This window comes from Vibrio crassostreae, from assembly GCF_024347415.1.
GTDB classification, from domain to species: Bacteria; Pseudomonadota; Gammaproteobacteria; order Enterobacterales; family Vibrionaceae; genus Vibrio; species Vibrio crassostreae.
The window spans coordinates 807,400-1,038,085 of record NZ_AP025477.1; the positions used below are offsets into that span (position 1 = coordinate 807,400).

Annotated in this window: 216 protein-coding genes and 2 tRNA genes (2 of these 218 running past the window's edge); 101 read left to right on the forward strand and 117 right to left on the reverse strand. The window is 44.0% G+C overall.

From position 1 onward, the window contains the following. The 4 genes from OC193_RS19355 to OC193_RS19370 form a co-directional block, all read left to right on the forward strand. Window positions 1-107: the 3' portion of an endonuclease/exonuclease/phosphatase family protein gene (locus OC193_RS19355; protein ID WP_048662629.1), read on the forward strand. Its footprint begins 1,264 nt before the window's first position; only the last 107 of its 1,371 coding nucleotides appear in the window; its start codon lies beyond the left edge, outside the window; the stop codon is at window positions 105-107. Window positions 108-308: 201 nt separating this feature from the next. Then, a complete protein-coding gene (locus OC193_RS19360; RefSeq protein WP_048662628.1) occupies window positions 309-599 on the forward strand; it encodes a putative quinol monooxygenase in 291 nt (96 codons plus the stop codon). Window positions 600-874: 275 nt separating this feature from the next. Next, window positions 875-1,771: a hypothetical protein gene (locus OC193_RS19365; protein ID WP_048662627.1), complete on the forward strand. Its 897-nt coding sequence runs from the start codon at window positions 875-877 to the stop codon at window positions 1,769-1,771. A 191-nt stretch (window positions 1,772-1,962) separates the two neighbouring features. Next, complete coding sequence (locus OC193_RS19370) at window positions 1,963-2,727, forward strand: DUF481 domain-containing protein (protein ID WP_048662626.1); 765 nt, start codon at window positions 1,963-1,965, stop codon at window positions 2,725-2,727. A gap of 85 nt (window positions 2,728-2,812) precedes the next feature. Here the strand turns inward: OC193_RS19370 and OC193_RS19375 are convergent, their stop codons facing one another. The 4 genes from OC193_RS19375 to OC193_RS19390 form a co-directional block, all read right to left on the reverse strand. Then, window positions 2,813-5,890 carry an efflux RND transporter permease subunit gene (locus tag OC193_RS19375; protein WP_048666271.1) on the reverse strand — a complete coding sequence of 1,026 codons (3,078 nt, stop codon included), beginning with the start codon at window positions 5,888-5,890 and terminating at the stop codon, window positions 2,813-2,815. Beyond that, window positions 5,877-7,199, reverse strand: coding sequence for an efflux RND transporter periplasmic adaptor subunit (locus OC193_RS19380; RefSeq protein WP_048662625.1), 1,323 nt, complete (start codon window positions 7,197-7,199; stop codon window positions 5,877-5,879). The genes OC193_RS19375 and OC193_RS19380 overlap by 14 nt, the downstream gene beginning before the upstream one ends. A gap of 194 nt (window positions 7,200-7,393) precedes the next feature. After that, entirely contained in the window at window positions 7,394-8,587 is a 1,194-nt protein-coding gene (locus tag OC193_RS19385) for an outer membrane protein transport protein (protein ID WP_048662624.1), read from the reverse strand. Then, window positions 8,577-10,784, reverse strand: coding sequence for an alpha/beta fold hydrolase (locus OC193_RS19390; RefSeq protein WP_048660082.1), 2,208 nt, complete (start codon window positions 10,782-10,784; stop codon window positions 8,577-8,579). Before OC193_RS19390 ends, OC193_RS19385 begins: the two co-directional genes overlap by 11 nt. Window positions 10,785-11,141: 357 nt before the next feature. On the opposite strand from OC193_RS19390, the gene OC193_RS19395 reads away from it, so the two are divergent. From OC193_RS19395 to dcuC, 3 genes are all read left to right on the forward strand, one after another. Continuing rightward, complete coding sequence (locus OC193_RS19395) at window positions 11,142-11,846, forward strand: winged helix-turn-helix domain-containing protein (protein ID WP_048662623.1); 705 nt, start codon at window positions 11,142-11,144, stop codon at window positions 11,844-11,846. Next, complete coding sequence (locus OC193_RS19400; RefSeq protein WP_048662622.1) at window positions 11,839-12,345, forward strand: hypothetical protein; 507 nt, start codon at window positions 11,839-11,841, stop codon at window positions 12,343-12,345. Before OC193_RS19395 ends, OC193_RS19400 begins: the two co-directional genes overlap by 8 nt. 439 nt (window positions 12,346-12,784) lie before the next feature. Next, on the forward strand, window positions 12,785-14,152 hold the full coding sequence (dcuC, locus tag OC193_RS19405) for an anaerobic C4-dicarboxylate transporter DcuC (RefSeq protein WP_009845449.1): 1,368 nt from the start codon (window positions 12,785-12,787) through the stop codon (window positions 14,150-14,152). Between the two features lie 193 nt (window positions 14,153-14,345). Here the strand turns inward: dcuC and OC193_RS19410 are convergent, their stop codons facing one another. Both OC193_RS19410 and narQ read right to left on the reverse strand, forming a co-directional pair. Continuing rightward, the gene (locus tag OC193_RS19410; protein ID WP_008219279.1) at window positions 14,346-14,978 is read right to left on the reverse strand and encodes a response regulator; all 633 of its coding nucleotides are present in this window, start codon (window positions 14,976-14,978) and stop codon (window positions 14,346-14,348) included. Continuing rightward, window positions 14,965-16,695, reverse strand: a complete 1,731-nt coding sequence (narQ, locus tag OC193_RS19415) for a nitrate/nitrite two-component system sensor histidine kinase NarQ (protein ID WP_048660079.1) — start codon at window positions 16,693-16,695, stop codon at window positions 14,965-14,967. The genes OC193_RS19410 and narQ overlap by 14 nt, the downstream gene beginning before the upstream one ends. Before the next feature lie 253 nt (window positions 16,696-16,948). Here narQ and napF point away from each other — a divergent pair, with 253 nt between their 5' ends. The 6 genes from napF to OC193_RS19445 all read left to right on the forward strand — a co-directional run bounded on the left by napF (window position 16,949) and on the right by OC193_RS19445 (window position 21,570). Then, on the forward strand, window positions 16,949-17,428 hold the full coding sequence (gene napF, locus OC193_RS19420; protein ID WP_048660078.1) for a ferredoxin-type protein NapF: 480 nt from the start codon (window positions 16,949-16,951) through the stop codon (window positions 17,426-17,428). A gap of 22 nt (window positions 17,429-17,450) precedes the next feature. Next, window positions 17,451-17,756, forward strand: coding sequence for a chaperone NapD (locus tag OC193_RS19425; protein ID WP_017058194.1), 306 nt, complete (start codon window positions 17,451-17,453; stop codon window positions 17,754-17,756). Next, window positions 17,753-20,242: a periplasmic nitrate reductase subunit alpha gene (gene napA, locus OC193_RS19430; protein ID WP_048660077.1), complete on the forward strand. Its 2,490-nt coding sequence runs from the start codon at window positions 17,753-17,755 to the stop codon at window positions 20,240-20,242. The genes OC193_RS19425 and napA overlap by 4 nt, the downstream gene beginning before the upstream one ends. A 112-nt stretch (window positions 20,243-20,354) precedes the next feature. Next, window positions 20,355-20,810: a nitrate reductase cytochrome c-type subunit gene (locus OC193_RS19435; protein WP_010430099.1), complete on the forward strand. Its 456-nt coding sequence runs from the start codon at window positions 20,355-20,357 to the stop codon at window positions 20,808-20,810. A gap of 29 nt (window positions 20,811-20,839) precedes the next feature. Continuing rightward, window positions 20,840-21,421: a NapC/NirT family cytochrome c gene (locus tag OC193_RS19440; protein WP_009845456.1), complete on the forward strand. Its 582-nt coding sequence runs from the start codon at window positions 20,840-20,842 to the stop codon at window positions 21,419-21,421. A gap of 11 nt (window positions 21,422-21,432) precedes the next feature. Next, window positions 21,433-21,570: a TIGR02808 family protein gene (locus tag OC193_RS19445; RefSeq protein ID WP_010430103.1), complete on the forward strand. Its 138-nt coding sequence runs from the start codon at window positions 21,433-21,435 to the stop codon at window positions 21,568-21,570. 127 nt (window positions 21,571-21,697) lie between these two features. Here the strand turns inward: OC193_RS19445 and phaC are convergent, their stop codons facing one another. The 5 genes from phaC to OC193_RS19470 all read right to left on the reverse strand — a co-directional run bounded on the left by phaC (window position 21,698) and on the right by OC193_RS19470 (window position 27,269). After that, the gene (gene phaC, locus OC193_RS19450) at window positions 21,698-23,524 is read right to left on the reverse strand and encodes a class I poly(R)-hydroxyalkanoic acid synthase (protein WP_048662621.1); all 1,827 of its coding nucleotides are present in this window, start codon (window positions 23,522-23,524) and stop codon (window positions 21,698-21,700) included. A gap of 75 nt (window positions 23,525-23,599) precedes the next feature. Next, entirely contained in the window at window positions 23,600-23,947 is a 348-nt protein-coding gene (locus OC193_RS19455; RefSeq protein ID WP_048660075.1) for a phasin family protein, read from the reverse strand. Between the two features lie 132 nt (window positions 23,948-24,079). Further along, a complete protein-coding gene (locus OC193_RS19460; RefSeq protein WP_048662620.1) occupies window positions 24,080-25,291 on the reverse strand; it encodes an acetyl-CoA C-acetyltransferase in 1,212 nt (403 codons plus the stop codon). A gap of 25 nt (window positions 25,292-25,316) precedes the next feature. Further along, window positions 25,317-26,057, reverse strand: a complete 741-nt coding sequence (locus tag OC193_RS19465) for an SDR family oxidoreductase (protein ID WP_048613548.1) — start codon at window positions 26,055-26,057, stop codon at window positions 25,317-25,319. Window positions 26,058-26,588: 531 nt separating this feature from the next. Next, window positions 26,589-27,269, reverse strand: a complete 681-nt coding sequence (locus tag OC193_RS19470; RefSeq protein ID WP_048662619.1) for an SH3 domain-containing protein — start codon at window positions 27,267-27,269, stop codon at window positions 26,589-26,591. Window positions 27,270-27,365: 96 nt separating this feature from the next. On the opposite strand from OC193_RS19470, the gene OC193_RS19475 reads away from it, so the two are divergent. After that, window positions 27,366-27,941, forward strand: coding sequence for a hypothetical protein (locus OC193_RS19475; RefSeq protein ID WP_048662618.1), 576 nt, complete (start codon window positions 27,366-27,368; stop codon window positions 27,939-27,941). Between the two features lie 268 nt (window positions 27,942-28,209). Further along, a complete protein-coding gene (locus OC193_RS19480) occupies window positions 28,210-28,452 on the forward strand; it encodes a hypothetical protein (RefSeq protein WP_048662617.1) in 243 nt (80 codons plus the stop codon). A gap of 168 nt (window positions 28,453-28,620) precedes the next feature. On the opposite strand, the gene OC193_RS19485 is transcribed toward OC193_RS19480, so the two are convergent. Then, entirely contained in the window at window positions 28,621-29,079 is a 459-nt protein-coding gene (locus OC193_RS19485; protein ID WP_048660071.1) for an Lrp/AsnC family transcriptional regulator, read from the reverse strand. 149 nt (window positions 29,080-29,228) lie between these two features. Between OC193_RS19485 and OC193_RS19490 the strand changes: the two genes are divergently transcribed. Both OC193_RS19490 and OC193_RS19495 read left to right on the forward strand, forming a co-directional pair. Further along, window positions 29,229-30,158 carry a DMT family transporter gene (locus OC193_RS19490; protein ID WP_048666318.1) on the forward strand — a complete coding sequence of 310 codons (930 nt, stop codon included), beginning with the start codon at window positions 29,229-29,231 and terminating at the stop codon, window positions 30,156-30,158. Between the two features lie 146 nt (window positions 30,159-30,304). Further along, window positions 30,305-30,760 carry a hypothetical protein gene (locus OC193_RS19495; RefSeq protein ID WP_048662616.1) on the forward strand — a complete coding sequence of 152 codons (456 nt, stop codon included), beginning with the start codon at window positions 30,305-30,307 and terminating at the stop codon, window positions 30,758-30,760. Window positions 30,761-30,809: 49 nt separating this feature from the next. On the opposite strand, the gene OC193_RS19500 is transcribed toward OC193_RS19495, so the two are convergent. The 6 genes from OC193_RS19500 to OC193_RS19525 form a co-directional block, all read right to left on the reverse strand. Next, entirely contained in the window at window positions 30,810-32,183 is a 1,374-nt protein-coding gene (locus tag OC193_RS19500) for a sensor histidine kinase (protein WP_048660068.1), read from the reverse strand. Between the two features lie 45 nt (window positions 32,184-32,228). Beyond that, a complete protein-coding gene (locus OC193_RS19505) occupies window positions 32,229-32,960 on the reverse strand; it encodes a response regulator transcription factor (protein WP_048662615.1) in 732 nt (243 codons plus the stop codon). An 82-nt stretch (window positions 32,961-33,042) separates the two neighbouring features. Continuing rightward, the gene (locus tag OC193_RS19510; protein ID WP_048662614.1) at window positions 33,043-33,723 is read right to left on the reverse strand and encodes a spondin domain-containing protein; all 681 of its coding nucleotides are present in this window, start codon (window positions 33,721-33,723) and stop codon (window positions 33,043-33,045) included. A gap of 9 nt (window positions 33,724-33,732) precedes the next feature. Further along, window positions 33,733-34,416 (reverse strand): spondin domain-containing protein, encoded by a 684-nt coding sequence (locus OC193_RS19515; protein ID WP_048660065.1) that lies wholly within the window; start codon window positions 34,414-34,416, stop codon window positions 33,733-33,735. Further along, on the reverse strand, window positions 34,409-34,549 hold the full coding sequence (locus OC193_RS19520; protein WP_165887205.1) for a hypothetical protein: 141 nt from the start codon (window positions 34,547-34,549) through the stop codon (window positions 34,409-34,411). Before OC193_RS19520 ends, OC193_RS19515 begins: the two co-directional genes overlap by 8 nt. A 265-nt stretch (window positions 34,550-34,814) precedes the next feature. Continuing rightward, window positions 34,815-35,156: a YggL 50S ribosome-binding family protein gene (locus OC193_RS19525; RefSeq protein WP_008219317.1), complete on the reverse strand. Its 342-nt coding sequence runs from the start codon at window positions 35,154-35,156 to the stop codon at window positions 34,815-34,817. Between the two features lie 254 nt (window positions 35,157-35,410). On the opposite strand from OC193_RS19525, the gene OC193_RS19530 reads away from it, so the two are divergent. Further along, window positions 35,411-37,438, forward strand: coding sequence for a PhoX family protein (locus tag OC193_RS19530; protein ID WP_048662613.1), 2,028 nt, complete (start codon window positions 35,411-35,413; stop codon window positions 37,436-37,438). A gap of 223 nt (window positions 37,439-37,661) precedes the next feature. Here OC193_RS19530 and OC193_RS19535 read toward each other — a convergent pair whose 3' ends face one another. The 3 genes from OC193_RS19535 to OC193_RS19545 form a co-directional block, all read right to left on the reverse strand. Continuing rightward, window positions 37,662-38,282, reverse strand: coding sequence for a LysE family translocator (locus OC193_RS19535; protein WP_048662612.1), 621 nt, complete (start codon window positions 38,280-38,282; stop codon window positions 37,662-37,664). A gap of 136 nt (window positions 38,283-38,418) precedes the next feature. Beyond that, window positions 38,419-39,705 (reverse strand): DEAD/DEAH box helicase, encoded by a 1,287-nt coding sequence (locus OC193_RS19540; protein WP_019821956.1) that lies wholly within the window; start codon window positions 39,703-39,705, stop codon window positions 38,419-38,421. A 182-nt stretch (window positions 39,706-39,887) separates the two neighbouring features. Beyond that, a complete protein-coding gene (locus OC193_RS19545) occupies window positions 39,888-40,871 on the reverse strand; it encodes a CobW family GTP-binding protein (protein ID WP_048660059.1) in 984 nt (327 codons plus the stop codon). Window positions 40,872-41,480: 609 nt separating this feature from the next. Between OC193_RS19545 and clcA the strand changes: the two genes are divergently transcribed. Both clcA and OC193_RS19555 read left to right on the forward strand, forming a co-directional pair. Further along, window positions 41,481-42,887: a H(+)/Cl(-) exchange transporter ClcA gene (gene clcA, locus OC193_RS19550; RefSeq protein ID WP_048662611.1), complete on the forward strand. Its 1,407-nt coding sequence runs from the start codon at window positions 41,481-41,483 to the stop codon at window positions 42,885-42,887. Window positions 42,888-43,092: 205 nt separating this feature from the next. Further along, window positions 43,093-44,073 carry a TDT family transporter gene (locus OC193_RS19555; RefSeq protein ID WP_171350016.1) on the forward strand — a complete coding sequence of 327 codons (981 nt, stop codon included), beginning with the start codon at window positions 43,093-43,095 and terminating at the stop codon, window positions 44,071-44,073. Between the two features lie 137 nt (window positions 44,074-44,210). On the opposite strand, the gene hmpA is transcribed toward OC193_RS19555, so the two are convergent. Further along, on the reverse strand, window positions 44,211-45,407 hold the full coding sequence (hmpA, locus tag OC193_RS19560; protein WP_048662609.1) for an NO-inducible flavohemoprotein: 1,197 nt from the start codon (window positions 45,405-45,407) through the stop codon (window positions 44,211-44,213). 370 nt (window positions 45,408-45,777) lie between these two features. On the opposite strand from hmpA, the gene norR reads away from it, so the two are divergent. Together norR and OC193_RS19570 are read left to right on the forward strand one after the other, a co-directional pair. Further along, window positions 45,778-47,370 carry a nitric oxide reductase transcriptional regulator NorR gene (norR, locus tag OC193_RS19565; RefSeq protein ID WP_048660055.1) on the forward strand — a complete coding sequence of 531 codons (1,593 nt, stop codon included), beginning with the start codon at window positions 45,778-45,780 and terminating at the stop codon, window positions 47,368-47,370. 89 nt (window positions 47,371-47,459) lie between these two features. Beyond that, a complete protein-coding gene (locus OC193_RS19570; RefSeq protein WP_017062638.1) occupies window positions 47,460-47,819 on the forward strand; it encodes a glutaredoxin family protein in 360 nt (119 codons plus the stop codon). 109 nt (window positions 47,820-47,928) lie between these two features. On the opposite strand, the gene OC193_RS19575 is transcribed toward OC193_RS19570, so the two are convergent. Continuing rightward, window positions 47,929-48,564 carry an OmpA family protein gene (locus OC193_RS19575; protein WP_048662608.1) on the reverse strand — a complete coding sequence of 212 codons (636 nt, stop codon included), beginning with the start codon at window positions 48,562-48,564 and terminating at the stop codon, window positions 47,929-47,931. Between the two features lie 269 nt (window positions 48,565-48,833). On the opposite strand from OC193_RS19575, the gene OC193_RS19580 reads away from it, so the two are divergent. The 6 genes from OC193_RS19580 to OC193_RS19605 all read left to right on the forward strand — a co-directional run bounded on the left by OC193_RS19580 (window position 48,834) and on the right by OC193_RS19605 (window position 54,443). Then, entirely contained in the window at window positions 48,834-49,460 is a 627-nt protein-coding gene (locus OC193_RS19580; RefSeq protein WP_048662607.1) for a thioredoxin domain-containing protein, read from the forward strand. Window positions 49,461-49,536: 76 nt separating this feature from the next. Further along, window positions 49,537-50,010, forward strand: a complete 474-nt coding sequence (locus OC193_RS19585; RefSeq protein ID WP_019821974.1) for an FKBP-type peptidyl-prolyl cis-trans isomerase — start codon at window positions 49,537-49,539, stop codon at window positions 50,008-50,010. Window positions 50,011-50,189: 179 nt separating this feature from the next. Continuing rightward, window positions 50,190-50,780: a TetR/AcrR family transcriptional regulator gene (locus OC193_RS19590; RefSeq protein ID WP_048662606.1), complete on the forward strand. Its 591-nt coding sequence runs from the start codon at window positions 50,190-50,192 to the stop codon at window positions 50,778-50,780. 141 nt (window positions 50,781-50,921) lie between these two features. Beyond that, window positions 50,922-51,953 (forward strand): NADP-dependent oxidoreductase, encoded by a 1,032-nt coding sequence (locus tag OC193_RS19595; RefSeq protein WP_048662605.1) that lies wholly within the window; start codon window positions 50,922-50,924, stop codon window positions 51,951-51,953. Window positions 51,954-51,987: 34 nt separating this feature from the next. Continuing rightward, a complete protein-coding gene (locus OC193_RS19600) occupies window positions 51,988-52,608 on the forward strand; it encodes a glutathione S-transferase family protein (RefSeq protein ID WP_048662604.1) in 621 nt (206 codons plus the stop codon). A 152-nt stretch (window positions 52,609-52,760) separates the two neighbouring features. Next, window positions 52,761-54,443 carry an RluA family pseudouridine synthase gene (locus OC193_RS19605; protein WP_048662603.1) on the forward strand — a complete coding sequence of 561 codons (1,683 nt, stop codon included), beginning with the start codon at window positions 52,761-52,763 and terminating at the stop codon, window positions 54,441-54,443. Window positions 54,444-54,609: 166 nt separating this feature from the next. Here OC193_RS19605 and OC193_RS19610 read toward each other — a convergent pair whose 3' ends face one another. The 3 genes from OC193_RS19610 to OC193_RS19620 form a co-directional block, all read right to left on the reverse strand. Continuing rightward, complete coding sequence (locus tag OC193_RS19610) at window positions 54,610-54,903, reverse strand: YkgJ family cysteine cluster protein (protein WP_080967419.1); 294 nt, start codon at window positions 54,901-54,903, stop codon at window positions 54,610-54,612. A gap of 173 nt (window positions 54,904-55,076) precedes the next feature. After that, the gene (locus OC193_RS19615; protein WP_048606313.1) at window positions 55,077-56,261 is read right to left on the reverse strand and encodes a D-alanyl-D-alanine carboxypeptidase family protein; all 1,185 of its coding nucleotides are present in this window, start codon (window positions 56,259-56,261) and stop codon (window positions 55,077-55,079) included. 178 nt (window positions 56,262-56,439) lie between these two features. Beyond that, on the reverse strand, window positions 56,440-57,027 hold the full coding sequence (locus OC193_RS19620) for a DUF4136 domain-containing protein (protein WP_048662602.1): 588 nt from the start codon (window positions 57,025-57,027) through the stop codon (window positions 56,440-56,442). 268 nt (window positions 57,028-57,295) lie between these two features. On the opposite strand from OC193_RS19620, the gene OC193_RS19625 reads away from it, so the two are divergent. Next, a complete protein-coding gene (locus OC193_RS19625; protein ID WP_019821983.1) occupies window positions 57,296-57,550 on the forward strand; it encodes a YgjV family protein in 255 nt (84 codons plus the stop codon). Between the two features lie 134 nt (window positions 57,551-57,684). Here the strand turns inward: OC193_RS19625 and OC193_RS19630 are convergent, their stop codons facing one another. Both OC193_RS19630 and OC193_RS19635 read right to left on the reverse strand, forming a co-directional pair. Continuing rightward, window positions 57,685-59,148, reverse strand: coding sequence for a sensor domain-containing diguanylate cyclase (locus OC193_RS19630; RefSeq protein ID WP_048660045.1), 1,464 nt, complete (start codon window positions 59,146-59,148; stop codon window positions 57,685-57,687). 275 nt (window positions 59,149-59,423) lie between these two features. Then, window positions 59,424-62,591 (reverse strand): chitinase C-terminal domain-containing protein, encoded by a 3,168-nt coding sequence (locus OC193_RS19635; protein WP_048662601.1) that lies wholly within the window; start codon window positions 62,589-62,591, stop codon window positions 59,424-59,426. A gap of 451 nt (window positions 62,592-63,042) precedes the next feature. On the opposite strand from OC193_RS19635, the gene OC193_RS19640 reads away from it, so the two are divergent. Further along, window positions 63,043-64,629: a BCCT family transporter gene (locus tag OC193_RS19640; RefSeq protein ID WP_048662600.1), complete on the forward strand. Its 1,587-nt coding sequence runs from the start codon at window positions 63,043-63,045 to the stop codon at window positions 64,627-64,629. Window positions 64,630-64,757: 128 nt separating this feature from the next. On the opposite strand, the gene OC193_RS19645 is transcribed toward OC193_RS19640, so the two are convergent. After that, on the reverse strand, window positions 64,758-65,120 hold the full coding sequence (locus OC193_RS19645; protein WP_048660042.1) for a RidA family protein: 363 nt from the start codon (window positions 65,118-65,120) through the stop codon (window positions 64,758-64,760). 111 nt (window positions 65,121-65,231) lie between these two features. Beyond that, entirely contained in the window at window positions 65,232-65,996 is a 765-nt protein-coding gene (locus OC193_RS19650; RefSeq protein WP_196299418.1) for a PhzF family phenazine biosynthesis protein, read from the reverse strand. 191 nt (window positions 65,997-66,187) lie between these two features. Here OC193_RS19650 and OC193_RS19655 point away from each other — a divergent pair, with 191 nt between their 5' ends. Next, window positions 66,188-66,634, forward strand: coding sequence for a DUF417 family protein (locus OC193_RS19655; protein WP_048662598.1), 447 nt, complete (start codon window positions 66,188-66,190; stop codon window positions 66,632-66,634). A gap of 118 nt (window positions 66,635-66,752) precedes the next feature. Here OC193_RS19655 and OC193_RS19660 read toward each other — a convergent pair whose 3' ends face one another. The 10 genes from OC193_RS19660 to OC193_RS19705 all read right to left on the reverse strand — a co-directional run bounded on the left by OC193_RS19660 (window position 66,753) and on the right by OC193_RS19705 (window position 73,848). Then, window positions 66,753-67,229, reverse strand: a complete 477-nt coding sequence (locus OC193_RS19660) for a GNAT family N-acetyltransferase (protein ID WP_048660039.1) — start codon at window positions 67,227-67,229, stop codon at window positions 66,753-66,755. 105 nt (window positions 67,230-67,334) lie between these two features. After that, window positions 67,335-67,853 (reverse strand): GNAT family N-acetyltransferase, encoded by a 519-nt coding sequence (locus OC193_RS19665; RefSeq protein WP_048662597.1) that lies wholly within the window; start codon window positions 67,851-67,853, stop codon window positions 67,335-67,337. Window positions 67,854-67,923: 70 nt separating this feature from the next. Further along, entirely contained in the window at window positions 67,924-68,388 is a 465-nt protein-coding gene (locus tag OC193_RS19670) for an acyltransferase (RefSeq protein WP_017082069.1), read from the reverse strand. 113 nt (window positions 68,389-68,501) lie between these two features. Beyond that, window positions 68,502-68,651, reverse strand: a complete 150-nt coding sequence (locus OC193_RS19675; RefSeq protein ID WP_017108090.1) for a hypothetical protein — start codon at window positions 68,649-68,651, stop codon at window positions 68,502-68,504. Between the two features lie 93 nt (window positions 68,652-68,744). Further along, complete coding sequence (locus OC193_RS19680) at window positions 68,745-69,101, reverse strand: hypothetical protein (RefSeq protein ID WP_048660037.1); 357 nt, start codon at window positions 69,099-69,101, stop codon at window positions 68,745-68,747. A gap of 56 nt (window positions 69,102-69,157) precedes the next feature. Continuing rightward, window positions 69,158-69,811 carry a DJ-1/PfpI family protein gene (locus tag OC193_RS19685; RefSeq protein ID WP_048662596.1) on the reverse strand — a complete coding sequence of 218 codons (654 nt, stop codon included), beginning with the start codon at window positions 69,809-69,811 and terminating at the stop codon, window positions 69,158-69,160. Window positions 69,812-69,926: 115 nt separating this feature from the next. Then, a complete protein-coding gene (locus tag OC193_RS19690) occupies window positions 69,927-70,391 on the reverse strand; it encodes a GNAT family N-acetyltransferase (protein ID WP_048662595.1) in 465 nt (154 codons plus the stop codon). A gap of 19 nt (window positions 70,392-70,410) precedes the next feature. Then, a complete protein-coding gene (locus OC193_RS19695; protein ID WP_048662594.1) occupies window positions 70,411-70,761 on the reverse strand; it encodes a hypothetical protein in 351 nt (116 codons plus the stop codon). A 325-nt stretch (window positions 70,762-71,086) separates the two neighbouring features. Then, window positions 71,087-72,334, reverse strand: a complete 1,248-nt coding sequence (locus OC193_RS19700) for a RidA family protein (protein WP_048662593.1) — start codon at window positions 72,332-72,334, stop codon at window positions 71,087-71,089. Window positions 72,335-72,963: 629 nt separating this feature from the next. After that, on the reverse strand, window positions 72,964-73,848 hold the full coding sequence (locus OC193_RS19705) for an AraC family transcriptional regulator (RefSeq protein WP_048662592.1): 885 nt from the start codon (window positions 73,846-73,848) through the stop codon (window positions 72,964-72,966). A gap of 193 nt (window positions 73,849-74,041) precedes the next feature. Here OC193_RS19705 and OC193_RS19710 point away from each other — a divergent pair, with 193 nt between their 5' ends. From OC193_RS19710 to OC193_RS19735, 6 genes are all read left to right on the forward strand, one after another. After that, window positions 74,042-75,190, forward strand: a complete 1,149-nt coding sequence (locus OC193_RS19710) for an iron-containing alcohol dehydrogenase (RefSeq protein WP_048662591.1) — start codon at window positions 74,042-74,044, stop codon at window positions 75,188-75,190. 235 nt (window positions 75,191-75,425) lie between these two features. Beyond that, on the forward strand, window positions 75,426-76,172 hold the full coding sequence (locus OC193_RS19715) for an amino acid ABC transporter ATP-binding protein (protein WP_048662590.1): 747 nt from the start codon (window positions 75,426-75,428) through the stop codon (window positions 76,170-76,172). Beyond that, window positions 76,172-76,969: an amino acid ABC transporter permease gene (locus OC193_RS19720; protein WP_048662589.1), complete on the forward strand. Its 798-nt coding sequence runs from the start codon at window positions 76,172-76,174 to the stop codon at window positions 76,967-76,969. Before OC193_RS19715 ends, OC193_RS19720 begins: the two co-directional genes overlap by 1 nt. A gap of 12 nt (window positions 76,970-76,981) precedes the next feature. Further along, complete coding sequence (locus tag OC193_RS19725) at window positions 76,982-77,791, forward strand: transporter substrate-binding domain-containing protein (protein ID WP_017093706.1); 810 nt, start codon at window positions 76,982-76,984, stop codon at window positions 77,789-77,791. Between the two features lie 177 nt (window positions 77,792-77,968). Then, window positions 77,969-78,895, forward strand: coding sequence for an amino acid ABC transporter permease (locus OC193_RS19730; protein WP_048662588.1), 927 nt, complete (start codon window positions 77,969-77,971; stop codon window positions 78,893-78,895). Between the two features lie 192 nt (window positions 78,896-79,087). After that, entirely contained in the window at window positions 79,088-80,032 is a 945-nt protein-coding gene (locus OC193_RS19735) for an ADP-ribosylglycohydrolase family protein (RefSeq protein WP_048662587.1), read from the forward strand. Window positions 80,033-80,098: 66 nt separating this feature from the next. Here OC193_RS19735 and OC193_RS19740 read toward each other — a convergent pair whose 3' ends face one another. Beyond that, window positions 80,099-80,983 carry a LysR family transcriptional regulator gene (locus OC193_RS19740; RefSeq protein ID WP_048660026.1) on the reverse strand — a complete coding sequence of 295 codons (885 nt, stop codon included), beginning with the start codon at window positions 80,981-80,983 and terminating at the stop codon, window positions 80,099-80,101. A gap of 102 nt (window positions 80,984-81,085) precedes the next feature. Here OC193_RS19740 and OC193_RS19745 point away from each other — a divergent pair, with 102 nt between their 5' ends. After that, window positions 81,086-81,697 carry a LysE family translocator gene (locus tag OC193_RS19745; RefSeq protein ID WP_048660025.1) on the forward strand — a complete coding sequence of 204 codons (612 nt, stop codon included), beginning with the start codon at window positions 81,086-81,088 and terminating at the stop codon, window positions 81,695-81,697. Window positions 81,698-81,810: 113 nt separating this feature from the next. On the opposite strand, the gene OC193_RS19750 is transcribed toward OC193_RS19745, so the two are convergent. From OC193_RS19750 to OC193_RS19775, 6 genes are all read right to left on the reverse strand, one after another. Next, the gene (locus tag OC193_RS19750) at window positions 81,811-82,371 is read right to left on the reverse strand and encodes a hypothetical protein (protein ID WP_048662586.1); all 561 of its coding nucleotides are present in this window, start codon (window positions 82,369-82,371) and stop codon (window positions 81,811-81,813) included. 215 nt (window positions 82,372-82,586) lie between these two features. Further along, window positions 82,587-83,018 carry a GNAT family N-acetyltransferase gene (locus OC193_RS19755; RefSeq protein WP_048662585.1) on the reverse strand — a complete coding sequence of 144 codons (432 nt, stop codon included), beginning with the start codon at window positions 83,016-83,018 and terminating at the stop codon, window positions 82,587-82,589. A gap of 120 nt (window positions 83,019-83,138) precedes the next feature. Then, the gene (locus OC193_RS19760; protein ID WP_048660021.1) at window positions 83,139-83,633 is read right to left on the reverse strand and encodes a GNAT family N-acetyltransferase; all 495 of its coding nucleotides are present in this window, start codon (window positions 83,631-83,633) and stop codon (window positions 83,139-83,141) included. Between the two features lie 47 nt (window positions 83,634-83,680). Continuing rightward, window positions 83,681-84,103, reverse strand: coding sequence for an N-acetyltransferase (locus tag OC193_RS19765; RefSeq protein WP_048662584.1), 423 nt, complete (start codon window positions 84,101-84,103; stop codon window positions 83,681-83,683). A 135-nt stretch (window positions 84,104-84,238) separates the two neighbouring features. Continuing rightward, a complete protein-coding gene (locus OC193_RS19770; RefSeq protein WP_004731484.1) occupies window positions 84,239-84,577 on the reverse strand; it encodes a zinc ribbon domain-containing protein YjdM in 339 nt (112 codons plus the stop codon). A gap of 197 nt (window positions 84,578-84,774) precedes the next feature. Continuing rightward, window positions 84,775-85,938, reverse strand: a complete 1,164-nt coding sequence (locus OC193_RS19775) for a threonine/serine exporter family protein (RefSeq protein WP_048662583.1) — start codon at window positions 85,936-85,938, stop codon at window positions 84,775-84,777. A 524-nt stretch (window positions 85,939-86,462) separates the two neighbouring features. Between OC193_RS19775 and OC193_RS19780 the strand changes: the two genes are divergently transcribed. From OC193_RS19780 to OC193_RS19790, 3 genes are all read left to right on the forward strand, one after another. Next, window positions 86,463-86,537, forward strand: a tRNA-Gly gene (locus tag OC193_RS19780). Window positions 86,538-86,574: 37 nt separating this feature from the next. Beyond that, a tRNA-Gly gene (locus tag OC193_RS19785) sits at window positions 86,575-86,649 on the forward strand. A gap of 243 nt (window positions 86,650-86,892) precedes the next feature. After that, entirely contained in the window at window positions 86,893-87,150 is a 258-nt protein-coding gene (locus OC193_RS19790) for a hypothetical protein (RefSeq protein WP_048660017.1), read from the forward strand. A 161-nt stretch (window positions 87,151-87,311) separates the two neighbouring features. Here OC193_RS19790 and OC193_RS19795 read toward each other — a convergent pair whose 3' ends face one another. The 6 genes from OC193_RS19795 to OC193_RS19820 all read right to left on the reverse strand — a co-directional run bounded on the left by OC193_RS19795 (window position 87,312) and on the right by OC193_RS19820 (window position 95,438). Continuing rightward, window positions 87,312-87,797 (reverse strand): hypothetical protein, encoded by a 486-nt coding sequence (locus tag OC193_RS19795; RefSeq protein WP_048660016.1) that lies wholly within the window; start codon window positions 87,795-87,797, stop codon window positions 87,312-87,314. A gap of 112 nt (window positions 87,798-87,909) precedes the next feature. Further along, window positions 87,910-88,449: a copper-resistant cuproprotein CopI gene (gene copI / locus OC193_RS19800; protein ID WP_048660015.1), complete on the reverse strand. Its 540-nt coding sequence runs from the start codon at window positions 88,447-88,449 to the stop codon at window positions 87,910-87,912. 106 nt (window positions 88,450-88,555) lie between these two features. Beyond that, window positions 88,556-91,699 (reverse strand): efflux RND transporter permease subunit, encoded by a 3,144-nt coding sequence (locus OC193_RS19805; protein ID WP_048662582.1) that lies wholly within the window; start codon window positions 91,697-91,699, stop codon window positions 88,556-88,558. Beyond that, the gene (locus OC193_RS19810) at window positions 91,696-93,435 is read right to left on the reverse strand and encodes an efflux RND transporter periplasmic adaptor subunit (protein WP_048662581.1); all 1,740 of its coding nucleotides are present in this window, start codon (window positions 93,433-93,435) and stop codon (window positions 91,696-91,698) included. Before OC193_RS19810 ends, OC193_RS19805 begins: the two co-directional genes overlap by 4 nt. Window positions 93,436-93,446: 11 nt before the next feature. Then, window positions 93,447-94,874, reverse strand: a complete 1,428-nt coding sequence (locus OC193_RS19815) for a TolC family protein (protein ID WP_048662643.1) — start codon at window positions 94,872-94,874, stop codon at window positions 93,447-93,449. 99 nt (window positions 94,875-94,973) lie between these two features. Continuing rightward, window positions 94,974-95,438 carry a hypothetical protein gene (locus OC193_RS19820; protein WP_048660012.1) on the reverse strand — a complete coding sequence of 155 codons (465 nt, stop codon included), beginning with the start codon at window positions 95,436-95,438 and terminating at the stop codon, window positions 94,974-94,976. Window positions 95,439-95,671: 233 nt separating this feature from the next. On the opposite strand from OC193_RS19820, the gene OC193_RS19825 reads away from it, so the two are divergent. Beyond that, complete coding sequence (locus tag OC193_RS19825) at window positions 95,672-107,032, forward strand: VCBS domain-containing protein (RefSeq protein ID WP_048662579.1); 11,361 nt, start codon at window positions 95,672-95,674, stop codon at window positions 107,030-107,032. Between the two features lie 167 nt (window positions 107,033-107,199). On the opposite strand, the gene OC193_RS19830 is transcribed toward OC193_RS19825, so the two are convergent. The 12 genes from OC193_RS19830 to OC193_RS19885 all read right to left on the reverse strand — a co-directional run bounded on the left by OC193_RS19830 (window position 107,200) and on the right by OC193_RS19885 (window position 124,157). Continuing rightward, window positions 107,200-108,513: an HlyD family type I secretion periplasmic adaptor subunit gene (locus OC193_RS19830; RefSeq protein ID WP_048662577.1), complete on the reverse strand. Its 1,314-nt coding sequence runs from the start codon at window positions 108,511-108,513 to the stop codon at window positions 107,200-107,202. Then, window positions 108,506-110,692, reverse strand: a complete 2,187-nt coding sequence (locus tag OC193_RS19835) for an ABC transporter transmembrane domain-containing protein (RefSeq protein WP_048662576.1) — start codon at window positions 110,690-110,692, stop codon at window positions 108,506-108,508. Before OC193_RS19835 ends, OC193_RS19830 begins: the two co-directional genes overlap by 8 nt. Then, on the reverse strand, window positions 110,689-112,335 hold the full coding sequence (locus tag OC193_RS19840; RefSeq protein ID WP_048662575.1) for an ABC transporter transmembrane domain-containing protein: 1,647 nt from the start codon (window positions 112,333-112,335) through the stop codon (window positions 110,689-110,691). Before OC193_RS19840 ends, OC193_RS19835 begins: the two co-directional genes overlap by 4 nt. Window positions 112,336-112,474: 139 nt before the next feature. Beyond that, window positions 112,475-113,110, reverse strand: a complete 636-nt coding sequence (locus tag OC193_RS19845; protein WP_048662574.1) for a CatB-related O-acetyltransferase — start codon at window positions 113,108-113,110, stop codon at window positions 112,475-112,477. 420 nt (window positions 113,111-113,530) lie between these two features. After that, on the reverse strand, window positions 113,531-114,643 hold the full coding sequence (locus OC193_RS19850; RefSeq protein ID WP_048659999.1) for an NADH:flavin oxidoreductase: 1,113 nt from the start codon (window positions 114,641-114,643) through the stop codon (window positions 113,531-113,533). A 241-nt stretch (window positions 114,644-114,884) separates the two neighbouring features. Continuing rightward, entirely contained in the window at window positions 114,885-115,574 is a 690-nt protein-coding gene (locus OC193_RS19855) for a hypothetical protein (RefSeq protein WP_048659997.1), read from the reverse strand. Then, window positions 115,574-116,752: an OmpP1/FadL family transporter gene (locus OC193_RS19860; RefSeq protein WP_048662573.1), complete on the reverse strand. Its 1,179-nt coding sequence runs from the start codon at window positions 116,750-116,752 to the stop codon at window positions 115,574-115,576. Before OC193_RS19860 ends, OC193_RS19855 begins: the two co-directional genes overlap by 1 nt. Before the next feature lie 93 nt (window positions 116,753-116,845). Then, window positions 116,846-117,658, reverse strand: coding sequence for a crotonase/enoyl-CoA hydratase family protein (locus OC193_RS19865; RefSeq protein ID WP_048662572.1), 813 nt, complete (start codon window positions 117,656-117,658; stop codon window positions 116,846-116,848). A 222-nt stretch (window positions 117,659-117,880) separates the two neighbouring features. Further along, complete coding sequence (fhuB, locus tag OC193_RS19870) at window positions 117,881-119,875, reverse strand: Fe(3+)-hydroxamate ABC transporter permease FhuB (RefSeq protein ID WP_048662571.1); 1,995 nt, start codon at window positions 119,873-119,875, stop codon at window positions 117,881-117,883. Next, window positions 119,875-120,813: an iron-siderophore ABC transporter substrate-binding protein gene (locus OC193_RS19875; RefSeq protein WP_048662570.1), complete on the reverse strand. Its 939-nt coding sequence runs from the start codon at window positions 120,811-120,813 to the stop codon at window positions 119,875-119,877. Before OC193_RS19875 ends, fhuB begins: the two co-directional genes overlap by 1 nt. Window positions 120,814-120,894: 81 nt before the next feature. Continuing rightward, window positions 120,895-123,042: a TonB-dependent siderophore receptor gene (locus tag OC193_RS19880; protein ID WP_048662569.1), complete on the reverse strand. Its 2,148-nt coding sequence runs from the start codon at window positions 123,040-123,042 to the stop codon at window positions 120,895-120,897. Between the two features lie 206 nt (window positions 123,043-123,248). Beyond that, window positions 123,249-124,157 (reverse strand): AraC family transcriptional regulator, encoded by a 909-nt coding sequence (locus OC193_RS19885; protein ID WP_048662568.1) that lies wholly within the window; start codon window positions 124,155-124,157, stop codon window positions 123,249-123,251. Window positions 124,158-124,376: 219 nt separating this feature from the next. Here OC193_RS19885 and OC193_RS19890 point away from each other — a divergent pair, with 219 nt between their 5' ends. The 6 genes from OC193_RS19890 (at window position 124,377) to OC193_RS19915 (ending at window position 129,141) form a co-directional block, all read left to right on the forward strand. Further along, on the forward strand, window positions 124,377-125,138 hold the full coding sequence (locus tag OC193_RS19890; protein ID WP_048662567.1) for a siderophore ferric iron reductase: 762 nt from the start codon (window positions 124,377-124,379) through the stop codon (window positions 125,136-125,138). Window positions 125,139-125,214: 76 nt separating this feature from the next. Continuing rightward, window positions 125,215-126,000: an ABC transporter ATP-binding protein gene (locus OC193_RS19895; RefSeq protein WP_048659988.1), complete on the forward strand. Its 786-nt coding sequence runs from the start codon at window positions 125,215-125,217 to the stop codon at window positions 125,998-126,000. A gap of 144 nt (window positions 126,001-126,144) precedes the next feature. Continuing rightward, window positions 126,145-127,236: a PQQ-dependent sugar dehydrogenase gene (locus OC193_RS19900; RefSeq protein WP_048662566.1), complete on the forward strand. Its 1,092-nt coding sequence runs from the start codon at window positions 126,145-126,147 to the stop codon at window positions 127,234-127,236. 446 nt (window positions 127,237-127,682) lie between these two features. Then, window positions 127,683-127,892, forward strand: a complete 210-nt coding sequence (locus OC193_RS19905; RefSeq protein WP_004737278.1) for a cold-shock protein — start codon at window positions 127,683-127,685, stop codon at window positions 127,890-127,892. A gap of 117 nt (window positions 127,893-128,009) precedes the next feature. Then, the gene (locus tag OC193_RS19910) at window positions 128,010-128,549 is read left to right on the forward strand and encodes a YaeQ family protein (RefSeq protein ID WP_017631131.1); all 540 of its coding nucleotides are present in this window, start codon (window positions 128,010-128,012) and stop codon (window positions 128,547-128,549) included. Further along, window positions 128,542-129,141 carry a hypothetical protein gene (locus tag OC193_RS19915; RefSeq protein ID WP_048659986.1) on the forward strand — a complete coding sequence of 200 codons (600 nt, stop codon included), beginning with the start codon at window positions 128,542-128,544 and terminating at the stop codon, window positions 129,139-129,141. Before OC193_RS19910 ends, OC193_RS19915 begins: the two co-directional genes overlap by 8 nt. 498 nt (window positions 129,142-129,639) lie before the next feature. On the opposite strand, the gene folE is transcribed toward OC193_RS19915, so the two are convergent. Then, window positions 129,640-130,293, reverse strand: coding sequence for a GTP cyclohydrolase I FolE (folE, locus tag OC193_RS19920; protein ID WP_048659985.1), 654 nt, complete (start codon window positions 130,291-130,293; stop codon window positions 129,640-129,642). A gap of 216 nt (window positions 130,294-130,509) precedes the next feature. Here folE and moeA point away from each other — a divergent pair, with 216 nt between their 5' ends. The 7 genes from moeA to OC193_RS19955 all read left to right on the forward strand — a co-directional run bounded on the left by moeA (window position 130,510) and on the right by OC193_RS19955 (window position 139,631). Further along, the gene (gene moeA / locus OC193_RS19925; RefSeq protein WP_048662565.1) at window positions 130,510-131,745 is read left to right on the forward strand and encodes a molybdopterin molybdotransferase MoeA; all 1,236 of its coding nucleotides are present in this window, start codon (window positions 130,510-130,512) and stop codon (window positions 131,743-131,745) included. A gap of 12 nt (window positions 131,746-131,757) precedes the next feature. Beyond that, the gene (gene moeB / locus OC193_RS19930; RefSeq protein WP_048662564.1) at window positions 131,758-132,507 is read left to right on the forward strand and encodes a molybdopterin-synthase adenylyltransferase MoeB; all 750 of its coding nucleotides are present in this window, start codon (window positions 131,758-131,760) and stop codon (window positions 132,505-132,507) included. A gap of 253 nt (window positions 132,508-132,760) precedes the next feature. Continuing rightward, window positions 132,761-134,944, forward strand: coding sequence for an LruC domain-containing protein (locus OC193_RS19935; RefSeq protein WP_048662563.1), 2,184 nt, complete (start codon window positions 132,761-132,763; stop codon window positions 134,942-134,944). An 11-nt stretch (window positions 134,945-134,955) separates the two neighbouring features. Beyond that, entirely contained in the window at window positions 134,956-135,561 is a 606-nt protein-coding gene (locus OC193_RS19940; protein ID WP_048662562.1) for a hypothetical protein, read from the forward strand. A gap of 184 nt (window positions 135,562-135,745) precedes the next feature. Beyond that, window positions 135,746-136,060, forward strand: a complete 315-nt coding sequence (locus OC193_RS19945; protein ID WP_048659980.1) for a hypothetical protein — start codon at window positions 135,746-135,748, stop codon at window positions 136,058-136,060. A gap of 35 nt (window positions 136,061-136,095) precedes the next feature. Continuing rightward, window positions 136,096-136,944: a sulfurtransferase gene (locus OC193_RS19950; protein WP_048662560.1), complete on the forward strand. Its 849-nt coding sequence runs from the start codon at window positions 136,096-136,098 to the stop codon at window positions 136,942-136,944. Between the two features lie 383 nt (window positions 136,945-137,327). Then, a complete protein-coding gene (locus OC193_RS19955) occupies window positions 137,328-139,631 on the forward strand; it encodes a putative bifunctional diguanylate cyclase/phosphodiesterase (protein WP_048662559.1) in 2,304 nt (767 codons plus the stop codon). Between the two features lie 135 nt (window positions 139,632-139,766). On the opposite strand, the gene OC193_RS19960 is transcribed toward OC193_RS19955, so the two are convergent. Genes OC193_RS19960 through OC193_RS20020 form a run of 13 tightly spaced genes read right to left on the reverse strand, consistent with a single transcriptional unit; the run spans window position 139,767 to window position 150,953 of the window. Beyond that, complete coding sequence (locus OC193_RS19960) at window positions 139,767-140,333, reverse strand: OmpA family protein (protein ID WP_048662558.1); 567 nt, start codon at window positions 140,331-140,333, stop codon at window positions 139,767-139,769. Window position 140,334: 1 nt separating this feature from the next. Beyond that, a complete protein-coding gene (locus OC193_RS19965; RefSeq protein ID WP_108021079.1) occupies window positions 140,335-141,651 on the reverse strand; it encodes a TadE/TadG family type IV pilus assembly protein in 1,317 nt (438 codons plus the stop codon). A 1-nt stretch (window position 141,652) separates the two neighbouring features. Beyond that, complete coding sequence (gene tadF / locus OC193_RS19970; protein WP_048659972.1) at window positions 141,653-142,237, reverse strand: tight adherence pilus pseudopilin TadF; 585 nt, start codon at window positions 142,235-142,237, stop codon at window positions 141,653-141,655. Beyond that, a complete protein-coding gene (locus tag OC193_RS19975) occupies window positions 142,227-142,763 on the reverse strand; it encodes a TadE/TadG family type IV pilus assembly protein (RefSeq protein ID WP_048662557.1) in 537 nt (178 codons plus the stop codon). The genes tadF and OC193_RS19975 overlap by 11 nt, the downstream gene beginning before the upstream one ends. Beyond that, on the reverse strand, window positions 142,760-143,890 hold the full coding sequence (locus tag OC193_RS19980) for a tetratricopeptide repeat protein (RefSeq protein WP_184957551.1): 1,131 nt from the start codon (window positions 143,888-143,890) through the stop codon (window positions 142,760-142,762). Before OC193_RS19980 ends, OC193_RS19975 begins: the two co-directional genes overlap by 4 nt. Next, the gene (locus OC193_RS19985; RefSeq protein WP_048662556.1) at window positions 143,887-144,753 is read right to left on the reverse strand and encodes a type II secretion system F family protein; all 867 of its coding nucleotides are present in this window, start codon (window positions 144,751-144,753) and stop codon (window positions 143,887-143,889) included. The genes OC193_RS19980 and OC193_RS19985 overlap by 4 nt, the downstream gene beginning before the upstream one ends. After that, window positions 144,753-145,667, reverse strand: a complete 915-nt coding sequence (locus tag OC193_RS19990; protein ID WP_048662555.1) for a type II secretion system F family protein — start codon at window positions 145,665-145,667, stop codon at window positions 144,753-144,755. Before OC193_RS19990 ends, OC193_RS19985 begins: the two co-directional genes overlap by 1 nt. Next, entirely contained in the window at window positions 145,664-146,929 is a 1,266-nt protein-coding gene (locus OC193_RS19995; protein ID WP_048659968.1) for a CpaF family protein, read from the reverse strand. Before OC193_RS19995 ends, OC193_RS19990 begins: the two co-directional genes overlap by 4 nt. After that, window positions 146,926-148,119 (reverse strand): AAA family ATPase, encoded by a 1,194-nt coding sequence (locus OC193_RS20000; protein ID WP_048662553.1) that lies wholly within the window; start codon window positions 148,117-148,119, stop codon window positions 146,926-146,928. The genes OC193_RS19995 and OC193_RS20000 overlap by 4 nt, the downstream gene beginning before the upstream one ends. Before the next feature lie 2 nt (window positions 148,120-148,121). Beyond that, window positions 148,122-148,583, reverse strand: a complete 462-nt coding sequence (locus OC193_RS20005) for a hypothetical protein (protein ID WP_048662552.1) — start codon at window positions 148,581-148,583, stop codon at window positions 148,122-148,124. Beyond that, the gene (locus tag OC193_RS20010) at window positions 148,583-149,908 is read right to left on the reverse strand and encodes a type II and III secretion system protein family protein (protein ID WP_048662550.1); all 1,326 of its coding nucleotides are present in this window, start codon (window positions 149,906-149,908) and stop codon (window positions 148,583-148,585) included. The genes OC193_RS20005 and OC193_RS20010 overlap by 1 nt, the downstream gene beginning before the upstream one ends. Window position 149,909: 1 nt before the next feature. Next, a complete protein-coding gene (locus OC193_RS20015) occupies window positions 149,910-150,686 on the reverse strand; it encodes a CpaB family protein (protein WP_048662549.1) in 777 nt (258 codons plus the stop codon). Window positions 150,687-150,740: 54 nt separating this feature from the next. Beyond that, the gene (locus OC193_RS20020; protein ID WP_048659963.1) at window positions 150,741-150,953 is read right to left on the reverse strand and encodes a Flp family type IVb pilin; all 213 of its coding nucleotides are present in this window, start codon (window positions 150,951-150,953) and stop codon (window positions 150,741-150,743) included. A gap of 208 nt (window positions 150,954-151,161) precedes the next feature. On the opposite strand from OC193_RS20020, the gene OC193_RS20025 reads away from it, so the two are divergent. Then, window positions 151,162-151,620 carry an A24 family peptidase gene (locus tag OC193_RS20025; RefSeq protein WP_048659962.1) on the forward strand — a complete coding sequence of 153 codons (459 nt, stop codon included), beginning with the start codon at window positions 151,162-151,164 and terminating at the stop codon, window positions 151,618-151,620. Here the strand turns inward: OC193_RS20025 and OC193_RS20030 are convergent, their stop codons facing one another. The 3 genes from OC193_RS20030 to OC193_RS20040 form a co-directional block, all read right to left on the reverse strand. Continuing rightward, window positions 151,621-152,505: a LysR family transcriptional regulator gene (locus OC193_RS20030; protein WP_048659961.1), complete on the reverse strand. Its 885-nt coding sequence runs from the start codon at window positions 152,503-152,505 to the stop codon at window positions 151,621-151,623. It lies immediately after the preceding gene. A 547-nt stretch (window positions 152,506-153,052) separates the two neighbouring features. After that, entirely contained in the window at window positions 153,053-156,070 is a 3,018-nt protein-coding gene (locus tag OC193_RS20035) for a M6 family metalloprotease domain-containing protein (protein WP_048659959.1), read from the reverse strand. Between the two features lie 289 nt (window positions 156,071-156,359). Beyond that, window positions 156,360-157,340 (reverse strand): sugar-binding transcriptional regulator, encoded by a 981-nt coding sequence (locus OC193_RS20040; RefSeq protein WP_048659958.1) that lies wholly within the window; start codon window positions 157,338-157,340, stop codon window positions 156,360-156,362. Window positions 157,341-157,799: 459 nt separating this feature from the next. Here OC193_RS20040 and tal point away from each other — a divergent pair, with 459 nt between their 5' ends. Both tal and tkt read left to right on the forward strand, forming a co-directional pair. Beyond that, window positions 157,800-158,750, forward strand: a complete 951-nt coding sequence (gene tal / locus OC193_RS20045) for a transaldolase (protein ID WP_046209277.1) — start codon at window positions 157,800-157,802, stop codon at window positions 158,748-158,750. Window positions 158,751-158,837: 87 nt separating this feature from the next. After that, a complete protein-coding gene (tkt, locus tag OC193_RS20050; RefSeq protein ID WP_048659955.1) occupies window positions 158,838-160,829 on the forward strand; it encodes a transketolase in 1,992 nt (663 codons plus the stop codon). Window positions 160,830-160,925: 96 nt separating this feature from the next. On the opposite strand, the gene OC193_RS20055 is transcribed toward tkt, so the two are convergent. From OC193_RS20055 to OC193_RS20065, 3 genes are all read right to left on the reverse strand, one after another. After that, complete coding sequence (locus OC193_RS20055; protein ID WP_048659954.1) at window positions 160,926-161,579, reverse strand: outer membrane beta-barrel protein; 654 nt, start codon at window positions 161,577-161,579, stop codon at window positions 160,926-160,928. A 170-nt stretch (window positions 161,580-161,749) separates the two neighbouring features. Next, the gene (locus OC193_RS20060) at window positions 161,750-163,312 is read right to left on the reverse strand and encodes a methyl-accepting chemotaxis protein (protein ID WP_048659953.1); all 1,563 of its coding nucleotides are present in this window, start codon (window positions 163,310-163,312) and stop codon (window positions 161,750-161,752) included. A gap of 164 nt (window positions 163,313-163,476) precedes the next feature. After that, window positions 163,477-163,944 carry an Lrp/AsnC family transcriptional regulator gene (locus OC193_RS20065; protein ID WP_048659952.1) on the reverse strand — a complete coding sequence of 156 codons (468 nt, stop codon included), beginning with the start codon at window positions 163,942-163,944 and terminating at the stop codon, window positions 163,477-163,479. 153 nt (window positions 163,945-164,097) lie between these two features. Here OC193_RS20065 and OC193_RS20070 point away from each other — a divergent pair, with 153 nt between their 5' ends. From OC193_RS20070 to OC193_RS20080, 3 genes are all read left to right on the forward strand, one after another. Then, entirely contained in the window at window positions 164,098-165,063 is a 966-nt protein-coding gene (locus OC193_RS20070; protein ID WP_048662225.1) for a hypothetical protein, read from the forward strand. Window positions 165,064-165,587: 524 nt separating this feature from the next. After that, window positions 165,588-165,887 (forward strand): hypothetical protein, encoded by a 300-nt coding sequence (locus OC193_RS20075; RefSeq protein ID WP_048662226.1) that lies wholly within the window; start codon window positions 165,588-165,590, stop codon window positions 165,885-165,887. Between the two features lie 37 nt (window positions 165,888-165,924). Then, a complete protein-coding gene (locus tag OC193_RS20080) occupies window positions 165,925-168,681 on the forward strand; it encodes an immune inhibitor A domain-containing protein (RefSeq protein ID WP_048662227.1) in 2,757 nt (918 codons plus the stop codon). 248 nt (window positions 168,682-168,929) lie between these two features. Here OC193_RS20080 and OC193_RS20085 read toward each other — a convergent pair whose 3' ends face one another. Continuing rightward, window positions 168,930-170,105, reverse strand: coding sequence for an MFS transporter (locus OC193_RS20085; RefSeq protein ID WP_048662228.1), 1,176 nt, complete (start codon window positions 170,103-170,105; stop codon window positions 168,930-168,932). Between the two features lie 244 nt (window positions 170,106-170,349). Between OC193_RS20085 and OC193_RS20090 the strand changes: the two genes are divergently transcribed. After that, window positions 170,350-171,240 carry a LysR family transcriptional regulator gene (locus OC193_RS20090; protein WP_048662229.1) on the forward strand — a complete coding sequence of 297 codons (891 nt, stop codon included), beginning with the start codon at window positions 170,350-170,352 and terminating at the stop codon, window positions 171,238-171,240. A 101-nt stretch (window positions 171,241-171,341) separates the two neighbouring features. Here OC193_RS20090 and OC193_RS20095 read toward each other — a convergent pair whose 3' ends face one another. From OC193_RS20095 to OC193_RS20110, 4 genes are all read right to left on the reverse strand, one after another. Further along, window positions 171,342-176,267: an ATP-binding protein gene (locus OC193_RS20095; RefSeq protein ID WP_048662230.1), complete on the reverse strand. Its 4,926-nt coding sequence runs from the start codon at window positions 176,265-176,267 to the stop codon at window positions 171,342-171,344. Beyond that, window positions 176,260-177,285, reverse strand: a complete 1,026-nt coding sequence (locus tag OC193_RS20100; RefSeq protein ID WP_048662231.1) for a response regulator — start codon at window positions 177,283-177,285, stop codon at window positions 176,260-176,262. The genes OC193_RS20095 and OC193_RS20100 overlap by 8 nt, the downstream gene beginning before the upstream one ends. A 202-nt stretch (window positions 177,286-177,487) precedes the next feature. Beyond that, window positions 177,488-178,462 carry a DHH family phosphoesterase gene (locus tag OC193_RS20105; RefSeq protein ID WP_048662232.1) on the reverse strand — a complete coding sequence of 325 codons (975 nt, stop codon included), beginning with the start codon at window positions 178,460-178,462 and terminating at the stop codon, window positions 177,488-177,490. Between the two features lie 8 nt (window positions 178,463-178,470). Beyond that, on the reverse strand, window positions 178,471-178,605 hold the full coding sequence (locus OC193_RS20110) for a hypothetical protein (protein WP_261978795.1): 135 nt from the start codon (window positions 178,603-178,605) through the stop codon (window positions 178,471-178,473). A gap of 249 nt (window positions 178,606-178,854) precedes the next feature. Here OC193_RS20110 and OC193_RS20115 point away from each other — a divergent pair, with 249 nt between their 5' ends. Continuing rightward, window positions 178,855-180,279 carry a caspase family protein gene (locus OC193_RS20115; RefSeq protein ID WP_243652133.1) on the forward strand — a complete coding sequence of 475 codons (1,425 nt, stop codon included), beginning with the start codon at window positions 178,855-178,857 and terminating at the stop codon, window positions 180,277-180,279. Window positions 180,280-180,432: 153 nt separating this feature from the next. Here the strand turns inward: OC193_RS20115 and OC193_RS20120 are convergent, their stop codons facing one another. Next, window positions 180,433-181,179: an XRE family transcriptional regulator gene (locus OC193_RS20120; protein ID WP_048666272.1), complete on the reverse strand. Its 747-nt coding sequence runs from the start codon at window positions 181,177-181,179 to the stop codon at window positions 180,433-180,435. 181 nt (window positions 181,180-181,360) lie between these two features. Between OC193_RS20120 and OC193_RS20125 the strand changes: the two genes are divergently transcribed. Genes OC193_RS20125 through OC193_RS20160 form a run of 8 tightly spaced genes read left to right on the forward strand, consistent with a single transcriptional unit; the run spans window position 181,361 to window position 186,315 of the window. After that, a complete protein-coding gene (locus tag OC193_RS20125; protein ID WP_048666273.1) occupies window positions 181,361-181,585 on the forward strand; it encodes a helix-turn-helix domain-containing protein in 225 nt (74 codons plus the stop codon). 2 nt (window positions 181,586-181,587) lie between these two features. Next, entirely contained in the window at window positions 181,588-183,636 is a 2,049-nt protein-coding gene (locus tag OC193_RS20130) for a transposase domain-containing protein (protein WP_048666274.1), read from the forward strand. Next, on the forward strand, window positions 183,633-184,565 hold the full coding sequence (locus OC193_RS20135) for an AAA family ATPase (RefSeq protein WP_048666276.1): 933 nt from the start codon (window positions 183,633-183,635) through the stop codon (window positions 184,563-184,565). The genes OC193_RS20130 and OC193_RS20135 overlap by 4 nt, the downstream gene beginning before the upstream one ends. Window positions 184,566-184,567: 2 nt before the next feature. After that, entirely contained in the window at window positions 184,568-184,972 is a 405-nt protein-coding gene (locus OC193_RS20140; RefSeq protein WP_048666277.1) for a BlaI/MecI/CopY family transcriptional regulator, read from the forward strand. Beyond that, window positions 184,969-185,187, forward strand: a complete 219-nt coding sequence (locus tag OC193_RS20145) for a hypothetical protein (RefSeq protein WP_048666278.1) — start codon at window positions 184,969-184,971, stop codon at window positions 185,185-185,187. The genes OC193_RS20140 and OC193_RS20145 overlap by 4 nt, the downstream gene beginning before the upstream one ends. Continuing rightward, window positions 185,187-185,438, forward strand: coding sequence for a hypothetical protein (locus tag OC193_RS20150; protein WP_048666279.1), 252 nt, complete (start codon window positions 185,187-185,189; stop codon window positions 185,436-185,438). The genes OC193_RS20145 and OC193_RS20150 overlap by 1 nt, the downstream gene beginning before the upstream one ends. After that, a complete protein-coding gene (locus OC193_RS20155; RefSeq protein ID WP_048666280.1) occupies window positions 185,435-186,076 on the forward strand; it encodes a DUF3164 family protein in 642 nt (213 codons plus the stop codon). Before OC193_RS20150 ends, OC193_RS20155 begins: the two co-directional genes overlap by 4 nt. Window positions 186,077-186,117: 41 nt before the next feature. Further along, entirely contained in the window at window positions 186,118-186,315 is a 198-nt protein-coding gene (locus tag OC193_RS20160; protein ID WP_132979875.1) for a hypothetical protein, read from the forward strand. 341 nt (window positions 186,316-186,656) lie between these two features. On the opposite strand, the gene OC193_RS20165 is transcribed toward OC193_RS20160, so the two are convergent. From OC193_RS20165 to OC193_RS20185, 5 genes are all read right to left on the reverse strand, one after another. Continuing rightward, window positions 186,657-186,992 carry a hypothetical protein gene (locus OC193_RS20165; protein ID WP_048666281.1) on the reverse strand — a complete coding sequence of 112 codons (336 nt, stop codon included), beginning with the start codon at window positions 186,990-186,992 and terminating at the stop codon, window positions 186,657-186,659. Beyond that, window positions 186,982-187,290: a hypothetical protein gene (locus tag OC193_RS20170; RefSeq protein ID WP_048666282.1), complete on the reverse strand. Its 309-nt coding sequence runs from the start codon at window positions 187,288-187,290 to the stop codon at window positions 186,982-186,984. Before OC193_RS20170 ends, OC193_RS20165 begins: the two co-directional genes overlap by 11 nt. A 159-nt stretch (window positions 187,291-187,449) precedes the next feature. Next, window positions 187,450-187,779 (reverse strand): hypothetical protein, encoded by a 330-nt coding sequence (locus OC193_RS20175; protein WP_048666283.1) that lies wholly within the window; start codon window positions 187,777-187,779, stop codon window positions 187,450-187,452. 129 nt (window positions 187,780-187,908) lie between these two features. Then, on the reverse strand, window positions 187,909-188,355 hold the full coding sequence (locus OC193_RS20180; RefSeq protein WP_048666284.1) for a hypothetical protein: 447 nt from the start codon (window positions 188,353-188,355) through the stop codon (window positions 187,909-187,911). Window positions 188,356-188,462: 107 nt separating this feature from the next. Beyond that, on the reverse strand, window positions 188,463-188,879 hold the full coding sequence (locus OC193_RS20185) for a DUF2513 domain-containing protein (RefSeq protein WP_048666285.1): 417 nt from the start codon (window positions 188,877-188,879) through the stop codon (window positions 188,463-188,465). 570 nt (window positions 188,880-189,449) lie between these two features. On the opposite strand from OC193_RS20185, the gene OC193_RS20190 reads away from it, so the two are divergent. From OC193_RS20190 to OC193_RS20200, 3 genes are read left to right on the forward strand one after another with little or no spacing between them, the layout of a single operon-like run. Continuing rightward, window positions 189,450-189,731 (forward strand): hypothetical protein, encoded by a 282-nt coding sequence (locus OC193_RS20190; protein ID WP_048666286.1) that lies wholly within the window; start codon window positions 189,450-189,452, stop codon window positions 189,729-189,731. Then, entirely contained in the window at window positions 189,728-190,177 is a 450-nt protein-coding gene (locus OC193_RS20195; protein WP_132941261.1) for a regulatory protein GemA, read from the forward strand. Before OC193_RS20190 ends, OC193_RS20195 begins: the two co-directional genes overlap by 4 nt. Continuing rightward, window positions 190,162-190,437 carry a hypothetical protein gene (locus tag OC193_RS20200; protein WP_048615421.1) on the forward strand — a complete coding sequence of 92 codons (276 nt, stop codon included), beginning with the start codon at window positions 190,162-190,164 and terminating at the stop codon, window positions 190,435-190,437. The genes OC193_RS20195 and OC193_RS20200 overlap by 16 nt, the downstream gene beginning before the upstream one ends. Window positions 190,438-190,571: 134 nt before the next feature. Here the strand turns inward: OC193_RS20200 and lysC are convergent, their stop codons facing one another. The 10 genes from lysC to OC193_RS20250 all read right to left on the reverse strand — a co-directional run bounded on the left by lysC (window position 190,572) and on the right by OC193_RS20250 (window position 196,056). Next, window positions 190,572-190,904: an Rz1-like lysis system protein LysC gene (gene lysC, locus OC193_RS20205; protein WP_196374167.1), complete on the reverse strand. Its 333-nt coding sequence runs from the start codon at window positions 190,902-190,904 to the stop codon at window positions 190,572-190,574. Next, entirely contained in the window at window positions 190,846-191,136 is a 291-nt protein-coding gene (locus OC193_RS20210; protein WP_230853858.1) for a hypothetical protein, read from the reverse strand. The genes lysC and OC193_RS20210 overlap by 59 nt, the downstream gene beginning before the upstream one ends. Before the next feature lie 73 nt (window positions 191,137-191,209). Continuing rightward, window positions 191,210-191,749 (reverse strand): lysozyme, encoded by a 540-nt coding sequence (locus OC193_RS20215; RefSeq protein WP_048666288.1) that lies wholly within the window; start codon window positions 191,747-191,749, stop codon window positions 191,210-191,212. Beyond that, window positions 191,746-192,006 carry a hypothetical protein gene (locus OC193_RS20220; protein ID WP_048666289.1) on the reverse strand — a complete coding sequence of 87 codons (261 nt, stop codon included), beginning with the start codon at window positions 192,004-192,006 and terminating at the stop codon, window positions 191,746-191,748. Before OC193_RS20220 ends, OC193_RS20215 begins: the two co-directional genes overlap by 4 nt. A 23-nt stretch (window positions 192,007-192,029) precedes the next feature. Continuing rightward, on the reverse strand, window positions 192,030-193,196 hold the full coding sequence (locus tag OC193_RS20225) for a baseplate J/gp47 family protein (RefSeq protein WP_048666290.1): 1,167 nt from the start codon (window positions 193,194-193,196) through the stop codon (window positions 192,030-192,032). Between the two features lies 1 nt (window position 193,197). Further along, window positions 193,198-194,229 (reverse strand): phage late control D family protein, encoded by a 1,032-nt coding sequence (locus OC193_RS20230; protein ID WP_048666291.1) that lies wholly within the window; start codon window positions 194,227-194,229, stop codon window positions 193,198-193,200. Further along, window positions 194,220-194,438 carry a tail protein X gene (locus tag OC193_RS20235; RefSeq protein ID WP_048666292.1) on the reverse strand — a complete coding sequence of 73 codons (219 nt, stop codon included), beginning with the start codon at window positions 194,436-194,438 and terminating at the stop codon, window positions 194,220-194,222. The genes OC193_RS20230 and OC193_RS20235 overlap by 10 nt, the downstream gene beginning before the upstream one ends. After that, complete coding sequence (locus tag OC193_RS20240) at window positions 194,435-194,833, reverse strand: phage tail protein (RefSeq protein ID WP_048666293.1); 399 nt, start codon at window positions 194,831-194,833, stop codon at window positions 194,435-194,437. Before OC193_RS20240 ends, OC193_RS20235 begins: the two co-directional genes overlap by 4 nt. Next, a complete protein-coding gene (locus tag OC193_RS20245; RefSeq protein WP_048666294.1) occupies window positions 194,834-195,421 on the reverse strand; it encodes a hypothetical protein in 588 nt (195 codons plus the stop codon). Beyond that, window positions 195,418-196,056 carry a phage virion morphogenesis protein gene (locus OC193_RS20250; protein WP_048666295.1) on the reverse strand — a complete coding sequence of 213 codons (639 nt, stop codon included), beginning with the start codon at window positions 196,054-196,056 and terminating at the stop codon, window positions 195,418-195,420. Before OC193_RS20250 ends, OC193_RS20245 begins: the two co-directional genes overlap by 4 nt. A 139-nt stretch (window positions 196,057-196,195) precedes the next feature. On the opposite strand from OC193_RS20250, the gene OC193_RS20255 reads away from it, so the two are divergent. From OC193_RS20255 to OC193_RS20330, 16 genes are all read left to right on the forward strand, one after another. Beyond that, window positions 196,196-196,747, forward strand: a complete 552-nt coding sequence (locus OC193_RS20255; protein WP_048666296.1) for a phage protein Gp27 family protein — start codon at window positions 196,196-196,198, stop codon at window positions 196,745-196,747. A gap of 203 nt (window positions 196,748-196,950) precedes the next feature. Further along, a complete protein-coding gene (terL, locus tag OC193_RS20260) occupies window positions 196,951-198,414 on the forward strand; it encodes a phage terminase large subunit (RefSeq protein WP_229647024.1) in 1,464 nt (487 codons plus the stop codon). Between the two features lie 8 nt (window positions 198,415-198,422). Beyond that, window positions 198,423-199,133, forward strand: coding sequence for a phage baseplate assembly protein V (locus tag OC193_RS20265; RefSeq protein ID WP_048666298.1), 711 nt, complete (start codon window positions 198,423-198,425; stop codon window positions 199,131-199,133). A gap of 120 nt (window positions 199,134-199,253) precedes the next feature. Then, window positions 199,254-199,595 carry a GPW/gp25 family protein gene (locus OC193_RS20270; protein WP_048615433.1) on the forward strand — a complete coding sequence of 114 codons (342 nt, stop codon included), beginning with the start codon at window positions 199,254-199,256 and terminating at the stop codon, window positions 199,593-199,595. Window positions 199,596-199,666: 71 nt separating this feature from the next. Continuing rightward, window positions 199,667-201,460 (forward strand): phage tail sheath family protein, encoded by a 1,794-nt coding sequence (locus OC193_RS20275; RefSeq protein ID WP_048666299.1) that lies wholly within the window; start codon window positions 199,667-199,669, stop codon window positions 201,458-201,460. A gap of 8 nt (window positions 201,461-201,468) precedes the next feature. Next, window positions 201,469-201,981, forward strand: coding sequence for a phage major tail tube protein (locus tag OC193_RS20280; RefSeq protein ID WP_048666300.1), 513 nt, complete (start codon window positions 201,469-201,471; stop codon window positions 201,979-201,981). A gap of 9 nt (window positions 201,982-201,990) precedes the next feature. Next, complete coding sequence (locus OC193_RS20285) at window positions 201,991-202,959, forward strand: hypothetical protein (RefSeq protein ID WP_048666301.1); 969 nt, start codon at window positions 201,991-201,993, stop codon at window positions 202,957-202,959. 11 nt (window positions 202,960-202,970) lie between these two features. After that, entirely contained in the window at window positions 202,971-203,354 is a 384-nt protein-coding gene (locus tag OC193_RS20290; RefSeq protein WP_048666320.1) for a hypothetical protein, read from the forward strand. Further along, a complete protein-coding gene (locus OC193_RS20295) occupies window positions 203,351-203,974 on the forward strand; it encodes an Ig-like domain-containing protein (protein ID WP_048666302.1) in 624 nt (207 codons plus the stop codon). Before OC193_RS20290 ends, OC193_RS20295 begins: the two co-directional genes overlap by 4 nt. 55 nt (window positions 203,975-204,029) lie before the next feature. After that, entirely contained in the window at window positions 204,030-205,031 is a 1,002-nt protein-coding gene (locus tag OC193_RS20300) for a major capsid protein (RefSeq protein WP_048666303.1), read from the forward strand. A 9-nt stretch (window positions 205,032-205,040) separates the two neighbouring features. Continuing rightward, a complete protein-coding gene (locus tag OC193_RS20305) occupies window positions 205,041-205,472 on the forward strand; it encodes a hypothetical protein (RefSeq protein ID WP_048666304.1) in 432 nt (143 codons plus the stop codon). Further along, window positions 205,411-206,511, forward strand: a complete 1,101-nt coding sequence (locus OC193_RS20310; protein ID WP_080968101.1) for a phage portal protein family protein — start codon at window positions 205,411-205,413, stop codon at window positions 206,509-206,511. The genes OC193_RS20305 and OC193_RS20310 overlap by 62 nt, the downstream gene beginning before the upstream one ends. Further along, window positions 206,499-207,836, forward strand: coding sequence for a phage head morphogenesis protein (locus tag OC193_RS20315; RefSeq protein WP_048666305.1), 1,338 nt, complete (start codon window positions 206,499-206,501; stop codon window positions 207,834-207,836). Before OC193_RS20310 ends, OC193_RS20315 begins: the two co-directional genes overlap by 13 nt. 90 nt (window positions 207,837-207,926) lie before the next feature. Continuing rightward, window positions 207,927-208,511, forward strand: a complete 585-nt coding sequence (locus OC193_RS20320) for a DUF2913 family protein (protein ID WP_048666306.1) — start codon at window positions 207,927-207,929, stop codon at window positions 208,509-208,511. An 89-nt stretch (window positions 208,512-208,600) separates the two neighbouring features. After that, window positions 208,601-208,792: a hypothetical protein gene (locus OC193_RS20325; protein ID WP_048666307.1), complete on the forward strand. Its 192-nt coding sequence runs from the start codon at window positions 208,601-208,603 to the stop codon at window positions 208,790-208,792. A 189-nt stretch (window positions 208,793-208,981) separates the two neighbouring features. Then, a complete protein-coding gene (locus tag OC193_RS20330) occupies window positions 208,982-210,037 on the forward strand; it encodes a DNA-methyltransferase (protein WP_048666308.1) in 1,056 nt (351 codons plus the stop codon). 40 nt (window positions 210,038-210,077) lie between these two features. Here OC193_RS20330 and OC193_RS20335 read toward each other — a convergent pair whose 3' ends face one another. From OC193_RS20335 to OC193_RS20345, 3 genes are all read right to left on the reverse strand, one after another. Continuing rightward, on the reverse strand, window positions 210,078-210,317 hold the full coding sequence (locus tag OC193_RS20335) for a DinI-like family protein (RefSeq protein WP_048615445.1): 240 nt from the start codon (window positions 210,315-210,317) through the stop codon (window positions 210,078-210,080). Window positions 210,318-210,367: 50 nt separating this feature from the next. After that, a complete protein-coding gene (locus tag OC193_RS20340; protein ID WP_230853859.1) occupies window positions 210,368-213,076 on the reverse strand; it encodes a phage tail tape measure protein in 2,709 nt (902 codons plus the stop codon). A gap of 138 nt (window positions 213,077-213,214) precedes the next feature. Further along, window positions 213,215-213,643: a hypothetical protein gene (locus OC193_RS20345; protein ID WP_048666309.1), complete on the reverse strand. Its 429-nt coding sequence runs from the start codon at window positions 213,641-213,643 to the stop codon at window positions 213,215-213,217. Between the two features lie 126 nt (window positions 213,644-213,769). Here OC193_RS20345 and OC193_RS20350 point away from each other — a divergent pair, with 126 nt between their 5' ends. From OC193_RS20350 to OC193_RS20390, 9 genes are all read left to right on the forward strand, one after another. Beyond that, on the forward strand, window positions 213,770-214,399 hold the full coding sequence (locus OC193_RS20350) for a phage tail protein I (RefSeq protein ID WP_230853860.1): 630 nt from the start codon (window positions 213,770-213,772) through the stop codon (window positions 214,397-214,399). Beyond that, window positions 214,396-215,490 carry a phage tail-collar fiber domain-containing protein gene (locus tag OC193_RS20355; protein ID WP_048666310.1) on the forward strand — a complete coding sequence of 365 codons (1,095 nt, stop codon included), beginning with the start codon at window positions 214,396-214,398 and terminating at the stop codon, window positions 215,488-215,490. The genes OC193_RS20350 and OC193_RS20355 overlap by 4 nt, the downstream gene beginning before the upstream one ends. After that, window positions 215,487-215,906 carry a hypothetical protein gene (locus tag OC193_RS20360; RefSeq protein WP_048666311.1) on the forward strand — a complete coding sequence of 140 codons (420 nt, stop codon included), beginning with the start codon at window positions 215,487-215,489 and terminating at the stop codon, window positions 215,904-215,906. The genes OC193_RS20355 and OC193_RS20360 overlap by 4 nt, the downstream gene beginning before the upstream one ends. Window positions 215,907-216,199: 293 nt before the next feature. Further along, window positions 216,200-216,532: a hypothetical protein gene (locus tag OC193_RS20365; protein WP_048666312.1), complete on the forward strand. Its 333-nt coding sequence runs from the start codon at window positions 216,200-216,202 to the stop codon at window positions 216,530-216,532. Between the two features lie 85 nt (window positions 216,533-216,617). Beyond that, entirely contained in the window at window positions 216,618-217,283 is a 666-nt protein-coding gene (locus OC193_RS20370; protein WP_048662234.1) for a hypothetical protein, read from the forward strand. Further along, window positions 217,283-218,257, forward strand: coding sequence for an LPP20 family lipoprotein (locus OC193_RS20375; protein WP_048662235.1), 975 nt, complete (start codon window positions 217,283-217,285; stop codon window positions 218,255-218,257). The genes OC193_RS20370 and OC193_RS20375 overlap by 1 nt, the downstream gene beginning before the upstream one ends. A 21-nt stretch (window positions 218,258-218,278) precedes the next feature. Then, window positions 218,279-219,502 carry a murein transglycosylase domain-containing protein gene (locus OC193_RS20380; protein WP_048662236.1) on the forward strand — a complete coding sequence of 408 codons (1,224 nt, stop codon included), beginning with the start codon at window positions 218,279-218,281 and terminating at the stop codon, window positions 219,500-219,502. 9 nt (window positions 219,503-219,511) lie between these two features. Continuing rightward, window positions 219,512-219,964 (forward strand): hypothetical protein, encoded by a 453-nt coding sequence (locus OC193_RS20385; protein ID WP_048662237.1) that lies wholly within the window; start codon window positions 219,512-219,514, stop codon window positions 219,962-219,964. Window positions 219,965-219,973: 9 nt separating this feature from the next. Then, a complete protein-coding gene (locus tag OC193_RS20390) occupies window positions 219,974-220,792 on the forward strand; it encodes an ETEC_3214 domain-containing protein (RefSeq protein WP_048662238.1) in 819 nt (272 codons plus the stop codon). Between the two features lie 200 nt (window positions 220,793-220,992). On the opposite strand, the gene OC193_RS20395 is transcribed toward OC193_RS20390, so the two are convergent. From OC193_RS20395 to OC193_RS20410, 4 genes are all read right to left on the reverse strand, one after another. Beyond that, a complete protein-coding gene (locus tag OC193_RS20395) occupies window positions 220,993-221,757 on the reverse strand; it encodes an iron ABC transporter ATP-binding protein (RefSeq protein ID WP_048662239.1) in 765 nt (254 codons plus the stop codon). A 12-nt stretch (window positions 221,758-221,769) separates the two neighbouring features. Beyond that, window positions 221,770-222,720 (reverse strand): iron chelate uptake ABC transporter family permease subunit, encoded by a 951-nt coding sequence (locus OC193_RS20400; protein WP_048662240.1) that lies wholly within the window; start codon window positions 222,718-222,720, stop codon window positions 221,770-221,772. After that, the gene (locus OC193_RS20405) at window positions 222,713-223,666 is read right to left on the reverse strand and encodes an ABC transporter permease (RefSeq protein ID WP_048662241.1); all 954 of its coding nucleotides are present in this window, start codon (window positions 223,664-223,666) and stop codon (window positions 222,713-222,715) included. Before OC193_RS20405 ends, OC193_RS20400 begins: the two co-directional genes overlap by 8 nt. Before the next feature lie 99 nt (window positions 223,667-223,765). After that, window positions 223,766-224,698 (reverse strand): siderophore ABC transporter substrate-binding protein, encoded by a 933-nt coding sequence (locus tag OC193_RS20410; protein ID WP_048662242.1) that lies wholly within the window; start codon window positions 224,696-224,698, stop codon window positions 223,766-223,768. Window positions 224,699-225,628: 930 nt separating this feature from the next. Here OC193_RS20410 and OC193_RS20415 point away from each other — a divergent pair. Next, window positions 225,629-225,838, forward strand: a complete 210-nt coding sequence (locus tag OC193_RS20415) for a hypothetical protein (RefSeq protein ID WP_004731601.1) — start codon at window positions 225,629-225,631, stop codon at window positions 225,836-225,838. A 231-nt stretch (window positions 225,839-226,069) separates the two neighbouring features. Here the strand turns inward: OC193_RS20415 and OC193_RS20420 are convergent, their stop codons facing one another. Next, a complete protein-coding gene (locus OC193_RS20420; RefSeq protein WP_048659943.1) occupies window positions 226,070-226,663 on the reverse strand; it encodes a hypothetical protein in 594 nt (197 codons plus the stop codon). Between the two features lie 664 nt (window positions 226,664-227,327). On the opposite strand from OC193_RS20420, the gene OC193_RS20425 reads away from it, so the two are divergent. Continuing rightward, a complete protein-coding gene (locus OC193_RS20425) occupies window positions 227,328-227,867 on the forward strand; it encodes a DUF3332 domain-containing protein (protein WP_029405412.1) in 540 nt (179 codons plus the stop codon). 112 nt (window positions 227,868-227,979) lie between these two features. On the opposite strand, the gene OC193_RS20430 is transcribed toward OC193_RS20425, so the two are convergent. The 3 genes in view from OC193_RS20430 to OC193_RS20440 are tightly spaced (at most 24 nt apart) and all read right to left on the reverse strand, a layout consistent with a single transcriptional unit that may run on beyond the window. Continuing rightward, a complete protein-coding gene (locus OC193_RS20430) occupies window positions 227,980-228,639 on the reverse strand; it encodes a potassium channel family protein (RefSeq protein ID WP_004731606.1) in 660 nt (219 codons plus the stop codon). After that, window positions 228,640-229,740 (reverse strand): AI-2E family transporter, encoded by a 1,101-nt coding sequence (locus tag OC193_RS20435; RefSeq protein ID WP_048659942.1) that lies wholly within the window; start codon window positions 229,738-229,740, stop codon window positions 228,640-228,642. Window positions 229,741-229,764: 24 nt separating this feature from the next. Next, on the reverse strand, window positions 229,765-230,686 hold the 3' portion of the coding sequence (locus OC193_RS20440; protein WP_048662243.1) for a DUF2955 domain-containing protein. 98 nt of this gene lie beyond the right edge of the window; the window shows 922 of its 1,020 coding nt (coding positions 99-1,020); its start codon lies off the right edge, out of view; its stop codon occupies window positions 229,765-229,767.

Below are 230,686 nucleotides of genomic sequence, written 5' to 3' on the forward strand. Positions count from 1 at the left end.
AAGGACGCAAGCTATTCAATGACTCACGAATTGGTGATTATGGTAACGGCAAAGATGTTTCATCTGACCACCGTATGATCTGGGTGAAAGCAGACTTCAGTAACTAACCTATTCAATTGAGAACCAAGAAGCCCTCCTATTGCTACGAGGGCTTTTTATTGAGCGAAACGATTGCTACCAGCTTTATGCTCTCAAACTCTAATTGTGGATGCTAGTAACCATAGTTATTGGATTCCAGAGCTCTTTCTTCAATCTAAAATATAACTATATTACTTGAACTTAACGAGTTTATAGCTAAGGAATTGAGAATGAGTAAACTGACTATTATTGCAACGATCGTCTCTAAAGAAGACAAAACTGAGCTAGTTAAATCAGAGATGATTAAACTGATCGATAAAACCCGTGTTGAAGACGGCTGTATTAACTACGATTTGCACCAAGATAACAGTAACCCTGCTCACTTTGTTTTTCATGAGAACTGGGATTCTGAAGCTCATCTAGAGAAACACTTAGCGAGCCAACACATCGCCGAGTACATGGCTGCGACTGAAAACTGTATTGAAACCTTTGTGCTCAACAAAATGACGCACATTGCCTAACCAGTCACTCAGTACTGATTCAATAAAAACCCTGATTTCAACGCAGGGTTTCGCTTTTCTTGCCTGTCATGTTGTTTCGAGTTCATTTTGTGCCAGGCTCGAGGTGCCGCTTCCTCCCTCATAAACAGAAGCTAATCTCTCCACAGTCGAAATATTCCTAAACCAATATCAAGTAACCTCACGAAAGATCATTCACATTCATTTAAATACTGTTCGCGCGCTTTGACCATAAACTAAGCGCCAAATTACAAGAACAACAGTCGACAGGAATGTAGATGAATACCAAACAACTTGAGGGCGCTGTAAGTGAAGTGAACTTATTCAATCAGCACATATACTTAATCCAATCCGTGCATACCATTCCGACCCCAAAAATGAATTGGGAGTCGATTGCGATGGAGCCTGCTCCGGTAATGCCAACAGTTCGATTCGATCATAAAGTCAAAGGCATGGAAGCACTCGATGAGTACAAGCCTAGCTGGCTAGATATGCTGCTAGGCAACAAGTCGAAATTGTACACCCTCACTAACAATATTGAGCGTGCCGCCGAACAGGACATCGAGCAATACAAGACAGAGTTTGTACATTGGGTTCAAAGCTACAGCTACTGGGCCAAGGGCAATCAATTATCGAAAGGTATTTTAAACAACGATAGCGAAGCAAAGCTTTCTGCCCTTTCCGAAGCTCAGCAGAACTCCATTAACGCCGCGGTAGCCGACACTAAGCTGATTAACCATAACTTCAATACTTATAAGAATGGTCACCTGCTAGAAATCAATATTCAGGTTAATAAGCACAACGTGATCCCTAAAGAAAAAAAGGTATTGTGCCAAGGTGAAGTGAAGCTTGAAACGATGTCTCTTTCTGAAAGCAATGCTTTATATCGAGAGTATGTCTGCAGCTGTATTCTCAAATGTGCGCAAGATGCTTTCAATGTCTTACCCGAGACGAGCGCTGTGATCAATGTTGAACAGATTTCAGCAGATCAATCAAGCGAGACCATAGTTTCATGCCATGTCGAACAAGGGCTACTCGAGTTCTTATTAATCGAAGACGATAAACCTTCTGAGATACTTGAATTCTTTGTCCACATTGAAGATTTCAATCCTCATCGAGGTAGCGGGTTCTCAGCGATAAAAACGATTTTTTCGCCTTTACCTATGGCGTCGTAACTCACTAGCTTTTTCGATTCAATCATTGGCGACTCTTCACGACTAACCTTGCGTTCGTCGTGTTCTATCATTTTATATACCAAACCATTATGTCGACACACGCTATCTCGCAAACAACGCGCCCATTAACAAACACAGTTTCATACACACGATACCTAGGAAAGCTACCTTTAGCTCTCATCGCGTTCTCTATGCCCATATTTGGAAAAGAGGCTGGAGAGGAGGTTGAAGAAGTGGAAGTCGAGGACCAAGTCGTATTAAGCGAAGGTGCTGAATTACAAGAAGAAGCTAAAGAATCCCCTTTTACGACCTTGACCAAGCTTGGGTTTATCTACTCACAAAACACCAGCTCATCTTTGTCGATCAACTCTGGAATCTCTATTGGATACAAAAAAGAGAACTGGGGCCAACGAGTTCAGTTTGATACCTACTATACCGATGCTGAAAATGATGAAGATGGTACTAATCGTTATACCACCAACTATGGCATCAGCTATGACTTAAACGAAGTCACCTATTTGGTTGCGACAACCCGTTTTGAACACGACCACTTTGGTACCTATCGTAAGCAGTTCATTGTTGCTACCGGATTAGGTCGTCATTTTTACGATACCGAAAGAATCAAGCTTCAAGGATCGGCGGGCCCGGGTTATCGAATCAGTAAACGACAATCCTCCGATGAAGAGTTCCCCAACAAAGAGAACTATGAGCTAATTGTTAATGCCAGTATTGATGGCTCGCTAACGCTCACAGAAACGTTTTCTATGGGCGCAACCGCTAACATGGCTTACGGTGAAGAAAACACCAACTACAACCTTAAGGGCTATCTAAAGAACATTCTGATGGGCAACTTGGCGCTTACGTTCGATACCGAATACATTTACAACACAACCGTCGCCTCAGACCAAAGCAACGCCGAAATCTACAGCTCGATGAATCTCAACTACGACTTTTAAAGATCCCTTCAATTCCTACCCCGTATACAAATAAGGCCCTCATATGAGGGCCTTGAAGTATCTAGCTTAAATTTGAACGATCTCGCTACGCTGTTTTCGTTCTAAATCGAGTCAACACATCCATTTGCTTTAGGTTCGCCATACCGACATACGCGACAGGCACTAAAAACAACGAGAAGAAGGTTCCGACAGACAAGCCGCCGACCAGCACCAAACCAATATTAATACGACCTAATGAACCTGGGCCATCAGCCAAAGCCAACGGTAATGAGCCAAGGATCATGGTGAGTGATGTCATCAAGATAGGACGCAGCCTTGAACGTGCGCTGCTGATTGCCGCTTCCTGAGCACTTGCACCCGATTTACGTTTCTCGTTCGCAAATTCCACCAGCAAAATACCGTGTTTAGTTACAAGGCCGACCAAAGTCAGCAAACCAATTTTTGAGTAGATATTGAGGCTTTGTCCAAATATCGATAGCGTCAAAATCGCGCCTACAATACACAATGGAACCGTCAGTAAGATGATCATTGGGTCAACAAAGCTTTCAAACTGAGCCGCTAAAATCAAGAAGATGAACACTAAGGCCAATACAAACAGCACTTGTGCACCCGCTGTTGAATCGACGAGGTCTTTTACAATTCCGTTGAACTCGTAACTCTGTGCGGATTTTAATAAACTCGGCACCGTGTCGTCGATATAAGTTTTGACATCACTCGCCGTGTATCCCGGCATTAAATCAGCTGTGATTTCTGCACTGTCTTTACCCATAAACGTCTTAAAGTTCGATTCCGATGTCACTTGTTTAATAGAAACAAACTGTGACAACGGAAGTCTTTGACCTGATTGAGAGTCAACGTACAACTTGTCCAACACTTTAAAATCACCAAGATCTTTACGGTTTACTTGTACTTGTATTGGGTAGGTATAACCGTCGTCTGCTTGTAAATCAGCCGCTTTAACAGATCCAAGAAACGTCGATAACGCATTGGTGACATTACTGTAATCCACGCCAGACAACACAATCGCATTGCGGTCAATCGACAAATCATAACGTAATTGGTCGCGCAACATTGAGTTCTTAATGTTTGTCACACCCTCGTAATCTTCAAGCGCTTGGACGACCTCACTTGCGGTTTCAGACAGCACCGTGGTATCACGATTAACAGTGGTCAGTTCAAGGATCATGTTAGTGGCAATGTTTAAGTTATCTGCTGAACGCACCTTGAAAGACATGCCATAAGCAGAGACTGAACTTTGCGCTTTAGCAATAAACTCATTCACCAACTCATCCGCTGATTGGTCACGCTCTCCCCATGGTTTTAATAGAACGTGATTGGTCGGAGTGCCTTCAATGTAAGACAAGTTCGCTTCCACCGAGTCATCACCTTTGAACACGCTGTTGAGTTGTCCATTATTATCGAGATGATACTGACGTCCAACTCCTGTGGGAGGCGTTGAAGTAACCTCAACAAAGCCAGTATCTTCCGTTGGAAGCAGCACTTGAGGCATCTTCCAAACAGCCAAAGCAGACAAAGCAATCAGCATCAAAGCGATACCACTCATCAGTGCTTTACGCTCAAACCACTTACCTAGCTCTTTGGTGTACACATCAGAAAGGACATTCAGTTTCGCATCGACCTTTTGGTACCACTTTGCGGGTGTTGAAACAGGCTTCATCAAATAAGCGCTCATCATGGGTGAGAGCGTTAACGCCACAAAACCAGAGATGATCACCGCCGCAGCAAGCGTGAAAGCAAACTGTCTAAACAGGTCAGCGGTTAAGCCCGCCATCAAACCAATTGGCAAATACACAACAGCCAAAGTAAGCGTCATCGCAATCACAGGGAAGACGATCTCTCGACACCCTTTGATTGCCGCATTAAATGGGGTTTCACCCTCTTCGATATGTCGGTAGCAGTTTTCAGCGACAACAATCGCATCATCGACCACCAAGCCAATCGCAAGAATGATCGCCAAAATAGTCAGTACGTTGATGCTAAAACCAAGCAAATGCATCACCGCAAACACACCTATCACACACACTGGAATGGTGACGATCGGAATCGAAGCCACGCGAACAGAACCTAGGAATAGAACAACCACTGCGGAAACGAGAACAATTGCCTCAACCAAGGTCATGAAGCCTTCATCGATCGCGGTTTTAATGAAATCTGCTTGGTTGTAGACCATCTTCATCTCAATGCCTTCTGGCAACTGAGGTTGAATCAGGTCGATTTGCTTCTTCACTTTATTGGCGACTGTAACTGGGTTTTCACTTTTCAGTGGCAATACCTGAATCGACATCGCTAGGTTATCACCTACACGTAGAATACTTGGCGTTAGGCTCTCTTCACCCATTTTGACTTCAGCAATATCGCCGATACGAATGATCTTGCCGTTATCGACACGCACCACCAAGTCTCTTACATCATCAACGCTCGTCACTTGATTGACTGGGTTGATAGAGAAATCTCGTACCTGACCTTTAATCGTACCCGCAGTAAATGTCGCATTGTATGAGCTTAATGTACCTACCACGTCTGACGCGCTCATGTTGAGCGCCATCATACGATCAGGCTGTAACCAAACACGCACCGCTTTCTCACTGCCGCCGTACGGCCCCCAAATACCACCGACACCTTGAATATGTTTAAACTGCGGCACGACTTGTTGGCTGATGTAGTCGTACATCTCTTGCTTAGACATCTTGCCAGTATTCACAAAAGTGATGATGTTACTCGGCATGCTGGTATCAGAAGAGTCATCCGTTACTGTTGGCTTATCCGTCATACTCGGTGGAAAATCACCAATCGCTTCGACACTGCTGCGCAAGTTGTTCATCAGGCTTGTGTATTCAACTTCATCAATGTCGTCTTCGAAGATGATTTTAAGATTACACGTCCCTTCCTGACAATCCGTAGTCATGGTTTTAACGCTATCAAGACCCGTTGCTGCAGTGATCAGTTTGTCTGCCACGTTACGTGACATAAACTCCGCACTCGCACCATTGATCGCAGCAGTTACCGTTGCTGACGGTGTTTTATGTTCTGGAAAGTATTGGATTGAGAGCTTTTGAAACGACAAAAGCCCAAGCAAAACAATGGTGATACTCAGAACAGACGCAAACACAGGGTGCTTAATACAAATCTCAGGAAGCTTCATTAAGATTCTCCTTCGTTACAGCTTCCTTGCTTAATGTTTCCTTGTTGTGAGTTTCGCTTGATGATTGCTCAACAGTCGCGCTTGTTTCTGCTTGCTCGCTATTTTCGTTGATCGCTTCGTCTACACCTTTTGATGCTTCCGTCCAATCAACCGAAGGTTCAATCGGATGTGGTTCATCCACCTTGGTTACAATCTTTTCTACTTTAGGCTCAGCGGTCTGCTGAGTGTTCTCTTTGTTTGTCGGCTCCGTTATTAGCTCAACGGTTTTCTGTTCAGCATTTGGGTTCATGACCTTAACTAACGACGCTTTCTTGAGGTTCTGTTGTCCCGTCACAACGACGTTATCGCCTAGCTTCAAGCCTTTCTCTACAACAACGTAACCATCGTTAGTATTCACGCCTAATTCGACAATACGCTGCTCGATTTTTTCTCCATTCACTACCCAAACAAAGCGCTCTGCATCTTTTGCTTGAACGGAGTTTTGAGAAACCACCATCTGCGTTGAGTCTTCGCTTGTCATCTGACTCACTTTGGCAAACATACCTGGAACCAATCGATGATCTGGGTTAGTCACGTGCGCGTGCACTTCTACACGGCCTGAACTCTCGTCCACTGCTGGTGCAATGTAATCCACCACGCCAGAAAAGGCTTCATCGACAAAGGCATCAACTTGAATGGAAACATTCTGCCCGAGCTTCGCATTGCCTAAATCCGACTGGCCAATGGAATATTGAACTTCGACAGGATCGAGTTTGATCAAACTCACCAACGCGGTTGCGCTATCAATCTTACTGCCCACAGAGTGGGTAAAGTTGGTTAACTGCCCATCAAATGGCGCAACCAATAAATAGTCATTCATCAGCGCTTCTTTTTGACGGAAATCAGCCGCAGCTAAATTCGCCTGCTCTCCCAGTTCTTCAACATCTTGTTGAGACATAGAGTCAGGCTGTTTCTTTAGTAATTCTTGTACTCGCTTTAATTTCGACTTTGCTAACGCTAGAGAGCTTCTTGCTTTGTCTAAATCGGCTTTCGCTTTGGTATTGTCCAATTGAGCGATCAGTTCGCCTTTTTCAACTGAGTCTCCATCTTTGAAATGGATATTGAGAATTTTGTCGGAGGCACTAAATGTCAATGCAGCAGAATCCGTCGCCCTGATTTTGCCAACCTCGTTGATTGAAGAAGTGAATGCTTGTTTGTGAGCTTTTTCGATAGTCACTGGAATCAAGTTTGAGTCTTGGGCAAACGATGGAGAGATGTGTAAGGCAAACAGTGCCAAACAGATTGTTTTACTAAGCTTTGTAAATTTCATTTTTAATAACCATAACCGTTGAATTCGTCTGAATTTAAACGTTTTTCTAAGCAGCTATTTCTTACTTAATGAGCTTCCAGCTATTTAAATAATGCCAAAACAGCTAATAATGAGAAAAGGGCTCAACTCACTGTCGAGCCCTGCAATTTTTATATGATTCCTAAATTTTTACGTTCTGAACTCCAAAGTAAAAGTTAAAAACGATGCTGATACTGAACACCGAGTAAGAGAGCATCGGCAGTCACATCAGCAGTTATATTGGAACTCGTTCCTGGGATCGTCGTCAGGCTTTCGTCAATATCTTGTGATTCTCCGATGATAAAGCCGACACCAATGTCCACAGAACTGGCGGCCGTGAAGTTATATGTCCCTCCGACCGTGAGCCAATGACGGTTAACATCGGGAATTGATAACGATGTGAGTTCGTCAGTTGGAGAAATGTCGTACATGTAACCCGCTCGTAGAACAATGTCTTTTGACATGATGTACGTGCCACCGACAGAAACATGTCCTGCATCTTTCCATTGATACTCTTTGATCGAGTCGTCATAAGAGTTAGACGTTAGCGAGTCAAATTCAGACCAGTTCACCCACTGCAGGCTGTAATGGAAAGCCCACTGTTCGTTGAGCTGGTGCCAACCGGAAAACTCTAGAGTGTCTGGTAGAGGTACATTCATGTTGTCGGCAGGGACACCGCCTTTGGTAATGTCACCTTCCACTTCGATATCTGGGCTGTAACGGTAAGTAATACCAAATTTATTGCGTTCATCAACTTGATACGTTGCACCCACATTTGCGCCTAAACCGAAGCCGTCTGCGTCTACATTCAACAAACCTTTGCGATATATTTCGCCCTCGCCGTAGATAACATCAATACCTGCACCTAAGTTGATTTTTTCATACAACTCGTAAGCCACAGCGAAGCCAACATTGATACTGGAAAGCGCCGTTTTGCCTCCAAACTCATCCGCTTCGAACGAGTTATCAAATTCGACGTCGGTACCAAAATTAGAGTGCACAGTGGCGCCCAAAGTAAATTTCGAATCTTGAATTGGGTGAACATAATGAATGTTCGGAACTAATGTCCCTGCGTCTAATGATTGGTCATCTAGCATTTCAGTATCACCAATCATTGGTGTGTAGCTAACACTAGACACATCAATACCACTATCGATATAGATAGCGCCGACAGAGAGTGTTGGTTGCTCGATGTAAGCCATCGCAGCGCTGTTCTTTGCAACAATCGCGGCGCTATCTGCCATCACAGCATCGCCCGCAAATGCACGGCCCAACCCTGTTGCTGATTGTGCGTTAAGTTGGAATCCTGCGGCGTTTGTTAAGCAAGGAATGAGAGCAGCTGCGGTGCCCAATAAGAGTTTATTCTTCATCTTGAGGCACCTCTGTTTCGATATGATCTTCGTTCACTATTTCGATTGATGCACCCGTTGTTGTTACCATCGATGCAACGGCAACCTGCTGAGTATTGGTCGCATCCCAAACAAAATTGAGCTCTTCAGAATCTGGGAATCCGGGTAATCCTGATTCGTCCATCGTTCCCTCATAAGGGAATAGGTAAGTACCATGCCCTCCCGTGGTCGTTCGAATAACCCCCCGGGTTTCTGTAGTAGTTAATGGCTGTCCTGTCGTACCCGTAATTGGAGCTAATCCCAAAGCCTTAATTAGTGGCTCAGTTCCCGTTCTTATGTTGTCTGGAGCTGAGTTGGGAACGACACTGTCTGGTACATAATCCACTCCAACATCACATGTTTCACCGCAGTCGCCCACTGCCGCCAGCAATAACGTTGGTTGTTTGTTGTTAGCTTGGCGGGATGTAAAACTCGCAGGGTCAGAGCTATCAATAGCAGCCTGAACACCCTGCTTTAAACCAGTCACAAGAAGGTCATAAATATCATTTTCTAACTGGTTAACCGTAAGAGCATTTTCGGAAGATAAACTGACAAACTCGTTTAATGACTCAATACACTCTTGGTTGTTATTCTCTGCATCGCAGCTTTCCGGAATCACAGTTTCAGCGATACTACGCTGTATATCCGGCGATTTTTTCACCCCATCGGACATTTCCGGCCCTAACGTCTGAGAAGACAAAACCAAATTGGTAAGCCCCTGACCCGGAACAACAAAGTTAACCGTTTTGAACTTAAACAATGGTGAGTCTTGGCTAAACTCACTAACCATCACCGACATGATCCCACCCAGAGAGTGACCGACTAGGTGAATATTGCTCTTATCAACCCATGGCTGATTATTCAGAGCAAAGCGTAGACCTAAGAAATCCGAAACCGACTGCTGTAAATTGGAGCGAAGCGCGAAAGGTGAGTCGATATTGATGAAAAATGATTTGTTCTCTTTAGCACTGATTTCAAGACCATTCACATCGTATCTCATACGTTCGCCGTGATAGGGCATGTCAATAGCTACAACTGCATAACCTTGTGTTGTGTAATCTTTAGCCATTAGAGACGCAGCAGATTTATCAGCCGTGACGCCATGAATAAAGACAACGGTCGGAAGTGTTGTCTTCCCATCCCAACGGGCTGGTGTGTAAACATCGGCATTGACAATCTGTGACTGGACAACAACTGGCAGTGGTTCATTTACTGTAGGAAAACCGCCTGTCGATGTTTTCATCCATTCGTATAGCGGCGGGCATGATGCCTTTGGTTCATATTGGTCGTAATCGCACTCAGATTCACGACTCTTCGTGAAAGGTAGATAAAATGGCAGTTTTAGTTTCTGAGTATAAAGGTCATATTTAGTCGTTTTATCTTCGACCAAGATGAGTTCGCCAGAAAAAGTCGTTCCTTCAACAATATGGTTATCCCTCATCGCATCCAGTGACGAATATGAACTCTGAGTTTTAAATTGAGCTGCATATACAGGAATACCCTTCTCAGGATACAGCGCATAATATGAATCTATCGCATTTAATACCTGCTCCTGAAGGCTTACTTCCTTATCGCTGTCTAGCGGAACACCTGAATAAATCAATTCATCAAAGCTAGCGTCTGCTTTTAAAGGTTCGTCAAATTCAGTTTTTACCCCATCAGTCACAACGATCGAGTAAGTCGTTCCTTCTTTTAATCCTGACTCGCACTGAATAATAATATTAGAACCATCGGCTGATATTTGAGTGCTAACTTCCTCACCAGTTGACTCATTAATTAACACCACGTTCCCCGAAAAAGTTTCATTATTCAGTGGAAAACGCTTATCAGAATTAATACTTTGTAGCGGAATTAAAATAGGCTCTGCACAAAGTCCCCAACCATCTAAAGCGGCGTATGAGTTGTTGTAGTCCTGATAATAGGCATCGTTCTTTGATGACAAAGTTACAGCGTGTTCACCGACTCCGGTAATGGTTCCGTCGTCGTCATACCCGTATCCATCGTTTGGTTTTGGCAGTTCATCAATGTTGTAGGGAACCAATACTGAAACAGGTTCTTGAGTCGAGTCTTCAGACTGACAGCCGAGTAAGGCAAGCGTAATTAGTCCACATATATATGGCTTATTGAAATCTTTCAAAACAGCTCCTTCGTAGCTTTCGCATTTAACTGGTGTGGTCATGCGATTTATCGTTATTTGAGTTGCCGATTGAGTCGGAAGTAAGCTCGACTTTTATTCGCAGAGAGCAAGGCAACACAGAGTTGGAATGACACGTTGATAAAACTACGTAAGAAATTTGAGCAATTAACCCACACCCACTAAATCAGCGTCACCCGTTAATGATCCAATAGCTACTAACGGCAAGCACCTGAAACCGCATTAAACAACCTCAAAAAGGTATATAAGGGAATCTAATTAGGTTAATAAATCAATTTAAATCAAAAGCTTAAATATAAAAGACACCAAAATCAGTAAGTTTATATTTGTAGCGACATTTGTTATATTTAGGTTAGAACGCTTATAACAATGAGAACCCAGATGTCTGCTGAATTTATTATCAATGATGATATACAGGTCAATTTAGAAGAGAGTGAAATCCATCACTTTAAGACGGGCCGTACGTACCCAATAGGTTCTAACGAATCAGAGCTACTTAAGTTTTTTATCTCTAGACCCAATGAGGTGATTACTCGCCAAGTTTTGATTGAGCAAGTGTGGGTATCGAAAGGTATCTATGTTGAAGATGGCAGCTTAATGCAAACCATCTCTATCTGCCGAAAAGCGCTTGAAGACAAGAGTGGAATGATCATTGTCACTGAACGCGGCAAAGGCTACCGATTTGCAGGGCAAGTAACACAAGATAAAGAACGCGTACTGCGCAAAATTCAAGCCCAGCCCACACAGCAAACTGAACAACTAACAGAGAGATCTGCTGAAGAAAGCGCGATAGCAGAAAAAGCAGCCCCAACAAAAAAGACAACTCATGTGTTAGCGCTAATTGCTTTATTTGTAGTAACCGCTGGTCTGTCCCATTATTTGTTTGCTTATTTAGACAGAAATAGCTTAGGTGAAGATCTTACAGGGCAACATTTTATCTCTTGTACAATCGAAACCGACGAGTTCACCTTTAAAGAACTCTACAACGTCACTCTTTATGAATATAAGGGTCGAAAAATAATCATAGATAATTCAGGAAAGTCTTTGAGCTTCCCTAGCGAATTTAAAGGAGTTACTTGTGAATAAAGAAAAGCAGATATTCGTTGTCGTCGCTCTATTGGGTATTTTAGTCGGCTGGTTAACAACCTTTATTCCGAAAGAACATCTTAAAGGTCATTATTTGGCCAACACAGCATCGGTGGTCAATCCGCCTGAGAAAATAATTTATAATCAAGCTTCCGTGAATATCGAATTTAAGAAGAACAATAGTTACGAGTTGTTATATGTTTCGACTAAAGAGGCTGGTTTCACATCGTCTGGCACTTACGTTGTCACTCAACACGATATTTCGTTGGATGAGACTCAACACGAACAGATCATCCCAGACAGAGAGCTCACGTTCTATGAAAAAGTCATGATCAGTGAAGGTTCGGTACTCTCTTCCGATGCGATGACTTACATTCCACTGAACGACAGAGAGCTGTTATTGGTGACGCAACGTGGAATGATTCATTTCTGTAAAAAAGTGGCATGTGCCGACCTGCCCGCTTATTCAAATTCGGAACCAGAAGTAAATATCAATTAAGCTTACCGTCACTAACAGAGAACACTCTGTAAATTCTATGTGACTTTCCTCTGGCGTCTGCTATTTACCAATTAAGTAGGCGTCAGACTCTAATCCTCGAATGCAAAAATACCTTCCTAAATGTAAGAAATAGCCCTTTCCTTTTGATTTCCACCACTAAGTTAGAAAAAGCGTAATTTTATAAATCAAAGCCTTAATATGCAACTTGGCACAACAAAAGTGATCCAAGCTATATTCTAGCAAACGATATAATTTGTTTATTAACATCTAAATAACAGTAGTTAATCACGATTTACAACCACAATTAACATCGAAAAAAATGTTTGTCTTAGATCATATCAACCTCAACTATGCCTCGTGCCACAGTGCAGTTTTCTGTACATTCATTGTCATATTCTGAAACACTTTCTTATATTTTTTAAACTTTGTGGAGATTTCTATGTTAGAGCTCTTGATCGGATTAGTGATTACTATTGCTGTTGGTTACTTTATTGTAAAAGGCTATAAAGCGGCGGGTGTATTACTAACTGCTGGCCTTGCCCTACTTCTTATTACTGGCCTTATTGGTCACACAGTCTTACCAGCTAAAGTCGCTTCAACAGGTAACATGGTTACCGACTCACTAGAATTTGTTAAATACATGCTTCAGTACCGCGGGGGCGGCCTAGGTATGCAAATCATGCTTCTTTGTGGTTTTGCTTCTTACATGACGCACATTGGCGCTAACAACGTGGTAGTGAAACAGTTCTCTAAACCACTTGCTGCGATCAAATCTCCCTATGTACTTCTTGTTGCGGCTTACATCGTAGCGTGTCTAATGTCTCTAGCAGTAAGTTCTGCAACGGGTCTTGGTGTGCTATTGATGGCAACCCTATTCCCAATGATGACGGCAATGGGTATTTCTCGCCCAGCGGCAGTTGCGGTTTGTGCGTCACCTGCAGCCATCATTCTTTCACCAACCTCTGGTGATGTGGTTATCGCGGCAGAAAAATCAGGCATGTCTCTTGATGTGTTTGCTGTTCAAACGGTACTGCCTGTTTCTATCTGTGCGATCATCGTGATGGCAGGTGCGGCTTTCTTCTGGAACAAATATCTAGATAAGAAAGAAAACACGCCAATGGAAAAAGTAGACGTTTCTGAAATCGAAACAACAGCGCCGGCTTTCTACGCTGCACTTCCATTCCTGCCTATCATCGGCGTTTTCCTATTCAACGGTCGTACGATTCCAGGGCTTTCACTTGATATCTACACTATTGTGGTCGGTTCTATCTTCGTGGGCGCGGTCATCGATTACGTTGTTAAGAAGTTTGACGGCGAAAAAACACTAGAGGATTTAGACTCTTGCTACCAAGGTATGGCTGACGCATTTAAAGGCGTGGTAATGCTGTTGGTTGCGGCAGGCGTATTTGCTCAAGGTCTAATGTCTATTGGTGCGATTGATAACTTAATTGGTCTTGCTGAATCGGCAGGCGCAGGCGGTATCGCGTTGATGCTTATCCTGACGGGTTTAACGGTTGCTGCAGCTATCGCAACAGGTTCTGGTAACGCGCCTTTCTATGCATTCGTAGAACTGGCTCCATCATTAGCGGCGAAAATGGGCTTGAACCCAGCGTTCCTAATCATCCCAATGCTTCAAGCATCTAACTTAGGCCGTACTATTTCACCAGTATCTGGTGTAATTGTAGCGACATCTGGTATGGGTAAAATCAGCCCATTTGAAGTAGTAAAACGTACTTCTGTACCAGTAATCTGTGGTCTTATTACCGTTATCTTCGGCACGCTTGTATTGGTTCCAATGGCAGCGTAAGCCTTAAGTTTCTAATCTCAAAGAACGAAGAACAAACGAACACCAATACTGATATAAAATGCGTAAACAAAAAGGCGCTGAACCTAATAAGTTCAGCGCCTTTTTTTAATCTTATTTTCTCAACATCGTTAAAACTATCGAGATATGTATAAACAGTAAGACTTGAAATAGTGTTATCTCAAAGGAACAAGCCCTACTTCATTTCACCATAGCGTTCTAGATACAAAACCGTTGCAGCAGTACGTGAAGGCACTTGTAGCTTTTTCAGCAAGCTTTTCATGTGTACCTTAACTGTCGATTCAGAAATAAACAGGTGATCTGCTATCTGCTTGTTACGGTAACCTTTCGCGACTTCTTGAAGGATTTGCATTTCGCGTTCAGTCAGTTGGTCGAAGATATCATTGCGACTACCAGCGTCATTTAAGTAACGAGCAACCACACTGCTGTAAGCTTTGTCACCGCTGTGTGCTTGCTTAAGCAATTCGATTAACTCATCGGGTTCTGTGTCTTTCAACAAGTAGCCGTCAGCGCCGGCCTTTACGATCGCTTCAATGTCTGCAGGGCTATCAGAAACCGTGAGAATAACGATGTTAGCGCTTGAACCATCAGTACGCAGTGCTTTCAGCGTATCAAGTCCAGACATGCCTTTCATATTAAGATCCAATAGGATCAAATCAGGTTCTTCTTCATGGGCAAGAGCGACTGCTTCAGTACCGTTACTTGCTTCTGCAATCACTTCGAATTCATCTTCAAAGCTCAGTAATTGGCTTATACCTCTGCGCATCAATGGATGATCATCAACCAGCATTACTTTACAAATCGTCAACTTTAACTTCCTTCAAACTTTTATATTTCAATATGACTGTACAGCCTTCACCTTGAGCCGCTTCAATCGTTAAGTCGCCATTCAGTCTTGCCGCACGCTCCTGCATAATACTCATCCCGTAGTGGTTCGTCTTGGAACTACTTGAGTCAAAGCCATCTCCATTATCTTTAATCACGACTAATACTTCACCGTCCTCATCGATACAGCATACATCTATCAAGTCGGCATTGGCGTGTTTTATTGCGTTTATTGTTGCTTCACGAATCAATTGAAGCAAGTGAACCTGACTGTGTGCATCAAGCTCTATGGATGAAAGATTATTGGTTAGGTTAATCTTTGCATCTGTTCTTTCACTGAGCTCTTCAAGCATGGTACTTAGAGCCTCGCCGAAGTTGCCCTCTTTTATTGTCAACCTAAAGGTTGTGAGCAACTCTCGTAATTGAGTATAGGCATCAGCTAAACCGTTGCCGATTTCCGACGCTATTTGTTCAGATTGCTCTCGATGCTGTTGTTCTGGCAATTTGCCAATCACGCGCTTCAACAACGTCACTTGGATTTTCAAATACGACAGTGATTGAGCCAATGAATCATGAAGTTCACGGGCAATCGTTGCACGCTCTTCCATTATAATAAGCTGTTCTGCTTTCTTCTGCGCACGATTATAATAGATCGCCCGTGATAACAGTTGGATAAAGCTCTCAATCAGAGTCTTGGTTGAATGGCCATGATGATATGAACAATATAAATAGCCTAAGATAAGCTCATTATCATCCAACTTCATTTCAAACTTTTCATAATCCAAGTTCGAATCATACCCTTCGTCCATAATCAATGAACGACCCGAACTATCAGCTATCTCAAGCCTTAACGACTCTATTCCTTCTAGACTGACTAGGTGCTGTAGAATAGCTCGGAAGTTTTCTGGTGCGATACGTGTAACCGTAAGTTCTTGTGACGAGTGATAAAGCGCCTGCAAAGATTGGTTGGCGTTTTGCAGCTCAACTGTCTTAGCGTCTACAACTGACTCAAGGTTTCGATAGAGCACGCCCAAATCTTTGGCCATCGAGTTAAACGTTTTAGTCAGAATACCCAGTTCGTTATTATTGGTGACCTTTAGCTCTACCTCAAAGTCACTGTTTTTGATCCGCTGACTGGCTCCAACGAGCGCATGCAATGGCTTAACAACTTGTTTACGTACAAAATGAACAACAAAAAGAGATATGACCAAAATTCCGCCTAAGCCAACACCACCGGCCCACGCCAATTTTATTAACTTATCTTCTGAGAATTCTTGAAGCTTGAAAACGAAGCCATCTATCTCAGTGACAAAGTTCTCAACCAACACGAGATAGTGCTTGCGATCTTCACTGTTTAATACTTGCTTCAGTTCATGCCACCGACCAATAATTAAATAGTAATCTTCTGTGATGTCTGTCGGAACATTCCAACTGACCAAATTGGTCATTGATGGAGAATAAAGAGAACTTTCGAATTCATGAATATGAGATTCGTAATCGACGGATTCTATTTGAATATCATGGGCTAAACGGTAGCTTTGCATTCGCATTGAACCAGCCACGTTGACCGCTTCCGCATCATTCAAGCTTGAAGCCAAAGTAAAGATGGCAAAGCCAGTCGTAGCAACCGACAACAGCAGTATAGATAGCAGTGACTTAGCTATCGTACTCGTTACAGATGAAACCGGTTTTATAAGCAAAAGAGCCTTCCTATTGATAAATGACTTGCCAGCAAGATCGTATTGTCACACATCAAAAATCATAGCTCCATTCAATATGTGATCACTCGCTTCGTAATTTATTGATCTGAGACAATATATGCCCCCAATTAGCCCTAAGGGGGTATTTATACAATTGTTTCTAAAACTACACTACTTGTGAGGACAAATTACAAGATATTAATGGAATAATGACCTACAATTACAACATCTTAGCAACATCTATGGGTATCTAGTGGTAGATCTATCAAAACGCCGTCTATTTTCTAGGCAAAAAGTTGATTCAAGCCAGATTCGTTTGCCTTGGATTAAAAACCTAGAAAGCTTTGCAGATGACTGCACTCGTTGCGGTAAATGCATCGAGAGTTGTGAGACTGAGATAATCATTGTAGGCGATGGTGGGTTTCCTACTGTCGATTTTTCAATTGATGAATGTACGTTCTGCTATCAATGCGCAGACGTTTGTCCTGAACCCATTTTTACGCCAAAGCAAGGAGAGCCTTGGCAAGCAAAAGCAAGTATCTCTGATAAGTGTTTAGCGCAACAAAATGTTGAATGCCGAAGCTGTGGTGACATGTGTGAACCTATGGCCATTCAATTTCAACTTAGAGCAGGCAGTGTTGCTCTACCAAAAATCGAGTTAAATGAGTGTAACGGTTGTGGAGCCTGCGTAGCAGTTTGCCCTACTTCAGCTATTCTTGTGAGTAATGCATAAATAAAAATAACGAGAGCAATTTATGGCACTAAATGAAGTGCATATATCAAGTTTAGTCGTGCATGTGAGCCCAGAGCATCTCAATGAGATCAAAGCAGAGATCGAGCAATTCGATAACGCAGAAATCTACGGAGATAGCCCTGAAGGCAAAATCATCGTGGTCCTAGAAACCGAAAACCAAGGTTTTGTAACGGACACCATCGAAGCAATAAACAACATTAAGAACGTTTTAGGGACAGCTTTGGTTTATCACCAAATCGAAACTGGACTAGAAGAAACGGATTTAGAAACTGGAAGCAACAATTCTCAACTTGAGGGTGAAGTATGAAAATGACAAGACGTGCGTTTGTGAAAGCAAACGCAGCTGCATCAGCGGCAGCCGTTGCAGGTGTGACACTACCGGCAACAGCAACCAACCTGATTGCTAGCTCTGATCAAACAAAAATCACGTGGGATAAAGCGCCTTGTCGTTTTTGTGGTACGGGCTGTTCGGTACTAGTAGGTACTCAAAACGGCAAAGTGGTTGCGACTCAAGGCGACCCAGAAGCACCGGTAAACAAAGGCCTTAACTGTATCAAAGGCTACTTCCTTTCAAAAATCATGTACGGCAAAGACCGTCTAGAACAGCCTCTTCTTCGTATGAAAGATGGCGAGTTCCATAAAGATGGTGATTTCGCACCAGTATCTTGGGACAAAGCGTTCGACGTGATGGCTGAGAAATGGAAAGCATCTCTTAAGAAGAACGGTCCAACAGGTGTTGGTATGTTCGGTTCTGGTCAGTGGACAGTAATGGAAGGCTACGCAGCCGTTAAGATGATGAAAGCGGGTTTCCGTTCAAACAACATCGATCCAAACGCTCGTCACTGTATGGCTTCTGCGGTAGGTGCATTCATGCGTACCTTCGGTATCGATGAGCCAATGGGTTGTTACGATGACTTTGAACACGCAGACGCATTTGTACTGTGGGGTTCAAACATGGCAGAAATGCACCCAGTATTATGGACTCGTATTACAGACCGTCGTCTAAGCCACCCACACGTTCAAGTAAACGTACTGTCTACTTACTACCACCGTTCTTTTGAGCTTGCAGACACTGGTTACATCTTCAACCCTCAGTCTGACCTTGCGATTGCAAACTTCATCGCAAACTACATCATCCAAAACGATGCAGTTAACTGGGACTTCGTGAACAAGCACACGAACTTCAAGCAAGCAACAACAGACATCGGTTACGGCCTTCGTGATGATGATCCTCTACAGAAAGCAGCAGCAAACCCTAACTCAGGCGCAATGACTGCAATCTCTTTCGAAGATTACAAAGCATCGGTTGCTGAGTACACAGTAGAAAAAGCATCTGAAATGTCAGGCGTATCTGAAGAGAACCTGATCAAGCTTGCTAAGCAATACGCGGATCCAAACATCAAAGTGATGTCTCTATGGACAATGGGTATGAACCAACATACTCGTGGTGTATGGATGAACAGCCTTGTGTACAACATCCACCTTCTAACAGGTAAGATTTCTACTCCAGGTAACAGCCCATTCTCACTAACTGGCCAGCCATCTGCGTGTGGTACAGCTCGTGAAGTAGGTACGTTCTCTCACCGTCTACCTGCAGATATGGTGGTTGCTAACCCTAAACACCGTAAGATTGCAGAAGACATCTGGAAACTTCCAGAAGGCACTATCCCAGCAAAACCGGGTAAACACGCTGTTGCTCAAGACCGAGCATTGAAAGACGGTACGATCAACGCTTACTGGGTAATGTGTAACAACAACATGCAAGCTGGTCCAAACATCAACACTGAGCGTCTACCTGGTTACCGTAACCCAGACAACTTCATTGTTTGTTCAGACCCGTACCCAACAGCAACAGCTCAAGCTGCTGACCTTATCCTTCCTACCGCAATGTGGATTGAGAAAGAAGGTGCTTACGGTAACGCTGAGCGTCGTACACAAGCTTGGTACCAACAAGTGAAAACAGTTGGTGAAGCTAAGTCTGACCTATGGCAAATCATGGAGTTCTCTAAGCGCTTCACTATTGAAGAAGTTTGGGGGGAAGAACTGGTTGCGAAAATGCCTGAGTACCGTGGCAAAACCATGTACGACGTGCTTTACAAAAACGGCAATGTTGATGCGTTCCCTCTGTCTGAAGCTCAAGAGCTTAACGACGATGCACAAGCACAAGGTTTCTACGTTCAAAAAGGTCTATTCGAAGAGTACGCTGCATTTGGTCGCGACCACGGTCACGATTTAGCACCATACGATACTTATCACAAAGTACGCGGCCTACGTTGGCCAGTTGTTGACGGTAAAGAAACACTATGGCGCTTTAAAGAAGGTTCAGATCCATACGCTAAGAAAGGCTCTGGCTGGGACTTCTACGGAAAACCAGATGGTAAAGCGCTGATCATCAATGCTCCATATGAAGCTCCACCAGAAGTACCAAACGAAGAATACGATATGTGGCTATGTACAGGCCGTGTTCTTGAACACTGGCATACAGGTACTATGACTCGTCGTGTACCAGAGCTTTACAAAGCAGTACCGGATGCACTTTGTTACATCCACCCTGCTGACGCTAAAGCTCGTGGTCTTCGCCGTGGTGATGAAGTTCTTATCGAAAACAAACGTGGTGAAGTTCGTGTGCGTGTTGAAACTCGCGGCCGTAACCGTCCACCACAAGGCTTGGTATTCGTACCATTCTTTGATGCAAGAATTCTGATCAACAAGTTGATCTTGGATGCAACGGATCCTCTGTCTAAACAGACGGACTACAAGAAGTGTCCAGTTAAGATCACTAAAGTCGCTTAAGCCCTAGGCTTAGAGAGACGATCTTAAGTATCTAATATTGCGGCTACTTTTTTCACGCTTTTGAAAAAAGTAGTCCTCTCAAAGAATTAGCCTTTAGGCGGAGAAATTAACCATGAAAAAACTGATTACTGCTCTACTATCAGCTGGTCTTTTGCTAGCTGGTGCAGCTCAAGCTGAACTGGATAACCCAGGCGGCATTGGTGGCGTAGAATCTCTACGTGGTGCAAGTGAACTTGAAGCAACTCGCGCAGCAGATGACTTCAAAAAGTTCCCTCGTGACCAAGTACTTGAGAGTGACTACGTATACCAACCACCTCTAGTGCCTCATACTATTCGTAGCTATGAAGTTTCTCTTAACGCTAACAAGTGTCTTTCTTGCCACAGCTGGAAAAACGCAAAAGAAATGGGTGCTACTAAAGTGAGTGTAACTCACTACATGAACCGTGAAGATGCGGTACTTGCAGACGTATCACCTCGTCGTTACTTCTGTCTACAGTGTCACGTACCTCAAGCTAATGCTAAGCCACTAGTTGAGAACGAGTTCAAACCTGTAGATTCACTGCGTTAATCGTAGCCGGACTGTAAGAGAGGCTATATATGATAAAATTACTTAAAGCGTTTTGGAAAAGACTCGCGACACCAAGTAAAGCAGCCGTAGGCGTTGTTTTGTTCTTGGGTTTCTCGGGTGGTCTTTTGTTCTGGGGTGCATTCAACACGGGTATGGAGGCAACTAACACGGAAGAGTTCTGTTCTGGCTGTCACGCACCTATCGTTGCTGAAATCCAAGAGACAATTCACTACTCTAACCGTTCTGGTGTTCGTGCTATCTGTTCAGACTGTCACGTACCTCATGAATGGACAGATAAAATTGTTCGTAAGGTTCAAGCATCTAAAGAGCTATACGCACACTTTATTGCGAAAACCATCAATACTGAAGAAAAGTTCAAAGCACGTCGTGCTCACCTAGCGGAACGCGAATGGGCTCGATTGAAAAAGAACGATTCACTTGAGTGTCGTAACTGTCACCAGTTCGATTACATGGACTTCTCAGAGCAGAGCCCTCGTAGCGCGAAACAACACTCGACTGCGCTAGCTTCTGGTGAAAAAACGTGTGTAGACTGTCACAAAGGTATTGCACACAAACTACCAGACATGCACGGCGTTGAAGGCTGGCAATAAGGAGCGATTGAATGAGTACTTTAGAAAGCGTAATTTGGCACATCCTAGGTTACAGCGCTATGCCAGTTATCATTCTTGGCGGCTTCGCAGGTGTTGCAGCCGTTTCTCTTTGGATTTTATCTATGGGTAAAGACAAAGAAATCGATTAATAATCGAGATTGCATCAACGTCTACCAGTTACTTCTGATAATGCGTTGATAGGAAAAGCCACTGATTTCAGTGGCTTTTTTATTATCTGACGCTCTGTACTTTTACTTTCAAATACGTATACGTACTCTAAGCTTCACTTTCCGGTACGTCTTTCTTAGCAACTTCTGTATCAACGTTTTCTTTATCGACGATAGGAAGTACCTGTTTTACATAGTTACCTGGAGCCTTGCCAATCACAGGATTAAGCTCTGAGCCTTGATTGAAAGGTTCGATTTTTTCTTCAGTTTCAAAACCTTGGAGCCACTGATTCCAGTGTGTCCACCATGAACCTTCATTGTGAGTCGCATTCGATAACCACTCGTCTGCAGAATCATCTAAGTTATCGTTAAGCCAGAATCCATACTTCTTCTTGTCTGGATGATTAACAATACCCGCAATATGACCAGACTCGCCCAGCACGAACGTCTTGTTGCCACCGGTATTCAAGGCACCACGGTAAGTCCCCTGCCAAAGAGCGATATGATCTTCTTTGGCTGAAATGAAGTAGCTTGGTATTTTTATCTTATTGAGATCAATCCAAACACCGCCCACTTTCACGCCTTTGTCTTGAACCAGTTTGTTTTCAAGATAAAGCTCCCGCAGCAAGAAATTATGGCATTTAGCGGCAACGTTAGTGCTATCACTGTTCCAATACAACAGGTCAAACTCCATTGGACTGCTACCCTTGAGATAGTTATCGATGTAGTAGTTCCAGTACAAGCTGTTTTCACGAAGCAAGCTGAATGTCACGCTTAATGAGCGACCATCCATGAAGCCTTTAGCGTCGTTCTGTTTCTCGATGGCGTTGATGATCGTTTCATTGATATACGCGCCCACCTCACCCGGCTGCGAGAAATCCAACAAAGTGGTAAAGAACGTCGCGGTTTTAATACGTTTCTTCATGCGTTTTGCAGCGTAGTAAGCCACCGTCGAAGCCAACACCGTACCGCCAATACAGTAACCTGCTGCATTAATCTGCTCTTTACCTGTGATGTCTTCAATCGCCGCAACCGCTTTCACTACACCTTCCGTGACATAGTCACCGAACTCTTGGTCTTTCTGCGCCTCGCTCGGATTACGCCAAGACATCATGAATACACTGTGTCCTTGCTCTAGCAACCAGCGCACCATCGAGTTCTTCTCACGAAGGTCAAGAATGTAGTACTTATTGATGAACGGTGGAACGATTAACAAAGGCGTCGCGTTAACCTGCGGTGTCTTTGGGTGGTACTGAATCAGCTCAAACAGCTCGTTTTGAAAGACAACATCACCTTCGGTGTTCGCAACATCCACACCCAATCGGAAAGCGTTGTTGTTGGTCATGCGGATCTTGAGTATATCGGCGCTTGCTTCAACGTCTGCTTGTAACTGCTCTAATCCATCAAGCAGGTTTTCACCATTTCGCTCGAGCGTTAGTTTCATCAACTCTGGGTTAGTCGCAATGAAGTTGCTTGGAGAGAGAGCATTGATTGCCTGACGTGAAAAGAACGCCACACGCTCTTTGGTTTTCTCGTCGATGCCTTCGATAGAATTGATGGTGTCAATGTAGCTTTTGCTGAATAGCAAATAAGATTGCTTGATAAAGCTGTAGAATGGGTCGTTTTTCCACGCTTCATCAATAAAGCGCTTGTCGCTGCGACCTTCTGAAATAACACTTTCGGTGTTGCCCATCAGCGCGGCATTCTGCCAGATCTTAAGTTGTTGTTCCCACCATTGAGATTGTAGCTGCAGTAGAACGGCGGGTTGGTTGGCGGCTTGCTCGAAGATTTTTGATGCATCATCAAAGTTCAATTCTTGCATCGCTTGATTGAGGGGAGATTGCGCGGCTTCCTTGTTTTGTTCAAAGTTTTCCCACCATTGCTGGTTCGTTTGTTGAAGTTTAACAAGGTAGTCCGAAAAGAAGTGTTGAAACATAACATGACTCCAATAATCGGAAAATCGCCACCGAGCCTCACAGTAAACACAGTGCTAACTCGATGGCGATTTTATTTATGCAGGTGTAACTGTTTTCAAGTTTTCAGTTGTTAGTGTTTCAACATCTTCTTTGAACTCTTTTGCCGCAGCTTGAAGCTTAGCACTGTCACTCATCATCTGTTGAGACAGCTGAGTTAGCGCTGCTAGTTGCTGGCTGTTGAAAGCCGTTAGGCTAGTCACGTCTTTGATTTCAGTCACTGCTTTCATTTGCGCAAGCCCCATGTCCGTGTAAGTCTGCATAGCATTCATTTGCAGCTCTGTCATCGTTTGGACGTTCTTTGCAACCAACTTGTTGAACTTTAAGTACGGTTCAAATTGCTTTTCAGTTTGGTCAGTAATTGTTTTGAAAATATCCGTGTACATAAATAACTCCTGATGAATACATAGTTTAATAAATTTGTGTCACTATCGATTCAGCCGACGCTTATCGACTAACTCACGATGCTTTGCAAAGCTGAATCGATCTTTTTAAGCTTGCCACCGATATGTCAGGTTCTAACCTTCCATACCTTTTAGCAAAACAGCGGTTCCCATTCCTCCACCCACACAGAGTGAAGCAACGCCATAAGTCGTTTTCTGTTCAAGCATTTCATGGATGAGTGAAACAATAATTCGATTGCCTGAAGCACCTAAAGGATGGCCAAGCGCGATTGCACCACCATTCACGTTGACCTTTGGTTTGAACGCATCAAGCGGTAAATCATGCTGCTCTGACAATTGGTACATCACGCCAAGAGCTTGAGCTGCAAACGCTTCATTCAATTCAAACAAATCTACTTCTTCTAGAGTTAGATTCGCCTTATCAAGCGTTTTCGAAACAGCTTCTACGGGTCCTAAACCCATGATCTTTGGGTCCAGACCAGACTGTGCGTAACTGGTCAGTTCCACTAAAGGTGTTAGACCATGTTTCGCTACCGCAGATTCAGACGCTAAGATGATTGCACTCGCGCCATCATTGATGCCCGAAGCGTTACCAGCCGTGACTGTTCCTTCACGGTCAAAGGCAGGACGAAGCTTTTGTAGACCTTCGAAGGTTGCATCTGACTTCGGGTACTCATCGGTATCAAAAGTGACAGTTTGTCGACGCTGCTTAACTGCTACAGGCACAATTTGATCGTTAAACTTACCTGCTTCAATCGCCGCGACTGCTTTCTGTTGGCTTTCTAGGGCATAGTTATCTTGAGCAAGGCGAGAAATATTCAACGTATTCGCGATATTTTCAGCGGTCATGCCCATGTGGTAGTGATTAAACGCATCGGTTAAGCCATCACCAACCAGTAAGTCTTTCATTGAGATGTCACCCATTTTGTGACCATTACGAACGCTCGCTGGAACCACAAAAGGAATTTGGGACATCACTTCAACGCCAGCAGCAATAACCACTTCAGCATCTTGTGCTTTGATGTGCGCCGCGGCGTCCATCACTGATTTCATGCCGCTGCCGCAAATCATGTTCACACCGTATGCTGGTGTTTCCTCAGGAAGCCCCGCATAGATGGAAGCCTGACGCGCAACGCCCATACCTTGACCAGCAGAAATCACGTTACCGACAATTACTTCATCAATGACATCTAGGGGAAGGTCTACTGAATCTAGAGCACCTTTGATCGCTACACCAGCCAATTCACCTGCGTTAACGTTTTTCAATGACCCCGTAAATGAACCAATTGGTGTGCGTTTCGCTGCAACAATAAATACTTTTTCCATTATTCAATTCCTGTCAGTTTCGCCATTAGTGCATGTACAAGCCGCCATTCACAGACAATGTCTCGCCTGTAATGTACGCGCCAGATTCACTCGCTAAAAAACCCACTGCATCTGCAATTTCAACAGGTGTTGCTAAGCGTTTCATCGGGATTTGGTTCTTGATTGAATCCAGTACTTCAGGTTTCATTTGCTCAACCATTGGCGTTGCAGTGTAACCAGGGGCAATCACGTTCACTGTCACACCGCTACGAGCACCTTCCGCTGCCAAAGCTTTAGAGAACCCAATCATTCCAGCTTTCGCTGCCGAGTAATTAGTTTGTCCGAATTGACCTTTAAGACCATTTACTGAAGATATATTGATGACTCGGCAGTTACCCTTTTCACACATAGGAGCGAACAGAGGTTGAGTCACGTTGAACAAACTGTTTAAGTTCGTTTCGATAACCTCTTTCCACGCTTCGGCATCCATCTTTTTAAATACGCTATCACGTGTAATACCTGCGTTATTGACTAGCACATCCACCGTGCCTTCTTCTTCTAACAACTTGCTTAAGCTCAGCGCACATTCCGCAGTATTAGTAACATCTAATTCAAACAATCTCACTTGGTCTTCGGTGAATTGTTTTTCATTAAACCAATCCAATGCACATTGGTAGTTTCCAGTAAAATAAGTCGCGATAACACGATAGCCGTCTGCAACTAATTTAGAGGAAATTGCTGAGCCGATACCGCCTTTTGACCCTGTAATTAAAGCAAGTTTTTTCATTAATGGTTCCATCCCTTACAAGCAATTAAATAACAATGATGTTAATAAGATAATGTCTTAGTTGATAATTAAACTTTACGTTTTGCTTTAATTAAACCCTACAACTCAAAATCAAAAAATATTATTACAAATGGGCAATATTTATATCTTATGATTAAAAACTTGACTTCCCTCTCAAAATCAATGAAATGTTGCGAACATGTAAATCAACACAAGGTACTGATATCATTAGGATTTATTTACTTTTAACTTTATCACCAAGTAGGTAAGTCATTGTTAATAGGAGATAAACCTATATTTTTTAGCTTGTTTCAAGAAGAATGCAAAGTGAGAATTTGAAACGATTGATCATGGAAATAATAACAAAAATCTTATTATCCATTAATAAATGGTTCATTATCATTCTATATAAACTTCAATATAATTAACGTTTTGAATTGGAAAACTGAACATTATGAATAGGCAAAAAAAAGCCCACTCAATCTATGAGTGGGCTTAATTAAAAATTATTAATAAATAGAGCCTGGGTTGCTACTTCGTAAATATTTCATTTGTATTTACATCAAGATAAATTTTGTTTTCAAGGGACAATCCGCCACAATAAATAAAATAAACATCTCGATTGCTATACTTAACCGATTTCACCCATCCGCCGAGTTCTTCAAAATCACTTGGGGCACACTCACCTTCAGAGATCAGTTTAGCCACCGAATTACGGAATTTCTCTTGATGGATCTTGAGGTCATCAGACTTAACCAAATAGGAATCTAATATCTCTTTGCTTTCTTTTTCTGAGATAATCACTTCATCATTAGATAGACCTGACATAGACACCCATTCAGCTGTCTGCAGGCCACCTTCTTTGAGAACAATATAATCAGAGATACGAGCCCATTCGCCTTGTTTCTCTAATACTTCGACTTTTTCACCTTTGTAGAGATAATCTGTTATCAACCCATCAATTTCAGGTTGCTCTACCACTTCAAGCTTTCTATCCAAAACGTAAAATTCCGTCTGTTCTGGTTCAGGCTGCAGATCCATGATGGGTGCCAGGTCGAATTCTGACTGCTGAGTAACTTCTACAGCTGGCTGTTCCATTTTCTCTGGTGGAATTGGGTCTTTATTCATGACCAAGAAGTAATACGCAGCTCCTCCTCCGCCCAATATTAACAACACAAGTAAAGCGATCAGCGCTTTTTTCATCAAATCCACCAGCTCTTCCGTTTTAGGTATCTTTCAAGTGTACATCAACTCATGCTGCTGCTCATCTATACTCTCTATAGAGAACGCGGTAAGTAGAGGAAAGTCATGAGTTTTTGGGTGAAGGTTATCATTGTGTGTGTACCTTTGAGTGCTAATGTCGTGCTAGCAAACCAATGTAGCAGTGAAAACTGGCAACTACTGCTGGATCGCCAGCTCTCATTTGAAGGACGTTACAACCAATACACCAAAGAATTCAACCAAGTTCTCTCAACCTACAAGTCACAAACGCTGTTATCCAAACATTTCACCAAAAAGCAGATCATTGAGCTTTGGGCAAAGTACGAGCAAAGGTTTAATGTACAGCTCAATAGTCATATGAATACCGCTTACGATGTCTCTGAGGTTCTATTAAAACAGGCATACGTTGTGTCTACCGAGTTAGATGGAGCTGAGTCTCTCACACACTCTTGGCAAGCCGTCGCTAAACATTGTGCTAGAGCAAAACTACCGAGACAAACAGAAAGTGCACAAGTGCACGTACAAAGCTCACAATCACTCTCCCGAGATCTCCATACACTCAGTGAAAAATTCCGGCAGCTGTCGTCAATATACCGTAGAGAAGCTACGATGATTGATGAAGCACGCCACACAAACCAACCAATAAGCGATGTATCAAACTGAAGAAGCCATTAGATCACCTCACTGTTTGACTGGACTTTTTCGATTAATATGCTTTACCCACTTCATACTATTCTAAGAGCTCGCTAATCAAAGATTTATCAATAAGTTGTAAAACTAATGTGCTAACTATCAACAATAAAGTTCAATTTCCGACCAATGCAAGCGAGTATGTGAGATATTCATCACAAAATAGATTTACAAACGCCAGAAAATTGTTATCATGAATCTTCATATAACTTAATAACAAGAAACATTTTGGCTAGGTAATATGCAAAAGACTATGGCTTTCAACTGCTTGAGTAACACGGAATGGACTGCAGAGATAAGAGGTAAACTTTTATCTGTAGCTAAACACATGGAAGAGTTCGGTTCAGTAAGTGAGCTAGAGCTATGTAAGATATTTGGAGAAACAATTTGGAATGATGGTGTGGATTACCATTCACATGCTTTTTCATTCAGAATTAATGAACAAACTGGGGATTGTTCAATCTCTAACTTTAAGTATCACTAAGTTTTGCACCTACATATACGGAGTACCTTTCACGAGGTGCTCCGTTTTTTATTGCCGTGAGTTTGTCATCCTTTGAGAGATGTTTGGTAACTTTCTCGCTCTTCTTTAAAGATCAAACCATTTCGTTTTCAGCTCACTTTACCGCCGCGTTACTGCTCTTATTTTGGTTTAATCGGTATAAATTGGCAGTGGCGCATTACCTTTTACTTGTCTTATCGCAAGGTGAGTATGAATGTCTTTCACGTTAGAGAGCCTTTGAAGTTTTCTTGTAAATGCCTCGTAGGCCATCAAGTTCGGGCTAACGACTTCTAAGAGATAATCATATGCCCCAGATACAACGTGGCAACTGATAACCTCCTCCATCTCTACAACAGCACCTTCAAACTTATCGATCGACACTTCTTGGTGGTTGTTTAGGCTCACCTCAACAAACACACTCATTGCGATGCCGACTTGTTCTCGAGACAAGCTCACACGATAACCGTCAATAATGCCCTTTTCTTCTAGCCTTTTGACTCGTCTTGCACAAGGCGAAGGCGATAAACCCACTTCATCAGCAAGTTCAGCAGTGGTTAACCTGCCATCTTTTTGTAGCAATTCGAGAAGGTGCCTATCAATTCTATCCATAGTGAAAGCCATTCATTAGTTAAATTCGTTAACAATTGAAAGAATGTTAGCAGAAATCCGCAATGATAGGTCAAGTTAGAACGAAACTTGCCAACTTAAGGCACGAGCTCTCCTCCATAATTAGTCATCATTCACTTTCATTGTTTATTATGAATCTTGGCTATCTATCAATTACCATCACTCTGCTAATTTGGGCGAGCTTTTTCCTTTCTCTTAAAGGCGGCGCAAATTCAGATTTAACACCTGCAGATATCGCTCTCACAAGATTTCTCATACCGGCTTTGGTTTTATTGCCTCTGATATGGAAAGCACGCAGCGTGATTGCTGAAGTCCCTAAACGGTATCTAACGGGTATGTTTGTCGGTAGCGGATTGCCTTATCTGCTTGTTGCAGGAACGGCCATGCAGTTTGTTCCGGTATCACATGGCAGTGCTCTTGTTCCGGGCACGCTCCCTCTTTTCGTAACAGGAATTGCCGTACTCTTTTTTAAGCAGCCGCTCAGCCGACACCGTGTTGTCGGTTTAGGTTTGGTCTTGCTCGGTATTGTGTTGTTTTTGGGAAGTAGCTTAAGCAGCTTCAACTTTGAGTACACCAAAGGCCATTTGTTGTTTTTATGCGGAAGCTTAATGTGGGCAACGTTTACCATATCTGCCCGTGTCGCTAATCTTAATGCGTTAGTCAGTGCCGGTTTTATTTCGCTCTGCTCTACTTTGCTGTTACTCGTCCTAATCCTAACCGGAACACTCCCAAGCCATCTAATGGATACACCTATCGCTAATTGGCCCTACACAGAGCTTGCCGTTCATTCAGCAGTGCAAGGCGTTGGGGCGGGTTTAATAGCGGCGTTCACTTACCTTTATGCGGTCAATACCTTAGGGGCTGAACGTTCTGCCGCCTTTGGCAGTGCAACCCCCGCAGTAGCGACCTTGTTAGCCATCCCGCTTTTTAACGAGATTCCCGATGCGATGACTTGGCTCGCCCTTGGTTCGATTTGCATTGGCAGTTTGGTTGCGAGCAACATTTTTATGAGAAACGACCAGTCCATGCAATACCAACCGCCAAGTCATAGTAAAGCGTAGCGCTTTTTATATTCACCATTTCCGCTAGTTTTCACGTATGCGGCATCCAGATAAGCCTACAAAGGTAGGCTTATCTAAAATCTGCTTTTTCTAAGCTCGCTTCTCCATTAAACTGTCCGACCTTTTTGCAGATTCAAGAGAACACCATGCAACGCGACTACACCTTAAATTGTTTAATCACCATGCCTCGCCATGAACTAGAAGAATTTAGTTTAAGAATGATCCATCGCCTTGTTCCTGAAGACGCAATGACAGAATTGTTCACGTTCGAACAAGAAGAAGTGACCAGCGAAGAGCGCATGCAGTCAGCAAAATTCGATGCGATGCTGCGAATGACGGCTATTGCGCTTGGCGAAGTAAACCTAGCGTTTTCTGAGTCGGACAATTCACAACAGAACATTGAGCGCATGACTCGCCTACTACTTTGGCACTTCTACTCAATCTCTTTCAACCTTGAAGAAGCTATTGCGATTGAAGTGCACTGCGAGAAAGTAGAGAATATCTTAAAGAACGCACCAAAAGATGCATTCGGTTGGGTTAAAGAGTTAACTGAGTTGCTTCACTTCTACGCAAAAGTAAATGAAGGCAGCAAAGACGCTTAACGTTACTTCTACGTAAATACACACCAAGCTAAACCAAAGGCAGACAGAACTATACCGAAGGCAAGTAAAAGCTTTGCTGAAATGAGTTCTCTGCCTTTGTTGTTTCTAGCACACTGTGATGCAACATCAGTATAGACTGCGCGATCTTGGTTCCTATTCCCAATGAACCATTCGGTGCTTCCTGCTCCACCTCATTTTGAATCACCACCTTCACCCGCTTCGAATCCGGTTCTAAATCAACACTCAGTGAAACTACTGTTCCAGTTGGGCTATGCCTCAACGCATTGTCTAGTAAGTTCAAAATCAACCTTTCAAGCAAGTCATTGTCACCAGCTGCTTTTACTCCATCAGGTATATCAACCTTAAGTTCGACATCTTTATGGCGGTACTGACTCTGAATCGTTTCTAAGCACTCGCTAAGCAACCCATTCAAATCTATCGATGCGTATCGATAGGTAGGGACAGGATTGTCATGTTTGGCACTGTCGAGCAGTGAATGCAATTGTTCAGACAGTTTATTACCATTGCGATACGCGACATCAATCAGTGGATCCGATTGAGGGTTTTGGATCTTCCATGTTTCTAAGTAACCCAACACACTTGATAACGGTGTTTTCAAATCATGGCTCAGTTGCAATAAACTTTGTCTACGATGTGAAGACTGATACTCAAGCTGTAAGAATTGCTGCTGAATGTGTTTCGCCATCAACTGATAAGAGCGTGCGATCGGCACCAACTCCGGTACTTGATGTATGAAGTTGGGGTCGAGGCGGAAATCTTGCTCTGCTTGCTGTTGTAGCTTATTGGTAACCTCTTCAATAGGGTTCAACAGGCTACGTTTTACCAGCAGGTAAGCGCCAATCGCAAAGCCTAAGATAGAGATCAGCATAAGCCCGGCTAGCGCCATATAAGGCGTATCGACTTGTGAATTGGCAATGACGGTATGGCGATTACTGCCAATCAAAACATACAGATACCCAACGGTAGAACCTAGTTCTTCAATCGCAGCCACAGAAAACACCTTGCGAGATCCCGGATTGATCGGATCTTCCCCCAGAATGGGATAAGGCTCGTCATTTAAAAACTGTTTAATGGGTGCTAAGTCTATCTGGTTTGCCAACACTGTGCCTTCTGGTGCGGCGTGTGTCGTGATATTGCCCTGACTGTCGAGAAAGTAGATATCGAAGTCTGGTCCTATCAGCATCAAGGTGTGGAATATGGATTTGAGCGCTTTCGGGTTGTAGTCTGTACCAATCATCAGAGGGTTATCATCGCGCATGTGAACGGCGAGCTCTTTGTGTAAGCTCTGTTTGGTTCTCTGTTCTATGGTCTCTTTTTGCCAATGATACGTGTAGGCGATAACCACACTCACGAGCAGAAACCACAAACTGGTAAATAGCACTAAACGCGATTTGAAACTCATGTTATCTCCTCGATGGCTCTTAAGCTTAGGAAGCGACACATAGGCCTAAACTTTCGATTCGAACTTATAGCCCACACCCCAAACAGTTTTGATGAAGTCATCGTCGCTATTCGGCATTGCCAACTTAGTTCTCAAACGGTTAACAGTGCTACACACCGTGTGGTGATACCCTGAATGATCTGTATTCCAAACATGGTTGAGCAGTTCGTCTTTGCTATACACACGTCCTGGACGGGTTGCTAAGAAATGAAGTAAGGTAAATTCGGTAGCAGTCAGCGGTACGTCTTGGTTATTGAGTGACACCTGATGGCGCTCAGGTTGGATAGTAAGCCCGCCAAAACTCATTATGGACTCTGTTGATAGTGTATCTTTCACTGCTGATTCAGAATGACTTAAACGACGCAGCACGTTCCTCACGCGAGCTTGAAACTCGAGCACACTGAATGGCTTAGTTATATAGTCATCAACGCCTGCTTCTAAGCCTGACACCTTGTCGAGCTCAGTATCCCTTGCCGTGAGCATTAGCACAGGCGTCCAGTCTTCTTGCTGACGTAACAATCGACAGAAATCGAGACCATCACCGTCAGGTAAGCCACGATCCAGTACGATCAGATCGAAAGGACCATCTTTATAAAGTGCCTGAGCCTTTTCGATCACATTGGTTCTTATTACGTCATGGCCTTGGAACTTAAGGTGCATCTGCACCAGTTCAGCCAAGTCGTCATCGTCTTCAACCAGCAATATGTTTGCCATCAAATTTACCGCAGCACTATTCATGATCCCTGCTCTATTCGGAGTCTACCCACCTTTCAATTGACCGGAACAGAGCAGGAATTCTTTCATTTCACGCTTAACCCAATCATTCAGTTCGTGTAATGGTGATTCTCGCACCGGGATTAAGGAAGCGATGATTAGCACTTAGAGCCGAGGTCGTTAAGCCATCATCTTGACTGATGACGCCAGAGTGGAAGCTCACCACATCATTGTCATTTCTTACGCTATTAAAGCCCTCACCACCGCCAGCAGGGCCTGGGATGGTTGCTGCAAGCTCATCATTCAACTCCGTTCCCGAATCCCATACATTCATGTTCATGGTGAAGGTGTCACCAACCGCTAATGACTTAAGCGATAAGCCAGATTCACCCACAAACGCATCATTGGTATTCACCAACATCGAAGCGACAGAAAGATACCCCTCTAAAGCGGGATCAACTCGGATGGAAAGCGTGTCATTTTCGCCCGACAAGATCAGCCCGTTTCCTGAGATACCTTGGTAAACATTATCGTCGCTATCACTCAAAGCAAGCAGTTGAGAGTTGCTTCCGCCTTCTGCTAAGTATTCAAGATCCACAGAGGCACTCTGGCCAACTTCAAATAGGTCAAAATTCGTATTATGGGTAAGTACCGCAAGTGGTGACATAGGTTGATTAGGCGTTAAGTTAGTAACAGTGACGTCGTAACGATAATAATCATCGTCATCATCCGGACAACCAGCCAACAGGGCGACAGAAGCCGCGATAAACAATATTCTAGCTTTCATACATCCCCCTTACTTCACAACGATGGTGATAGTTGCAACAGGGTTTAACCAGCGATGGCTGCTGCTATCGAGGTCACTTATACCGGCAACCGGATCACTGTCACCAAGGTTGCCAGGGTGAACATGAACCTTAGTATTTGAAAGCGCGGTTTCTACGCCCGTACCGCCAGCGCCAAAGGTTATAAACGGTGGATTAGGCATGCTAGCAGCTAACTCATCATTCGCTTCCGTACCTGCATCGTAGCTGTTTAGGTTTGCCTTATAGGTACCGGCTTGGGTTGGGATCTTCCAACTGTCTAGCCCAACAAAACCATCGTTAGTTGGCAGTAACATCGCACCTAATGACAAGTAAGCCAAATCACCAGTATCGATATCAAACGTGGTCGCCACTCCAGGATTTAGTATTCCGCTTGCTGGGTTTTCTACAACCACACCACCCGCATTGGCAATTAAACTCGACAGGCCAGAGATGTCTCCACCTTCCGCCATTGATTCCAACTCAGCTGAAGCAGTTTCACCCGTCCTAAACATGAACAAGTTAGAGTCATGCGCTGCGGCTAAAATAGGTGTGAAGTAGATTCCTTTCGTAGCATTCGTCACCGTCACCTCAAGCTGTGCAGCTTGAACCTGAGCGGTACCAAAGGCCAACATAGCAGAGCTAACCACTAAGCTGATTTGAGTTCGTTTATTCATTTTGATTCCATCCTTTATTGAGTCCTATCGTTGCCAACAAAACGAATAACAGCGATATACCGTTACCTTTGCCAGAACGAACTGTGGTGTTCTTGACTCTAAGAATGGCGATCAAATCTATCAGCAACTTCATTGAATTCTCATAAAAGTCTCACAAGTTTATCCAAACTTACTACAACCAAGAAAAGTAACAGTAAAGCGCTGATATTTATTCGAAAACCATAGTTTCACTAACTTCCTGTGAAGCTATAAAAGAACAAGAGTGAACAATAAAATGGAACATGACAAACGCAAAAAGGCCGAATCGATATACCGATTCGGCCTTTGTTCTGGCATGTTGTTACTCATTCTAAAAGCCGTAATAGGCTTCTACGTTAAGCTAACAGCACAGCGTCAATTTAGAACGCGTAGTTTGCGTCAATAAGCTCGCTTACTTCAACTTTCGTTACTTCCGCACGCGCTTCAAGCCATTGTGCAACTTGCAGTTGTTCTGCTTCAGTTACTGAGCGGTAACGCTCGATAGAACATAAGAAACCTTCAAACAGCTCTAGACCACCGCCACCAAAGCATAGACCGATGCTATCGATGAAATCGATGAACTCGTCAATGAACACATCGTATTGGTCAAAATCAGCAATCGATGTCTTGCAGCTTACTTCAAAACCCAGAATCGCGAATTCACCTAGATATAGCTTTTTGCGTAGGCGACGATTTTTGTTTTCGATTTTATCTAATTTCATAACTGTCTCTCTTTTCGTTTGATAAAGCATTTATACACAGTTCTAACCCAATCCCCAAGAGTTTTGTATTGCACAAGAGTGTTAATGTAAAAAATCGTGCTACAGAAACAAAAGCTTAATGAAAACTATTAAAATCTGTCACTTAACTGCTTCACGATTGGTCACACATTTACCCAACTTATTAACCAGTTCGTTAGTACGCGGGTAAGTCATAAATAACGAATAATAAAGTCAGCCAATAGGAAGCAGTCGCGATGAGCAAGGAAACATTTGATAGCACTCGTTTTAACAAGAGTAAAAACAAACCCTTCGAAGAAGTTCTAGATGCAAACCTTTCAAGAAGAAATGTATTAAAAGGCGGTTTAGGCATCAGTGCAATGACCGCTTTTGGCGCGTTTGGTTTAGCGGGTCACAGCACAGCTAACGCCGCAACAATGCAAGCAACAGGCGCGCAGAAAAGCACCGCGACTCTAGCGTTTGAATCGGTTAAAGGCTCATTGACTGACAGTGTTGTCGTACCGAAAGGTTACACAGCACAAGTGCTTGTTCCTTGGGGTACGCCACTTAACAAGCAAGGTAATGCTTGGTTAAAAGACGGTACAAACAACGCACAAGACCAAGCCAACGCACTGGGAATGCACCACGATGGCATGCACTTCTTCCCACTCGACGGCAACAGCAATGATGGTTTGTTGGTGATCAACCACGAATACATTGACCAAAAAGCCCTGCACGCTAATAGCCCTACATATAATGAAGGCGCTCGTCCTAACATTGATGAAGTACGCAAAGAGATCAACGCACACGGCGTGAGTGTTGTTCGCGTTAAGCTTGAGGGTAATCAATGGGTAATGGTCGATAACGACCCACTTAATCGCCGCTACACAGGCGCAACCGTAATGGATCTTTCTGGACCTGTCGCTCACAGTGAATTTGCCAAAACCAAATTCTCACAAGACGGTAGCCAAGCTCGTGGCACATTGAATAACTGTGGCAACGGCTACACACCTTGGGGCACTTACCTAACTTGTGAAGAGAACTGGCCGGGTTACTTCGTCAATAAAGGTACAACAACACCAGCTCAAGAGCGTATCGGCATCGCTACAGACAAAACTCGCTACGGTTGGGACACGCTTTCTGGTGACAAACAAGAACGCTTGGATGAGTTCGCACGTTTTGATGTAACACCAACCGCTGATTCACCAATGGACGATTACCGTAATGAAGCACACGGTCACGGCTACATTGTTGAAATCGACCCATACACAGCAAACTCTCGCGCTAAAAAACGTTCTGCACTGGGTTGTTTCCGTCACGAAGGCTGTACATTTGGTAAGTTGACCGAAGGAGAACCGATCGTATTCTACTCTGGCCACGATTCTCGTTTCGAATACCTCTACAAATTTGTTTCTGAAGCAAAATGGGACCCGCGTGACGCTGAGCCAAGCAACCGCCTAAGCGCGGGCGACAAATACATGGACAAAGGCACGCTTTACGTCGCTAAGTTCAACGACGACGGTTCAGGTACATGGTTACCATTAACACTCAGCAGCAAAACCACAAACGGCGGCAAGCTAGGTGATTCATATGACTCTCAAGCCGCACTTATCGTTAATACCGCAGGCGCAGCCGACCTTGTAGGCGCAACGCCAATGGATCGCCCTGAATGGTGCTCTGTAGACCCAATGACAGGTACGGCTTACTTAACGCTAACGAACAACAATAAGCGCAAAGAAGCCAATTCAGCGAACCCTCGCGTAAACAACAAGTTTGGTCATGTTATCCGCTGGGATGAAGGTAAAACGGCTGGCGAATTCGATTGGGATATCTTTGTATTCGGCTCTCCTGCAGTGGAAGATAAATCTATCAACCGCTCAGGACTAACAGACATGAACCAATTCGCGAGCCCTGACGGCTTAGCGTTTGATGCTCGTGGCATTTTGTGGATTCAGACAGATAACGGTGCAGATGAAGTTACTGGGTACACCAACGACCAAATGCTGGCAGTAGTTCCATCTCAGTTAACGGACGACAAAGGCAACAGCGCGGTGATTGATGCAAACAACCAGGCACAGCTTAAACGCTTCTTTGTGGGTCCAAACGGTTGTGAAGTGACTGGCTTTACCATCAGCCCAGATTTCAAATCACTGTTTGTGAACATTCAACACCCTGCAAACTGGCCATCATCAGACGATGCAACTGTACAAACTCAAGGCAATGTTCGCCCAAGAGCATCAACGGTTGTGATTCGTCGTGAAGACGGTGGGGAAATCGCGGTTTAATCGGTAGAACTGGCTAAGTTCAGAAGCATTTCTAACATCTAGCTAGGTAAAATCAAAAAGAGCGATAAGGTTAAATGCCCTATCGCTCTTTTTCTATTCTATCAATCTTCGGTTGAAACAAGAGTCCTAGCCCTTGAGCTCATCGTCATCCTCGAGAAGGAGGAACGACTGAGTCGGGGATCTCTCTACCCGTTCTCGTTAATCTCAATACCGTTAATCACAGTTAACTCACGAACAACCACACACCTACGCCCATCATCAAGGTGCCCGCAATGCGGTTCATTAACTTAACGTTATCGGCTTTGCCCAGCATATGTTTTAAGCTCTTTCCACCTGTCGCGTACAGAGTCATGCAAACAAATTCAGAAGCTAAGATAATAGAAACCAGAATCATCAACTGAGGTGCTAAATCTTTACTGCTGTTGATAAAAGGAGGCAGCAGAGAAATCATAAACGCCCAGCCTTTCGGGTTTGCAATCGCAGTAACAAAGCCTTGAACCACCAAGTCCCAATCATTGCTGACTTTGGTTGTTTGATTATCAGTACTGATCGCCAGTTTTCCTCTTGAACGCCACATCTGAACACCCAAGTAGAACAAGTACCCTGCACCCACAAACTTGAAGCCTGTAAATAGCCATGGGTAATTCAGCATAATAGACGCGATACCTAATACTGCGGCCACTGAAACTACCGCGACGCCAGCCAGCTCACCGACCATCATCCATAATGTACGCTTGTAACCGATGCTCATGCCCAGTGTTAACGCCAAGGTCATACACATGCCGGGCGTGATTGACACGAAGAAAAACGTGGGAATAAAAGCCCAAAGTAGCGCGCTATCCATATTATTACCTTATCGACTTATTTTTATTTAAGTGTTCAGCTTGTTGAGTTGTCTTTGTAAGGAGCGACCTTGTATTTAGCGACACAACGAAAAAGAGCCACAATACAGTGGCTCTTTTTCAGTACCAACCGTAATTTTACTTACGACGGTTTTTAATTCGCTTCATCATAGTCAAACGACGTTCAGCACTTGCTTGATCTTGTGGCTCTTCGTTCGCGTTGTTCTTACGGCCCTGACGGTTTTTGTAAGCCGATTTAGTGTTCAGCTTCTCAATGTAAGCATCACGTTTCTTCGGTTCATAACCCGGTTGTTCAACACGGCGAATACGCTGTTGAATCAATTTTTCAACTTGAACAACAGTCAGCTCTTCTTCGCGATTAACGAAAGAGATTGCGTGACCTTGTTTACCAGCACGACCTGTACGGCCAATACGGTGAACGTAATCTTCCGCTAGGAAAGGCATGTCGTAGTTAATTACGTGTGGTAAGTCTTCGATATCAAGACCACGAGCCGCAACGTCTGTTGCTACCATTACACGCGCTCTGCCTTCTTTAAAATCGTCTAAAGCACGACGACGAGCGCTTTGCGCTTTATCACCGTGACAAAGTACCGCTTTAATACCGTCTAGCTTAAGCTCTTTAACCACATCGTTCGCTGTTTCTTTGTAGTTCACGAACACAAGCACTTGGCGCCAGTTTTTACGGCCAATAAGCTCAGAAAGCAGTTCAGTTTTACGTTCTTGATCCACTGGGTAAACCACGTGACCAACAGTTGCAGCCGTTGAGTTTTCACGCTCAACACTGATACGTTTTGGTTTACGTAGAATATCAACAGACAATTGGTTTAACTGAGTTGAAGTCGTTGCAGAGAACATCATGATTTGTGGAGAGGTCTCAACATCCAACATGATCTTGCGAACGGCATTGATAAAGCCCATATCAAGGATACGGTCAGCTTCATCAAATACTAAGAATTCTAGGTTAGCAATAGACACGTTACCCGCTTCTAAGTGCTCTTCTAAACGGCCAGGCGTTGCAACCAGAATATCGACACCCAGTTCTAGTTGACGAACTTGTGAAGACATCTTGTTACCACCGTAAACCGCAGAAACGCTTAGATCCGTGTATTTAACGTAGTCTTTAATGTTTTGAGCGATCTGCGCAGCAAGCTCACGAGTTGGAGCAAGAATAAGGCCGCGAGCCGTTCCTCTAGACGCCTTTTTACCGCTGTTCAAAAGGTGTTGGATAACAGGCAATGAAAATGCCGCTGTTTTACCCGTACCGGTTTGAGCAGTAGCAAAAATATCATGGCCTTTACGAGCCATTGGAATCGCTTTTTGTTGAATTGGAGTGAGTTTTTCATAACCACACTCAGTCAACGCTTTGACTAATTCAGGAGCAAAACCTTGAGAGGAAAATGACATTGTTACGGGTTCCTTAAGCAGACAGCCTACATTCTTATTTCAGCCGAGCACTATAAAGTAATTAGAGTGATTTATCTCACATTTATCGTGATATAACGCAAACTTTCTCATTTAATCTGGTGTTTACCCCGCCTTAAACGAAGTAAACACCGAGTTCATTGGTTCAAACAGCAAAAATGAGGCTATTTGATGCCACACAGCTTGAGTAGAATCTGCTCGAGATCGCCCCACGGCATGAGTTGTGAGTCGATCACTTCCAATCGAGATTCAAAACCATCAAGCGTAATTTCGTTCACAGATACAACTTGATTCGCCACATTAAATGCGTAGCAACCTTGGTCGGTGTTCACTACGGCTTTTACACGCTCAGCCGTTAGATCCGACAACATTGAGAATAGCGCATCGAAGTCGAACTTATGCTCTGCTCCAAACAACCAACCACAACTAAAGTAGCCCTGCCCTTTATTCTCTTTACGGATGAAAGCTTCACCGGGAGGAAGTTGGAATTGAGGTTCTTGGTCAGCGTGATCGTGATGGTGCGCTTCAAGATGAGATGAAGCACTGCCATACACTCTTTCAATGTCCAACACTTCCAATGGCACTTCACCATCATGAATTAGCTTATGGAAGACTTTGGCCGGCGTTTGATCCGTCACCCAATCATTAAACACATCGATGTCTTCAGAATGAACAAGGTCAACCTTAGTACCAAGAATCACATCGGCACTGTCTAGTTGATCATTGAAATTCTGATTCGACGTGTACTTTTCATTGGATAGATTTCGTGGGTCAACTAAACCTAGTGTCGCTTTAAGGTCAACGTATGGCGTGTATTGCTCTGAAGTCAGCGTCGCAATCACTTGTTTAGGGTGACCAAGGCCTGTTGGCTCAATCAGCAAGCGGTCTGGCTTTTGGCGAAGTAAAGCATTAATACCTACAGACATAGGTACGCCCGCTGTGCAGCACATGCAGCCGCCCGGTACTTCTTTAATCAAAGCGCCTTGGTCTGTCATCAATGCGCCATCGATGCCGATCTCCCCGAACTCATTAACCAGAACAGCCCAGTTTTCATTCTCAGGTTTGTTTTTTAGCAGATTCAAAATAGCTGTCGTCTTACCAACACCTAAGAAACCCGTAATTATGTTTGTAGGAACTTTTTTGGTCATATCAGTTCTCCTTTTTTAGGGAGTATATACTCAATTACCAAAAAGTTGACCCCAGTCGCTTGTTTATACTCAGATTGGCGAGCAGAAGAGTGGGTTAACTAAATCGAGGGTTAGGCTGATTTAAAGAAATTTAGCGCTTTGCGCTGTGTGAAGAGTTGAGCAGGTAAATAGATAATAGAAGTGAAAAGCAGAATTTTGGATGCTCCAGACGGACTAAAGGCGTACTTGTCAGTACGCCTCACCCTCGTTACTCAATCGTGAGTTCGCGAATCAGGAAGCCTTAAATATCGACCTGAACATTTAACGAGGAACTAAAAACTTTGTTTCTGAATCCATCCAAATTGTGTGTAAAACCTCACTTCTCCTTGCGGTTCGTTATGTTGCTTTACGATTTAACTATGGTTCATTTTTGGCGTAATACAAGTTGCTACCTGAGAATCGATCAAAACTGTGACGGCGATTCCACTATATTGTCCATACATTCCATTTATGTAATACACTTCTTTCATAAATGAAATTCAACTTTGCATCTTTGCTGCTATAGGATATGCAAAGGAGGCGTATAATTTACTAAGACCCTCCCCGCATCAACTCAGGAACCAAACTTAAATGACCAATAGAGAGAGAATTAAGCAATCCCTTTTAGCAAAAATGCCAAGGGATGCTATCAACCAATTTCTCTCTAGAGACAAAACACCCGCTTCCGTTCTTGTCCTTTCTTGCATTGTCGGAATCCTCGCTGGCGTGGTGGGCACCTATTTCGAAGTTGCGGTTCATTTCATCACAGAAACTCGTACCGATTGGTTGAAAGATGAAATCGGTAGCTATTTACCTCTTTGGCTTGCAGCTTTCCTTATCAGTGCTGCATTCGCCTTTATTGGCTATTTCCTCGTTCACCGCTTTGCTCCTGAAGCTGCCGGTTCTGGCATCCCTGAAATAGAAGGCGCGATGGACGGTATGCGACCTGTTCGTTGGTGGAGAGTATTACCAGTAAAATTCTTTGGTGGTATGGGCGCGTTAGGTTCAGGCATGGTGTTAGGTCGTGAAGGGCCAACTGTGCAAATGGGCGGAAGCATCGGACGTATGGTCACTGACATATTCCGAGTGAAAGATGACGATACTCGACACTCATTACTTGCTTCAGGTGCGGCTGGTGGCTTGGCTGCGGCGTTCAATGCACCATTAGCTGGGATTATGTTCGTTGTTGAAGAGATGCGACCACAATTTCGCTACTCACTCATTTCAATCAAAGCCGTCATCATCTCTGCAATCTCAGCCAACATTGTATTTCGTTCGATCAATGGCCAATCTGCCGTTATCACAATGCCTCAATACCAACCGCCTGAACTGAGTGCACTGTGGTTGTTCCTATTACTTGGCGTGTTGTTCGGCGTATTTGGCGTGATCTTCAATAAGCTAATAACACTTTCGCAAGATATGTTTGTGGCAATACATAAGAACGACCGCAAACGCTACTTGATAACCGGAACCCTGCTTGGTGGCTGTTTTGGCTTGTTGCTGCTTTATATCCCTGAATTGACTGGCGGTGGTATTGGTATCATCCCGAATATCACTAATGGCAGCTACAGCACCAACATATTGCTACTGATCTTTCTAGGGCGTGTTATCACCACTTTGCTTTGTTTTGGCTCTGGTGCTCCGGGCGGTATCTTTGCGCCGATGCTTGCACTCGGCACACTCTTTGGTTACGCATTTGGGCTTATCGCCGCGGCATTCTTTCCTGAACTGAATATCGAGCCGGGCATGTTTGCGATTGCAGGTATGGGCGCTTTATTTGCTGCAACCGTGCGTGCACCAATTACGGGTATATTACTGGTTATCGAGATGACCAATAACTACTACCTTATCCTACCGTTGATCATCACCTGTCTAGGCGCGGTAATCATTGCGCAGATGTTAGGGGGTCAGCCAATTTACAGCCAACTGCTTAATCGTACGCTGAAAAATGAAAAACTAAGACAACAAGACCTACCTCAGCAAGAGGAAGTACGTTAATTACAAATGACTCATTAAACAAAGCACACATTCAACGTGCTTAATCTCCCGATTCCGTATCAAAATCAAAAAAGCAAACGTTAAACTTGGTATCATCCACTCAAAATTAGTTGAGTGTCCTCAAAATCTATTGATGAAATACTTACAGGCTCTAACTAAAGCAAATAATCCAATATTCTGTAATTAACTAAGTCGGAGCAAGTCGTTGAACTGGAGAAGATTAACCCAAGTAAAAAATGTGCCGCCATCTCAGGCGTCTTTAGCACTTGGCGTTATTGGGCTAGGACAAGCTTGGGCGCTATATATCCCGGGCATTGGTGAGATCATTCGTCCCTACCTCGCTTCATTCGGTGCGCTATTATTGCTGCCTGTTTTACTCCGTTATCTAACGAGCTTTAATACCTTCCTTAATGACATACGCCACCCATTAGTGGGTAGCTTAATGGCACCAATGAGCATGGCTTTACTGATTCTGTGCGACTACTTAGCCGAGATATCGCCAGTCATCGCCTACCCAGTTTGGTTCTGTGCGCTATTGCTGCACTTTACCATGATGGTATTGTTCTTTAGTTTTCAGATCATCAACTTCAAAATGTCAAACATTGTACCGAGTTGGTTTCTGTATCCGGTAGGTTTGATCAGCAGTTCTTTAGCGGGCACACAGTTTGGCCATACGGTATTTTCAGAAACACTTGCGGCCACTTGTATCGGTATCTATTTCCTTATGCTGCCAGTGGTATTGTACCGCTTGGTGTTCGAAGGAAACCTGCCACGCAGAGCAAGACCAACACTGGCAATCATGGCCGCACCAGTAAACTTGTCTTTAGCCGCTTACTTGGTCAACTTTGATAATCCAGATCCTATTCTGACTGGCGCTTTGGCTGGCATTGCCATCACCATGACACTGCTAATCTACTTGTGTTACATCCGCCTAATGCGTCTGAAGTTCCAACCTTCAATTGCTGCTGTCACCTTCCCATCAGTGATCAGCGCTATTGCCATGCATCGATTAACCACGTTTTTCGGCGCGGAATACCCACAATGGTATTGGCTACACAAGTTTGGTTTCTTTGAGCTAACCATCGCGACCATTCTAGTGATTTGGGTTGCAGGTGGTTACGTGAAAATGTACTGGCCTGAGTTTTTTGATTCTGCCTACATCTCTAAAAAGACGAAGCGCTCTTAATCAACTCAAGCCCTCTTTTCTAGAGACCTCTCGATTCAGCGCACCTCCAACCAAAAAAGGCCTCACAGTGTGAGGCCTTATGATTGGGCAAGTTTTTTAATAGATCAGGCGAGTGTTAACACAACTACCTTGAGATCTTAGAAGTTAGCGTGAGGACCGAATACTTCGTAATGTACGCGTGAACGATCAACGTTAAGTGCGTCTAGTTGTTCCACGATGTTCTTCATGAAGCCAACCGGGCCACAGATGTAGAAGTCACTCTCTTCAAAGCCTTTAGTGTCTGAGATAGACGCTAGATCCATTTGACCTTGATGCGTGTTTTCACATGCAGATTCGTCTTTGTTCATGTACCACGTTTTCGCTTCCCAACCTTTGTTGGCAACAATGTCTTTAACACGAGTCGTGAAAGAGTGCTGGCCTACGTTCTCACAAGCGTGAAGGTAAAGTACTGGCTCGTTTTTATCTTCCGTATTTAGGAACTCAAGCATAGACTGCATCGGCGTTACACCAACACCTGCAGAGATAAGTGTTACTGGCTTGCTGCGCTCTTGATACATGAAGTCACCCGCTGGTGCGTATAGGCTAACTTCATCACCAACAGCAACCGTATCGTGTAGGTGGTTAGATACAACGCCTTGTGTCTCTTGACCTTGTCCTTCACGTTTGACAGAAATACGGTATTGCTTGCCGTTTGGCTTATCAGACAGTGAGTATTGACGAATCTCGCTGTATTGAGAGCCTTCAGGTTTCACTTCAATACCGATGTATTGACCTGGTGTGTAATCCAGAACTTCACCGCCGTCTTTTGGCTGTAAGATGAAGCTTGTTACTAGCGCTGACTCTTCGACTTTGTCTGCAATAACGAACGTACGTGCTGCTTCCCAGCCGCCTACCGCTTGCTTACGCTGCAGGTAAAGCTCTGCTTCACGGTCGATGAATACTTGAGCTAAGAAAAGGTAAGCCGCTGTCCACGCCTCTTCTACTTCTGGAGTGAATGCTTCAGTTGCCAATTCGCGCAGTGTTTCGATCAGGTGTAAACCAACAATTTGGTAGTGCTCTGGTTGAATGTTAAAGCTTGTGTGTTTCTGAGCAATACGTTCAACGGCAGTTGTTAACGCTGCTAGGTTTTCAATGTTCTTTGCATAAGCCGCGATAGCTTCAAACAGTGCTACGCCTTGGCGACCTGTTCTTTGGTGAGTCATATTGAAGATATCTTTCAACTCAGGGTTATGCGTGAACATACGTTGATAAAAGTGCTGAGTTAAAGCCGGGCCTGCGCTCTCAAGTAGCGGGATAGTAGATTTGATGATTTCGATATGTGCGTTGTTAAGCATGAATTTACTCCGAACACTGAGTCTTATGACCTATATGTCATTTTGACTACTTGAAAAATTAAGAATGACTTATCGATTTTCTGAAACCTTAGTTATTTTTAGAAACTGAGTTATTTTGACTCGTTTTCGTTTCAAAAAATCGCAAAACCTGATTAATACCACTTGATTGATTGAGATCAAGAATACTCTTTTTAATCAGCGTTATAATCGGGCTTCGATGACTCTTTTGCACAATCGATGCCAAGTTTATCAATCCCCGTAATTACTGGTTTTATTCTCAATACCCATCTTATAAAAATGTCAAAAAGACCTTTTTTTTAGGTCAATAAGACTCTATTATGTATATAAACACACAGAGTTAGAGTTTTTTATGCAAGATATCTCCGCATCTACCCTCATGGAAATGACCATTGGCCTTGCAAGTGGTGTGAACGATCAAGATCGTTTTAATCGCCTCATCGATGCCATTCGTAAAACCATTACGTGTGATTGTGTCGCGCTTTTAAGCCTTCAAGGTGACACACTAGTACCTATCGCAATGCAAGGGCTCAGTAGAGACACGTTCGGTCGTCGCTTTATCATTTCAGAACACCCTCGTTTTGATGAGATTTGCGCATCACGCTCTCCTGTTCGTTTTGATGCTGATAGCTCGCTACCTGATCCTTTCGATGGCTTACTGATCGATCATGACGGCGATCTACCAATGCACGCCTGCATGGGTTTGCCTCTGCTGTTTGGTGACAAATTGTTAGGGGTGCTAACCCTGGACAGCCTAAAACCAGATGTATTTGCGAATATTCCTGCCCGCAACCTTGAGGTGCTGGCAGCTATTGCAGCGTCAACTATGCAGATGGCACTGACCTTCTCGCAACTTGAGCATCAAGCAAAACAGTCAAAGCAATTACTGGAAGAGTTGAACGTAGAAGCCTGGGAACGTGACGGCGGCGAGTTAATTGGTAACAGTGACACCATGGTCGCGCTTAAGAACGACATTGCCGTTGTAGCGCCGTCTGAATTTAATATCTTGATTCATGGTGACACTGGTGTTGGTAAAGAGCTTGTTGCTCGTACCCTGCACCATCAATCGCAACGTAAACGTAACCCGTTGGTCTACGTCAACTGTGCTGCTATTCCTGAGAACTTGGTAGAGAGTGAACTATTTGGTCACGTTCGTGGCGCGTTTACTGGCGCAGACAAAAACCGCTTAGGTAAGTTTGCGTTAGCCGATGGTGGCACACTGTTCTTAGATGAGATTGGTGAATTGCCTTTGGCCGCGCAAAGTAAACTACTACGTGCTCTACAAAACAACGAAATTCAACCTGTTGGCCAAGACAACATTCAAACCATTGATGTGCGAGTATTGGCAGCGACTAACCGAGATCTAAAGCAAGAAGTTGAAGACGGGCGATTCAGAGCCGATTTATATCACCGACTGAGTGTGTACCCTATCGCAGTACCTGCACTAAAAGATCGTGGTGACGACATCAGCCTATTAGCGGGTTTCTTCTTAGAACAAGCACGTCGTAAACTTGGTATCAACCAAGTTAAGTTCCGCTCTGACGTTCTTTCTTTCCTAAATCGTTATGGTTGGCCAGGTAACGTTCGTGAACTTGAGCACGTGATCAGTCGTTCAGCATTGAAAGCATTGGCGCGTAGCACGAATAAAAACCTGGTGACAATTACCAAGGAAGATTGTGGTCCACTCGACCAAGACCAGCCAATTGCGACGACACAGGTGAAGAACACACCATTATCGACACCAACGATCGATCTTTCTGCAGGGCTGCGCGGTGCAACAGATGATTTTCAACGTAGTATCATTACTGAGGTATTGGAAGATGCCAATTTTAACTGGGCACAAGCAGGCCGTATTTTGAAAACAGACCGAGCAAACCTGACTCGACTGTCTAAGCGTTTAGGGCTAAATGTGGCTAAGTCTCACACGATCGAACGGACAAAATAGATATTAGCGGTTTGTTGCGAGCATCTGGCAAAACTTGTGTATATAATGCTGCAAATTGTAACGCTAATTTTAAATATGTAGAGAGAGTTATGAAGTTTATCCGTTGGTTCTTAGGTCGTGTCATCTTGTTATTGAATTTTGTTTTCAGCCCACGTGGTGTTAAGCGTTCTCAAGAAGAGCAAAGCAAAGTAAACGAGCAAGCAAAAACGCACACGTTATACCAATTCGAAGCGTGCCCATTTTGTGTGAAAGTGCGCCGCGCGATGAAACGTCAGTCGGTTCAATTTGAACTTCGTGATGCAAAAAACAACGAGCAACACCGTGCAGAGCTTGAAGCTGGCGGCGGTCGTGTGAAAGTGCCTTGTCTACGTATCGAAAAAGACGGCAAAACTGAGTGGATGTACGAATCTTCAGATATCGTGACTTACTTAGAAAAGCAGTTTGCATAAGCAATAAAGCGACAAAATCTAGATACAAAAAATCCCTCAAATGTGAGGGATTTTTTATGTCTATTATTTGGCATAAGCCGTTTCAAATGAGGTGCGAAAGTTCAAACGACTACTTCGCTACGATCAGCATCAATTCTACACGGCGGTTACACGCCTTGCCTTGCGCAGAGGCGTTGGTACAAGCTGGAACATATTCGCCAAAGCCACGAGTATAAATGGAGCGACTCGACACATAGTTACTCTCTAATCGAGCCTTCACTTCTTTTGCGCGCTTCTCTGAAAGCGGATCGTTGATTCGATCTGTGCCCGTATTATCAGTATGCCCTTCTATGACCACATCAATATCTTGGCGTTGAGCAAGATAGCTGCCTAGCGTATCTAGCCATTGATTATAAGCAGGCTCAGGGAATGCAGAACCTGTTTTAAAGTTCACGTGCTGCTCAAGCTTTACCATTACATGATTGCCCGGTAAAACTTCAAAATCGATACGGTTTTGTCTGAGGAAAACTTCTAGCGGATCATTGGTTGATACGCCTCGACCATAGTTGGTGGTAATGGTTGTTTGCTGACGAGAGTTGCTCTGCATTGAATAGCCACGATTGCTTGCTACATGTGTAGTCTGAACCACGCCCCATTCAGGATGCATCAAGTCGTAATCGGTTTGCGGCGCAGTTTCTAGCATATCATCACCCAACATACCCGTTGGTAATGTCGTTTCACACCCTGCCAAAGCTATGCTTAACATTATTGCTAAATATCTCATTACTTCACCAACCACTCATGCAGATAAACCATTCACTAATGTCTATATCGGCACCGAGGGAAAAACTTTAGACGAAAACTTTCGACAAAAGAGCCTGCATCAAAAAAAGTGCTATTGATCACAGTTAACCGTCAACTAGACTGTCTTAACTCGCTAGTTCGAACTGTTTGCATTTATTTACCTTATAATTGTTTTCCAATTCGTACTAAATAGTTAGAATCTCACGACTTCTCAACGCTAGAGCAAACATTATGTTTAAACCATTTACTAAATTCATCATAGCACTCGCTGCCGTACTTATCATCGCGGGTTGTAGTGAAACAGACGAGCCACAAAACGGTGTTCAATACGAAGCGCTTCCTACTGCTCTAACCGAATTTAACTTGTCTCCGATCACTGAAATCTTCTCTCTTAACTGTGGTCACTGCCGTCAAATGGAAAGTGCAATTCCAGAGATTGAATCTCTAACAGACCAAACCATTGGCAAGATGCACGTGACGTTTAACGAAAGCGCTCAAATCAGCGCAATGATCTACTACACAGCAGTGATGCAGCTTGATGCGACGCCTGACCACGCGTTCATGGACGACCTATTTGGTGCTGTTCAAATGGGTGCAGATGCAACACCTGAGCAGCGTCAACAAGCGCTGGAGACAGCGTTTACTTCTCGTGGTTTGGTTAGCCCATACCAACTGAACAAAGAACAGCAAGTCGCTCTTTTCGACTACGTTAAAAAAGCAGAAGAGATCTCAGTAAAAGGTCAGATCAACTCAGTACCAACCTTTATCATCAACGGTAAATACCAAGTGCTGACAGCTGGCCACCAAGACGTTGCTGGTATCGCGAAAACGATCAACTACCTTTTGACTCAACCATAATCACGGCTTAAGCCGACTGATTAACACATTCAGTTTTAACTACGAAATTCAGCACTCAATATAAATAGGTTTTACTATGTCTAAATTTGTCATCCCGGTCATTGTCTTTCTTTTGGCGGGTTTCATGATTTACCGTACTTGGACGAATCATAAGTCTGGTGCAGAAAACTTCGAACAAGGTCAACAGTTCCTTATCGAGAATGGAGCTAAAGAAGGCGTAATTACGACTGAAAGCGGCCTACAGTACCTTGTACTTGAAGAAGGTACTGGCACAGAACACCCAACTAAGAACAGCAAAGTAACGGTTCACTACCACGGTACGCTGATCGACGGCACTGTTTTCGACAGCTCTGTTGAGCGTGGCGAGCCAATCTCATTTGCCCTTAAGCAAGTAATCAAAGGCTGGCAAGAAGGCTTAACTTACATGGTTGAAGGCCAAAAAGTTCGTCTATTCATTCCAAGCACTCTAGCTTACGGCAAAGGCGGTTCAGGCCCTATCCCACCATCATCGACTCTGATTTTTGATGTAGAACTCATCTCTATCAAATAATCGAAGAGACTGATTTAAGCCCCAACATACGCGCTATGTTGGGGCTTTTTTATATCTGAACATTTGAAAGCACCTTAGCTATTTAACTATTTAACTATTTAACTATTTTAACAACGACCAAATATACCCTCAAAACCCACCACTAGACGACTGGTCTAATTTAAACTATAGTACCGACCATGAACGAGAAAACGAATGACACACGCCTGCATATTTTAAATGTCGGCTATCAATTAATAGTGAACAACGGCTTCAATGGCGTTGGCTTATCACAGTTGCTTAAAGAAGCGGACGTACCGAAAGGTTCGTTTTACCACTACTTTAAATCGAAAGAGCAATTTGGTGAGGCGTTAATTCAGCACTATTTTGAAAACTACATCACTAAGATTGAAGCAATTTTAGTGCACGGTGAAGGTAATCATTATCAGCGAATCCTGAGCTATTTTTCGCTATGGGCGAAGACCGAAAACGGTATCTGTAATGCTCATAAATGCTTGGTCGTTAAGCTCAGTGCCGAAGTTTCTGATCTCTCTGATCCAATGCGCCAAGCGCTGTTAAAAGGTGCTGAGAAGGTGACGAATACCATCGAGCAGTGCATTGTCGGTGGTATTACAGATGGCTCTATAAAGGTTGAAGATAGCCAAGAAGCAGCTCAGAACCTTTATTCTATGTGGTTAGGCGCAAGCTTATTAAGCAAGCTGAGCCAGAGTTCACATAGCTTACAGTCAGCTTTGAGCCTTACCGAACGAATTTTAAAAGGTGAAAGCTAATAACGCGCAACGCGTTTTATTTGCTTTAACTTAAAACAAATCACCCGCCCTCTTATCAATTTGATGATGGCGGGATTTTTAGACAATAAGACTAGACGACTGGTCTAATTCTAAATATATAACATAAATTAAGGATATCCAATGACTCAACAAGACAATCGCCGCATCGTATTGGCTTCTCGCCCAGTTGGCGCACCAACTCAAGACAACTTCCGTTTAGAGTCAGCAGCCGCGCCAAGTATCAAAGACGGCGAGATGTTACTTCGCTCAGTTTACCTTTCTCTAGACCCATACATGCGTGGTCGTATGAGCGATGCTAAATCCTACGCAGACCCCGTTGCGATTGATGAAGTGATGGTAGGCGCAACCGTATGTCAGGTTGAAGAGTCAAACCACGCTGATTACGAAACTGGCGAATGGGTTCTCGCTTACACAGGTTGGCAAGATCTTGGTGTGTCTAGCGGTGAAGGCCTAATAAAACTAGGCAAAGAACCGACGCACCCTTCTTACGCACTGGGCATCATGGGTATGCCTGGTTTTACTGCTTACATGGGCTTGCTTGATATCGGCCAACCTAAAGAAGGCGACACGCTAGTCGTTGCGGCAGCAACAGGTGCTGTAGGCGCAACCGTTGGACAAATCGGCAAACTAAAAGGCTGTCGTGTTATCGGTGTTGCAGGCGGTCAAGAGAAGTGCCAGTACGCGAAAGACGTACTTGGCTTTGACGAATGTATCGACCACAAAGCTGACGACTTCGCGGAGCAACTGGCTAAAGCGTGTGACAACGGCATCGACGTTTATTTTGAAAACGTTGGCGGCAAGGTTTTCGATGCCGTAATGCCATTGCTTAACACCGGTGCTCGTATTCCTGTATGTGGCCTTATCTCTCAATACAATGCGACATCACTGCCTGAAGGCCCAGATCGCATGTCTAGCCTTATGGGGATGCTGCTGGTTAAACGAATCAAGATGCAAGGCTTCATCATCTTTGATGACTACGCACACCGTTACAACGAGTTTGCTGTTCAAATGACAGAGTGGCTATCTCAAGGCAAGATGCACTATCGTGAACACTTAGTTGAAGGCCTAAAAAACGCGCCACAAGCATTCATGGGCCTATTGGAAGGTCAGAACTTCGGCAAGCTTGTTATCAAAACGAACGAAGCTAAATAATTCAATAAACTGAACCCGTTAACTAGGTAAAATCATGATTACTTTACATCATCTGAATAAATCACGCTCAAAGCGCATCATCTGGCTGTTGGAAGAGCTTGGGGTAGATTACCAAATCAAACCATACCAACGAGACAGTGTCACTTTCCTTGCACCACCAGAGCTCAAGTCCGTTCATCCGTTGGGCAAATCTCCTGTCATTGAAGACGATGGTATCGTGATTACTGAATCTGGTGCTATCACGGAATATTTAATCGACAAATACGGTCAAGGTAAGTTCGCACCAGCACGCGGTACAGCAGAATACGTCGAATATTCACAATGGCTTCACTTCGCTGAAAGCTCAGGTATTTTACCAATGTTGCTTAAGATCTTTGTGATGAAAGACGGCTGCGAGACTAACTTCCTAGGCGGTTATGCAGACGATGAAAACCAAAAGATCTTAACTTACGTGAATAATGCACTTGAAGGTAAAACCTACCTGGTTGCAGACACACTAACAGGTGCAGATTTCATGATGTCGTTCATCGTAGAAATCGTTGGTAACTTCGGTGCAACTGCGCTTTACCCTAACATTGCTAAATACGGTAAGCTTTTGACTAACCACCCTGCTAACCAAAAAGCAGAGCAATTAGAGTTAGAACACTCTAACTAATCAAGATTTGTTCTATTCACTGCTTTCATAGCATGAACATGACAATCTAAATGAAGCCAAAGCCGATTTATCTTCTGCTTTGGCTTCTCATTTGTCTTTATTTCGACAACAATACCGAGATCTAAACTGAATACCCATAGAGTTTGATCTTCATGTCAGCAAACCTTGCTCAATACACGCCACTGCGCACGTTAAACCAAACAGCGAATCAAGACTTGTCGCTGCCAGAGCGTTTTACATTCCCGTATTACTATACTCCGCATCCTTTGTGTGAATTAGCGATGCAGCAGCTTCAACAGTCGCTGCTGGACCGTGGTTTAAACGAAACATCGCAAGGTAACCTCTACGCTGTTCTGCTTGTTCAGGATCCAACTACGCAAGAGTTAGGTTACCTTTCTGCGTTTTCAGGTTTGCAGTTAGATCGGGCTTTGGTCTCTCAGTTAAACAACATTCACTTTGTTCCACCAGCCTTCGATTCAGAACAGTTTCAATCTCAAAATAGTGCAAAGCTTGCTCGCCAGTTGCAACTAGCGGATGACATTGAAAAGCTACAACAGTCACACAACCTAGACGCATTATTAGCCGTGCTTGAAGGGTTAAAAATCGAATCAGCACAAGCTATCGAAGCCTTTCAGTTAGCAATGGCCGAGAACAAAGCTCACCGAAATGAACTCAGAGAGCAAGCAAACCAAGAAAAGGCATCGGGGAATCTAGAATCGGCGGCGAATTTGCTCAAACAATTGGGCAATCAAAGTAGCCAAGAGAAACGCGACCTAAAAGCACTTCGAATTGAGTGGAAACAGAAGATCGCAGAACGTCAATCACAAGTTGACTTGATTGAAAGCGAACTGAAAAGCCGTAAGCAAGATCACCAAACAATTTCAGACCAGTTAGAAACTCAACGTCTCTCTCACTATCGCTTTATCAATCAAACGAAGCAATCTAAAAATTTACTCGAATTGCTCGATGGTAAAGACGCGCTTGAAGGCTCTGGTGACTGCTGCCTGCCTAAGTTGCTTAACTTTGCGTTTGAACACGGGTTCAAGCCGTTAGCATTATCTGAATTTTGGTGGGGATTACCGCCTACAGATATCATTCGACAACACGCAAACCTCTACCCAGTTTGTCAAAGTAAAAGCTTTGAGATCCTCGACCACCAGCTAAGTAGCATTGAGTTAGAAGATAACCCACTTATCGTGAACCCTGCGGTTGGTAAGTCTTTTGATATTGTTTATGAAGACGACGAGATCGTGGTCGTCAATAAGCCTGAAGAGTTCTTGTCGGTTCCCGGTAAGTTCATCGAAGATTCAGTTTATACCCGCATAAAAGCGCGTTACCCGGATGCGACTGGTCCTTTGATTATCCATAGATTGGATATGTCAACGTCAGGTTTGTTGATCTTGGCGCTCACGGCAGAGTCAAACAAGCACATTCAGAAGCAGTTCATTGATAGAACCGTACAGAAGCGCTACACCGCTTTGTTAGATGGTGAAATAACGGGTGAGTCTGGCGATATCAGCCTTCCTTTGCGCGGCGACATCACGGACAGACCAAGACAACTGGTTTGCAATCAACACGGCCGAAATGCAGAGACCCATTGGCAAGCGGTGAGCACTCATAATGGCAAGACCAAGGTTCACCTGTACCCTAAAACAGGGCGAACCCACCAGCTGCGAGTACACTGCGCTCATCCATTGGGGCTTGGTGTACCTATTCGTGGTGACGACTTATACGGATACAAACGCGAGCGCTTACACCTGCACGCTGGCTACCTAAAGTTGATTCACCCGACAACCGGTGAATGGATGGAGTTTGAAGTGCCTTCTGAGTTCTAAGTTATTTTTATCGTACTAAAAATCTTATCTCACTAAATATTCGATCTCGTAAAACGCATCAAGGTTCTACATCTGCTTAAGATATAGAACCCTGATATTTAATTTTTAATGTGCTTATCACAGCTCAGTAGCGTATTTTCGTTACTAACTTCAATACTGCAGACGCCTAGCCCATTACATCTTTGCGCTGATCAACGCATTCAAAAGAGCCCATTTCGAACTCACGACAGATCCATGGTCGGTTTTCATAGATAGTACACATCAGTGTTTCTCTATCTACCGCAGAACACCAACCGTCATCTAAGCGCTTCATGGTTTCACCGCCCCACTCATCGTAAGCGATGTGCTCTTCAGGTACGCCCGTATCTGTGATGATCATAACCTCTAAACGACAACAGCATGCCTGACAATTAGCACAGGTTACTTCGGGTTCGGTTACGTTCTTTATCTCTATCGTCATAAGTGACTACACTGCTAAATTTTGCGTATAGTAATCGAAACCGCCCGCTACGGCTAATAAAGATGGTACGAAGCGGTGTTTTCATTGATGTAAAAAAACAATGGGCGCTGTGATTCACTCACAACACCCATATGTTTCCACTTTTGATTGCGGCTTATCGCTACAAGCTCTATTTAGAATAGGCTCGCGAAGAACAGCTTAACGTAGTCCATTAAACGTTTGAACAAACCGCCCTGCTCAACCGCTTCCAGCGCGATCAAAGGCTGAGTTTGAACATCTTCACCATCAACGGTGTAATGAACCACACCTAGAGTTTGACCTTCTGCAATTGGCGCTTTCAGTTCAGAGTTAAGCTCGATAGATGCAGTCAGCTTTTTACTGTCTGACTTAGGCAAGGTAATGAACGTGTCTTCTGCCACACCTAGTTTCAATGTGTCTTGCTCACCAAACCATACCTTCTCTTCAGCCACTTGATCGCCGCCTTTGTGCGGGTTTAGTGTATCGAAGAAACGGAAACCATAGCTCAACAGCTGTTTACTGTCTGATTCACGGCTCTTAACGCTTGATGCGCCCATCACAACCGCAATAAGTCTCATCTCACCTTGTGTCGCTGAACTCGCCAAACTGTAGCCAGCACCAGAGGTGTAGCCCGTTTTCATGCCATCAACGGTTAAGCTTCTATCACGCAACAAGCCATTACGGTTGTGCTGTGTGATGCCGTTGTAACTAAAAGAACGCTCACTGTATAAGCCATACACATCCGGTAAATCACGAATAATGGCACGACCGAGTAGCGCAATATCATAAGGAGTCGAATAGAGATCATCGGCGTCTAAGCCATGTGCATTGGCAAAATGGGTATTTTCTAGCTTCAGAGATGTAGCCCAAGAGTTCATAAGGTCGACGAATGCATCTTGTGAACCTGCAACGTGTTCTGCAATCGCAACACTCGCATCGTTACCTGATTGAATAATCAAGCCACGATAAAGGTCCATCATTGCAACATCAGTGTTTACTTCGATGAACATTTTTGAAGAGTCTGGAAAGTTCTTCGCCCACGCGTTTTCGCTGATTCGTACCTGATCATCAGCAGAAATGTTGCCTCGCTTCATCTCTTGTCCAGCCACATAACTGGTCATCAGTTTGGTCAAACTCGCTGGGTTTAACTTAGTGTGTGCATTTTTTTCTACCAGCACATCACCAGAATTAAAATCAATTAACACATACCCTTTTGCGCCTAGGCTAGGTGGGCTTGGTACTATAGAAGGTGCTGCGATAGCTGCATTACTTACCATCGCTGCGTTACTTACAATGAATATACTTAATAGAGGGAGAGAGTATTTGGAAAACAGTTTCATTGAATCAAACCTAAGTTAACGTTTTGAGCAGTATAGACAAATGCTAGCAAAAGAAGCGCGAACTTTACGTTGCTTTACGTATTTGTACCATTCGTTACAAATAAAAAAGTATAATCTGCGATCTGACCATATTTTCAACAACTAATATTGACTCAACGAATCTATCCAGCGCCTAATTCTATCGCTCAGGCATGCGTCTAAATAACATTTCAACAAAGCCAGTAGCGCGCTGTTTTCTTTCGCTTGGCTCTAAATCAGTTTGGATGCCAGATTGTGCTAATGCTTGCCATTGTACGACCTCAGAGTTAGGTACGAAAAACGCAATGTACAACGATCCTTTCTCCGCTACTTTACCTTCACCATCATAAAATGGCACACCAGTAGATAGCTTGATCGCATCAAAGATCGACTCATCGTTCAGTTCCGATTCTTCCGCCAACCCAAAACCGACAACAACATCGCCGACACCATCCTGTTTTAACTGGTAACCTTTATTAGAGAGTTGCTCTTGAATCGACTCACGCACTAAATCGGTAACCACAGTTTCATCGTATTTTTGAGAAAGGTAAACCTGCTCTGATTCAGGGTGCCACGAGTACGTCATCACTCCGTGTTTCATGAACTCAAAATCACCACTGGTGACCACACCATAATTGTGCGTTGGCGGCAATTCTTGAGTGGTACATGCTGTCAGTCCAATCGCTATCAAAGCCAACTGCGCTACTTTTCTTATGCTTTTTGTTGCACAAATGGATCGTTTTATCATTCGTGACTCCCTTACCCATATAAGAATAACTATCAATTCAACCTCCAACATAAATAGTAATTATGTTAATAGAAAGGTCATTAAACGTTTGCGTAATCGCTAACCTTCACTTCTGTCCATTTTGGGGGTTTTATCACAAAAACAGAGTTGGTATAGTTTACCCCGTTAAACAAAACCAGACCATTCGAGGCACGGAGCTTCCTCAATCATCTCATGAAGAGAAGAATTGGTACCGACAAAGTATCGGCAAATTTAAGAGGGTCAAACAATGGAATTCAATATGGTTGAAATTTTAGGTTACGCTGCGTCTATTATGGTCGCAATTTCATTAACAATGAAAGATATCGTTCGTCTGCGTGTCCTTAACTTTGTTGGCTGTACACTCTTTACAGCATACGGCGTTATGATTGACGCATGGCCAGTTGTCGCGACCAACGGTTTCATCGCTTGTGTAAACATCTACTTTCTTGCAAAAATGCAAAAGGAAAAAAAAACGGAAGCGATGAAAGCAGCGAAAGCTTAAATTAGCGATTAGCATTTCAAATAATTCTGAAAAAGCCCAAATAAAGCGATCTATTTGGGCTTTTTAGTATCTGTCGGTCTCAAAGCACGATTTGTGTGCATCAAATCTTCACTCGAATCGAAGGTTTCAACCACTCACATGTAAGCAACGCGATATTCACTCTCTCGATACGCTTGAGTGTTATTGCGTCCACTCTCTTTGGCTTGATAAAGCGCTTTATCGGCTTTATCGATAGCGGTTTCAATATCAGTCAGTGCCGGAGCATGGCAACAACCAGCGCTGATTGTCACCGGAGACACCAAGCCTTGAAGTTGCTCAACACATAGCCGTAACGCCTCTGATAACTCGAATAACTCATGTTCATCACAATCAAACGTCAACAAAATAAACTCTTCGCCGCCATAGCGTGCAATCAAACGACGACGGTTAACAAATCTCTTAAGTGACTTTGCGACCGCACAGATAACTCGATCGCCTTGAGCGTGACCATATTGATCGTTGACCCGTTTGAAATGGTCAATATCAAGCAAGATGACGCCGACATTCGTTATCGGATAAGGTGAATTCTGAGTAATTTTCAGTTTTAGCTGCTCGATAAAACTCCGTCGACTAGGAAGCCCAGTAAGGTAATCGAGGCTTGCCACATCCAAGATTTTAAGATGACGATGCCGCAGGTAAAGCACCAACACGACAATAATACTTAGCAAACTTACAACCAAAGCCATCAAACTAATAAACAACAGGCTATGATTTCGATTAAGCTCTTGCTCTAAGATACCTGCAGAAATGACCCAATTCAGATAAGGGTAAAACTTGTAGAAGATGTTTTTATTTGTCGTGCCACTGTCACTAGAAATCGAATAACTGAAGTGACCTTCGGGTTTGGTGGCGACTCGATCAATAAGCAGTTCAGACGAGTAGTCTATTAAGGATTTCAATGATTTATGTTCATAATCCGGATGAAGCACTAAGTTACCTTGCAGATCCACAATGTACACATATCCGCTCTCACCGAACGCGTACTTTCTTAGCTTGTCTTTTAAACCTTCAAGATCGACCAAATACATCAATTCTTCTTTATAGGTCGTCGCAACCAATGTATTGCCACTCGGAAGCCTCGTCGAATAAGCGACTTTGGCTCGGCGGTTTATTTCATGAGGATTGGCGTGAAAGTATTCGATCATACCAGAGCCAATACTGAGCTGTTTTTGGATATGAGTAAGGTGACCGCGCTTCTTACCTTGTAAGAATGGATGATAGAGGTGGACGCCTTGCGGAGACATCAAATAAATATAACCCGATTGTCCAATGTGCAATTCACTGGCAATTTGGCTTACCTGTTCAATTTCTTTCTCTGGCGTGGCATGCCATACATGAGACGCAACGGTATCCGTGATTCCTTTAAGATATGTCTTTATCGCCTCATTAACTGTGGTATCGACAATATCGTAGCTCGCATTCACAATCGTACGAAAAAACAGTTGGTTAGATTCTAATAATGACCTTTCAGTTCGATTAAATTGAACAGCGGAAAGAATCATCGACACGACGGCGAGCGCAATGGAAAAATTAAGAATGTACTTACGTCTGACCTTCAAGATTACCCCATAGATTTATAATTTCAGGTAACGCTGTGATTTCTTTTATATACAGATTGTTTTATATCATATTTTTATTTTTTACTGAACGAGTGTCGATATTTTGAGAGGTTTCTATACGCAATCTGTGACTTATAGCAAAAACGCCGAGCTGGATTCAGTTCGGCGTTTTAATTTTACGCTTCAGTTATGTATTTAAATCAAACTAAGATACTGATAAATAAACTTAAAATCATTCGCATTCGTTACCTATAAATACATGATCTAGCGTTAGATTAAGAACAAACCTGAGTCCAGCTACCGTCGCTACCCGGTTCAGAGCTTGTCCACCAGTTAGCTTGGTAAATACTGCCGTTGTGAACCACTTGGTCACCCGTGTTTGCATGGCTTGGATTACCAGCCCAATCTTTCTGAGGTAGATCTGGGTAAACCGTCAAACCTGCAGTGTCGCATGTACCAGGGTTTGTGCCACCATCGCCAGGGTTACCGCCACCTGAACTGATATCACCTAATGGTAGGTCTGGTTGCTCAAAGCTAAAGGCATAATCGACACCATTCACGCTCACTGCATAGTTTGCAGGGCCTGAAATTGGCAAATAATACACCATGTCTAGCTCATACACACCACCAGCAGGAAGATCTTCCCATGCAGGCAACGTGAACGCTACGCGGTGCATAGTACCGTCTAGTCCGCCGATGTTATCCGCACGAGTATGACCCGAAGCAATCACAGACAAACCACCGCCCGATTGATCTTTCGCGTTATCAGGAGCTGATACTGGGATATCGAACTGGAACTCAGTTCCGCCCGGAAGTGCTTGCCCTGTATTGTTCGTGAACGTGATCTTAGGGTTGATTGGGTAGTTTTGGTCACCGACTTTGAAGCCACCAACCGATACTGTGATATCTAGCGCTTCTGTTGGGATAGCGCCCGTCGCGACTTTGTTTCCATATGGTGTTGCAGACTTAAACTTATCGTAGATAGCTTTCGTCATTGTGTTACCCATGTGGAACTCACCGTTACCGCTGTTACATGCTTGCTCAGTGGTATCGATTGAAGTTCGGTTGCCGCTCGCATCGAGAACATAACAGTTATAATCCCCAGCTAGTTCCCAGAACATAATGCCGCCGATTTCTTTATCGATAACGTAGTCCGCTTTCACATCGATAGAATGCTTATCTTCTGTAGAAAGGAATACGCCCTTCTCTGCATTCCACAGCCAAGGTGCAACCGCCACACTGTCGTAGTTACGCGTATAAGTACCCGTTAGAACATCCGTTGGATCGTTGACAGGATCAAGTTTGTAAGCATCTGCATAAGAACCCCAAATACCTTTCTCTAGGTTCTTCGCATGCCACATTGGGTTTGAACCCGCACCCATTTCGTTGCCCTTCGGATCGGTATCGTGCCACATGTTGTCGATACCAATTGCGCCATGACCACAGTTGTTCTTCTCGCCTTCGCCTGTACCCGCTGCACATTCAGATTGATTTGGTAGCGCAGCTCGACCCCAAAGACCATTCTCACCACCCGTTACACCTTGCCAACCACGCGTGTAGTAAGGCACACCGATGTTAATACGACCTGCTGGCATAGAACCACGGAAGTAATGGTAAGCCCAATCCGTGTTCAGATAACCGATACCACCGTAAGCCGCAGTGCCGTAAACGTTCCACTGTGCTAACTCTGAATCTTTACCTGTATCAAACAAGGCAGCGTTATGACCAACGTGATCGTTCCATGCACCGTGAAGGTCGTAAGACATGATGTTTACGTAATCGAGATACTTGGTTACATCGAATGTTTCCATACCGCGCAATAGGTAACCAGAAGAAGGAGCCGCGATAGTTAACATGTAATGATTGCCATCTTCAGCAGACGCTACATCAAGCTTCTCACGCAGCACTTTCATCAATACTTGGTACGAAGCCCATAGGTACTGACGACGTGGTTCCATGAAGTCTTTGTCGTACGGGTTACCAGCACCCGCCATTGAGGTTGGGTATTCGTAATCGATATCCAAACCATCGAACTGGTATTTACGAAGCATTTCTACCGCGGAAGTCGCGAATGTTTCAATACCTTGGTGATTAATAGAACCATCAGCGTTGGTCGTCATGGTGTAGAAACCACCATCAGCCACTCGGCTTCCGTCAGTCGCGAAGTGGCCGCCTGTTTCAGCCCAACCACCGATTGAGATTAACGTTTTAACACCGTGTTTTTTCTTCGCGGTTGCGAGTGCACCAAAGTGACCTTTAAAACCTAATGCAGGATCAATTTCCACGCCCGGCCACTCTTTACCTACAGCAGCATTATTTGGGTCATTTACATCACCCACATTTACTTTGCCGTCTGAACCGATGCTCACGAAGGCATAGTTAATGTGTGTAAGTTGTTCCCAAGGGATGTCATTTACTAGGTAAGCGGCTTGTGGGTCATCCCCTGCACGCCAACTGGTGAAGTAACCAATCACACGACGTGGGTGATCCGCACCCATCTTCTCACGGCCTTCATCATCGTAAATCGTACAGTAAGGGACATCGATACCTTGCGTTTGATACAAGCCATCAGGTCGACAAGTGCTCACCGTTGGAGCGCCGTTAACTGTCAAAGAAGCAAGTGCTGAATCAGTCGTTGCGCCTTGGTTGTCTGTCGCTTTCGCGTAAACCGCTAGAGAGCCTGCTTGAGTGGTTGTGTAATCTAGCGTGTATGGGCTTGTTGCAGCTGTACCCACAAGAGCACCCGCTACGTAGAAATCAACCTTATCAACCGTACCATCGCTGTCTGCTGCCATTGCAGTTAGTGTGACTACACCACCAACATCAACAGATGTCGCTGAAAGGGCAACTGAAACTGTTGGCGCTTCATTACCTGGTTGTGCTGAATCAACAGAAACAGAAACCACACTTGCAACACTTGCTGCGCCTTCATTATCCGTTGCAACAACTGAAACTTGATGGTTACCAGACGTTGCAGCCCAAGCCGCCTCAAATGGTGCCGCTGTCACTACTGCAACCGACGAACCATCGACAAAGAATTCTACCGAAGCAACACTGCCATCAGAGTCGAGTGCTGTTGCGCTAAGTACCACATTATCACCTTCAACAATCACATCGGATGCCGTTGGCGCTGTTAACGAAGCGGTTGGCGCTTCATTTGGTGTACCGCCGCCTCCATTGCCACTACACACATCCAGTTTTTTCCACTGTGCGTAATCACCTTCAAATTGGCTCGGGTTGTTGTTTTGATTCCAGTAATTCGCTGAGTACGCGCTGCCGTCATGTGAAACCTGATCACCACCGGTGTATACCGTGGCTGAGTCCCACGTTTCTAACGTTGAACAATCAACAGCCGCATAACTGTTGAACGCCATTAAGCATGACGCGGTTAGAGTACTGAGTGTAAAAACCTTCTTGGCCACTCTTCCTTGGTTTAGGTGCATGTTAGCTATCCCTTAAGTTGTTGTTTCAAGATGTTTAATCTAAATGGCATTTTCCTCACCACTTAAATCTCTTCGCAAAACAACTGTAGGTAACAGCGCCAATTAAACACCTAAAATATTCAGTATTTATAAAATGACTCGCATTAATTTGTTTATAGCATGCAATGAGTCGACACTTATTTTGCACCAACAACTAATATTAATTTATTTCGGAAAGCTAAAAAATAATGTCTCAAAAATCGGAAATGTGATTTGGATTCGAGAAAAAAATCCGTATCAAAACTAGCCAAAAAGTAGTGATTTAAAGGCGATTTGGGATTCTTTTGGGAATTCGCCCACTTTTTGATAACAAATGTGTTAGTATCGGCGGCTTTTTTGACAAACCTCACATTTCCATGCAAGTGTGGGAGAAATACATAGGCTTGAAAGAGCCAAATATAGCGAAGAAATAATGTCCAACTTGACGCAAGTCGCCAACGAAAACATCAACGCAGAATCTACTTCTATCGATTTCAATAAAGCTCAATCTCTGGGTGAAAAACTGGAACTCGGAAACCCAGTCTTTTGGCTTAGTGGCAGTTTTTTAACCCTCTTTGTCATCCTCGCTTTCACCAACACCTCCGTGTTGTCCGAACTTGTTAACATCGGCTTCAGTTACTCAACTAAGTGGTTCGGTGCTTTCTGGCAAGTCCTACTACTTCTCAACTTCATTATCGGTTTAGTGCTTGCACTAGGTCGCACCGGCCACGTTCGCTTAGGAACGCTTGCCCTACCTGAAATGACCACCTTCAAATGGATGTCTATCGTCCTATGTACGCTGCTAGCTGGCGGCGGTGTGTTCTGGGCAGCCGCAGAGCCTATTGCTCACTTTGTTTCGGCTCCGCCACTTTATGGCAACGCTGATCCACAAGCGATGGCGTTTAACGCTCTATCACAATCTTTCATGCATTGGGGTTTCCTTGCATGGGCAATCTTAGGTGGCTTGTCTTCTATCGTGTTAATGCATCTGCATTACGACAAAGGCCTTCCTCTTAAGCCTCGCACTCTGCTTTACCCTGTACTTGGCGACAAGGCAATCAACAGCTGGGTGGGTAACGTAGTAGACGCATGCAGCATTGTTGCTGTAGCCGCAGGTACTATCGGCCCTATCGGTTTCCTTGGTCTACAAATCAGCTACGCATTGAGCGAACTGTTTGGTATTTCAGACAGCTTTGCAACTCAAAGTGTCATTATTATCTTTGCTATCGCTATGTACACATTGTCTGCATTAAGTGGCGTGAACAAAGGCATCCAACTGGTTAGCCGTTACAACATCATCTTGTCTGTGTGTCTAATCGGCTACATCCTTCTAGTAGGCCCAACAAGCTTCATCGTTGACGGTTACCTACAAGGCATGGGTGAAATGATTGATAACTTCATCCCAATGGCGCTTTACCGCCAAGATACAGCATGGCTAGGTGGCTGGACTGTGTTCTTCTGGGGGTGGTTCTTAGGTTACGGTCCAATGATGGCTATCTTCATTGCTCGCATCTCTCGTGGCCGCACTATTCGCCAAATGATCGTATCTATCAGCATCGTTGCACCGCTTGTAACGTGTTTCTGGTTCAGCATCGTTGGTGGTAGTGGTTTAGCGTTTGAATTAGAGAACCCAGGTGTGATTTCTAGCGCGTTCGAAGGGTTCAACCTTCCAGCAGTTCTTCTAGCAATTACTGCGCAACTGCCGTTCCCTACTCTGATTGCGATTCTGTTCCTTATCCTGACGACCACGTTTATCGTGACGACAGGTGACTCAATGACTTACACAATCAGTGTAGTAATGACGGGCACAACAGAGCCGAATGCAGCAGTACGTACCTTCTGGGGTATCATCATGGGTGCCGTAGCTATTGCACTTATCTCGATGGGCTCTGGCGGCATCTCTGCTCTACAGTCATTTATTGTGATCACAGCCGTTCCTGTATCGTTTATCTTGCTGCCGTGTTTATGGCACGCACCGAAGATCGCGAAGCAGATGGCAAGAGATCAAGGCATCGCTTAATTCCTAATCCGATTTAGTTTCGGTTAGCCTTTAAAACGAAAAAGCCACTCAAGTGATTCACCTGAGTGGCTTTGTTTTATCTGTTCGTTACTTGTATTGACGAAGCTTATTTCTACCGATAGTTCGGCTTATTGAAACTTTTCACCCGCAGCAACCATAAACGACATCTCAACCAATAGCTCTGGGTTTGCCAGTTCAGCTTTTACACACGCTCGGCTTGGTGCACTACCTTCAGGGAACCATGAATCCCACACTTCGTTCAGTGCATCGAAGTTCGCGAAATTTGTTAGGTAAATTGTCACCGACAATACGCGAGATTTATCGCTGTCGACCAAGCTCATCATTTCTTCAGCTTGATCAAAAATTTGCTGAACCTGGCTCTTAATTCCTGCCGATGTATCCGTCTCTGGTACTTCAACAAAGCTTGCGATGCCATTAAATACGGTTACATCTGACCAACGCTTGGTCGGGTTAATTCTATGGATTTTCACGTGCGATTCTCTTCTTATAATTAGGATTTACGTCAGCGTAATCTAATCCAAATTCCTAATATTGAGAACAAAAATTAGATCGCGCTATAGTTCTTAGACTCAATACCCTTGTCACTGACGGCATTCAACTCTAGCAGAGACTATGATCGATGAAGTTACTCCCTTCTCCACTTCAAAATACCCACCAGCACTAGAAAGCTGACGAACTGAGAGTTTGTCTTTTCCTAGCTTATCGAACCAATATGGGGCCAGTGAACATTGCGCAGATCCGGTTGCTAAATCCTCTAAAATGCCGATCTTCGGTGCAAAATAACGAAGTACATAACCGTCATCCGAGCTTTGAGCGGTCACCATGACAGCATGCAGGTCATTGATTTTTTTATACTGTTCAAAATCAGGAGTAAAATTCCTTACTGCTTCCTCTGAATCCAACACTAATACTAAATCTCTTGTCGAGAATACATCGACAACGGGCTGATTCAAAGCCGACAGATCAATTGGAGCATCGCTCCGCTCAACATAAGGTTTACCATTCCAGCTTGGCAGTTCCAATCGAGATAGGCCGTCTTTTCTAGAAATCACGACCTGTCCATAATCACTGTTTAAAGTAACCTCTTCAAACTTATACCGCTCGATCAAATCAGTACCAGCACCCAAACTACCATGACCACACAGGTTTATCTCACCATCTATTGCAAACCAACGGATGTCGAACTGACTTCCCGATTTCTTCACAAAAGCAGTAATAGGCTGTGCTAGTTGATGTGTTATTTCTAATAGTTCCGAATCTGCTAACCATTGCTCTAATTCAACAACCCCACAAGGATTCCCTTTCGCCGACTCTCCACTAAAAGCATCATATATAAGTGCGTTGATAACTTATCTCCTTGTTTCATCTTCTAAAGATTTTAATAAAAACTATCATTTCACTTTTTAAATAAATCATTGATATATATGACATTAAAATGCCAAGTGTAATAATTCATAAGAAGGAGTAATACTCTCATAGTGAAATTAATTTTGCACTAGTGCGGTCATGTTTTAGGACTTATTAATGGAGTACTTTTATGCATGTTCAAACCTATGATTTAAAACAGAGCAATGTGGGATATAACCTTGGTGTGATTGGCGTAGCATTAGTGCTCGCTTGGATTGGTATCTACAAGTTTACGCCAACTGAAGCGATGCTCATTGAACCACTAATCGCAAATCATCCTGCAATGAACTGGCTTTACAATTTATTCTCAGTCCAAGCCGTATCTAACATGGTTGGTGGTGCTGAAATCATTGTCGCGATCGGACTGATGATTGGATTTAAAAAGCCGAAAGTGGCGTTTTATTCTGGCATTGCGGCGGCGGCTATCTTTGTTGTGACGCTGAGCTTTCTAGTTACCACGCCAAACGCTTGGAAAGTATCGGATGGTATTTTGGTTACTAACTTCTTCTTAGTGAAAGATATCCTATTTTTAGCAATCGCGATCAGTATTATCGAACGCAATAAACCTCAAAAGTAACGATAAAGCAATAAGGTTACCCTAAATCTAGAAGACACTTTAAACCAAGAAGTAACCTTGAAACAAAAAGACTCGAAGCTGGCTAGAAGGATGCTGCCAGCTTCTGATGTTTAAAGTTTTACTCTGCACTAGCATCGTGATTGAAGCATTGTCTCGTTACCAAGCCCCATTTTTCGTCCTGATATTGATCTTCCACGTAGTTACCTGATGTGTAGTCATTAACGACCTCTCTCCAGAACTTAACTGCATGCTCTGCACCCAGTACTTGCTTGATCTCCCAACTGCCTTTTAGATGTTCAAACAGCTCACAGATAAACCGTTTCCCTACTTTGTTTTTTCGAAAATAAGGGACGACATAGAAATCGCATATCTCAAACTCATTTGGCGCTTTGGTTTCAATGGCTGTCAAAGCAGCAGGAACTCCATCAATGTAGAGTAAGTAACCTGTTACGGCATCACCAAGCGTCGGATAAATCTCAAACAAGCCATACTCGTCTGGTTTATCTCCGATGATCTTTGAAAACTCGGCGGCATAACCCTGATATAGATTCGCGTATACCTGTTGATTACCACTATAGACTGTCACGATGTTCATAAACTGATCTCTGTATTGTTTCGCACCACAACTGATGTGAGCTCATCTTGTCTAAATCTATTATCTCATTGATGATAGAACAAATAATACATCTCAAACATTCACTTAAGAAAGTATCGCCTTTCGGTAATAATGAGCATCTTGAGCCTTCCCTTTGAACACGGCGTAACTTTCAACGCGCTCAACTAAATCAAATCCTGTATTGGATAGGATTTTATTTGACCCTACATTACCCACTAGCGCATAGGCATCAACATATTTAAGGGAAGAGTGCTCGGCCAAGTAGATAAGTACCTTTCTCACCGCATTGGACGCAATACCTTTAGAACCAAATGCGTGACCTACTCGATAACCTAGTTCTCCACTTTCAGTGTTCTGGTCGATATCACGAACGTTGATTCGCCCACAAATAGTGCCATTAGCGTCTTTGATCAACATAGGAATCATATCGCCATTGTCATATTCTTTTAGAAAGCTTATAACTTGCTCGGCAACACCCGCATTTGAATAAAAACGGTCTTCTCTAGCTGGAACAAATTGCTCAAACCATTCTCTATTTTCGACTTCAAACTCCAATAAATTACTGACATCGCTTGGGTGAAGTAAGTGTAAAAATATATCCATAATCAATACTCTGATGCTTATCTAAAAAGCCGCACCTTACGATTCATACATCTCAGCTTGTCTTCTGAATCTAAGGTAAGTCTCTTAACTTCTTAGCAGGGTTACCTGCATAGATACCTTTCTCGGTGATGTCTTTGGTCACCACACTGCCCGCGCCGATTACCACCCCTTCGCAAATGCTGACAGACAACACTGTCGCATTGGAACCGATGGTAACGTTATTTGCGATAACAGTTCGTCCCCAACTGTCTGGGTTTGGATCTGGCTTGCCATCTTTAAACAAGTCATTCGCGAACATCACCCCGTGCCCAACAAAGCAGTCACTTCCGATCGTCACATACTCACAAATAAAGGTATGAGACTGAATCTTACTTCTGTCACCGATAACCGAGTTCTTTTGAATTTCTACAAAAGGGCCAACGAACACATCATCTTTAAGCTCACAGCCATAAACGTTGCTTGGTTCGATGATAGTGACATTTTCGCCACACGTAATATCAGTAATCTGCGCCTTTAAAACTCTAGGACTTGCCATACTTCCTCTCGACATTGGCGTCATAATTCAACCTAAGCGATTGTGCCTTATGCATTAAAGTGCATCAAATAGATGTATTGAGAGTTGGCAGTGGATCAAAGATTCTGCATAAGTTAAAACAAGCCAACCAACACGACTGACAACAGTATGCCTCCGATAAAACTTGGGACATGAAATGGGCGAGCTTTAGATTTTACGTACTCTTTCTGAAGTTCTTCTTGGTAAGTTTTGACAGCAAGTTCTTTTACGTAGTTATTTTGCATAATAAGCTCCTTTTAAATGAGTAAAAGAAGCTTAAGACTTGAAGTTAGGTTGAGGTAAAGTGAAAATTCAAATTAATCGGCATGTTTGTCTTGCTACTCAATAATGACTCTGAATACATCGTTATTCACACCACCAACATCCACTAACTCTCCGGGCTTCATAACAAGCGAGGCGTTTAGTTGTCGTGTTGAACGCGGCTCTTTCTTTTCTCGAATCACGAGTATATCGACGAAGTAGCCAGGGTCTTGCTTACGTATTGCCCCTGAAAAAGTCACGCTTTCAGCCCTATCAGCGAGCACTGAACTAAATGTTTTATCTTCTAAAACACCCGCAGAGATCGACGTATTACCATAAAAAAGAGTGACAGTTGTTGGGTCAGGAGCTAACTCTGGTTTGGATGAACAACCCATCAGGGCTAGGCACAACAGTAAAATAATTCGAAATTGCATAAACTGGTTTTCTTTCTCTCGTTAAACGCTTTTTGTAAAAATACCATAACGATGATTTAACTCACCGCGTCTGTAAGCTCAGCTTTGAATGACTTGTTGTGTAAGTTATCAGCCTCTGCAGACTGGATGGTTCTAGAGATAAGCTCTTCGAAGAGCTCTAACTGCCCTGCAGGGATGAGCTGATTTTGTATCGCCCTACGTTTGTTAGAATCAAATAACCGCTCGGCCACCCAACCAATTAAGTAGACCAGAGAAAGGCACCCACCAGCTGTAGCAATGTTGCCTTCGATGACTAGAGGTAGATCTTGAACATCTCCACCCATCGCTTCTAATGTTGGTTTTGCATGCGGATTTGTTGTTAGCCTCTTGCCTTTAAGTAAACCGAGTTCGTGCAACACAAAAGATCCAGCGCAAATCGACCCGATTAACTGCTCGCTCGGATCCAACTGTAATGAGTTCATGAACTCTGGTTCTCTCAATGCAGCCGGAATACCACGATAACCACTTGTGATCAGCACAACGTCTTGCTGCGCAACTTCACTCAAATGACCATCGATTTTCACGGTCATACCCAAATGTGAGCGATGCTCGAGCTTGGTTCCGAGAACCTTAACCTCCCAAGAGTCCGTCGTTCTTCCTAGTAAGTCATACATCAAGAAGAAGTCTACATCGGTGAAGTCATCAAATAATACGATTCCGACTTTGTACATAATACATGCCCTTGCTGATTACTCTCGAAAGATAAGAAGCGTTAATAGTGATGCGTTTGATAGAAAGGTGATATTAACCACCACACACTTGAGGTCAAACTCGATCCACAATTATTTATGACCCCAAGGTAACAGCGACGAAGTTAGCCCATTTTCTTTTTACTTCAGGAGTCAACGCTAGTGTAAATTCATAACCTAAGTGATTCTCACGTGTTATTTCAAACCCTAATCGCTTATGAAACTGCACCGACAGTTCATTTAGGCGTAAAACATTGCTTACTAATACCCTTGAATCGCGCTCTTTCAGTATATTTACAATGCCACGAAATAGAGCAAGAAAAGCGGCTTTACTTCTATAGTCTGGGTGTACCACAAACATAGGGACAAACCACTTTCCATCCCCTAAATCACTCAACGTTGTGTAGCCAATTAGCTTATTCTGTCGCCGATATTCGACAAGCAGTCCTTGTTCCATTGATTGAGTGCGCAATGCTAAATACACATCTCTATCTACTGGAAAGCCCGCTTCTTTTGAAATTGACTCTAATGTCATCAAGTCCAGCTCTAAATATTCTTCCATTACTGCCTCTTACCCGTACTTAAAAGAATTGCAGAACAAAGCACGCAATAAACGCCGGTAAGCCAGCAATGAATAACACTAAGCCCGTTTGATAATTCATTCGATAGTCTTCTTGTTGGTCTTTAGCAAAATCGTGCCCGTCGACCATTTTGTAGACTTTGTCTGTAATAGGATCATCTAAGCGCGTTGTTTTGCTATGAACGCCTCCCTCCCACAGAAGTTTTGCCAATATCCAAATGACAATAACGACAAAAAATAAGAAGTCGACGAGTCGAGTAGAAGCAAAGAAAGGAAAAAACTGCGACAGCACATAAACGACCATTGCAGCCATCAAATTGATAAGCACCACTTTCTTTAACAAATCGAGCAAATGAACCTCCTCCAGAATCTTAGTACCTCAATAACAGGTATTTATAAAATTTAGATTTCTCGGTCAATCAAAAATTATGCGCAAGATTGCACTATATGAAGTGCCGCATGTTTAACAACCTTTATTGCTGATAGGAAGCATTACACCGCTCGTGGGGATGTATTGAGGTGGCGCTTACATTCGCGCCCAACTTGTGATGAATTGGAGTCATTGATTCGGTATACACTGTCGCTTAATCGCAGGCCTTCAAACTGAATCAGCTCTAATTCCAAGTTAGGAAATAGAGCCGAAATTTCAACGCTGTTATCGATGTGTGTAACGATGTTTAAGCAACAATGTCTTGTGGAGGTGTACCTTCGCAGTTAGAAACGACGGCATCAATTTGAATTAAAGCGTTCATAGGAATCTCTGAAACCCCAACCACCGTTCTTGCCGGTAAATCAGCATTAAAGAACGTAGTGTAGATTTCGTTCACCGCATCAATATCTGAAACATCTTTAAGCTGAATATTAATTTTCACCGTATCGTCCATGCTGTGGTCAACACTTTCAATGATCGCCTTAATATTCTTAAGACATTGTTCAGTTTGCTCTTTTATACCACCAGCAACCACTTCATTGGTTTTCGGATCTACAGGCAGTTGACCTGAAATATGATTGTAGTGAGAGAAAGCGACTGTGTGCGAATAAGCCATAAATGGCGCATCAACCGTATTATTAGCTTCGATAACCAGTAAGCGAGTGTCTTCTGGCAGTTGTGGCGGTGTACCGTCGCCATGTGAAACGGATGTATCAATTTGAATTAAAGCGCCCATTGGTAGTTCAGCGGCATTAACAACCGTTCGCGCTGGAACATAACTTGGGAAGAACTTAGTACAAGCTTCGTTTACCTTTTCTGCATCTTCGATATCTTTTAGGTAAATAGTGGTTTTAACCACGTCATTCATGACATGACCGATGCTCTCTAGAATCGTTTTAATGTTTGCTAAACATTGTGTCGTTTGTTCTGTGATACCACCTGAAACCAACTCACCTGTATTTACATCGATAGGCAATTGAGCCGAAAGGTTGTTGTAGTGAGAAAAAGCCGCTGTTTGCGTAGAGACAACACTATGCGGAGCGTTATCTGTATTTCTTGATACCTTTACCAGCGCGCAAGGTGCTTGTGGTTTAGTGCCTTCGCCGTTTGAAATCAGCGCATCCATTTGCACTAGCGCGTCGCTATTCGGTAGCGCAGCTACGCCCACAACTGTGCGTGTAGGAAGACTATTGTTGAAGAAGCTTTTGTAAACTTCATCGATAGCATCGATATCAGAAATATTCTTAACGAAAACATTAATCTTTACGACATCATCCATAACATGGTCGATGCTTTCAACAATGGCCTTAATATTATTCAAGCATTGTACTGCTTGGTCTTTAATATCACCAATCACAACTTCACCTGTTTTAGGATCGACAGGTAATTGAGCTGAAAAGTTATTATAATGAGAAAAAGCGACCGTTTGTGTAGATACAGAATTAATTGGTGCATTTTCAGTATTTCTTGAAATTTTAATGATATCGCTACTCATCGGAATTATCCTTTTAATAATATAGTAATACGTGTTTATGTGGAACAATCGTATTGGAAAGAATGATTGAAGTAGCGCCATGTTAAGTGAATTATTTTAGGGTAAACGTGATACCTGTCAGACTCTAAGGTGACTATAAATCAGCAGGTTATAGAATAATTAGTCATCACACGACTAAATATCCGTCACATTTGGCTTTATCAACTGCTAAATTCTCTTTAATTTTTAAACTATTCAATAATATTGAATACTCTCTCAGATAATTCTATGAGTTATTCCAAAAATTTAGATGCTGTTTGATAGGTTGTTCACAATAAAACAGCCTTATTATCAGAACCATTGAACTACCACAGAAATATCCTGCATAAACTCTTAAGCAATTTAACTAATTATTTTAAAGAGGCTGTTTTATACAAGTACGTTAATAATATGTTCGATACTCAAATGCCAATAGTCTAACAACACCCATTATTAGATACATATCCTCATATAATTAAACAATTGAGAAGCCTAGGGTAACAGCAGAGAAAGGTGGTTGTGATACTAAGAAGTGGTGCTTTCTAAAATGAAGATGGCGTCAGACGAATTATCGACGCCATAGCTTTCGGGACATAAATATTGAGTAAAAACTAAACCGCTCTTGGGGTGGTATTGAAGTGGCGCTTAAATTCGCGGCTGAATTGGGATGGACTGGAGTAGCCGACTCGGCGCGCGGCATCGTTGATTCGTAGGCCTTCTAACTGGATCAGCTCTTTGGCTTTGTTGAGCCTTACCTTCTTCAAGTATTGAAGTGGCGATTCAAAGGTGACGTTACGGAAAGCATTATGGAAAGCAGACACACTCATGTTCGCTTCATCGGCTAGCGATTGAACGGTAATGGTTTGGTCATACTCTTCATGTACTTTAGACAGTGCTTTGGCAACACGTGCGTAATGGCCGTCGTGATGGGCGAGATCGAATAGCACACGCCCTTCTGAACCGGTTAGTGCGCGATAAACAATTTCGCTGACCATGGCATCACCCAATATGTTGGCTTCGATGTCGCAATGCAGCATTTTCACCAATCGAGTAAAACTTTCTAGCATTTGCTCTTCCATCGGCGTGGACTCTAAGCCGCTAGAATTCTGTTTGTGCTTATTGCAGTAGCTCTCAAGAAAGCCTTGGTCTTCTAACTTTTTTACCAAGCTGTGCAAACGTTGAGAGTCAATGTTGATAGATAAACCAAGTAATGGTTCGCCATTAACAGGCAAGGCCTCACACTCCAACGGCATTGGCACACCTACTACAAGGTAATCTCCTGCTGCGTAAGTTACTGGGCGTTCGCCAATATAGATGTTCTTTTTACCTTGCCCGAGCATTATGATGCCAGATTGGTAAGTAAAAGGCTGACGCTGATTGCCACCGCTGCTTCTATATAACCACACGCCGTCAATTTCTGTTTCTCTGATCCCTTCGAGATCATCCCAACCTTTGTGTTCTACATAAGACTGTAACAACTGCGCGAGTGTTTTCATAAGTGGCGACTTTCCATTCCAAGTGCTAAGAGTAAGTAAGCTAAAGCAGAGAAAGAATATCAATTTTGTAGAAATAGGCAATTTATTTGGAGGATCAGCTCTTCATCACCCTAGATTACTGTACTAATATGCAAATATAGAAATTGAGCAATCAAATAAAATAACAAATTGAGCTTTACACAAGGAATCTCTAATGCAATTCACTTATGTTAACCCTACAGTTATCCACTTCGGCCAAGGCCAAATCAACGCTATCAGCCAAGCGGTTGATACTTCGAAGAAAGTACTAGTCATCTACGGTGGCGGTTCAATCAAAAACAATGGTGTTTACGACCAAGTAGTCGCATCTCTTAAAGATCACGCTTGGATTGAATTTTCTGGTGTTGAAGCAAACCCAACCAAAGAAACGCTAGATAAAGCCGTCGCTCTTGTTAAACAAGAAAACGTAGAATTCATTATCGCTGTTGGCGGTGGTTCGGTAATCGATGGTTCTAAGTATGTTGCTGCAGCGGCTAAATACGACGGTGACGGTTGGGACATCCTAGCGGGCAAACACCAAGTAACAGAAGCGACGCCAATCGGCGCAGTGCTGACGCTTCCTGCTACAGGGTCTGAATCTAACATGGGTGCAGTAATCACTCGTAAAGCAACTCAAGAAAAACTGGCATTCATGAACCCTGCGGTGCAGCCTAAGTTTGCAGTAATGGACCCAGATGTAATGAAGTCTCTGCCTGAACGCCAACTAGTTAATGGTTTAGTTGATGCTTGGGTACACGTATGTGAGCAATACATCACAATGCCAACAGACGCGATGGTTCAAGACGGTTACGCAGAAACTCTGCTGAAAAACCTACTTGTACTGGGTAAGCAATACGACGAGCGTGACAACGACGCATGGCGTGCCAACCTAATGTGGACAGCAAACCAAGCGCTTAACGGCCTGATTGGTACGGGTGTTCCTCAAGATTGGGCAACACACATGATTGGCCACGAGTTCACAGCACTATGGCACGTAGACCACGCACGCTCACTTGCGATTGTTCAACCTTCACTACTTCGTAACCAAATCGAAGCGAAGCGTTGCAAGCTTGAGCAAATGGGTCGTAACGTATTTGGCCTAGAAGCGGGCGCAGATTTAGCCGAGCGCACTATCGATGCAATCGAAGCGTTCTACCACAGCCTAGACGTTGCAACTATGTTCGACGGCTACGAAACAAACAAAGAAACAGCGATCGACAATGTTGTCGCTCAACTTGAATCACATGGCTACCTGCAACTTGGCGAAAACCAAGCAATCACGCCAGAGAAGACTCGTGAAATTCTAGAGTCTGCGATTCAATAGCGTTCAAAATTAGAGCAAGGAAAACAAGGTTCTAAGGAAAATCGTCATAATCTAAAAATTTATGCCGTGAAACTGAACCAAATTCTTTGCCCTTGCGTATATCCTCAAGCAGCGTCCAAATCAGGCGCTGCTTTTTTATTTGCCCTACAAGATGCTATTAAATTCTCATAAGTCCCTAATTTTATGTGCAATCATATTTCTATATTGTTAAGGTAAACCTGTCTCTTTACTAGGTATGAACAACGATTTGAACAATCTCAAGGAAATGGTTAAGTTTAAGTCACTTAACAAGTGGTATGGTGATTTTCATGCCCTAAAGGATATCGATTTAAATATTGAACAAGGAGAGATAGTGGTGATTTGCGGGCCGTCAGGTTCGGGTAAATCAACCTTGATCCGTTGTATCAATCAGCTAGAACCTTTCGAGAGTGGCGAGCTTTCTGTGTTAGATCAAGCACTTCCGAGCAAATTTAACACCCCAGGCCAAGTTGGGATGGTGTTTCAGCACTTTCATTTATTCCCCCATCTTACTGTGCTTGAGAACTTAACTTTGTCCCCAATTCGTACGCTTAAAAAAAGTAAACACGAAGCCGAGAAGCTTGCAATGCACTATCTTGAGCGTGTACACATCGCAGAACAAGCCAACAAATACCCAGTGCAACTCTCTGGCGGTCAGCAACAACGCGTGGCTATCGCCCGTTCTCTATGTATGAAGCCGGAATTACTCTTGTTCGACGAACCAACTTCAGCGCTTGATCCGGAGATGATCAACGAAGTGCTCGATGTAATGGTTGAACTGGCGAGTGAAGGTATCACCATGGTGTGTGTGACCCATGAAATGGGCTTTGCGAAACAAGTGGCCGACCGTGTTATCTTCATGGATGAAGGACAAATTGTGGAATCGAATACGCCACAAGCGCTCTTTGAAAACCCTCAACATGAACGTACTCAAGCGTTCCTAAATCAGATCCTGACTTATTGATGTTGATTCGAATTATTAAACCCGCCCTATCCGCTTTGGTACAGATTGTTGTACTGGTGGCTGCTGTTGTATGGATTCTCGATTCTGGTGCACAAACCATGGGATACAGCTGGCAATGGGAGCGCGTGCCAGACTATATTGCTTTCTATGAAGATGGCGAATGGTGGCCTGCTGAATTAGTTGAAGGGCTACTGGTTACCATCAATATTTCTCTGATTTCTTTGGTCGCGACGCTGATTATTGGTTTAACGACAGCGCTATTGAGAAACTCAAATTCTGTGGTTGGACGTACCCTAGCCACCAGCTATGTTGAGTTGATTCGTAATACGCCGTTATTAGTACAAATTTATTTGCTCTATTTTGTATTTGGCCCCGTATTAGGGCTGGATCGCTTTAGCACTGCCATTTTAGCCTTGGCACTTTTCCAAGGTGCTTACACCGCCGAGATATTCCGTGCCGGTTTAAATGGTATTGCGAGAGGACAATTTGAAGCAGCTCAATCCTTGGGATTATCAAAGACCTATACTTACTGGGATGTGATTCTTCCTCAGGTGGTGCAACGCACCTTGCCACCTTTGACCAATGAAGTGATCTCTCTAATTAAAAACTCTTCGATTGTGAGTGTCATGGCTATTTTCGACCTGACAACCGAAGCCAGAAACATTGTTTCTGAAACCGCGATGCCATTCGAGATTTGGTTCTCTGTGGCGATCATTTATCTTGCTCTTACACTTTCACTTTCTGCCGTTGCTGCTTGGCTTGAGCATAAGCTCGGAGCTAACTGGCGAACACAATAAGGATTTATCAGCATGAAGCTATTTAAAACCGCGATTACAGCCCTACTTGCGCTTGCCGTAAGTTTGCCTGCACTTGCTTCTGAAACGCCTAACCTCGATAAAATCAACGAACGTGGCTCACTGCGCGTTGGTATGTCGACATTTGTTCCTTGGGCGATGCGTAACAAACAAGGCGATCTCGTTGGCTTTGAAATCGACGTGGCGAAACGCCTTGCCGAAGATTCAGGTTGGAAAGTCGAATTTGTACCTACGGCATGGGACGGCATTATCCCTTCTCTATTATCGAAGAAGTTTGATGTGATCATCGGCGGTATGTCTATTACTGAAGCGCGAGCTAAAAGCGTACTGTTCACTGAACCATACTCGCACTCTGGTGTTCAACTGGCTGCTAATAAAGAGCTAGCGGAAGGTTTTACTCAGATCTCTGATTTTGATTCTCGTCGCGTGAAAATTGCTGCTCGTCGTGGTGCGTTCACAGTTCAAGTGGCTCGTGAAACCTTCCCTAAAGCGAAAGTTCTACAGTTCGATGACGATGCTCAAGCATTCCAAGAAGTGTTAAACGGCAACGCGCACGCGGTTATCGCGTCTAGCCCGAAACCAGAACACGAAGCGATCAAAAACGCAGACACGCTATTTATTCCATTTGAAGAGCGTCTATCCAAAGGTAACGAAGCATTTGCAGTTCGCCTGGGTGAAACTGACAAGGCAGAGTTCTTCAACGAATGGATCAAAGCACGTACTGAAGACGGTTGGTTGAAAGAGCGTTACGAGTACTGGTTCTCTACTTTAGATTGGCAAGACCAGATTGCTCAAGGTCAGTAATCTGAAGTTGAGCTCACTTTTTAATATGAGCTAATCTGTCGAATCTAAATCAAGGCAGTGCACTGTTTGCACTGCCTTCTCATCGACGATTTAAGTAGCCTTTTTAAGTAGCTTTATTTGATTCGTCTTAGATCCAAGCAACAACCCAATAATAATTAATGTTTAAACAGGAATGACGTGAGTAGTACTAGCGCATTAACAACACCTAAGCCCAACGTTCATATGAAGCCTTGGTATCAACGCCTTACTCTTTTAGATGGTGTGTTACTCGCTGTCATTTGTGTGTTTGCAGGCTGGCTTTATTATCGCTCTGCTGTTGGTATTAACTACCAGTGGCGCTGGGAAGATGCGTTTACCCTGATTTTTATTCCGCCATCCGAAGGTAACGTCCCGTACTTTTTCCAAGGCTTGATCGCCACACTGCGCTTGAGTGTCTGGAGCATAGTGTTAGCACTCTCTTTTGGCACATTACTTGGCGTCGCAAGGCACTCCAAAATCGCTTTCTTCAGAACGCCTGCACTGATTTTTATCCAGTTGGTTCGAAATATTCCGCCACTGGTGTTTGTCTTCATCTTCTATTTCTTCGTTTCTAACCAACTGATTCCATTACTTGGTTTAGAAAGTATCTTACGTGAACATAATGGCGAGATTAACGCTGTTCAAGGTTTCCTGTTCGGCCCAGCTAACCTTTGGGAAAACTTAGCATCTGGTGTTATTTGTATTGGTTTGCTCTCTTCGGCTTATATTGCGGAAGTGATTCGAGCGGGTTTAGAAGGTATTCCTAAAGGCCAATGGGAAGCCGCCGATTCACTTGGCTTGTCTGCATTGTCTAAGTATCGATTTGTGGTTGGACCGCAAGTATTAACGGCCATCACACCGCCATTGGCTGGCCAAGCGATCTCCTTGGTTAAAGACACGTCGATTGTGTCTCTAATTTCCATCCAAGAGATGACTTTTGTTGGTACTGAGATGGCCAACTCTTCCGGTTTGATCTTCGAGATCTGGCTGATTGTTGGCTTCGTATATTTTACTTTGTGCTTTGCACTTTCGCGTCTATTCAAAGTGATTGAGCAGCGTTCTAGCGCCTACCTTAACCATCAGTAACACCATTAATCAAAAGTATCGACTCGCCCGACCATTCATTGCCCTTATCAATTTCACCTGATTGGTTTAAGCTATTGACTAATCAGGATTTATCTCTTCATATTTCTTCTTAGAAACACAGCAAAATACTCGCCTAATCACTATACTTAAAGTATCGAACTGCGTTGATTCTTCTCAAGGACATCACTCAACATGGACAATCATAAAGAAAGAGCTTTTTACGCTGTTGTTGGCGCCTTGGTTGGCGACGCCGCTTCAATGGGGCTGCACTGGCTGTATGACCAAGAGAGAATCTTACACGTAGCGGGTTTTGAGCCAGAGTTTCGCTCACCGAATCAGTTCGATTACCAAGACAAGGGCTACTTTGCGCACCAAGGTAAAACCGCAGGTGAACAATCGCAATACGGTGCTCAGCTCTTGGCGATGGTCGACAGCTTAGTCGACAATAAAGAATACGATGAAGCGAGTTACATCAAACACTTCCGCTTCTGGTTTGATTTTGGTGGCAGTTGGCGAGGTTACATTGATAAAGCCACTCGTATGAGCTTGCTGAACATCCATCAATTAGAACTAGAGAACGCCCCAATTACAGCTTGTGGCGCAGACGACACGCAGCTCCCCGCAGTGTCAAAGATCATTCCATTAGTGGCGTGTACTTATACCTCTCATACCTTACCAGCGATGGTAGAGAGCGCGGTACGAGTGACCAACAACAACGACAAAGCCGTGGAATGGGCGCAAGCCATCACCCTGTTGATTCAAGCTGCGATACAAGGTAATTCACCACTACAGTCGGTAGAAATAGTGCGACAAACTTGCAGCAGATTTATACATGATCAAATCGATGAAGCATTGGCTGAACCTGAGCTTTCAATAACAGATGCCGCGAAGAAGTTCGGATTGCATTGTGAATTGAGTGCCGCGTTTCCACTGTTGATTCGCATCATTGCGGGTGCTCAGAGCTTTAAACAAGCTATTCGAGATAACATCTTATGTGGCGGTGATAGCTGCGGTCGTGCGATCGTGATTGGCGCGGTATTAGCGACTTGCTTCTATGAAGAAGACGGAGCGATTCCAACAGAATGGCTAAACCAAGTCGAACTCAATGGTGGTGTTTTGTCTTTGCCGATTGAGTGATTCCCACAATAACGAACTAAAGTCTGACATAAGACAAGCACACTTCTAGGTCGGAGACTGTCGTTCCTATAAGGTTGGAACACACTGTGACAACTCATTCTTTAGCCAAACCACAAACGGGCTTTCTGGTTCATCGTGCTTGTCATCTTGTGTGAGCAATATGTACTGATGACCGGAAGGCACAAAGCCGAACGGTGCGATTAAGTTGCCTCTATTCAAATCATCAACCACCAATGGATAAGAGCCAAGAGCCGCTCCTAACCCATCAACGGCCGCTTGAAAGCAAAAATAGAAGTGTGCAAAGGTTTGGTTTGAAATAGCTTGCGGCACCATTCGGCTATCAAATTCACTATCTTTGGTGATGGATGCCCAGTGGCTCCAAGCGTTTGGTCGCGTGCTGCTGTGCAGTAATTTTACATCGGCTAACTTGTCTTTGACCTGTTGCCAGTAATCAGGCGAGAACACAGGGCCAACCCACTCTTCAACTAACGGAATCTGTTTATAATGCTCGATTACGTTGAAGTCGTCTCGGCGAATGGCCATATCTAATCCAGTTGCGCCTAATGTCACAGGTCCACCTGCGGTAGACAATCGGACATCAATTCCGGATTCGTTATAGAAATCACCGAGTCGAGGCATTAACCAACGCATGGTCAATGTGGGTTCGCATGAAACCTCCAACGCGTGATGATTCAGCTGATTAAGCTTGTGGACTCCAGTTTCCAAGGCTTGGAACGCTTGCTCTGTGTAACCTTTGAGTAGTTCCCCCTCTTTGGTGAGACACACATTCCTGCCCTGTTTATAGAACAAGGCGTGAGATAAGTGATTTTCCAATACCTTGATCTGCTTACTCACTGCGCCATGTGTGATATTGAGTTTATCCGCCGCATCACTGTAACTGCTCGAATGCGCTGCTATGTGGAAAGTATGAAATGCTTTCAAATGTCTCATGTGTGATTTTTTCTCACAGATAGATGGAGTTCATTTCGATTATAGGCAGCAATAAAAAACCATACAATGCTCGCTCATCAAATATAAAGAGTTGGAGTTATTATGGAGTGGTTAAGCCTAGCAGTATTGGGACTATTGATTGTTATTAGTCCAGGAGCTGATTTCGTTTTAGTTTTGAAAAACAGTGTCAATCAAGGAAGACAAGCAGGGATTTGGACTGCAATAGGTGTGAGTTTAGCGATTTGTGTTCACATCAGTTATTCAATGCTTGGGATCAGTTACTTAATCTCACAGAATGAGCAGCTGTTTGACATGATCAGATACGCAGGTGCAGCCTATCTTATTTATCTAGGGCTAAAAGGTATCTTGAGTGCGGACAACAAGCTTGCACCGATGGAAGATGCAAAACAAAGCACCAATGTTTGGCGCTATTTAGCCCAAGGCTTTTTATGTAACGTGCTCAACCCAAAAACCATGTTGTTCTTCTTGAGCATCTTCAGCCAAGTCATCTCACCTGATGCAGAAAACCAGCATGTCGCACTCGGCTATGGACTTTACATGATCGTTCTTCACGGCTTATGGTTTGGAATTGTCGCTATGCTGTTTACTTCGAATACATTGCAAAAGCATCTATTGAGAGCAAAGAAAAGGCTTAATCAAGCGTGTGGATTTGGCTTAGTGACGTTCGGAGCACTATTGGCGGTTAAGTCTTAAATAGAAGCTAAAACTAATAAACTCAATGATACAGTGTTCCATTGAGTTTATTTACAATTTCCAGCTAAGTTAACCAGTTTTAAGGCAGCTAATACTTTGGAGCCAACGAACGATTAGAGCTGCTGACTCTTGGGAGTTTCTATATTCCACCCTTCACCGATAGTATCTGATACCGCAAGCAGACCCTCAAGGTAAATGGAAACTTCTTCACTTGATTCAACTGTGAAATAAAAGTCCTTCTCAGTTTCCTGAGCAGCAAAGATTAGGTCATCAGTTAAAGTCAATGTGTTGGGTTTAACCATGTACTCACTCGACATTTCGATAGAGTGGTAACGTTTATATCCGTCTACAGCGATCCCTCTTGGAACATTGCAGCGTGCTTCTTTAACAACGTAACTACCTGGCTTGATATTATCAAACAATACGTACTCTAGATCTTCGTAGACTGTCATTCTCAACGTCTCCGGCTCTTGAGCGAGTTCATCACCAATCTTTTCGTACATTAGAATCGAAAAAGTATCACACGGATAAACACTACCAACCTTAATGATCTTCGTAGTAATACCAATAGCTCCATCTCCATGAGGAGCAGATAGAGTATTCGACGCATTATGAGGTAACGTCATACAACCCGTTAAGCCAGCTACCAAAGCCATTGGCAGAAAACGTTTCATATAAAGCCTTTATTCTTATCAATGTAATTATTCGGCGACCCTATCATTAAAAATACAGACCGAAAACACAGATTGATAAAATATTGATATGGTTAGCATTATTTTATAATTCAGCTGACAATTCTCATATTTACACGCCATCTGTTGGAAAGATTAAGGCAACTATCTGATGGAGGTACAGGCTAAAGGAATGAGTTAATCTCAATTATTACAAACTATTCACGCCACATATAAACAAACTGATCGTTTTGCGAGGTGATTTCGAAGCCAAACCTTAAATACAACTCCCCAACTCGATTACCTTGTAAATAACACAACGCCACAGGCTTATTGAGTTTGGCTGCTTGAGCTAAGCAATCCATTAAAACTTGGCTACCAATACCTTTGCCATGGTATTCGGGCAGTAGGAAGAACCGACAAAAATAGAAGTGCTCGCCTTTGTCTTGCAACAACACACTACCAATCGCTTTACCCTGATATTCAATGATTTCAGGCCGTTCTTCTGCCCACTCTTCGGCATGTATATCTCGTTGAATCTGCTCGTCCCAGCCAAAAACAGCTTTGATTGGCTCAAATTCAGCCGCCTTTTTTAGCTCGAACAGAAATTCATAATCTGATGACTGAGCGGGTCTTGTCGAATACTTCAAAATATCTCCAACAATAATCAATGAACTATAACTAATGAATCAGAATCACCAGCGGCTTCATTTCCAAAAAACTCGCTCACGATAAGCAAGTGAGAATTGGAAGGTGCCATGCTTCAGTGTTCATTTAGGGTTTAGTTGATAGCGTAGAACTTCGTGTTTATCTTGCTCTGAGTAAAAGGTATTTAAGAACTGCCCACCACACTTCTCAATCACTTTTTGCGAAGCAATATTGCCGTACTCACAGGTAATAATAGCGTTTTCGGTAAGTACGTGACGTTGAACCCAAGACAACATATGACTTGCGATACCTTGTCCTCTCGCTTGTGACAAAGTCTCGTAGCCTATATGGCCGATAACGTCATGAATGTATTCACTGGTGCCATGACGAACTCTTATGACACCAAGGATTTGACCAGAGTCGATACAAAAATACGTAGAAGCAGGCGTCCAACCTTCTGGCAGTTCCTCACCTTTTGAATAAGCGACTCGCCTTTTTAAATACGCATCACTACTGTCAGAAATACCTGTATAAATATCTAACCCATCCTCAGAGCAAGCATTCACATAGCGATGAAAGGCTCTTGAGTGCGAAATATTAGCTTTGACCATGTCCATATAGTTTCGATTCCTAGTTACTGCTCTTTCGGGTTTAGCTATCAAGCCTAAGCTAAGTGCATGGTGTATTCTTGATGCCCTGTATGTTCATCAACTTGTTCACTCACAATAGAGAATCCTTGGGACAAGTAGAACTCAATCGTCGCTTGGTTCTCTTTATACACATTCAATGACAAGTTCAGACATTCAAGCTTCGCGTGTTGGATAAGTTGCTTACCAATACCACTGCCTTGATGTTCTGTACTGACAAAGATCGCCGCTAAGATCCCTTCATAAAGCGAATAAAAGCCACGAACCTCACCGTCTACTTGATACACGTAAGTTGTTGATGCCGGAATATATAGGTCACGCATATTAGCTACTTGCGACTCCCAAAACTCAGGAGCCACAAAGTCATGGGCCTTTATCGAGGCGGTTAACCAAATATCTAAAACAGCTTCAATATCATTTGGGTTGTACTCTCTAATCATCTTAATTCTCAGGCAATTAATATTGTTTAATGGGCTAACCAGTATGCCAAGAAGCGACTTAAACCTATTGAAGATTTACGACAATGTCCCAGTCAGAATTATTGAACGGCAATGATAGATCAATACCATTGGCCGCTATTGCTTCTTAACGTACTTCGCCGTAACAAGCATTTCACCGCCACCATCCAGCTTGCAATCTAACTGGTGATCTTTGCCTTCATTGATTCGTCTGATTACTGCTTTAGTGCCGATTTTCAGTACAGAAGAACTGCCTTTGATTTTTAGATCTTTAATGAAGGTAACTTTATCGCCACTTTCCAATACAACGCCATTTACGTCCTTAACACGCGCGGCTTCTCTTTCTAAACGCTCTTCTTCTGGATTCCATTCATAGGCACACTCAGGGCAGATCAGGTTGTTTTGGTCTGGGTAGACATATTCAGATTGGCATTGCGGACAAGGAGGTAAAGACATACGTTAATACTTCATTTAAATAGAATTTGTTCTATTTTAATGACTCTTGTTAGGCTTAGCGAGCACAAATCGAACCAATTATCTCAAGATAATCCTAACGTCGGAAAAGAGCAGTCCTAAAACGAACAAACACAGCCGCTAAGCTGTGTTTGTTGAAGAAACGAAGTTGCCTGAGCGGCAGTAGTAACCTAGTGAGATTAACGCTCTACTTTTGGCGAGTAGATCGAGTACGCGGTGATTTGCCCTGCCACGATTGCCGAGAACATGAATAACGCCGATAAACCGATACTCGGGATCGGCAAGATAGATTGTTCAAACACCGATTGGCTCGCACTCACCAATACACGGCTACCCGGAACCAAGATGATGATACCCTGCACGATATAAATAGAGCCGGTGAGCTCCATCTTTTTAGCAATCCAAGTGCCGTACAAAGTAATAAGAACGGTGGTTACCCAAGTACCGACAACCCAACCACTATCAAAACCAAGATAGAATGGACCCCACATGCCCAGAACCGCAACTGGCAATCCGAGTAGGATGTCTTTAGGGCGAGCATTGAACATCACACCGATAGATACTGAGATCAACACTAAGCCTGATATGTGCATCCACATCGGTACCGCATTGGTATAGTCGATAGAAACCGCTTGTCCCCATATTGCTTCACCAATATTGAGACCCATGATAATCCCAACAAACAGCTTGATCAGCGTTAAGGCGCTCTGCCCTAGCAAGCTGGTACCAGAGACGAGATCATTAAACGCCAAACACTCTAATGCGTTGGCTATGGATAACCCGGGGACAAACAAGACGATCGAGGCGATACACAACGCCCACACCGGAATCGGTAACCCTGTACTCGCCAAAAACGCCACGAAGATACCCGTTAACAATGCAGAGATGAACTCAACCGCGATAGCGCGACGTGAATGAAGAACTTGCTGACATATCCAAACCATCAAACCCAATAACGCAGAAAAACCAACCGCTTCCAACGTACTACCCACCAGCATCAAATACGCAGGCGGAATCCCCATATTGGCAAGTGCAGTCACAAATTTAGAATAACCGACAGGTTCTGGTACAGGCTCACTGCTCGGTTGGTTAATACGAATGATCGTATTGGCCAACAAACTCAGGTTAATTGACGCAGGCTTTAGACGCTTAAGAATAACGGCGTTGTTATCGTCTGGAAATTGATAGTTAATCGCAGTTGGCGTTGCTTGGATCATCACGTCAACACCATGCTTTTTTGCATAGAATTGAGTGTATTTCTCTAGCTTGTAAGGAGCACAGCCACTGCGGTGAAGAGTGTCACCAATTTCAACAATTTTGTTAATTCGGAACTGAGAAGGCATGGGTATTTTAGGGGAGACAAAATGTGCGGCAAATGTACCAAACGATAGACGGAATGACGAGACTTTTGCGTAAATTATCAACTGAACTCGTTACTTTTTTCTGCAAAGGCTTAGAAGTGCCTATATCTCTACTCATTTGGGATTAGTTTACTGAATGTGTTGACCGGCTGATAAGTTAAATTTATGCATTCAGATTGTTATTAGTGAACGCCAAAATACAAATAAAAAGCAGTTTATGTTAACACTCCGAATCCCTCAATTTGCATGGATTTTATTACAAACTAGCACCGCCCAAGCAGGTTTATAAATCAGCCCAAATTTGTCTCAAAAATAGCGGAGCATGTTCTGCTATTTCTCGCCCTCTGTTTAACGAGAGTTTAGTCACACTTTATTCACTCTGAAAATGCCGAACATGATGGAAAAACTAGCGGAGTGGTGGTTATGCGAGCACTTAGAATAAAAATGAAAGAAAAAGGTTTCGTTTTCAGTTAGATGTGGCATTATCAAACTCGTTAAGACGATGTGCGTGCATCGTATAATGGCTATTACCTCAGCCTTCCAAGCTGATGATGCGGGTTCGATTCCCGCTGCACGCTCCAGTCTCTTAATGCCTCAGTCTTACTCATAAGACAGTGTGCGTGCATCGTATAATGGCTATTACCTCAGCCTTCCAAGCTGATGATGCGGGTTCGATTCCCGCTGCACGCTCCAATTTATTTAAGCTTTATACAGCCAAAGCTCTATCTACGCCTCTTCAAAATTATCTATTGCCCTAAAATTAAGCCCGTTAACTTCCTATATCGCTCCACATTTGACTCCTGCTGTCAGTCATCTTTACACTACTGATGCTTATATTAGATTTCAAAATTATTCTAATTTAATAACCTTGGTCAATATCCGAAAAAATAGTTATGTTAATGTGCGCCAATTATAAACAACCAAAAAACAATAAAAATGTTTAAAAGCAATGAGTTAATCATAAACATCGAAGCAATTAACACTGCTCTAGCAAAAGTTGAGAATGCCAATAAAATTCAGCTAGATACATTGAAAGGTTATGTGAACAGCGAACCTGAACAGGCTGTACTGGCTTTTCGATCGCTAAATGAAGCTGAATCAATCGACGACAAACTGAAAAAGATCATGTCAGAGTTACCGCACCTGAGCGGCGAAGCACACCACCTGCTTGAAACTTCTATCTTGCTACAGTGATTCTAGCTATAGATAAGCCTCAGCCAATACAAGTTAGTTCATGTATTCCTGGACAGGTTGAGACTTATCTTTAACTGAACACAGCATTTAATCAATGACTTAGCGGTCACACAAAGCTGTACTGATTGGTTGAAATGAATAGGTGATGTAAGGCCCTCGGATTACTCCCAAAAGTTCCACCACTTTTTGCTGTTTTCTTCACGCTGCTGTTGGCCTTTTTCTGACCCTTTTCCTTCTTCTTTACGCTCTTGTTCCGCTTTCTTGTCTTTCTGCTTTTCTAATCCCGACTTTTCTTCGTCATTATCCATATCATCTTTAAGCTTTTCTTTCTTATCTTTGAGCTTTTCTTTACTTTCTTCGAGTGCTTCTTTTTCGTCTTCTAAATCATCAAGCTCTTTATCTAACTTCTTCTTGTCTTTCTTATTCTTACTTTTCTTCGCTTTCTTCTTTTTCTCTTCGATCATCGAATCAAGCTGCTTCTCACGATCATCAATTTCACCTTCAACTTTTTTTGCCTCAGCGAATGTTTTTACTTCTTCTAAATCGGGCTTACCTTTGCCTGCCCATTCAGGTTTAGCAGCAACACTGTGAGTCGACCAAGCTAATAAAGCACTTGATACTGCAAGCACTAGAACTGTCTTATTCATCCTTAAACTCCTATTCCTTTAGTCTTTTAAACCTAATACCTAAATAACACTAAAACAAGGTAGCCATACCTAGCAGTCATCTCTTTGAGCTAGATATGGCATCTGTATCACCTTATAACGTTAACGCTTTGATCATACCCGCTTCCGCATGCCCTGGGATATTGCACGCAAACTCTACCTTATTGTCACCATGGAAATGCCACAGCAGCTGCTTCGCTTTACCAGGCTTAACCGTGACTGTACTGCCCGAGTCATGAGCGTGATTACCCATATTTTTCATCATTTCACGGTGCTCTAATTGCTCTGAGGCAGAACCAATCGAAAATTCGTGGTCAATCTTGCCTGTATTCATCACCACAAACTGAACTACGTCATTAGGCTCAATATCGACCTTGTTCTTAAAGGTGATTTTCATATCGTCACTTAGCAGAACATGAACCACTTTATCCGGCTTTGCGCCTGTCGCAGGCATACCCACTTCAGACATACCTTCCATATTCATCATCGAATGGTCCATCTTTCCATCCTTCATCATGCTGTGATCCATTTTTCCACTCTCCATCATCGAGTGATCCATATTTGAGTGGTCCATTTCAGCAAAAGCCGTTGCAGTAGTTAATGTCAGTGCAATCGCAATAAGTGTCTTTTTCATGATCGTTCCTTAGAATAATTCAGTTATTTATTTGTTAGTTTCACATGTTCATGTGGTACGCCCTTACTCACTCTGTTTTGATAAGTAAGGGCTAGTAATCAATACGTTATTTGTTTGTCTCGTTTTGGCTGTGCGTAATCTCACGCTGCTTCCAAAGTTTAAAGATCGCAGGTAGCACCAATAACGTGAGCAATAACGCAGACGCCATTCCGCCAATCATCGGCGCGGCAATTCGTTGCATCACTTCCGAACCAGTACCCTCGCCATACATGATTGGAATTAGGCCAATGATCACCGTAAGAACCGTCATCATTACTGGACGAACACGAAGCCCTGCCCCTTCACGAATGGCATCCGTTAGGTCAGCTTGTTGAAGTGTTTGTTGGTTCTCCTCTGCATCGAGCTTTTTGTAGTGCCACGCTTGATTGAGATAAACCAACATGATCACTCCGATTTCAACCGCAACCCCCGCAAGGGCAATAAAGCCAACGCCGACCGCGATAGAGAAGTTGTAATTGAGGTAATGCATCAACCACAAACCACCCACCATAGCCAAAGGAAGCGTTGCCATGATCATCATCACTTCACCGACCCGTCGGAAGCTCAGGTAAAGCAACAGCATGATGATGGCGATGGTGATAGGCACAACGACACTCAAACGCTCCTTCGCACGCTCCATGTATTCGTATTGACCAGACCAAGCGAGCGAGTAACCCGCCGGTAATACAACTTGTTCGGCAACGACTTTTTGCGCTTCAGCCACGTAAGAACCTAAGTCACGACCATCAATGTCCACGAACACCCAACCGTTAGGGCGTGCGTTCTCCGTTTTGATCATCGGTGGGCCATCTTCATAACGAATATCCGCGACATCAGACAGTGCAATACGAGCTCCGTTTGGTGTCACCAATGGCAAGTTCTGCAACTTAACGACAGAATCACGATAGCTTTGTGGGTAACGGACATTGATTGGATAACGCTCTAGCCCCTCAACGGTTTCACCCACGTTCATGCCACCAACCGCAGTCGAGATAACCTGTTGCACTTCTTTAATGCTCAAGCCATATCGCGCAGCCGAGCGACGTTTAATGTCTATCGTCACATAACGACCGCCCGCAACACGCTCGGCGTAGACAGAAGCCGTACCACTGACACCATTTAAGATAGGTTCAAGCTGAGAGCCAATTTTCTCGATAACGTTAAGATCAGGCCCCGCTATCTTTATTCCGATTGGCGTTTTGATACCGGTCGCTAGCATGTCGATACGAGTCTTGATTGGCATAACCCACGCGTTCGTTAAACCGGGAAACTGAATCAGATCATCGAACTCTTTTCGTAACGACTCAGTAGTGACACCGTCACGCCATTCATCTCTTGGTTTAAGCTGAATAACCGTTTCAATCATGGTCAGTGGCGCAGGATCGGTTGCTGTCTCTGCTCGGCCAATTTTGCCCCACGTGGTTTCGACTTCTGGAATGGTTTTGATGAGCTTGTTGGTTTGTTGCAACAACTCACGAGCCTTACCTATTGAGATACCCGGATACGTGGTTGGCATGTACATCAAATCCCCTTCGTCCAAAGGAGGGATGAATTCACTACCAAGCTTACTGGTTGGGTGATAAGCAGACGCCATTAAGCCAAGTGCGATAACAATCATCACCTTTGGATATTTTAGGCTGAGGTTTAGAAGCGGTTTGTACATCGCCACTAGGCTACGGTTTACTGGGTTTTTATGTTCAGGTAGCACGTTACCGCGAATGAAATAACCCATTAACACAGGTACCAGCGTTATTGCCAAACCGGCTGCAGCCGCCATTGCATACGTCTTCGTAAATGCAAGTGGCGAGAACATCTTGCCTTCTTGCCCTTCTAGCGCGAACACAGGCACAAAGCTCAAGGTAATGATAATCAGAGAGAAGAACAGCGGTGCACCAACTTCTTCTGCTGCCTTACCAATCACCTGCCAACGGTTTTTGTCAGTGAGCGGAGTCCGTTCAATGTGTTTATGAACGTTCTCAATCATCACGATGGCTCCATCTACCATGGCGCCAATCGCAATCGCTATTCCGCCAAGAGACATGATGTTGGCGTTAATACCCTGCCAATGCATCACAATGAATGCACCCAAGATACCGACAGGCAGACTTAGTGCGATAACCAACGACGAGCGGATATGGAACAAGAACAGCGCACACACGACGGCGACCACGATGAACTCTTCAGCCAGTTTCTTCCATAGGTTTTCAACGGCTGAATCAATCAAAGTAGAGCGGTCATAAGTCGCGACAATCTCGACACCATCAGGTAAGCCGGCTTGCAGCTCAGCGAGTTTGGATTTAACCGAGTCGATCACTTCACTGGCATTTTCACCAAAGCGCATCACGATAACGCCGCCAACAGCTTCGCCCTCACCATTGAGTTCAGAGATACCGCGACGCATCTGTGGGCCAAGGTTAATATCGGCAATATCACCCAATAACAGTGGAGTACCTTTGTCGGTCACTTTTAACGGCAGAGATTGAATGTCTTCGATGCTTGTGAGGTAGCCGGTCGTACGAACCATATGTTCGGCTTCGGCAATCTCGACAACAGACGCACCGGTTTCTTGATTACCATCCTGGATTGCCTTGTTGACTTGCTGAAGCGTTAGGTCGTAAGCACGTAACTTGGCAGGATCTATCTGAACCTGATACTGCTTCACCATGCCGCCAACAGTCGCCACTTCAGATACGCCCTCAACGGTTTGCAGCTCATACTTCAAGAACCAATCTTGCAGGCTACGAAGATCCGCTAAGTCATGCTGACCGGTTTTATCTTGCAACACATAGCTGTAAACCCAGCCCACACCAGTTGCATCTGGCCCTAATGTTGGCTTAGCACTTGATGGTAAGTTAGGGGCTACTTGGCTTAAGTACTCCAACACTCGTGAACGCGCCCAGTACATATCGGTATCGTCATTAAAGATGATATAGACATACGAATCGCCAAAGAACGAATAGCCACGAACCGTCTCTGCACCCGGAACGGCTAACATCGCCGTTGTGAGCGGGTAGGTCACCTGATCTTCAACTACTTGAGGTGCTTGCCCCGGATAACTGGTTTTGATGATCACCTGAACATCTGACAAATCAGGAATCGCATCTACCGGTGTGTTTTTAACGCTGTATAAGCCCCCAAATACGATGGCTACAGTGGCAACCAGCACCAAAAAGCGGTTACTGATGGACCAACGAATGATTGCATTGATCATAGTTCGCCCTCACCCATGCGATTCGTCGGTTCGAGAGACTTGAGCACATAATCCGACCCTTGCTTCACAATTAGAAACCGAACACTTTGACCCTCGGCAAACTCGGATAAATCGAGGTCATCACTGACTTGGAAGTTCATTTCGCCCGCTTTCCAATCCCATTCAGGCACTGGCTTGTGATTTACCGTGATCATTCCGAAGTCTGCCATCAGCATTGTGATGTCTCCCTTCACCCACACTTCGCCCGCCATTTGATGCTCGCTGACCTTATAATCAACGACTTCATACTGGCCTGAATCTGTTTTCATCATCTCAAAATCAACGACTTGCCCACGCTTCACGTCAGCCATATCTAAGCCTTCTGCGAAGGTAAAGTTCATCACCATGCCCGGCCAATCCCATTCAGGTACAGGTTGGTGATTGATGGTCGCCATACGACTGCCTTGCATCACATCTGCAATTTCACCTTTTGCCCAAACTGTTTCGGCTTGCTCTTCAACGCCATTGATTCGCGACAAATCAGCGGATTGGCTAGATTCAGAATCCAACATGAAGTGCGCAGAGGTGACAATATGTTCACCTTGTTCAAGCCCTTGCAACACCTCGATCTTCTCGCCAGCTTCACGCCCTACTTCAATGCGTGCTGAACGGTATTTTCCCTCACCTTCGGACAACACCACTCGAGTCATTCCACCTGAATGGATAACCGATGATCTTGGTATGGTAAGTACGGCATCATCACTGATTGGCTTCAACGCAATATTGGCGAACATGTTCGGTTTGAGTTCGCCATTAGGGTTCGAGAACTTCAAACGAACGCGTAAAGTTCGAGTTTTCGGGTCTAGGATTGGGTATACATAATCGACGTTGCCCTGCCACTCCTTACCGGGAATCGCATCCAGTGTCATCTCTGCATTACTGCCCGATGAGATCCAGTGTGCTTGGCGTTCAAACACTTCGGCATCAACCCAAACTTCGCCTAGAGGGCCAGCACTAATTACCGCTTGCGCAGGTGAAAGGTAGCCGCCCTCACGAATATTGAGACTCGCAATTACGCCATTAGCAGGTGCTTTGATTTCTATGGTTTGTGAGGATTTACCTCGGCGAGTGATCGAACGAATCTGAGCTTTATCGACACCCAAGGTGATCAAGCGCTCGGTGGAACCTTTTATCAATCCTTTGCGACCCGTTTTGTACGCACTAAGTAACTCTTCTTGTGCCTTAACCAACTCTGGAGAATAAAGTGTGAACAGCACATCGCCCTTATTTACCTTCTCACCGACAGCATTGATATAAAGCTTCTCAACCCAGCCAGCTGCTCTTACGTTGGTTTGCCACAATGTACTTTCATCAAACGCCACATAACCCACGGTTTCAATCCGAGGAGACAGCGGTTCGAAGTTAACTTTCGCTGTTTTGACACCCAGATTATTTTCTACCGACGGATCGATAAACACAGTTCCTGCTTTGTCTGAACCACCACTTAAGTCATCGGCATAAACAGGGATTAAATCCATCCCCATAGGTGACTGACCCGGTTTATCACGCTGATAGTTTGGGTCCATTGGCGCCACCCAATACAGAGGTTCGTCCTTGGCCTGTTTACTGACATCTGCGTCTGTACTCGTTGCCATTGCTGACATGTCGTGTGCTGGATTAATTAGAAAATGGTTCACACCAAAACCCAATGCACCACCTACCAATAAAGCGATAGTCGCTACTTTTACTGAACTCATTGTCTATTCCCTTATTGATTGGCTGTGTGTTTAGTTGCGCTTGAATTGAGTTGTGGTTGGTTTACTTGGTATTCAAAACCACTGACCAGTGACGCGAGCTTGCTGTTCACGATATTGAGATCGGTAATCAAACGCTGTTGCTCTAGTTTCAAAGCAAGCTCATCCGCCGTTGCAGAAATCACATCGTTAAATTGGGCGGTGTTGTTTTGATAACCTCTTTCCACCGCACTAATACGAGCGGCAGTTTGAGGTAACAAGGTTTTTTGGTAACGTTCTAATCGCTGGATCAGGTTTGATCTGTCCACCAGCAATGCGTTCACTTGTGCGTTCATTTGGGAAAGTAAGGTGTCTTTTTGAGATTTAGCTGCGCCAACTTGGTACTGAGCCGCAGACAAGTTCTTGTCTTGTCGGTTGCCCGTAAACAGAGGGATATCAACTGTGAGATAAGCACTAACAAGATCAGAGGCAGGTTCGCCAGCCATGTTGTTCGCTTGTCGATGGGCATACATCACTTCCACACCAAACTGAGGTGTATACGCTTGCTCAGCTAGCTCAACCTGAGTTTGATTGGAGGAGATACTGACATCGGAGATCTTAACCAAAGGATGGTCAGTCAGTAACTGGTAGTGCTTGGTTGAATCGATATTGGTCGCTAATTTGCTTTCCAACAACGACCAATCGATTTGGTTAGTTGCATTCAGTACGCCCTGAGAATCAAGAACCTGAGAGCCTAACCAATCAGAACCCAACCATTCAGACAACTGAGAGATGAGACGGTGTTGAACTTGCTGATTGGCTTGGAGTTTTTCATCAAGCTTACTGACTTGTAGCTGAGCATTAAGTAGGTCTTGTGCTTCACTTTTGCCTATCGAGTAATTGGTTTGCACATAGTTTTCTAACTCAACCAAGAGGCGTCGGTTTTCACGCATCACACCTTCAGCGACTTGCTGATAGCCCAGTTCAAGCCATAGCTGCGTCATGCTGTTAGCAACGGTAAGCTCGCGAGCCTGCACTTGAAGAGCTAACCCATCCGCTTGCTGACCAGCTTTTTTCTGCTGAAGATCGAGTGTATTACCACGCTCAAATTGCTGCATTAGACCAACCGAAATATTGGTCATTGGGTCTTCATCAAACTGGAAGCTATCGACGGGCAATCCACCAAATCCGACTTTCAATTTCGGATCCATTAAGGTCGCGCTCGCAATACCGGTTTCTCGCATCGCCTGCGACTGAGCAAAGTACTGCTTGCGATTGCTGTCTTGGCTCAATGCTATCTCAATCAATGTATTGAGTTGCTGTGTTGAGCTCTGTTGATCAGCTTGTGTTGAAGCAGACGCAGCAGCTAAAGCACTGGTTGAAAGAAAAGCAGCACTCGAAACAAAGGCAACAGCGACCACGACACTCGCGTTTATTCCAAACACGGAGGTTGTTGGTTTTATATTCACAATGAATGTCCATATCTTGCGTTAAATAACGCATATAAAAGATTGGCGTATCAGATTTGTAGCTCTGATATCGTTATGTTTTTAGATATAGATTTATGCGGCAGGTGGGCGTAACAAAGACTGAGCACGCGTGACTTTTTGGCCAATAGTGACCGATTGAAAACGAGCTAATGAAAAGGAAAATTGATTAACGGCTTGAACAGCCTGAATTGGATAGGGACTTGCAGAACACATTGAGGCACAGCAATCGGCACTCGAACAATGGTTACCCATCATCGAACTGCCGTCTTCGCTCATTGAAGACATATCGCATTGAGCCATCAAAGCATGGGCACTCATGTTAGAGTCTTCAGCGTGTACTTTTTCACTCATCACATGACACCCTGCCATTGAATCATTAACCGAAGTATCGCTGTGGTAACAAGCCGATTTGCTCGACCCCATTTCCATCATCATTACTTCAGTCATCAAGGCTGAGGAGCTTGAGGCATAGCTAGACATCAACATCGCAATGATGCTGAAAACAATAATCCAAGTTTTTCGGAATGTGTTTGTCATAGTTTACCTTTGAATTTACACCGCAACTATAAACGTTACCCTTAGGGTAAGGTCAAGTTCATTACTCAATATCTTTAACCAATAACCGAATGAATATTCAACACGCTTTACACTAAAGTGAGAGAGTCGTTTGATTTAAGGGAATTTTCTTTAAAAATTATCTCATTAGCTCGCTAAACCTCGATCTGTGTATTTTACTTAGATAAGAATAATAGAGATTCACGGATGAAAAGATGACTAAAAAAAACAGCGTCAAAAAAAGCGAAAAGCTCGATAAAAAAGAGCAAACTAAAACCCAGTCCGCAAATACTGTAAAACAGAAAAAACCTAAGAAAGTTCGATTGCATTCGAAACTTAAGGTCAATGTACCTCTGACTCAGTCTTTAATGCTCATTCTACCGTCGCTCGCTAAACACGCTTCAGCTGAAACGGTGAGCCCAACGGATAATTCCACATTGGCTCATCAAGATTCCACCAACAATCAAGAAAGTGCAGTTCATCAAAGCGCTGATATTTCTAAAGACGAAAATAAAAAAACCATAACAAGAAATATTCACGATTCAGATGCTATTGTTGGTCAAGAGTCCTCTTCGACGGGAGGTGAAACGACGCTAAGACCTTCACATCACCTTTCTAGCTCGTCACACCCTCAAGCTCATTACATCCCCGCAAGTTCGATTCCTTCTATCGAATCGGGAGGCATAACGGCACCTACTAACAATGTTCCGACAACACCGAGCCTACCAGTAACCTTTACTCCGGAAGTGATCAAAGGAATATATGGGGAACTGCACGTTGATTCGGGTGGTAAGTACACCTTTGTATTGAACCCTCTTTCACCTCAATACGTTTTGCTACACCAAAATCAACCCGGCACAGATAAGTTCGTGCTGCACTTATCAAATGGGTCTAGTGTTGTCGTTCAAATACCCGTTACTGGTAAGCAAGACGTTCCTACCATTTCTGGAGATTTGCACGGCATAGTGACCGAAGATAGCAACGTGGATTCTCACGGGTTACTGAATGCAGCAGGTAAGATTGATGTCGTCGACCCCGACCATGATCAAAGCTCTGTGCTTGCTGAAACGATTACCGGAAAATATGGCACGCTGACTATCGACTCTAACGGTGCATGGCACTATCAAGTCGACAATTCACTTCCCAATATCCAAGCGTTGACCTCACTCACTAGCCTCCATGAGTCGTTTACCATTCACACCAAAGATGGCACTCCTCAAGCGCTTGAAATGACAATTGGCGGCATTGACGACAACGCAGTGGTCACGGGGTTAGATACTGGGACTTTGATCGAAGACTCAACATTACACGCTCATGGACAATTAACGGTTTCTGATCTGGATTTAAACCAAGATCACTTTCAATCCGAACAACTTCAAGGCCATTGGGGCAGCCTATCCATTCAACCAGACGGTTCTTGGACTTACGATTTAGACAACACAAACCCGAAGGTACAATCGTTATCGAAAGGCTCCACAGTGACAGACATCATCACTGTTCACTCTGCTGACGGCACACCACACCAAATTACGTTAACGATCAATGGTACTAATGACAAAGCAGTTATAACTACAGGTTCGGGAGGCTCTCCTCATTCATATTTGATGGGCAGAGTTAAAACAATCGACGGCCAAGTTACCGAAGAAACCAACCTGACGGCTTCAGGTGTGCTTAACGTAACTGATGTCGATGCTAATCAAGCTCATTTTTCTAATACTGATATCAAAGGTGCACTAGGTACGCTTCATTTAACCGATAATGGTATTTGGACATACACCCTTGATAACAAGAATCCAACAGTTCAAGCTTTGGGTAAACGTCATTCCGCAACAGATACAATTACTATTCATTCTGCAGACGGTACGTCACATCATATTAATATATTCGTCAATGGTACCAACGACGGAGCCCTAATTAGCGGTACTGACACTGGTAAAGTAACTGAAGAAACGATGTTAACTACGTCGGGGCAATTAAAAATCACAGATGTCGATACCGGTGAAGCGCATTTTTCAAATACGGATATTGCGGGTGCTCTTGGTACGTTACATCTTACCGATACTGGTGGATGGACTTACGATCTTGATAATACAAACCCTACCGTTCAAGCGTTAGGAAAAGGTTCAACCGCAACTGACACGATTACCGTTCATTCTGCCGATGGCACGCCGCATCAAGTGACTATCACAGTAAATGGCACTAATGACAAAGCTACTGTCAGCAGTGCGACCGTTGCTATCAATGAAACCGACAAAGCGGTAACTACTTCAGGAACATTGACTAGTACCGATGTTGACAATCCAGATAACACATTTACGCCAGACTCCATTGTTGGATCTAATGGTGATCTCACCATTGATGCCAATGGCCAATGGACCTTCACCGCCAACAGCGCGTTTAATCAATTGAATGTCGGCGATAAGGTCGAAGAAACCTTCACTGTGTCGTCTGTTGATGGCACACCGTCGACCATCAAGGTCATGATTAACGGCACCAATGACAAAGCCACTGTTAGCAGTGCAACCGTCGCTATAGATGAAACTGATAAAGCAGTAACGACATCAGGCACGTTGACCAGTACCGACGTGGATAACCCAGATAATGCGTTTACTCCGGATTCGATTACTGGCACCAACGGTGACCTGACTATTGATGCCAATGGTCATTGGTTCTTCACCGCTAACAGCGCATTTAATCAATTAAACGTCAGCGATAAAGTCGAAGAAACCTTCACGGTGTCGTCTGTAGATGGCACACCGTCCACCATCAAAGTGACGATTAACGGCACTAACGATGCCGCTACTGTCAGCAGTGCGACCGTTGCTATCGATGAAACCGACAAAGCAGTAACGACTTCAGGAACATTAACTAGCACCGATGTCGATAATCCGGATAATGCGTTCACTCCAGACTCCATTGCAGGCACAAATGGCGACCTCAACATTGATGCCAATGGTCACTGGGTATTCACCGCTAACAGCGCGTTTAATCAATTGAATGTCGGCGACAAGATCGAAGAGACCTTCACTGTCTCGTCTATTGATGGCACAGCGTCAACGATCAAAGTGACAATTAATGGCACCAATGATAAAGCGACGGTCAGTACCGCAACGGTCAGTGTGGATGAAACTGACAAAGCGGTAACGACATCAGGCACGTTGACCAGTACTGACGTGGATAATCCAGATAATGCATTCACACCGGATATTATTTCAGGCACCAACGGTGACCTGACTATTGATGCTAATGGTCATTGGGTCTTCACCGCCAACAGCGCGTTTAATCAACTAAATGTTGGCGATAAAGTAGAAGAAACCTTTACGGTATCGTCGGTTGATGGCACAGCGTCAACCATCAAAGTGGCGATTAACGGCACTAACGACGCCGCTACTGTCAGCAGTGCGACCGTCGCCATTGATGAAACCGACAGAGCGGTAACCACCTCAGGCACCCTAACCAGTATCGACGTGGATAACCCAGACAATGCGTTCACACCCGATTCCATTTCCGGTACCAACGGTGATCTCACCATTGATGCCAATGGTCATTGGGTATTCACAGCTAACAGCGCGTTTAATCAATTGAATGTCGGCGATAAAGTCGAAGAGACCTTCACTGTCTCGTCTATTGATGGCACAGCGTCAACGATCAAAGTCACGATTAATGGCACTAACGATGCAGCGACAGTCAGTACCGCAACAGTCAGTGTGGATGAGACTGATAAAGCGGTAACTACCTCAGGCACGTTGACCAGTACCGATGTGGATAATCCAGATAATGCATTCACACCGGATTCGATTACTGGCACCAACGGTGACCTGACTATTGATGCTAATGGTCACTGGAGCTTCACCGCCAACAGTGCGTTTAATCAACTGAACGTTGGCGATAAAGTCGAAGAAACCTTCACGGTGTCGTCTGTAGATGGCACAACGTCCACCATCAAGGTGACGATCAACGGCACTAACGATGCCGCAACTGTCAGCAGTGCGACCGTTGCCATTGATGAGACCGACAAAGCAGTAACGACATCAGGAACGTTGACTAGTACCGATGTAGACAACCCAGACAACACGTTTACGCCAGACTCCATTGTTGGATCTAACGGCGACCTGACTATTGATGCTAATGGGCATTGGGTGTTCACCGCCAACAGCGCGTTTAACCAATTAAATGTCGGCGATAAGGTCGAAGAAACCTTCACCGTATCTTCCGTTGACGGCACACCTTCGACCATCAAAATTACGATCAATGGCACTAACGATACTCCCGTCATTAAAGCGCAATCTCACTCGGTTATTGAAGGGGGGAGCCTCTTAAATGGACAAATGGTTGGCCATGATATAGATGCAGGTGGAACATTGACTTACAGTGCACCGCAAGTCGATGGCTTAGTGATCAACCCAGACGGCAGTTACAGCTTCAACCCTAGTCACTCCACTTATCTGTCTTTAGCTTCGGGCATAACAAAAACACTCACTATTCCTGTAACAGTGACTGATGAACATAATGCGAGCAGCACACAAAACCTTTCAATCATAATCACCGGGGTAAACAACTCTGCAACGGTAAGCGGTGTCGACTCAGGAGATGTCACTGAAGGCAATGCAGGGCAAGACATGTCCCCAGATTATGCTCAACCTGGCATGGCATTCCTTGGCCGAAGTACCATACATACCACTGGCAAGCTCAATATTACCGATGTCGATACAGGCGAAGCGGAATTTGACACTCACGGCATTGGGTTTACTTATTCAGGTCAATACGGCGACCTTCTTCTGAACAAAGATGGTAGTTGGTCATATCATGCTGATACCGGTCAAATTCGCAGTACAGGAGGGCTAACCAGCACCCGTGGCACAACGATTGACCAACTGGGGGAAAATCAAACTCTCACAGATACGGTTACCGTATTTACCAAAGATGGAACCTCTCATGACATTGTTATTACCATCCATGGTAGCAACGACCGCCCTTATTGCGCTTCAGAAGTACAGTTAAACTCAGGGAAAGAAGACTTAGCTCAGACCATTACTTCCACTGAACTGTTAGCAAATACCGTAGATGTGGACGCTAATGACGCAGGTCAACTCTCCATTACAAATCTACACGCTGACCATGGTTCAATTCGCGATAACAATGATGGGACATTTACCTTCACTCCAAATTCGGATTACAACGGTAAAATTCAATTCAGTTATGACGTTAAAGATGCACATGGCGGTGTGACATCAACTTCAGCCTCTCTTGATCTTGCACCAGTTGACGATGCCGCTGTCATTACCGGACAACATGCCGGTGATATTACTGAAGACAATTTGCAATCGTACCAGAGCGCACTAACTGTAAAAGGTCATTTGCATGTTGTTGATCCCGATGGTGGTGAGGCTCAGTTTACCAGTGTTACCAAAATAGATGACCCTTACAATACAACTCAGAATGGCTTATCTATCTCGCCAAATGGAGCTTGGTCCTATGACGTGAACAACAACTTAAGCTCGGTCCAGAATATGGCAGAGGGCGAAACAAAAGATATTGTGTATGAAGTACAAACGGTTGACGGTACCAAACAACGTATCACGATTACGCTTCACGGCACAAACGATAGCCCAATCTTGCAGTTTACTAGCTATGGCAGTGCAAGTGCAGGTTCTAATCCTATAAGTACCGATGAAGACAAGGCCATTACCATTTCTATCGATCGATTTGTAGGAGCAGGAAAAGATATTGACCATGGAGATACCCTCCATATTGAGCAATTACAAGTTGATCATGGAAAAGCTGTTTTATCGGCCGATGGTCAAAGTGTCATCTATACACCAGAAAAAGATTTTAATGGTCACGCAACATTTACCTATCAAATTGCCGATAGTCATGGCGCTTTGGCAATAAACCCTGCAACAGGACACCCAGGGCTTTCAGGGATGATGATTGATGTGAATGCAATGCCAGACAATGCCGTTATTGGCGGTGATATCACTGGTGGCGTTACCGAAGACAAAATGATGGGAATGGCGCTTCTCCAGGCTCATGGAACCCTAACTATTACCGATCCCGATGCGGGAGAGGCACAATTCTTACCCAATGATGGCGTACACAATAATGGCTACGAAACAGCTATGGGTGGTCTTGTAACGATTAATCCTAAAACAGGTGATTGGTCCTATGTGGTTGATAATTTTAAAACCGAAGTGCAGTCTCTTGGAGCAACAGAAACAGCAGTGGACACGGTAACGATTCACTCAAAAGACGGTACTGCTCAACAAATTCAAATTACTATCCATGGCGTAAATGATAATCCTACAGTCTCATCAGTGGTTACACTCGCTTCTGGAACTGAAGATACTGATCAAACAATACAAGCATCAGACCTTCTTGCTCTTGCGACAGACGTCGACAAAAATGATGCGGGGCAATTAACGCTTGGAGCAATTTCTGTTGATCATGGAAGTATTACCGATAATCACGATGGAACCTATACACTCCATCAAGAAGCGAACTATAACGGACAGGTTTCTCTGTCCTATGATATCAAAGATATTCATGGCGGTTCAGTGGCCACTTCTGCTTCTCTTCAGCTAGCTGCTGTGAACGATAATCCCGATGTACAACCTTTAACAGACCGTGTTATTGAGGGAGCGACATCACCACACCACCTAGATCTGCTAGCAGGCGCAACAGATAAGGAAGGAGACGCTTTAAATATAGAGCAGCTATCTTTTTCAGTAGATGGCGGAAAAAGCTCTCAATTGCTTCCATCTGGACTATCAATCGCTAAAGATGGTCATACTTTACTGGTCGATGCAACCGACCCTGCATTTAACTACCTCAATGCTGGTCAGCCATTGAACATAGTGGCGTCTTACCTTGTGAGTGATGGTCATGGTGGCCAAACTCAGCAAACCGCTGTTCTTACAATTGAAGGGACAGATGACAAAGCGGTACTAGTCTCGAATGTCATACAAATGAGTGAAACAGATGCATTACAGAGTGAGTTTACTCGCTATCAAGGTAAGCTGCAGATAATCGACCCTGATACTGGCGACAATACTCAATTTCAATTTGGCGGTGTTTATATAGGGCAAGGGTTTCCCCCTGGTGAACTTGATATATGGCCTGATGGGTCATACTCATTCCATTTAGAGACAGCTCTTAATCGCCATGCTGATGACTTGGTCAGTAGCTTACACCAAGGGGAGTCAATGGAATTCCCTTATACTGTTAAAACCACTGATGGGCAAACAGTGACTATCATGGTGAAAGTCATTGGTGAAGACAGCCAAGCAAGAATCGAAGTCGGTCGTTATTCAAGCGTTGACAACCACGTAACTGAAGACCACTTTACTCCCGGAAGTACCCATAACCTAATAAGTAGCAGTGGTCATTTACATGTTATCGACCCCGATCATGATCAAGCTGGTTTTATAGCACAAAACATCAATACCCCGGAAGGTGGTCATTTTCATATAAATGCTCGTGGAAGTTGGGCTTACAATATAGATAACAGCAAGTTACAACACTTAGGTGCTGGTGAAAGCTACCAGAAAACATTCACCGTAGAATCCATTGATGGTAGTGCCCATCGAGATATTACTGTCACAGTGCATGGTACCAATGATAATCCCGTTATCTCCTCCGCAATATCTTTACCTGCTGGAGTAGAAGATACAAAGATCATTCTTACTTCACCTCAACTGCTTGCAAATACTACGGATATTGATGACAACGATGCAGGCCAGCTTTCAATAGCCAATTTGCAAACCGACCACGGATCCATTTTAGCCAATACCAATGGCACTTTCACCTTTACCCCAGAAGCTAACTACCACGGACAGGTAAAATTCACTTATGACGTTAAAGATGCACATGGTGGCATTACACACACAAGTGCGAGCACAACATTGGCAGCGGTTAATGACGCAGGTGTAATCACAGGAGATAAGTCAGGAACTATCACCGAAGATAGCCACGTACAAGGTGATGCTCAACATACGATTTATACCGTTGGAGTTCTTGATGTCACCGATCCCGATGCTGGGGAAAATCATTTCCATGAAAGCCATAATGTGCATGCTCTCCATGACCCATTTGGAGGATCTTTCACCATAGGAAAAGCTGGAGATTGGAGTTATTCCGTTCCTAATGCCAACGTCCAGCACCTTGCTAAGGATCAGGTAGAGACAGTGCAATACGAAGTGATCACACAAGGTGGCGATAAACAAATCGTTACAGTGAGCATCCACGGCACCAACGATGATCCAATACTTTCAATCACGCAGACTACGCCAGTTACAGGTACCTTGACTGAAACAGATGTCGATGTAAAAGACACGCATTCTTTCTCAGTGGTTAGCCCTACCGGACAGTTTGGTGACCTTTCGGTTGATCCAACCTCTGGCGCTTATGTTTACACTCCAAATTCTTCTGTTTCAGGCATGAGCTATAATTCAGCCACACACACCTACCATGGCGCTGATGTGTTTGAAGTTAAAGTTGCGGATAATCATGGTGGTGAGTCATCTAGATTCCTCACCTTTGATACCAATGGACAAGTCAATCTGATTACAGGGCAGCAACCAACTATCACCACAACAGTACCACAAAACCCCATCGTTACGACGGCGCAACCAAGCCTTCCAACTAGCAGTAACACGCCACCAAGTAATACGGTTACTGTAGATTTGGTGGCTTCAAGTGATAGCGGAAAATCGGATACAGACAACCTTACAAACAACAATACGCCAACAATAACGGGTCACACTGACGTCCCTTACTCACAAGTGACTATTTACGATGGTTTAACCCCGATTGGACATGCGGTATCTGATGGTTCAGGTCAATACAGTGCTGTGGTCACCAACTTAACGGATGGCGATCACAATCTATCCGCCAAAGCTCTGGCTCCTTCTTCATCGTTGCCTGCAACGTCGCCACTACTTTCAGTACATGTTGATACCACTATTGCTCCGCTGACTATCGAGTTAACTCATGACACCGGCAGTAACGCTTCTGACTCGATTACTAGTGGTGGCGCATTAACCATTACCGGGCAAGAAGCAGGCGCAACCGTTGAATATTCAACGGACAATGGTCAAACATGGACATCGAGTTTCACGCCACAGCAAGGTTCAAATACCGTAAGTGTGAGACAAACTGATACCGCAGGTAATGTGTCCACCAACACGTCATTGAGTTTCACCCTAGATAATTCGATTGCAGCACCAACGGTGTCATTGGTCCAGGACACTGGTCGACATCTAATCAATACACCAGACTTAATCACTCAAGACTCTCAGCTTTCCATTCAAACGGAAGCGGGCGCGAAAATAGAATATTCCAATGACGGTGGGCACAGTTGGACGGCTGTATTTAACCCAGCAGAAGGTGTAAACAACCTACAGGTAAGACAAACTGATATCGCAGGTAACGTATCGCCAGCGACTCATTTTAGCTTTACGCTAGATACAACCCCCGGCACAGTAACCGTAAATCCAATATCGCAAGATAATGCGTTAAATGCGGCTGAGAACAACCAACCACTGGTGATCACGGGAACAACTTCGAACGTCGATCCTGGTGATGTCGTGTATGTTATCGTCGGTAATAACCATTTCTATGACGCAACCGTAAAATCAGATGGTTCATGGTCATTGACCCTAAGTGCATCTGCTCACCAAAGTATTTTGGCGGCTGACCACGATTACCCAATACAAGTGGGATCCGTGGATGCAGCTGGCAATTCAACCCCTCGTATTTCGACTCATTTGTTAGTCGATACACAAAATCCAATTCCACATATCGCTGTTGATTCAGTTACGCAAGATAACGTGCTTAATGCCCTTGAGTCGGGGCAAAGTATACCGATAACAGGCACGGTGACGGGTGATTATCACACAGGTGATACTGTAAGCTTGAAAATAAACGGAGCGAATATTCCGTCTCTCACGGGCACCGTTGATGCGGCTGGGCATTTCTCAATTCCTGTTGCAGGTAACGTATTGGAACGTGCCAATATCCATACTAGCTATGCAAGTGGGCAGGCGGCACCCATACACTCTATTGAAGCCACAATACAAACGACCGATGCGGTAGGAAATACAGGAAGTGCTACCACTGGTTCGCAAGTGTTCACCGTTGATACACAAATACACATTGGCATTCATACCGACCCTGTCACTGTTGATAACGTGATTAACGATCAAGAGTCCTATTCATCCGTTGATATCACCGGTTCCGTTTCTGGTGATTTTAATACTGGAGATGTTGTCACTTTAAATGTAAATGGCATAAAACATACTGGCGCTGTCGATTCACATGGGCACTATTCAATTGCTGTTCCTGGTAGTGAATTAATTGCAGATGCTGACCAGAAAATTGAAGCCTCAATAGCCGTTACAGATAGCGCAGGTAATAGCGCACACGCCACCACCGATGTGGTTTACCAAGTCGACACTCAGGTAAGTCTCCCTACGATTACTTTTGAAAGCGCAGGCGCAGACAACTTATACAGCAAAGCTGAAATTGCCCGTGGTGATGCAAACACGATCACAGCAACCATTACGCCTCCTGGTGATGCAAAAATTGGCGAGCATATCAATATCAATGGTGTTGACCATGTGCTCGATGCCCACAGTCTACAGAATGGGTTACAAATAGAAGTTGCACCAGGCTCTCATGTACAAGTGACCATGACTGACGAACACGGTAATACCGCGGGTAGCCAAGGCTTTGCTGCCAGTGCCATACCTGATCCGATCATAGTCAAAGCGCCACCGGGAAGTCACCAAGTGTCCGGTTCACTGGGTACACCGCCACTACTCCCATCTTTAACGCCAGTGCCAACTGCACAACATGGTTGGCGGATTCATCTTCCAGATGGGAGTTATGTAACAAGCCATCACGGTCAATATGGAACATTAACCATTGACCCTCAGACTGGTGATTTACACTATCAAGAACAGGCAAATGTACACACAGGGCCACATGGCAGCGCTTCTGGTATTGGCCAACATGAAGACAAGTTCGAAGTTGCATTACAAGGGACAAATCAAGATGAAGTGGTTGCCCATGTGAACGTTCAAATACTCAGCCACGGCCCGGGAAATAGCGGTAAACTGAATATAGGTACCGAGGTGGTTGATATGACAATAACCCCTATTACCCATACCTCACACCCTGCTCCACCACCGCCTCCTCCGGTGTTACATGACGAGCCTGACATGTCTTCGCAAGCAGACTTTACCGTTACGCAAAGTGATGACAGCTATCTAGATTTGACTCAGCACGCTCACCAAGTACCAGACCAGAAAACCAGTCATCATGGTGCAGCAGCTTATCTGGATGCCTTGGGCATTAAACCCGATGCGACATCGACAACGGTTGACGATCAACCTGCTGATATGGACATCGTACTAGCACAAGTCGACCAACAAGATGCAGCAACACATGACCAAGCGCACTTAGATATGTCAGACGCGCTTGAACACCATGATGCAAATATCAACCATAACCAAGATGATGAGCATCACCATCACAACGACGTAGACGGGCTGCCGGACATAGACCCTAATCCATAACATCAACATCAAGTAAGTAAGATCGGGAGTGTTGTCTGCTCCCGAAATCTCCTCTAAAGAACATACAAAACAAAGAAAATGAAAACCAAAAAGGGAGCACATTATGTGCTCCCTTTATATTCTTTGTTGTTTTTTATTCGTTTACTCTCAGCAACTCTTTATAGCGATTACCTTTCTCCAAATGCAACGCTGATGTTGGTGTAGATCGGCTTCCAAAGGTATTGGAATACAGACTTCTCGCCTGTAGTAATGTCAACTTCGCCCGTCATACCCGGCAAAATAGAAAAGCTCTCAGGATTATCACGGAAGTACGGCGTTTCAACCGATACCACAACCTCATAGTAAATCTCGCCTCGCTCGCTTTGACTGGTGGTTGGTGAAATACTTTCCACCTCACCTTTCAGCGCCCCAAAGCGACTGTAATCAAACGCGTCAATCTTGATTCGAGTCGGCTGCCCTACACTCACAAAACCAATATCTCTTGGCGATAAACGAGCTTTAAAGTCAGCTTTCCCACCAACAGGAACGATTTCAACCACAATGCCACCTGGCTGAATAACACCACCGTTTTGTGTGCTTGGCAGGCTTTGCACCAAGCCTTGTAGCGGTGACACCAACATAGTGTTGGTCAGTTTCGCTTGGCTTGAACGAACTCTGGCATTCAATGCTGATAAGTCAGATACGGCTTTAGAACGATCGTCGCTGACCTTCGCCTTCGCCTCTGCTAAAAGCTGTTCAATTTTTTGCTCTGTACTGTCTGCTTGCTTGATTAACACAGCTTTCTTACCACGAGCTTCTTCGATTTTCTGTTCGATACTGGCCAGTTTTTGTCGCATTTCAAGCACACGTAAGCGTGAAATGTTGCCCGATTTATAACCCTTTTCTAGTATATTCAACTCTTGCTTAGTCGCATTTAGCTCTTTCTCATAACTCGGCAAGGCCTTTTCTACACTCCGAAGTTGCTCTGCAATTTGCTCGCTCTCTTTCTCAAGCACCACACGTTTTTGGAAGTAGAGGGCTTTCTGCGCGTTCAGTTGCGCTTTTTGTTGGCTAACAATCTCAGGATAATCGACCTCGAACTCAGCAAGGCTAGGCTCGCGTTGCTCAAGCAGCGCATTCATACGTTCCACACTGGCTAGAAGCGTCACTTGTTGAGACTTCAATTCTTCAAGAGCGGTACGTTGGAAAGTGGCATCAAACTCAACAAGTGGCTGACCTTTCTCAACCAACTGACCTTCTTTAACGAGAATTTGCTTTAATTTACCGCCAATCGCGCTTTGTAGTACCTGTTTTTCGCCTTCAGGAATCACAGCGCCTTTAGCTTTTGCAATTTCATCCACTTGAGTGACGACAGACCAAGTGGCAAAAGCGACAACACACAAAGCAACTGACCATGTCGCCAATGCCAATGTACGAGCCGTATTTTGTGATTCAACAAGTTCACCGTAGCGCTTGCCCTTCTCGATAGATTGTTTAGCCATTAGCGACTCCTTGCTTAGACTCTGATTGTTCTTGTTGGGCTGCATCTTGCTGAGCAGACGGGTCTTGTTCTTGGGAAGCTTGCGGCTCTGAATGCTGTTCCTGATCCAAAGGCTGCTCCGCCTCTAAAGGACCGGCATAAACAACAGCCCCCTCATTTAACACCACGACTTTGTCGGCAAGTTTGATTAAATCCGGATCGTGAGACGTGTAGATCAACGTTGCTTTTCCTTTTTTCAACTGCACAAACTCACCGAATATACGTTTAGCATTTGGGTGAGCATCAGGCACAGGGTTATCCATTAAGAACATTGGGTAGTCATAAACCAGTGCTTTCGCGTCAATAAGGATCTGAGCGACAGTGCCTGACAACATGTCAAACAGGCTATCCGGTTGGATGCTGCTGATAGAGGTATCCAACCCATCTGGTAACGTGGAGAACCATCGCTTGCCGCCAACCATATCAATGGCTGATATCATTTTCTGCTCTTCAACTTTATGCCCATCGCTCAACCACTCGCGAATACTCAATGTAAGTAAGTCGGGGTAAGCGGCGCGAATGAAACACCAGTGACGATAGAGCTGTGGGTCGTATTGAACGAGGTTAACGCCTTCAAGCTCGACCATACCGTTTTGGATAGGCTGTAAACCAGACAACACTTCAATTAATGTCGATTTACCACTACCTGAAGGGCCTGTAATCGCCACAATATCACCAGCTTCAACATCAAAACTTACCCCATTCAATGCAGGGCGACTCTGTTTAGGGTAACGGAGAGTCACTTGATCTAACTTCAAGTTCGGAGCAACCGTTGGCAATGGATGATGTTGGTAACTGAATTCACGTTCAGACGGCTGAGACAGAATACGATTTACCTGCAGCTTAGATTGATTAAAGCTATTAAAGCGCATCGCGCTGTTCGCCAACACCTGCGCAGGCCCAGTTACTTTGGAAATCAACATCATTGAAGCAATCAAGCCACCAGGGGTCATCACTTGTTCGAAAATAAGTCCAATACCTAAGCCCATGACAGCCAATGTTGAGCCCACTCCGATAAAGTAATAAATAGAGGTGTATCGACTTTGCAGAACCGATTGATTAAACGTCACCGTAGAGGCAAGCAGATTGGCCTTTTGGAAACGTTGGATCCAGTGCTCTGAAAACCCAGCACTACGAATAAAGGCAAGCTTGGATGACAACTCATTAGTCATATTTTGACGATTCGTGCCCGCTACCGTCGATTGCATTGAGCGTTTACTACTCGAACGTATCGAACGCTTAGCTAACAGGTAATACAGAACCAAAGAGACAATTGGAACCAATACCAGCCAGCCACCTAGCACACCTATCGCAAGAACAAAAATGGCAATGAAAGGCAAATCAAACAACGCATTACCGAGTGGTCCTGATAACACACCAGAAATACGCTCAGATAACATCACTTGGTTTTGTTGACTAGACGAAGCTGTTTGCTGGTTTTGAGCATAGCTATTTCTTAGTAGTCGTTGCACAAGAGATTGAGAGATCTCGCGGCTGACTCGGTTAGACACAGAGGCAAACACTCGGCTGCGCAATGTTCTTAACCAGCCCATCATCACAAACAACAAGGCTGCGCCAATGGCGATTCCTTGCAGTTCGTGTCCTGCGTCACCGCCAATCACATGGTCATAAATAGACATCGTGATGAAGGGGACGGCAAGTGCAAACAAGTTGGTGATAAAACTGACCAACAACAATTTAGGAATGATGGGACGAAACGCATGTAACCTTTCGCCAACCCAATCAGGAGATGCCTTCTCTAATGGTGGACCTTCGATAACGATGCAAAACTGCGGGACATCGGTGATATCGTCATTGGCGTTAAAAGAGACAAATTGTTTGGATTCCAAATGACCAGAGACCAACTCATGTTCGCCAAGCACCAGTAATACTAATTTGTGTTCACCAACTTCATCTAGGTTGGCAACCAAGCGATAGGGCAATGCAAGCCTGTCGAACAAGGCAAACATATCGTCTATTGATTCAATGCCATTCTCATCGACCCATTGATGTGCGAACAATTGGATATTCGCATTCACTTCCAACTGCTTGAGGACGGAAAGACTCTCGGTTTCTAAATGGTTCATCACCTCTTTTCGACCATTCGTATCTGCACGGTTGCTAGCATCTAAACGATTCATACAATAGCCTCCTGGTTGTTCTCGCTGTCGACCGCAATAGTTCGACTTTCCACTGTAATGATTCGATTAGCCAATTCGCGAAGTTTAGAATGATAGCTCACCATCAGTATCGTGCGTCCTGCCGTCACTTCTTCTTCCAACACCTTAGCTAGGTTTCCAAGGGCATCTAAATCAAGCGAGGAATCTGGCCTTTCTAGCATGATAATGGGTTTATCACTTGCCAGTTGAGTCGCGATATTGAGCATTTTCACGTTACCCATACTCAGCAGAGACGCACTCGTATGGCCAATTTGTGTCTCTAGTCCATCGGGTAACCGAGTAATTTCTTTGGTTAAGCCCAAGCGTTTAGCATAGTCATTGGCGCTTTGTGTTCTCTCGGGATCAAAGCCACATAAGTTGTCGAGAATAGTCCCCGACACCAATTGCCCTTTCACGCCACAGTAGGCAGCAATATTGTTTACTGATGCCATAGAAACGGCTTCGCCATTAATGAAGCACTCACCCGCATTTAGATCATCAATACCTGCAATCGACGACAATAAATGACTGTTGGTGTGGCGATCCTCACTCTCTAACAATACCAACTCACCTTTATTCAGTGTGACATCTGCATGAGAGAGTTCACCGTATCTTTCAGCGGTCGCTTGCTTAATTTCCAGCGTCTCAAAGTCAGATAAAGGGGTCTCAGGTTGCTCAGAATCTGAAAACTCAGATAGTGACAAGTCATTCAATTTTTCTATTGCCTGATTGGCACTGTGTATTGAATTAAGCTTGATTCGAACCCCAACCAGTGCACTCAAAGGCGCAACCGCTCTGCCCGATAAGATAGAACATGCCGCCAACCCACCTGTGGTTAACTGACCATCCAACACCCACAAGCTCCCCGTAATCACCAGTAAAACTGACGTCGCTAATGCAGCAAGCTGAATACATTCTTGGGCGAAGGCGTTCTGTTCTTCTTCTCTCGCTTTAGACTGAGAGCGAACATTATTGAGGGATTTGAACTGATTGAAGATTCGAGACTCAACGGCCTGACGTTTGATTCCCTGAATGGTTTGGCTTTGCAAAATTAAGAACGCTTTTCGATCCTGATCATCTCGGGAAGCTTCTTCACTTAGGCTTTTAACGCGAATAGAAGATAACCAAACGATTCCGAGAGTAATAAGCCAAACTGCCAAAGGTATCGCCACCAGCTCACCGCCAATGTAAGCCACCAACCCCAAGAAGATCAGTGCAAAAGGTAAGTCGATAAAGCCAGCTATTACCCCACCAGAATACCAGTCTTTGACTTTTGATACGGAGCCTAACCCTTCTTCCACGCCCCCAACTCCTAGGTGGCGAATATGACCGGATGAAGCATTAGTCACTCTTTCAACTAAGGTTTGGTAGGTCGCTTTCTCGGTATTACTGGCTGCCGCAGACAAAAGCCAAGTACGCACGAATCGAATCAATGCTTCCATCGCGACGGCCAATGTCGCACCAGCCAATAGTAGAGTGGCGGTACCGTAACTTTGGTTAGGTAAAATACGATCGTAAATTTGTAAAACCGTTAATGGAACGGCAAGAGAGAGAAGATTTATGAGTAAAGAAGGCAGTAGGACTTTCCCTACCACCCCTTTGTTTTTCATTGAACTTGCGGGCATACACAATCCTTATCCATGCTTATGAAATAAGATTGGTACACCATGTTGACTATTGCAAGGTAACGAACTGATTTAACGTGTTTTTCAATATAAATATGACACAGATCTTCCTACACAAATCTTCCGTTCTGTTCGTGCTCTACAATCTGTTGTCATAATCCTCAATCGCCTGCTTTAGCTTTGAGAAATCCGAGTTACATAAATACGGTTTCAGTGCTTCAAATTTATCTGAGGGCCACTCGTATATTTTGAATGAAATGAGCTCGTCAATGACGGATTCATCAAAGCGGTATTTGACGACTTTAGCTGGAGAGCCACCAACAATGCTGTAGGGTGCGACGTCTTTTGTCACAACGCTATTCGCTGCAACCACGGCGCCTTCGCCAATCGTAACGCCGGGCATCACCATCGCTCGCATGCCTAGCCACACCCCATCTTCAATGTGAGTATCACCTTTGCCAATGTAGGCGTCATCAATGACATCCATAAATGGGTAAAGTGAAAACCAATCGACTCTGTGTGTATGGTTACCGCCCATTAAAATCACAACCTCGGCCCCAATGCAGACATAATCACCGATATAGAGCTCGTCGATCTCCCATCGCGGCTCCCACTGGCGGCTGATCTCGTCGCCATGTAAATAGCGCACTACTGACTGTTCAAAGCCATTATCCCAGCAATCGCTGTAATAACTGTGTTGACCTTTTACGTGAATATTGGGGTTGGTTACGACTTCATGTAGCAACTCGAATTTGGACCAATGCTTCTTGTGCATTTTTACCTCTGAATGATCTATTTAGTTTTATCCGTTTAAATATCAAAATGTTCGACGATGCAAATCCAATGTGCACAAACTAACGCCCCATAAACACAGGGTTCGCTGGGATGAATAGTGAGTATCGCGCTTAAATCATAGCAATGTCGCTAAAACTAAAGAGTCGTCAGTGGATTCGAGGTTGCTTTAAGAGAGGAAGTAATTTCAAAGTTTGCTCAGTTTTTTACGATAACTTGGTTGGACAATTTACAGGCTTAGTGTATCTGTTTAACCGCGCCAATTTGACAGGAAGATGTGATTAATAAGGTTTCAAATTTCATTTCATATAATATGAAATAAATAAAAGCCTGCACGATTACACAGGCTCAAACTTAGACTCAGTTATAAACTCCGGCTCACGCTTGGAGCTGGGTTCAGCGACTACATACGAGCAAGCTGTACTTTTCTGTCTTTGTTGACCACGCAGAAGTTACCGCGCTTAGTGCGACACTTAGAGCATCGTTCGCATTCAACAGGACTTTTATCCCCTTCTTTCCAACGCTTCACTAAGTGCGGCTCAGAAAGCAGAGGTCGTGAAAGTGCGAAGTACTCAATGCCCGTGTTGTTCGCAATCGCTTCGATAGCATCAAAATCCGTCAGGCCGCCAACCGTGATAACTGGGATGTTAACGTCTTGGCTAATTGCGTGGCCGTATTCATGGAAGTAACCTTCAGCTTGGATAGTAAATCCGTCGTGTGACTCGCCAATCATGGTGTCGGCTTTACCATGAATGTTGCCAGAAACGACAATGCCATCAACGCCTACTTCTTCAAGCTTTTTACACACCAAACGCGTTTCATCGAAGGTCACACCGCCCTCAAAAAACTCAGAAGCGGTCAGCTTAACCAAGATTGGGAAATCGTCGCCAACTAGCTTGCGCGTTGCCGTGTAGATCTCTAGCAAAAATCTCATGCGATTTTCTAAGCTACCGCCGTATTCGTCCTCACGCTGGTTGTAATAAGGACTTAAGAACTGGTTAATCAGATAGGTATGAGCAGCATGAACCTCAACACCATCAAAACCCGCTTGCTTCGCTCTTAGTGACGCTTTGGCAAAGGCATCAACGATGTAATCAATATCCTCTTTGGTCATTGCTTTACCCAGTGTCTGTGTCCCTTTTTCTGGAACTTCACTCGGTGCATAGATCACTCGCTCGCCAAGGTTATACGTGGTTTTCGTGCCACCATAAGCCAATTGCATCACGATTTTAGAGTCGTTGTCGTGCACAAGTTGAGTCAGCTTCTGATACTCTTCAATGAATGAATCGTTATACATCCCCATCATGCCCGCATTCGGCTTTTCTTCTTCAACGATGTTCGCGTAACCCGTCACGATCAAGCCGACTTCACCTTGAGCCAACTCTTCATAGATAGCGTAAAGTTTATCTGTCATATGACCATCTTCGGTGGCCATATTTTCCCACGTCGCGCTTCTCATGAAACGGTTCTTTAGTGTCATCTTGCCAATGTGGGTTTCTGTAAACAATGTGCTCAAGTGTCTTCCTCTCAAAATCGTGTTAAGCGAGTTACCCATTACGCATGGGCACTGATTCTGGCGGATACTACAGAGAATATGGCAGGCAAAACTTAATCTAGATTAAGAGAGCGGCACTCTCATATAAGAAACAGGCAACTATTGCTCACAAAGATAGGATTAGGATAGATTCTAAGAATAGGCTCACCCAATCGGTAAGCCTACTCTCAGTTCTAACTATTTAAGACAATACGCAGAAAAGCTATTTAAACTCGTAGGTATAAGATGCGCCAACACTGTTATTTTCACCGAAATCATCCTCAGCAAAGATAGTGAAGAAGTTGAATGACTGGGCATCACTCAGCTTATAGCTAGCGCCAACGCCCGCCCAATAACCCGAATAGTCATCAGAGCCCATAGAGCCACCGCCAAAACCAATCAGTGACCACTCATCAGTGATCGTTTTTAAGCCAAACGCCCCAATGTAGCCACCGTGTGTTGAACTCGGCATCAATACATAGTCAGAACCAACATTATCATCATCGAACACGGCCACTTCGCCATCATTATAACTGTAACCAGCCATAGGGAAGATTTGCCATCCGAACGGCTCAATGTCGAAATAACTCAGTGGTATAAACGTCCCGATACTGTAGTTATTCTTATAAGCATCGTTGTCGTATTCAGAGCGGCTAAAGTTGAAATTGACGATGCCCAAAGGCAATAGCCATGAACCACCCACTCGCCACTCTTCGCCATCAGCATTGACACGAGCATTGATCATTCGCGCTTCATCAAGCCCGATCGAGCCCGAGAACTTAAGTTCTTCGTTATAAGCAACGCCCGCTTTGGTTACGATTTTAGTCGGATCATCAGGATGCTTCTCTTCAGCCAAAGCATCCGTTGAACCCAGTATTACCGAAGTAACAATTAATAAATTACGTAATGTCATTAGAATGTCGCGCTAACGCCAACAAAGTGAATGCGGCCATCGAAAGAACCATTCAACAAGTTCACTTGTGAACCTGCCAAGTTTCGGTTCATATCAACTGAACCTAAATCTGCGTATTCATAGAAAACGTCAATTAAGATATCATCCCAATAGGTAGATGCTCCTACCGAGTAGCGGTATTGCTCGCCCACTGGAAGGTCAACCCATTGCATTGAAGGATCGTCTTGTGGTGACGTTTCGTAAGAGAAGCCTGCTTTTAAGCGCCAATCAGAGTTAAGTTGGTAATCCGCACCTACTGCAAACTTCCATACATCATCCCAATCACGTTCGATTGGAACGCCGCCTAAGTCAGTTGCTCCGAAATCTAATACCGTTTCGTCCCAAGCACTCCAGCGGTGGAATTGAACGCTTGCCAAGAGATCAAGTTGAGAATTCAATGCATAACTTGCACTGAAGTCAATGATTTCAGGAAGAGCAATATCTGTAGACAAAGAGTTAGCAACATTACCTAAACCTTTCACTTCGTTATTAAACTCGTGTTCTAGCTTAGAGCGATAACTGGCACCTAACTTGAGTTTATCTGTAGGCGTGTACATTACACCTAGGTTATACCCGTAAGCCCAATCAGTATCTTGCTTAGCTGTAAACCCAGAAGTCGACTGCTCGAATGCAGCCCAACTCAATTGAACGCCAGCACCCACTGACCACTGATCATTCAGCTTATAACTCAGTGATGGGGTCACTTGCATTGCGGTCAGGGTAATGTCTTCTAGAAGTGCAGCACCCGCCCAATCACTGCCGTAATCAAGGCTTGAACCACCAACAGCACCCAGCGCAATACCAAGGTGTAATTTGTCTGTGACTTGGTGAGCATGGAAGGCACCAAATGAAGGCATCACTGAATGAGCTTTGCCGTCTGGATTACCATCGTTGTCTTGATATTTCATCTCAAGATCAAACGCCATGGTGTTGATAGTCGTTTTGCTTTCGCCCATGTAAGACATAGTGGCAGGGTTAGTCCACATCGCAGCAGCAGAGCGAGTATAAACACCGTCACCAGCACCAGTAGTACCAGCATTGGCAACGACAGCTTCTTGCAAAAACAGGCCACTTGCGAAAGCATTTAAGCTCGTAAAAATTGCGGTGGCAGCTATAGAGTAAATAAAAGTTTTGTTCATCAGATTGCTCATTTAGCCTTAGACATTAAATTGTTCTAAGGTTACCGCAAAGCCTCATAAACAAAAGGAATATCCATTATTCCTGTACAAACGCTATTTAAACTTTCTGGCGACGTATGGTCGTGGGTTATCTCGATGAATTTCACGTTGAGCAGCAATCGCTCGGTTCTTACCCAAAGCGACCTTTATCTGATACCAAGTCTCGTAGAACACAGCCATTCCGGGGCTTGACCACCAAGTTTTGTTGTAGAGTTTCTTATTAGCAGCGACAACATCTGGCGACCGATTCGCGCACTCAAGTGCCAAAGCATAGGCTTCAGCGTAAGGGTCTTCGGCAACCTTGGTCACCAGTCCATATTCTTTCGCGGTTTCACAGTCGATCACTTTGGCCGTCATCGCCATTTCTAGGGTGTGATCTTTACGCATCAGCTCTCTAAATGCGATAGCGCCTCCCATGTCTGGAATCAAACCCCACTTTGCTTCCAATATCGAGAAGTTCGCATCAGGGCTAGCAATTCTAAAGTCACCGCCACTGACCAATTGCAGACCGCCTCCCCAACAACGACCATGAATCGCAAAAATGACAGGGCATGGAATATCTCGCCAACCCAATGAAAAACGTTGTGCAGCATTAGGCAATGTCGGTAACCATTTAAACAACAGCTTCATCGCCCCAGATTTACTGGTTAAAAGGGACTTAACATCAAGCCCTGAACAAAAATCAGGCCCCTCGCCCTTCACTATTACAGCACGAATCTCAGTGTTCTTTTTCAGCTGAGTCACCATGTTATTCACGCCTTGGAACATTGCCATATCAATAGCATTGAGCTTATCGGGTCGATTCAACACAACCGTCGCAATTTGGTTTTCATCGATAGAACAAGTAATACGATCGAGGTTTGGCATGGTGGCTACCTTATCAGTGGTCAGACCTTTAGATTATACACTTTATTAACATATGCCAAACTTGCACATTAAGAAGCGAGAGCTGTGTTGCTTAACGATTCTCCCTTACATAAACGACATCAACAAAAAAGCAGTGATGGATCGCTCCATTCACTGCTTTTTATTCGTAGCTTTGGTTGCCAATAGCTTTGATTAGCAATGGCTTTAGGTCATGAGCATAAGCTATGTTGTTCGAGATTTCAGTAACAAGAAAATGAAATAACTGCCACCAATAATGGAAACTAACGTACCTGCCGCAAGTTGCGCAGGGAACACCACCACTTGCCCTAACCAATCAGCAAATAACATCAATGCCGCACCAATCAAAAACGATAAGATGATCTGTTCACGAACCAAGCGAGCACCAACCATCGCCGCGATATGTGGAGCCAATAGACCAACAAAGGCGACCGGCCCCATAGTGGTTGTGACCATCGAACATAACACCGCGACAATACACAACAGAGCCACGTAAGCGATGTTGGTGTTCAGCCCTCTAGCACTCGCAAACTGACGGCCAGTTGCAATTAACGTCACCCAACGACTCAACAGTAAAGCAACACCAATACAAACGGTGATCACGATAGCCATGATCGTTGCAGCATCAGGTTCAACACGATACGTAGAGCCAGCTAACCAAGCCAATAAGGTGTATTTCCCCTCACCGACTCGTGTTAAGGAAAATTGTACTAAAGCTTCCAACACTGCGGTCAGCGAGATACCGGTCAGAATTAGGATAGACGGAGCAAACTGATGCTTTTTACCAAGGAACAGCAACAAACAAAGTGCAATCGCACTGCCCAAAAACGCAACCCAAGGGCTTAATGAGTGAATTGAGTATCCCATAAACAAGCTACTGAAAATCAGTGCTAACACCGCACCTGCCGATACACCAAGAATATCCGGGCTTGCAAGTGGGTTGTAAACGAGCCTTTGTAAAATCACACCTGCCACTGCCAAACCGCCACCAGAAAATATTGCAGTTAACATTCTAGGCCAACGAATAGACCATTCAAACGCATCCGGGATAATGAAGTAACCCATATCTGCAGAAGGTTGTAACAATGTGCTTAATGCCAGTAACCCGAAGATCATTCCGCCCAACAAGAAATAAGCCAAAGGTGAAATAGACTTTTGCCCTTTAGGCATAGAGAAGAATAGCTGATCTTGGGCTGACATCTGCTTACGAGCAATAATGATCAAAGCTGGAGCACCAATCACCGCGGTTGCCGTTCCTGTTGGAATCATATCCAAAGACCATTGCGCCAAGAAGATTGCCAAGCTGTCGGTCACACAAAGCAACAGTGCACCTAACACGCAGCTTGCAATGAGTTCAGATTTCGCCTTTAAAAAGCCCAAATGTCTCGCGATATTTGGCGCAATCAAACCAATAAAGCTGATCACACCCACCGAGGTAATCGACACGGAAACTAGCCAAACGCCAATTGCCATTAGTACAAAGAAGGTCGTGCCGATGTTAAGACCACGTGCAGCAGCCCCTTCCGTACCAATCGAAAGCAGAGTCAGAACTCTTGGAGCCAACAGGAAAATAGCAAAGATTGGCAGTAACTTAGGCATCAGCCAAAGCACTTGTTCCCAACCGTTCTGCCCGAGATCACCCGCTCCCCAAACAAACAAGTTTTGCGCATATTGGTCATTAAGCAAAATAATCGCAGTTGCGAATGCGCCTAACAGCAAGTTAACTGCCATACCCGCCAAAACAATCGGTAAACCGCTCATATTTTTAATGCCAACAATGGAGACAATCAGACCCATAGCAAGCAGCGCGCCTATCAGCGCAAACCAAACCGAATATTGAGCAACCAACATTGGCGCGACCACGTTCAGAATGACCAGACCAAGCCACGCCCCTGATGATGTACCGAGTGTAAGTGGAGACATCATGCGGTTCTGCGTTAACTGTTGGAACAAACTACCGATAGTGCCAAGTGTTCCACCAACCAAAATCGCCATCACTAAACGAGGTAAGTTGACATAAATTAATGCCATCAACTCGAATGAATCGTCGACCATTTTATTGAATGTAACGATGTCACTGATCTGTGAGACTTGCTGAAACAACTCACCGATAGGGCCAAATTCAGACTGGCCTAACCATAAATGAATAAGGGCGGCGATAAATAACACCGCCCCCATCATCAAACCACTGGATTTCATTACTGCTCCGCTAACGTCAACAACGATTGCGCCATCGCTTCTGCGTTATACAAAATCGACATAGCACCGCCGTAGCTCCAACTTGCTGCTACAGGGCTAAATTGACCATTACGAACGAAAGGCATGCTCTTCCAAACCGGAGAACGATCTAACTTGTCTTGATATGGGAAAGGTTCGAAGTAAAGCGCAATACCACCCTTAACATTCTTAAGCTCGGTCATACGCTTTTGACTGATGCCCCACTGACTCGCAGGAAGATCCATCGCATTTTCAAAGCCTAGCTGCTCAAGCGCATATTGCGGAATCGAGTTATCACCGTATATGTAAACCGAAGTCGTACTGGCAAAACGGAAAGAGGTCACTTTCGGCTTGTCGCCCGGATACGCTTTATCTAGTTCAGCTTTTAAAACCTCAAGACGTTCGTCCATCGCAGCCAGTTTGTCGTTCGCTTGCTCTTCTTTACCAAGCAATTGGCCTATCTTCTTGAAGTTATCGATAGCCGCCGCCGCATTGCTATGCTGTTCACTGTACGTTTGGTAGTAAAGCACGGGCGCGATTTCTGAAAGTCGCTCCTGAAGATCTTTCTGAGGTGAAGCGATAAGAATCACATCAGGGTTTAGCTTCTTAAGTGCAGAAAAGTTAGGTTCAGTTCGAGTACCAATATCCGCCACACCTTCTGGAATGACAGGTTGAACAACCCAATCGGTGTATCCTGCAATATCTGGCACCGCGACTGGCGTTACGCCTAATTCGACCACTTGCTCTGCAATATCCCAGTTAAGCGCAGCCACTCTAACAGGTTGAGCTTCAAGGGTTTTAATCCCCTCGCTGTCTTCTACTTGAAAGTTGGCCCACGCTTGAGCTGACAACAACAAGCTCAATGAGACAAAGAACGAACTCACTTTAGGAAAACGAGAAGTAAAATAATTGGCTTTCATATAATCACTGTCACTTTTTAAGTGTTTATTTAACGACAAAAGCAGCCCCACAAGCTGCTTAGATTTATGTATTCAAATGAATTAGAACTGGTAGTTCACGCTTAGCTCTACAGACTGCTCTGCGCCAAACCAACAGTTCGATTGGTCGTAACAGGTGTAGTACTCTTCATTAAACAGGTTGTTAACCATCAAATTAGCCGTTGCACCAGATAGTGTGTCGCTTACCTCACCTAAGTCGTAACCCAGAGATAAATCGACAACCGTGTAAGACGGCACTTTGCCTTGAGTGTTTGTCGCATCCATTTCCATCTCACCCATGTAACGAGCGCCAGCACTCCAACGCGTACCTGCCAAAGCACCACCGTACACATAGTAATTACTCCACAAATTCGCAGCGTGTGTCGGTACGTAGATTGGTGTCGTTCCTTCAAGGTCAGGGTTTGCATCTTCCGTTACTTCCATATCGACGTATGTATAGCTCGCGTTCACATCCCAATCTTCCGTTACAAACCATCGGCCTTCGACTTCCACACCTTGAGAGCGTACTTCACCTAATTGGATCTTAGAACGATATGTCGGATCTGATGGTTCTGCTGCAATTGAGTCTTTCTTAGTTATATGGAAGTAAGAAGCCGTAACTTGTTGCGACATATCTGGAGACAGGTATTTGATACCCAACTCGACCTGTTCACCTAGCTGAGGTTTTAAAGAGTTACCATTAATATCAGTACCTGCCGCCGGCTCAAAGCTCGTCGCGTAGCTTACAAACGGAGAAATACCATTATCTAACTCATACAAAGCACCTACACGGTAAGAGAACTGATTATGATCGGCTTCTTCTTTTCCATCATAAGTTGGATAAGAGCTATTTTTATCATCGCTTGCCTTGAACATGTCGTAACGACCACCAGCCAGCAGAACCAATGCGTCGTAGCGAACTTGGTCTTGGAAATATAATCCTAGCTGCTCGGTCGTAATGTCGTGAGATTCACGGTAGTTCTCTTGAAGCTGGCTTTTATCCAAAAGGTCATTGTTCGGGTTGTAAGCATCAAACCCATAGAAGCCCGCATTCGCAGTGAATTCTTTGTACAGAGAATCACCTGCTAGCTTTAGGTAGTCGACACCGAATAGTAAATTATGTTCTAAGCCACTAATTTCTAGGCGACCTGAAACTTGGTTATCGAGAATAAAGCTCTGTGAATCCTCATCCGTACTGTAAGCATTTCGAATTAAACTGCCTGTCGCAGAATTGAAATTAGTCGCGGTGTGGTAAGTATTCTCCTGGTACAGAGATGCATCGGTATAGCGAGCGTTCTGAAGAAAAGTCCAATTATCGTTGATTTGATGATTGATCTTATAGCCTAACATCAAGACTTCACGTTCAAAGGTACTCCAGCTCTTGTCGCCCATGGAGACAGATGGATCACTTGCCTTCAGCACTTCAAGCGGCATTGCGGAGTTAGTACCCATTGACGGATCATTTTGATAGTAAAGGTTGAAGTTAATAAGTGTTCTATCAGAGACCTGCCAATCTAGTGAAGGAGCAATCACATAGCGCTCTTCTTCGGCGTGATCGACTTGGCTGTCTTGTTTACGAGCGAGTGCTACCAAGCGGTAAGAAAAGCCACTGTCCCCCAATTGACCTGTTGTATCAATTGACGCTTCCATAAGATTTCTTGAGCCAGTAGATACTCCTACTTTTGTGGCCCCGTCTTCTTGCGGCGTCTTTGCAATCATGTTGACCATACCACCCGGTGGCATAGCTCCATACAACACAGACGTAGGGCCTTTAAACACTTCAACTTGCTGAATCGCAATAGGGTCTATTTGAGGTTGTAAGTTCCAACCAGTAAGGAACGGAAGTACCAAACCATCGTAGTAGCTTTGGTTATTACTAAAGCCACGAATCGAGAACGTATCGTACATCGTTACTGATGCGCCCTTCTGCTCGGTTACAACACCCGGCGCGTATCTAAGCGCTTGGTTGAGGGACTTCACACCTCGTTGCTCTAACTGTTCTTCATCAATAACGGTAATACCTTGAGGCGTTTCTTCTGGCTCAAGTGCCGACTTAGTCGCGGTATTACGATAGGCTTTACCCATAATCGTAACAGTTTCTACATTCGAATCTGCTGCTGTAGCTGTCTCTTCCGCCAAGGCTTGCGCTGAAAATGCAGTGAGCAACGCCACTGCTAGTGATGAATACTTAAAACGAGTGTGAGTGGTCATGATTCCCTCGGTGCCAATGCTTAATATAAATAATAATAAATCTCATTTGCATTGTATGTATCTATGAATGGGATAATTAACAATTTGGTGCAAACTCACAAAGAACTTGGCCTATTTTCAATGGAATCAGGTCAATTGCTGATTAAAAGCACAATTTACCTTATCAGTAGCAAGGCTTTGCTAGGAAGGGAATGACGAGGATATGACTACGATTTAATAATAGGAACCCAATACTCCATCTCAGCGTCAGAGGCGTGAGCTTGATAGCCAAATGGGTACACTTCGAGTTCATAGCCATCGACACCGCGATAACCCGAACTCGGTAACCAATTAAGAACAAACCAACTCAAGGTATATCGCAGGTTCTCTATAGGCCCGCAATGCTTCACCACGGCATAGGTTTGCTTGGGGATAGTCAGCACTTTTAACTTTTCAGAAATTAGACTTGGTAGTTGCGGAATTGAAACTTCGTCATCAAGCTCGACACCTGCCCAATAATGAATGTTAGTCCCGTCGAAGCATGACTGAGTGAGATCGATAACACCAATAAACTGCAGTGCGTTGTCATCGGGCAAACTCACCTCACTTTCCAAGCGTGACCATAACTGAGGGACTTTTTGTGCAAAATCTTGCGTCAGCGAAAACAAGCCGCTGATTTCTGATGTTATGCCTTTAACAAGGAAAGACTCTCTTTCGTCAATACGAACTTCAACAAAACTCAGAGCGCCTTTTTCTTCTGCGCTGACAGTTTCAGACACTTGTATCGGCTTTCTTAGCCCTACTCTTTTGCCCGCTTTTCTATATTGGCTTGGGCTTGCCCCAAACATCTGTTTAAACGAACGACTAAAGCTAATCTCTGAATTGAACCCAAGACCAAGTGCAACATCAATGACACGCTCTTTCCCATCAAGCAACTCTTCAGCCGCCTGACTTAACTTTAGTTCTCTCACATAGTTGGCCACAGTAAGCCCTGTTTCCGCTTGAAACACTCTTTGCAGTTGCCAGCGAGACCAACAGCTCTGTTTCGCAATATCTTCTAGCGATAGTGCCGAACTAAGGTTCGCATGGATATAAGCCAATACGCGGCTGATACGGTCAAATGCAGGAGTGTTCATAGTCACGCTTTTATAATCTCGATAGTGGTAACAATTAAGTCTATACAGGAATACTTTTTAACATTTAAAGCGACTTTTATCACTTAATAATGGCCAAGGCGCATTCAATTTATAAATTTTTCAAACCAAGAGTTCTCTGAAGAGATGCACCATTTTGTATGGTTATCGTCAATGAGGTTCGCTATGATAACGCAACTGATTCTCATTTAATGGTTTAAAATGCTTTCCCAGCTGCACAATATTGCCACTCGTCGCAGAGCCCCCTCCCTGCACCAGAAAATCTTCGCTTACTCAAAACAAATAACGCCTTATCTAAGTGGAAGTTATGGCTCTCTGAGCAGCAAAAGCATCGCAATGACAAACGATAAGAGCCATATCGAGATCAAACGCGTTTACGATGGCTTAGCGGAAAATCATTCTGAAGCAGGAAAAGCGTATTGGTTGACGCGAACTTGGGATCTAGTTTGCTGGCAGCCTATCTATGTGACCTTCGTATCTATCTACGGCCTTCACTCATTGCCAGATATCAAGAATATCGGTCAGTTTAGGTACAAAGAGTTTGTGACAGGGTATCGCTTCTTCAATGGTGACCATCAACACGGTTCACCTGAGGAGTTGATACCTAAAGCTGGCGAAGCCATACTTGCACTCACTGAGTTTTATCGCAGCCAAATAAGTGAATGGACACGCATCCGCCCTGGTTTTACTAACCATTTGCTGGCGGATCTACTGTTAGGCAGTTTGATCAAATTGCAGCAGCATGAACCGAGCCTGACCAACGACTACATCACAGCACAAGCTAAGCTTTGGTTAGAAGCATGCCAATTACCTGAAAGTCACTTAGACAGCCTCAAGGTCGATGCCGATTCAGGAATGCTTAAACTGATTAGAGTCAGCTGTTGCTTAGTTTACAAATGCGATTCGGGAAAGTATTGCGACGATTGCCCTAGACACCCTGACAACAAAAAACTGGCTCAATAACACCCTCTATTTTTAAAGACCAATAAAGTATGTTTGATTTCATTAAGCGTTTTATTGGTCTAAACATAGGACTGACATGTTTCAGCTTTCAAACATCAAAATCGTTCGTGATAATAGAACCATTCTCTTAATTGAAGACCTTACGATTCCGACCAATGAACTCACTGTTGTTCTTGGTCACAACGGTTCAGGTAAATCTACACTCGTTAATTTGCTATCAGGACAGATGTCACCGGATCATGGCAACGTTGAATTAGACGGCACATCTCTTTCTTCATTAAAAAGCAAAGACTTGGCCAAAAAGATTGCATACTTACCGCAAAAACTTCCTGCTTCTGCTGGCTTAACCGTCGAAGAACTGGTTCGTTTAGGGCGCTTCCCATGGAGAGGCGCACTAGGTCGTTGGAATTCAGAAGATAAGTCGATCATCCAGCAAGCAATGGAAAGAACCGGTGTTACTGAATTCTCACAAGCATTAGCAGATGATTTGTCTGGTGGTGAACGTCAACGTGCGTGGGTCTCTATGTTGCTGGCTCAACAGTCGCCGGTACTGATCCTTGATGAACCCACTTCAGCATTGGATGTACATCACCAATTCCAACTGATGGGTTTACTGTCTGAGCTGAACAAAAAGGAAGGCGTCGGTGTTATCGTGATTCTTCACGACTTGAACCTTGCACTGCGCTACGCGACACACATCGTTGCTCTGAAGAAAGGTCAGATTGCCTTTGAAGGCAGCGCGGATAAGTTACTTGATGAACAAGCGCTATCGGCTTTGTATGAGTCCCCAATTCGACTTATCGATCATCCAGTTCCAGCTAAGACAGCTGCAAGCGAGAAGGTCGCCGTTGTTTGCGAGTAACCCGAAGAATCAAAGTTAAGTGAATGAGGTACTCATTCTTTGGATAACTCACCAGCATAACGAGTGAAAACAGAGTAAATGTTTCCTTAAACTTAAATCAACACAAGCTACACTAATACCACCTCATGAAATCAAGAGACTTCAATGAACACTTATCACCGCATTCTATGCTCTGCTTTGGCACTTGTTGTGTCCGGTCCTATTGCCTCAACGGCGGCCTTCGCCTGGCAAGCCGAGAAGATCACCGACGGACTCGTGATCCCTTGGGGACTGGCTTATGTCAACGATAAGTCCATGTTAGTCACAGAGAAAGCAGGCGTCATTAAACATGTCGATTTAAAAACAGGCGATCAAAACACACTGTTCAGGCTGCCCAATGTATGGGCGAAAGGCCAAGGTGGATTATTGGATATCGCACTCTCCCCTTTTGAAAACGGAAAGTTTTACGTCACTTACAGTAAAGGCGTCGATGGTGAAGGCGTAACGACACTGGCTTCTGCTAATTACAGCAATAATGAAGTCACCCATTGGACAGACGTGTTTGTATCTAAATCCAGAACGGACACAGGACGTCACTTTGGTAGCCGTATCACCTTTGATGATAGCCACCTGTATTTTTCAATCGGTGATCGAGGTGATCGAGACAACGGCCAAGACACTATGACTCACGCCGGATCAATATTACGACTGAATGCCGATGGAAGCACGCCAAGCGACAACCCTTTCATAAATAACGACAAGGTTCTCGACGAGATTTGGAGTTTCGGTCACCGCAACCCGCAAGGGCTTTTCTATGATTTCCCAAGTCAAAAGCTTTGGTCTATAGAACACGGTCCGCGTGGCGGTGATGAAATCAACTTAATAAAAGCAGGAGCTAACTACGGATGGCCAGTCACATCACACGGTAAGGAGTATTGGGGCCCTATCAGCGTTGGCGAATCTGAAACCAAAGAAGGCATAGAAGCGCCTAAAAAGGTCTATGTTCCTTCAATCGCTCCGGGCAGTTTGATCGTCTACCAAGGTAACAAGTACCCAGAATTACAAGGCAAGCTGTTGGCAGGGGCACTAAAACTTACCCACATCAATATCGTCACAGTTAACGGGCAAGGTGAGGCAATCGAGGAAGAACGCATTTTAGAGGACTTAGGCGAAAGGATAAGAGACATCGAAACTTCACCAAACGGAGACATCTTCTTCAGCACCGATAATGGTAATCTATACCGCTTGAAAAAGTAGTGGCGACACCGATACAAACAGACGATATTTGATAATGATTATTATAAATAAAGCCGTTAAATACAGGCCCTCAAGTCAATTTAACGGCTTTCTTGTCACAAAGTAGAATGTGCCAAAACAGTGCAACCACTCTAATTTTGTCATCAAATTCACCTAGGTTTTTCACAAAAACGACAAGAAATCACCATACAACTGTAACTCCATGATATTTAAGGAATGCAAAGTTTGACTACCCCCAAGTTTCTGCAACCTTTCACTATGGATTCGATTGACTATCCCCTGATTTGATTTAGACTCCATTTCGGCTAGAAAGAAAGTTCTTTGTATATAAACATTTCGTTGGATTACTAGTAACCCCGTTGTGTTGTACGCAATAGCAATAAACTTTTCCACGCTATCAGTGCCACAATTGGCTCACTATAAAAATTAATTTTAGGGATAACATCATGTCTAACACAGTTACTGGTACAGTAAAATGGTTCAACGAAACTAAAGGCTTCGGTTTCATTCAACAAGAAAACGGTCCAGACGTATTCGCACACTTCTCTGCAATCACTGGCGAAGGTTTCAAAACTCTTGCTGAAGGCCAAAAAGTTGAGTTCGTAGTATCTCAAGGTCAAAAAGGCCCACAAGCTGACAGCATCAAAGTACTTTAATTTAGTATTTTAAAGCTTTCTAAAAATAGCCAGCCTCTGCTGGCTATTTTTTTACCCGCTATTCAGAGATTTAAGGTAATATTCCCCTTCACTATTTCTACCTAAGACACCCTCTCAATGGCTCTTAAACCGACAATCTATAAGTTTCGTATCTCTTTAACTGATATGAATCGCGACTATTACGACTCTTTTAATCTAACGGTTGCACAACACCCTTCGGAAACAGAACAGCGAATGATGGCTCGAATCATGGCTTTCTGTATCAATGCCTCTCCTGAACTTGAGTTCACCAAAGGGTTGTCTAGCATTGAAGAACCCGATTTATGGCAGAAGTCGTTAGATGATCAAATCCTAGAATGGGTTGATGTCGGCGAACCCGATCCAGAGCGTGTTAAGAAGGCAACTCGTCTATCGAAATCAGTTCGCGTATTCAGCTTCAACACTAAATCAAATGTTTGGTGGGAACAGAACAAAGGCAAATTCGGTTATCTAAAAGCTCAAATCGTTCGTCTAGACAACGATGGTATTGAGCAGCTTGCAGCGATGACACAACGCACGATGGATCTTTCTGTCATGCTGACAGGCAACTCTGCTTTCGTTAATAGCGATACACAATCAGCAGAAGTCACATGGGAAGAGCTGCAGAGTAATGACTGAGCTTCCAACCAGTAATCAGCAAAAGCTTGAAGCAAACCAACAAGCTAAAACCAGACTTCACGTTTGTTTGAAGGAGTCTGGCTTAGACTCAGTAACTGCGATTGCGACAGGTTTTGAGAAAGAGCTAACGTCTTTTATTGACGAAAATCATGCCCTGTTTAAACACGCTTGCGAGAACAAACCGGACAACTCTGCACGTCAGACGTTGCTTGGTCTGCTAACTAAAGTACATATCGATGTAAGCTATCGCTTTGAAAGTAATAAAGAAGCGAATGAGGCGATGCAAAATGTATTCGATAATACAGTGGGCACTGAACATAGCGACAAGTTTCAAAACTCTAACGCCCAACAGTTAAAACTAGTCACGCATTTGTGGTTGTTCATTCAAGGACGACTAGGAATGGATTACAGCCTAGCCAATGATCATGCTGCTGCGACCGCAACATTACTGTCTCGCCTTTCGAGAAATACTGATGACGAGATTCGAGTCGAGTTCATGGGCAGCTTTTATGATGGCTTGAACCTCTATCAAGCTGAGAACAAACCATCAGGTTTTGTTCATCGCTTTAAGCGTTTGTTTAATCTTACTTAAGCATTCCACCAGCTGAAATCAATTTGCGCTTTGCACTGTGTAGAGCGCACCTATTTCCAACCATTTTTCCCACTATTACCCCTGAACATGAGATTCCCTACTACGCTCGTCCCTCGCTTTAGGGAAACGGGGTATGTGCTCAAAACTTATTGAGTGCGTTTCACGTAGACACTTTCACCAGTATTCTCAAGATTCACCTGAATTAACTCGTCGAAATTCTCCGTCACCCTCAACATACTCTTGAATCAAATCCCCCAATATTCTCCGTCATCCCCGAGAGGGAGGAACGACTGAGTCGGGGATCTCATACAAAGTCATAAAACTGCGGAGACAAACAGATTCCTTACTCGCTCCTTCTTCACTCTCGGTAATGACAACATTCGCAGTCATGCAGTTAACTTTATTACTGGCACAAAAAAGCCCCGCTGAGAGCGAGGCTTAGAATCTTGGTTGCCGATTTGCTGAGGCTAAATCGTACTCATCGAATCACGAAGCGAATTAACGCAGGCCGTGTAAGAATTCGTGGCGCGTTGCTGGGTTTGATCTGAAGATACCACCCAATGCTGTCGTTGTTGTTTCGCTAGTTGCGTCCATTACACCACGTGATTTCACGCAGTAGTGAACCGCATCCATGGTTACAGCAACATCATCGGTTTCTAATAGCGTTTGCAATGCAACAAGGATCTGCTGTGTCATGCGCTCTTGAACTTGCGGGCGCTGAGCAAAGAATCGAACAATACGGTTAATCTTTGAAAGGCCGATGATTTTCCCACGCGGGATATAAGCGACCGCTGTTTTACCATCAATCGTCACTAAGTGGTGCTCACAAGTACTGGTCACGGTAATATCTTTTACACGTACCATCTCACGAACGCCCATCTTGTTTTCAATTACCGTAATTTTAGGGAAATTGGCGTAATCCAAACCAGAGAAAATTTCATCCACGTACATTTTAGCAATACGTTGTGGTGTTTCTTCCAAACTATCGTCTGTAAGATCAAGTTCAAGGAGAGTTAGAATCTCACGCATATGGTGTTCGATTCGTTCCTTTTTCTCTTCTCGGCTAACCTGATTAGGACGCATTGGTGTCTCTAATCCGCGGCTTGCTAGCGCATCTTTAACCAACTTCGCTGATTCGCTAAGACCTGACATTGAACTTCCTCTTTTATTGCCCCTTCTGGATGGCAAACAAGGATACTCGTAATTTTGAATAAATACACCCATATTTTAAGGGAGGTCATTATTTACGGGGGTTAAACTATGCTAAAGTGGCTGCAATTTCGTTGGTAAATAGTATTAATTTGATCATTATTGAATCACTGCTGCCAACCACCAAATCAAAATAATAACGACCAAAGGATTTCAATTATGGGCTGTTGCGACGCTCCCGGCTTAATGCCAATTGAAGAAGCACTAGACAAGCTGCTATCACCAATCAAACCAATCCAAACGACTTTATCTCTGCCTCTTGCTGAAGCATTAGGTTATGTCCTTGCTGAAGATATTCTTTCCCCTATTTTCGTACCTCCTTTTGACAACTCAGCAATGGACGGCTATGCACTGCGCTTAGCAGACCTTGAAAACGGTAAAATGCTGCCTTTAGCGGGTAAGTCTTTTGCAGGTCAACCTTTTGAAGGTGAATGGCCAGCAAATACCTGTATTCGCATTATGACTGGCGCAAAGATCCCGGAAGGGTGCGACGCCGTAATCATGCAAGAAAACACGGTTGAAACTGACGCTGTCATTGAGATTCAACAAGACGACATCAAGCTGAACAATAACATTCGTCCTACTGGTGATGACATCAAGCAGGGTGATATCGTACTTAGCCGCGGTGAACGTTTAACACCTCGTGATATTCCAATGATTGCTTCACTGGGTGTAAGCCACGTTACAGTACTACACAAGCCTAAAGTCGCGTTCTTCTCTACTGGCGATGAACTAAAACCATTAGGCCAGCCTCTTGAAGACGGTCAGATCTACGACAGCAACCGCTACGGCATTAAACCGCTGATTGAAGCGTTTGGTTGTGAAGCTATCGACCTAGGTATCATCCCAGATTGCCCTGCAACGCTTAAAGAGACGTTCGAGAAAGCACAGCAAATAGCAGACGTGGTTGTGACTTCTGGCGGCGTAAGTGTTGGCGAAGCGGATTACACTAAAGACATTCTTGAAGAACTGGGGCAAATCGGTTTTTGGAAACTTGCAATCAAACCCGGTAAACCGTTCGCATTTGGTGAGTTGGATAACGCGTGGTTCTGTGGCCTACCGGGTAACCCTGTATCAGCGATGATGACGATGTACGTACTGGTTCAACCTATGCTGGCTAAGCTTGCGGGTCATACCGCGTGGACAGCACCAGAATCTATTCCTGCTATCACCAAGTCTGCATTCAAAAAAGGCCCAGGCCGTACTGATTACCAACGTGGCATCTACTCGATTGAAAACGGTCAGTTTGTCGTAGAAACAACCGGTAACCAAAGCTCTGGCGCTTTCCGCTCAATGAGTTTAGCAAACTGCTTTGTGGTACTAGAGCGCGAACGCGGCCGTGTTGAAGTCGGTGAAACGGTTCAGATCCAACTGTTCAACTCGACGCTTTACTAACGAGGCTCACTGATGGAAATACTGTCTGACACAGAGATGCTTCGCTACAACCGCCAAATCATCCTTAAGCAGTTTGATTTTGAAGGCCAAGAAGCGCTAAAGCAGAGCTCAATCTTAGTATTAGGGGCTGGAGGCTTAGGTTGTGCCTCTGCTCAATACCTTGCGACCGCGGGGATTGGTAAGCTGACACTGATCGACGATGATATTGTCGAGCTTTCAAACTTACAGCGACAAGTCCTTCACGCCGATGCTGACATTGGTAAGAAGAAAGTCGATTCTGCCGCTGAGTCGCTGCAGGTATTGAACCCTCATCTGACAATTGAAACTGTCGACCACAGGCTTGATGATCAAGCGCTTGCAAAGTTGATTGAAACTCACTCTCTTGTTCTTGATGCCAGTGACAACGTCGAAACACGTAATCAGTTGAACCGCCTATGTTACGCATCGAAAACACCATTAGTCTCTGGTGCTGCGATTCGAATGGAAGGTCAGATTAGCGTATTCACTTATCAAGACGCCGACGCGCCGTGTTATCAGTGCTTGAGTGCTCTATTCGGCAACGCCGCACTAAGCTGTGTTGAAGCGGGTGTAATGGCACCTGTTGTTGGCATGGTAGGCGCGGCGCAAGCTCTAGAAGCGATTAAGGTGATTGCTAAATTCGGGCAACCAAAGCAAGGCAAGCTTTTGATACTCGATGCGATGTCGCACAGCTGGCGTGAGATGAATTTGATGAAAATGCCTAATTGCTCGGTGTGTGGATAGACTAAACCATCTTCCTCTTATCGAGAGCCTAAGCCTTGACTATAAGTCAGGGCTTTTTTATTCCTGAAGTTTAGCTTCTACTCAGGGTTATCAATTTGAAATAATTATTAAGGGATTAGTTTCATTTGAATTCTCATTTTGAGAAAACAACAAGAACTTGAATTATCAAAAATAAAAACATATAAAATCATAAGCTTAAAAATGGCACATTACTTGATTAAGTATCTAGACCTTCCATCACAAGGATGTAGATATGAGAATTACAACGTTAAGTTTGCTATTAAGTGCGCCATTGGTCGCCAACGCAGCGCCATTCGATACCTGCCCTAGTAAGGCATTTTTGTTTCAATCAAGTCCCGTTGAAATTTGGTCCGTCAATTTAGTTACTGGTTTTACAGAAATACTCGAAGACGATACTGGTATGAGTATCGGCATAAATGCTGTCGGCTTTAATTTCAACGACAGGTATATTTACGGTTACGACACTACTAATAAACGTTTGGTCCGCCTTGGTGAGGATTTCCAAGCACAAGTTATAAATACCAGTGGCTTACCCACCGCTCATACCTTCTATGTCGGTGATGTCTATGAACACGTCTATTACCTATATCGTAAGAATAAGGGCTTGTTCACTGTAGATTTGACACCATTAAGTACCGATCCAAACGCAGTCGTTACTGTTAACAAAGTTCCGAATAGTCCAGCAACACTTAATCTAACCGACTTTGCTTTTCACCCCAGCGATGGTTGGCTGTATGGAATCGACAATAATACTGGTCATTTATACCAAATAGACCCTGGAACTGGTGGTGAAACCTATATCGGCGACCCTGGACAAGATGAGGTATTTGGCGACCCTATGACCAAGTCCAATGGCAATACTGTTGTCGGAACATTCGGTGCTGGGTACTTTGATGTAAATGGCTACTACTATGTTTCACGAAATGAAGACGGCAAAGTTTACAGAATAGATTTGTCTCCTGGCAATGCTGATAACATTGCAGCCGGTATTGTTCCCGCAGTGGAGTTTATTTCAAATGGCCCAGCTTCTGATAAAAACGATGGCGCTCGTTGTGCGAACGCGCCTGTTGTAGATGAAGATTCGAACATCGACTTCGGTGACGCGCCAGACAGCTACCTAACGTTACTGGCGAGCAATGGCCCTCGACATGAACTCGATGGCATCACCTGGTTAGGTACAACGCCTCCAGATGCGGATCTAGATGGTTATGTCACACCTCAATCAGATGAAACTGTCGGGGTGGATGATGAATGGGCAAACGGTGGTATCGGTTTTGTTACCGCACTTGAAGCCGGACTTGATTCAAAAGTGGTGATTGAAGCATCAACAACCGGTTACCTTTCAGCTTGGATCGACTGGAACCAAGATGGCAGCTTCGATGGTGCTAACGAACAAGTATTTACCGACTACCAATTGGATGCTGGTGAAAACGATCTGTTCCTAAATGTCGATATCAACGCACTAACGGGGACTACTTGGGCTCGCTTCAGATTCAGCCAACAAACCAACCTGAACTACTTTGGAGGTTCAACCTCTGGTGAGGTAGTTGATATTCAAGTTGATGTTCTTAACGACGGCGCCACAGCCCGTTACTTCCCAAGTGCTTCTGGTTACGCAACCTTGGCGTATGAAGATAACTGGCCTTATAAAGCCGACTACGACATGAATGATGCTGTGATTATGTATCGCATCACAGAGATCTTAAAAGACGGAAAAGTCGTAAAATCCACCATCGACGGTCGCTTAGCTGCAGTTGGTGCAGACTATAGAAATGGCTTCGCCGTTCGCTTGCCAAACTTAGCACCATCATCAGTAGACAGCGGTAACTCGTACATGAAACACAATGGTGTCTTTACTGACTTGGACATGGAGGAAGGACGTAGTGAGGCGATATTTGTTGCCGCCGAGGACTTAACTTCGAAAATAGACACGTCATGTACTTTCTACCGAACCAGTAACTCATGTAAAGAAAGTGAGCAGTTCTCTTTCCAAATCGGTATCAGCTTGTCTGACTCAGGTATCAGTACCGACACATGGACAGACATGCCTTACGACCCGTTCATCTTTGCAACACCGGGTTACTATCACGGTGAAAATCTACCTCTGCACCCAGGGCGCAGTTGGGAAGTTCACTTGCCAGACCAAGCACCAACAGAAGCCTTTGATACGACTAATCTCTTTGAGGCTGGATTAGGTGTCGATGACAGTAATCCATCAACAGGTAAATATTTCAAAACAGCAGAGAACCACCCTTGGGCACTGATCATTACGTCAACCGATGAATGGGAATGGCCGCTAGAGTATGTGGATATTGTTACCGCTTACCCTGAGTTCAAACAATACGCAGAGTCCGGTGGTGACACGAACCAGACATGGCACCAATCACCAGCAGACAATCAACGCTACGAACCTTAAGGAGAAACGTTATGACTATTCACAATAAACACTATCAAGAAACTCATTGCGTTGATTCGAGTCGCAACCTAGCTAAGGAAGATGGTATGTCTGCACACAGAACTTGGAACATGAAGAAATCGTTGACTGTTATTCTCGCTGTCACTCCACTGATATTAGTTGGGTGTGGAGGAGGAGGTGGTGGCGGTAGTGCATCGACACCATCTCCAGCAACACCGTCGACGCCAGCAGCGCCTTCAACTCCAGTAACAGGAACGACATCTCCAGCGACAAATGCAGCAGCGACACCAATCTATACGATGGCCGATGTAGTCGTACCCGACGGCTTTGATTACAGCTCTATTGAGCAGTTTGATATCGACATCGACATCAGCAACATTTCAACGGCTCGCTCCTTTGTCACGGTTTATAGCCGTTTCAGCACAAGGGATGACTCGACCTTTAAACCGGACTATTCGAGTAAAGTGATTGCCGGCTCGTTAAATAATGGGGTATTCGCGTCTAACTTTACGGCTCCAGTCAATCACGAATCACTGTTGGTCGAAATTTGGTTTTATGACGGTCAGCCACCATTACAACAATTGGTATCGAGTAGTGATTCTCAGATAGTTTGGTAATCGGCGGAGACAGTTTGGTCGTCAACAGATGAAAAACTGATTCTGTATCAATCCAAAGTGAGCAGAGATGCTCACTTTTTGATCGTATAAGAATGGATAGCCACTCAAACTTTCTGATTGATTACATTCACTTTACTGCCAATCTGACTTATCTTTTCAATATAACCTTCAAAGACTTACTCTCATGAAACAGTTAAAAATAGGTCTATTTATCTTAATGTGTGGTGTCGGTGTACTGTTGGCCCTCACCTACTTCCCTTTAACCTCAGAAACAGGGCAACGTGTTCAAGCCAAAGTGATTTCTAACACGCTCACTCAGTCACTAGACGGACATAGGCGCTACCTCACGGTTGAAACTCAAAACAACGAAATATTTCGCGTTTCCATTCCACCAACAACAGACTGCCCTCTTGATTCTGTGGTCGCGCTTGATACATTAAACAATAAAATAACCGGACAAAGCAGCTATCAGTTCATCCACTGTAGAACAGCGCCTTAGTCGTCGATATAACAACAAGAATGGATATAAGAAGAATGACTCAGCCACTCATTTCACCAGAACAACTTCAACAACGTTTGCTAGAAGAAAACAACATTATAATCCTAGATGCCAGTATCGAATTTCAGATCCCAAGTGAGTCAGAAAAGATCAAAGGACAAATGATTCCTGGGGCTATTCGTTTTGACTACGATAAAGACTTTTGTAACAAGCACACTTTGCTTCCTCACATGTTCCCGACCGAAAAACACTTCAACACTCGCGCAAAAGAAATTGGCATCAATCAAGACAGTACGGTTGTGGTTTACGATAACTCAGGAACCTTCGCATCCCCTCGTGCGTGGTGGATGTTTATGGCAATGGGACACAACGACGTATACATCTTAGATGGCGGTTTGCCAGCTTGGATCGAAGCCAGTTACGCGACCGAGACTGACTATCGAACCGAAGTAAAAGTGGGTGATTTTGAAGGCAATATTCAAGACAACTATTTTGTTACTGCTCAGCAGATTGAAGGTTATTCCACTGCCAAAAGCGCAAACATTGTCGATGCTCGTTCTCAAGCTCGCTTCGATTCAGAAGTTCCTGAGCCACGTGAAGGCTTACGTAGTGGCCATATACCGAATTCGATTTGCCTACCATTTGCCCAAGTGCTCGATAACGGTAAGTTAAAGCCTCAAGAAGAGCTCGTCGATATCTTTTCAACGTTGCAATTAACCCCTTCTCAGCCGATGTTCTTTAGTTGTGGTTCTGGAGTAACAGCCTGCATCATATTATTAGCCGCTAAACTGGCCGGATATTCAGGTGAAATGGGCGTTTATGATGGCTCATGGACTGAATGGGGCGCTAACGAGAAATTACCCATCGCTGTGACTAAAAGGTAATTCAACTTCGCTTACTGCCACTGTTAGAATATGCTGCGCATGCATAAAGAGCTTACTCGTAGTGATGACTTAACGTCTCACACAGTAAGCTCTTTGCTTTGCGGTAATGCTACGTCGTTTGAAAACAAATCTGGATTTACTCGGTTGCTTTTAATCTATAGCGATTTATTGACCATAAACCGTGATTAATCTTGGGTAAATCGTTATCAATGTGGTGAATAATAATATTTCACTCAAGAATCTCTGCTCGTAGTCGTTACACTATTTAATCATTGATACTGTCATCATTGATGTTTGTATCTTTCGTTGCACGAATCACGCTGACGACCCAATAGTTTGTCACTTGCACTCTGTTAAAAGTAGTAACCAACAAAAGGCATCTCATGGCTCTATTTAAGAAAAATATCTGGTCGCTGTACGCGTTGATCGTACTACTGACCCTGATACTTTTCGCCGCGTTGGGCGTAACTAAATGGCAAGCCAACAGAGATGACTTCACCCAACAACAACATATCCAAGTCGAGCTGTTTTCGAGCTCTGTAAGCTCACTCTTGACCAGTCAAGAGGCACTGCTTGAAGTGGTTGGGCACCAACTCGCCCAGCAGTCTGACTTCACTCGTACTGCCTCCATTCAAATTCGACCAATACTGGATAAACTGCTAGATACTCACCCTGCGATTGCAGCGTTTGGCTTGTTGAACACCGACGGTGACTACCTCTCGATCAGCTCAAATCTCCAACTTGCGAATCAAAGGAACTTGCTTCAATACGCGCCAACGAAAGACTCCTTTTTAGACGCCCTATCAAGCAGTAGCATGGTGCTTGGCCGTACCTATTTTCAAGAATCGTTGAATAGCTTGGTTATCCCGCTGAGAAAATCCATTTCGATCGATGGTAATAAAATCGATGCAGTAATGACCGCAGGGCTGCGGTTAGACGCCACGATCGTATTTGAAAATAATGCTCACGCCGGAAGTTTCAATACACTAAGCCTGATCAGAACAGACAGTTATCGCCAGTTTTATTCGAGTGATATCGAATCTGAGAGTGCATATTCCTCTCCAGTCGGCAAAGATGTCCTACAACGTATTGCACGGACCTTTACCGACCACTTCGGAATCAGCGTGCAAGAAGCGATGAATGGGCAAGAAACCTACTCTTTTGTCGTCGACGATGAACAATACCACTCTTTAATGAGCGCAAAATACATCCCAAACTACAAATTATGGGTGGTTGGACGTACGGATTTAACTCACGTCGATAGCATATTTATACAAGAGTTCAGCATTCTTTTCGTTGCCTTTATTTTTCTTCAATTTGGTTTCTACTTTTTGGTTAAGTCGATTGCCAAGAACGAACAACGCACTCGTAGCCAACTCATTTATCAGGCTAACCATGATCCATTAACCTCTCTACCAAACCGCTTGTACATGCGTAAAAATATTGGTAAATGGATTGAGGATGAGTCAGAGCAGTTCTCGCTGTTGTTTATTGATATCGATAACTTTAAATGTGTCAATGATACCCACGGACACGACTTCGGCGACAAGGTGCTCAAACAAATAGCTTTGCGTTTGATGCGATTCCGATCTCGACTCAGCCTCTTAGTACGTGAATCAAGCGATGAGTTTTTGTTCTTAACGCCATTGTCGAATGAAGCTGAGGTAAAACGACTCGCCAAGCGTATTATTGAAGTACTTTCTCAACCTTATGAAGTTGAAAGCGCTCAGTTTTTGTTAGGTTGCAGCATCGGCGTAGCTCGTTTCCCTGAACACGGGAAAGATCTAGACAGTTTATTACGTTCTGCCGATATTTCGATGTACAAAGCGAAACAACAGCAAAACTCATACAGTATTTTCACAACGGAAATGCAAGATGCGCACCTCTACAAAATGAAAGTAGAACAAAGGCTACGCATCGCTATCGAGAAACAAACGCTGTTCATGGTTTTTCAACCGCTAGTTCGTGCAAATGAAAGTATTCATGGTGTAGAAGCACTCGTTCGCTGGATTGATGACGAATTGGGTTTTGTACCGCCAGATGTCTTCATACCGGTTGCTGAGAACACAGGCTTAATGCAAAAACTGGGTACTTTTATTATTGAGTCCAGCATTATGCAGATCGCCCACTTGCACAGAACAACGGAACAAAAGATCGGGCTGTCGATCAACATATCAGTTCGTCAGTTTTCTCATCAATCTTTCTCTGAGCACCTGTTCGCGACACTAGAAAAGTATCAACTCTCTCCTAGCTGTTTAACGCTAGAAATTACAGAGAGCTTGTTCATTGAAGATGTAACTTTAGTGAAACCAACTTTTGAAGCCCTCAAAGAGAAGAATATAAAGATCTCTTTAGATGATTTCGGTACTGGCTATTCATCACTGAGTATGTTGAAAGCACTCCCTATCGATGAACTTAAGATCGACAAAAGCTTTATTGAAAATATTGCGGTGGATCAGCAATCATTAACTATGGTTCAAAACATCATCGCAATCGGCAAGAACTTTGGCATGGTGGTATTGGCTGAAGGCGTAGAATCAAACGAACACTTCGCGATTCTAAAGGCGTGTGGATGTGACTTAATGCAAGGCTATTACTTCTCTCGCCCTATTCCTTACGATGAGCTGTGTGAGTATCTAGCACCAACTCAGGTTGAGACAATAGAACAACCAGAACCGACGGCATAACTGTCAGTTAATCTCACCCAGCTCGCGAATAACGCGATCAATCAAAAAAGGGAGCCTAAACAGGCTCCCTTTTTTATACACCGCTCAACATCGCGGCCCAAAAAATAAAAACACAGACAATGAAAACAAAACCCATTACGACTTAACTGTTATCACAACTCGTCGATTGCAACCTGTTGCCTTGTTATCCACAACCTTACAAATGGGTGCGCTTTCTCCATACGCATATTCAACGATGCGACTTCCTTGGTGAAGATCTTTCTTTAAGTAGCTCGCCACTTGTCCAGCACGGCGAGATGACAGGGCTTTATTGTAGCCTTTACTGCCTACACTATCTGCGTGACCCTCTATATAAATCTTGGACTTATCACTGACTAAGCTAAGGTACTGACCTAATACTTGCTTATGGCTTTCATCCAATTGGTACACATTAGTTGGGTAATTAAGCACCAGGGATTGCGTCGCTTTATCATAGAAACACACATCATCTTGTGCTCCGATTTGAATCACTTCACTCTCTCTATTGATCACCTCATTTTGAGGTTTCTCATTTAGCTCTACCAGCTTCCCAGTCACTTGTGTCGTAACAGTATGAGAAGACACCAACATTTTAGAAGTGACGTATTCGCCAACATCACCCAAGCAGTTTGCATAGCCCAATGGAGACATTAGCATCGTAGATAAAATCACTAGGTATCTCATGTTAATCCTTTAGTTTTCCGGTTTCTTCATTAATCAAATTCAAAATGTACTTGTATACATCTTCGCCATCTTTAGCGTGATAGATGTTCTTCTTACCAAAGCAATCTCCAAAGCCATCGGTTTCTGCCACTTTATAATTAATACCAATGACGCCCATCGTGACTTTCGTTTTCTCGGCTTCAGTTGGGGCATTACTTTGAAAGCGGTTTCGTTTCGCTGAAATGGTTGAGCGCAGCTTTTTACATAACCCCTGATCCACCAATTTCTGTAGATAAGTCTCGTCGTTGTCGCTACCATCGGATAACACAATAAACACTTGTTCAGGGTTAAGGTTGGTCGCCTTATTGGCTTCTTGCGCAGCGGCAATGATCCCGTTCCAAGAAGAGGTGCCTCCACCAGCTTTCAACTGAGCGCTCATCAACTGAGCTCGAAAGTTGTCATAGTCTTCAGTCAGTGGAATATCATAAAACTTGTAGTCATCATCAAAATCATTATTTCGCTTATAAAGTCTCTCTACTTGATATCTACTCATTCCATACGATGGTTCAATGATCTCATTATACAAAGTTGGTTTATCAAACATTCGTCTAACCGTTGTCGCAGGAGAGTTCCGAGCGTAATCATAAGCATATTTCTTTCGCCATGAAGCACGATAACCATAAGCATTAAGTCTTACTATCTCATCAGATTGTTTTACATGGAGCGGGTTGTACCCGAGCAAAGCAACTCGACTCTTTTCTTCCGTATTAAACTCCTCAATGTCATCGACGACTCGTTTAATAGTCTCTTTCACGACATCGAGTTTTATTTTGCCGTTCTTCCACGAGTAACCCATAGAGCCACTAAAGTCACCGATAAAGTAGACATCAACAGGCTGAGGAAGATACTTGCGCGTAACTGCTCGCCCACTCACCGAAAACTCAGGCTTTAAGTTCATCTCTTCGTACGCGATCCAAGACGTATATTTGGCAGTCGCACTTACCACAAAGTCGCTAAACGGAGCAAGTTCACCGCTGGCTTGGACGCAGCCGTCTTTGTACTCACACTTACTGGTATACACAGCAACATCAACATCATCCGTGTTGTCAACAACGTATCTATCGACCAAATAGCGTGCATACTTTACGTTCTTTTCTTCGTCCTCTTTAGGGCTCGCAATAAGTGCCAAACTGGCAACCTCTGCGGCTTCTAATAACCTTGTATGTGCTAGCATCTGTTGAGACATCTGCATCGAAAATGCCATAAAAATAACCATCATAGGCAATAGACCAACGAACAAAATACCTGCGACACCTTGGTTTCTCTTTATCGACTTCACCTTAAACCCTCGCAAATGAATAAGATGTACTTACAAGCCGAAAAACCTCTCCGTTGGCGATCCCAATCAAATTAGTTGGGATTTCATAACAAAGAGACACCTGATACATAGGTAATCTGCGGCCTCGTGATGTGATAGGAAGTATTTCTATCGCTTTTTCTTTGGTGATATCGCTCATGTCTGGAAAGTCACATCCGTGTATGCTCCCTTTGGTCAGAGTCTTTTGAACCCTTCGGTAATTCACTTTCCCTCCAGATAAAGCCGTTTCTTCAAGTCTTATCTCGTCAATACGCATCCCAAATTTGGTTTTATCAAAGTTTGGAATCATTCGTTTCATTGAAGCAGAAGCAATCACAAACGCGTTGTGTTCTGTTTTTCGACAGTCACCCGCACAAATATCCATGTCGGCATTAAACAATTGTTTTCGTTCAGCAAAGATGGTGGTCAATGAATAAGAAGCTCTGTCGAGTTGACCCTTTTTATTGATGGCTAGCATATGGTTAACGACAACAACAAAGATCCCTGACGCAAAGACCAAAACCATCGCCAACTCAACAGCAAATGCACCTTTTTGTTTAACTTGCACAACCCGCTCCCTGACCAATTTTGAATGAACATCTTTCATATTCTTGAATAGTGATAATTTCACGCTTGATAGGCATATCTGGGAACCATATCGATACAATCGGATCGTAGGTGTATTCCAAAGCGTAAACAGCTAATGCCATGTCTTCCGGTTCATCTTTCTTATCTGGGCATTTATCAGCGGAAGCGTAAGTATCCGCGCATTTCAAAAACCCTTCGTAGTCTCGAAAGTAATTAACATGAATAACAACACTCCCCTCTTTAACTACGTTGCTCCATAAAGAGCCTCCCGCTTTGTTCAACTCATCTTTAATCATTTGCCCATAGTTAATGGATTGGCTACTACTCGAGTCACCCGCTTTTTTAGTTCGCATCACTGCCGTCGTTAATGCGTGATCAGTCATACTCATGGAGAACGTCAGAATACAGATCTCAACCCATCCAAAAACAATAGCCAGAAAGATCGGTATCCCCATCGCGACTTCAACCGTCAATGACCCATTTTGCTTGCGATTGAATGACCTCATAAACGGACATACCTTTTCTTGGTGTAATCAACGACAAATGCCCCTTTTATATCAATGCTATCTAAGAAAGCTTTGGCTTCGTCTAAGTCATTGAAATCACCGATGCAATAGCGCTTCCACAAACCATGTGTATACGAATAGACAGAGCCATAGTTTGTTTTTAGATAATTCAGAAAGTCCGAAGGAATCGCAGTGTACGTCGCTAATACTTGCACTCGATAAATAGGTTTTGCATTGGGTTTCAACTTTCTAGGGTCGAGTACAGAACCATCCACACTGTGTTTAGATGTTTGAAACTCTGCAGTCGAATCCAATTTACTGACTCGCGATGTCGGTGCTACAAAACTCCCAGAGTGAGCTTGGGAACCTATAAGCTGCTGTTCCATCTCTATCGTTGACTGTGTCATGGTCTTCTTCCCTTTGCTTTTAGATATTGACCTCACTAATGCAGATAGCTGTTTGTGAGCTTGCTCATCGCTATTCGAATGTTTCAGAACTTCCAATGCGATATCCGGTCGCTGCGACTTAACCGAAGAGAGAATTAAGTTAGAACTCACTCTCTGGTCATTCGGATTTGAAAGATAAAGGTCATATAAAATGTCTGTCGCGCCCAAATAATCAGACTGCATTATTTTAACAACAGCAATATTGTTACCAGCCTCTCTGTCTGAAGCTCCTTGTTTGCGGCTTTCCTCGAAATGCTCAATTGCTTCAGAAAATCGTTTTTGCTGAGCTAATATTTTTCCGGTTAGAAGTTGGTACTCATACTCGGCTCCACCTTCATCTCTATACTTGTCTAACTCATGCAATGCGCGCTCAAAGTTCTTTTTCTGATAGTAAATTCGAGCACTGGTTAAAATATATTCTGGCTCATCAAGATCACTGTCACTGTAGGTATTCCTATATAGCTCGGCCGATTTAATATCTTTTAGATCTAAATACAAGTTAACAAGTTTGACTTTATATACAGGGTCGGATTGTATGTTTGCCTTATAAAACTCAATGAGCTTCTGCGAATCCCCCGATCCAATAAGCAATTGTTCTTTAGTATCAAGTTGGTTATTAACGGCTGTACAACCAGAAAATAGAATCATAGCAATAACGACTAATACAAATTTTCTTATCACATCAACATCCTTAAAATACCTGGGGCCGCAATGAGAACAACAATCGGAACCATGATAAAAGCGATCAATGGAATAGACATTTTTGCCCCCATCTTTCCAATCCGTTCTTCCAAGTCCATCATATTAAGCTCTCGAATATCCGTCGCTAGCGTAGCCAACACAGGACCAACAGATGAGCCAAACTGTAAGCTCTGTACCATGGTCATCACAAAGCTCTGCGATTCACTAGTAGGCACAAGCTCATAAAACTCCTCTAATGCCTTCTCTAATCCAACTAAGCGCGACCGCTCTACTGTGACTCTGACAACATGAGCAAGGTTACTGTCTACCGAGTGAAGTTCTTTGGCCAGATACTCCAAACTAGACTCGATTGTCATGCCGGTGTGAACACATACATTCATAAGGTCGAGTAAAAAAGGCAACCTTGAACTGATGTGCTTAATATTGGCTTTACCTCGAGTCGACACATAGGAATCTGGCGCGATGACAAACGCCAACAAAACCCCCAGTAGATATAACAGAGCGAATATCACCTCTGTTTCTCCGTTATAAAAGTCGAAGCCGATTAATATTAAGCAAATACTAAAAGGGATGATTTTTAATAAATAATAGGCATCCGCAAGGAAATCACTATAAAAGCCTGCTGCGACTAACTTTCGTTTTGTTTCGTCTTTATTGAAACTAATTCGAGATAAAAGAGCCTTGAATAAATCCGTTCTTTTTTTCTCTTCGCGTGTTGAGCCAATTATTTTACGAGTTTCTATATTTGCTCTCGTGTTATCCCAGAAACGCAAGCAATAGGTTGCTAACACCATCGATATAACGAATATCACGCCCCAAATTAAAACCGTTTTAAATCCCATTAATTGACACCTCGCAGGATCAGCCAAATGCAAAAGAAACCTAATAACTCACTCATTAAAACGTAATAAAAAATCGGCTGCCCTGCTTCCTCAAACATAACGAAGCTATAATTCTCCGGGCTAGTAAACTTTAGAATGATCAAGAATATAACTGGTAAACAAGCAATAATTTTTGCAGAAGCACGCGCTTCAGAGGTCAATGCATTTTTCTTTTTCTCAACTGCTCTAGAGTCAAACATAAGCCGGTTAATCTTGTTGATGACATCTTTGAGCTGACCACCTCGAGCTAAGTTGATTCGTATCGTCGAGGCAAAGAAAAAGTACTCTAAGTAAGGAAACGTATTGCTACTGCGTTCAAGCACGTCATCAGGGTCTTCACCAATAAGCAAACGTTCGGCCATGAACTTGAACTCTTTGCCTACTTCATTATCAAGCTGCTTACCTACATACTCGAACGCATGAATGATACTTTGGCCTGATGAAATGGCTCCGCTCAAGATATTCAAAGCATCCGGAAAGTTTGTTTTAAAACGATCCATTTGCCGTTGCTTTAGCTTGTTGTAAAAAACGAAGAACAAAATAGGCTCAACAATAATTAAACAAATTAGGTAATCCTGACGTAAGAAAAACTCGTTAATGGCATAAACCGCTGATGCAGATACACTAATAAATAGAATCAGCTTCAAAGACATATTGGGCTGGAAGACCTTTATTATCTTCTTGTAACTTTTCCTAAGCCTGGCCTTATAGCTCTCTTCAAACTGCTGCGAATCGATAACCGAGCGAACGCCTTTTACCCCTTCGAATTCAGCTTCCATTTCAATCAAACTACTCAGTTTTTTGTCTTGGCGAGAGCGATGAATAAGGAAGTAAACTAACAAAGCACTCCATGACGCGATCAGGATTAAGGTCATGTAAAGATCTCCCTTACCGCTTGTTCTAAACCAAAGAATTTTGCGCGTTCATAAATGACAGAACGAGTGGATAAGCCGGGTGTTCGGAACTCTCCTTCCATCTTGCCATCTTTGAAATTGGAACTAGCTTCGTAACGGAAAATGTCCTCCATCACCACACTATCCCCTTCCATACCGATAATCTCAGAGATGTACATCACCTTACGGCTACCATCATGGAGACGCTTTACCTGAACGATAAGGTCCACTGCGCTGACGATAGTTCTGCGTATTGCAGATATCGGCAGGCTAGCGGTAGCCATCATCACCATACTCTCTGTACGAGCAATCGCATCTCGTGGTGTATTGGCGTGCAATGTGGACATCGACCCGTCGTGGCCCGTGTTCATCGCTTGAAGCATCTCGAAGGCCTCTCCTCCACGACACTCACCAACAATGATTCTGTCAGGGCGCATACGAAGTGCGTTAATCACAAGGTCTCGAGCGGTAATCTCTCCCGTCCCTTCAACACTTGCTTGTCGCGTTTCCAGTCTCACAATGTGAGGTTTTTGAAGCTGCAATTCGGCTGCATCCTCAATAGTAACGATGCGTTCCGTTTCACCAATAAACCCAGATAATGCATTGAGTAGCGTTGTCTTGCCTGAACCCGTACCACCTGATATCAATATGTTGCATTTACAATGGCTCGCAATGGACAAAAGCTTAGCCATCTCAACTGACATAGCACCAAACTCTGCGAGGTTCTCAAGCTTAATTTTCTGCTCTTTGAACTTACGAATAGAGATAGAAGTACCGTCGATTGCAAGTGGAGGAATCACGATGTTGACACGGCTGCCATCCATCAAACGAGCATCACAAAGCGGCTTAGACTCATCGATACGACGACCCACATTTGAAGCGATTCGCTTAGCAATAGTGTTGAGTTGTTTCTCGTTCACAAATTGAATCGGAGACTGTTCAACTTTGCCATTGATTTCAATGAATATATCCGATGGCCCGTTGATCATAATATCCGATATATCATCGTTATCGACTAATGCCTGAAGTGGCCCTAAGCCTTTCAACTCATCGAGTAATGCTTTGACTAAGTCGACACGTTTCAATGAGCTCACTTGCAACTGCTTCTTATCAATAAGAATATTGACTGAGTCTTTAAGCTGCTCTTCTAGCTCTTGATTGCTTATTTCAACAAGTGTCGCTGCGTCCAACGCATCGAAGATTTCATCCCGAAGTTGGATGTAGATTTCTTTTAATTGATTCATTTTCTAAACAAACTGAAGCGTGATTTGGTTTTAATTTTCTTGCCTGTTAACGTGGCAACCATGCTCAAAACGGCCGTCGATGACTTAGACTTAAGCAACTCATTAATCCCCTGCTGAACCACTGTCTTTTCTAATGACGGCTCATACATGAAATCAATGCTATCTTTGGCTTTGATCCGCTCTTTCGCACTTGCAAGTGTCACCATGAAATCCTTCGCGGGCCTATTCAGGTTGAAAATAATCTGGTGTTCAGATTTACCGATCTTCTTTTTCAGCGAGTTATATGAACGCAATGAAGAGACCGAAGGTTCGCAAACAATAAAGATACGGTGATACTTATCTGATAACTCCTGATCGTGCATCTCTTCGTAGCAAGACAGCGGCGCTGAATCGATAATAAAGTTATATTTATCAATCAGTTGATTAGAGAGGTTGTACAACGTAGAGGCGTGATCAGAAAGACAAGCGACATTCTTCTCGAGAACCAAATAATCTAGCTTCTCTTTAACACCATGCACATAGGTTCTTGCTATCGCACTGTCGATATCGATCTGATTTAAATCAATGCTGTTGTGCTTGGCTTTCAAGCCTTTTACACCAATATAAATATCGCTGTTTATCGCTCCGGAATCATGATCCACTAGCAGTGTCTTTAAATTCGCTTGCTCTGCTAAGGAGTGCGCTAAAACGGAACTTATGCAAGACACACCAATTCCACCTTTGGTCCCTAAAACCAATATACGTTTAGCAACGCGCGTTTTTTTTACAGCACTTTCTCCCTCTTGCGTCGTTTTAATTGCCGCCAGTAACGCATCTAGTTCTGGATCCCACAACACATAAGTCGCACCTAAAGCATGCACTTGATTACGCAGCTTTATAGAGTCGACGTCACATAGGACGAGCAAAGATATATTCACGTCTAAACGAATCGAAATCTCGGAGACTTGCTCGATGACATTAGAAGCACTTCGAAGATCGAGTACAACATGGTTAAGCTTGATGTTTGACTGATTCCAAACACCATCCAAATCAATATCAGTGACTTCAAGCGGTTTTGGAAATCCTTCAATCGCATATAAATCATTGATCGATTCAGTTAAGGCGCTATCGTCTGAAACGATCAGATCGGTAGCCTCAACTGTCGACTTCATTTTCGAAGACGAGTTACGAAACAAGATATCCAAGTCCATAGTTATTTCGCCTTCTTAATTGGGTTAACCAAGCTAATGTTTCGGTTATGCTCAACACTACAACCAAATTGATAATCTTCGCGTTGCGAGAACACCATCACTCCACAATCACTGCTTTTAATTCGGACATATCGACCTATGATCAGGATATTTTTCTCTTGGTCATTATCAGCAAGCTCCACTTTATATCGGTCTTTCGCAATAGACTCTGATTTGAATCTATCGCGTAACTTAGCGACAAACTCACTCACATCAGGCTTATACTTAACGTAGAACGTTGCTTTCGGCTCTCTCGCATTGAGTTCTCGGATAAAAGCCACAGAGCGAGACATTGAATCTTCACCATTCGCCATATCAAATTCAAAACGCTCTTCTAATTGCTCAATCACACTAGAGTTGGATGTATCAACGTGGGTACAAGCAGAAGTAATCAAAGCGATTAAAGTAATAACGATCCATCTCATTAGTTGAACCCTCCTTGGTTTATCGTGTTTTCAAGCTCCGGCTCATCGAGATTTGAGAGATCTATTCTTAGCAATCGTTCTAGATCACTTGTGCGTCTAAAACTTGGCAACTTGACTTGCTCTTGCTCGACTGGATCAACCAGATTAACGGTCGCAACTATGATCAATTCAGTTTTAGAGCGGTTTGTGGAAGTGTGACTAAAAAGAGCACCTAAGATTGGGATATCCCCCAAAATTGGAATCTTGGTTAACGATTCACGCTCTTCTGATGTTAAAAGCCCCGCTAGTACAAAACTTTGACCGTCTTTTAAGTGAACCGTCGTTTGAGCTCGTCGAGTTCTCAAAGAAGGGACCGAGATTAAACCCGTCGTTGTTTTGTTCGATTCATCAATAGAGCTGACTTCAGGTATCAAGGTTAAGCGGATGTTTTCCGTGTCAGTAACCTTGGCTACCATGGCTAACTTAACGCCGTATTCTTTGTAAGAAATAGTAATTCCGTCTTCGTCTCGTACCGCAATTGGGATCTCACCACCGGCAAGGAAACTGGCTTGTTCACCCGAAATAACAGAAAGGTTGGGTTCTGCCAATACGCGACCGATTTTGTCATCACCACTTGCAGAGATAACAGAAACAATGTCTTGAGCCGTAAAATCAAGGAGCTTATTAACAAAAGTACCTGGCTCGCCACTATCACTGTATGTCACACCCAGTTCGGTTAGAAAAGAACTTGAAACTTCTGCAACCGTTAGCTTTACATTTATCTGTTCAGTGGTGAGAACTTTTAAATTATTAATGACTTGGTCGTAGTTGTACTGTGCCGTGTACTCCAGCTCATCTAAAGCCTCACCGTCTGCATCCCTTAGTTCATAAGCTGCACGGCGACGATCTTTCTTCAGCATTTCCCCGACGAGTCGATTAATCTTTTGTTTGAGCTCTTCACTACCGACAATACCATCCAACACGACTTGATCTCCGACATTGGAAACCACAACATTTTCATCAGGAAATCGAGCAATTAACGTTTGCTTAAGTAGTCGCAAGCTTTGATTAACGACTAATTCAGCATTGTAAATTTCGTTTCCACCTCGATCATAAACGATCACTGAAGTCGTGCCCTGGCCAACACCGTAAACCACAACCTTATTTTCATCGATAATTTTGTAGTCAGCTATTTCTTGATTCGCAACAAATACCGTTGATATCTGTCGCTTCAAATTAATCGTTTTCGCAGCGCCTTGATCCAAGTTCATTAATTCTGATGCGAGTAATGGGCATGAAAGAATCCCCCACAATAGCAAGGCTATATTTTTGTTCTTTAAAGTCATGTTATTCCTTACCACGTAATTCTCTAACACCGAACTGAGTTTCTAAAAGATCACTGCTGCGAATAGATAAATAGCGATTCTCGATTTCAGATGGAATGATATTCACATCACCGATTTTTTGAGCCATTTCGAGTTTCAAAACACTGCGCATATTTAATGCAATAACTAAACTGTATTTTTTGTCTTCGGCATCTTCTGAATCAGTATCTTCGCTGCCTTTTATTACCTGCAGCACGCGAGCTCCACTAATAATCACTCGGCTAACGAGATCACCGATATCACCATACCCATTCTCAACTAGATTCGATTTTGAAGAGGTTGTGGAAACAAAGCTCACTTTGTCACCAGGAGTAAGCGTTGCGGTTTGTACCACTCCGATACCGGTAACTTCATAAAAATAAGGTAATTCACCGTCATTTAATGACAAGTACATATAATCTCGGTCTCCAGGGTTGGAGATCATATCTTGTGTTAAGTATGTGCCTTCGGAGATGTCTTCTTTAAATAGAGCGCCAGGTTCAACAATAAGATCGTCTTCTAACATGTAGTAGGAGCCATCTAAGTCAGATATATGGACAAATTTCTTGTCATAGAAATTAGGTGTTAACGGTTGGGAACGTTTAATCGCTTTCTGAGTAACTAAAATACTGACTTTAGGTTCTTCTTTTTGCTGTACTTCCTGTGGTTCTTCATCAGCTGAAATATAGTTAACATTGATATAAATCAATGTAGAAAAAATAGAAAAAGCAACAAGAAGGAGAATGATAATTCTGTTCATATTAAGCCTAAAATAGGGGCCTAAGCCCCTTAATATATGATTCTTAGTGGCTAATTATTTGCCTGTAGTAGCTGTGGTCAAGTTGGTTGTCACCTTAGTCAACGCACCAGTGATAGCATTTTTAAGTGCATCAGTTTGAAACGCGGCAAGTACTAGAGCTGACATTACAACAGCAATAATTGCATATTCCACGGCAGTAACTCCGCGAATATCATCTTCGAACTTCATTTTTAGTTCAGCCAGTTTTGCTAAAGTTTGGTAGTACATAGTAATCCTCTAAAAGTATATCGACCTTGGGTCTAATTGAAATTGCGAAATTAAATCTACTCGATATAAAAATATACATCCAATTAATAGTTATTATGAACGCATAACATAAACTTATCTTGCCAATATAAGCTATTCTTATATTGGTATAAGAATCAGAAATCCAATTTATGTTGATATAGATAATACTTGTCTATACTCTATATTTATGAATATAGATTTATTAATTTACTCCACCTTAATTTCTGTAAATTTCTCAATATTACTTTTTGTATGTTTTTTTGACGGGAAGTATAGAAAAATACCAAACAACCTCAATAAAATAGCTTTAGCATTTAGTATTTTCGTCGCGTTATATAACGGCTATCTAATGTCATCATTACCCACAGCAGCATTGTGCTTCATAGTATTTTTTATACTCTGGTATATTGGAGTAATTGGGGCTGGGGATGTGAAGTTACTTTTTGCATTAATCATTGGCATACAACCAGAATTGGTTACAATGACATTGATTTTTATAGGGTTTCTCGGTGGTTTCTTAGTTTCCATTATGTACGTAATAGGAAAAATGGCGGGGTTTGATAGCTATAAAAAAGGCATCCCTTACGGGATGCCTATTGCTCTAAGTTGTTTCATTTTTAGCACTGTATCAATATTATCAAACTAATTACATAATACTATTTTTCAGCTCAGGCGTCGAAATGTCACTAATTTGAAATAGTTGCTGAATCTTATCTTTAATACCTAACGTCTCTAACTCTTGTGAAATTTCGTCACTACACCAAACATACATGTTCACTTTTTGACGTAACGGTATTGTCTTACAATTATTATTACATACAGCCCACTCAGGAAAAATTAGAATAGTACCATTTGTATCCAATTCATTTTTTAGGAACTGACATGAGCTTGTTTTTACCCAACTGGTCACATGTGAAGAATCAATATTATAGTCGTTAAGTAGCTCTTGGACATAGGACTTGGGTAGAGAGCTACAAAATACAACCCTCTGTGGATAACACTCATGTGGGTCAAGAGAGTTTGAATGTGCGATAACGTAATTAACCGTCTTTAGTTGATAGGACTTTCCATTCTCCTGTGAAATCCGATCCATCGTGAATATTAAATCATAACGAGAAGAGTCCAATAGAGAAGAATTCGTAAAACTGTTTATGGACAAATCTATATTGTTCAACATTCTAAATTCATTGATTACACGCTCAACCATATCGAAACAAAATGATTCGGCAATCGCTATATTGAATTGATCTCTTAATTCTACCTTTTCCAGATCTTCAAACAACTTTTCGTACATAGACATTGTTTGGTCTGCATAATCGAGTAATACTTTTCCATGTTTAGTGAGTAAAAATCCTTCTTTTCTATCGAAAATACTTGCCCCGATTGTACTTTCTATTTTTTTAATATGCTGAGATACCGCAGGCTGTGTCATAAATAAAGACTCAGCGGCCGCAGTAAAACTTTTGTGCTTAGCAACGTGTGAAAATGTTCTTAAATATTTGACGTCGATAGACCTGTTGACGTTTTTCATGGTGCAAACTACCCCGATGTTGCGTTCTTTTATTAATTATTCTTATTAAAAATCAGCGTAAAAGTAACAATAGTGTCATACAGATACAAAAAAACATTATTTATATACTCATAAATAATGTTTATATGCACCTATACAAATAAATACATTTATCGTGACCAACAACTGATTCACAAATCCCTATGTGCTTTTACAAACAACATATTTTGTGTGCCATTCTCGTACCAAAGTCCTTACACAACACCTTTCCCGGGTAAATGACAGTCAACACAATTATAACCAAAACCTATGCATCCACCACCTTTTGATTACCGAAAATCGTTGAAATTTATGTAAATATTCATCATTTATAATGCTAAAGCTCGAAAGTCACTCAATTGAACCATTGTCCATTTTTGTGATCAATGTTGCACTCAAATGAAACTAAGCACCTATTAATGCAAGTCCAGAATCAGAAATGCGACAAATCATTCCATTTTTGCGCTGACTCACGTTTGTAGGCGAATAAAAAAGAGCTAAAAATATAGCTCTTTCATTTCACTTTATTCTATCGGCGCTGTCGTAACCGAAGGAGCAAGCACAACATAAGAATCAGAGGCAGTGAGGAGCTTCCTCCTGACGAGTCGCTCTGAGTTAATGTTACAGCAGATTCATTTGAAATATTCGGTAACACCTCGATGTCAAACGAACCTATCCACTCGCCTCCATCGGCAGATAAAACTCTATATTTAATAGTGTCATATAAAGCTAACTTACGTTGAGCAGGTGCATTATAAATAATCTTACTATCTACAATTTTTGCAATACCGTTACGTGGAGAGTCCAATATATATAATGTGTAAACATCCTCATTAATATTAGGGATTAGATCGATTTCATCTCCATATTTTACTTGTAGCGATTTAGTGCCTAATAATGATGCTTGCTTTCTTCGCACATCAACCACTACAAACTGCTTTGCATAACCTCCTAATGAATCTTGCACTAGAACGACAAACCTATATTGCTCCCCTTCAGCAGCATCACTAGGGATTGTTACTTTAAGTACTTTAGATTGTGAATCACTCAGCGACAGCCTTGGACCTTGAACTTGAGACCACGTTATTTGATGCTCTGAAGAATCAACATCTGTAATATTAGTGACCTTAAATATCACCGTTTCACCAGGCTCAGACTTGGCATTTGATCTATCGAGCGTTAACTCGGGAGCATCATTCACTGATTTAATATCAACGTCTACACGCGCAAAGTCCGTCTCCTCTCCTCGCCCATCTACCAGACGATACGTAAAGCTGTCACGACCAAACTGATCAGCTAAAGGGTAATATGTCTCACCTTTTATCACGCCTTTTGTTGGCTTCTGCCCGATTTCAATTGAATAATTATTTGGCTTAGGTAAGTTGATATCATTCGCTAGTAGGTTAAGCAGAAAAGGAATGTCTTCATCGGTAGAAATCTTATCGTCGACAGCAATAGGTTTGGCTGTAGTTGGTAATTCAAAAAGCAGTGCAAAAGGGAAGTTCTGTCCAAACCCGCGCCCCAAGCCTTGCGTTTTATAATCAGAAATCGTACCTGAAAATTGCTTTTTTCTTTGTCCATCTCCTAAATATGCGTCCAAAAACTGAGTAGAGTATTCCGGAGTACCATTTTCAATCTCTAACACAATCAACTTTGAGCCCAAGCCAAGCTTGATCTTCTCATCAAAAATGACTTGTCCACCGTCTTGCTGAGCGACGCCTCGGTGTAACAATCGAGCTACGCTCTCATCAATAACTGCATTGCCAAATCTAGATTGGTATGGGTATTCGACTAGACGATAAAACATCGGCATCGCGACACTCGTTGCCTTCGCGTAAAAATGTATTCCTGCAATATTTTGGTTTCCTTTGACAACATCTATAGGGAAGCCGAGAACATTAATATTTGCGTTATAACGTGGGTAGGTTCTTCCGAAAGAAGTGACCCAAGACGATTTGTTGTTTGAATTTGGAACCAAAAGAGAGAAACTCGCTTTGGCATCATCGCTAGAAATGTTAGTTATTGTGATATCTGTTTTTCTGCCAGCAGTAATCGCTGTTAAGGAAGGTTCTGAATCATCCGAGAGGTTGGTAACCGAATCTCTACCAGGAAAGACATCACCAGCATCTCCAGAAGAGAAACCGCTTTCTAGTAACCCCTCTCCATCGGCTTGGAATACCTGCACTTGCATCGGACCTGAACTGTTGAATTGATTATCGATATTCACAGCTGTAATCAACAAACCTTCGCCACGAAGCGCTTGGTCATAATTGTTTTTGCGTCTGTTTTCAACGTAAGCACGCGGCCCAAATTGCTTAAGGTAAGGATCAAGATGAATAACTCCTTCGCCCTTTATAGTGTCTATTTCGATACGACCGTTATTGGAGAGTACTTTCGGCTTTAAAAATCCGGATGCCTCTTTACTCCACGCCAACATATTAACCGGCGTTTCTCCGGCATATTGATCACTGGGTTTACTCCCCCAGCTCCCGCCTCCCATTAAACCCCAATGCCCAATAGAACCATCATGCTTATAAGAATATAAATCCGGTAGCCCTAACATCAGATGCCCAAGCTCGTGGGCAATAACCCCCATGGTCGATTGATGATCATCCTGATAATCTGCGAAGAGGCAATATGCGCTAATGCGCTTTCCATCTATCTGGACAGTTCTGTGGGCAAACTTATGCGGCCAAATCGTAGGCGTTTTTTGTGTACCACTTGACTTGTCATTACCCGCAAAGACGAACATGACGGACAGTTCCTGAGGAGCAATACTATCGTCATTGTTGTAGTCGTATTGAGAAAGATTAAAGTCAACATCTAATGCTTCATAAGCTTTTTTGAACACATTATTGAGTTTACTTTGGCAGTTACTTTCAGATTTGGAATGACAATTAGGATGTTCTATGTCCAACGTGACATTAATAACACCGTCGTTTTTAGTCCCTTCACTTTCTTTCGCTGGAACAACTTTATAATTCCCGTAACTATTTTTAAGAAAGTAATCTTGAACACTTTGCTGATTTTCACCAAATATCGTCGACTGAAAATCATTCTCTATCTGTTCGTCTGAAAAACTGACTTGTACAACCAGCAGAGCCTGCTCAGTGATATTTTTAGTCGAAGTGCTATATAATGATGATCGTTGCCTTTGTCTCGGAGTAAATCTTTTGTGGTTTGCAGCCGGTGAGTCAAAAGATTCATTGACGTGTATTGAATCGATTTTTAAATTTTTGATGTTTGATTCAATTGGTACCTCAGCACCACTCGAAGCCAGTACGCCCGTTGAAATAACCGTTCCTACTCCGTTATCACTAATTACATATTTAGCAAAATACCATTGATTATCTGGATCCTGAACATACAGGTGTCCATCATGGTCTTGGTACCAAAACATATGTTGTGACCCCATTAATCGCAGCTCTTTTGTACTGCCATCAATAAAAGTCATCATGTGCCAAGTTGGCGCAGGTAAAGTGGTCGCTTGTACAGAAAAGACAGCAATGACTGCCGTCATAAATGTACAAATTAATTTTATCCTCATTATAAAAGTCTCGTTGGGCGAATAATCTTTAAATAGATAATTCGTTTATTAAATGAAACGAGACTTTATCAATGGTGAATTATATTAACCAATTAACTTTCCGACTAAACCTATAAATATTATTTATGGTTAATTTGGTTATAAATAAATTTTATAACCAAATAAAATTACATTTAAAATTATTAGTATAATTTAAAATATTAGCATTCTACTCACAGGTTAATTGATAGTTTAGTTAGATAGGATTTTTATTTAATTAGGAAGGCAAATAAAAATAGCTCATTTACACCTATTTCATCTGCTCATCTAAGTTAAGTACCGTCAAAGCATTGCTTACACTAGTCGCAATCACGTCAACCACACCTGTTCTTAGTGCACCTAAGAGAGCTAATGGCTTACTGTTCTCTGCTGCGATAGCAATAACTTCCGCTATTGGGCGAAACTCCTCTAAGCCTAAGCCTATGACTCGATCACTCATTACTGTGTTTGCTGCTTTGCCGTGTACATCAAAAAAGTCATAACCCGCGAAGTCACCTACGACACCTTGTAATAAGCGAGACTGAACAACTTCACCCGCAGTAAACCAACCTAAGTCGACCATATAACTGTTTTCACTCATATCACCAATACCGACCAAAGCAACGTCTGCTTTTCTGGCTAGATCGAGTGTTTGCTTAACGGTACTGTTTTCCATGAATGCGGTTTTTTGTGCTTTGTTTTCTGCATAAGCGGGCGCATACAAGGTCTCAGACGAGCCGCCGTATTTTTTGGCTAACTGCCTACATATATGGTCGGCATTAAACATACCGCCTCTTGGGTGAATACCGCCGATACCACACACGAACTTACAATCACGAGGAGTAATTACACCAGTATGGTGAGCAACAGAAGATACGTTACGACCTTGGCCTACTGTCACCACCATGCCGTTTTTCAGTGTACTGGTTAGGTAGTTAGACACTAAACCTGCAACTTGAAGTCGCTGCTTCTCTTCGTTCGGTTGATCTAGTGCCACGAGCGCACGTTTCACACCAAAGCGCTCAATCAAGCGTTGTTCTATCTTGGCACTGAATACTGGATGGTACTTCACGGTGATCTCAACAATACCCTCGTCTCGGGCTTGTTTGAGCATTCGACCAACCTTTGCACGAGAGATAGAGTACTTTTTGGAGATCTCTTCTTGTGTCGCGCCATCCTGATAATAAGCTACCGCCACTTCAGTGAGGAGATCAGTGTTTTCTTCGGAAACATCTTGGATATTCTTACTCATATACCACGCAACCTATATTTAACAATTATTTTACCTGCTTTGAGAACAAATGTTCGATGCATCAGCAAGTGATACACAAGTTTACACCGTGAACATATGTAACAACAAGGAACATTTGTTCACGGTGATAGCCTTGGTTTTATTGTTGATTAATTCACCTCTCCATGCCCGTTAAACGTTTGCCTGCATACCCCATGATTACTAGAGCGAAATATATTTGACTGAAGTCACCATACAGGACTATTTACCGTTGACTTTGGTGCTAGATCGGATAAATATGGCTACATCATTTACTCATCGAGCGATCAAATGTTCTGTGCAAATGTTCGTTCGGAGAAAAATTTAAATTAATGTAAGTTTGGCTCACTGGTACAACCATTGAGAACTTCATTAGTTAGCTTGCAAATGCCCACACCTCTCCCATTAATGAGGTGTTATGCGATACATAGGATGATCAAAATGAGCAATAAATTAGAGCAACTTCGTAAACTAACAACTGTTGTAGCTGACACTGGCGATATTGAAGCTATCAGCAAGTACACTCCTGAAGATGCAACAACTAACCCATCTCTAATTCTTAAAGCTGCTCAAATTGCTGAGTACGCACCTCTAATCGATGCTTCTATCGAATACGCTAAAGCGCAAAGCGATGACAAAGCACAGCAAGTTCAAGACACTTGCGACATGCTTAACGTAAACATCGGTAAAGAAATCCTGAAAGTTGTACCTGGCCGTATCTCTACAGAAGTAGATGCTCGTCTTTCTTACGACATGGAAGGCAGTGTTGCTAAAGCTCGTCAACTTATCAAAATGTACAACGACGCTGGCATCACTAATGACCGCATCCTTATCAAACTGGCTTCTACTTGGGAAGGCATCCGCGCAGCTGAAATCTTAGAGAAAGAAGGCATCAACTGTAACCTAACGCTTCTATTCTCTTTCGCTCAAGCTCGTGCTTGTGCTGAAGCTGGCGTATTCCTAATATCTCCTTTCGTAGGTCGCATCATGGACTGGTACAAAGCGAAAGAAGGTCGTGATTTCGAAGCTTCAGAAGATCCAGGTGTAATCTCTGTTTCAGATATCTACAACTACTACAAAGACCACGGTTACAAGACTGTTGTTATGGGCGCAAGCTTCCGTAACATCGGCGAGATCCTTGAACTTGCTGGTTGTGACCGTCTAACTATCGCACCTCAACTTCTAGCAGACCTAGAAGCAGCAGAAGGCGAAGTAGTAGAGAAGCTAATCGACTCTAACGGTACTAAAGAGCGTCCAGCAGCGATGACTCACGCTGAGTTCCTATGGGATCACAACCAAGATGCAATGGCTGTTGAGAAGTTGGCTGAAGGCATCCGCAACTTCGCCGTTGACCAAGGCAAACTAGAAGACATGATCGCAGCTAAGCTGTAATCACTCTTACCAAATTCAAATAGGGGAACGTTCAGTTCCCCTACTTTTATCAATTTTGTTTTTCTTAATTTTTATTCGGAAGTTCTTATGAATCGCAAACATCTAGCTAATGCTATTCGTGCTCTAAGCATGGACGGCGTACAACAAGCAAATTCTGGTCACCCAGGCGCACCTATGGGTATGGCTGACATCGCTGAAGTACTTTGGCGTTCTCACCTAAACCACAACCCAGCAAACCCAGAGTGGGCAGACCGTGACCGTTTTATCCTGTCTAACGGCCACGGCTCTATGCTTATTTACTCTCTGCTTCACCTAGCAGGTTACGAGCTTTCAATTGAAGATCTTAAGAACTTCCGTCAACTGCACTCTAAGACTCCAGGTCACCCAGAGTACGGTTACGCACCAGGTATCGAGACGACTACTGGTCCTCTAGGTCAAGGCATCACTAACGCTGTTGGTATGGCTATGGCAGAGAAAGCGCTAGCGGCACAGTTCAACAAAGAAGGCCACGACATCGTAGACCACTACACTTATGCATTCATGGGTGATGGCTGTCTGATGGAAGGTATCTCTCACGAAGCATGTTCTCTAGCGGGTACGCTAGGTCTTGGTAAGCTGGTTGCTTTCTGGGATGACAACGGTATCTCTATCGATGGCGAAGTGGAAGGTTGGTTCTCTGACGATACACCTAAGCGTTTCGAAGCTTACGGCTGGCACGTAATCCCAGCAGTAGATGGCCACGACTCTGACGCTATCAACGCAGCGATTGAAGCAGCTAAAGCAGACCCTCGCCCTACTCTAATCTGTACTAAAACAGTGATTGGCTTTGGTTCTCCAAACAAAGCAGGTACGCACGACTGTCACGGTGCACCACTAGGCGCTGAAGAAATTGCAGCAACACGTAAAGAATTAGGTTGGGAGCACGGTCCTTTTGAAATTCCGTCGGAAGTTTACTCAGAGTGGGATGCGAAAGAAGCAGGCGCAACTAAGGAAGCAGCGTGGAACGAGAAACTTGCAGCTTATGAAGCAGCATACCCTGAGCTGGCAGCTGAATTCAAACGCCGTGTAAACGGTGATCTTCCTGCTGAATGGGAAGAGAAAGCATCAGCAATCATCGCTGACCTTCAAGCTAACCCAGCAAACATCGCATCACGTAAAGCGTCTCAAAATGCTTTAGAAGCATTCGGTGCTATGCTACCAGAATTCATGGGTGGCTCTGCTGACCTTGCGCCTTCTAACCTGACTATGTGGTCTGGTTCTAAGTCTCTTGAAGCAAACGACTTCTCTGGTAACTACATCCACTACGGTGTACGTGAATTCGGTATGACGGCGATCATGAACGGTATCGCTCTGCACGGTGGTTTCGTACCATACGGCGCAACGTTCCTAATGTTCATGGAATACGCGCGTAACGCTATGCGTATGGCTGCTCTGATGAAAACTCAGAACATCCAAGTTTACACGCACGATTCTATCGGCCTAGGCGAAGATGGTCCAACTCACCAACCAGTTGAGCAGATCGCTTCTCTACGTCTAACGCCAAACATGAGCACATGGCGTCCATGTGACCAAGTTGAGTCTGCTGTTGCTTGGAAACTAGCAATCGAGCGTAAAGATGGTCCTTCTGCACTTATCTTCTCTCGTCAAAACCTTGCACAGCAAGATCGTGACGCTGAGCAAGTAGCTAACATCGCTAAGGGTGGTTACATCCTGAAAGATTGTGAAGGCAAACCTGAGCTTATCCTTATCGCAACAGGTTCTGAAGTTGAACTAGCGGTTAACGCTGCTGCTGAACTAACGGCTGAAGGTAAGAAAATACGCGTAGTATCTATGCCTGCAACTGACGCATTTGACAAGCAAGACGCGCAGTACCGTGAGTCTGTACTTCCATCTGACGTAACTGCTCGTATCGCTGTAGAAGCTGGCATCGCTGACTTCTGGTACAAATACGTTGGTTTCGGTGGCAAGATCATCGGTATGACAACGTTCGGCGAATCTGCACCAGCAGGTGAGCTATTCAAGATGTTCGGTTTCACTACTGAAAACGTAGTAAACACAGCGAAAGAGCTTCTAGCTTAATCTTGAATACACTGTCTCGCCCTCAAATGGGTTGATGCATACAGAAAGCCCCGCATGAAAATGCGGGGCTTTTTTGTATCTTTGCGCCTTTAGCCGCTAAAACGTAAACCGCGCCCCCACTCGAATCGTATTCTGCTTTAGGTTTTTGCTATAAGTATGGTCATATCCAGCATCGACAGCGAGCCAAGAAAGAATATCAACTGAACTCACAATCCCGAAATTATTTAGACCATGTTGATGGGTATCTGAATAGCGATAAAAAGGTTGCAGTGACCAACGATCATTGAGTGAAACGACCGCCCCCGCCTCACCAATAAAACCCTCATCGTAATTTTTAATGGTCTCTCGATCACACGGATCCCAAATGGTGTCATTACGGCACGAAGAGCGCCTTTCCGGTCTGACCCAATTAACACCACCAGAGGCATACAATTCAACTTGTTGGCTGACAGAGTGGTACACACCTAAGTGAATAGATAAGTCAGACAATGTCGTTGAAGAGCGTGTCGTCGCGGACGAATCAAAACCTAAGAAGAAAGCATCGTTTAATGCATAGTTTCCACCGAAATAACCACCGTAAAGTTGCTTACTTCCTGAATTGTTGTAGGCTCCGCCAAAGTAATCTTGGAAACCATCATCGCTGACTCTCGTATTCTGATACCCAGTATAGAGATAATTAGAGCCTTTTGACGCTAAGCAGGGGAAACTCGTTAAGCTCAAAACAATGGCGGTAACAATAAGGGGACGCATGTTGGTAACTCTGTTATTAACGTGGGATATGGGAAGTGTAACTTAATCACAATTGAACGATGTTTTATTTTTGTTTCAAAGCTTTTCTAACCGTCACTTTTAACCTATAAAAAAGCCTTGCACTATAAGCAAGGCTTTCCCTTAAATCTGACTCAGACTAGCTGTGGCAGCTATTTTTCTTCGAAACGCTTCGCCAATTGATAAAACTCATTCACTTGCTCTTTCAACTCTGTGGAGTGGTCTTTGACTGAATGCGTGGCAACCAAGTTTTGCTCTGCGGTCGAGGCGATGGACTGCATATGTAGATTTACTTCACTCGACAGTTCACGTTGCTTATGTGCAGAACTTTCAACAGACTGCATCAATTCGTTCATGGATTGCATTAGGTTTTCAACTTCCGACAAGCGCTCGGCACTCACCTTTGCAACATCACCACACGCATCCGTTTGCTCTCTGTTTGCAAGGATATCTTTTTGCCAGCCTTCAATCGTTGCCAGCATGGTATCAATACTCTCTTTGATCTGAACCGTAGCCTTTGACGTTCGACCCGATAGCGCGCGTACTTCGTCGGCAACGACGGCAAAACCTCGTCCTTGTTCGCCCGCTCTAGCCGCTTCAATCGCAGCGTTCAATGCCAACAAGTTTGTTTGTTCGGCGATTCCACCAATCTCTTCCATAATCTTGCTTACGCTCTGCGCTTGGTCGCTCAGTTGGTAAGTCGTTTGCGTCGCCTTTTCGGCCTGAGAAGCTAGGCTCTCTAAGTTTTGATGAGTTTGATTAATGCTCTCTTTAGCGCCGGCACAGGTTTGCAAAGTCACATCAACAATCTGGTGCGCTTCTTCAGTACGAGAAGATACCTCGTTCGCGGTGACTTCAACCTCTTCCGTTGCTTCACGCACTTGTAGAATGTCTTTTGTTTGTTGATCTAACGCTTCTGATACTTCAAATGATGTGGCATTCAGATTATCGGCTAAGTCCTGCAGCGGTTTCGCAGAATCAGTCATACGGCCGAGTACCGTGCGAATTCGAGCAGACAAAAGTTTTAAGTGAAAATCGGCTACGGAGAATTTGCTGTTACCTGAATAAACAAGGCGGCTCACACTGTCGAATTTCGACTGCAGTTTTTTCAGCTGTAAAGGAGTATCAATCAGCTCTTGTCGGAAAAGCAGAGCTAATGCTGAAACAGGCAGCAAGCTAAGAAGCCATTGGGATACCTGCCCTACTTCGACAAGATTTGAAATCAGAGGCGCAGCCAGAGAACCCAACAACACGGCATAGCGAACACTATCACTGATCTGCAATGACCATTGGCGGCCAGATTTCTCAGCCTTCAATAAGCCTTGGTAGGCCTTATCTGCAATCTGCACCCACTCGTTCTTCGGTTTAACACGAACAGACTGATAACCACTCACCTTGCCGCTCTCGTAGATTGGAGTAACGTAAGCATCGACCCAGTAATATCCACCAGATTTAGTCTTATTTTTTACAATCCCGCGCCATGCCTTACCTTGCTTCAGATTAACCCACATATCGGCAAACGCCGCTTTAGGCATATCACCATGCCTAACAATATTGTGGTGTTGTCCTAGCAATTCTTGCTGGCTGTATTCTGCGATGCGACAAAAAGCATCATTACTATAAGTAATCACGCCTTTAAGGTCGGTGGTTGATACGAGTTGTTCGTTTTCGCTGAGAAGCGTTTCACGAGATTGAGAAGATGAGCTGACAGTCATTATATTAACTTTTGTTAATTATTATTTTAGGCGAGGAATATATACAATTATTAAAGTTATGACAAAATGTGAACATCACATTTTGTGTAAATGCCTGCTATTTAAACAAAAATAAGCCAGGTACCTCACAAAGCTCAATGCCTCACGTCTCTTCAATCTAACGATTACGACTCATCTAAGTTCACGGCGGTACTAAACTTCACAGTTCTCATTGACACAGAGGTGTGGAACTTACGAATGTTCAAATCTTTACGCAGCACCCGCTCAACAAAATCTTCATAAGCTTGAATGTCTTTGACCGTAACAATCAACATGAAGTCAAAGCTGCCTGAAATTTGGTAACACTGAGTCACTTCCGCAGCCTTCGAAATAGAGTGGCGAAATATCTGATAGATGTCCCCTCGATCTCGCTCCATTTCTACAGACACAACCAAAGTCATCTTACTGCCTGTAAGCTCAGGATTGATGATAGACACATCACCGACGATTACGCCCTCCTCTCTCAAGCGCCTTACTCGCTTTAAACAAGCAGGTGGTGACAAGCCAACAACCTCAGCCAGCGCCTGATTAGGAATTCGGTTATTCTTTTGAAGCTCTACGAGAATGCTTCGATCTATTCGGTCTATTTCCATAATTTCTTACAACCACAGCTTTGTGACTTATAATTTCCAATTCTACGACAATTAAAAAATTTCACGCAACTTCACAAAGCAATTTCAAAATTACGATCACAGCAATCGCGATAAGATCTTCTCATACAACATAATCGAACAATGGTCGTAACAATGAAATTCACTTATCAATTTTTTAAAGAACTCCTTAAAGAGATTTTCGATGTCACATCGACGCTGTTTCGAATCATGATTCCAATCATCATCGTGATAAAAGTGATCGAAGAGCTCGGCGGTATCGTGATTCTTAGCGAATGGTTAAGCCCTATAATGGAAAGCGTTGGCTTACCAAAAGAGATGGGCTTGGTATGGGCAACCACCATACTCACTAACATCTATGCAGGGTTGATTATTCTCATCAGTTCCGATGTACCCCTTACTGTCGCTCAAGCCTCAGTATTAGGCAGCATGATGCTTCTCGCCCATTCATTGCCAATTGAAGGCGCAATAGCGAAAAAAGCAGGCGTAAGCTGGCTTGCCACCTTATCAGTCAGAGTCGGCGGCAGCTTGGTATTGGCATGGCTACTGAATCTCAGCTATCAATACGGAGATTTACTCAACTATCCAGCAACCGTTTTATGGCAGCCAGAAGTATCGTCAGATAACAGTTACATCGGTTGGGCTATCGAACAACTCAAAAACTTTGCAGTGATATTCATGGTGATTTCAGCACTGCTACTGTTACTTAAAGTTTTAAAGGTTCTTGGCATCGAGAAGTTAATGGCTCTGCTGCTACGACCATTTTTAAGACTACTAGGCATCAGCAAAGATGCGACCAATCTAACCATCATAGGGATCACGCTCGGTCTTTCGTTCGGTGGCGGGTTATTGATCAACGAAGCAAAGAAAGGACATATAGCCGCAAGAAACGTGTTTACCGCCATTATGCTACTCAACCTGCTCCACAGTTTGATTGAAGACACCTTGTTGATCTTGCTGATTGGGGCTAATTTTTACACCATATTCTGGGGAAGAATCGTATTTTCAGTCCTCATCGTTGCTTTAATTTCGCACGCTATTAAACGTGTCAAACCAACGATTTGTGAGCGTTACTTTTATCGCGACGTATCCCAATCATAACAGCGAAAACTCACCTTAAACCTTTTAGCAAAAGAGCCGACACACAGGCTCTTTTATCATCAGCTTTTTCGCTACCCAACTTGTTCGCCGCTCCAACCCAAAAATTTGCGTAACATTGCGCCCACAAGCGCTTTCACCTCTCCTCAATCGAAGAAATCGTGATAATTCGAGTGAAAATAATTTAAACACGAATAATCCATCATTGGGCTGACAATAAAATTCACTATTCTTATATCAACACAAAGTATAAAGGTATTTTTATTACTATCTAAAGCCTTACCTCTATTAACACGAGAGACAATAACCATATTATCCACACTGATACTTACTATTAAAACAATCAACTATAAATTCACCGAAATGAAATAAATAACTGACAATAAGATAATTATCTAAGGCTATTTGATATTAACTCTTAATGTTGAAAATAGGATAGACAATAACTTGTAAAAATTTACAGTTTGATTGGTTAATTTTATAAATATATTTTGTTACACAATCGAAACAAATGGCTAATTATAACAATGTCACATAAAACAATGGCTTTAATGGTTCTGTCCTTATCCTCACTGTCACAGGCTTCCACTATAGAGAATGATGAACCATTGCTGAAGTCATTGATTGAACAAGGCATTATCTGTCCCGGCTTAAATTATGAGGATAACCAAGAAGCTTTGCGTATATATCTCAATGCCAAAGCAAATAAGAACCATCAGCCTAATTTCGATTTAAATAAAGATATAAAAAACCAACGTCAGGTATATAAAGCACCAAAAGAGTGCATTAGACCAATATCGGTGAATAACACCGGTGAAGGAAGTTGATATTAATATCGACATGGAAATATAAAAAGGAAATGTAATGAAGATAATGAGAAAGACGTTGCTGGCTTCAGCAATGATTACTCTATTTAGCGTCAACAGTTATGCTAAAACACCTATTGATTTAGGTGTTGTTAATGAAGATAAGCTAATTGAAATGCTAGTAAGACAAGGCTTAGTTGATGAAAACGCTAGCGATCAAGAAAAACACAGCGCCCTTGATCGTTACCTAAAAAGTAAAATCAATTCGGGTTTTAAAGGTGATGCGCAATTTGGCAAAAAAGCCATGGAGCTGAGAGCAAAGATTCTAAAAGCCATCGAAAAAGAGTCCGGCGTCAAAAAAGCGAGTGTTTTCGCACTGGAAATGGGTACCAAACGCACGGACAAAGTGCTCGCGCTGCTTGTCGACTTCCCTGATCTAAACTGGGACGATAACAAGCTCACTAAAGAGCACACGCAAATGCTCTACGAGAGCTACAACCCAGAACACTACCAAGAGTTACTGTTTTCTGATTCAGGCTATACCGGACCAAATGGTGAAAACTTAATCTCGATGCGCCAGTATTATCAAAGTGAGTCAGGCGACAGTTACAGTGTGGCGGGTCAAGCCGCAGGTTGGTATCGAGCTTCTAAGCCAGCAGCTTTCTACGGTGGTAACTCCCCGACAACGGATAACGACCTAAATGCTCAAGAGCTCGTTCGCGAAGCCCTCAACCAGTTAGCTCAAGACCCTAGCATCAACCTCGCTGATTACGATATCGAAGATCGTTACGATTACGATGGTGACGGAGACTTCCGTGAGCCAGACGGCGTAATTGATCACCTAATGGTGTTCCATGCCTCTGTAGGTGAAGAAGCCGGTGGCGGTGTGTTAGGTCCTAATGCAATTTGGTCTCACCGATTCAACCTTGGGCGCACACATGTGCTAGAAGGCTCCTCTAGCTCGCTTCCAGACCGCTTTAATGGCCAGTACGCGGCGTTTGATTACACGATTCAACCGATTGACGCAGCAGCCGGTGTTTGTGCTCACGAATATGGCCATGATTTAGGCCTTCCAGATGAGTACGACACACAATACACGGGTAAAGGTGAACCTGTTTCTTATTGGTCTATCATGTCTTCAGGCAGCTGGGCTGGTCAAATTGGCGGTACTCAACCAACCGCATTCAGTTCTTGGGCAAAACACTTCCTACAGAAGTCTATTGGTGGTCGTTGGATTAATGATGACCAAATCTCAATTGATGACCTGGAAGACAATCCACAAATTTACACCCTGTTCCAAACGACAGATAACTCTCGTCCGAACATGATTAAGGTCGACCTTCCAGAGAAACAAATCGAAGGTTTGAAACCGTTCGAGGGTGGGTACTCATTCCACTCTCAAAAAGGCGACGACCTGAAAAATAGCATGACCCGTAAGCTGGAAATCCCGGCGGGCGATTCTGCAATGCTTACCTTCAAAACTTGGTACCAAATCGAGAAAGACTATGATTTTGCTCGTGTCCTTGTGAACGGACAAGCCATCGCAGGCAACATCACTTCTATGGATGACCCCTACAATACCGGCCTAGTTCCTGCGGTTGGTGGAGAGTCTGACGGCTGGATTGATGCTGAATTTGATGTTTCTCAATGGGCAGGACAAGAAGTCGAGCTTTCGTTCGAGTACATAACCGATGGCGGCTTAGCCATGGAAGGTTTCTACTTAGACAACCTGAGCCTTGTCGTTGACGGCGGCACGGTTGCGGTAGATGACGGCGAAGATAACTCTAGCTTTGCGCTTAATGGCTTCAAATGGAGCAATGGTTTCCATCAAGCTCAACACTACTACCTACTGCAATGGCGCAGTCATATGGACGTGGATGAAGGCTTAGCGAATATCAAGCGCATGGGCCAGCTCATGTCGTTCGATCCAGGTCTGATCATTTGGTATGTCGATGAGTCGCTCACTGATAACTGGGTAGGCAAGCATCCAGGAGAAGGCTGGTTAGGTGTGGTCGATGCAGACCAAAATGCCATGATTTGGCAAAACTCAGGAAAAGTCGCTCAAACACGTTACCAAGTCCGTGATGCCGCGTTTTCACTGAAAGACCATACTCCTATGCGTCTTGTGAACAGTGACAACGATGTGCTTCAGGACACAAGCCTAGTGGGTACAGCAAGCTTCTATGATGATCAAGATTACACATCACCACAAGCTCCTGATTCGGGTCGTATTTTGACTAAGTTTGGCTTGGTGGTAGACATTGTAAACCAAAGCGATGTCAACGAATACGGTGTGGTACGTCTGTCGAAAGTAAGCCAACACAACATCGCGCCAACAGCGAACTTCGAACTCAATACAGATGGGTTGAACGTCTCAGCTCGCAACTTCAGTTCGGATCAAGATGGCGAAATCATCAGCTACCTATGGGACTTCGGCAACGGCGTAACAAGCAGTGAAATAGCGCCAACGTGGACTTACGAGCAAGCCGGTGATTACACGGTGATCTTGACTGTTGTCGACGACAAAGGTACCACAGGTTCGTTCAGCTCTGTAGTGAGTGTTGAATCTCCAAACGCCCTACCGGAAGCAAGTGCGAAGTACATCCACTTGGGACGCTGGGTAACCATGTGGTCAACAAGCTCAGACAGTGACGGTCGTATTGTTGATACTGAGTGGACGCTTCCAAATGGAAAAGTAAAACGAGGTCGCACATTCACTTCTATCTTCCCTTCATACGGGAAACACGAGGTGACCTTGAAGATAATTGATGACCAAGGCGGGATCACGACTAAGACCATTATGGTCGACCTATAAGTCGCTTCCAGCTCAAATCATTGAAATAAGTACGTACACAATAACCTGCGTACTGATAAACCAACTTAAGTACTGCTGTCTTTGGCATGAGTCAGGACAGTAGTTTTAAGAAAACGTTATTATTTAAGCCGTAAGCAAAAGCCCTACCGTCATCGGTAGGGCTTTTTATTGGTCTGTGCTTCGGAAAAGCTAGCCTAACGCTCTGCTCAAATGAAGAGGTCTATCTCACCCAAGCAGGTGACAACTACTCACACCGGCTGCTTTTGAATGCGAGATTTACGTGCGCTAAATGCAAACAATAAAATAACGGCTAGCACAAATGGCAATACGTAGATATTGAGGTTTTGCCAGCCCGCAGTCGACTCTAACCAACCAGAAAGCAACGCCGTTACTGTCACACAGCCAAATACAACAAACTCATTAAACGCTTGAGCCTTCGCTTTGTTCTGCGGTTGATAAGATTGACTGAACAAACCGGTTGCCGCGATGAACATAAAGTTCCAGCCTACCCCGAGTAAAACCAAAGCCGCTCTGAAATGCCAAATCGACTCACCATGGATATTGATGGCAATACAAAACACAAACAGTATCCCACCTGCCAAGATCATCATTCTTGAACCAAACTTCTCGATGAGTGACCCAGTAAAGAAGGCAGGGACAAACATACCCAATACGTGCCACTCAATCACACCCGCCGCTTTGGTAAAGTCGAAACCACAGCCAATCATTGCCAATGGTGTAGCCGTCATCAGAATATTCATCACCGCATAGGCAACCATTGCTGCAAACACAGCACCAATAAAGTTAGGCGCTTTCACTATCACACTAAGAGGATCGGATTTAGGCGCCTGACTATTAAAAGAGGCTTTTGGAAATTGAATGGTTTGTAAAATGAGTAACGCAAGAACGTTCAATCCAATCAAAGAAGCAAAAGCGCCAATATACAAGCCATCTTGCGACCATTGTTGCGACATAATCGCCAAGTTCGGCCCTAATACCGCAGCTAAAACGCCACCAGCCATCGATATAGAAATTGCGCGATGTCGTGCATTTTCATCACACACTTCGATAGCAGCGAAACGATAAAGCGTACCAAAACCAATACCTATCCCGAGCAAAAATGTGGCGAAGCAAAACAAGTAGAAATGCTGCTGAGATAAAGCGTAGGTAGCAAGGCTTGCCCCTGTAATGCCAACGACATTACCAATGCTAAACCCTCTCTTTCGTCCTAGCTTACCTGAAATTAAAGACGCAGGAATCGTGGCAGCCATTAAGCCTAAAAACTGAAGCGCAACGGGCAAAGTAATCATGCTGACACTGGGTGCAATCTGCTTGCCTATCAAGCCAATCACCGAAATCAGTAAGATGTTCCCCGTCATCAATAAGGCCTGACACAGTGAGAGCAGCCAAACATTTCTATTCATCTTAGTTCCTAAATATGAGCACAGTTGGTCAATAGACCAAATAATCAACAAAGTCGCAACACTTTGTTACTCAAAACAACTCCAACAAACAACCGAAAGCTCTGCTTCGAACAATATTCAATCCAGCGTACTTTGATCTTCGCAGCTTTACACTCTAGAGTTGAAGTTATCATTATTTAAGATAATAATAATTTTTTGTTATTCACTAGCCTGTTTCTACAAACATCGGCATTGAGAGGCGAGTATGATCAATCCGCTTTGGCTCAACACATTCAAGACTCTGGTTGAAGTTGGCCATTTCACGCAAACGGCTGAAAAGTTATACATGACTCAACCAGGTGTCAGCCAACACATCAAAAAGCTTGAGCAAGCATGTGATTGTGACCTGCTTTCTCGAGAAAATAAGAGCTTCGAGCTAACCGAGCAAGGTCGGATTATGTATCGCTATGCGCTCAAGCTAGAGAAAGACCAAGAAGATCTTTTCGAGTCTCTGAGTTTTGATAATCCTTATGCAGGACAATGTCATTTGTCTTGCTCTGGCTCACTCTCTTTACGTCTATATCCCAAGCTTCTTGAACTTCAGCAGCAACACCAAGATCTCAGCATAAACCTGGAAGCGGCTCCAAACAAAAAGATATTGAATGACCTACTCCAAGGCACTACCGATATCGGCATTGTTAGGCATTCTCCTAACGACAGCTACTACCAAAGCCAAGTCATTGGCAAAGAAGCACTATGTCTTATTGTCCACCATAGCCACGCCGACCTAGAAATAACACCGCAAACGCTGCATGAGATTGGACTTATCGCTCACCCAGATTCAGCGCACTACCTCTCTTTGTACTTCGACCTATGCGGTGATAAAGACTTAGCGAATATTAACGTCAATGAAATTCCAAAATCTGGCTACATCAACCAGCTTCATCAGATATTGCTACCAGTATCAAAAGGATTAGGTTTTACGGTATTACCGGCTGGCGCAGTTGAACACTTCCCAGAGAGAGACAAATTGCACGTTGTGCCGCCAAAAGTAGAGGTTGAGGAGACGCTGTATTTGGTTCAAAAACGAAACCGGAAACTGCCGCACCGATACAATACAGTTATTGATTTGATCAAACAAAATGTGAGTGGCTAACGCGTTGATTCGCTGACTAAATTAAAGCCTTTAACCCCTCAGGTTAAAGGCTTTAAAGGTTATATGATAGTGATTACCACAAGCGACTTATCCCAAATTGCTTATTCCAAGGATCTGAGAACTTCGCTGGCTCGCTCGAAATCATAGCTAACTAATGCACTTTGAATATCTTTAAGCACAGCAGCATGTGGATACTGCACGAGTAACTCAGCCACGTATTGCGTAGCATCGTTATCATAAGCTTCGAGCAGTGAGAGTAGCTTAACCTTGTGATCTTCTGTGAGCACGGATTCCATCACACTCACTTCATTCACGCATTCAGCTTGTGGCTTTACAATCTGGCTATCCGTTGCTGCAATGAGCTCAGCTAACCTCTCTTCACCTTCTCTGAGGTCTTGCTCATCACACAAACTGTTATGCGCTTTACCTTCTAACTCTCCCATTAAATCAGCTAACTGGAGTCCACCAATCGACGCTGCCATGCTTTTCAAGGTATGCAGGTTTCTTTCAAGCGTAATCCAATCGTTTTGTACCAAATTATCAAACGCATCAACCATCATGCTTGGCGCAGTGCTATGGAACTTCCCAATCAATTTGTTTTGAAGTTCCGAATCATGAAGAGTGAGTTGTTCGAACCGCTGTTGAGAAAATACACTGATAGCATCATTGCTCTTGGGTTTACTTGTTAGGCTTTCAAGTGGCTCTGTCTGCCTATCTAACGGAGCTGCCTTTCCTTCTACCATCACCTCCGGCACTATATATTTGACGATCAAAGAAGTCGCTTTATCGATGATAATAGGCTTGTCTAAGAAATCCGTTACACCTGCGTCCCTTGCCTTTTGCTTAGCATCAGCAAACACATTGGCAGACACCGCTATAATAGGGACTTTCGTATCAAACTCACGGATCTGACGCGTCGCTTCAAAGCCATCCATAACGGGCATTTGAAGGTCCATTAGAATCATTTCATAGTCATTATTTTTGGCTAGCGAGACGGCTTTTTCTCCGTTCTCAGCCAAGTCAACATTCAAATTCGTACGCTTGAAAAATGCCAACGCTAAGTCTTGATTTAACTCATTATCTTCAACCAGTAATATCTTTTGCCCCTTAAACTCGATGTGATAATCCAGCTTGAGCTCCTGAGATTTAAAGTGTGCCAGTTCTTCAGCATCCGACCTAGGCAGAGTAAGAACGAAAGAGAACTCACTACCCTCTCCCAATACGCTCGTAACTGAAATCTCACTGCCCATGGCTTGTACGAGCTTTTGACTGATATTCAGCCCCAAGCCTGTACCTCCAAACTTTCTCGTGGTAGTACTGTCTGCCTGGCTAAATGCTTGAAAGAGCTTGTGCCTATTTTCTTCTGAAATCCCTATCCCTGTATCAGAAACAACTACCTTCATACTCACGCTTCGAACATTGGATTCGAGATGAGTAACATTCAAAGTCACGTTCCCATGCGATGTAAATTTGATGGCGTTCCCAATCAGGTTCAGAATGACTTGGAATAGTCTTAACGGGTCGCCAATCAACGGGGTATCTAGCTCTGGGTCTATCGACATAGACAACTTAAGTTGCTTCTCATCCGCTTTCGATTCCATCAACTCAATGACATCTTGGAATGTCGTCACGGGATCAAATGGGATGCTATCAATGACAAGCTGTCCCGCCTCTATCTTAGAGAAGTCGAGGATGTCGTTAATGATACTTAACAGAGAATGCCCGGAACGGTGCACTTTCTCGATATAGTTTCGAGCAACAGGGTTAGATATTTCGCCAATTGCCAAATAAGACAAGCCAATAATAGCGTTCATTGGGGTTCTTATCTCGTGGCTCATATTGGCTAAAAACTCAGATTTCGCTTGGCTTGCGAGATCCGCTCTCTCTTTCTCTTCTTCAAGTTGCTCATTTAGACGCTTCATTTCCGAAATATCGAATGCCCAAAACAGTGTGGCGATATCCCCATCAAGCTCAAACAAGTAATAACTCACTAGAGCCACAAAGCGAGTGCCATCTGATTTTCTCAACACTAACTCTCGGTTTTCTACCTTACCATTGAGCTTAAGCTCCTTGTGTACCTCTTCACGTACCGCTAACGAGTCATGAATTGCAGCTACATCAAACGCATCAAGCTCTTTACCTTCTACGACGAACAGGCGCTTTGCGGTGTCATTGGCATAACGAACCTGCTCCTCAAATACCACCGCAGCGGCAATCGGAGAACTATTGAGCATATTGTAGAGTTGATTCTGCGCCTTTTTGAGGGCTTCAGTCGCTTCATTAGCAATACTGATCTGCTTCGCTAATTTTCGATTCCAGAAAATAATAAGTAGCAGGATCACTAGCGAGAAAGCCGAAATGGTGTAAACCAACTGGTAGTCAACTCTTTCTATCGCTTTTGGCGCTGCCCACTTTGCTGAGATCTTCTGATGTTCTTCTGCAGAAATACTCTCAATCGCCTTATTCACAATGGAATAAAGCAAAGGTTCTGATTTGATGACATGTAAAGTTGGCGAGAGGAAAAAATCGAGTCTTCCGATAATTCCGATCTCCCGGTGACCAAATGAGTCAATGAGATAATTGAGGACGTCGACAGTATCGATCATGCCATCTAAGGTATTATCGTCCAGTCGGTTGAGCCCATCTTCTGTGGATTCTACCAGCACCCATTCAACGTTCGGGTATTGCTCGATAACCGCATCTGTATTTGCTGCATTCTTCAAGATACCGATTTTCCAACCCTCAGCTTCTTCAAGTACCAAGCTGCTGATATCTCGTCTCGATGCGATCGCTAAGCGGCTTGAAAACAAGCTTTTGACTGCTTTGACGTTGTCTCCTAACGAACGATTTTCTTGAGCCGCGGAGACCAGTTCTACTTCATGGTGATCAACCAAGCTACGGGTCTCTGACCAATTTTCAACGTCTACATGGTTAATATTTAAACCTGTTTTCTGCTCAATCAATGTTAGATAGTCATCAATCATCCCTATGTATTCACCGGAATTGGATACCGCCTCATAAGGCAACGAATTCGGATCGATACCTATCCGAACATTCGGATTATCTTTGATCCACTTTCTCTCTTTTTGGCTGAGATTTAAGATTTCTCCAATCAAACTATTCGCTTGATAAACATCCGCTATATAGCGTTTCGCCGCATCTCCGAATGAACTGAATTTTTCGATCGATGGAAAATAAACATGGTTCCGCTCTAACGACTTAACATCAAAATAGAAAGTCATCGAACCAGAGTTGGTGTTTCCTCCTTTGGTTCGATAATTTGCCACCTTAGTGACAGACGAAAAATGAGAGGTGTTTTTCTTCTCTCCATATTCATCAACTAGGTTGCCGATATACCAAGATTTAATCGGGCGATTGTTATTATCCGCTTGTGCGGTGATCACCTGAAATGAGCTGTCGGTATCAAAAATTTCAAAAACTTCCGTTAACTCTTCAAAGCGATCATTGACAATAAAATACGCGGATATTTGCGCAATAATATTCGCCTTTTTAAGCACTTGACTTAAATCATTCTGAACCTGCACCTCGATAATTTGGCTTAAACCATCATCGGCCTGTTTAAGGTTTTTAATCGCAGCATTGAAGCTGTCTCTAATTTCCTCACTCTTAAAGTCCACATAGATCGGATACTCAACTTTATGCTCGTCATGTAACATTAACTCTGACATTTCGATAAAACGAGTATTGGTGATAAACCACTCTAGTACTCTTCGTTCAACCATTAGTAGGTCGACATTTTGAGCCCTCAACTGCGAGAATGCTGATTCAAGATCTTCGTAATCTTCGACACGATCAATGTCTAACTTACCCTTCAGAACTTCAACAGAGTTTTTAATTGGGGATGTTTCGTCGAACAATAACGCCCCTAATGATAGGTCTTTTTTGGATTGAAGTTGGAGTTTGCGGCGAGTCAGTGAAACAGGAACAAACTCAACATTAAGAACGTTATCACTTAAAAAGTGCGCATTGGGATCATCAAACTGAATGCCAGATACAAAGGCAATAGAATTATTGTTATCGATAGCCTTTCTAGCGGCACTAGGAGGAAGAGTGACAACGTCACCTAACTTATACCCCATATCATTAAGAGCACGCTGAAGAATGTCGTGTTCTAGCCCGACCGCTGTGCTGTCTGGGTACATATACGGAGGGTTACCAAAGCCAAATACGCCTTTCAGTGGCACTCGATAAGAGGAGCTATCTAGCCACTTTGATAGAATCTGGTTCTTATTATCAATGTCGAAGGTTTCAATTTGTTTGTTGATTAGCGTCAGTAGCTCTGGCTCGTCAGTTCGAATCACCATTGACGCTTCTAACTTTTTCCAATGTTCCAAAACATAATTGACCGCTAGATCATGAACGCCAATCTTTTTCGCAAGATCCATGGTGGTAATAGGTTCACCGACTATACCTTGAACATCGCCATCCCCTAACGCACGTACTGCATCAATAACGTTGTCGAAATCCACTCGTTCAATAGCGCTTAATTGAACACCTGCTCTTTGTAAGTCGATGTTTTCATTAACCATCGCAATGCGGCGCTTGTTATTTTGATCTAGGTTTCCATCGAGTTTATTGTCGATAGGTACTATTACAGCAACCTGATAAGGAACATAGGGGTCACTTGCAAGAAAACGCCCTCCTTCACTTGGGTCAAACTGTTGAAATGGGAATACATCACCTCGCCCATCGACTAACGCCGCTTTGGCCTCGACGCGCGAGTTAACTGTGATAAAACGAACATGGACACCAAAACGCTGTTCAAGATCCAATGTCCAATCTTTGATGATCCCAGAAACCAGCCCATCGTCATCAATGAATGAGTACGGGTAATGGTCGGAAAGTGCAATAAAGGTGATGGTCGGTTGGTTTTCCAACCACTGATTTAACTTTGCATCGGTCACTTCAGCCGCGTTTGCACTGCGAATGACCAGTGACCACACCACTATGCCAATGACAAGAGATACTGCAAAACGATTTAGCGACAGCATCCAGCGATCACTCATCTTTGAACTTCTCTTTAATTGCTAGAATCTCAGGTAACTTAAGAAAAAAAAGATCGACGATAGTTGGGTCAAAATGCTTGCCTTTTTGCTCCTCAAACAAACTCAACGCCTCATCAACACTCCACGCTTTTTTGTAGGGCCTTTCTGCGGTCAGAGCATCAAATACATCGGCAACTGCTGCTATACGCCCGACTAGAGGAATATCTTCACCTGCTATCTGGCTAGGGTAACCACTGCCGTCCCACTTTTCGTGATGATATTGCGCGACTTGAATGGCCATTTGCATTAGTTTGGAATCACTCTGCCTGCCAAGTATCTCGACACCGAATTCAACGTGTTTCTGCATGATCGCCCATTCGTCGGCATCCAATTTGCCCGGCTTCAGTAACACGCTATCAGGAATACCGATTTTTCCAATATCATGCATTGGTGCAGCATCACGCAAAGTCTCAGCGTCTTCGTCTGTCATACCCAAGGCTTTGGCTAATATTTCGCAATAATGGCTCATGCGCATAACGTGCATGCCCGTTTCATTGTCTTTGAATTCAGCCGCCCTACCCAAGATATTCAGCGTCTCTAGCTTACCTAGATTGATCTCTTGGGTTTTCTCTTTTACCTGACTAAACAACGCGCGTTGTTGGTCATAAAGAGAAATATGGGTTTTTACACGCTGAAGTGCGATTTCTGGGGTAATGGGTTTCGTTAAATAATCAACAGCACCTAAAGACAACCCTTTCACTTCAGCTTCAGGATCCATTTTGGCGGTCACAAATATAATCGGTATATGCGCGGTATTGGGTTGAGCTTTCAGTTGACGGCATACCTCGTAACCATCTATATCAGGCATCATGATATCAAGGAGAATTAAGTCAGGCTGTGGCACCATCTTCGCTATTTTGATACCGATAGTACCGTTGATCGCGACCTTTACTTGGTAAGTATCTTTGAGAATTGCAGTTAGCACATCCAAGTTACTTGGGGTGTCATCTACGACTAACACTATAGGTTTACGACTCATTGACACCTCGTATAAAAATCAAACAGTTATAATCATAGTGTAGATGGGTTTTCGCACCACTCAACATGAAAATGACAAATGATTGTTAAAAATGAAGAGTAGATCTTCGAGTGACGTCAAACTAACGATTTGAGTCTAGCCTGATGTCAGAAACTCGGCGGACGATCCCAGGTACAAATCAGATAGAGGCAAAAACTTTGGTTCACAATATATTCAATTGAGGGCGGATCAGGTCATAAATAAAGACCCGTTCATTGGAATGGTCAAACACTTGATTAACAACACCACCAGCCATATGCGAGTGTCCTCCACCAAAACCAACACCCGTATCATTCAGCGATCTCTTTATCACCTTAGCCATGTCATTCTGGGGGCATTCAGAACGCAATGAAACAAATGTTCTCTCATGACTACGGGTACTCAACACCACAATATCTAGTTCATCAACTGTAAGTAGAAAGTCACCAAGCACTCCTAGCATATTTTTGGGGCACCCTTCTGGTAAGCTCCCAAATGCACAATTTCCGTCTTTCCTAATAGATTCAAACATGAAATCAAATAACTTCAACTCTTGATATTCGATTTGATTTCGACAAATACGATTGACCATATTCATATCAGCACAGTTTTGAAGTTGAAGTAGGGCTTTGATATCAGCTTTGTTCATTGCGCGGGTAAAATTTGCCGTATCGAACGTCAATCCAACAAGTAGAGCCGTCGCTACGCGGTCGGGAATTGGAATATCATAATGATTAAAGTACTCCACCATAATGGAAGCTGTTGCGCCATAGTTAGGTCGAATATCTGAAAACCAAACGAAACTGGGTGCTACAACCTGATGATGATCGATCACCCCAACTTCTATACCCGGTAAGTCGGTAACATTTTTTTCACCAATACAGCCATCTACCACAATAATTTTGTCATTGGGCTTTAAATCTAATCGATGTGACTTAACTATGGGAATATCAAGCCAACCAATCAAATTATGTAAAGAAACACGATCAATAAAGCCTTGGTAAGTAATGAGTGGTTTAAAGCCCTTCTTTCTAAGTAAATAAGCGAGAGCAAAAGCGGAGCCAACCGCATCATGATCAGGAAAGTCATGAGCTTGAATGATGATTCGTTCGCAGTCCCTGAGACGCTCAAGAAAATCGTTAAATGAGAAAATAGACATACCTCACCTTAACCTTTCAAGTTTTCTATTGTATTAAGAACAGTTTCAGTACCACCACCCAATGGACTAACTATCTCATCTCCATATTGTATTCCAATAAAAACACCGAGAGCGATTAAGATAAGACTAGCAACTTTTAACATGAGAACACCACTAACTATAAATAAAGCGAATCAATTGAGTTCTAAACGTAAGAACACCTAACTCCTAAGCCTCTCAAACAGAAGAAATTTAATAAACACCCATTCCAAATTAACTAAAACTTACTCACATTTAACAAAACAAACATTGACTTATATCCCATTACGATTAGTGCGCCATTGAGTGATATTCAACTAGACTATATGGTCTTGAGCTCATCTGACACTACGGCCATATGGAAAACTTATCTAATGACACGGAATAGAATTGTCACAGGTATGCTATTTGCGTTAGCACCAACTCTTAGTTTTGCTAACGCTGACAATCAATTTGAATTTTCGCACTCTAAACAGGGAACTGTATGTTCATCTAATCCTGATATTTGGCAGCTTGGCGGTGAGCTGCAAGTTGATGCTCCTATTTCGCTGAATGGCAAGGTCATCACTCGCGGCGGACAAAAAAAAGCAAGCAATAATGTTGACCTATTTGCAGGACAAGAGTCCTCTACCGAACAACATTACATGACGAGTTCTATCGGATGTATACAATCTGACGACCCAATGTCATTGGTTGGTGCTGTCGCCTCTTTATACGAAGTACAACACACCACATTGAGCAGCTCAGACATTCCACCACCAGTTCGAGAGCCTGATCTGCCCAAAGCGCCAGAAATCGTCAAAGATCAATTTGAAACCAAAACTCAATTTGATCAACGCGTCGAAAAATTGCGAATAGAACGACAACAACAAATAGCCGCTATACAACTTAAATACCGTCAACAAGTAGAAGCTCGAAATGCCAAAATTCGAGTCCTACAAGAAGGGGCAGACTCTCGAAAGGGCAACTTGGGCGTGCAAAAAACTCGACTCGTTGCTAAGGCTTTTAGAGATGTAATGGGTAAGCCGGTCGTCACAACAAAGAGTTATGATGCTGAAAACCAGCAAATGCACCTGTTGTTTAAAGCGTCAAATCAAAACTATCAGCGAGACATTATTCTAAATGTACCTCTTGAGCAGGCGCGTGATGTCTTCAGCAATATCGATAACCTTGACCTCGCACTCACCTACTCTTATGACGAGAATCAACTAGAGCTCGTAAATATAAAAGGCAACTACAATGACGTAATGTTCTCAGGGGATGTGGCTAAAAGTAATTATCAGCCCGAAGCTCTGAGTGTGGTTCTTAACAGTGGCCCAAGCAGTGCCGAGACTCCAGGGCTAGAGATGCAAAACCCTAACTTAATCGATGCGTTTGAAGTCGATTCACGCCTCTCGGCAACGGACAACACCGCCTCTGATGAATTGAAGCAACTACTTAATGGCTTTGTGCCTGTGGAAAGTAATTCATCCAACTGGTTCTTCAACCTATCTATCGAAGATTACGCAAATTCAGATCAAGTAGCCTTTGCGCGCAGCAGTGGTGAAGTGATGTCTGACGTCGCGACAAAAGTTCTGGGTGTTCCAGAAAGGCACGTCTACGAACTCATTGACCGTGACGCAACCAGTGGTGCGATTAAAGATAAGTTACGTTTAATGTTAGACAACGTCGATGAAGGCGATACGGTTTACTTTTACTACAGTGGACACGGTATCCCTGCGATTCCCGATAATGATCCTTACATTCTCCCGCAAGATAAGATCCCTGACTACATAACTGATGATGAGAGAGAGAATTGAAAGTTAATACAAAAGAGAAAGTGAGTTATACGCGGGTAAAGCTTTGAAAATAAGAAAGAAAAAATGAGTTTTAGCCCTAAAGTGGATTGTTCAATATTTTAGGGCTTTTTGACGGGGATCGTAATTAATAGTTAAAACATAGCAATCACACATTTAATGCAATTCAGGTAACCCTTTGGGTGGTTTACCTAAAATCATTACAACTTCTCCTATGATTCTCATACAGTTGAGATCTTTACGTTCAATAAAATCTTCTTGGTACAGGTGATTATCACTAATAATGCTGTACCCATCCTTAACAAGATCAAATTCTAGTCTCTTGACCTTAAGTTCTCCATCAATACTAATAACATGAATACCCTGTAAGACTTTGTGTGCTGTAAACTCCTTACGCTCAATAATTAAATCATCACCACTTGAGAGAGTAGGCTCCATACTGTCTCCACGAGCCTCAATAATGCATAAGTCTGCATGGGATAAGCGGTGACGCTTTAAGAACTCTAGACTGAATGGGTATAACTCAGCAACCACCTCTGTATCTATATAGGCCCCTCCACCAGCAGAAGCAATAACATTGAACTTCTCTATATAAGTGATGTTTTCACTTATTGGTGTTTTAACTTTAACTGTTTCGCTTTCTACGCCAATTAGCCATTGAATGGCTTTACCCGATACCTTCGCGATCGATTCCAAAATTTCTAGATTAGGGGTTGTTTCCCCTTTTTTATACTTTCTTATAGTTGCTTCCGATATTCCGCATTTTTGTGCGAACGATAGGTTGGCTTCACCAGCCATTGCCTCTTCAAGACGCTGTGCAAAGCGGTTTTTTATATCACTACGAAAAAACCGTTTACCTTCGTTTTTTTCTTCTAAGGTTCTTTTTTTGTAACTATCTGGCATATATAGAAATTCCCATAAAACCCCATCCAAAAATACATTTCGTATAAAAAACCGAGATGACCTACTTGACTCGTTAAAATATTCGATCAATTATTAAGCAATCGAGCTAAAGTTCGAATTTAAATTCTAATAGTTAGTTCTACAACTAATAAGTGTAACAAGAAACGCCTAGGAGATCATTATGTCGAATGAAAAAAACGATATGCATCGAATCGATATTGTTGCCGCTTTACACAAAAAAGGAATCACCGTTAAAGAGCTATCAATCAAAGCAGGCTTAGCTCCAACCACACTCTCCAATGCACTAAACCGTCCATGGCCTAAAGGTGAAGGGATTATTGCTGACGCTCTTGGGGTTAAACCATCTGATATTTGGCCTAGTCGTTACATAAATAAAGTGGCTTAGTTATGTATATATCAGCGCAAGAATGTGTAGGTTTAGTTGGCATGCCAACTATGGTTCACAATGTTAGAAATAAGTTAAATAAACTGGCTAACAGTAACCAAAAACGCAAACGGCAAGGTTCTAAAGCTTTTGAATATCATATTGATTGCCTACCAGAAGAAACTCGTTTGCACCTCTTGCGTGACGTAGCTAAGCAGCAAACTCTACAAGCTGAAGACAGCCGCCATGTTCGTCAAGTTGTAACTCCTGATTCCGATGAACTATGGCTTGAGTACGAAGAAGCTACCGAAAGCAAGAAAGCTTCAACCAAGCAGCGCTATGAATTGTGTATGCGAGTTAAGGCGTATGTTGAATCAGGTATTAGCATGCGTAAATCAATGAAGCGCGTGGCGGAAGAGTCTGGAAGAACCTATTCCAAAATTGTGAGCTGGTTTTACAACATCCCAGGATTGCAAACCAACAAGATCCCAGTGGAAGATTGGTTGCCGGCACTTCTCGATAGAATTGGCTCTCACGGTAAACGTACCGCCCCCTTATCACAGGAAGCTTGGTCCATGTTTCAGGCCGATTATTTGCGACCTGAACAGCCCACCATAACCGAATGTTATAACCGCATGGGTAAAGCCGCTAAGCGTGAAGGTTGGAGTGTGCCCTGCCTCTCCACAATCCGAGAGCGCGTGAATACCGATATTCCTTATGAGCTTCAAGTGTATTGCCGAGGTGGTTTATTTGCAGCCAAGCAAACCTTAGTCCCTGCGCAGCGTCGCACACGAGTCGGTATGCATGCTATGCAGCGCGTATCGGGTGATGGTCATGAGTTTCGTCTTCGCTGTCACCTGGAAGATGGCACGGTGCTTCGTCCTACCGTTTGGGTGTTCCAAGATGTCTATAGCTCCATGATTGTGGGCTACGCCATTGATATTACAGAGAACACTGAGATGTTAGGCATTGCTCTTTTCAACATGGTTTTAAACTTTGGTATCCCTGAAATGTTCGACCTTGACCGAGGCTCCGTGGCGTTAAGTGAAGCAATGACAGGGCGAACCTCACGCCCTAAAGCAACGGGCAAAGGCAAGTTAGAGCATCAAAAGTTTGATAACGCTGAGATTGAAGGCGCGATTACGGCTCTAGGCTCAAAAGTGAACTGGACTCGCGTTGAAGATGACAACGTAGGCCGTAAAGGTAACGCGCGAGCTAAACCTGTTGAGCGTTTGTTCCATTCTAAAGGTGGTATCGGTCAGTTTGAGCGCCATCCAGCTTTTGCAGGAGCCTACGCAGGTGAATCAGCCACCAGCAAACCCGCGAACTACGGTGAAGCCACAGTACCTGTTGAGTTAGTGGTTGAGCTATTTGCCGAGTGGGTGACCGATTGGAATAGCCTGGAAGGCCGTCGCAGTGAAATGGCACGCGGCATTCACAGCTATAAGCAAGTGTTTGAGCAAAGTTACACCCAAATACAAGTACGTAAACCCACCGCAACACAGTTGCGCCTGTGTCTGCACCGGACACGAAAAAGTGTGAAGGTTCATGGTGGCGGTCTCGTTGAATTAAACGCAGGGCGTTACAGCAAACATTTGTCGAATCGTTACCGCAGCCCACTGTTGTTCGAATACATCGGTCAAAGTGTTCATCTTCGCTTCAACCCTTATGACTTAACAGGCTGTGTGTATGCCTACAGTGAGCGTGGAGAGTTCATCGGCGAGGTTCCATTGTTTGCTGATGCGGCTTATGACGATTTAGGCGCGGCACGCCGTCAGAGCCTACACCAAAGTGAAGATATTAATCGAGCCGCGTGGTTAAAGGAGCAAATGGTCGGATTAACTAACGACGACCTTGCCCAGTTAACGCGCAGCAATGAGAAGCCCGAGCCATTGGGCGGTATGGTGCCGAGCCTTACTGAAATGACACCCGAGTTAGCAAGAGCGCCAGAGCAGCATCAAATGAACCCGAGTGAGTTTGAAGGCTTACTTGAGAAGAAAGCGGTGGGTGCGGATTTTGAACCCACTATGGATTTAGACGCATTAATGCAGCAGTACGGGAAAGCAAAATGAACCACATTATTCAACAAGTCCTTGCCGTGAAAGTCAGTGAAAATCTCAGTAATCGTAAGATTGCCAAAGAGTCTGATATTGGTGAAGGCATTCTAAGTAAGTTGCTTAATAACAAACCTTATACGGGCGACACCGAAACTCAGCTTCATAAACTTGAAACCTGGTTGAATACACGGTGTACCCAAGTTGAAGAGTTAGCAGATACGTCACTTCAAGAGCCTGACTTTTTGATGCTGCCAACCTCGGAAACGATTTGGAAACTGATGGACTTGGCTCGCACGATGCGCCGCTGGTCGATGGTTTATGAAGGCTCAGGCATTGGTAAAACCGTCACCGCCGAAGAATATCAACGCAAACACAACAACGTCTGGATTGTCACTGCTTCAAACTTGTGTAAATCAGCGCGGGCCATCCTCTCTGAGCTTTGTGAGCGCATGAATATTAAGGCATCCAACATGACAGTCTACCTCATGCAAAAAGCAATAGCGCAAGAACTAGATGGCTCAAACGGACTCATTATTATCGATGAAGCGCAATACCTTTCAGATGATGTATTGAATGGCTTACGTATCTTAGCTGAGCGCAAGTGCGGCGTGTTCCTTCTTGGCAATGATGTCGTGCGTACTCGTATGAGCGCGGCTCGCTCTCAAGTCAACATGAACCCGATTTGGAGCCGAATGATACGTCCAACCTGCATAAAGGTGACGTCAAATGGCGACATCAAAAGCTACATGCAGGCTTGGGGTATTCAAGACCAAGAGCTGTTTAAAGCGGCTTACGCCATTGTGCCGAAAACCACAGGGCAACTTAGAACGCTCGCTGACATGATCATGTTAGCCAGTTCGTCAGCATCCCGAAACCATGAGCCGCTGACACCGAAGCACTTGGCCGCTGCTCACCACTACTTAAAAGAAAGCATAGGAGTGTAACCATGACACTGCTCCCCAACACCACCGAGACCGTAATGGCCTTGTTGACTAAGCACCAGCCCTGCACGTGTAAGGCTCTTTGGCAACAACAAGTTGGACGTGACCGCCTTGCGCTCACCACCATTAAGAACCTGTTGATGCGTTTAAAAGCACATGGCGCAGTTACGGTTGGTGGGCAAGAAGGGAATGCATACCTCTATCAACTGACAGGGACCTCACCTTACGCCCCATGTCTTACTTGCCGAGGGAAGACTCTGAAATGGCACTTACACAATGGTCATTGTAAGCATTGCAGGGCCAAAAGAGGTAAAGGCAACAACCCCCAGCTGGATGCTGAGTTTCAATTTTTACTCTCTCCTGCTTACCAATTATTAAACCAAGTTCTACGTCCTTGGGAGGCAATATGAGTCGCAGAGAAACGGATGAATTTGTTTGGTTGCGTGGCGGTCGAGTCGCCAGCCGTAAACCAAAAGGCAAAGGTGAATTGGTGATGAGTGATAGACCTTTATTAATTGCTGATGCCGACATGGCAAAATTCGATATCAACATGAACTGTCAAGGCATCGAACGACACATGCAAGCCGTTAAGCTTAACCACAGCATTATTTATTGGGAGGCTTAATGGGACAGAAATCCAATCAAGACATTAAGCTCGAAATGATTATTCGCTTTGACCCAAATAACCAAAACGGTATCGGAGAGTTCTCTATCGTAGACTATCGAGCAGAAGCATTGACCCAATTGGAATCAAACACAGCAATCTCTGCTTACGGCGCCAAAGACACGGCTTATCAAGCCGTCAGCCAATTTTTAAAACAACAGAACGAGCTTATTCAAGCTGACCATTTTGTTAAAACAGGAGCACCACAATGAATAAAACGACTCAACAACCAGAAGTAAAGCCAACTCGTCCAGCCGCACCGGAAGGCTTTGTGTATAACGCGGAAGGCAACCTTATCGCACAGTGTAATATTCCGGCTCATGAATTGCGTAAAGATGCGTTCGTCACCAGTTTGGTTAAGCAGGTAAAAACGCATCAAAAACACCTTCAAGCCTTCAAAGAGAACCTGGTAAAAGCCTTTGAAGAGTTTCGCCTTGAAATGCTAGAAAGCTACGGTACGAAACTGCATACCCGTGGGAATGGCGATAACGTGGCGATGTTTAGCTTTGATGGAAAATACAAGCTCACTTACAAAACCGCCAAACTGAAAACTCTTGGTCCTGAGCATGATGCAGCTCGTCAATTGGCGCGTGACTACTACAATAGCCAAAAAGACAAACTGCCTCATGATGTGTTAATTGCGGTTCAAGATTTCTTTGTGAACGATGCCTCTATTGCAAACACCATTAACTTTATTGGCAAAGACTTCCAAGACGAAACATTGCGTAAGGCGCAGGAAGCAGCAAAAGAGTCACTGCTCATCATTGGTAGTAAGTCGTACTTCAATTTTTATGAACGTGATGATGAAGGTGAGTACCAACAAGTCCATTTAAACTTCAGCAAATTGTGAGGGAGCCATCATGGACAAAATGACCACTTAAATTAGGACTAGTGTCGCTGATACTAAACTCACTAGAATGCATGTTTGCACGTAATCCTCAAGAAGCAAAAGAGTTAGCTCGGAAAGTATTAGATGGCCTTGGTCGCCCTAGTGTTGGATGCGGAAACATGACTCGTATCTCTATGCTAAGAACCATCGTTCGTAAAGCCGATAAACAGTTACTCGCAACGAGTAAATCAACCCAATAACCAACTAATTAAATACAGGCAAGCGGCGCTCTATGCGACCCCGCTTTGGCTTCGCTTTGCCTGAATTTGGTGAATCCGCCATTAGCTTGCAATGGGTAAAAACTCTAACTACGAATGTTCTGGACATTTTTGTGTCAGTGTTTTTGCTAAATTAGCAATTTATGAATAACTACAGGTATGGAAAACCACTAACTTGGTGCCATGCGTGAATAGACTAGTTCAAGGCGCAATGCCCCTCGATCATCATCGAATAATTTACTTAATAAAGTGGCTTCGGGCTTGTTCACAGTCGGGATTTGACGTTGGCTGCGCAACGCTTAATACTTATTAGTTATGTATATTTATTGCTGATGGGCTAGGTTGTCTACAGTTTTCTGGTTGGTAATGACTTTTTCAACCAGCAAAGGCAAAGTGCCTCCCAAGTATAAAGCGGCAAGCCAATTACTAACTGCGCCAAAGGCAACGGCTAAAGCAGTTAATACCAATGCACCAAAAGGTATCAAAAATAGTTTGATAGCAAAAAACTCCAGATTGAGATCGATTTTCTTCTCTGGTTCAACCTTTTGCCTAGTAATCAAATCACTCATGAGAGGAAATAATCCACCAAAGAAACCTGTAAAGCACAGCAATACAGAAAGCGAAACTGACATTCCTATAATTTCAACATTAGTAGACACGATTCAGCACAGCTCCCATCATTTTCTCTTTCCACGTTGCTTTCTTTTGATAGTGCTTTCTAGTGGTAACTAATTTTTCGCCATTTACTCCTTTGCGATATAGCTCAACCACTTCTTCTTTATGCTCTTGCAATGCCTTTTTTACTTCAGCCTCAGAAACATTAGCAGCTTTAGCCACACCTCCAATTGTTCGAAAAGTATACTTATCGTCCTCAAGAGCTTTTTTAATGCGAGTATACAAATCGACTCTGACGATCTTCTTTTTTTCTTTTTTCTTTTGCTTAGTCTTAAGTATCAACCTGACCTCCTTAAAGAATATATCTACGCCCAATTAAGGGGTGAACAACGCTACCACCCACACCTAATGCATTGTCCCATAAACACTAAATTTGAAGTAGAACCCAAAATTCCAAGTGTTGTGAATCCGACTTAAAAGCCTTGTATGGTGTAGTTTTCATTACTTCAGGGACTTTAAAAAACCTAAAACTACATTGCCCCAATAATAATTCCACAACAACTTGTAAAGTGCCTTAAGGATCGACCAGTAGCTAATACCGAAAAAGCCCACTACAGCGAGAAGCATTAGCCAAATAGGAGTATTTGCCAACTCCTTGAAGTATAGGACTGCATTGTCGGAAGTAATCCCAAAAAACCAGCAAACGGCGAGAATTGCCAAACAAATACCAAGTACGATTAAACTTGTTACTAGGTTGAGGATTAATTCAAAAATTTTCACTGCTACTTCTTCAAGAGTTTTAACTCGACCCTCTAATGCTGAACCACTCATATATCTTCCTTTAAATCAATGATATCCCATAGACACAACGCCTCTACCCAGACCTAAAGCATTGTGCCATAAACACTAAACTTGAAGTAGAAGCAAAAGTGCCAAGCGTGGGGAATCACTCTTAAATTGTTAGCCAAGACTGGCAACACCAATACAAATTCCAATCACTGTTAACACAAACATTAGAGTCTGATGCTCTTGAAAGAATTGATTTGATTTAGATAAAAACGAGCTACACCCTGATTTGTTGTTCTGGTTAACATAGCAGTTGTATCCAAGTTCTGAAATGAAGTACTTTCCGGGTTCTTTTTCCAAATAACCCGACCTAACCATTCCATTAAGTAGTGTTCGTGACACAGCATAATCGCTGTAGCTACCTTGCTCAATTTTTGGTTTATAGTATTTTATTAAATCCTTGGTGCTATTATTCTTTGAGATATAGTCACCGGAAACGAAGAAGTTTTCCAAATTAGATGAATTAGTAAAACCTCTTCTAACATATTCATTCCCAAGTTCGGTAAGTACCTTGAATGCATTCTCGTCATTCATAACCAAACTATTTTCACTTGGCTCCATTCATACTCCGTAATTCCATTGTATTGCCTAACGCCGCGAATCTGTCTTAAACGTTTGTATGTGTATTCTCACAATGAGTGATCCTCTAAGTTACTTTAAAAGGTCCTCTATTCAGTCAATTGAGCCAGTTTCTTCTCTAGAATACTCTTACCTAACCCTAGGACTACTTTTACAGCTTCTGTTGGACCGGCGTCTTTAAAGTTGTCAACGAGCTTTTCTAACACTCCGGGTTTAACTAAATCAGCAGCAAACTGGTGTCCTGTTGCTGTCAATCTTAGTGGGATGAAACTCAATATAACATCATTTCGACCTGACCTTTGAAAGCCCAATCCTTGAATTCTATTACTGACACTTTCAATAAGCCCCTGATCTTCCAGTATTTCCAAATGGAATACCATTTTTATCTTTGCATCAAAATCAGCATGAAGCGGCTTAAACTGTTCTTGATTTAGATTAAAATCCAACTCTTCATTATCGAGGACAAGTGCCAAGAAATCCTTTATATATTCGAAATCGACCCTCATATTTTTTCCTTATCGTTTATACACATAACATTTTTAATAACAGGTAGTCTCAGTTTTCTACCTGCCCGCCTTTCGATTAACTTATCATAAGTCACTAAAAATTAAAGAAAATACATCGAAATGTGTACTCTATCCGCACATAAAAACGCGCCGGCGTGTTATCCAAGATACAAAAATCATAAACCTATTAAGAAACAATGGTTTACAAAATCAGCTATCGACAAATCGAGACCAAACACTCAATAAAACATGCCACTTTCCATATTCAAACTTAATAAACTGTGTAGATATACAGAAAATAAAGTAAAGATGGTAAGTAAATCAGCCATGAACTTGATATTAGGTTTTGTAGAGAAAACGCTAGTATTCAAAAATGTGTAGAGCATTTGATCTAACAAGGTTTGGGGCATTTTTGAGTTAAAAATCACACTGCATGAACTAAATCCAGCCATGTTTGTACCATTCCTTACTCTCCTTCAGCTACATTTCGTTATAACGGCAACTTTTTCTTACAAACGCTTCCAGATGCATAAACTATGAACAATAACTTATTGTGAGTGAGTAACGTTTATGGTCATCTCTTCCGCTCGTCTCGGGCGACCTAAAATCGATAACCCCAAATCTCAAGCCGATAGAACCCGCGACAGTCGTATGCGCAGCAAGGCGCTAGGTCGCGTCGAGCGTAAGTTCATCCTCGATGCCGACAGTGCGGATTTGTTTGATACGCTGCGTCGAGATGCTGGCTTCTCCACTAAAGAAAAATCCGAGTTCTTTGCGGCGCTGCTGCTTCGTGTCGCCAACAAGAATTGGCTCGGCAAACCTTTCACCTTACCCATTGAGGAGGCGCTATGAAAATGAAGATAAATCGTCATGCTTACTACGGTTTGGTGCATAAAGGTGTGAAAGCGCTGTTGAATGACCGTATGGGATTTTATGATGACGATGAGTATCGCAACTACCTAGGCATTCAAACGGGCCAGACAAGCTGCAAAGACTTGAGTGATGATACGTTACGTGAGCTGGTCGCAGAGTTAAAGCGTCAAGGCTACTTGGAAGACTCTGCCAAGTTTAAAAAGCGCCTGGGAGGCAGCTCGTCTCGACAGCCATCCAACTTACAATGGGCAAAGCTGGCGGCGTTGGCTAAATCTATGGGCTGGCAAGGGTTGGATGACCCCGCATTAGATAGCTTTGTGAAACGCACGGTGAAAGTCGAACGCGCTCGTTGGCTCACTCGTGACACGATACGTGCTGTGATTGTGGGACTGGAACGCTGGGAGGCATCATGTCGAGGCGAGTAAAGTTTCGGGCCGAGCCTCGCTATGAGGTGCTTAACCCTCGGACTCAAGAAGAGCTCGAGGCGCTCTTACTGGAGATGTATCCAGATAACCGCATCGCGGCAAGCGAGTTTCAAGCCGCGCTCAATCCCATTGATAAAGCGATCATCAAAAGTGATTTGGGTATTCGTAACTGGTACACCCCTAAAGAGCTGGCCGAGTACCTATGGAGAAGGAGTAATTATCATGCCATCGAAACCGATCCGTATGCTTCCAGCTTATGAGGTATTTAATAGCTGCACTCGCACCCAGCGCAACCACGTGCGAGAGGGCTATTTCTTTGCCTCTAAACTGCAAACTTGGTTTGTGTTCGTAAAGGACAAAGGTGAAACCGCCAATGGCAAACCAGAGGAGCAGCTCAGTCTGTTTGGGTAGTGGGCAATGATTGGAGAGTTTGAATGGCGCTTGCATCCAGTTTTGAGCAAGCGTCATTTTTATTGGTGTAACCGTAGAACGTTCGATTGCGCTCTATCTTACAGGCGCACAATCGAAAGTACGTAAGCCAGACAGCATCACGGCTGGCCGCTTCGCCATAAGTCAGCGGCTTTTGGTCAAACGGCCGCTCACACTCCACCAAGTCACCCACAGGTGGTGATTGGATAATATCTTGGTATTCATACTGAGTGACAATCTTAGTATCCTGACACCCAGCCAACAGGATAAGCGATAGGCTCAGCGGCGCATATTTCATGTTCAAGCTCCTTTTCCAATTCTTCGACTCGTGTTTTTAGCTGATGTCGAGCCTTGCTCTCTCGACTCGACGCCTCGTCCGCGATTTTCTGCGCTTCACGCCTTTGGGTGGTTAATGTGGTAATGCGAGCAGCCAGTAAGTGGTTGGTGGTTTCCTGGCTGGTAATGGTCTCGCCTAGCACTTGGTTACTGGCCTTTAGCTCACTGGTGTAGTGGAAGAGCTTGTAGTTCACCAATAAACTTACGATGAGTATCGCGCAGCCTAACCAGAAAGCCGTGCGTTTGAGCTGTCTTAGAACACCCATGTTATTGCCATCCGTTCAAACAAATCGCCATCTCTTTATCTCGCCGTTTGGGGATACCTTCGCAACCACTGCCTTTAATACGGCAGTCTTTCTTATTAACATAGACCCAACGCGGATATTGCAAGCAGGCCGCGCGATGGTCTCCTTGATTAAATGTCTTGAGTAAGGTCGAACGAGCAAAGTTGCCCGCGCCGAGGTTGAACACAAAACTCACCATCATGTCGTATTCCGCTTGGCTCGGCGTTCGTGTGATATGTTGCTTCACCACGCTCTCAGCACTGGCCACATCCTTAACAAAGTCATGGGCGATTTGCTCATTCGTTGCCGTGTCACCTTGCTTCACCCCTTGGGTATGCCCAAGACCGAGAGTCCAAGTATTGGCACTGCATTGGTAGGCTTGAGCGCGGCAACCTTCTTCATTCGCAATATGACGCAGACCACGTTCACTGACACTCAATGCGTCGTCGATATTAAACACGATGGCCAATACGGCCATGATGGAGCACACTAAGGCTTTCGTTGCTTTAGTTTTCAAACTCATGAGCTTTCCTCCGACTCCATTTGGGTGCCATGATCGGATTTCAGGCGCGCCAACTTGGCTTTATTGAGCTGAGTGGCCACCGCATAATGTCGAATGGCCATACAACCCGAGATAATGCCCACCGTAACCGCAACAAGTTGTGCGATATCATTGACGCCAAAACTGACGATCGTGGCCATGACAGACGTGCCGACTTTCTTTAGACCCGCTAAGTCTGTTAGGGACATCAAGATGGCTTTCATTCCCGTTTCACTCATTGGCTTTTTCTCTCTTATTGTGGTTATTCAAATGTTTGTTGACTGCTTTCAGTGATGACCTCAAAGGTGACGGCCGTTAGGGTGATAAGCGGCCTTTGTTTTTGGGTCACCGGTTTCGTCTCTGTAATGACTTGACCATCGCTGCCAGTCACCGCCCCTTTAGCTAGGTACACCCCTTCAATACGTTGGGCCAGCGACGTTAAGGCTGCAGGCACTATGTCGCGTCCGTGCTGCGTCTTCCACGTATTAATGACGGCTTCAATGTTAGTTTTTGCCGTCATTTGAATGGACTCAGCCAATGAGGCGTAGTCACTGAAGATCTGCAGGTGAAAGCTGGCCGTTGCCCTGACATCCGTTGCATCCACCACGCGCACCAAATCCCCCATAGGCACTCGCTTATCCCCTGAGCACTCTGACTTAATCAAGTCTTTGATGGCTTGGTTAGGGAGCGAGCCATCTTGCAAAATGGCACTGATTTCAATTTCATTCGGGGCCGGAGTCCAAACCGACACGTTCTTAATTGATGAACTACTTGAGCGAGCAAAGTACTCATACGCCTCGTACGGCCCAGCCACACTGAACTTTGACGGCGAAATATAGATTCGATAGGCAAAATCATCATCACCCTCAATCTCAGAGCCACCTTGTGTGGTCTCGGTATTGACCACACGTTCAAGGGCATCCAATGGCGTAACAGCTTGATGGATTTGTCCGGCTAAAAAGCCATTTCCCTGAAGGCCAGTTTCGATGCACTCTACGCTCGTCTGAATGCTCTGTGTGCCCGCACTGACCACCACCTCTTCCAATGTTTCAAACAGAGTTTGGTTATCCACGGCAATCACTTGATAGCCCTTAGCAATGACAAAGCCAGTATGAGGGGTAAAGGTAAAAGCCATTACCGTACGGGCCTTTGAGGCGGGCAACCGTTCGGTTTCAGTGAGCAGTCCAAGGTTGTCTAAACGCTCTTTTTCTGCAAACGGCAGCAAGTTCTGTTTGCTTTCATAGTTAATGAGCGCTTTGAGCTCGTTCTTCTCATACGCGATTTGCTCAAGATGAAACGTTTCTGGGTCGTTGATGCCAGGATAGTGCCCTGTGCCTAGTTGGTAACGCTGCTTGAGGCTGACAAGGTCGGCGTTATAATTCACCTCGACCAGTTGCGGCTCTGGGATATTAGGGAATCGATTGGTCATATCAGTTCGCTCTTGCTAGTTGCGCGCTGGCGGTCCACGAACGTCCACTAATGGAGGTCGTCACGGTGGTGGGTTTCCAGCGGTTTGGCACGTTGCCAAAGTTTAAAAATTCAATCAAATGCGCGGTGGTTAACATGATATTGGTCACTGACATGCGTCCTTTCGCGCCTTGTTTCCCGTCTGCGCCGTTTTGTAAATAGGACTCGGCGTAAGCTCTGGCGTCTGCCATGGATTTCACGTTGTCGATGTTGTGCAGCATCTTCACTCGATCGCCCGTCGCGGTGGCATCCCCTGCGCGATAGCTAAAAAGCTGCTGGGCTTGCTGGTCATAACCATTGACTTCGACCGCTACGTACTTTGAACGAGCGCTATCGGGTAAATTGAGAGCGGTGAGAATGTCTCGGTTTAAGGTGTCAATTTGAATCACGTCGTCTTTAAAGTTGCCCATCACAAGGTTCTTGCCTTTGATGGCCATCGGCACACTGGTTTGCTCTGACAATCGAGTTAAGAATGCGGGGGTGGTTTCATCTCGCTGCTCAATGCGAGCAAATTGAAAGTCAGGCGTATCAGGCGCTTTGATAAACGATAGGCCGCTCTCTTTTGCCCAAGACTGTGCAACGCGCTCAAACGTGACATTCTCTTGTACCAAGCACTGCTGATTGTCGATAAAACCTCGCTTGATGGTGGGCGGTTTGGCGTTTGCACCGACCATCACATCATCAGGCCCAATCTTGAAGGACACTTCATCAATACTGAACTCTCCCCACAACCACTCGTGACGCTGACCGCTTTCATCTAACCAACCAATGCCTGGCGTTAAGGTGTCCCCTTTGGTGGGATACCAGGCCTGACAAAAACGGCGGTCTTTGTTAAACAAAGTGAGAGACAAGGTATCTGTACCGGTTTGTTTGCTTTCCATCACATCGGTATAGGTCATGGACTTGACATAGCGACTGAGCTCAGCGGTCACATCCTTTCCCGCCCAGTGCAAAATGGCGAATGGACGGATAAGCCCTGTTGCGGTTATGCCCATGGTGGCGTCTCCACAGTGACTGTGTTCACCACTTTCACCGCAGGGATGTTGACGGTTTCCCCTCCGCTAAAGGTAAAGCTGGTCATGGCTCGGGTCAGCTCACGGTTGGCATCAAATAGCGCATCGACTAAGGTTTGATTGGTGACGCTATAGGCGCGATAACAAATCTGCTCCCAGCGCTCGCTCTGGCGTGCAATTAAGGTATTCATGAACGCACTTCCACGATGTCCAGTTGATAGTCCACACTGGTCACCACGCCACTAGGCAGCGTTTGAATATTGGTGCGGGTGATTTTACGAATACAAAACTGCCTATGCACCACTGAGCCCACGACCAAAGCGCGAGGCACGCCATTTTCGCCCATTAATTCGAGCCGCTTGGTCATCTTTGTGATGTCGACAAAGTGATTATTAAAGGTCAGATCCAATAAGGCGGTGTGCTCATCTTCACCCATATTCTGGTGCGCGGGATAACCGTTAATGAGGTCTTGTTTGTTGATCTTAAAAGTGCGCGAGTCGCTGATTTTGTTTGGCGTGAAGCGCCCCTTAAAGACTAAATCACCAAAGCCGCCCCACTGGGAATAATTCGTTGTTTGTTCTGTCATCTATGATTCCTCATCACTGATGGTGTGACTCTTACCCGTGAGAAGGCTCTTGGCGGTGTTCTCAGTCACATCAGGGTTGGTAAAATGTTTGTGTACGGTGAGCACCAATGTGGCTTGCCAATCTTCGCGCCAAGTAAAGAGAGCGTCTTTGGGGTCAAAGTCATCGTCTTGTTTTGGCTCACTCCAGCCGGATGATGTTTTTCGAGCATCGGAAATCTCTGCATCGCCCACGACCGTCAGCCGCTCACAGAATTCACCAAAGCCAGCAGGCAAGTCTTCACCAATGTCTTTTAAAACAATCAAGTCATGGGTGAGATAATCGGTCATGCGCAAATTGAGTTGTATCTGCTGACTAGATAAAAAGCACTGCGTGTTCCCGCCGCTGACTCTGGCTGAAATCACCACATCAAGGAGCATTTCATAAGCAGCGAACGAGGCTTGTGTCGTCAGTGCCAGCCGATTCAACGCGCGGATACCATTGAACATCACACGCACTTCTTTTCTGGCCACCGCATTGGAGGGCTCAATCACCGCTTGCATGCCAAGTGAGGTTTCCAGTGTTTTCTCTAATGTTCGAATCACTTTCATTGGATTGCTGCCTTTAACTGCTCTAATGCCATTTCTTGCTGCGCTTGTTGCTGCTCGGGACTTAAATACATGAACTCACGACTGGAGACTTTGATTTGCGGCGTTCGGATGTACAGCACATAGAACACGCCTTTCTCTGCGCCTTTGTTGTTTCGGTTGGCTTTAGTCTTCACCTTTTGACCAAAAGCCTTACCCCCCAAGGGTGCTCGTCCCATGATGGAATGAGGACGGTAGAAAATCTTCCAGCCTTGACGCTCTAATCCTTCCAAGGTTTTACGTACCCCATACACCTCGGAGCGTTTCTTTACCTGCTTGTTGACCGGTATGGCGAGCTGTTTGGCTTTCTTCGCTTTGATCACGCCGCCATTGTTAATCAGTGGCGCATGGGCTTTGTTGGTGCCTATGCGGTATTCCTCTTTGCCAGCCTTGTACGTCAATGAGGCGTAAGTTTCACCTGTATCAAACAGGGGGTTAGCCCCTGCGTTCTTGGTGTTTTTGGTCAGCGGAGCGTTGGGTTTAAACGTGCCGTTTTTCATGTTGTTGCGCACACACTGCAAACCAAAGGGAGCCAACGTCTCTGGCAGACCCTCAATCGCTTTGGTGGTGTTATGCAATGCATCAAGAAAACCTTTCATCGCTGATACGCTCCATTGAACGGTGTTTGAACCAGGCTTAAATTCTGCCTTTTATTTAGCGGCCATCTGCCGAACGGAAGTTAATCAACCCTTCGGGGGATAAGCTGCACGCTCACGAGAACAATAAGAAGGAAACCCCATGGCCCCACGCTCAAAGGTGGAATTGCACGGGCTGCTTGAGCGCGTCATTGAGATGTACACCGTGGACAAAATGAAGCTGGACGATATCGCGGAGGCGCTCAAAGAAGACGGCTTTGATATTTCACGTTCGTCAGTGCATCGTGTGCTTCGTAGTAATCAGGAGTTGATTGAAGAGCAGCGTCTGGTTCAAGAGCAGGCAGAGGTCTTTCTAAAGGAATTCAAAGACAGCCCCAACACCGATATCTCAGAGCTGAACTTACAAATCATGCAGCGCTACATGTTCAAAGTATTGCGTGAATTGGAGTTTGGCCCTGAGTCATTTAAAGATCCGAACAAGCTGGCCAACTTGTTAGCGCGACTATCGGATGCACAGGTGAACCTTGACCGATTGAAAGTTGAGTTTCGTAAAGGGGTCGATGCGGCAAAGGCCGAGTTTGAAAGTCAGCTTACCGATATACTCAAAGAGACGCGCCCCGAGCTCTTGCTTGAGTTGGTCAGCATCATTCAGAAAATTCGTGTCGACCAAAAAACGAAACGAGGCCGTCGATGAGCGGCCTCTTTGGTGGATTGTCCGATGCGGATTTAGAGAATATTCGAGACAGTGCGCATATCGCCGCTGAGGACAAATGCGCCACGAAGAAGACCCAAGCCCAAGCGCGGCGTGATTTAGCCCGAAAAGAAAAAGAAGAAAAGGCGCGTCGAAAGCGCCGTGCCAAATCTAAACGTGACTTCGCATATTTCTGTCAGACCTATATGCCGGATGCGTTCACACTTGAGTTCAGTGAATACCAGCTCGCACTGACTCGCTTGGCCGCCAATCGAAATTTGAATCATCAAGACGAAGCGCTGTTCAAAGCGCTCATTGACCCGCGCGACCACGGTTTTATCAAACAGCCCCTTGCGCTTGAAAACGGCAAGCGTGGTCAGTATGAGGGCATTCTAGATATCGAACCACGCGATCACGGTAAAACCACCCGTAATACTCAGGCCATGCCTTTATGGCTGGCGCTTAATCATCCTGGTTCATTCATTGTGATTTGTGGTGCGTCTGCCGATAGCGCCAAAGAGATGATGGATGCCATCAAAGATGACTTAGAAGATAACGAACTGATTCTGGATGATTATGGGGAACAGCGAGGTAACACCTGGACTAAACGCAAAATCAAACTGGCCAATGGCTCTTCCATCGTGGCGGTCGGTCGTGGGCAGCGGCTGCGTGGTATTAAAAACAAGTACCAACGTCCGACTCACATTATCTGTGATGACTTGCTCGATGACAAAGAGGTGGAATCGCCGACACTGCGTCGTCAGGCGGAGCGCTGGTTTAAACGCGTTATTATGAATCTGGGCAAAGGGGCGCTGACCATCATCGCCAACACCATCATGCACCCAGACGATTTACCGTCACGTCTCCTTAAACAAATTGAAGATGGCCGTTTGCCTAACTGGTTGGGGCTGCGCTTCAGTGCCATTACCCCGTCGGGGCATTCCTTATTTCCAGCACGTTGGAGTTTGCAAGAGTTAGACAATAAACGTATCGCGTCAGGCAGTGCTTGGTGGACGGAATGGATGAACCGTCCTATCGCCGATGAAGAGGCCGACTTTAAGGAAGAGTGGTTTGTCTACTTCAAACCTTATGAATTAGATCTTCGAGATTGCACCATTGGTATGGCGATTGACCCTGCTACGGGCCTTAAAAAAGGTGACTGGTCATTTATTGCCGTGGTGGCTCGACACAAAATTACCATGGTGGATCATGTGTTGTTTGCCAAAGGCTGGAAAGAGTCTGACCTTAAGTTTGCCCAACGCATTGTGGATGTGTTTCTACAACACAGGCCGTCCTTTGTGATGTTCGAAACCGTTGCGTTCCAGAAGATTTACAAAAAAGAAGTGATGCGTTACGCCAAGAAGAAAGGCGTGCGCCTTCCAGTTCGTGAGTTCAAAGGGGGCAATAAGCAAGTGCGTATCAAGTCGCTCTCGTCACAGGTAGAGAACGGACTTATCCAATTCTTAGAGACTCAGACGCTGCTTCGTCAAATGTTTTTAGAGTTCCCTCGTGGCCATGATGACGGCCCCGATGCGGTGGAGATGGCCATCAGTGGATTTGAGTCTGGTTTTGTGGGCGGCGCAACACCACAAACGCCCAAGTCAATCAGTAGCGCCGCGAAAGCGCTCTCACGCTTTGGTGGTGGTGCTTTGCGACGAATGATGCGTTAGGAGTCTCTATGTTCAACAAACTCGCAGGAATGAAAACGAAACTCAGCGATGTGCTCTCCATGCTGCGCAAGCTGGTGTGTATTGGCAAAGTGAGCAAAGTGGATGCCGAGCTAAGGCGCGTAAAGGTGACTTTCCCTGGTCTACGTTACCCTGAGTCAGATTGGTTGCCTGTGCTGGGCTTTCGTAGTAAGAACGTGAGCATTTCGTGCAACCTTGAGCCTGGTGAGCAAGTGCTGTGTCTGTTCATTCCTAGCGGTTCAATGATGTCTGGTTTTGTGCTTGGCTCGATGGCGAACAAATCAGCAAAGCCTTATATCGCGAATGTTGATAAGTTTGGTGTCCGGTTTAAAGACGGCACACTTTTGGAATATGACCAAAGTAGCGCAACGGGCGTATTAAAAATTAAAGGTAACGAACCTGCTCTCATCGTAAACGAGTCCGGTGTAACCATTGATAGCCCTAAATACACCGTCAATGCACCGACCATTTTACTCAATGGTCAAACCCATATTACCAAAGCGCTGACGGGGGATATGACAGCAACATTTACCGGACTCGTCGGGGCCGCAGGATATGGTAGTACAACGGGGGGTGCAGCCGTGATGAACAGCGGTGCCACCATGAAAGGCTCGGTGACCATCAATGGTGTCACAGTCGCCGTGATTAGCCATAAACACAATGACGCAGAAGGCAGACCAACGTCCACCGCAAACCAATAAATGACAAAACGCCCTCAGAGCGATTCTGAGGGCGCTTAATTTCTATCGGGTGTGAATGTTCAAATAATTTTATTCAAACTCATTCAAACCGGATTTCAAACGAATTCAAACGGGGTACGCATGACCTACTCACTCAAATTTGCAGGAAGCGGACGAAACACCGATTTGGTGGCCGATATCAAGCAGTCACTTTTTATGATTGTGTACACCGGCAAAGGCGAACGGATTTATATGCCGGATTACGCAGCGGATGCATTGGAGTACATTGATAAGCCTCAATGGGAAGTGCAAGGGTTGAAAGTGTCCATTGCTGAATCGGTGGCTAAGTATGAGCCTCGAGTCAAACTCGACAGTATTGTGGTCACTCAAACCGATTTGCCACAGGGCATTATTGGCATTAAGCTTTCTTGCCAAATCCTCGCCACGGGGCAAAGTGACGTGTTCGATTTTACTAACGCTTAAGTCTGCCGAACGGAAATTATCCTCCAATAATCTCAGATACTGACTCCACTGATGAACAGGAGACAGTATCCATGGCCGAATTACTTCACGGCATCCGAACCATCGAATCGCTCACAGGTCCCATTTCGGTCATCGAAGTGTCGTCCAGTGTGATTGGTGTGTTTGGCACCTCTGAGTTGGCAGAGCCCTTAAAGCTCTACCACACCACCAATTACGATGACGCGAAGAAGGCCTTCGGTGAAGGCTCGCTCGCCAATGCCATTCGTCGCGTTCACCACTATGTACCAAGCAACTCCATTCTATCAATCCCTTTAGGTAAGGACAGCGACTTCCCTGACGTTGAAACGCCAGCGGTCTCTGGCGTCACGATGAGCACATCCAGTGTCGCTATTTATATTGATGATGGCGCAAGCTTACCTGTCACGATTTTAAACCCTCACACTTGTCGCATTGCGTACAGCTCGGACAATGATCTCATTGCGACCGTGGATGCTAATACGGGCGTGGTAACGCCTGTGAAAGCCGGTATTGCTAACATCACCGCCTTGGTCACCTTTAATGATGGTGAGAATGACGTAGATGAGGCCCATGTCTATGGCGTGACGGTCGCACAAACCAATCCAAACGCAGGCAAGACCATGAGTCCAGCGACGCTGGGTGATTCTGTTGCGACAGCGTTCTTAGGCGCAGACTCTCAGCCGAACGCGTTAACCAATACGTATGAGCAAACTGCTGTTTGGTCGATTGATGATGAAGCCATTGCCTTGGTTGATAGTAGTGATGGCACGATCACACCACTTTCAGAAGGTCAAACGGTGGTCGCCGTGAAGCTCGCACCCAAGAGCAACGTCAGCTACACCAATGACAACGATATGACCATTAATGTGGGGGATGTTGCTGGCATTGAGCTCACTTATGTACTGACCGTTTCCCGTGTCACCGATGCGCTGTTGGCTAAATTCATGGAAGCACTGCCGCTACTGCGTAAAGCGAAACAGAGCTACGGCTTTTCATCCAAAATCAACATGGCTCCAGGCATTTTACACAAGGATGGCGCAATGGGACTCGCTGTGGCAGCGGTCAGTACTATCCGCGGCATTTGGGTGGGAGATATGCCAGAGCATATTTCAACAGCCACTGAGGCGTACGCTTGGAAGAAAAAGTACACCTCACAACGAGCGTATGTCGGCTGGCCACGTCCAAAAGTATTAGATACCGACGGCGCAACGGTGGTTGATTGGTACGCGCCAAGTCTGTGTGGCCTCCTTGCTCAGGTAGACCGCAACCAAACCGAGCAGAACATTGTGCCGGAAACCGGTTACTGGTGCTCGCCATCAAACTACGTCATGGCCGATGTGATTGGCCCTTCCATTGAGCTCGATTACATCCCAAGCGATCCATCGTGTGATGTGAACTACTTAAACGTGAACGGCATTGCCACGCTGATGAACCATGGCGGTTGGAAGAACTTTGGTAACTACTCCACCGCGTTCCCAACCAAGAGCGATTACCTGTCATTTATTTCAGTTCGCCGCACAGCCGACATCCTAGAAGAAAGCATTGAGGACGCCACTCGTCAGTTCTTAGACTTTCCGATGTTCACCAGCCCAACGGACATTGCTAATACGACCTGTGGCCGCGTGAAAGATACGGTGAACGATTATCTTCGCTCGAAAGAAGGCACCGCATTGGTGTACAGCAATGTGTCAATTGATGCCGGTGACAACCCGCTCACCAATCTGATGCAAGGCAAAATTAAGTACCGCTATCGAATGACACCGCCTGTGCCTATGCAGAGTGTGGAATTTGAAGCTGAAATTTACGTTGAAGGGTTAGAAAGCGCCTTTAACAAACTGATTGCATGAGGTAAGTCATGGCAGAGAAAAGTGTGGTCTGGCGTGACCAGATGGCGTTCATTAATGAAACCCAATACGTCGGACGCGTAAAAAATGCCAGCAGCGACCTACAGCGCAAGATGGCCACGGTGGGCGGCTTAGGTGGGCTGGGTGATGTCGAAGTGCCAACCGGCAAGTACGAAGCCCCAACGGCAACGGTGGAGTTTCAATCGGTGGCGCTTGGCGATGTGGCTCAGCTGACCAATAACGATGGGTGGATCAAGCTGCGCCTAACGGGACAAGTACGCATGCTGGATTCCGAAACAGGGACCAAGATTATTGATGCGGGTATTACTCGTATTCATGGGTTTGTGAAAAATCCACCGGTTCCTGGTTATAACGATGAAGGTTCGCCGTACACCGCCAACATTGCTGTGCATTTTATTGAGATCAGCAATACTTCTGGACGCGTATTCATGCTCGACATGCAAACCGGTGCGAAATACCCGCCGGATGCACCAGGGCAATTTGGTATCACCGTGACCTTATAAGGAGTCGATATGCGAATTCGTAAGTTGGAAATTGTGGCGGATGGCATTCAAAAAAATGGTCAGCCCGTCACGAAAGCGCAGCTCGAATCGGTGGTTCGTCATTATAAATCGGATGCCCGCCCTCCCGTGACCCCAGGTCACCCAACCAAAGGCAGCGATCAGATTGCCGCGTTGGGGCGAGCGTCCAACCTCAGAACAGAAGCCGGCAGTGGCGATAAAAGCGGAAAAACCGTCCTTGTGGGTGAGGTGATTTACACCCCCGAGATGGAAACACTGGAAGATTCGGGCAAGTTTGAAGGCTTCAGTGCTGGCATCCATCCAGTACCGGATAAAGAAGGTGAGTGGTACATGCACCATCTTGCCTTCTTGGGGCAGCTTCCTCCGGCGGCGGACACGAAAACCCGTGATGTGGTGGATCTCAGCGATAGCGATTTTTGTGATGACGCTATCTATCTCAGTGCAGATGTCGGTACTCAACCTGGCTCTGATGACAATGAAACAGGAATAACCATGAAGAAAGACGAACTCAAAACGCTGCTTGGCGACGTCGTCAAAGAGCAGCTTGACGGTATGGGGATTAAACCCAATACGCCGCCCATTAAAAAAGAAGGTGATCAAAGCAAAGGTGGAGACCCGACTAAGACCGATGACGATAAATCAAACGGTGCGGTTACTGCGATGCAAGAAACGTTGGCAGGCGATCGTAAGGAAACACTGACCGAGCTAGCGGACTCGCGTGAAATGAGCGACGAGCTTCGCAAGAGTGTGAAAGTCATGATTGAAGGTGCGTCCGCTATCGAGCTTTGCGCCTCTGGTGATGGCAATCGTTACAGCCAATTGAAAGGCATGCTAAGTGCTATGCCTGAGAAGAAAACGGCTCCGGCAACACCATCGGCCTGGGATAAATTAACTGAGAGCTTAGAGCTAGCGGATACAGGCTCGGCTCAAAAAGATAACTTTGATCCGGAGGGTTGGTAATGGAATTTGGAATGAAAACCACCATTAAGGGCGCACCCGCCATTGTCGGCAGTTATACCGGTGGCAACGTCATCCAACAAATGAGGGTTAATGGCATCACCGATTTAGAGCCTGGTCATGCCGTGGTGATCACTGATGGCATGATCACTGGGCGTTGGGACGGCTCCCCGTTGATCACCGTTCAAGATGATGGCGCTGGCAATCTTACCGTCACTCAAGTGACGCTAGGGGTAGTCACCACCAAACAAATGAAAGGTGATGGGTCTATTTCAGTACTTCGCCTTGGCGCGTACCTTCGCGACCGTGTGGTGCTTGCTGATGATTCAGCGCTCACTGCGTCTAATGAATTTACGCTGTCTTGCGTTCAACTCTTTGCAGAAGGTGCCTGGTTATGAGTCCTCTAGAGCAACAAAAAGCCAAACAAGATGGTGTGTTTTCCAAAGCGCTCCGTGACGCGTCGAATGCCTTTGTTCAAATGGGCGCTCACCCACGCACACTTCTGCACCATTCACGCCGTAACGATTTGATTGAGCAAGCCATCGCGAAGCTTCAGCTCTTAAAGCGTGAAGGGGAGGCTTACCATCAATTAGGTCAACCGATTGTGGAAGCAAAGTTAAAAGCGGATGTAGAAAATAATTCAGACGATCACTTAAAGCTTGAGCCTGTCGGTTTTCGTAAAGTAGATGACTCACCGGTTGTGTACTCAGAGCTTGGCGTTGATGTGCAAAGCAGTGGTTTGAATCTTGTTCTCAATAACCCTTACGAGCAAATCGTAAAGTACACCTCTAGTGATGAAGCCGTGGCCACCGTCGATGAAAAATCAGGACTAATCACTCCTGTTAGTGACGGTGAAGTAACGATTCATGTTGACCTAACGAAAAAAGGGGAATACCCACGCGTCGAAGATAGCGTTGGTTTGGTGATTGCGGATGAGCCAAAAGAAGACTCAGAGCCATCTCCCGATGGTGACGCGCAATCAGACAACAACGCTTCTGAGTCAGGCTCTGAAAAATAACCCCACCCATTAATGCATGCCGCTGTTTAATAAGCGGTTATAAAGAGAACAAAGCATGGATATTATTGATATTTTACGCGGTCTGTTAGCCCCTCAAGAGTGGGCAGAGCTGCTAAACAACTACAAAAAGCGCAAGTCAGTGCCAATGCGTATTCGCAAGAAGGTGTTTGGGGAGGCGGTGTTTTACCCAAGTGTGCGCATCCCCTGGAATGTGCTCAAAGAGACCCTGTCTAACATTCCGGTGGTACGCCGTGGTACGAAAGCGTATCAGCTTGGTGGCAATGACTTAGAAACTCAATCTATCGAGCCACAAGGTTTTTCGACGGTATCGCATGTGTCAGCGGCGGAGCTCAACAACCTCAAGGCATTAGGCTTAAAGAACATTCAAAAGTTTTTTGAAATGCTTCAGTTTGGTGTGATGCGCAAGATTGAAGTCTCAACTGAAGCGCTGTGTGCTCAATCGCTGACAGGTAAGATTGCCTACCCAATGAAAACCGCAGACGGCGCAATGGAATTGTTCGAAGTGGATTTTGGGGAAACCCTTCGCTACAAATTTGACAGCTCACTGAAAGCCACAGACGCCACCATCGAACAAGTGTACACCGCCTTGCAAGAAATGGATGAAACCATTCAAGCGAAAGGTTATGGCGCAAACTTGGAAGTATTGAGTGGTAAAACGTTGTTTGCTCGCATTGTCACCTTAGCAGGGAAAAATAAATCCAACGTGCTCGATGTGAAAGTCAGCAAGGGGCAAGTCAATGTAGGCGGCTACCTCATTAATCTTGAAAATGGTTCATATGAAACCATGGTAGGCGGTACGAAAACCCGCGTAAAAACCGTTGATGATGACAAGATGGTGATGATTGACCTTGAGGCAGGCCACACACCGTACTATGCCGCGCTCGATGATTTGGACGCAGGCCTTCAGGCCTTACCTTTCTTCTCGAAAGTAAAGAAAGTCGACGATCCAAGTGGCGCGGATGTGTACACCATGTCAAAGCCTTTGCCTGCGGTTGTCGTGGATGCCATCTGCTGGGCCGATGACGCACTGAAGTAAGGAGTGATAATGGCTATTACCCTTACCGAGTTAAGAGCAATGGTCAGCATCCAGGGAGTATCGAGCTCCCTGGATGAGCAAATCTACCACTCCTTAACTTACAACGATGAGAACAACACTCAAACTGCTTGTCAATCAGCCGCGCGTTGGTGCTATGCCTATCTTGGTCAAAAGAATGCCTTGTCTCGCCTTTATAGCGAGGATGACAAAGAAGTGTTGGCTGAAGGCATGACTCAAAGGGCGATTTACGAGTTAGGTGAAATTAGCGAGTTTGATTTTGATGATCGCAAAGACGAAGCGCTCGCATTAATCAACGCCTTGCTTGGTCTTAATCATGGCACTGAAAGCGGTGCTCAATACACAGGAGTTGCGATTGCCCATGATAAAGAATCTCACATTATCGTCCCTTATCGCTCGGCTTCCCACCGACGTTATCGTTAATCACTACCCATTACCAGCAGAGCTCGGCAACGCTCGCTACCAAAGCAGCAACTACTATTTTGGGGCCATTCGCGCCATGCTGCTCGATGAAGAGGTGGCATCAAGCATTGAAATGCGTCATGCCACGGCCATGACGGTGCCCTACGTCATGGAAGGCTCAACCAGTGACATCGAGTTTTACAACGAGGTGATGGCAGACTTTGATTTAGAAATGTTGATGGAACAGATGTTAAGTGCGACGGAATTTGGTTTTATGCCAGTGGAGCTTATCTGGGAGAAATTCGGCTCACAGCTTTGCCTCACCCACTCAGAGCCCAAACGCCCTGAAGACTTCCGTCTATTAAAGGATGGTACCTTAGTGTACGGCGCTGTGGACTACACAGCGAAAACGCCTGTAGCAGGGAAAGTCATTCCCGTGCTGCGCAATGCGACCACTGAGCGTCCATACGGCGAAACTATCTTAGAGTCAGTGTGGCCTATTTGGCAAAGTAAGTGGATCAGCTGGGCCAACATCGAGCGCCTTGGTGAGAAGTACGCGATCCCAACGGCGATTGCTCTGGCTGAAAATGCCAATGGCGGGGATGACGTACAAGCGATTGCCAACTCGTTAGCCCCTGTGATGAACGGAGATGCGGTGGCACTCTCTGGTGTAAAAGAAATCGTCACCCTTGATGCCAACGGTAAGGTGGATGAACTACTTCGAACCATTGAATACATTGATAACAAAATCGCCAAGCGCATCACCGGTCAAACCTTGACGAACGGTAATCAAAAATACGGCTCTCGGTCATTAGGTGAAGTCCATGAAAGAGCGGGCATGCGCGTCTCCAAACGCGATGCTCGCATGGTGCATAAGACACTTAATGATACGCTGCTTAAATGGATTTTCTTAGTCAATGGTCGTGAAGGTAGCCTCAAAATTCGAGTGGATGAGGACGCTTATAAAGAGTTGGTGAACAACATTGTCGACAGCCCCTCTTCCAGTCGTGAATCCACGTATCTTTCAGATGCACCAGGAAAGCATTTATGTCTGCTTTAAAGAGTCTTGATAAAAAAGAGATCGATAACCTCACTAAATTACAGCGCCTCGAAAATGAGGCGCTTTCATTAACCGTCAAAAGCCTTTCAAGCGAACTGGAAGCCGCGTTCAAAGCGTATTCAAACCCAGGCGATATCGATATCACCCAAGTGACAACGCAATACACCAACATCTATGCCGCTTCGATGATGGTGAGCTGGCTGCTGGGCCAAGCGCATATCCATAATGCGATCAATGATGCCAGCGATAAACCTATCGAACTCACTTACGCGCCGATTTATCTTGCCGTGGATGAGGTGCCTTTTCAGGAAGCGATTGATTCACTCAAAGCTATGATACCGACCGATACCAAAGCGTATCGTCAAATGGAAGCGGCGATGAAGCTGCGCGCCTTTACGGTCGCGAACGTCTCCAGTATTGATGCGGTCAATCGCGTCAAAAAACGTTATGAAGACGCATTAGAAAGCGGAGCATCACGCTCTGAAACGTTAGGGAACCTCCGTCAACTTCTTGAGCAAGAAGGACTCTCTCAGGTCAATCCTTATTGGTTAGAGTTGCATTATCGCAACAATATGATGACCGCATATAACTCAGGCCGTTGGACTCAGATTGCCTATAACGACTTGGTGGAGTTTCTGGTTTATTCGTCGGTGCTCGATTCAGGCACCACAGAGCTGTGCAGAAAGCTCGATGGCGTGATTAAGCCCAAAGACGATCCATTTTGGGAAAGCTTTTACCCGCCCAACCACCATAAGTGCCGTGCGACAGTGTCAGTGTTGTCACGCAAGCAATATGAAACACTACCCGCATCGATGCGACAGGCCTCAGCCGAAGTCAGTGGCACAGACTTGGATAAGGATGCGACGACTGGCAAAGAGCATCAGTTTACTAGCTCGCCATTAGTATCAATGAAAACGCTGCCAGCATCGATGATGGAGCGGGCGCAAAAATATGGACTGACCCAAAGCATTCTCAACTACTCTCACGCACAAAGTAAACACGTCTTAAAAGAGCAAGCAGAAGCTGTCGCTAAACAAGGTTTATCTGTGACCACACTCAATAACGCGATAAAGCAATCGCCAGAGCTAGAGCCGTTTCGGGAAATGATACAAGAGAAGTTGATGACCTCTCCTGATGAGGTGTTGTTCGCTTTTGATGAGCTGGGAAGTGGTGAATTTTTACCTAGCGTGCAGTTTGTGCTTGAGTTAGATGATTCACTCAGAGGCGTAGCGTTTGCGAGTGCGTATGGCAATACACGGGTCTACCGAGTAAGCGCTATCGCTCAGCAAGTGCTCTCCAAACAGATGTTTATTGAAGTGCGATAACAACCTTTCATTTTAATTATTTCAATTGCTTGATTTATAGGCAGTATGACCGCATAACAATACATTGTATTCGTCAAATATTTAGTCCTTATGCAAATCAAAAAAGAATTTGATTACTATCAAACATTACACCAAACCATAACGCATGCTTTGCTTCATCTATTGTTCCAAGTATCGGCTAGCTCGCGTTTCGTACCCATTGCAAAGCGTAATGAGATTTTATTGAAATATCTAAAGCCGAAAATGAGTGATAAGGCTTACGCTGCGATTAAAAAAGACATTCGCTTGATGCTTCAAGCGGCTCGAACAAAAGAAGGGAACTTAGAGATGAAGCTCTATCAACTTAATGACCAGGCTAAAAAGACCAAGCTCGCTGGTGCGGAGAAGCTGTACTCACTGCTCGTGCACCTATATGACGAAGAAGGCATTGAGTCGAGGCTTTTTGAGGAAGGAACTGAGGCAGAACCGAGTGTTTTGTATCTGTTAGAAGAACACATTGAACATGGTTTCGACAATATGATACAGATTAGCCCTCTGTCTATGTTAATTCAACATGAGAGAGCGTATGACCTCATTGACAGTATTCATCGACATGGTTTGTTTATCGCAGAAATGAAAGAGTGGAATGCAAAAACGCATCAAGCTCACCTGCTGCTACATCCTGCAGAGCTCTAATTAAATCAAGTTATCACTATAAAGCACTGGCTATTTCCTGCACACCATACTAGTGTCGTGACCACGTTGAATTTACATGGAATTTCAGCATGTTAACGATTAAACCCCAATGTAAGCCGCTAGTCAGTTTGATTATTAAACACTCTAAAGAAGGTCATGTCGACCCTATCTCTGTATCCCAAATGCTACCTGAGCACTCTGTCCATCACGTGGCCTTTGTTATCGAGCAGCTCTCGCAGCTTCCCTATCCAGATTTAACGCAATTAATTCGAAACAATTAACTGTATAAATACACAGTTCCGCGTGATAAGGTTGATAGGTGTTTTGATGCCTTGAGTACCTGAGACCCAAGACCTTTTTGATAAAGGAATTGGAGAGGAAGCAGCAAAACGCCGCCAGCTTTAATTCTTTATTGCTGGCGGCTTTCAATCGCTATTTGTGTTCAAGGCTCTTGCTAACAGGAGATAAGAATGCACCAACACACACTGCACGATGGCCGTGCCACCCTCATCCATGCCGATTGTTTAACCTACCTTAAAACGCTTGAAGACAACTCCGTTGATCTGATTTTAACCGACCCACCATACTTCCAAGTCAAACGTAATGCCTGGGACAATCAGTGGCCAGATGTCGCTTCATTTCTAGCCTGGCTCGATGAAGTGCTTCTTGAGTTCTGGCGAATCCTCAAACCCTCTGGAAGCCTTTATCTGTTCTGTGGTTCAAAGCTGGCCAGTGACACTGAAATTCTCATCAGAAGCCGCTTTGAAGTACTTAACCATATCATTTGGGCCAAACCGTCAGGCCCATGGCGAAGAATGCACAAGCCGGACTTGCGCATGTTCTTTCCGTCCACCGAACGTATTTTATTTGCTGGCCACTATAACGCTGAAGGCTATGTCAAAGGTTGCTCTGGTTACGCTTCTCAATGCAATGAGCTCAAGAAACACGTATTCAAACCTTTGATGGATTACTTCATTAATGCTCGTAAACAACTTGGTGTGACAGCAAAAGAAATCAATGCGGCAACAGGGACACAAATGTGCTCTCATTGGTTTAGTGAAAGCCAATGGAAACTCCCCAACAAAGCGCAATACCAAAAGCTTCAACAGCTTTTCGCAAGTAAAAAGGGAGAATTAACGAAGACGCATGGCGACCTCGTGGAGGAGTATGACGCTTTAAAAAATAACTACCAAAACTTAGTATTGGAATACGATGATCTAAAAGCGCAATACGAACATTTACGTCGACCGTTCTCCGTCACCAGTGAGGTGCCTTATACCGATGTCTGGCAGTTTGCACCGGTGCAATATTATCCTGGTAAGCATCCCTGCGAAAAACCACAAGACTTACTGCAACATATCATCACCGCCAGCAGCCGTGAACATGATGTGGTGCTCGATGCGTTTATGGGCAGTGGCTCTACAGGTAAGGCGTGTTTGAGTTTAAATCGACGTTTTATCGGCATTGAAATGGAAGAGGAAACGTTTGAACAAACGCTGGAGTCGATGAGAAATATTCAATATTAGTCTGTAACTTAAAAAGAAAAGGCGCTTAATTGCGCCTTTGTCATATTGAGTTGTACAGCCACTCGTCCGCTTCATTGAACATCTCTTCCAAAAGCGCATGGGCTTTCTCTTTTTTGGTTTTATCCCTTTCCATGATATCCAGATGATTGTTTTCACCCTTGCGAATACGGACACAAACATCGGGATCGAGTACCGACAAACGCTTTTGAATTTCAGGCTCAATCAAAGAGAATGTCCCTTTGGGTAAACCAGAAGCTTTGACGATCATATCAACGCGCATAATAAACTCTCCTTTTAAGTTTGCTGTATAAAAACACAGTATATTTATTTTTAGTCGAGGTCAACATGATCCATATCTTTCCAAAGATCATCCATCACATCATGCAATGTCTGTTTGAGCTGAGGCGTCATATCACGCAGGGCTGCCACTAAGGTTTGTGCCATCACATCGGCCTCAGAGCTCACCGCTTCAAGTTGAATGACAGGCGCAAAGCTCACTTCAATTGTGGCTGGTGGCTGACCGATGGCGTTTCTGGGTTGCGTTGTCGCAGATTGAACCGTTTGCTCTACTTGAGCGACAGCTTGTTGGTTAACAGGATCATCCTTACCATTGAAAACATCGTATAACCAACCTGCAATCTCATCACCCGCCACAGAGCCAGCAATCGCACCAGGGACAGCACCAAAGCCACCAAACAAACTCCCCGCGAGACCGCCTAGTGTGGTTCCAGCCGTGGCTCCAATACCACGCCAAACTCCTTCTGTCTCGTCCTCAATAGCGCTCATGCCAATAGAGGCCGCATTCAAAGCCGTACCAATGGCGGGGAGCTTCTTGAGGACGCCTTTACCCCCACCTATTACTTTCTCCCCAGCAGACGACCACGAGCTTGCCCCTTTAGCAACCTTGTCTACTGGTTTAGTGGCTGATTGGGTAAAGAGTCCTGTCGATATTGCGCTTAGCGTGCTACCAATAATAGGCAGTTTCTTGAGTACCCCTTTACCGCCATCCATTACCTTTTTCCCCGCTCTCGACCAAAAGCTCGGCCCTTTAGCAGCATTCGTCACAGGCTCAGCCGCAGATTTAGTAAATAAGCCACTAAACATACTGGCAGGTTTGAAGCCGCCTTGAGTGCCCATTGCAGTGCCAAGGATTTTACCAAAGGCTTTCTTACCAAGACGAGCCGCTATTAAACCACCAAAGCCAGCTAAACCGACTGCGCCTGCAAGACCGGCATAACCCAGTCCTGCCTTGTCATTCATTCCACTCGTCGTAGCTTCAGTCGTACTGGATACCACATCGCCAAGACCATTGAATCTATCAATCAGATTAGCGGCACTATTAGAGACGGTATCTGTCATAGAGCCAAACGAGTTCATCGCTTTGTCGATAGAAGTTGATACTCCTTGAGCTGCATCATCAAGAGAATCAACACCGTCAAAGACCTTGGCTCCTTCTTGCAGACCTTGCTGCATTGCGCCTAAGCCTTTGGTACCAATATCTTCAGACAGGATTGTGCCGCCTATGGCTTCAAGGATGGGTTTGACGATGGCAGCATCAGTTTGGTTTGCCCTATTCACTAGAGCTAATAATGCAGCATAGTTGTTACCCGGCGCATTGCCTGTTGCAACGTCACTGCGTACTCGGTAAGCGGCTTCTTTAATGCGATTACGTAGGTCTACGTTATCAATGGCGTCAATCGTACCGGCTTTGTCTTCTTTACCCACAAGCTTGGCAAACTCGTCTTCATCGCTGAAACGAGCCATGAAGGACTCTTTAAATGAATCGCCTACCTTATCTGTGTTCCAAACACCGGCTTGACGGGCGCGAACAATAGAGGCTGCAAATTGGTCAAATGAAATCTTGTCTCCAAGTAGAGGGGAATATTCAGCGAAAGTATCGAGCAAATCCCCATTGGCGTCACCGACCATTGAGCTGGTGGCATAAACTTTGTTTGCTGCCTCCTCAAGGCTGATACCAAAACCTTTAGATATGTTCGCAAGTGCCCGAACGGTTTCGGGTGAGGAATAATCAGGGAAAATCTTTTGTAACTGGATAGTGGCTTTTGTTAATGCCTGAGTATCTTCTTCACCTAAGTTTTGCTGTTTAGCGAGTGCCTGGGCGGCGAAAATGCTCTCTTGGTCTGCACCATACATCCGAATTAAATCAGTACGAAATTGTCGTTGAGAAGTCGATTGCACCTCTTCTAATGAATAGCTACTGCGAGCAGCAAGGAGGCGTTCATTTCGAGACTTATCATTCCCCGCCCAGGCGAAGCCTGCTGATGCCATGGCCCCTCCTGCAATCACCCCCAGCTTTTCAAAGTGTTGTAATTTACCCAGCTCTCGACCTTGCTCTGAAATCTCTTTATTGGTTCGATTGAGTTGGCCTTGCAGCCGTTTCTCTTCTTGGATGATGTCATTGACATCGAGACCCGCCTCTTTTAATGAGTGGCCTAAGCGTGACACTAATCGCTCATGCGCTTTAATCTCATTGGTGCTCTTCTGGTGAGCCTTAGTTAAATCACCAAGCTCACGCTCTGTCGCAGAGATAGAAGAGCGAATACGGTTTTCATCTTGAGTTGTGCTTTTTAGTTTCGATTGATACGCCTGCAATGTGCGCTCAGCTTGTGCAACGGCTCCCGTTTTTTTCTTGAACGTTTTGGTATTGGTGCTGCCAGCGTCACTTAACCCCGCCATATCTGTACGAAGCTTATTGATGGTCGCTTGCAGTTTGGATTCTTCATTGGCCATGATTCGAGATTGCTGTGTCACTTTGGCAAGCTCGGCCTTCAGTTTGGGGAGTTCATTTTTCTTTTTTCCTAGAATTTTTGAGTATTGTTTTTCAGCTTCGGTCAATTGTTCAATGGCTGATTCAGCCTTTTTAAAGGCATCAACATCCGCGGTGGTTTTTTGCAGCTGCTTAAACTCTCGCTCCAGCTTATTCGATTCTTTTTCAATCTTTTTCGACTGCTGAGTAAACGCATCTTTCACCCCAACAATGAGCTCTAACGCGTAACCACTGTCCTTATTTATTGCCATGATTAAAGACCTCTATGAGATACGTATATTGCGCCCAGTCGGCCTTGAGTAATTCACCAACGGAGACAAGACCGATTTTCTTGTGGGTGAGCAGTCGAAAAGAGTGATCAAAAATATTCTGTTTGATTCGTGCGAGGTTTAGCTCTTTCCCATTAGGTGAGCCAAGTTGATGTGCTCTTCATAGGGCAGGTTAATCAGCATATCGACAGGAATCACCACTTCGCCTTTCATACCCAAGTTCGTGAGCTTGCCATGCTCATCTCGCTTCTCTTCAATGCGTTCACCAAACACTAAAATGCTCGAGGCGATATGCGCGGTGATGGCATCGTTAGATTCAAAACCGTATTGCTCTTTGGTGAAACGCACCGCTTCAATTCGGTCCTTAACCAGCGCTTTGCGCACTCGCTTAGCACAGTTGAGTTCCATCCCACCAAATTGAACTGGAGTGTTCAACATGCAGATATCAAACTCCATCATTGCACGGGCAATATCTTCCAAAGTGAAGCTTCGAACTTCTGATGCTAATTCGGTTTCAACGGTGTTTTTAGTTTGATTTTCAGTGCTCATAGCTTGTCTCGTTGTGAGTAATTTAGAGCCTGCATTGTGTCTTTATATATAGCATCCATCTGCCGAACGGAAATTATGTGGTCAGGTTTGAATATCCTAGAACTACTGGATAAACGAGACGAAATAATGCTTCCCAAAATCTTAAAGCAAGACGTTCGGCTTCGAACGCTGAGTTTCCTGACAACGGAAGAGATGGACGAGCTTCGCTTAGCCATTCATGGTCTTCAGGTTCTCGATATTGATAACGTCCACGAATCTTACTTACCCTGGCTTTCTTGGTGGTTTCGTGTCGATACCTGGGATGACGCTTGGACGGTCGCGAAAAAGCGTGAAGTCGTCAAAGAAGGCTTAGTGCTTTATCGATACAAAGGCACTGTCTGGGCTGTAAAACGAGCGTTGGACCTAACAGGTTTCAACCCAACGCTGACCGTTTGGCATCAAATGAATCCACCAGGTGCTAAAGGCACCTTTTTGGTTGAAGTTATTCAAGACAAAGGTGGGTTGACTCAAAAAGACTATGAGAACGTCGTCACGCTTGTTGAGAGCAACAAACAAGGCTCTCAACATTGGCAAATGACGATAAAGAACAAGCCATCGACAGGAGGGATATTCAGCGTTTCGATTTCAAAAGGACGCAAACGAATTACCTCTAAAAATTTCCCAACCAATCCAACGTTAATTGGCGGACTATATTCAGCGGTCACCCTAAAGAGTCGACATCGCATGACTATCCGAAATAAGAGTAATGAAATATGAGTTTAGGATTTGCACAAGAGCATACGGCGGTGCTTACCGATAAGGGTAAAGAGCTGCTGGAAGCGGCCTACCAAAGTGGGCAAAAGTTATTAATTGACCAAATGTCTCTAGGCGATGCGAATGGCTCAAGTGTCACGCCAACACCGGACGTCACACACTTAGTGAATGAGTTCGGTCGACAAGATATTAATGAGGGCAACACGCAAGAGCACTGGTTCAATGCCATTGTCTATGTTGACGCGTCACGCTTTGCTGGGCACTTTATCAATGAGTTTGGGCTGCATGATTCTGATGGTAATCTCATCGTTTATAGCTCGTACCCCTCAACACTCATTCCTTCTGTTGATAATCAATACGTTCAAATCGAAATTGAGTGCTCAATGGATTTGTACCAAGCCTCGGCGGTGACCATCAACATAACACCAATTATCCCTCATGCTACCGAGTTAGAGTCGGGTATTGCGCGTATTGCCACCAATGCTCAAGTTGACGATGGAACCGATGACTCAGCATTCGTGACCGTCAAGAAGCTGCTACGCAGAACCGCAACAACCTTGCGCTCAGGCGTCGTGCAATTATCTAACTCCTACCAAGGTCAGAGTGAATCAAAAGCGGTGACAGAAAAAGCGCTCAAAGAAGGCTTAGGGTCAGTTTATAGTCCAGATAACTTGCCACCATTAATCCTGAAAATGACTCGCTTGTACCCTGATGACCTGACGATGTCACTTTTGCCGATTGGACAAATGCCAAGGCCAGAATGGGTTATGCCAGCTTCCGCATCAAAAGTGAAGTTCATTAATATTCAAACCAAAGTGACAACGAGTGAGCCAATCAACTTATATCTCAAAATCTATTGCCATGATAGTGAAAGTGGAGGGTCGAGATATCCAAGCGCACATACCCATGTTTATTTTTCGGTGCCAAGCTTTACAACCGTATACGGTGTATATAACAATTTCATCGTCCCAATCACTCTAGCTGACGGGGGAACGCCGAAGCGATTAAGCTTTGCCACAGGTAATTATGGGCCTAATTCGAATGTCGTATCGAAGTTCGAGGTAACTATTGATGCGGTATGGGAGAGCGAATGATGAGCACAGTAACTGTAAATACCGATGAGAAAGGCGTTGTTATTGCTATTGGTCATGTAACCCATTGCAACATCGCCCATAAGCACTCAGTTAATGCCAGTGAATTGCCTGACGATATTAGAGAGCATTTAGGGGTCTATCATTATATTGACGGCGTGTTTGAAAAAGTCACCATCATCAATGAGGCAGAAGAGCGATACTGGCAGCAAACTGAACTTGCTCGTGTCAATGCAGCAATAGCCGAGTATCAAGCTGATATAACGATAGACGAGCGATATTCAGAACTTAGAGCTGGGACTTATACAGAAGAAGACTACTTTAAATTGCTTGGTGATAGAAAGTTGCTAATTGAATATGTTCAACAGGCTGATTTTCCCGAATGTGGACGTCCTAAGTTATCTGCTTCAGTGCGTTGATTGAATAATGACATATGCACAAAAATGAATCGAAACATCACCTCAAATCAGGGCGTAACTCTGCGCCTTTATAGATTTTGTTATGCACTAACATTAAATAATTCACGACAAAAATCACCTCGCTCGTTTCGCTATATCCCGCTTTATTTCGGGTAGTTTCGGGTCAATTAACGTTTTAAGTTAAAAATACATGGTGTTTTAAGTTCCGCTCGGCGCTGTCAGATGATGAGTTCTTCAAACTCGATAACCTCTACAAAACACTGTCTAGCAGTAAAGCAGGCAAGATAGTCGTTATGGTAGACAGTTGTTTCAGTGGAGCGACTGATGGTGTATCGGTCATCAAAGGGGTTGCCGCCTCCAGACTGGCACCGAAAAAAGTCAGTATTGATCCTGAGCGTATGGTCGTGATCACTGCGGGACGCGATAAAGAGTATTCCAATATGTACCAAGAAAAAGGTCATCGCCTGTTTAGTTACTACCTCATGAAGTCAATGATCGAGGGAAACAAGGATGTGAATACGCTTTATCAAGATGTTTACGACAAAGTGAAATCTGCCTCTTTTGAGATGGGGGATTTAAAACGTCAACATCCAACAATTACCGGTAACCAGACTATGTCCCTTTAAGAGCATGTCTCTTTAAAAACGTTTCTACTTTTAAAAACTATTTCAATTTACAGCATATTTGAAACATTGATTAAGGCTTATATCCATGTTTAAGAAAACACTTTTAGCAAAATCCGCTCTTCTAATCTCATCAACAGCCTTCGCTGCGGATGTAGAAAACTCCAATCTAGATATCGCGTTTCAGGGAGCTCACTTCCAAGGTGCTGGTAATCAAGTAACGATGTTGCGAGTACCAGTAACCAACAAAGACACCGGGCAAACTCAATTCTTTGATATGAGTGCAGAATTCTCAGCAGACAAAAATGGCAACCTAATCTTCCAAAATATGAGCTCAGTAAAATCTATAGCTTTTGCAAGCGCTAACCAGTTGCTCTCAGGACACTACTTAGATGGAAAAAACTGTAGTTGGTTTGTTGATGGCCCTTCAGTAGGAGCAAATGGCCGTTCAGTCTGGTCGTTTTTTATGCCCGGCAATAATATAGGATGTAAGAACAATAATGATTATGCAGGGACTGTAATGAGCGGCCCAGTGCAAGGTAACGAGTTAATCAAAACCATGTCACCATATAAAACTTTATCCAAAGCTTCCGATCATAACCTAAATTATGGTGTTTATGACGGAGACTATGTTGTTTCAGCAAGCCAATCTGGCTCACTTATTTCTTTTGTTGCTCATTCACATTCAGATGCTCGTGTAAGATTTAGTTGGACAGTAAAACAAGCACCTTATCCAGGAAAAAAAGAAGACTAATGAAAATAATAGCGCTAATCATCTCCCTGTCGAGTGCTTGTGCTTTCGCTTCCCCGTCTTGGTATGGGGAAGTGCCATTAGACTTAACCTTGAGCTATGGGTTCGGTAAAGGCAACACTTACCGACAAGCCAAAGACGCAGCTTATCATGATCTGGCTAAAGGTATTGAAAACCAAATTGTCAGTAAGACCACTAGTACTAAAACCTTCGAAAATGGTGAGTTGAAAAAATCTGCGGCTTCTCATAAAGAGTCCATATCCAATGTGGTTTTCCGAAACAACGTCACCATTATCAACAGTGAAAAATCGCAAAACCAGTTTTATGTTCAAGTTCAATATGACCCCGAGTCATTTGCACAAAAGCTCTCTGCTTGGTTAAAGAAATCACAATGTCACCGTGAATTACACCCATACTGGTCAACAACGACCATGCTAAAAAACTGGGTGGAACAACACCAATGTCTGCCGGATATAGATATCGAGCGGTTTGCTGGGGGCTGGATGCTTTCCAACAGTAGTGGCCAGTTAATACTACCGGAAGCAAAGTATAACCACCTATTTTTCAACTATTCAGATGAAAATATAAATATTCACTCATCCAAGCGACGACTCAATGCTGGCGACCATTACTTTATTCAACTCAACTCAAACCAAGCGGGTTATCTCTCTTTGTTTCAAGTTTATGAAGATGGTAGTACAGGCGTGTTAGTTGAAAACCATCAAGTCACAGATGGCGACTCTATCGAGTTTCCAGATAGAAATCAGTATGACGGAATCGAAGCGCTGCTCAACAACGGACAAGAGACATACGATACCAATATCGCATTGCTCTGCCCTACAAAAATAGACACCTCTCGATTTGAGCGATTGGATGAATCGCGTTTATCAACAGACACTCCAGGGTTTGGGTTGATCCTGAACTATTTCGAGCACTGTGATTTTGTCATGGAACGACTCTCGATAGAGAAAGGTTAACCCCTCGGTCAAGGAACAGATATGAAGAAAATAATTTGCCAGCTATCCCCTTTAGCGATACTTATCTCTAGTGGATGGGCGTCTGCAGATACGCTGCAGCAAGCGTGTGAACTTTCAATTACCGAACAAAGTTGCCCTAGCGTCGAACATTTTGTCAATCAACCTTTTGAAGCGAAAGATGAGTTTGAAAAATACAAACTCTGCAGTGAAGCCCAATTTGATCTTTACAAAGTACAAAAGAACTGCGAATTCGATCAATATGTGGCACAAGCTCAACAAGAGTTTGATAAGTTTAAAACCAAAGTTTCAGAATCTTGGGATAATCCTACCTTTAGCGACCAATTTAAGTGGGTCAGCTACAGCCCCTCTCTACAAATAAAGCGTGAAGTTAACTTCGAGAAAAATACGATTCAAGTCACCACTATTACAGGTGAAACAACCTCAATAGAAGAACTCAAAGAAGAGATCGTGCGTACATCTCAGCTGACCATTGGCGAAGCCCAACAAGCCGATGCTTATACCTCTGAACTGATTGAAGCAACAAATGTTGAGAAACTCAGTGATAAGACATTCTTACCCGTTTCCGAAACACCAAAGGTTCAGGCTCAAGAGTTAGACAAAGCTCTTGAAAATGTGGCCGTGACCAAAGCCAAAGACAGTAAAGGCAATACCGTTCTCAAAGCCGTTATTTCTTTTCCGCCAAGTTGGCTTAATCGTAAAGAACAACGCTTTTTTGATACCGTTGAAGTTTACGCAGAAAAATACAAACTTGAGCCTGAATTTATACTGTCTATCATCAAAACAGAAAGCGCTTTCGATCCTACAGCAACCTCACATGTTCCTGCCTTTGGCCTGATGCAAATTGTCCCAAGTTCCGCAGGACTAGATGCGACAAACTTCCTATTTGGTGAACAACAGTTACTGAATAAAGAATACTTATTCGACCCCGAAAAAAATATTGAGGTCGGTACCGCTTATTTGCACTTACTGCGATCTCGCTACTTCAAAGGCGTTACCAATGAAGAGAGCTTAAAGTACTGCATAACAGCGGCTTACAACGGAGGCATGGGGCCAATCTATCATATTTTCGGTGGCAAACGCTCAGTTGCAATCAAGAATATTAACCAGCTTCAACCACAACAAGTATTCCAAACTATCCAACAAAAGCATTCTGCTGCGGAAACTCGTAACTACTTGAAAAAAGTAAGTAAAGCAGAAGTTAATTACGAAAAGAATATGATTTAAGGATAAAACATGAAAAAGACTCTAATTATCGCTGCAATTACTACATTGTCATTTCAAGCAGCCGCTAACTCCGAATTTCCTAGCTGGCGCATGAACCCACAATCTGATTTGCCTGAAGGCTTAATCGCGGGTGTTGCTTGCGTTGAAAGTATGGGAGATATGACGCTTGATATGGACATCGCTTCAATGGAGGCGAGAGCATCACTAGCTGCGTCTCTCGAAGCCATGGTGCAAAAAGAGCTCGATACAAATCGAACCTCGGAGAAAAAGAAGATTGTAACGGCCGATCGTAAAGACAATGTTGTAACTACAACCGTAACCGCTAAATCGACCACAAAACAACTAACCAACCAGCTAATGAAGTTTACCTGGGTAACAGAAAGCGTTTCTGTAGAAAAAGATGTCGAAGAATATTTATGTACCCGTGTGGTTGCACGAGCACCTCAAGTTGTTGTTGAATAAGGTTTTATCATGTCAGAACAAGCTCTACCTTCATCTGTTGATAAAGCAGCACTAGAAGAAGACATGTCTTTAACTCAACAAGCTTCCAATGAAGATCAAAAAGATTTTCTTGAAATAATGAGAGAGAAGACACCAAACTCTATCCTTGCCATCATTGCGCTGATCATCGCAGGTGGTCAGTTCAACGATGCTATTGATATGGGAAGCAAAGGTTGGGATCTCCTAATTTCTAACTTTTCAGATGCTCCATCTAACGAGCGTCTTTCTAAAGTCTATATTCGTGCTTCCAGTGGCATTTTAGAAGAGACATTTGGCTCTCCGGTTTATACCAAGATGTCGAATGGTGAGGTACAGGTAAAGTACTACAAAGACAGTAAGTTTGTTCTTTCTGCAATAACATCCAACGACACAATAGATGCTTTTCTCATTTTCCCTAAACCGGGGTTTGTCGCTGATGTGAACTACCACGCAGGCAGCGCCACTTATTTGGAAACCAACTTCGTTAACTCGACAACAGAACATGCTGCCATATCCAATATTGCGCGTTCAGGGAATTATTACATTGAAGAAGCAGAAGGTGGTCGCTATGAACTGTTATACAGCTCTGTCGGTGGTTACAGCGAATACCTATCCCCTCTCTCTGCGCAACAACTCAAGTTACTCGCTGATTTTAATGACAAATTGATGATGGAAGAGAATACAAAAGATTCTCTAACTAAACTACGTAGTGAAATCAAGCCAAACTTTTATGGGTATACGACGGTCGATTTAGAATCACTCGCCCCTGCAATTCTTACCAAGCTTGAATATGAGCTAATAACTGATTAACAGCACACTTAATTCATAATTTGTAGTCAGTTATACGTACATCTGACTCCGCAGACTCTATGTACATAGATCAACTCATTGAGTTTTCTAAAACTAAACAAACCTACAAAGCGCCTACAACGAGAAACGAAAAGAGCTCCTCATAGGGGAGCTCTTTTATTGAACAGTTAGAAAACAAACAGCTTTGATTATTCAGTAGCCTAACGACCTGAGTAATACATACAGATTCGAACGCCATCGAACTCGCGAATCTCAAATGGGATCTCGTAGATAGACTCCATCACTGACTTTTCAACCACTTCAGAGACCTTACCCGACTTAACCACTTGGCCTTTTTTCATCGCGACGATGTTATCTGAGTAGCATGAAGCAAAGTTGATGTCGTGAATTACAATAACGACCGCTTTGTTAAGCTCATGCGCTAAACGACGCAGCGTCTGCATGATTTCGACAGAGTGCTTAATATCTAGGTTGTTCAGTGGCTCATCTAAGAACACATAGTCCGTATCTTGCGCCACAACCATTGCGATGAACGCCATTTGACGCTGACCGCCACTCAACTCATCAAGGTATTTGTTTTGAATATCAGTAATGCCAAGGTGCTCGAGCGCAGTGTCGACAATCTTATGATCTTCGTCTTTCAAACGACCTTGTGAATGTGGAAAACGACCAAAACAAACCAATTCGCGAATCGTAAATCGCATATTGATGTTGTTTGACTGTCTTAACACGGCAAGGTGCTTCGCTAGCTCTTTGGTATCCCATTCAGCCAGTAGCCTGTCGCCAATAATTACTTCACCGGCATCACTTTCTGTTAAGCGACTCGCCATTGAAAGCAGTGTACTTTTACCCGCACCATTTGGGCCAATAATAGAAGTCACCTCCCCTTTCGGGAACATAGCGCTGGCATCATCCACCACGAGTGATTTGCCATACTTCTTACTTAAACCTGTTAATTTAATCACTACTTACTACCTTTACTGAATTCTGGTGCGTAACAACAAGAACATAAAATACAAACCGCCGACCAAGTTAATGATCACACTCACAGTGGTTTCAAACGCCATTACTTTTTCGATAAACCATTGGCCTGAAACCAATAGAACGACCGCTAACAAACTGCTCGCGATGATAAGCACGCGATGTTGATAAGATTTGAATATCTGACGCGCTAAACTGACAGTGATTAAACCAAAGAACAGCACAGGGCCAACCAAAGCCGTCGATACCGCGACCATCACTGACACAATCACCAAGGTAATTTGAGTCAGTCGCTTGGTGTTCACGCCCAAGCTTGTTGCGTTATCGACACCAAGCCAAAGCACATCAAGCTTAGGCGCTAACAACCACAGGCCAAGCAAGCTCAAACCCAATGGAATAAGGCTGAGGTAAACCAATTCACCTTTCACGTTGTTGAAGCTCGCGAACATCACATTTTGCAGCACGGCAAACTCGTTCGGATCAATCAACATCGCTAAGAAGTTCGCTAAGCTTGAGAATACGCTGCCGCACACAATACCAATCAACAACAGTGTAAATACGTTGTTTCGCTTACTCTTGAAGTAAAAATGGAACAGCGCAAACGAGAACAAGATCATCACAGTCACAGACAATGAAAAGTTCGCGATTGAATCAATTACCCAAAAGCTAGTGCCACCAAACACAAACAGAAGCACCGTTTGAACCAGCATGTACAAACTGTCAAAACCCAAAATTGAAGGGGTTAGAATTCGATTATTGGTGATGGTTTGAAAAACCAATGACGATGCAGAAATCGCCACCGCCGCCAACACAATCGACAGCAGTTTTGGTAGTCGTAGAGACAAGAAGAACTCGTAGTTATCCCACGTAAGTCCTTGCCCCACAAATACTGCTGCCATCCCCAAAGACGCGATAGCCAGAATCGCAATTTTTACTGAATCACGCATTCGACTTGTCTCTCATGATTAGGTAGATAAAAATCAAGCCGCCAAAGACACTGATTACCATCGAGATTGGAATCTCATAAGGGAAGATAATGACTCTCGCTAATAAGTCGCAGGCCAATACCAAGATCACGCCCCAGTAGGCAGTCCAAGGCAGAATTTTCTTCATGTTATCGCCCATCATCAACGACACGATATTCGGCACGATAAGGCCAAGGAATGGGATAACACCGACTATCATCACCACAGAAGAAGCACAGATAGCGACCAACGCAACACCAATGAAAACGATCTTCTGGTAATTCAAGCCGATGTTTTTCGCGAAGCTCTCACCGATGCTCGCCGCACTGAACTGGCTCGCGAAGTAATAAGCCAGCACACAAGCAGGAACCGCGAGGTAAAGGGTTTCATAGCTGCCTTGCAAGACACTCGCAAAGTTCGCCATCGTCCATGCTGACATGGTTTGTACTAAGTCGTACTTGTAAGCAATAAAGGTTGTCAGGGACGAAACAACGTTTCCATACATGATGCCAATCAAAGGTACCAGCACCGCATTCTTGAACTTGAGGTGCTGTAGGAAGCGAACCAATAGCATGGTGCCAAACACTGCAAATGCGAAGATAAAGCCCAAGTAGCTCCATTGCGCTGCATTGCCTAGCACTAGAATGCCGACTATGTATCCCAACATCGCACAGTCAATCGTGCCCATCGTCGAAGGCGCGGCAAACTTGTTCTGTACGATTTGCTGCATGATCAAACCTGCGACACTCAAGCCCGCACCAGCAAGCACAATCGCAAGTAGCCGTGGGATTCGACTAACAACATAAATAGAGTTGGCGTGTTGGTTGCCATCGAAGAACTCGCTAAAGCTAATCTCAGCGACTCCAATCATCAACGACGTAACGCATAACACAACAAGAAATACAGCAGCGGCAATGGGTTTCAACATAGAAATAATACTAAAGGTAGGGCTCTTTGAGTCCGTATGAAAAGTGAAAAAGGGCTTATAAGAACGTTCTTATAAGCCCGAAAATCTGATGATTGGTGACTATTGAATCGTGCGTTCAATATCACCCAACATTCTGTGAATCGCTGTCACGCCACCACCCGCCAAATACCAAGCACTTGAATCAAGGTAAACGATGTTGCCTTGCTGCGCTGCAGGTGTCGCCGCAACTAATGGGTTATCAAACAGCTGTTGTGCGCGACCTTCTGACTTACCAATCGCTTTTTCACGGTCGAGAACATAAAGTACTTCAGGTTTTGCATCGGCAATGTATTCGAACGAGATTAAGTTACCGTGTGTACCTTTAATTGGAGCCACTGTCGCACTCTTTGATTCAACGTATCCGAAGTCATCAAAGATGATTGAGAAGCGACTACCTTTGTTGAACATCGCAATGTTATTGCCGTTGTTCATCAGCATCATCGCAGTGGTTTCGCCAGAGGTTACTTTATCGTTTACCGCTGCAATAGAATCCTGAGTCTCTGTGATGATTGCTTCAACTTCATTTTGTTTATCAAACAGTTGACCTAGTGCACGCCAGTTTTCTTGAGCGTCAACCCAGTACTTATCGCCCTCAATAGAGAACATGATCGTCGGAGCAATTTGTGCCAACTTGTCGTAGACCTTTAGCATGCGGTTTTCAGCAATGATAACGTCAGGCTTCAACATGTAGATAGCTTCAAAATCAGGTTCGCTCAACGAGCCAGTGTTTGCTGTCGTTGCTTTGTAAGACTCTAGGTACTCAGGCATAAGGCTATGAGGTGCGCCGACTGGCTTGACACCAATTTTATCTAGCACATCCAAGCTACCAAAACCAAGAACCACTACTCGTTGCGGCACTTCATCAAACTGCGCTGCGCCCTTCACGTGTTCAATAGTCACGGTTTCCGCTTGAGCGGTCATCATGAATGATGATGCAAGAACGATGGCAAGCCCGCTCAATAACTGGCGAACTGAATTGATTGTTTTCTTCATGTTTCTTCCTTTGCCATTGAGACAAACCACCACTCATGACAATGAAAATCAGATGACTCATAGGTGAGCATGGGGCCTACACAACGGCTAAATAACGATAATTTAAAGTCTGTCATTGATTTGACAACAAACCTGTAACGCAAGTGAGAATTATTATCAATTATATTTGCAGTAATTAAGGTACACAACAACTTTATTATTCAGAAACGTAAAAGTGAGTATTCATGTTTTGCGTAGTCAAGAGAAGTATTAGGAATCAGAAATAACAAAAAGACGCGAAGAGGAAAATGAGCATTAATCTGGAGAGGAAAATTGATGGCAAAAAGTGACCAACTGTTCTGTAATCATAACGCTTAACCCAAAAGCCACGACTTACAGTTTACAATGTAAAGCCTAAATATAACAAAGGCTTACGTTAAGATTAATCAAGCTAGCGATGAAAAGAACTAATTACAAAGAAGACGAAGCGGCACAAAGCCAAAAATCTGTCAGATATCATAGTAAATATCCTAACCGTCGCTCATTTAACCTTCAGTAAGCGATGATAAGTCACTCAAAAATATTTTTTAATTTAATTGAAAATAGGGTTGTAATTTTAAAAACTAGGCGTATAGTTCGCCACCTGGCTCTAATCTATAGAGCTGTTAATGCTAAAGTAAGTCCAAGTTCCACATAGACAGTTCTCGATTCCCTCGTTACACCATCTCTGCGTCAGCTTTCACCTAGATAGTCATTCAATAGCTTCTCAATTAGATCCCACTACCGTTCTATTCGTCATTTGCTTTCTTTTTAGCGAATTCAAGATAGAGCGACTACTTAAATACAAATGTAATAAACACAAGGCACAGTTATGTCACGCAGAACAACACGACAAACCCATTGGTACCAACTATCACGCGAAAAAACAGTCAATAAACTAAAAGGTAATAAATGCTCAAGATTAAAATAGACTTACACAAAGAAGAGATTTCATGGGTCACCGAGATTCGACAGCTCAATAGCGATATACTCCACCGCCACATATTGCCCAAGCTACAACATCACAGTTATCTCATCGACTTTGAATTTAATGAACGAGAAAGCATCGGAACTATCGTTTCAGGCAACGGAAACACCCTAGGACATTTCACACTCCTATAGCATTTCCCAAAGGCGACAAAAAGAAACATCGCCTAGCTCCAAAGATATAAAAGATGTCGCCCTCAATTCGCTCTAGCAGAACAAAATAGAGTAGAAGTAAAACAGATCAGAAACCTAGCCCTTTTTGCATTTCACACGCGGCTAACGCTAGCTAGGTTATCGTGCTTCTATTGAAACCAACTTATATCGAACTCTGAATCACCAATGAGTCATTATCAGTGCATTCATGGACTAATAAGTTAACGGCATCGACCTTAACTTCTGATCAAGAGTATATAAGTGTTCTGCAGCTTGCATGTGTTGAGGGTAATCACTGAATTTCTCACGATTCTCTTCATTCATCTTACATGTCTCATCCACCAGCATTAACTTCCAATACAGCTTTGTTGTATGCAGCATCGCCAGTAAAGGTTTGAATACCTCTTTCTCATAAGCTTGAATCAACTCTTCAATCAACTCGTCACGTTCGTCTTCACTTGCGATTGAACCCTCGGTTGCCGACAACACTTTTTGATACTTCAGGTTTTGTTGCAGCTTATCCATAACCGTTTGGTTTTCTTCCGCTAACTCAACAAGTTTCGACTTAATGATATTTATCCAGTTCGCTTGGCTCAGTACTGTGTCATCAACGTTGGTAAAGTCTTCTCTTATCTGTCGTTCCACATCTTTTTGAGCTTTCTTTAAAACCGCACGCACCTTTTGGAAAGGCAACTGATATTCCTTACTTAGCTCGATAATCAGTTTATGAAAACCACCATTGGGCAGGTGTAAGTTTTCCTTAAACGTCGCCATTGCAGCTTCTTGCTGTTCGGTAAGGTGAGTCATTCTGTTTCCTATTCTTTATCACTTATGGTGCTGAGCCCGGGATCATACCACTATTACCCTCGCTTTTTCGGTAACTTGCTCAGTTACACCTAGGTACGTACTTAATTTCTCTCAACTCGTTATCTTTTGACTAGTTTTCATACTACTTGGCATGAAATGGTAAATCTCATTCGGGGAAAGTTCGTACATTACGCGCTCAGGGTATATCGCCAGACAGGAGTCGTTACTTACATATGAAAGATAACAGCCAGAAGTGAGAAAACACATGACCTATTCAGAATACAAAGAATCCGATTTGCATAAGTGCGTGAGTATTGGTGCAGAAGCAATGTTATCAGTCGCTAAGTTTGCCTTTAGAGCCTCGACCCTTTTATTTCGATTTTTCCGTTGGCTTGTCGTATCGGCCTATTCTTATGTGATGAAGTAATTCTATATTAGAGTCGTTGTTTTCATTACGACTTATCCAAATACCCAAAAGCGCGCCCTATTAGGTCGCGCTTTTTTTGTGCCCAGTTTTATACCTCACTTTATACCTAGCTTTATGCCAAAAGCCCGAGGACATTTTATATCGTCGGTGGCGCCAAATGGTAAAACTGATAATCGAATAAAAACCATACTACACCTGTTCCAACAAAACAGACTTCTAACTTATACAGGTACTAAAATGAAAAAGATTGCACTTAAAATTGTAGGACTAACGGTTTTGGCTTCTGCGCTAACTGGTTGTATCGGCAGTAACGCCGTAACAGGGAAAGTGATGAAATTTAACGTTGAAGTTGTCGATAACCGCTATGCTCGTGCAGGTGTAAACTTCTTATTAGCGCCTGTATACGGTATTACAACCGCAGCCGACTATGTCGTATTCAACTCACTTGAATTCTGGACAGGTAAAAACCCGATCAGCGGTTCACCACACGTATTTGATACAAAAACAGATACTCACTTCAAAGTGAACGATGAGCTAGACCCAAGCCTTAAAGAAGCGCCTGTCGGCCCAATTTCAAACAATCGCACCATCGAGACCGGTGAGATGATTAAGATCGACGAAAACACGGTTCAAATGGACATCGTTTATACGTCTGGTGAAACGGCGACTCTGACGGGTATCAAAGACGGTCAAAACGTTAGCTATTACATGGATGGTCAGCTTGTATCGCAAACGACTATCGCTGAATTAGAGAAGATTCAAGGCACTGAAGCGTAAGATTCACTGCCTACACAGAGTTCAAACTTAAAGAGACCTTGAAGCTCATAAAATAGAAGAAGCCCGGCGATTGCCGGGCTTGTTTGTATGTGCTCTATTATTTGTAAATGCTCTATTGGGACTGAGACTGTGTAAGTCGAATGCTCACCAAACTCGCCACCATAATAGCTAAATAGAAACTGCCGATAATAGATTCCATAAACACAAAGAATTGAGCAATAGGCAGAGCCGGTGATATGTCACCGTAACCAACCGTGGTCAAGGTGATAAAGCTAAAGTACATCGCATTGAACAAGTTGGTTAGCCAAATTTGTTCTTCTAACCCATTAAATGCATTAGGGAAGATCTCTAAAATCAACAAGTAGATGGTCGACCAAGCAAACCCTAACAACAAGTAGATACAGATTGACCCGATAATGTGATTGGGCGTCACCGTTTTTGCTTTCATCACCTGTTTTAACGCCGAGTAAATGTGTGAAAACAAAAATACAGCCAACGCTGATAGTGTCACTATCGACAGGTTATAGCCTTCCAAAAACGAAAAAACGCCAGACACTAAAGCCGTAATCAATAACAGTCCATACCAAGAGCGATACAAGGCTCGCTCTTTATGAATACCGACAATTGAACTCGCCAGAGTAATGATGATGAGAAATAGTATTGTTTTCTGGCCTTGCGGATAAAACTGCTGCATCACCGCGCAACCAAAAAACAATACCAACAGTGCATAGAATAAGAAGTAGAAGTTGTCGTCTTTAGAGACTGGCTTCATCTATTTCTCCTCTGTCTCTGCTTTGTTTGTCTCAGCATCTTCTTGGCTTTTCTCTTCAAGCCCAAGCCACGCCATCATCAGCTCATAGCTTAAACTCAGAATCACAGCACCAACAAACAGACCGACGATTCCTGACATCGCCATTCCGCCCAGCGCACCCAATAAAATAACCAGCATTGGAATATGAGAACCGCGGCTTAGCAGTACAGGCTTCAAGATAGCGTCGCTACCACTCACCAAAATACACCACACTAAGAACAAACTTGCCGCCAGCGTCGATTCAACACTGAACATGTAAATGATCGCAGGTAACAGAGCAAGAATCGGTGGAAGTTGGATGATTGCAATTAACAATACCGCCAGTGCCCAAAACGCAGCAGCAGGTACGCCCGCAATCACCAAACCAATTGCCGACATCATGGATTGAATCACAGCAACACCAATCACACCTTGCACAACACTACGAACGGTTGATTTAGAAAGCTGTACCAGCTCTTCACCTTTGCCGTCTGTTAAGCGCGCCACCAAGTGAGTCACACCCGTTTGGCATTTATCGGCATTACTCATGAACGCACCAGCAATGATGGTTGAGATGATAAATTGAATGAAACCACCGCCCAATGAACCCAGAACCGACGCTGCTTTAGTCGCGAATATCTTCAGCTCTTCCGCATACTTGATGAACACACTTTCTATGTTGGACGAAGCGTGAACCAAGGCCGCATAGACTTTTTCACCAATCAACGGAATGTCTTGCAAAGATTCTTTCGGCTTAGGCAGAGACAAAGTGCCATCTTGTAGCCCAGTCATTAGGTCCGATGCACTGGTATAAATACCAGATGAAAGCGCCACCAACGGAATCAGTAGCAATAACACACCAATAAAGCTCAGTAATGCACTGGCTTTGCCTTTCGACATCCCGGTTTTGTTTGAAATAGCCACTGCCACAGGGTATAGCGCAGTCGCAATGATCGCGCCCCACACTACCAATAGAATGAATGGGCGCAGAATTGAAAAACACCAATAGACGAGCATGGCAATGGCTGCAATTTTAATTGCGGCATCAATCGCCTGTTTTGAAAAATCATCGGTTAACTTCATGAGACGTCCTTGTTAGGGCAAAAATTAGGGCTGATTTTGTAGAAACTTCCAATTCCTGGTTTCGAGGAAGAGTGAAGCCAAAATCATATAAACTCCAATTAACACTAATTGGAATATACGTATGAATGTGTTGCTGTCGATATCGCCTGAGCTCATCAATGTGCTTCCTACTAGTACCAATAAAGTACTGAATGCAGTGGCGAAAATCGGTGCTTTTTCTGGAACGGTATAGATCTTAGTAGCCATGAGAATGGCAATAAGTCCTATAAATAAAGAATAGAAGACAATATTGGGAACGATAGAAAGGATTGAAAAAGCAGCAATCGCCAGCAAGCCTCCAATACCATTACTGGTCACCAGAAATGCGCTCAGCTTTACAGATTTTTCTGAGGTAATCATTAACGACAACAACGCGATAAACATCATAGTGAGTAGTGCTTCAGATATCTGAAAGATAAAGAAAAAGCACACTACAGGATACGAGATAATCATCGCTCTAAAGGCAGCATACCAGCGTTGTTTCTTTTCGAGTGGCGCAGCCGCGAAACCTGAAAACTCCGATTTAGGTTCAGGAAAGAACACATGCACCAACGCAAAGATCATTACTGAAACCACACCCGATGTTGCCAAGCCAGAGGCCAACAATACCGACACGCCCGGGTTATCAATGGCCATAAATGGCAGCATCAATACGGCAATCAAGAGTATGGTGGCGAACAGGTTCCACTTTGGGTCAACAAACAAGTAGTAGCCCCACAGCATCATCAGGCCCACTAAAACCAGCAGCGGGATTGGATAATGTGTAATACCACGAGACAGCAATAAACCTAACGCCATGGTGGCAACCACCGCCAACAACAGTTCGTAGACGGTTTCTTTGTGCAGATTAGGTTTATCGATTAAGAACTTAGCAGTGAACACTGGCGCGACGAACGCAAGTGGCCAG

What these genes read in the sequence shown, in the direction of transcription:
- OC193_RS19360 (WP_048662628.1), top strand. Translation starts at nt 309, where the DNA reads ATGAGTAAACTGACTATTATTGCAACGATCGTCTCTAAAGAAGACAAA.
- OC193_RS19365 (WP_048662627.1), top strand. Translation starts at nt 875, where the DNA reads ATGAATACCAAACAACTTGAGGGCGCTGTAAGTGAAGTGAACTTATTC.
- OC193_RS19370 (WP_048662626.1), top strand. Translation starts at nt 1,963, where the DNA reads ATGCCCATATTTGGAAAAGAGGCTGGAGAGGAGGTTGAAGAAGTGGAA.
- OC193_RS19375 (WP_048666271.1), bottom strand. Translation starts at nt 5,890, where the DNA reads ATGAAGCTTCCTGAGATTTGTATTAAGCACCCTGTGTTTGCGTCTGTT.
- OC193_RS19380 (WP_048662625.1), bottom strand. Translation starts at nt 7,199, where the DNA reads ATGAAATTTACAAAGCTTAGTAAAACAATCTGTTTGGCACTGTTTGCC.
- OC193_RS19385 (WP_048662624.1), bottom strand. Translation starts at nt 8,587, where the DNA reads ATGAAGAATAAACTCTTATTGGGCACCGCAGCTGCTCTCATTCCTTGC.
- OC193_RS19390 (WP_048660082.1), bottom strand. Translation starts at nt 10,784, where the DNA reads ATGACCACACCAGTTAAATGCGAAAGCTACGAAGGAGCTGTTTTGAAA.
- OC193_RS19395 (WP_048662623.1), top strand. Translation starts at nt 11,142, where the DNA reads ATGTCTGCTGAATTTATTATCAATGATGATATACAGGTCAATTTAGAA.
- dcuC (WP_009845449.1), top strand. Translation starts at nt 12,785, where the DNA reads ATGTTAGAGCTCTTGATCGGATTAGTGATTACTATTGCTGTTGGTTAC.
- OC193_RS19425 (WP_017058194.1), top strand. Translation starts at nt 17,451, where the DNA reads ATGGCACTAAATGAAGTGCATATATCAAGTTTAGTCGTGCATGTGAGC.
- napA (WP_048660077.1), top strand. Translation starts at nt 17,753, where the DNA reads ATGAAAATGACAAGACGTGCGTTTGTGAAAGCAAACGCAGCTGCATCA.
- OC193_RS19435 (WP_010430099.1), top strand. Translation starts at nt 20,355, where the DNA reads ATGAAAAAACTGATTACTGCTCTACTATCAGCTGGTCTTTTGCTAGCT.
- OC193_RS19440 (WP_009845456.1), top strand. Translation starts at nt 20,840, where the DNA reads ATGATAAAATTACTTAAAGCGTTTTGGAAAAGACTCGCGACACCAAGT.
- OC193_RS19445 (WP_010430103.1), top strand. Translation starts at nt 21,433, where the DNA reads ATGAGTACTTTAGAAAGCGTAATTTGGCACATCCTAGGTTACAGCGCT.
- phaC (WP_048662621.1), bottom strand. Translation starts at nt 23,524, where the DNA reads ATGTTTCAACACTTCTTTTCGGACTACCTTGTTAAACTTCAACAAACG.
- OC193_RS19455 (WP_048660075.1), bottom strand. Translation starts at nt 23,947, where the DNA reads ATGTACACGGATATTTTCAAAACAATTACTGACCAAACTGAAAAGCAA.
- OC193_RS19460 (WP_048662620.1), bottom strand. Translation starts at nt 25,291, where the DNA reads ATGGAAAAAGTATTTATTGTTGCAGCGAAACGCACACCAATTGGTTCA.
- OC193_RS19465 (WP_048613548.1), bottom strand. Translation starts at nt 26,057, where the DNA reads ATGAAAAAACTTGCTTTAATTACAGGGTCAAAAGGCGGTATCGGCTCA.
- OC193_RS19475 (WP_048662618.1), top strand. Translation starts at nt 27,366, where the DNA reads ATGAGTTTTTGGGTGAAGGTTATCATTGTGTGTGTACCTTTGAGTGCT.
- OC193_RS19480 (WP_048662617.1), top strand. Translation starts at nt 28,210, where the DNA reads ATGCAAAAGACTATGGCTTTCAACTGCTTGAGTAACACGGAATGGACT.
- OC193_RS19485 (WP_048660071.1), bottom strand. Translation starts at nt 29,079, where the DNA reads ATGGATAGAATTGATAGGCACCTTCTCGAATTGCTACAAAAAGATGGC.
- OC193_RS19490 (WP_048666318.1), top strand. Translation starts at nt 29,229, where the DNA reads ATGAATCTTGGCTATCTATCAATTACCATCACTCTGCTAATTTGGGCG.
- OC193_RS19495 (WP_048662616.1), top strand. Translation starts at nt 30,305, where the DNA reads ATGCAACGCGACTACACCTTAAATTGTTTAATCACCATGCCTCGCCAT.
- OC193_RS19500 (WP_048660068.1), bottom strand. Translation starts at nt 32,183, where the DNA reads ATGAGTTTCAAATCGCGTTTAGTGCTATTTACCAGTTTGTGGTTTCTG.
- OC193_RS19505 (WP_048662615.1), bottom strand. Translation starts at nt 32,960, where the DNA reads ATGAATAGTGCTGCGGTAAATTTGATGGCAAACATATTGCTGGTTGAA.
- OC193_RS19510 (WP_048662614.1), bottom strand. Translation starts at nt 33,723, where the DNA reads ATGAAAGCTAGAATATTGTTTATCGCGGCTTCTGTCGCCCTGTTGGCT.
- OC193_RS19515 (WP_048660065.1), bottom strand. Translation starts at nt 34,416, where the DNA reads ATGAATAAACGAACTCAAATCAGCTTAGTGGTTAGCTCTGCTATGTTG.
- OC193_RS19520 (WP_165887205.1), bottom strand. Translation starts at nt 34,549, where the DNA reads ATGAAGTTGCTGATAGATTTGATCGCCATTCTTAGAGTCAAGAACACC.
- OC193_RS19525 (WP_008219317.1), bottom strand. Translation starts at nt 35,156, where the DNA reads ATGAAATTAGATAAAATCGAAAACAAAAATCGTCGCCTACGCAAAAAG.
- OC193_RS19530 (WP_048662613.1), top strand. Translation starts at nt 35,411, where the DNA reads ATGAGCAAGGAAACATTTGATAGCACTCGTTTTAACAAGAGTAAAAAC.
- OC193_RS19535 (WP_048662612.1), bottom strand. Translation starts at nt 38,282, where the DNA reads ATGGATAGCGCGCTACTTTGGGCTTTTATTCCCACGTTTTTCTTCGTG.
- OC193_RS19540 (WP_019821956.1), bottom strand. Translation starts at nt 39,705, where the DNA reads ATGTCATTTTCCTCTCAAGGTTTTGCTCCTGAATTAGTCAAAGCGTTG.
- OC193_RS19545 (WP_048660059.1), bottom strand. Translation starts at nt 40,871, where the DNA reads ATGACCAAAAAAGTTCCTACAAACATAATTACGGGTTTCTTAGGTGTT.
- clcA (WP_048662611.1), top strand. Translation starts at nt 41,481, where the DNA reads ATGACCAATAGAGAGAGAATTAAGCAATCCCTTTTAGCAAAAATGCCA.
- hmpA (WP_048662609.1), bottom strand. Translation starts at nt 45,407, where the DNA reads ATGCTTAACAACGCACATATCGAAATCATCAAATCTACTATCCCGCTA.
- norR (WP_048660055.1), top strand. Translation starts at nt 45,778, where the DNA reads ATGCAAGATATCTCCGCATCTACCCTCATGGAAATGACCATTGGCCTT.
- OC193_RS19570 (WP_017062638.1), top strand. Translation starts at nt 47,460, where the DNA reads ATGAAGTTTATCCGTTGGTTCTTAGGTCGTGTCATCTTGTTATTGAAT.
- OC193_RS19575 (WP_048662608.1), bottom strand. Translation starts at nt 48,564, where the DNA reads ATGTTAAGCATAGCTTTGGCAGGGTGTGAAACGACATTACCAACGGGT.
- OC193_RS19580 (WP_048662607.1), top strand. Translation starts at nt 48,834, where the DNA reads ATGTTTAAACCATTTACTAAATTCATCATAGCACTCGCTGCCGTACTT.
- OC193_RS19585 (WP_019821974.1), top strand. Translation starts at nt 49,537, where the DNA reads ATGTCTAAATTTGTCATCCCGGTCATTGTCTTTCTTTTGGCGGGTTTC.
- OC193_RS19590 (WP_048662606.1), top strand. Translation starts at nt 50,190, where the DNA reads ATGAACGAGAAAACGAATGACACACGCCTGCATATTTTAAATGTCGGC.
- OC193_RS19595 (WP_048662605.1), top strand. Translation starts at nt 50,922, where the DNA reads ATGACTCAACAAGACAATCGCCGCATCGTATTGGCTTCTCGCCCAGTT.
- OC193_RS19600 (WP_048662604.1), top strand. Translation starts at nt 51,988, where the DNA reads ATGATTACTTTACATCATCTGAATAAATCACGCTCAAAGCGCATCATC.
- OC193_RS19605 (WP_048662603.1), top strand. Translation starts at nt 52,761, where the DNA reads ATGTCAGCAAACCTTGCTCAATACACGCCACTGCGCACGTTAAACCAA.
- OC193_RS19610 (WP_080967419.1), bottom strand. Translation starts at nt 54,903, where the DNA reads ATGACGATAGAGATAAAGAACGTAACCGAACCCGAAGTAACCTGTGCT.
- OC193_RS19615 (WP_048606313.1), bottom strand. Translation starts at nt 56,261, where the DNA reads ATGAAACTGTTTTCCAAATACTCTCTCCCTCTATTAAGTATATTCATT.
- OC193_RS19620 (WP_048662602.1), bottom strand. Translation starts at nt 57,027, where the DNA reads ATGATAAAACGATCCATTTGTGCAACAAAAAGCATAAGAAAAGTAGCG.
- OC193_RS19625 (WP_019821983.1), top strand. Translation starts at nt 57,296, where the DNA reads ATGGAATTCAATATGGTTGAAATTTTAGGTTACGCTGCGTCTATTATG.
- OC193_RS19635 (WP_048662601.1), bottom strand. Translation starts at nt 62,591, where the DNA reads ATGCACCTAAACCAAGGAAGAGTGGCCAAGAAGGTTTTTACACTCAGT.
- OC193_RS19640 (WP_048662600.1), top strand. Translation starts at nt 63,043, where the DNA reads ATGTCCAACTTGACGCAAGTCGCCAACGAAAACATCAACGCAGAATCT.
- OC193_RS19655 (WP_048662598.1), top strand. Translation starts at nt 66,188, where the DNA reads ATGCATGTTCAAACCTATGATTTAAAACAGAGCAATGTGGGATATAAC.
- OC193_RS19660 (WP_048660039.1), bottom strand. Translation starts at nt 67,229, where the DNA reads ATGAACATCGTGACAGTCTATAGTGGTAATCAACAGGTATACGCGAAT.
- OC193_RS19665 (WP_048662597.1), bottom strand. Translation starts at nt 67,853, where the DNA reads ATGGATATATTTTTACACTTACTTCACCCAAGCGATGTCAGTAATTTA.
- OC193_RS19670 (WP_017082069.1), bottom strand. Translation starts at nt 68,388, where the DNA reads ATGGCAAGTCCTAGAGTTTTAAAGGCGCAGATTACTGATATTACGTGT.
- OC193_RS19675 (WP_017108090.1), bottom strand. Translation starts at nt 68,651, where the DNA reads ATGCAAAATAACTACGTAAAAGAACTTGCTGTCAAAACTTACCAAGAA.
- OC193_RS19680 (WP_048660037.1), bottom strand. Translation starts at nt 69,101, where the DNA reads ATGCAATTTCGAATTATTTTACTGTTGTGCCTAGCCCTGATGGGTTGT.
- OC193_RS19685 (WP_048662596.1), bottom strand. Translation starts at nt 69,811, where the DNA reads ATGTACAAAGTCGGAATCGTATTATTTGATGACTTCACCGATGTAGAC.
- OC193_RS19690 (WP_048662595.1), bottom strand. Translation starts at nt 70,391, where the DNA reads ATGGAAGAATATTTAGAGCTGGACTTGATGACATTAGAGTCAATTTCA.
- OC193_RS19700 (WP_048662593.1), bottom strand. Translation starts at nt 72,334, where the DNA reads ATGAGTAGCGATATCATTAAAATTTCAAGAAATACTGAAAATGCACCA.
- OC193_RS19705 (WP_048662592.1), bottom strand. Translation starts at nt 73,848, where the DNA reads ATGAAAACACTCGCGCAGTTGTTACAGTCTTATGTAGAACACAAAGGT.
- OC193_RS19710 (WP_048662591.1), top strand. Translation starts at nt 74,042, where the DNA reads ATGCAATTCACTTATGTTAACCCTACAGTTATCCACTTCGGCCAAGGC.
- OC193_RS19715 (WP_048662590.1), top strand. Translation starts at nt 75,426, where the DNA reads ATGAACAACGATTTGAACAATCTCAAGGAAATGGTTAAGTTTAAGTCA.
- OC193_RS19720 (WP_048662589.1), top strand. Translation starts at nt 76,172, where the DNA reads ATGTTGATTCGAATTATTAAACCCGCCCTATCCGCTTTGGTACAGATT.
- OC193_RS19725 (WP_017093706.1), top strand. Translation starts at nt 76,982, where the DNA reads ATGAAGCTATTTAAAACCGCGATTACAGCCCTACTTGCGCTTGCCGTA.
- OC193_RS19735 (WP_048662587.1), top strand. Translation starts at nt 79,088, where the DNA reads ATGGACAATCATAAAGAAAGAGCTTTTTACGCTGTTGTTGGCGCCTTG.
- OC193_RS19740 (WP_048660026.1), bottom strand. Translation starts at nt 80,983, where the DNA reads ATGAGACATTTGAAAGCATTTCATACTTTCCACATAGCAGCGCATTCG.
- OC193_RS19745 (WP_048660025.1), top strand. Translation starts at nt 81,086, where the DNA reads ATGGAGTGGTTAAGCCTAGCAGTATTGGGACTATTGATTGTTATTAGT.
- OC193_RS19750 (WP_048662586.1), bottom strand. Translation starts at nt 82,371, where the DNA reads ATGAAACGTTTTCTGCCAATGGCTTTGGTAGCTGGCTTAACGGGTTGT.
- OC193_RS19760 (WP_048660021.1), bottom strand. Translation starts at nt 83,633, where the DNA reads ATGGACATGGTCAAAGCTAATATTTCGCACTCAAGAGCCTTTCATCGC.
- OC193_RS19765 (WP_048662584.1), bottom strand. Translation starts at nt 84,103, where the DNA reads ATGATTAGAGAGTACAACCCAAATGATATTGAAGCTGTTTTAGATATT.
- OC193_RS19770 (WP_004731484.1), bottom strand. Translation starts at nt 84,577, where the DNA reads ATGTCTTTACCTCCTTGTCCGCAATGCCAATCTGAATATGTCTACCCA.
- OC193_RS19775 (WP_048662583.1), bottom strand. Translation starts at nt 85,938, where the DNA reads ATGCCTTCTCAGTTCCGAATTAACAAAATTGTTGAAATTGGTGACACT.
- OC193_RS19790 (WP_048660017.1), top strand. Translation starts at nt 86,893, where the DNA reads ATGTTTAAAAGCAATGAGTTAATCATAAACATCGAAGCAATTAACACT.
- OC193_RS19795 (WP_048660016.1), bottom strand. Translation starts at nt 87,797, where the DNA reads ATGAATAAGACAGTTCTAGTGCTTGCAGTATCAAGTGCTTTATTAGCT.
- copI (WP_048660015.1), bottom strand. Translation starts at nt 88,449, where the DNA reads ATGAAAAAGACACTTATTGCGATTGCACTGACATTAACTACTGCAACG.
- OC193_RS19805 (WP_048662582.1), bottom strand. Translation starts at nt 91,699, where the DNA reads ATGATCAATGCAATCATTCGTTGGTCCATCAGTAACCGCTTTTTGGTG.
- OC193_RS19810 (WP_048662581.1), bottom strand. Translation starts at nt 93,435, where the DNA reads ATGAGTTCAGTAAAAGTAGCGACTATCGCTTTATTGGTAGGTGGTGCA.
- OC193_RS19820 (WP_048660012.1), bottom strand. Translation starts at nt 95,438, where the DNA reads ATGACAAACACATTCCGAAAAACTTGGATTATTGTTTTCAGCATCATT.
- OC193_RS19825 (WP_048662579.1), top strand. Translation starts at nt 95,672, where the DNA reads ATGACTAAAAAAAACAGCGTCAAAAAAAGCGAAAAGCTCGATAAAAAA.
- OC193_RS19830 (WP_048662577.1), bottom strand. Translation starts at nt 108,513, where the DNA reads ATGGCTAAACAATCTATCGAGAAGGGCAAGCGCTACGGTGAACTTGTT.
- OC193_RS19835 (WP_048662576.1), bottom strand. Translation starts at nt 110,692, where the DNA reads ATGAATCGTTTAGATGCTAGCAACCGTGCAGATACGAATGGTCGAAAA.
- OC193_RS19840 (WP_048662575.1), bottom strand. Translation starts at nt 112,335, where the DNA reads ATGCCCGCAAGTTCAATGAAAAACAAAGGGGTGGTAGGGAAAGTCCTA.
- OC193_RS19845 (WP_048662574.1), bottom strand. Translation starts at nt 113,110, where the DNA reads ATGCACAAGAAGCATTGGTCCAAATTCGAGTTGCTACATGAAGTCGTA.
- OC193_RS19855 (WP_048659997.1), bottom strand. Translation starts at nt 115,574, where the DNA reads ATGACATTACGTAATTTATTAATTGTTACTTCGGTAATACTGGGTTCA.
- OC193_RS19860 (WP_048662573.1), bottom strand. Translation starts at nt 116,752, where the DNA reads ATGAACAAAACTTTTATTTACTCTATAGCTGCCACCGCAATTTTTACG.
- OC193_RS19865 (WP_048662572.1), bottom strand. Translation starts at nt 117,658, where the DNA reads ATGCCAAACCTCGATCGTATTACTTGTTCTATCGATGAAAACCAAATT.
- fhuB (WP_048662571.1), bottom strand. Translation starts at nt 119,875, where the DNA reads ATGAAATCCAGTGGTTTGATGATGGGGGCGGTGTTATTTATCGCCGCC.
- OC193_RS19875 (WP_048662570.1), bottom strand. Translation starts at nt 120,813, where the DNA reads ATGAAAGCCAATTATTTTACTTCTCGTTTTCCTAAAGTGAGTTCGTTC.
- OC193_RS19880 (WP_048662569.1), bottom strand. Translation starts at nt 123,042, where the DNA reads ATGACCACTCACACTCGTTTTAAGTATTCATCACTAGCAGTGGCGTTG.
- OC193_RS19885 (WP_048662568.1), bottom strand. Translation starts at nt 124,157, where the DNA reads ATGAACACTCCTGCATTTGACCGTATCAGCCGCGTATTGGCTTATATC.
- OC193_RS19890 (WP_048662567.1), top strand. Translation starts at nt 124,377, where the DNA reads ATGCTTTCCCAGCTGCACAATATTGCCACTCGTCGCAGAGCCCCCTCC.
- OC193_RS19895 (WP_048659988.1), top strand. Translation starts at nt 125,215, where the DNA reads ATGTTTCAGCTTTCAAACATCAAAATCGTTCGTGATAATAGAACCATT.
- OC193_RS19900 (WP_048662566.1), top strand. Translation starts at nt 126,145, where the DNA reads ATGAACACTTATCACCGCATTCTATGCTCTGCTTTGGCACTTGTTGTG.
- OC193_RS19905 (WP_004737278.1), top strand. Translation starts at nt 127,683, where the DNA reads ATGTCTAACACAGTTACTGGTACAGTAAAATGGTTCAACGAAACTAAA.
- OC193_RS19910 (WP_017631131.1), top strand. Translation starts at nt 128,010, where the DNA reads ATGGCTCTTAAACCGACAATCTATAAGTTTCGTATCTCTTTAACTGAT.
- OC193_RS19915 (WP_048659986.1), top strand. Translation starts at nt 128,542, where the DNA reads ATGACTGAGCTTCCAACCAGTAATCAGCAAAAGCTTGAAGCAAACCAA.
- folE (WP_048659985.1), bottom strand. Translation starts at nt 130,293, where the DNA reads ATGTCAGGTCTTAGCGAATCAGCGAAGTTGGTTAAAGATGCGCTAGCA.
- moeA (WP_048662565.1), top strand. Translation starts at nt 130,510, where the DNA reads ATGGGCTGTTGCGACGCTCCCGGCTTAATGCCAATTGAAGAAGCACTA.
- moeB (WP_048662564.1), top strand. Translation starts at nt 131,758, where the DNA reads ATGGAAATACTGTCTGACACAGAGATGCTTCGCTACAACCGCCAAATC.
- OC193_RS19935 (WP_048662563.1), top strand. Translation starts at nt 132,761, where the DNA reads ATGAGAATTACAACGTTAAGTTTGCTATTAAGTGCGCCATTGGTCGCC.
- OC193_RS19940 (WP_048662562.1), top strand. Translation starts at nt 134,956, where the DNA reads ATGACTATTCACAATAAACACTATCAAGAAACTCATTGCGTTGATTCG.
- OC193_RS19945 (WP_048659980.1), top strand. Translation starts at nt 135,746, where the DNA reads ATGAAACAGTTAAAAATAGGTCTATTTATCTTAATGTGTGGTGTCGGT.
- OC193_RS19950 (WP_048662560.1), top strand. Translation starts at nt 136,096, where the DNA reads ATGACTCAGCCACTCATTTCACCAGAACAACTTCAACAACGTTTGCTA.
- OC193_RS19955 (WP_048662559.1), top strand. Translation starts at nt 137,328, where the DNA reads ATGGCTCTATTTAAGAAAAATATCTGGTCGCTGTACGCGTTGATCGTA.
- OC193_RS19960 (WP_048662558.1), bottom strand. Translation starts at nt 140,333, where the DNA reads ATGAGATACCTAGTGATTTTATCTACGATGCTAATGTCTCCATTGGGC.
- OC193_RS19975 (WP_048662557.1), bottom strand. Translation starts at nt 142,763, where the DNA reads ATGAGGTCATTCAATCGCAAGCAAAATGGGTCATTGACGGTTGAAGTC.
- OC193_RS19985 (WP_048662556.1), bottom strand. Translation starts at nt 144,753, where the DNA reads ATGGGATTTAAAACGGTTTTAATTTGGGGCGTGATATTCGTTATATCG.
- OC193_RS19990 (WP_048662555.1), bottom strand. Translation starts at nt 145,667, where the DNA reads ATGACCTTAATCCTGATCGCGTCATGGAGTGCTTTGTTAGTTTACTTC.
- OC193_RS19995 (WP_048659968.1), bottom strand. Translation starts at nt 146,929, where the DNA reads ATGAATCAATTAAAAGAAATCTACATCCAACTTCGGGATGAAATCTTC.
- OC193_RS20000 (WP_048662553.1), bottom strand. Translation starts at nt 148,119, where the DNA reads ATGGACTTGGATATCTTGTTTCGTAACTCGTCTTCGAAAATGAAGTCG.
- OC193_RS20005 (WP_048662552.1), bottom strand. Translation starts at nt 148,583, where the DNA reads ATGAGATGGATCGTTATTACTTTAATCGCTTTGATTACTTCTGCTTGT.
- OC193_RS20010 (WP_048662550.1), bottom strand. Translation starts at nt 149,908, where the DNA reads ATGACTTTAAAGAACAAAAATATAGCCTTGCTATTGTGGGGGATTCTT.
- OC193_RS20015 (WP_048662549.1), bottom strand. Translation starts at nt 150,686, where the DNA reads ATGAACAGAATTATCATTCTCCTTCTTGTTGCTTTTTCTATTTTTTCT.
- OC193_RS20020 (WP_048659963.1), bottom strand. Translation starts at nt 150,953, where the DNA reads ATGTACTACCAAACTTTAGCAAAACTGGCTGAACTAAAAATGAAGTTC.
- OC193_RS20025 (WP_048659962.1), top strand. Translation starts at nt 151,162, where the DNA reads ATGAATATAGATTTATTAATTTACTCCACCTTAATTTCTGTAAATTTC.
- OC193_RS20030 (WP_048659961.1), bottom strand. Translation starts at nt 152,505, where the DNA reads ATGAAAAACGTCAACAGGTCTATCGACGTCAAATATTTAAGAACATTT.
- OC193_RS20035 (WP_048659959.1), bottom strand. Translation starts at nt 156,070, where the DNA reads ATGAGGATAAAATTAATTTGTACATTTATGACGGCAGTCATTGCTGTC.
- OC193_RS20040 (WP_048659958.1), bottom strand. Translation starts at nt 157,340, where the DNA reads ATGAGTAAGAATATCCAAGATGTTTCCGAAGAAAACACTGATCTCCTC.
- tal (WP_046209277.1), top strand. Translation starts at nt 157,800, where the DNA reads ATGAGCAATAAATTAGAGCAACTTCGTAAACTAACAACTGTTGTAGCT.
- tkt (WP_048659955.1), top strand. Translation starts at nt 158,838, where the DNA reads ATGAATCGCAAACATCTAGCTAATGCTATTCGTGCTCTAAGCATGGAC.
- OC193_RS20055 (WP_048659954.1), bottom strand. Translation starts at nt 161,579, where the DNA reads ATGCGTCCCCTTATTGTTACCGCCATTGTTTTGAGCTTAACGAGTTTC.
- OC193_RS20060 (WP_048659953.1), bottom strand. Translation starts at nt 163,312, where the DNA reads ATGACTGTCAGCTCATCTTCTCAATCTCGTGAAACGCTTCTCAGCGAA.
- OC193_RS20065 (WP_048659952.1), bottom strand. Translation starts at nt 163,944, where the DNA reads ATGGAAATAGACCGAATAGATCGAAGCATTCTCGTAGAGCTTCAAAAG.
- OC193_RS20070 (WP_048662225.1), top strand. Translation starts at nt 164,098, where the DNA reads ATGAAATTCACTTATCAATTTTTTAAAGAACTCCTTAAAGAGATTTTC.
- OC193_RS20075 (WP_048662226.1), top strand. Translation starts at nt 165,588, where the DNA reads ATGTCACATAAAACAATGGCTTTAATGGTTCTGTCCTTATCCTCACTG.
- OC193_RS20080 (WP_048662227.1), top strand. Translation starts at nt 165,925, where the DNA reads ATGAAGATAATGAGAAAGACGTTGCTGGCTTCAGCAATGATTACTCTA.
- OC193_RS20085 (WP_048662228.1), bottom strand. Translation starts at nt 170,105, where the DNA reads ATGAATAGAAATGTTTGGCTGCTCTCACTGTGTCAGGCCTTATTGATG.
- OC193_RS20090 (WP_048662229.1), top strand. Translation starts at nt 170,350, where the DNA reads ATGATCAATCCGCTTTGGCTCAACACATTCAAGACTCTGGTTGAAGTT.
- OC193_RS20095 (WP_048662230.1), bottom strand. Translation starts at nt 176,267, where the DNA reads ATGAGTGATCGCTGGATGCTGTCGCTAAATCGTTTTGCAGTATCTCTT.
- OC193_RS20100 (WP_048662231.1), bottom strand. Translation starts at nt 177,285, where the DNA reads ATGAGTCGTAAACCTATAGTGTTAGTCGTAGATGACACCCCAAGTAAC.
- OC193_RS20105 (WP_048662232.1), bottom strand. Translation starts at nt 178,462, where the DNA reads ATGTCTATTTTCTCATTTAACGATTTTCTTGAGCGTCTCAGGGACTGC.
- OC193_RS20110 (WP_261978795.1), bottom strand. Translation starts at nt 178,605, where the DNA reads ATGTTAAAAGTTGCTAGTCTTATCTTAATCGCTCTCGGTGTTTTTATT.
- OC193_RS20115 (WP_243652133.1), top strand. Translation starts at nt 178,855, where the DNA reads ATGACACGGAATAGAATTGTCACAGGTATGCTATTTGCGTTAGCACCA.
- OC193_RS20120 (WP_048666272.1), bottom strand. Translation starts at nt 181,179, where the DNA reads ATGCCAGATAGTTACAAAAAAAGAACCTTAGAAGAAAAAAACGAAGGT.
- OC193_RS20125 (WP_048666273.1), top strand. Translation starts at nt 181,361, where the DNA reads ATGTCGAATGAAAAAAACGATATGCATCGAATCGATATTGTTGCCGCT.
- OC193_RS20130 (WP_048666274.1), top strand. Translation starts at nt 181,588, where the DNA reads ATGTATATATCAGCGCAAGAATGTGTAGGTTTAGTTGGCATGCCAACT.
- OC193_RS20135 (WP_048666276.1), top strand. Translation starts at nt 183,633, where the DNA reads ATGAACCACATTATTCAACAAGTCCTTGCCGTGAAAGTCAGTGAAAAT.
- OC193_RS20140 (WP_048666277.1), top strand. Translation starts at nt 184,568, where the DNA reads ATGACACTGCTCCCCAACACCACCGAGACCGTAATGGCCTTGTTGACT.
- OC193_RS20145 (WP_048666278.1), top strand. Translation starts at nt 184,969, where the DNA reads ATGAGTCGCAGAGAAACGGATGAATTTGTTTGGTTGCGTGGCGGTCGA.
- OC193_RS20150 (WP_048666279.1), top strand. Translation starts at nt 185,187, where the DNA reads ATGGGACAGAAATCCAATCAAGACATTAAGCTCGAAATGATTATTCGC.
- OC193_RS20155 (WP_048666280.1), top strand. Translation starts at nt 185,435, where the DNA reads ATGAATAAAACGACTCAACAACCAGAAGTAAAGCCAACTCGTCCAGCC.
- OC193_RS20175 (WP_048666283.1), bottom strand. Translation starts at nt 187,779, where the DNA reads ATGAGTGGTTCAGCATTAGAGGGTCGAGTTAAAACTCTTGAAGAAGTA.
- OC193_RS20180 (WP_048666284.1), bottom strand. Translation starts at nt 188,355, where the DNA reads ATGGAGCCAAGTGAAAATAGTTTGGTTATGAATGACGAGAATGCATTC.
- OC193_RS20185 (WP_048666285.1), bottom strand. Translation starts at nt 188,879, where the DNA reads ATGAGGGTCGATTTCGAATATATAAAGGATTTCTTGGCACTTGTCCTC.
- OC193_RS20190 (WP_048666286.1), top strand. Translation starts at nt 189,450, where the DNA reads ATGGTCATCTCTTCCGCTCGTCTCGGGCGACCTAAAATCGATAACCCC.
- OC193_RS20195 (WP_132941261.1), top strand. Translation starts at nt 189,728, where the DNA reads ATGAAAATGAAGATAAATCGTCATGCTTACTACGGTTTGGTGCATAAA.
- OC193_RS20200 (WP_048615421.1), top strand. Translation starts at nt 190,162, where the DNA reads ATGTCGAGGCGAGTAAAGTTTCGGGCCGAGCCTCGCTATGAGGTGCTT.
- lysC (WP_196374167.1), bottom strand. Translation starts at nt 190,904, where the DNA reads ATGAAATATGCGCCGCTGAGCCTATCGCTTATCCTGTTGGCTGGGTGT.
- OC193_RS20215 (WP_048666288.1), bottom strand. Translation starts at nt 191,749, where the DNA reads ATGAGTTTGAAAACTAAAGCAACGAAAGCCTTAGTGTGCTCCATCATG.
- OC193_RS20220 (WP_048666289.1), bottom strand. Translation starts at nt 192,006, where the DNA reads ATGAGTGAAACGGGAATGAAAGCCATCTTGATGTCCCTAACAGACTTA.
- OC193_RS20225 (WP_048666290.1), bottom strand. Translation starts at nt 193,196, where the DNA reads ATGACCAATCGATTCCCTAATATCCCAGAGCCGCAACTGGTCGAGGTG.
- OC193_RS20230 (WP_048666291.1), bottom strand. Translation starts at nt 194,229, where the DNA reads ATGGGCATAACCGCAACAGGGCTTATCCGTCCATTCGCCATTTTGCAC.
- OC193_RS20235 (WP_048666292.1), bottom strand. Translation starts at nt 194,438, where the DNA reads ATGAATACCTTAATTGCACGCCAGAGCGAGCGCTGGGAGCAGATTTGT.
- OC193_RS20240 (WP_048666293.1), bottom strand. Translation starts at nt 194,833, where the DNA reads ATGACAGAACAAACAACGAATTATTCCCAGTGGGGCGGCTTTGGTGAT.
- OC193_RS20245 (WP_048666294.1), bottom strand. Translation starts at nt 195,421, where the DNA reads ATGAAAGTGATTCGAACATTAGAGAAAACACTGGAAACCTCACTTGGC.
- OC193_RS20250 (WP_048666295.1), bottom strand. Translation starts at nt 196,056, where the DNA reads ATGAAAGGTTTTCTTGATGCATTGCATAACACCACCAAAGCGATTGAG.
- OC193_RS20255 (WP_048666296.1), top strand. Translation starts at nt 196,196, where the DNA reads ATGGCCCCACGCTCAAAGGTGGAATTGCACGGGCTGCTTGAGCGCGTC.
- terL (WP_229647024.1), top strand. Translation starts at nt 196,951, where the DNA reads ATGCCGGATGCGTTCACACTTGAGTTCAGTGAATACCAGCTCGCACTG.
- OC193_RS20265 (WP_048666298.1), top strand. Translation starts at nt 198,423, where the DNA reads ATGTTCAACAAACTCGCAGGAATGAAAACGAAACTCAGCGATGTGCTC.
- OC193_RS20270 (WP_048615433.1), top strand. Translation starts at nt 199,254, where the DNA reads ATGACCTACTCACTCAAATTTGCAGGAAGCGGACGAAACACCGATTTG.
- OC193_RS20275 (WP_048666299.1), top strand. Translation starts at nt 199,667, where the DNA reads ATGGCCGAATTACTTCACGGCATCCGAACCATCGAATCGCTCACAGGT.
- OC193_RS20280 (WP_048666300.1), top strand. Translation starts at nt 201,469, where the DNA reads ATGGCAGAGAAAAGTGTGGTCTGGCGTGACCAGATGGCGTTCATTAAT.
- OC193_RS20285 (WP_048666301.1), top strand. Translation starts at nt 201,991, where the DNA reads ATGCGAATTCGTAAGTTGGAAATTGTGGCGGATGGCATTCAAAAAAAT.
- OC193_RS20290 (WP_048666320.1), top strand. Translation starts at nt 202,971, where the DNA reads ATGAAAACCACCATTAAGGGCGCACCCGCCATTGTCGGCAGTTATACC.
- OC193_RS20295 (WP_048666302.1), top strand. Translation starts at nt 203,351, where the DNA reads ATGAGTCCTCTAGAGCAACAAAAAGCCAAACAAGATGGTGTGTTTTCC.
- OC193_RS20300 (WP_048666303.1), top strand. Translation starts at nt 204,030, where the DNA reads ATGGATATTATTGATATTTTACGCGGTCTGTTAGCCCCTCAAGAGTGG.
- OC193_RS20305 (WP_048666304.1), top strand. Translation starts at nt 205,041, where the DNA reads ATGGCTATTACCCTTACCGAGTTAAGAGCAATGGTCAGCATCCAGGGA.
- OC193_RS20310 (WP_080968101.1), top strand. Translation starts at nt 205,411, where the DNA reads ATGATAAAGAATCTCACATTATCGTCCCTTATCGCTCGGCTTCCCACC.
- OC193_RS20315 (WP_048666305.1), top strand. Translation starts at nt 206,499, where the DNA reads ATGTCTGCTTTAAAGAGTCTTGATAAAAAAGAGATCGATAACCTCACT.
- OC193_RS20320 (WP_048666306.1), top strand. Translation starts at nt 207,927, where the DNA reads ATGCAAATCAAAAAAGAATTTGATTACTATCAAACATTACACCAAACC.
- OC193_RS20325 (WP_048666307.1), top strand. Translation starts at nt 208,601, where the DNA reads ATGTTAACGATTAAACCCCAATGTAAGCCGCTAGTCAGTTTGATTATT.
- OC193_RS20330 (WP_048666308.1), top strand. Translation starts at nt 208,982, where the DNA reads ATGCACCAACACACACTGCACGATGGCCGTGCCACCCTCATCCATGCC.
- OC193_RS20335 (WP_048615445.1), bottom strand. Translation starts at nt 210,317, where the DNA reads ATGCGCGTTGATATGATCGTCAAAGCTTCTGGTTTACCCAAAGGGACA.
- OC193_RS20340 (WP_230853859.1), bottom strand. Translation starts at nt 213,076, where the DNA reads ATGGCAATAAATAAGGACAGTGGTTACGCGTTAGAGCTCATTGTTGGG.
- OC193_RS20345 (WP_048666309.1), bottom strand. Translation starts at nt 213,643, where the DNA reads ATGAGCACTGAAAATCAAACTAAAAACACCGTTGAAACCGAATTAGCA.
- OC193_RS20350 (WP_230853860.1), top strand. Translation starts at nt 213,770, where the DNA reads ATGCTTCCCAAAATCTTAAAGCAAGACGTTCGGCTTCGAACGCTGAGT.
- OC193_RS20355 (WP_048666310.1), top strand. Translation starts at nt 214,396, where the DNA reads ATGAGTTTAGGATTTGCACAAGAGCATACGGCGGTGCTTACCGATAAG.
- OC193_RS20360 (WP_048666311.1), top strand. Translation starts at nt 215,487, where the DNA reads ATGATGAGCACAGTAACTGTAAATACCGATGAGAAAGGCGTTGTTATT.
- OC193_RS20365 (WP_048666312.1), top strand. Translation starts at nt 216,200, where the DNA reads ATGGTAGACAGTTGTTTCAGTGGAGCGACTGATGGTGTATCGGTCATC.
- OC193_RS20370 (WP_048662234.1), top strand. Translation starts at nt 216,618, where the DNA reads ATGTTTAAGAAAACACTTTTAGCAAAATCCGCTCTTCTAATCTCATCA.
- OC193_RS20375 (WP_048662235.1), top strand. Translation starts at nt 217,283, where the DNA reads ATGAAAATAATAGCGCTAATCATCTCCCTGTCGAGTGCTTGTGCTTTC.
- OC193_RS20380 (WP_048662236.1), top strand. Translation starts at nt 218,279, where the DNA reads ATGAAGAAAATAATTTGCCAGCTATCCCCTTTAGCGATACTTATCTCT.
- OC193_RS20385 (WP_048662237.1), top strand. Translation starts at nt 219,512, where the DNA reads ATGAAAAAGACTCTAATTATCGCTGCAATTACTACATTGTCATTTCAA.
- OC193_RS20390 (WP_048662238.1), top strand. Translation starts at nt 219,974, where the DNA reads ATGTCAGAACAAGCTCTACCTTCATCTGTTGATAAAGCAGCACTAGAA.
- OC193_RS20400 (WP_048662240.1), bottom strand. Translation starts at nt 222,720, where the DNA reads ATGCGTGATTCAGTAAAAATTGCGATTCTGGCTATCGCGTCTTTGGGG.
- OC193_RS20405 (WP_048662241.1), bottom strand. Translation starts at nt 223,666, where the DNA reads ATGTTGAAACCCATTGCCGCTGCTGTATTTCTTGTTGTGTTATGCGTT.
- OC193_RS20410 (WP_048662242.1), bottom strand. Translation starts at nt 224,698, where the DNA reads ATGAAGAAAACAATCAATTCAGTTCGCCAGTTATTGAGCGGGCTTGCC.
- OC193_RS20415 (WP_004731601.1), top strand. Translation starts at nt 225,629, where the DNA reads ATGCTCAAGATTAAAATAGACTTACACAAAGAAGAGATTTCATGGGTC.
- OC193_RS20420 (WP_048659943.1), bottom strand. Translation starts at nt 226,663, where the DNA reads ATGACTCACCTTACCGAACAGCAAGAAGCTGCAATGGCGACGTTTAAG.
- OC193_RS20425 (WP_029405412.1), top strand. Translation starts at nt 227,328, where the DNA reads ATGAAAAAGATTGCACTTAAAATTGTAGGACTAACGGTTTTGGCTTCT.
- OC193_RS20430 (WP_004731606.1), bottom strand. Translation starts at nt 228,639, where the DNA reads ATGAAGCCAGTCTCTAAAGACGACAACTTCTACTTCTTATTCTATGCA.
- OC193_RS20435 (WP_048659942.1), bottom strand. Translation starts at nt 229,740, where the DNA reads ATGAAGTTAACCGATGATTTTTCAAAACAGGCGATTGATGCCGCAATT.